196 protein-coding genes and 24 pseudogenes are annotated in these 218,759 nt (G+C 70.6%); 87 read left to right on the forward strand and 133 right to left on the reverse strand.

Features of this window, described 5'->3' with window-relative positions; translation table 11 throughout:
* Positions 1-243 precede the first annotated feature (243 nt).
* Positions 244-798 (forward strand): annotated as a pseudogene (locus tag NLX86_RS13425) (DUF1266 domain-containing protein); the annotation flags it as partial.
* 102 nt (positions 799-900) lie between these two features.
* Here the strand turns inward: NLX86_RS13425 and NLX86_RS13435 are convergent.
* Positions 901-1,206, reverse strand: coding sequence for a 4a-hydroxytetrahydrobiopterin dehydratase (locus NLX86_RS13435; RefSeq protein ID WP_254371905.1), 306 nt, complete (start codon positions 1,204-1,206; stop codon positions 901-903).
* A 190-nt stretch (positions 1,207-1,396) separates the two neighbouring features.
* Between NLX86_RS13435 and NLX86_RS13440 the strand changes: the two genes are divergently transcribed.
* A complete protein-coding gene (locus NLX86_RS13440; RefSeq protein ID WP_254371906.1) occupies positions 1,397-3,172 on the forward strand; it encodes an FAD-dependent oxidoreductase in 1,776 nt (591 codons plus the stop codon).
* A gap of 125 nt (positions 3,173-3,297) precedes the next feature.
* On the opposite strand, the gene NLX86_RS13445 is transcribed toward NLX86_RS13440, so the two are convergent.
* The 3 genes from NLX86_RS13445 to NLX86_RS13455 all read right to left on the reverse strand — a co-directional run bounded on the left by NLX86_RS13445 (position 3,298) and on the right by NLX86_RS13455 (position 5,327).
* Positions 3,298-3,858, reverse strand: coding sequence for a DoxX family protein (locus NLX86_RS13445; RefSeq protein ID WP_254371907.1), 561 nt, complete (start codon positions 3,856-3,858; stop codon positions 3,298-3,300).
* Positions 3,859-3,864: 6 nt separating this feature from the next.
* The gene (locus NLX86_RS13450) at positions 3,865-4,305 is read right to left on the reverse strand and encodes a hypothetical protein (RefSeq protein ID WP_254371908.1); all 441 of its coding nucleotides are present in this window, start codon (positions 4,303-4,305) and stop codon (positions 3,865-3,867) included.
* Positions 4,306-4,442: 137 nt separating this feature from the next.
* Entirely contained in the window at positions 4,443-5,327 is an 885-nt protein-coding gene (locus tag NLX86_RS13455; protein WP_254371909.1) for a DUF2867 domain-containing protein, read from the reverse strand.
* A gap of 51 nt (positions 5,328-5,378) precedes the next feature.
* Between NLX86_RS13455 and NLX86_RS13460 the strand changes: the two genes are divergently transcribed.
* A complete protein-coding gene (locus NLX86_RS13460; protein WP_254371910.1) occupies positions 5,379-5,966 on the forward strand; it encodes a TetR/AcrR family transcriptional regulator in 588 nt (195 codons plus the stop codon).
* 148 nt (positions 5,967-6,114) lie between these two features.
* Positions 6,115-7,680: an RNA polymerase sigma factor gene (locus tag NLX86_RS13465; protein ID WP_254371911.1), complete on the forward strand. Its 1,566-nt coding sequence runs from the start codon at positions 6,115-6,117 to the stop codon at positions 7,678-7,680.
* A gap of 649 nt (positions 7,681-8,329) precedes the next feature.
* Here the strand turns inward: NLX86_RS13465 and NLX86_RS13475 are convergent.
* The 3 genes from NLX86_RS13475 to NLX86_RS13485 are packed head-to-tail and all read right to left on the reverse strand — an operon-like array spanning position 8,330 to position 9,939.
* Positions 8,330-9,184: a helix-turn-helix transcriptional regulator gene (locus NLX86_RS13475; protein ID WP_254371912.1), complete on the reverse strand. Its 855-nt coding sequence runs from the start codon at positions 9,182-9,184 to the stop codon at positions 8,330-8,332.
* A 13-nt stretch (positions 9,185-9,197) separates the two neighbouring features.
* Positions 9,198-9,713 (reverse strand): DUF6879 family protein, encoded by a 516-nt coding sequence (locus NLX86_RS13480; protein ID WP_254371913.1) that lies wholly within the window; start codon positions 9,711-9,713, stop codon positions 9,198-9,200.
* Entirely contained in the window at positions 9,685-9,939 is a 255-nt protein-coding gene (locus NLX86_RS13485; RefSeq protein WP_254371914.1) for a hypothetical protein, read from the reverse strand. The genes NLX86_RS13480 and NLX86_RS13485 overlap by 29 nt, the downstream gene beginning before the upstream one ends.
* Positions 9,940-10,092: 153 nt before the next feature.
* Here NLX86_RS13485 and NLX86_RS13490 point away from each other — a divergent pair, with 153 nt between their 5' ends.
* Positions 10,093-10,284 carry a hypothetical protein gene (locus NLX86_RS13490; protein ID WP_254371915.1) on the forward strand — a complete coding sequence of 64 codons (192 nt, stop codon included), beginning with the start codon at positions 10,093-10,095 and terminating at the stop codon, positions 10,282-10,284.
* Positions 10,281-10,511: a hypothetical protein gene (locus NLX86_RS13495; protein ID WP_254371916.1), complete on the forward strand. Its 231-nt coding sequence runs from the start codon at positions 10,281-10,283 to the stop codon at positions 10,509-10,511. The genes NLX86_RS13490 and NLX86_RS13495 overlap by 4 nt, the downstream gene beginning before the upstream one ends.
* A 31-nt stretch (positions 10,512-10,542) precedes the next feature.
* Here NLX86_RS13495 and frdD read toward each other — a convergent pair whose 3' ends face one another.
* Genes frdD through NLX86_RS13520 form a run of 5 tightly spaced genes read right to left on the reverse strand, consistent with a single transcriptional unit; the run spans position 10,543 to position 14,062 of the window.
* Positions 10,543-10,893 (reverse strand): fumarate reductase subunit FrdD, encoded by a 351-nt coding sequence (gene frdD, locus NLX86_RS13500; RefSeq protein ID WP_254371917.1) that lies wholly within the window; start codon positions 10,891-10,893, stop codon positions 10,543-10,545.
* A 4-nt stretch (positions 10,894-10,897) separates the two neighbouring features.
* On the reverse strand, positions 10,898-11,311 hold the full coding sequence (locus tag NLX86_RS13505) for a hypothetical protein (protein WP_254371918.1): 414 nt from the start codon (positions 11,309-11,311) through the stop codon (positions 10,898-10,900).
* Positions 11,308-12,051: a succinate dehydrogenase/fumarate reductase iron-sulfur subunit gene (locus NLX86_RS13510; protein ID WP_254371919.1), complete on the reverse strand. Its 744-nt coding sequence runs from the start codon at positions 12,049-12,051 to the stop codon at positions 11,308-11,310. The genes NLX86_RS13505 and NLX86_RS13510 overlap by 4 nt, the downstream gene beginning before the upstream one ends.
* A 2-nt stretch (positions 12,052-12,053) precedes the next feature.
* Positions 12,054-13,802, reverse strand: a complete 1,749-nt coding sequence (gene frdA / locus NLX86_RS13515) for a fumarate reductase (quinol) flavoprotein subunit (RefSeq protein ID WP_254371920.1) — start codon at positions 13,800-13,802, stop codon at positions 12,054-12,056.
* A 26-nt stretch (positions 13,803-13,828) separates the two neighbouring features.
* Positions 13,829-14,062: a hypothetical protein gene (locus NLX86_RS13520; protein ID WP_254371921.1), complete on the reverse strand. Its 234-nt coding sequence runs from the start codon at positions 14,060-14,062 to the stop codon at positions 13,829-13,831.
* Positions 14,063-14,402: 340 nt separating this feature from the next.
* Between NLX86_RS13520 and NLX86_RS13525 the strand changes: the two genes are divergently transcribed.
* A complete protein-coding gene (locus NLX86_RS13525; protein WP_254372089.1) occupies positions 14,403-14,942 on the forward strand; it encodes a histidine phosphatase family protein in 540 nt (179 codons plus the stop codon).
* A 45-nt stretch (positions 14,943-14,987) separates the two neighbouring features.
* Here the strand turns inward: NLX86_RS13525 and NLX86_RS13530 are convergent, their stop codons facing one another.
* The 3 genes from NLX86_RS13530 to NLX86_RS13540 all read right to left on the reverse strand — a co-directional run bounded on the left by NLX86_RS13530 (position 14,988) and on the right by NLX86_RS13540 (position 18,198).
* A complete protein-coding gene (locus NLX86_RS13530; protein WP_254371922.1) occupies positions 14,988-15,419 on the reverse strand; it encodes an SRPBCC family protein in 432 nt (143 codons plus the stop codon).
* Positions 15,420-15,634: 215 nt separating this feature from the next.
* Positions 15,635-17,710 carry a phage holin family protein gene (locus NLX86_RS13535; RefSeq protein ID WP_254371923.1) on the reverse strand — a complete coding sequence of 692 codons (2,076 nt, stop codon included), beginning with the start codon at positions 17,708-17,710 and terminating at the stop codon, positions 15,635-15,637.
* 83 nt (positions 17,711-17,793) lie between these two features.
* Entirely contained in the window at positions 17,794-18,198 is a 405-nt protein-coding gene (locus NLX86_RS13540) for a hypothetical protein (protein ID WP_254371924.1), read from the reverse strand.
* Positions 18,199-18,342: 144 nt separating this feature from the next.
* On the opposite strand from NLX86_RS13540, the gene NLX86_RS13545 reads away from it, so the two are divergent.
* Together NLX86_RS13545 and NLX86_RS13550 are read left to right on the forward strand one after the other, a co-directional pair.
* A complete protein-coding gene (locus NLX86_RS13545; RefSeq protein ID WP_254371925.1) occupies positions 18,343-19,116 on the forward strand; it encodes an MBL fold metallo-hydrolase in 774 nt (257 codons plus the stop codon).
* Entirely contained in the window at positions 19,113-19,763 is a 651-nt protein-coding gene (locus NLX86_RS13550) for a VTT domain-containing protein (RefSeq protein WP_254371926.1), read from the forward strand. Before NLX86_RS13545 ends, NLX86_RS13550 begins: the two co-directional genes overlap by 4 nt.
* 6 nt (positions 19,764-19,769) lie before the next feature.
* On the opposite strand, the gene NLX86_RS13555 is transcribed toward NLX86_RS13550, so the two are convergent.
* The 6 genes and pseudogenes from NLX86_RS13555 to NLX86_RS13580 form a co-directional block, all read right to left on the reverse strand.
* Entirely contained in the window at positions 19,770-21,137 is a 1,368-nt protein-coding gene (locus NLX86_RS13555) for an MBL fold metallo-hydrolase (protein ID WP_302061315.1), read from the reverse strand.
* Between the two features lie 31 nt (positions 21,138-21,168).
* Positions 21,169-22,386, reverse strand: coding sequence for an aminotransferase class I/II-fold pyridoxal phosphate-dependent enzyme (locus NLX86_RS13560; RefSeq protein ID WP_254371927.1), 1,218 nt, complete (start codon positions 22,384-22,386; stop codon positions 21,169-21,171).
* A gap of 100 nt (positions 22,387-22,486) precedes the next feature.
* Entirely contained in the window at positions 22,487-22,771 is a 285-nt protein-coding gene (locus tag NLX86_RS13565) for an ANTAR domain-containing protein (RefSeq protein ID WP_308409593.1), read from the reverse strand.
* Between the two features lie 52 nt (positions 22,772-22,823).
* A pseudogene (locus tag NLX86_RS13570) lies at positions 22,824-23,177 on the reverse strand (sigma factor); the annotation flags it as partial.
* Between the two features lie 260 nt (positions 23,178-23,437).
* Positions 23,438-23,830 carry a DUF3618 domain-containing protein gene (locus NLX86_RS13575; RefSeq protein ID WP_254371928.1) on the reverse strand — a complete coding sequence of 131 codons (393 nt, stop codon included), beginning with the start codon at positions 23,828-23,830 and terminating at the stop codon, positions 23,438-23,440.
* On the reverse strand, positions 23,827-24,222 hold the full coding sequence (locus NLX86_RS13580; RefSeq protein ID WP_254371929.1) for a phage holin family protein: 396 nt from the start codon (positions 24,220-24,222) through the stop codon (positions 23,827-23,829). The genes NLX86_RS13575 and NLX86_RS13580 overlap by 4 nt, the downstream gene beginning before the upstream one ends.
* A 173-nt stretch (positions 24,223-24,395) precedes the next feature.
* Here NLX86_RS13580 and NLX86_RS13585 point away from each other — a divergent pair, with 173 nt between their 5' ends.
* Both NLX86_RS13585 and NLX86_RS13590 read left to right on the forward strand, forming a co-directional pair.
* The gene (locus NLX86_RS13585) at positions 24,396-24,725 is read left to right on the forward strand and encodes a DUF2795 domain-containing protein (RefSeq protein WP_374213878.1); all 330 of its coding nucleotides are present in this window, start codon (positions 24,396-24,398) and stop codon (positions 24,723-24,725) included.
* Positions 24,726-24,825: 100 nt separating this feature from the next.
* A pseudogene (locus NLX86_RS13590) lies at positions 24,826-25,190 on the forward strand (CBS domain-containing protein).
* 34 nt (positions 25,191-25,224) lie between these two features.
* Here NLX86_RS13590 and NLX86_RS13595 read toward each other — a convergent pair.
* Entirely contained in the window at positions 25,225-25,797 is a 573-nt protein-coding gene (locus tag NLX86_RS13595; protein ID WP_254371931.1) for a TIGR03086 family metal-binding protein, read from the reverse strand.
* Positions 25,798-25,801: 4 nt separating this feature from the next.
* On the reverse strand, positions 25,802-26,047 hold the full coding sequence (locus NLX86_RS13600; protein WP_254371932.1) for a DUF6158 family protein: 246 nt from the start codon (positions 26,045-26,047) through the stop codon (positions 25,802-25,804).
* A gap of 111 nt (positions 26,048-26,158) precedes the next feature.
* On the opposite strand from NLX86_RS13600, the gene NLX86_RS13605 reads away from it, so the two are divergent.
* Positions 26,159-27,751: a bifunctional phosphatase PAP2/diacylglycerol kinase family protein gene (locus NLX86_RS13605; protein WP_254371933.1), complete on the forward strand. Its 1,593-nt coding sequence runs from the start codon at positions 26,159-26,161 to the stop codon at positions 27,749-27,751.
* On the opposite strand, the gene NLX86_RS13610 is transcribed toward NLX86_RS13605, so the two are convergent.
* From NLX86_RS13610 to NLX86_RS13625, 4 genes and pseudogenes are all read right to left on the reverse strand, one after another.
* Positions 27,702-27,971, reverse strand: a complete 270-nt coding sequence (locus NLX86_RS13610; RefSeq protein ID WP_254372091.1) for a gas vesicle protein K — start codon at positions 27,969-27,971, stop codon at positions 27,702-27,704. The genes NLX86_RS13605 and NLX86_RS13610 overlap by 50 nt on opposite strands.
* A gap of 52 nt (positions 27,972-28,023) precedes the next feature.
* Positions 28,024-29,867 (reverse strand): annotated as a pseudogene (locus NLX86_RS13615) (transketolase).
* Between the two features lie 16 nt (positions 29,868-29,883).
* Positions 29,884-31,209: an NAD(P)/FAD-dependent oxidoreductase gene (locus NLX86_RS13620; RefSeq protein WP_254371934.1), complete on the reverse strand. Its 1,326-nt coding sequence runs from the start codon at positions 31,207-31,209 to the stop codon at positions 29,884-29,886.
* 82 nt (positions 31,210-31,291) lie between these two features.
* A complete protein-coding gene (locus NLX86_RS13625; RefSeq protein WP_254371935.1) occupies positions 31,292-31,681 on the reverse strand; it encodes a phage holin family protein in 390 nt (129 codons plus the stop codon).
* 146 nt (positions 31,682-31,827) lie between these two features.
* Here NLX86_RS13625 and NLX86_RS13630 point away from each other — a divergent pair, with 146 nt between their 5' ends.
* Both NLX86_RS13630 and NLX86_RS13635 read left to right on the forward strand, forming a co-directional pair.
* Positions 31,828-32,640 carry a class I SAM-dependent methyltransferase gene (locus NLX86_RS13630; RefSeq protein WP_254371936.1) on the forward strand — a complete coding sequence of 271 codons (813 nt, stop codon included), beginning with the start codon at positions 31,828-31,830 and terminating at the stop codon, positions 32,638-32,640.
* A 40-nt stretch (positions 32,641-32,680) separates the two neighbouring features.
* Positions 32,681-33,038, forward strand: a pseudogene (locus NLX86_RS13635) (VOC family protein).
* Between the two features lie 4 nt (positions 33,039-33,042).
* Here NLX86_RS13635 and NLX86_RS13640 read toward each other — a convergent pair.
* Positions 33,043-34,583: pseudogene (locus NLX86_RS13640) on the reverse strand (DUF5107 domain-containing protein); the annotation flags it as partial.
* 21 nt (positions 34,584-34,604) lie between these two features.
* Positions 34,605-34,747: pseudogene (locus NLX86_RS13645) on the reverse strand (arginase family protein); the annotation flags it as partial.
* Between the two features lie 326 nt (positions 34,748-35,073).
* Between NLX86_RS13645 and NLX86_RS13650 the strand changes: the two are divergent.
* Positions 35,074-36,108: a PP2C family protein-serine/threonine phosphatase gene (locus NLX86_RS13650; RefSeq protein WP_254372092.1), complete on the forward strand. Its 1,035-nt coding sequence runs from the start codon at positions 35,074-35,076 to the stop codon at positions 36,106-36,108.
* 5 nt (positions 36,109-36,113) lie between these two features.
* On the opposite strand, the gene NLX86_RS13655 is transcribed toward NLX86_RS13650, so the two are convergent.
* From NLX86_RS13655 to NLX86_RS13690, 8 genes are all read right to left on the reverse strand, one after another.
* Complete coding sequence (locus NLX86_RS13655) at positions 36,114-37,046, reverse strand: LD-carboxypeptidase (RefSeq protein ID WP_254371937.1); 933 nt, start codon at positions 37,044-37,046, stop codon at positions 36,114-36,116.
* On the reverse strand, positions 37,043-39,025 hold the full coding sequence (locus NLX86_RS13660; RefSeq protein WP_254371938.1) for a prolyl oligopeptidase family serine peptidase: 1,983 nt from the start codon (positions 39,023-39,025) through the stop codon (positions 37,043-37,045). Before NLX86_RS13660 ends, NLX86_RS13655 begins: the two co-directional genes overlap by 4 nt.
* A 15-nt stretch (positions 39,026-39,040) precedes the next feature.
* Positions 39,041-40,381, reverse strand: coding sequence for a M20/M25/M40 family metallo-hydrolase (locus tag NLX86_RS13665; protein ID WP_254371939.1), 1,341 nt, complete (start codon positions 40,379-40,381; stop codon positions 39,041-39,043).
* A 1-nt stretch (position 40,382) separates the two neighbouring features.
* A complete protein-coding gene (locus NLX86_RS13670; RefSeq protein ID WP_254371940.1) occupies positions 40,383-41,216 on the reverse strand; it encodes a M55 family metallopeptidase in 834 nt (277 codons plus the stop codon).
* A gap of 107 nt (positions 41,217-41,323) precedes the next feature.
* Positions 41,324-42,079 (reverse strand): class I SAM-dependent methyltransferase, encoded by a 756-nt coding sequence (locus NLX86_RS13675; protein WP_254371941.1) that lies wholly within the window; start codon positions 42,077-42,079, stop codon positions 41,324-41,326.
* A gap of 83 nt (positions 42,080-42,162) precedes the next feature.
* Positions 42,163-44,685, reverse strand: a complete 2,523-nt coding sequence (locus NLX86_RS13680) for a SpoIIE family protein phosphatase (RefSeq protein ID WP_254371942.1) — start codon at positions 44,683-44,685, stop codon at positions 42,163-42,165.
* A gap of 157 nt (positions 44,686-44,842) precedes the next feature.
* Complete coding sequence (locus tag NLX86_RS13685) at positions 44,843-47,308, reverse strand: MFS transporter (protein ID WP_254371943.1); 2,466 nt, start codon at positions 47,306-47,308, stop codon at positions 44,843-44,845.
* A gap of 292 nt (positions 47,309-47,600) precedes the next feature.
* Entirely contained in the window at positions 47,601-48,044 is a 444-nt protein-coding gene (locus NLX86_RS13690; protein ID WP_254371944.1) for an SRPBCC family protein, read from the reverse strand.
* Positions 48,045-48,247: 203 nt separating this feature from the next.
* Between NLX86_RS13690 and NLX86_RS13695 the strand changes: the two are divergent.
* The 3 genes and pseudogenes from NLX86_RS13695 to NLX86_RS35030 all read left to right on the forward strand — a co-directional run.
* Positions 48,248-48,889, forward strand: a pseudogene (locus NLX86_RS13695) (radical SAM protein); the annotation flags it as partial.
* Positions 48,890-49,004: 115 nt separating this feature from the next.
* Entirely contained in the window at positions 49,005-50,588 is a 1,584-nt protein-coding gene (locus NLX86_RS13700; protein WP_254371945.1) for an alpha/beta hydrolase, read from the forward strand.
* A gap of 98 nt (positions 50,589-50,686) precedes the next feature.
* Positions 50,687-50,885: pseudogene (locus tag NLX86_RS35030) on the forward strand (RidA family protein); the annotation flags it as partial.
* A gap of 79 nt (positions 50,886-50,964) precedes the next feature.
* Here NLX86_RS35030 and NLX86_RS13710 read toward each other — a convergent pair.
* Genes NLX86_RS13710 through NLX86_RS13720 form a run of 3 tightly spaced genes read right to left on the reverse strand, consistent with a single transcriptional unit; the run spans position 50,965 to position 52,369 of the window.
* The gene (locus tag NLX86_RS13710; protein WP_254371946.1) at positions 50,965-51,291 is read right to left on the reverse strand and encodes a MazG-like family protein; all 327 of its coding nucleotides are present in this window, start codon (positions 51,289-51,291) and stop codon (positions 50,965-50,967) included.
* 30 nt (positions 51,292-51,321) lie between these two features.
* Complete coding sequence (locus NLX86_RS13715; protein ID WP_254371947.1) at positions 51,322-51,705, reverse strand: UDP binding domain-containing protein; 384 nt, start codon at positions 51,703-51,705, stop codon at positions 51,322-51,324.
* Positions 51,706-51,724: 19 nt separating this feature from the next.
* Positions 51,725-52,369 carry a HEAT repeat domain-containing protein gene (locus NLX86_RS13720; protein WP_254371948.1) on the reverse strand — a complete coding sequence of 215 codons (645 nt, stop codon included), beginning with the start codon at positions 52,367-52,369 and terminating at the stop codon, positions 51,725-51,727.
* Positions 52,370-52,704: 335 nt separating this feature from the next.
* Here NLX86_RS13720 and NLX86_RS13725 point away from each other — a divergent pair, with 335 nt between their 5' ends.
* The 9 genes from NLX86_RS13725 to pssA all read left to right on the forward strand — a co-directional run bounded on the left by NLX86_RS13725 (position 52,705) and on the right by pssA (position 63,656).
* On the forward strand, positions 52,705-54,513 hold the full coding sequence (locus NLX86_RS13725; protein WP_254371949.1) for a 3-hydroxyacyl-CoA dehydrogenase family protein: 1,809 nt from the start codon (positions 52,705-52,707) through the stop codon (positions 54,511-54,513).
* Positions 54,514-54,628: 115 nt separating this feature from the next.
* Entirely contained in the window at positions 54,629-55,471 is an 843-nt protein-coding gene (locus tag NLX86_RS13730) for a TetR family transcriptional regulator (RefSeq protein WP_254371950.1), read from the forward strand.
* A gap of 337 nt (positions 55,472-55,808) precedes the next feature.
* The gene (gene ccrA / locus NLX86_RS13735; RefSeq protein ID WP_254371951.1) at positions 55,809-57,182 is read left to right on the forward strand and encodes a crotonyl-CoA carboxylase/reductase; all 1,374 of its coding nucleotides are present in this window, start codon (positions 55,809-55,811) and stop codon (positions 57,180-57,182) included.
* Positions 57,183-57,192: 10 nt separating this feature from the next.
* Complete coding sequence (locus NLX86_RS13740; RefSeq protein ID WP_254371952.1) at positions 57,193-59,205, forward strand: protein meaA; 2,013 nt, start codon at positions 57,193-57,195, stop codon at positions 59,203-59,205.
* Entirely contained in the window at positions 59,202-60,167 is a 966-nt protein-coding gene (locus NLX86_RS13745; protein WP_254371953.1) for a CoA ester lyase, read from the forward strand. The genes NLX86_RS13740 and NLX86_RS13745 overlap by 4 nt, the downstream gene beginning before the upstream one ends.
* A 78-nt stretch (positions 60,168-60,245) precedes the next feature.
* The gene (locus NLX86_RS13750) at positions 60,246-60,788 is read left to right on the forward strand and encodes a MaoC family dehydratase (protein ID WP_254371954.1); all 543 of its coding nucleotides are present in this window, start codon (positions 60,246-60,248) and stop codon (positions 60,786-60,788) included.
* A 2-nt stretch (positions 60,789-60,790) separates the two neighbouring features.
* On the forward strand, positions 60,791-61,996 hold the full coding sequence (locus NLX86_RS13755; RefSeq protein ID WP_254371955.1) for an acyl-CoA dehydrogenase family protein: 1,206 nt from the start codon (positions 60,791-60,793) through the stop codon (positions 61,994-61,996).
* Positions 61,997-62,164: 168 nt separating this feature from the next.
* Positions 62,165-62,812, forward strand: a complete 648-nt coding sequence (locus NLX86_RS13760; protein WP_254371956.1) for a phosphatidylserine decarboxylase — start codon at positions 62,165-62,167, stop codon at positions 62,810-62,812.
* Positions 62,799-63,656, forward strand: coding sequence for a CDP-diacylglycerol--serine O-phosphatidyltransferase (pssA, locus tag NLX86_RS13765; protein ID WP_254371957.1), 858 nt, complete (start codon positions 62,799-62,801; stop codon positions 63,654-63,656). Before NLX86_RS13760 ends, pssA begins: the two co-directional genes overlap by 14 nt.
* Before the next feature lie 276 nt (positions 63,657-63,932).
* Here the strand turns inward: pssA and NLX86_RS13770 are convergent, their stop codons facing one another.
* The 5 genes from NLX86_RS13770 to NLX86_RS13790 all read right to left on the reverse strand — a co-directional run bounded on the left by NLX86_RS13770 (position 63,933) and on the right by NLX86_RS13790 (position 69,134).
* A complete protein-coding gene (locus NLX86_RS13770; RefSeq protein WP_254371958.1) occupies positions 63,933-65,189 on the reverse strand; it encodes an ABC transporter substrate-binding protein in 1,257 nt (418 codons plus the stop codon).
* A complete protein-coding gene (locus tag NLX86_RS13775; protein WP_254372093.1) occupies positions 65,186-66,310 on the reverse strand; it encodes a branched-chain amino acid ABC transporter permease in 1,125 nt (374 codons plus the stop codon). Before NLX86_RS13775 ends, NLX86_RS13770 begins: the two co-directional genes overlap by 4 nt.
* Positions 66,311-66,329: 19 nt before the next feature.
* Positions 66,330-67,220 carry a branched-chain amino acid ABC transporter permease gene (locus NLX86_RS13780; RefSeq protein ID WP_254371959.1) on the reverse strand — a complete coding sequence of 297 codons (891 nt, stop codon included), beginning with the start codon at positions 67,218-67,220 and terminating at the stop codon, positions 66,330-66,332.
* Positions 67,217-68,035, reverse strand: coding sequence for an ABC transporter ATP-binding protein (locus tag NLX86_RS13785; RefSeq protein ID WP_254371960.1), 819 nt, complete (start codon positions 68,033-68,035; stop codon positions 67,217-67,219). The genes NLX86_RS13780 and NLX86_RS13785 overlap by 4 nt, the downstream gene beginning before the upstream one ends.
* 286 nt (positions 68,036-68,321) lie before the next feature.
* Positions 68,322-69,134, reverse strand: coding sequence for an ABC transporter ATP-binding protein (locus tag NLX86_RS13790; protein WP_254371961.1), 813 nt, complete (start codon positions 69,132-69,134; stop codon positions 68,322-68,324).
* A gap of 193 nt (positions 69,135-69,327) precedes the next feature.
* Between NLX86_RS13790 and NLX86_RS13795 the strand changes: the two genes are divergently transcribed.
* Positions 69,328-70,524, forward strand: coding sequence for a CdaR family transcriptional regulator (locus NLX86_RS13795; protein ID WP_254371962.1), 1,197 nt, complete (start codon positions 69,328-69,330; stop codon positions 70,522-70,524).
* 402 nt (positions 70,525-70,926) lie between these two features.
* Here the strand turns inward: NLX86_RS13795 and NLX86_RS13800 are convergent, their stop codons facing one another.
* The gene (locus NLX86_RS13800; RefSeq protein WP_254371963.1) at positions 70,927-72,081 is read right to left on the reverse strand and encodes a glycerate kinase; all 1,155 of its coding nucleotides are present in this window, start codon (positions 72,079-72,081) and stop codon (positions 70,927-70,929) included.
* 193 nt (positions 72,082-72,274) lie between these two features.
* Between NLX86_RS13800 and NLX86_RS13805 the strand changes: the two genes are divergently transcribed.
* The 3 genes from NLX86_RS13805 (at position 72,275) to NLX86_RS13815 (ending at position 74,876) form a co-directional block, all read left to right on the forward strand.
* On the forward strand, positions 72,275-73,357 hold the full coding sequence (locus NLX86_RS13805; RefSeq protein ID WP_254371964.1) for an ADP-ribosylglycohydrolase family protein: 1,083 nt from the start codon (positions 72,275-72,277) through the stop codon (positions 73,355-73,357).
* A gap of 138 nt (positions 73,358-73,495) precedes the next feature.
* Positions 73,496-73,984: an NUDIX hydrolase gene (locus NLX86_RS13810; RefSeq protein WP_254371965.1), complete on the forward strand. Its 489-nt coding sequence runs from the start codon at positions 73,496-73,498 to the stop codon at positions 73,982-73,984.
* A 115-nt stretch (positions 73,985-74,099) separates the two neighbouring features.
* Positions 74,100-74,876 carry a Sir2 family NAD-dependent protein deacetylase gene (locus tag NLX86_RS13815; protein ID WP_254371966.1) on the forward strand — a complete coding sequence of 259 codons (777 nt, stop codon included), beginning with the start codon at positions 74,100-74,102 and terminating at the stop codon, positions 74,874-74,876.
* Positions 74,877-75,125: 249 nt separating this feature from the next.
* Here NLX86_RS13815 and NLX86_RS13820 read toward each other — a convergent pair whose 3' ends face one another.
* The 9 genes and pseudogenes from NLX86_RS13820 to NLX86_RS13860 all read right to left on the reverse strand — a co-directional run bounded on the left by NLX86_RS13820 (position 75,126) and on the right by NLX86_RS13860 (position 85,228).
* On the reverse strand, positions 75,126-75,644 hold the full coding sequence (locus NLX86_RS13820; protein WP_254371967.1) for a methylated-DNA--[protein]-cysteine S-methyltransferase: 519 nt from the start codon (positions 75,642-75,644) through the stop codon (positions 75,126-75,128).
* 9 nt (positions 75,645-75,653) lie between these two features.
* Entirely contained in the window at positions 75,654-77,126 is a 1,473-nt protein-coding gene (locus tag NLX86_RS13825) for an AlkA N-terminal domain-containing protein (protein WP_254371968.1), read from the reverse strand.
* Positions 77,042-77,563, reverse strand: coding sequence for a recombinase family protein (locus NLX86_RS35035; RefSeq protein WP_374213879.1), 522 nt, complete (start codon positions 77,561-77,563; stop codon positions 77,042-77,044). The genes NLX86_RS13825 and NLX86_RS35035 overlap by 85 nt, the downstream gene beginning before the upstream one ends.
* A 349-nt stretch (positions 77,564-77,912) precedes the next feature.
* The gene (locus NLX86_RS13830; protein WP_254371969.1) at positions 77,913-78,809 is read right to left on the reverse strand and encodes an RNA polymerase sigma-70 factor; all 897 of its coding nucleotides are present in this window, start codon (positions 78,807-78,809) and stop codon (positions 77,913-77,915) included.
* A gap of 179 nt (positions 78,810-78,988) precedes the next feature.
* Complete coding sequence (locus tag NLX86_RS13835; RefSeq protein WP_254371970.1) at positions 78,989-80,194, reverse strand: NAD(P)/FAD-dependent oxidoreductase; 1,206 nt, start codon at positions 80,192-80,194, stop codon at positions 78,989-78,991.
* A 390-nt stretch (positions 80,195-80,584) separates the two neighbouring features.
* Positions 80,585-82,149, reverse strand: a pseudogene (locus NLX86_RS13840) (Tn3 family transposase); the annotation flags it as partial.
* Positions 82,131-82,316: pseudogene (locus NLX86_RS13850) on the reverse strand (macro domain-containing protein); the annotation flags it as partial. The pseudogenes NLX86_RS13850 and NLX86_RS13840, both read right to left, overlap by 19 nt.
* 20 nt (positions 82,317-82,336) lie before the next feature.
* Positions 82,337-83,755, reverse strand: a complete 1,419-nt coding sequence (locus tag NLX86_RS13855) for an NAD(P)/FAD-dependent oxidoreductase (protein ID WP_254371973.1) — start codon at positions 83,753-83,755, stop codon at positions 82,337-82,339.
* A gap of 651 nt (positions 83,756-84,406) precedes the next feature.
* Entirely contained in the window at positions 84,407-85,228 is an 822-nt protein-coding gene (locus tag NLX86_RS13860) for an inositol monophosphatase family protein (RefSeq protein ID WP_254371974.1), read from the reverse strand.
* A gap of 774 nt (positions 85,229-86,002) precedes the next feature.
* Between NLX86_RS13860 and NLX86_RS13865 the strand changes: the two are divergent.
* Positions 86,003-86,233: pseudogene (locus NLX86_RS13865) on the forward strand (hypothetical protein); the annotation flags it as partial.
* 90 nt (positions 86,234-86,323) lie between these two features.
* Positions 86,324-86,989: a hypothetical protein gene (locus NLX86_RS13870; protein ID WP_254371975.1), complete on the forward strand. Its 666-nt coding sequence runs from the start codon at positions 86,324-86,326 to the stop codon at positions 86,987-86,989.
* Between the two features lie 24 nt (positions 86,990-87,013).
* On the opposite strand, the gene NLX86_RS13875 is transcribed toward NLX86_RS13870, so the two are convergent.
* The 9 genes from NLX86_RS13875 to ggt form a co-directional block, all read right to left on the reverse strand.
* Positions 87,014-88,546 (reverse strand): NCS1 family nucleobase:cation symporter-1, encoded by a 1,533-nt coding sequence (locus NLX86_RS13875; RefSeq protein ID WP_254371976.1) that lies wholly within the window; start codon positions 88,544-88,546, stop codon positions 87,014-87,016.
* Positions 88,547-88,573: 27 nt separating this feature from the next.
* Positions 88,574-89,575 carry a TIGR03842 family LLM class F420-dependent oxidoreductase gene (locus NLX86_RS13880; RefSeq protein ID WP_254371977.1) on the reverse strand — a complete coding sequence of 334 codons (1,002 nt, stop codon included), beginning with the start codon at positions 89,573-89,575 and terminating at the stop codon, positions 88,574-88,576.
* Positions 89,576-89,597: 22 nt separating this feature from the next.
* Positions 89,598-91,001: a dihydropyrimidinase gene (hydA, locus tag NLX86_RS13885; RefSeq protein WP_254371978.1), complete on the reverse strand. Its 1,404-nt coding sequence runs from the start codon at positions 90,999-91,001 to the stop codon at positions 89,598-89,600.
* A 38-nt stretch (positions 91,002-91,039) separates the two neighbouring features.
* Complete coding sequence (locus tag NLX86_RS13890; protein ID WP_254371979.1) at positions 91,040-92,323, reverse strand: aspartate aminotransferase family protein; 1,284 nt, start codon at positions 92,321-92,323, stop codon at positions 91,040-91,042.
* Positions 92,320-93,162 carry a nitrilase-related carbon-nitrogen hydrolase gene (locus NLX86_RS13895; protein WP_254371980.1) on the reverse strand — a complete coding sequence of 281 codons (843 nt, stop codon included), beginning with the start codon at positions 93,160-93,162 and terminating at the stop codon, positions 92,320-92,322. Before NLX86_RS13895 ends, NLX86_RS13890 begins: the two co-directional genes overlap by 4 nt.
* Positions 93,163-93,359: 197 nt before the next feature.
* Positions 93,360-95,306, reverse strand: a complete 1,947-nt coding sequence (locus NLX86_RS13900) for a hypothetical protein (RefSeq protein WP_374213880.1) — start codon at positions 95,304-95,306, stop codon at positions 93,360-93,362.
* A gap of 110 nt (positions 95,307-95,416) precedes the next feature.
* Positions 95,417-95,791: a PPOX class F420-dependent oxidoreductase gene (locus NLX86_RS13905; RefSeq protein ID WP_254371981.1), complete on the reverse strand. Its 375-nt coding sequence runs from the start codon at positions 95,789-95,791 to the stop codon at positions 95,417-95,419.
* A gap of 68 nt (positions 95,792-95,859) precedes the next feature.
* On the reverse strand, positions 95,860-97,113 hold the full coding sequence (locus tag NLX86_RS13910) for a serine hydrolase (RefSeq protein WP_254371982.1): 1,254 nt from the start codon (positions 97,111-97,113) through the stop codon (positions 95,860-95,862).
* A 190-nt stretch (positions 97,114-97,303) separates the two neighbouring features.
* Complete coding sequence (gene ggt / locus NLX86_RS13915) at positions 97,304-99,103, reverse strand: gamma-glutamyltransferase (protein WP_254371983.1); 1,800 nt, start codon at positions 99,101-99,103, stop codon at positions 97,304-97,306.
* Positions 99,104-99,206: 103 nt separating this feature from the next.
* Between ggt and NLX86_RS13920 the strand changes: the two genes are divergently transcribed.
* Positions 99,207-99,950, forward strand: coding sequence for a hypothetical protein (locus NLX86_RS13920; RefSeq protein ID WP_254371984.1), 744 nt, complete (start codon positions 99,207-99,209; stop codon positions 99,948-99,950).
* Here the strand turns inward: NLX86_RS13920 and NLX86_RS13925 are convergent.
* Positions 99,947-101,212, reverse strand: a complete 1,266-nt coding sequence (locus NLX86_RS13925; protein WP_254371985.1) for a cytochrome P450 — start codon at positions 101,210-101,212, stop codon at positions 99,947-99,949. The two genes, NLX86_RS13920 and NLX86_RS13925, sit on opposite strands and share 4 nt — an antisense overlap.
* A gap of 206 nt (positions 101,213-101,418) precedes the next feature.
* On the opposite strand from NLX86_RS13925, the gene NLX86_RS13930 reads away from it, so the two are divergent.
* The gene (locus tag NLX86_RS13930; RefSeq protein ID WP_254371986.1) at positions 101,419-103,017 is read left to right on the forward strand and encodes a CocE/NonD family hydrolase; all 1,599 of its coding nucleotides are present in this window, start codon (positions 101,419-101,421) and stop codon (positions 103,015-103,017) included.
* A 151-nt stretch (positions 103,018-103,168) separates the two neighbouring features.
* On the opposite strand, the gene NLX86_RS13935 is transcribed toward NLX86_RS13930, so the two are convergent.
* The 24 genes and pseudogenes from NLX86_RS13935 to NLX86_RS14050 all read right to left on the reverse strand — a co-directional run.
* On the reverse strand, positions 103,169-103,912 hold the full coding sequence (locus NLX86_RS13935; RefSeq protein WP_254371987.1) for an amino acid ABC transporter ATP-binding protein: 744 nt from the start codon (positions 103,910-103,912) through the stop codon (positions 103,169-103,171).
* A gap of 135 nt (positions 103,913-104,047) precedes the next feature.
* The gene (locus NLX86_RS13940; RefSeq protein WP_254371988.1) at positions 104,048-104,488 is read right to left on the reverse strand and encodes a DUF6278 family protein; all 441 of its coding nucleotides are present in this window, start codon (positions 104,486-104,488) and stop codon (positions 104,048-104,050) included.
* A 94-nt stretch (positions 104,489-104,582) separates the two neighbouring features.
* Positions 104,583-105,362: an exodeoxyribonuclease III gene (locus tag NLX86_RS13945; RefSeq protein ID WP_254371989.1), complete on the reverse strand. Its 780-nt coding sequence runs from the start codon at positions 105,360-105,362 to the stop codon at positions 104,583-104,585.
* Between the two features lie 40 nt (positions 105,363-105,402).
* Complete coding sequence (locus tag NLX86_RS13950) at positions 105,403-106,035, reverse strand: MBL fold metallo-hydrolase (RefSeq protein WP_254371990.1); 633 nt, start codon at positions 106,033-106,035, stop codon at positions 105,403-105,405.
* Between the two features lie 13 nt (positions 106,036-106,048).
* Complete coding sequence (locus NLX86_RS13955) at positions 106,049-107,329, reverse strand: alpha/beta fold hydrolase (RefSeq protein ID WP_254371991.1); 1,281 nt, start codon at positions 107,327-107,329, stop codon at positions 106,049-106,051.
* Between the two features lie 29 nt (positions 107,330-107,358).
* Positions 107,359-107,814, reverse strand: a complete 456-nt coding sequence (locus tag NLX86_RS13960; RefSeq protein ID WP_254371992.1) for a class I SAM-dependent methyltransferase — start codon at positions 107,812-107,814, stop codon at positions 107,359-107,361.
* A gap of 215 nt (positions 107,815-108,029) precedes the next feature.
* The gene (locus NLX86_RS13965; protein WP_254371993.1) at positions 108,030-109,559 is read right to left on the reverse strand and encodes a pyridoxal-dependent decarboxylase; all 1,530 of its coding nucleotides are present in this window, start codon (positions 109,557-109,559) and stop codon (positions 108,030-108,032) included.
* Between the two features lie 2 nt (positions 109,560-109,561).
* Positions 109,562-110,572 carry a DMT family transporter gene (locus tag NLX86_RS13970; RefSeq protein WP_254371994.1) on the reverse strand — a complete coding sequence of 337 codons (1,011 nt, stop codon included), beginning with the start codon at positions 110,570-110,572 and terminating at the stop codon, positions 109,562-109,564.
* 31 nt (positions 110,573-110,603) lie between these two features.
* The gene (locus tag NLX86_RS13975; protein WP_254371995.1) at positions 110,604-111,569 is read right to left on the reverse strand and encodes a quinone oxidoreductase; all 966 of its coding nucleotides are present in this window, start codon (positions 111,567-111,569) and stop codon (positions 110,604-110,606) included.
* Complete coding sequence (locus NLX86_RS13980) at positions 111,566-113,053, reverse strand: methylaspartate mutase (protein ID WP_254371996.1); 1,488 nt, start codon at positions 113,051-113,053, stop codon at positions 111,566-111,568. The genes NLX86_RS13975 and NLX86_RS13980 overlap by 4 nt, the downstream gene beginning before the upstream one ends.
* Positions 113,050-113,514 carry a cobalamin-dependent protein gene (locus NLX86_RS13985; protein WP_254371997.1) on the reverse strand — a complete coding sequence of 155 codons (465 nt, stop codon included), beginning with the start codon at positions 113,512-113,514 and terminating at the stop codon, positions 113,050-113,052. The genes NLX86_RS13980 and NLX86_RS13985 overlap by 4 nt, the downstream gene beginning before the upstream one ends.
* Before the next feature lie 73 nt (positions 113,515-113,587).
* On the reverse strand, positions 113,588-114,817 hold the full coding sequence (locus NLX86_RS13990; protein WP_254371998.1) for a fatty acid desaturase: 1,230 nt from the start codon (positions 114,815-114,817) through the stop codon (positions 113,588-113,590).
* An 8-nt stretch (positions 114,818-114,825) separates the two neighbouring features.
* Positions 114,826-115,086, reverse strand: a complete 261-nt coding sequence (locus tag NLX86_RS13995; protein ID WP_254371999.1) for a hypothetical protein — start codon at positions 115,084-115,086, stop codon at positions 114,826-114,828.
* A 76-nt stretch (positions 115,087-115,162) separates the two neighbouring features.
* Entirely contained in the window at positions 115,163-116,962 is a 1,800-nt protein-coding gene (locus NLX86_RS14000; protein ID WP_254372000.1) for an MFS transporter, read from the reverse strand.
* Positions 116,959-118,053, reverse strand: a complete 1,095-nt coding sequence (locus NLX86_RS14005; protein WP_254372001.1) for an LLM class flavin-dependent oxidoreductase — start codon at positions 118,051-118,053, stop codon at positions 116,959-116,961. The genes NLX86_RS14000 and NLX86_RS14005 overlap by 4 nt, the downstream gene beginning before the upstream one ends.
* 56 nt (positions 118,054-118,109) lie before the next feature.
* The gene (locus tag NLX86_RS14010; protein ID WP_254372002.1) at positions 118,110-119,381 is read right to left on the reverse strand and encodes an acetyl-CoA carboxylase biotin carboxylase subunit family protein; all 1,272 of its coding nucleotides are present in this window, start codon (positions 119,379-119,381) and stop codon (positions 118,110-118,112) included.
* The gene (locus tag NLX86_RS14015; RefSeq protein WP_254372003.1) at positions 119,378-120,691 is read right to left on the reverse strand and encodes an acetyl-CoA carboxylase biotin carboxylase subunit family protein; all 1,314 of its coding nucleotides are present in this window, start codon (positions 120,689-120,691) and stop codon (positions 119,378-119,380) included. Before NLX86_RS14015 ends, NLX86_RS14010 begins: the two co-directional genes overlap by 4 nt.
* A gap of 65 nt (positions 120,692-120,756) precedes the next feature.
* Positions 120,757-122,121, reverse strand: coding sequence for an ATP-grasp domain-containing protein (locus NLX86_RS14020; RefSeq protein WP_254372004.1), 1,365 nt, complete (start codon positions 122,119-122,121; stop codon positions 120,757-120,759).
* 94 nt (positions 122,122-122,215) lie between these two features.
* Positions 122,216-122,968 carry an iron-containing redox enzyme family protein gene (locus NLX86_RS14025; protein WP_254372005.1) on the reverse strand — a complete coding sequence of 251 codons (753 nt, stop codon included), beginning with the start codon at positions 122,966-122,968 and terminating at the stop codon, positions 122,216-122,218.
* A gap of 30 nt (positions 122,969-122,998) precedes the next feature.
* Positions 122,999-123,271: a 2Fe-2S iron-sulfur cluster-binding protein gene (locus tag NLX86_RS14030; RefSeq protein WP_254372006.1), complete on the reverse strand. Its 273-nt coding sequence runs from the start codon at positions 123,269-123,271 to the stop codon at positions 122,999-123,001.
* Positions 123,272-123,388: 117 nt separating this feature from the next.
* Positions 123,389-124,447, reverse strand: coding sequence for an NAD(P)/FAD-dependent oxidoreductase (locus tag NLX86_RS14035; protein WP_254372095.1), 1,059 nt, complete (start codon positions 124,445-124,447; stop codon positions 123,389-123,391).
* On the reverse strand, positions 124,447-125,403 hold the full coding sequence (locus NLX86_RS14040) for a 2-dehydropantoate 2-reductase (protein WP_254372007.1): 957 nt from the start codon (positions 125,401-125,403) through the stop codon (positions 124,447-124,449). The genes NLX86_RS14035 and NLX86_RS14040 overlap by 1 nt, the downstream gene beginning before the upstream one ends.
* A 151-nt stretch (positions 125,404-125,554) precedes the next feature.
* Positions 125,555-126,136: a helix-turn-helix domain-containing protein gene (locus tag NLX86_RS14045; RefSeq protein ID WP_254372008.1), complete on the reverse strand. Its 582-nt coding sequence runs from the start codon at positions 126,134-126,136 to the stop codon at positions 125,555-125,557.
* A 378-nt stretch (positions 126,137-126,514) separates the two neighbouring features.
* Positions 126,515-126,895, reverse strand: a pseudogene (locus NLX86_RS14050) (SDR family NAD(P)-dependent oxidoreductase); the annotation flags it as partial.
* Between NLX86_RS14050 and NLX86_RS14055 the strand changes: the two are divergent.
* The 3 genes and pseudogenes from NLX86_RS14055 to NLX86_RS14065 all read left to right on the forward strand — a co-directional run.
* Positions 126,886-127,185, forward strand: a pseudogene (locus NLX86_RS14055) (hypothetical protein); the annotation flags it as partial. The pseudogenes NLX86_RS14050 and NLX86_RS14055 sit on opposite strands and share 10 nt — an antisense overlap.
* A gap of 29 nt (positions 127,186-127,214) precedes the next feature.
* Entirely contained in the window at positions 127,215-127,889 is a 675-nt protein-coding gene (locus NLX86_RS14060; RefSeq protein WP_254372010.1) for a ScbR family autoregulator-binding transcription factor, read from the forward strand.
* 155 nt (positions 127,890-128,044) lie between these two features.
* Positions 128,045-128,793, forward strand: a pseudogene (locus NLX86_RS14065) (IS3 family transposase); the annotation flags it as partial.
* A gap of 29 nt (positions 128,794-128,822) precedes the next feature.
* On the opposite strand, the gene NLX86_RS14070 reads toward NLX86_RS14065, so the two are convergent.
* The 7 genes from NLX86_RS14070 to NLX86_RS14100 form a co-directional block, all read right to left on the reverse strand.
* Complete coding sequence (locus NLX86_RS14070; RefSeq protein WP_254372011.1) at positions 128,823-129,398, reverse strand: hypothetical protein; 576 nt, start codon at positions 129,396-129,398, stop codon at positions 128,823-128,825.
* Positions 129,398-130,549 (reverse strand): ROK family glucokinase, encoded by a 1,152-nt coding sequence (locus tag NLX86_RS14075; protein WP_254372012.1) that lies wholly within the window; start codon positions 130,547-130,549, stop codon positions 129,398-129,400. Before NLX86_RS14075 ends, NLX86_RS14070 begins: the two co-directional genes overlap by 1 nt.
* Positions 130,550-130,972: 423 nt before the next feature.
* Complete coding sequence (locus tag NLX86_RS14080) at positions 130,973-131,812, reverse strand: ATP-binding cassette domain-containing protein (RefSeq protein ID WP_254372013.1); 840 nt, start codon at positions 131,810-131,812, stop codon at positions 130,973-130,975.
* On the reverse strand, positions 131,809-132,870 hold the full coding sequence (locus tag NLX86_RS14085) for an ABC transporter permease (RefSeq protein WP_254372014.1): 1,062 nt from the start codon (positions 132,868-132,870) through the stop codon (positions 131,809-131,811). Before NLX86_RS14085 ends, NLX86_RS14080 begins: the two co-directional genes overlap by 4 nt.
* Positions 132,867-133,874 carry a sugar ABC transporter substrate-binding protein gene (locus NLX86_RS14090; protein ID WP_254372015.1) on the reverse strand — a complete coding sequence of 336 codons (1,008 nt, stop codon included), beginning with the start codon at positions 133,872-133,874 and terminating at the stop codon, positions 132,867-132,869. Before NLX86_RS14090 ends, NLX86_RS14085 begins: the two co-directional genes overlap by 4 nt.
* Positions 133,875-133,984: 110 nt before the next feature.
* A complete protein-coding gene (locus NLX86_RS14095; protein WP_254372016.1) occupies positions 133,985-134,998 on the reverse strand; it encodes a sugar ABC transporter substrate-binding protein in 1,014 nt (337 codons plus the stop codon).
* Positions 134,999-135,121: 123 nt separating this feature from the next.
* Positions 135,122-135,841: a GntR family transcriptional regulator gene (locus NLX86_RS14100; RefSeq protein ID WP_308409596.1), complete on the reverse strand. Its 720-nt coding sequence runs from the start codon at positions 135,839-135,841 to the stop codon at positions 135,122-135,124.
* Between the two features lie 146 nt (positions 135,842-135,987).
* On the opposite strand from NLX86_RS14100, the gene NLX86_RS14105 reads away from it, so the two are divergent.
* Entirely contained in the window at positions 135,988-136,992 is a 1,005-nt protein-coding gene (locus tag NLX86_RS14105) for a Gfo/Idh/MocA family oxidoreductase (protein ID WP_254372017.1), read from the forward strand.
* 16 nt (positions 136,993-137,008) lie between these two features.
* Here the strand turns inward: NLX86_RS14105 and NLX86_RS14110 are convergent, their stop codons facing one another.
* The 4 genes from NLX86_RS14110 to NLX86_RS14130 form a co-directional block, all read right to left on the reverse strand.
* Complete coding sequence (locus tag NLX86_RS14110; RefSeq protein ID WP_254372018.1) at positions 137,009-137,422, reverse strand: PaaI family thioesterase; 414 nt, start codon at positions 137,420-137,422, stop codon at positions 137,009-137,011.
* 15 nt (positions 137,423-137,437) lie between these two features.
* Positions 137,438-138,616 carry a cytochrome P450 gene (locus NLX86_RS14115; protein ID WP_254372019.1) on the reverse strand — a complete coding sequence of 393 codons (1,179 nt, stop codon included), beginning with the start codon at positions 138,614-138,616 and terminating at the stop codon, positions 137,438-137,440.
* A 219-nt stretch (positions 138,617-138,835) separates the two neighbouring features.
* A complete protein-coding gene (locus NLX86_RS14125) occupies positions 138,836-139,225 on the reverse strand; it encodes a hypothetical protein (RefSeq protein ID WP_254372020.1) in 390 nt (129 codons plus the stop codon).
* 51 nt (positions 139,226-139,276) lie between these two features.
* A complete protein-coding gene (locus NLX86_RS14130) occupies positions 139,277-140,212 on the reverse strand; it encodes a DMT family transporter (protein ID WP_254372021.1) in 936 nt (311 codons plus the stop codon).
* A 274-nt stretch (positions 140,213-140,486) separates the two neighbouring features.
* On the opposite strand from NLX86_RS14130, the gene NLX86_RS14135 reads away from it, so the two are divergent.
* Positions 140,487-142,805, forward strand: coding sequence for a transglycosylase domain-containing protein (locus tag NLX86_RS14135; RefSeq protein ID WP_254372022.1), 2,319 nt, complete (start codon positions 140,487-140,489; stop codon positions 142,803-142,805).
* Here NLX86_RS14135 and NLX86_RS14140 read toward each other — a convergent pair.
* Positions 142,795-144,099, reverse strand: coding sequence for a hypothetical protein (locus tag NLX86_RS14140; protein WP_254372023.1), 1,305 nt, complete (start codon positions 144,097-144,099; stop codon positions 142,795-142,797). The two genes, NLX86_RS14135 and NLX86_RS14140, sit on opposite strands and share 11 nt — an antisense overlap.
* A gap of 229 nt (positions 144,100-144,328) precedes the next feature.
* Here NLX86_RS14140 and NLX86_RS14145 point away from each other — a divergent pair, with 229 nt between their 5' ends.
* On the forward strand, positions 144,329-145,078 hold the full coding sequence (locus NLX86_RS14145) for an SDR family oxidoreductase (RefSeq protein WP_254372024.1): 750 nt from the start codon (positions 144,329-144,331) through the stop codon (positions 145,076-145,078).
* A gap of 88 nt (positions 145,079-145,166) precedes the next feature.
* On the opposite strand, the gene NLX86_RS14150 is transcribed toward NLX86_RS14145, so the two are convergent.
* Together NLX86_RS14150 and NLX86_RS14155 are read right to left on the reverse strand one after the other, a co-directional pair.
* The gene (locus NLX86_RS14150) at positions 145,167-145,373 is read right to left on the reverse strand and encodes a DUF397 domain-containing protein (protein ID WP_254372025.1); all 207 of its coding nucleotides are present in this window, start codon (positions 145,371-145,373) and stop codon (positions 145,167-145,169) included.
* On the reverse strand, positions 145,370-146,200 hold the full coding sequence (locus NLX86_RS14155; RefSeq protein WP_254372026.1) for a helix-turn-helix transcriptional regulator: 831 nt from the start codon (positions 146,198-146,200) through the stop codon (positions 145,370-145,372). The genes NLX86_RS14150 and NLX86_RS14155 overlap by 4 nt, the downstream gene beginning before the upstream one ends.
* An 80-nt stretch (positions 146,201-146,280) precedes the next feature.
* Here NLX86_RS14155 and NLX86_RS14160 point away from each other — a divergent pair, with 80 nt between their 5' ends.
* Complete coding sequence (locus tag NLX86_RS14160) at positions 146,281-146,508, forward strand: hypothetical protein (protein WP_254372027.1); 228 nt, start codon at positions 146,281-146,283, stop codon at positions 146,506-146,508.
* Entirely contained in the window at positions 146,505-146,744 is a 240-nt protein-coding gene (locus NLX86_RS35040; RefSeq protein WP_374213881.1) for a hypothetical protein, read from the forward strand. The genes NLX86_RS14160 and NLX86_RS35040 overlap by 4 nt, the downstream gene beginning before the upstream one ends.
* A 402-nt stretch (positions 146,745-147,146) precedes the next feature.
* On the opposite strand, the gene alc is transcribed toward NLX86_RS35040, so the two are convergent.
* Positions 147,147-148,286: an allantoicase gene (gene alc / locus NLX86_RS14165; protein ID WP_254372028.1), complete on the reverse strand. Its 1,140-nt coding sequence runs from the start codon at positions 148,284-148,286 to the stop codon at positions 147,147-147,149.
* Positions 148,287-148,288: 2 nt separating this feature from the next.
* Complete coding sequence (gene allB / locus NLX86_RS14170) at positions 148,289-149,635, reverse strand: allantoinase AllB (RefSeq protein ID WP_254372029.1); 1,347 nt, start codon at positions 149,633-149,635, stop codon at positions 148,289-148,291.
* 348 nt (positions 149,636-149,983) lie between these two features.
* Between allB and NLX86_RS14175 the strand changes: the two genes are divergently transcribed.
* Positions 149,984-150,796, forward strand: a complete 813-nt coding sequence (locus tag NLX86_RS14175) for an IclR family transcriptional regulator (protein WP_254372030.1) — start codon at positions 149,984-149,986, stop codon at positions 150,794-150,796.
* A 111-nt stretch (positions 150,797-150,907) separates the two neighbouring features.
* On the opposite strand, the gene NLX86_RS14180 is transcribed toward NLX86_RS14175, so the two are convergent.
* Complete coding sequence (locus tag NLX86_RS14180; RefSeq protein ID WP_254372031.1) at positions 150,908-151,588, reverse strand: ABC transporter ATP-binding protein; 681 nt, start codon at positions 151,586-151,588, stop codon at positions 150,908-150,910.
* Complete coding sequence (locus NLX86_RS14185) at positions 151,585-152,667, reverse strand: ABC transporter permease (RefSeq protein ID WP_254372032.1); 1,083 nt, start codon at positions 152,665-152,667, stop codon at positions 151,585-151,587. The genes NLX86_RS14180 and NLX86_RS14185 overlap by 4 nt, the downstream gene beginning before the upstream one ends.
* Positions 152,668-152,814: 147 nt before the next feature.
* Here NLX86_RS14185 and NLX86_RS14190 point away from each other — a divergent pair, with 147 nt between their 5' ends.
* A complete protein-coding gene (locus tag NLX86_RS14190; RefSeq protein ID WP_254372033.1) occupies positions 152,815-154,044 on the forward strand; it encodes a sensor histidine kinase in 1,230 nt (409 codons plus the stop codon).
* A complete protein-coding gene (locus NLX86_RS14195; protein ID WP_254372034.1) occupies positions 154,041-154,682 on the forward strand; it encodes a response regulator transcription factor in 642 nt (213 codons plus the stop codon). The genes NLX86_RS14190 and NLX86_RS14195 overlap by 4 nt, the downstream gene beginning before the upstream one ends.
* Before the next feature lie 26 nt (positions 154,683-154,708).
* Here NLX86_RS14195 and NLX86_RS14200 read toward each other — a convergent pair whose 3' ends face one another.
* Positions 154,709-155,011, reverse strand: a complete 303-nt coding sequence (locus NLX86_RS14200) for a DUF5955 family protein (RefSeq protein WP_374213882.1) — start codon at positions 155,009-155,011, stop codon at positions 154,709-154,711.
* Positions 155,012-155,191: 180 nt separating this feature from the next.
* Here NLX86_RS14200 and NLX86_RS14205 point away from each other — a divergent pair, with 180 nt between their 5' ends.
* Both NLX86_RS14205 and aceB read left to right on the forward strand, forming a co-directional pair.
* On the forward strand, positions 155,192-155,800 hold the full coding sequence (locus tag NLX86_RS14205) for an NTP transferase domain-containing protein (RefSeq protein ID WP_254372036.1): 609 nt from the start codon (positions 155,192-155,194) through the stop codon (positions 155,798-155,800).
* 282 nt (positions 155,801-156,082) lie between these two features.
* The gene (gene aceB, locus NLX86_RS14210; RefSeq protein ID WP_254372037.1) at positions 156,083-157,708 is read left to right on the forward strand and encodes a malate synthase A; all 1,626 of its coding nucleotides are present in this window, start codon (positions 156,083-156,085) and stop codon (positions 157,706-157,708) included.
* A 223-nt stretch (positions 157,709-157,931) separates the two neighbouring features.
* On the opposite strand, the gene NLX86_RS14215 is transcribed toward aceB, so the two are convergent.
* The gene (locus NLX86_RS14215) at positions 157,932-158,141 is read right to left on the reverse strand and encodes a hypothetical protein (protein ID WP_254372038.1); all 210 of its coding nucleotides are present in this window, start codon (positions 158,139-158,141) and stop codon (positions 157,932-157,934) included.
* Positions 158,142-158,236: 95 nt separating this feature from the next.
* On the opposite strand from NLX86_RS14215, the gene NLX86_RS14220 reads away from it, so the two are divergent.
* The gene (locus NLX86_RS14220; RefSeq protein ID WP_254372039.1) at positions 158,237-158,710 is read left to right on the forward strand and encodes a hypothetical protein; all 474 of its coding nucleotides are present in this window, start codon (positions 158,237-158,239) and stop codon (positions 158,708-158,710) included.
* On the opposite strand, the gene NLX86_RS14225 is transcribed toward NLX86_RS14220, so the two are convergent.
* Positions 158,647-159,732 carry an AraC family transcriptional regulator gene (locus NLX86_RS14225; protein WP_254372040.1) on the reverse strand — a complete coding sequence of 362 codons (1,086 nt, stop codon included), beginning with the start codon at positions 159,730-159,732 and terminating at the stop codon, positions 158,647-158,649. The two genes, NLX86_RS14220 and NLX86_RS14225, sit on opposite strands and share 64 nt — an antisense overlap.
* 11 nt (positions 159,733-159,743) lie before the next feature.
* On the opposite strand from NLX86_RS14225, the pseudogene NLX86_RS14230 reads away from it, so the two are divergent.
* From NLX86_RS14230 to NLX86_RS14240, 3 genes and pseudogenes are all read left to right on the forward strand, one after another.
* Positions 159,744-160,393: pseudogene (locus NLX86_RS14230) on the forward strand (neutral/alkaline non-lysosomal ceramidase C-terminal domain-containing protein); the annotation flags it as partial.
* A gap of 43 nt (positions 160,394-160,436) precedes the next feature.
* Positions 160,437-161,039 carry a TIGR03086 family metal-binding protein gene (locus NLX86_RS14235; RefSeq protein WP_254372097.1) on the forward strand — a complete coding sequence of 201 codons (603 nt, stop codon included), beginning with the start codon at positions 160,437-160,439 and terminating at the stop codon, positions 161,037-161,039.
* A 207-nt stretch (positions 161,040-161,246) separates the two neighbouring features.
* Positions 161,247-161,465 carry a hypothetical protein gene (locus NLX86_RS14240; RefSeq protein WP_254372041.1) on the forward strand — a complete coding sequence of 73 codons (219 nt, stop codon included), beginning with the start codon at positions 161,247-161,249 and terminating at the stop codon, positions 161,463-161,465.
* 35 nt (positions 161,466-161,500) lie between these two features.
* Here the strand turns inward: NLX86_RS14240 and NLX86_RS14245 are convergent.
* The 4 pseudogenes from NLX86_RS14245 to NLX86_RS14260 form a co-directional block, all read right to left on the reverse strand.
* Positions 161,501-161,937: pseudogene (locus NLX86_RS14245) on the reverse strand (DUF6183 family protein).
* Positions 161,913-162,416: pseudogene (locus NLX86_RS14250) on the reverse strand (ISAzo13 family transposase); the annotation flags it as partial. The pseudogenes NLX86_RS14250 and NLX86_RS14245, both read right to left, overlap by 25 nt.
* Before the next feature lie 46 nt (positions 162,417-162,462).
* Positions 162,463-163,185 (reverse strand): annotated as a pseudogene (locus NLX86_RS14255) (IS256 family transposase); the annotation flags it as partial.
* Positions 163,186-163,290: 105 nt separating this feature from the next.
* Positions 163,291-164,826, reverse strand: a pseudogene (locus NLX86_RS14260) (ISL3 family transposase).
* A 256-nt stretch (positions 164,827-165,082) separates the two neighbouring features.
* Between NLX86_RS14260 and NLX86_RS14265 the strand changes: the two are divergent.
* A complete protein-coding gene (locus tag NLX86_RS14265) occupies positions 165,083-169,102 on the forward strand; it encodes a polymorphic toxin-type HINT domain-containing protein (protein ID WP_254372042.1) in 4,020 nt (1,339 codons plus the stop codon).
* Positions 169,103-169,124: 22 nt separating this feature from the next.
* Positions 169,125-169,487 (forward strand): hypothetical protein, encoded by a 363-nt coding sequence (locus NLX86_RS14270; RefSeq protein WP_254372043.1) that lies wholly within the window; start codon positions 169,125-169,127, stop codon positions 169,485-169,487.
* 507 nt (positions 169,488-169,994) lie between these two features.
* Here NLX86_RS14270 and NLX86_RS14275 read toward each other — a convergent pair.
* Positions 169,995-170,153, reverse strand: a complete 159-nt coding sequence (locus NLX86_RS14275; protein WP_254372044.1) for a hypothetical protein — start codon at positions 170,151-170,153, stop codon at positions 169,995-169,997.
* Between the two features lie 384 nt (positions 170,154-170,537).
* Here NLX86_RS14275 and NLX86_RS14280 point away from each other — a divergent pair, with 384 nt between their 5' ends.
* The 4 genes from NLX86_RS14280 to NLX86_RS14295 all read left to right on the forward strand — a co-directional run bounded on the left by NLX86_RS14280 (position 170,538) and on the right by NLX86_RS14295 (position 174,676).
* A complete protein-coding gene (locus NLX86_RS14280; protein ID WP_254372045.1) occupies positions 170,538-171,050 on the forward strand; it encodes a hypothetical protein in 513 nt (170 codons plus the stop codon).
* Between the two features lie 499 nt (positions 171,051-171,549).
* Positions 171,550-173,130 (forward strand): trypsin-like serine protease, encoded by a 1,581-nt coding sequence (locus tag NLX86_RS14285; protein ID WP_254372046.1) that lies wholly within the window; start codon positions 171,550-171,552, stop codon positions 173,128-173,130.
* Between the two features lie 24 nt (positions 173,131-173,154).
* Positions 173,155-174,329, forward strand: a protein-coding gene (locus NLX86_RS14290) for an IS3 family transposase (protein WP_254372047.1) whose coding sequence is annotated in 2 segments (ribosomal slippage) — positions 173,155-173,422 and positions 173,422-174,329 — 1,176 coding nt in all. Because the reading frame shifts where the segments join, the coding sequence is not laid out codon by codon here.
* Positions 174,330-174,391: 62 nt separating this feature from the next.
* Positions 174,392-174,676 (forward strand): FG-GAP repeat protein, encoded by a 285-nt coding sequence (locus NLX86_RS14295; RefSeq protein WP_254372048.1) that lies wholly within the window; start codon positions 174,392-174,394, stop codon positions 174,674-174,676.
* A gap of 168 nt (positions 174,677-174,844) precedes the next feature.
* On the opposite strand, the pseudogene NLX86_RS14300 reads toward NLX86_RS14295, so the two are convergent.
* Positions 174,845-175,387: pseudogene (locus NLX86_RS14300) on the reverse strand (transposase); the annotation flags it as partial.
* 7 nt (positions 175,388-175,394) lie between these two features.
* Complete coding sequence (locus tag NLX86_RS14305) at positions 175,395-175,976, reverse strand: hypothetical protein (RefSeq protein WP_254372049.1); 582 nt, start codon at positions 175,974-175,976, stop codon at positions 175,395-175,397.
* A 132-nt stretch (positions 175,977-176,108) separates the two neighbouring features.
* Between NLX86_RS14305 and NLX86_RS14310 the strand changes: the two genes are divergently transcribed.
* Positions 176,109-176,372, forward strand: a complete 264-nt coding sequence (locus tag NLX86_RS14310; protein ID WP_254372050.1) for a hypothetical protein — start codon at positions 176,109-176,111, stop codon at positions 176,370-176,372.
* On the opposite strand, the gene NLX86_RS14315 is transcribed toward NLX86_RS14310, so the two are convergent.
* Positions 176,333-177,016, reverse strand: coding sequence for an alpha/beta fold hydrolase (locus tag NLX86_RS14315; protein ID WP_254372051.1), 684 nt, complete (start codon positions 177,014-177,016; stop codon positions 176,333-176,335). The genes NLX86_RS14310 and NLX86_RS14315 overlap by 40 nt on opposite strands.
* Before the next feature lie 106 nt (positions 177,017-177,122).
* Here NLX86_RS14315 and NLX86_RS14320 point away from each other — a divergent pair.
* A pseudogene (locus NLX86_RS14320) lies at positions 177,123-177,560 on the forward strand (chitosanase); the annotation flags it as partial.
* Positions 177,561-177,651: 91 nt separating this feature from the next.
* On the opposite strand, the gene NLX86_RS14325 reads toward NLX86_RS14320, so the two are convergent.
* The 7 genes from NLX86_RS14325 to NLX86_RS14355 all read right to left on the reverse strand — a co-directional run bounded on the left by NLX86_RS14325 (position 177,652) and on the right by NLX86_RS14355 (position 183,530).
* The gene (locus NLX86_RS14325) at positions 177,652-179,043 is read right to left on the reverse strand and encodes a nucleobase:cation symporter-2 family protein (protein WP_254372052.1); all 1,392 of its coding nucleotides are present in this window, start codon (positions 179,041-179,043) and stop codon (positions 177,652-177,654) included.
* 253 nt (positions 179,044-179,296) lie between these two features.
* The gene (locus tag NLX86_RS14330) at positions 179,297-180,673 is read right to left on the reverse strand and encodes an 8-oxoguanine deaminase (protein WP_254372053.1); all 1,377 of its coding nucleotides are present in this window, start codon (positions 180,671-180,673) and stop codon (positions 179,297-179,299) included.
* A gap of 240 nt (positions 180,674-180,913) precedes the next feature.
* Positions 180,914-181,837 (reverse strand): factor-independent urate hydroxylase, encoded by a 924-nt coding sequence (pucL, locus tag NLX86_RS14335; protein WP_254372054.1) that lies wholly within the window; start codon positions 181,835-181,837, stop codon positions 180,914-180,916.
* Between the two features lie 5 nt (positions 181,838-181,842).
* Positions 181,843-182,247, reverse strand: coding sequence for a hydroxyisourate hydrolase (uraH, locus tag NLX86_RS14340; RefSeq protein WP_254372055.1), 405 nt, complete (start codon positions 182,245-182,247; stop codon positions 181,843-181,845).
* Entirely contained in the window at positions 182,244-182,756 is a 513-nt protein-coding gene (gene uraD / locus NLX86_RS14345; RefSeq protein WP_254372056.1) for a 2-oxo-4-hydroxy-4-carboxy-5-ureidoimidazoline decarboxylase, read from the reverse strand. The genes uraH and uraD overlap by 4 nt, the downstream gene beginning before the upstream one ends.
* A gap of 151 nt (positions 182,757-182,907) precedes the next feature.
* Positions 182,908-183,285 (reverse strand): helix-turn-helix domain-containing protein, encoded by a 378-nt coding sequence (locus tag NLX86_RS14350; RefSeq protein WP_254372057.1) that lies wholly within the window; start codon positions 183,283-183,285, stop codon positions 182,908-182,910.
* Entirely contained in the window at positions 183,282-183,530 is a 249-nt protein-coding gene (locus tag NLX86_RS14355; protein ID WP_254372098.1) for a hypothetical protein, read from the reverse strand. The genes NLX86_RS14350 and NLX86_RS14355 overlap by 4 nt, the downstream gene beginning before the upstream one ends.
* Positions 183,531-183,631: 101 nt before the next feature.
* Here NLX86_RS14355 and NLX86_RS14360 point away from each other — a divergent pair, with 101 nt between their 5' ends.
* From NLX86_RS14360 to NLX86_RS14440, 17 genes are all read left to right on the forward strand, one after another.
* Positions 183,632-184,717, forward strand: a complete 1,086-nt coding sequence (locus NLX86_RS14360; protein ID WP_254372058.1) for a hypothetical protein — start codon at positions 183,632-183,634, stop codon at positions 184,715-184,717.
* Between the two features lie 54 nt (positions 184,718-184,771).
* On the forward strand, positions 184,772-185,863 hold the full coding sequence (locus NLX86_RS14365) for an RNA polymerase sigma factor (protein ID WP_254372059.1): 1,092 nt from the start codon (positions 184,772-184,774) through the stop codon (positions 185,861-185,863).
* Between the two features lie 353 nt (positions 185,864-186,216).
* Positions 186,217-187,161 carry an ABC transporter ATP-binding protein gene (locus tag NLX86_RS14370; RefSeq protein WP_254372060.1) on the forward strand — a complete coding sequence of 315 codons (945 nt, stop codon included), beginning with the start codon at positions 186,217-186,219 and terminating at the stop codon, positions 187,159-187,161.
* Entirely contained in the window at positions 187,158-187,928 is a 771-nt protein-coding gene (locus NLX86_RS14375) for an ABC transporter permease (RefSeq protein WP_254372061.1), read from the forward strand. The genes NLX86_RS14370 and NLX86_RS14375 overlap by 4 nt, the downstream gene beginning before the upstream one ends.
* A gap of 3 nt (positions 187,929-187,931) precedes the next feature.
* Positions 187,932-188,750: an ABC transporter permease gene (locus tag NLX86_RS14380; RefSeq protein WP_254372062.1), complete on the forward strand. Its 819-nt coding sequence runs from the start codon at positions 187,932-187,934 to the stop codon at positions 188,748-188,750.
* 5 nt (positions 188,751-188,755) lie between these two features.
* Positions 188,756-189,991: an MCE family protein gene (locus tag NLX86_RS14385; protein WP_254372063.1), complete on the forward strand. Its 1,236-nt coding sequence runs from the start codon at positions 188,756-188,758 to the stop codon at positions 189,989-189,991.
* A complete protein-coding gene (locus tag NLX86_RS14390) occupies positions 189,988-191,028 on the forward strand; it encodes an MCE family protein (RefSeq protein ID WP_254372064.1) in 1,041 nt (346 codons plus the stop codon). Before NLX86_RS14385 ends, NLX86_RS14390 begins: the two co-directional genes overlap by 4 nt.
* Before the next feature lie 32 nt (positions 191,029-191,060).
* Entirely contained in the window at positions 191,061-192,041 is a 981-nt protein-coding gene (locus NLX86_RS14395) for an MCE family protein (protein ID WP_254372065.1), read from the forward strand.
* The gene (locus NLX86_RS14400) at positions 192,038-193,189 is read left to right on the forward strand and encodes an MCE family protein (RefSeq protein WP_254372066.1); all 1,152 of its coding nucleotides are present in this window, start codon (positions 192,038-192,040) and stop codon (positions 193,187-193,189) included. Before NLX86_RS14395 ends, NLX86_RS14400 begins: the two co-directional genes overlap by 4 nt.
* Entirely contained in the window at positions 193,186-194,493 is a 1,308-nt protein-coding gene (locus tag NLX86_RS14405) for an MCE family protein (RefSeq protein WP_254372067.1), read from the forward strand. The genes NLX86_RS14400 and NLX86_RS14405 overlap by 4 nt, the downstream gene beginning before the upstream one ends.
* Complete coding sequence (locus NLX86_RS14410) at positions 194,490-195,770, forward strand: MlaD family protein (RefSeq protein WP_254372068.1); 1,281 nt, start codon at positions 194,490-194,492, stop codon at positions 195,768-195,770. Before NLX86_RS14405 ends, NLX86_RS14410 begins: the two co-directional genes overlap by 4 nt.
* A complete protein-coding gene (locus NLX86_RS14415; RefSeq protein ID WP_254372069.1) occupies positions 195,767-196,318 on the forward strand; it encodes a hypothetical protein in 552 nt (183 codons plus the stop codon). Before NLX86_RS14410 ends, NLX86_RS14415 begins: the two co-directional genes overlap by 4 nt.
* Positions 196,319-196,353: 35 nt before the next feature.
* Complete coding sequence (locus NLX86_RS14420; RefSeq protein WP_254372070.1) at positions 196,354-197,151, forward strand: hypothetical protein; 798 nt, start codon at positions 196,354-196,356, stop codon at positions 197,149-197,151.
* Positions 197,152-197,350: 199 nt separating this feature from the next.
* Positions 197,351-198,211, forward strand: a complete 861-nt coding sequence (locus NLX86_RS14425) for a TIM barrel protein (RefSeq protein ID WP_254372071.1) — start codon at positions 197,351-197,353, stop codon at positions 198,209-198,211.
* Between the two features lie 35 nt (positions 198,212-198,246).
* Positions 198,247-199,137 carry a 2-hydroxy-3-oxopropionate reductase gene (locus NLX86_RS14430; protein WP_254372072.1) on the forward strand — a complete coding sequence of 297 codons (891 nt, stop codon included), beginning with the start codon at positions 198,247-198,249 and terminating at the stop codon, positions 199,135-199,137.
* Positions 199,138-199,368: 231 nt separating this feature from the next.
* Positions 199,369-200,826: a catalase gene (locus NLX86_RS14435; RefSeq protein WP_254372073.1), complete on the forward strand. Its 1,458-nt coding sequence runs from the start codon at positions 199,369-199,371 to the stop codon at positions 200,824-200,826.
* Between the two features lie 396 nt (positions 200,827-201,222).
* Positions 201,223-201,921 carry an alpha/beta fold hydrolase gene (locus tag NLX86_RS14440; RefSeq protein ID WP_254372074.1) on the forward strand — a complete coding sequence of 233 codons (699 nt, stop codon included), beginning with the start codon at positions 201,223-201,225 and terminating at the stop codon, positions 201,919-201,921.
* A gap of 443 nt (positions 201,922-202,364) precedes the next feature.
* Here NLX86_RS14440 and NLX86_RS14445 read toward each other — a convergent pair whose 3' ends face one another.
* On the reverse strand, positions 202,365-203,000 hold the full coding sequence (locus NLX86_RS14445; RefSeq protein WP_254372075.1) for a class I SAM-dependent methyltransferase: 636 nt from the start codon (positions 202,998-203,000) through the stop codon (positions 202,365-202,367).
* 152 nt (positions 203,001-203,152) lie between these two features.
* Between NLX86_RS14445 and NLX86_RS14450 the strand changes: the two genes are divergently transcribed.
* Positions 203,153-203,719: a hypothetical protein gene (locus NLX86_RS14450; RefSeq protein ID WP_254372076.1), complete on the forward strand. Its 567-nt coding sequence runs from the start codon at positions 203,153-203,155 to the stop codon at positions 203,717-203,719.
* Here the strand turns inward: NLX86_RS14450 and NLX86_RS14455 are convergent.
* On the reverse strand, positions 203,713-206,073 hold the full coding sequence (locus NLX86_RS14455; RefSeq protein WP_254372077.1) for an arylsulfatase: 2,361 nt from the start codon (positions 206,071-206,073) through the stop codon (positions 203,713-203,715). The genes NLX86_RS14450 and NLX86_RS14455 overlap by 7 nt on opposite strands.
* A gap of 175 nt (positions 206,074-206,248) precedes the next feature.
* Positions 206,249-207,559 carry a diacylglycerol kinase family protein gene (locus tag NLX86_RS14460; RefSeq protein ID WP_254372078.1) on the reverse strand — a complete coding sequence of 437 codons (1,311 nt, stop codon included), beginning with the start codon at positions 207,557-207,559 and terminating at the stop codon, positions 206,249-206,251.
* 319 nt (positions 207,560-207,878) lie between these two features.
* On the opposite strand from NLX86_RS14460, the gene NLX86_RS34430 reads away from it, so the two are divergent.
* The 4 genes and pseudogenes from NLX86_RS34430 to NLX86_RS14485 all read left to right on the forward strand — a co-directional run bounded on the left by NLX86_RS34430 (position 207,879) and on the right by NLX86_RS14485 (position 210,349).
* A complete protein-coding gene (locus tag NLX86_RS34430; protein WP_302061322.1) occupies positions 207,879-209,420 on the forward strand; it encodes a LuxR family transcriptional regulator in 1,542 nt (513 codons plus the stop codon).
* Between the two features lie 150 nt (positions 209,421-209,570).
* The gene (locus tag NLX86_RS14475; protein ID WP_254372079.1) at positions 209,571-209,768 is read left to right on the forward strand and encodes a hypothetical protein; all 198 of its coding nucleotides are present in this window, start codon (positions 209,571-209,573) and stop codon (positions 209,766-209,768) included.
* Positions 209,769-209,829: 61 nt separating this feature from the next.
* A pseudogene (locus NLX86_RS14480) lies at positions 209,830-210,192 on the forward strand (DUF2252 family protein); the annotation flags it as partial.
* Positions 210,193-210,247: 55 nt separating this feature from the next.
* Complete coding sequence (locus NLX86_RS14485) at positions 210,248-210,349, forward strand: hypothetical protein (RefSeq protein WP_254372100.1); 102 nt, start codon at positions 210,248-210,250, stop codon at positions 210,347-210,349.
* 25 nt (positions 210,350-210,374) lie between these two features.
* On the opposite strand, the gene NLX86_RS14490 is transcribed toward NLX86_RS14485, so the two are convergent.
* A complete protein-coding gene (locus tag NLX86_RS14490; protein WP_254372080.1) occupies positions 210,375-211,673 on the reverse strand; it encodes a sodium:proton antiporter in 1,299 nt (432 codons plus the stop codon).
* 26 nt (positions 211,674-211,699) lie between these two features.
* Entirely contained in the window at positions 211,700-212,668 is a 969-nt protein-coding gene (locus NLX86_RS14495; RefSeq protein ID WP_374213883.1) for a formylglycine-generating enzyme family protein, read from the reverse strand.
* Between the two features lie 194 nt (positions 212,669-212,862).
* Here NLX86_RS14495 and NLX86_RS14500 point away from each other — a divergent pair, with 194 nt between their 5' ends.
* Together NLX86_RS14500 and NLX86_RS14505 are read left to right on the forward strand one after the other, a co-directional pair.
* Positions 212,863-213,273 carry an SHOCT domain-containing protein gene (locus NLX86_RS14500; protein ID WP_254372081.1) on the forward strand — a complete coding sequence of 137 codons (411 nt, stop codon included), beginning with the start codon at positions 212,863-212,865 and terminating at the stop codon, positions 213,271-213,273.
* Positions 213,274-213,303: 30 nt separating this feature from the next.
* On the forward strand, positions 213,304-213,936 hold the full coding sequence (locus tag NLX86_RS14505; protein WP_254372082.1) for a GAP family protein: 633 nt from the start codon (positions 213,304-213,306) through the stop codon (positions 213,934-213,936).
* 166 nt (positions 213,937-214,102) lie between these two features.
* On the opposite strand, the gene gcl is transcribed toward NLX86_RS14505, so the two are convergent.
* Complete coding sequence (gene gcl / locus NLX86_RS14510; protein ID WP_254372083.1) at positions 214,103-215,881, reverse strand: glyoxylate carboligase; 1,779 nt, start codon at positions 215,879-215,881, stop codon at positions 214,103-214,105.
* A 202-nt stretch (positions 215,882-216,083) separates the two neighbouring features.
* Here gcl and NLX86_RS14515 point away from each other — a divergent pair, with 202 nt between their 5' ends.
* From NLX86_RS14515 to NLX86_RS14525, 3 genes are all read left to right on the forward strand, one after another.
* Positions 216,084-216,857 (forward strand): hypothetical protein, encoded by a 774-nt coding sequence (locus NLX86_RS14515; protein ID WP_254372084.1) that lies wholly within the window; start codon positions 216,084-216,086, stop codon positions 216,855-216,857.
* Between the two features lie 43 nt (positions 216,858-216,900).
* Positions 216,901-217,413, forward strand: a complete 513-nt coding sequence (locus NLX86_RS14520; protein WP_254372085.1) for a GNAT family N-acetyltransferase — start codon at positions 216,901-216,903, stop codon at positions 217,411-217,413.
* Between the two features lie 109 nt (positions 217,414-217,522).
* On the forward strand, positions 217,523-218,011 hold the full coding sequence (locus NLX86_RS14525) for a glutathione peroxidase (RefSeq protein WP_254372086.1): 489 nt from the start codon (positions 217,523-217,525) through the stop codon (positions 218,009-218,011).
* A gap of 73 nt (positions 218,012-218,084) precedes the next feature.
* Here NLX86_RS14525 and NLX86_RS14530 read toward each other — a convergent pair.
* Positions 218,085-218,447: pseudogene (locus tag NLX86_RS14530) on the reverse strand (AMP-dependent synthetase); the annotation flags it as partial.
* Between the two features lie 100 nt (positions 218,448-218,547).
* Positions 218,548-218,759: hypothetical protein (locus NLX86_RS14535; RefSeq protein ID WP_254372087.1), on the reverse strand; the 212-nt coding region annotated here is incomplete at its 5' end.

Consider the following 218,759-nt stretch of genomic DNA (forward strand, 5'->3'; position numbering starts at 1 on the left):
CGACGGACGACACCGCCCCCTGCACACCGGAGTGATGTGCAGGGGCATCGGACCGTCCAGGCCCGACCGGAGACCCTGGGGCGTGAGGAAACCCGCCGTCCCGTCACGGAGCGTGCACACGATGCACGTGCCCGGACAGCGACCACACAGCGAACGCGGGGGACCAGTGCATCCAAAACCGTTCGGGATGCGCGCAGTGCCGGGACGTGGGTCCAAGACCCACTCCTGATCACTGATTAGGAACGGTGGCAGGAGCAGCTGAACCACCTGCTGGACGCCGAGAACAGCCCGCCCCAGCCCGACTTCGTCCTGCGGGTGCGTGAGGCACTGCGCGCCCGCTTCGGTGAGCTGCCGCCGGCCGAGGTGTGGCGTGAGACGGCCGCCGGTACGGCACAGGATCTGGGCGCGGGCCCCGAAAGCGTCAAGGGCATCGAGGAGTTGGTGCGCCGCGTCATGCGGTACGAGTCGCGGTTCCGGGCCGACGGGCTGCTGCCGCCCGAGGGCCGGGTCACGACGACGGTCGCGTACGACTACGGGCGGGCCGTGAACCTCGCGCGCTGGGGCCTGTCGGCCCGGTTCTGCACCCCGCACGAGGCGGAGCAGGCGACCGTGCACGCGGGGGCGCTGAGCAAGCCGGCGTACCGCTCCTGGGAGGAGTACTCCGCCGGTTACATCCTCGGCCGGGTGCTGCGGTTCGACGACGAGGAGTACGGCCCGTACTACGAGACGGCACTCGACGCCCATCGCCTCCTCGCGCAGTCGGAGGGCAGTCCCTGGCGCAACATCCCCTCGCGCTGAGCCCGGCCGACGAGAACCGCGCCCGCGGCGGCCTCGGCACGCGGGGCGCCGCCGCGCGAGGCGTCGTACACGGCCGCTTCGGTGTCGAAGTCGAGCACCCGGTCAGCTCGCGCCGTGGCCGGCGGCGATGTCCTGCACCCGCTGGGCGAGTTCGAAGTCCTTCTCCGTGACCGCGCCGCCCGCGCTGTGCGTGTTCACCGCGAGGGCAACGGTGTTGTAGCCGAGCGTGAGCTCGGAGTGGTGGCCCAGTTCCTCCTGGATCTGGGCGATGTGCACGGCCATCGCGGTCGCCGCGAAATGTGTGCCCAGTTGGTACGTACGGGCGATCCTGTCCCCCTCCAGCGCCCATCCCGGGAGCTCCCTCAGCCGGTCCTCGATCTCCTTCTGGGACAGCGGCTCGGTGGCCATGGGCTGGCTCCTTCCGGGGGTTGGGGTCGTCTGGTCCCAGCCTGCCACAGGGCTGCCGGGAGGGAAGGATTCGCGCCATTGTGCGCGCGAGCCCACGAGTGGGCCCACGCGCGCCTTCCGGGTCGAGGGGGGTGCCCATATGCTCCTGCGCCGGACGTGACTGTTACCGGCGGTAGTAGGGGGACGCGGCATGGCTCGTACCGGCACCACTCGACGGACCTTCGTGGCGGGCGCGGCAGCGGCCGCCGGCACGGCGGCCGCACTCACCCCGGCAGGCGGGGCGGCCGCCGCGCCGCGCGCCCCGGGGCAGCGGCAGACCGTGGCGGTGCTCGGCGGCGGGGTCGCCGGGCTCACCGCGGCGCACGAACTGGCCGAACGCGGCTTCGCCGTGACGGTGTACGAACGCAGGGCCCTGGGCGGCAAGGCCCGCAGCATGGACGTACCCGGCAGCGCCAGGGGTGGTCGCCGGCCGCTGCCCGCCGAACACGGCTTCCGCTTCATCCCCGGCATTTACCACAACCTGCCGGACACCTTCCGGCGCATCCCCTTCCCCGGCAACGCCGACGGGGTGTGGGGCAATCTGGTGGCGCCCAAGGAGATGATGTTCGCCCGGACCGGCCGCGAGGATCTCCGCATCCCGCTGCCGTGGGCGGGCGAGGAGCCGGCGGAACTCACGCCGGACGAGCTCCGGCGGGCGGTGACCGCCTTCCTCGGCACGGCGGTCCGGCTGCCGCCGCACGAGATCGCGTACTTCGCGAACCGCTTCCTCGTCTTCCTCACCAGCTGCGACGAGCGGCGCAACGCCCAGTGGGAACAGCGGCCGTGGTGGGACTTCCTGCGGGCCGAGCAGATGTCGAACGACTACCAGCGCATCCTCGCCGTCGGCCTGACCCGCAACATCGTCGCGACCAAGGCGGAGGAGGCCAGCACCCGGACCGTGGGCTCGCTGCTGGAGGCGTTCGTCTTCAACGCACTGGGCCGCGGGGCCGACGGTCCGCTCGACCGGATACTGAACGCGCCGACCAACGAGGCGTGGATCGACCCGTGGGAGGCCCATCTGCGCTCGCTCGGCGTGGAGTTCCGGGTCGGCTGGACCGTACGCGAGCTGAGACTCGGCTCCGGGCGGATCTCGGCGGCGGTGATCGAGGACCCGCAGGGCGTACGGCAGTCCGTGACCGCGGACCACTACGTCTCCGCGATGCCGGTGGAGCACGCCCGCCGGACGTGGGGGGCCGACCTGCGGGCCGCGGACCCGCAACTCGCCCGCTGCGACCGGCTCCAGACCGACTGGATGACCGGCATCCAGTTCTATCTGACCGAGCGGACGCCGATCCTGCACGGCCACCTCAACTGCATCGACTCCCCCTGGTCGCTGACCGCCATCGCCCAGGCGCAGCACTGGCCCGGCCGGAACTTCCCGGCCGACTACGGCGACGGAGCGGTGGCCGACTGCCTGTCCGTGGACATCTCCGAGTGGGACCGGCCCGGCATCCTGTACGGCAAGACGGCCAAGCAGTGCACCCGCGAGGAGCTCGCCCGAGAGGTGTGGGCGCAGCTCAAGGCGACGGTCAACGACACCGGGAGGACGGTCCTGAAGGACGGCACGCTGCACTCGTGGTTCCTGGACCCGGGCGTGGACGGAATCGGCACCCCGAACCCCACCAACGACGACGAACTGCTGATCCACCCGGTGGGCACCTTCCACAACCGGCCGGCTGCCGCGACGAGGATCCCCAACTTCTTCCTGTCGGGCGACTATGTGGCCGTCGACATCGACCTGGCGACGATGGAGGGCGCCAACGCCTCGGCCCGCCAGGCCGTCAACGCCCTGCTGGAGCGGACCGGTTCAAGTGCCGAGCGGTGTACGGTCACCCCGCTGTACCGGGCTCCGGAGCTGGAACCGTCGAAGCGGCACGACCGGCTGCGCTACCGGCTCGGCCTGCGCAACATCCACGACCTCGGTTAGCAGTCTCGGTTACCGTCGTCCCATGACCACAGTTGCAAGGGCCGTTCGTCTCGTCCATCGAGACGTTCCTCCCGGCCGACCCGGCGACGGTGAAGTACCTGCGGTCGATGGCGCGGTAGAGAATCTCAGTCGCGCAGAAGGAGGACGGCGCCGCCGACTACCACCCCCAGCACCACGCCCACGACGCCGTGGGCCAGACGGTGGTACCGCAGGACGGGGAGGAAGCGGTCGAGGGCGTAACGGCCGGGTCCCGTGAGGGCCAGGGCAGCGGCGGCGCTCACAAGGACCAACTCGTACTCGACGCCCTTGGGGAAGAAGAAGCTGCCGCTCCACCTGACGGCGAGCGCATTGACCAGGACGCCGATCAGGGCGGCGGCGGCCAGTGGGGTGAGCAGCCCTGCGGCGATGCCCAGTCCTCCCAGGGTCTCGCTCAGCCCGGCGATCACCGCCATCGTGTCGCCCGCGGGGTAACCGCTCATGGTGAAGCCCTGACCGGTTCCGCTGATTCCGGGGCCGCCGAACCAGCCGAACAGCTTCTGGGTGCCGTGGGCGGCCATGGTCAGTCCGACCGCCAGGCGCAGCAGCAGCAGCCCGACGTCGTACGACTGCGGGGTCGCCACATGGCCGGTGGTGGTGCCCGAGGAGGCGGAGCCGGCGGTGTGCCGGGCCGGGAAAGGGGAGGTCATGGAGGGTTAGCTTAGGAGCGTGCTGCGGTCCTGGGCCGCCACGGCGCGCAGGGCCAGGTGCTGCAGTACGGCGAAGCCGCCGACGGTCATGGCCTGCATCGGGATCCACACGGCGCCGGCCGTGGTCGGCGAGAACCACAGGACGAGCGCCGCGATGCTGAGCGCCGCCCACAGCAGGTTGGCGTCGATGACGGCCTTGACGGGGAGCACCGGCGGCTGCCTCCGGGAGGCGAGGTAGCCGACCCCGGCCCCGAACAACACCAGCAAAACGCCGAGTTCGAGCAGCAGCCCGGAGCCGACCCCGAGCAGCCGCCCGAGCGGGCCCGAGGCCGCCACGTACACCAGGCCGTTGGCGGTGGTGACGACGGCGTCCAGCGCCAGGAAGCGCCGGAGCATCGTCTGCGGCTCGGTGCTGCGGGAGATGCTGCCAAGCAGGGTTGCGGACATGACGGATCAGCCTCCATCGAGGTCGAATGCGCTGGTCGGGTGGGTCAGGACCCGGATCTCGGACCGGAGTGCGCCGCCCCGGGATCCGGTACCGCAACCATGCCGCGCGCCCGGGAAGCCGTCGATTACCTCTCAGGTCATGCGGACGTCGTGGCAGTCCGCTCCGCGGCGCCGGGCGCGGCCAGCGCGAGCCGGCGGTGCGTACGGCGGAGCATGGCGCGGGCCATGAAGGGGTGCGCCCGCCTGACGACGGCGAAGTAGAGCCGGCCGAGCCGGTTGTGGGTGCGTACGACCGTGCTGAGGGTGACCTCTTCCCTGCCGACGAAGACGGAGGCGCGGAAGTCCAGATGGCCGGCGTCCTCGCCGAGCATGATCTCCGCGCCTTCGCGGGCGACCACCGGGAAGGGCAGCACGTGCTCCCAGGCCGCCGGGTCGGCCGGCATGCCGGGGACCAGTGGGAGCCGCCAGGCGTCGGAGAAGTCGGGACGGTCGAAGGCCGTACGGACCAGCAGGGCGTCGGCGGGGATGTCGGCGGCCTTGGGCCGGTCCCAGACCAGCCGGTGCAGCAGCCGCACCCACGGCGACCAGCGGGTCGGGCGCGCGGGCCCGCCGGTGGCGAGGCGCTCGATGTTGTCGAAGACCTCCTCCACCACGACGTCGTGCAGCGGGCGGATCGCGAGCTCCCAGGCGAGGCGGGCGGCGGGGCCCTGCTTCTCCTGCAGTACGTGGACCACCCGGCAGCGGTCCGGTCCCAGCGGTTCGATCTGCATCTGGTGGAAGCCGTCGGAGTCGGCGAAGTCGAAGCGGACCAGTCGGCCGGGTTCGTATGCCGTGACCGAGTAGCGGACGAATCCATGGCCGCCCACGGCGCCGACCCCCAGCGGGCGGTCGAACCGCATCGGCGGCCACGCGGGACTCGGCCAGACCGGGTCGTCGTCGGACGACAGCCGGTCGAGGAGGGCGCCCACCGCCTCGGCCGGAGCTCCGATCGTGCGCTCGTGGACGTTGCGTACCGTGCTCATCGTGCACCTCCATACGCTGGCGTATGTTCCACCGTACGGTACCGTACGGTCATGGTGCAACGGCAACGGCAGGGCAGCGGCAGGCAGCGCCTCAGCGCCCAGGACTGGGCCGACGCGGCCCTCACCGTCATCGGGGAGGGCGGGGTCGCCGCGGTCGCGGTCGAGCCCCTGGCCGCCCGGCTGGGCACGACGAAGGGCAGCTTCTACTGGCACTTCGCCAACCGCGAGGCGCTGGTCGAGGCCGCGCTCGCCCGCTGGGAGGAGATCGGCACCGAGGCGATCATCACACTCATGGAGACCGAGCCGGACCCGGAGCGGCGGCTGCGCACGCTGTTCGCCGAAGCCATCGCCTCCGCCGCCGAGGACCCGCTCGAGGTGTCGCTGCTCGCCACCGCCTCCCATCCGCAAGTCGCGGCCGTACTGGACCGGGTGACCGCGCGGCGGGTCGGCTATGTGGCCCGCCTCTTCGAAGAGGTCGGGTTCCCGCCCGAAGCGGCCGCGCGGCGCGGGCTGCTGGCGTACACCAGCTACCTCGGGCTCACCCAGCTCAACCACGCGGTCCCGCAGTCGCTGCCGGCCGGCGCCGCCTTCACGGACTACCTCGACGGCGTGATGGAGACACTGCTCCGGCGGCCCTGACCGGCGAGCGTGGCGCAGGTCACTCAATTCAGGCCGTAACGAATCGACTCGGGCACGCGATGAACCTCCAGGTGTCGTCGCGCAGCGCCGTCTTGCTGTCGAGCGGCTTCGCCCACCCGCCCTTACTGCCCGCTACGAGAGGCTCCTTGTGTCGCTCAGCCCGTCCCGCACGTTTCCTCCGGAGATCGGCGAATCCGAGTCCCTGGTCGCGCTCATCGAGCGCGGCCGCAGCCAGGGGCACATCAACGGCGATGACGTGCGCCAGGCCTTCGAAGCGGGCCGCATCCCGATGGACCAGTACAAGCGGGTCCTGCGCAGCCTCAACCAGGTCCTCGACGAGGAGGGCGTGACGCTCCTGGTCACCGCCGCGCCGGCGGCCAAGACGGCCGCGAAGCGTCCGCGCAAGGCCGCGGCGCGGGACGAGGTGAAGCGTCCGGTCAAGAAAACGGTGGTGGCCAGGCCGTCGGGAACGGTGAAGAAGGCGGCCACGGTCAGGGCCGACGCCGTACCGTCATCGACTATGGCTGCGATATCGGAGAAGCGCGAAGAGCACGAAGAGCTCGAAGTACCGGCCGAGAAGAAGGCGGCGCAGAAGCGGACGGTCAAGACCGCCGCGAAGAAGACCGCGGCCAAGAAGACCGCCGCCAAGACGGAGGCCCCCTCGGCACCCGAGGTCGACGAGTGGCCCGAGGAGACCGGCGCCACGGACGGCGACGAGGAGCGCGCCAAGCCCGAGGGCCAGGGCTTCATCCTGTCCGACGAGGACGAGGACGACGCCCCCGCGCAGCAGGTCATGGTGGCCGGCGCCACCGCCGACCCCGTCAAGGACTATCTGAAGCTGATCGGCAAGGTCCCCCTCCTCAACGCCGAGCAGGAGGTCGAGCTCGCCAAGCGCATCGAGGCCGGTCTCTTCTCCGAGTACAAACTGGAGGAGGAGGAAGAGCCGAAGCCCGCGTACCGCCGTGAGCTGGAGATCCTCATCGAGGACGGCCGCCGCGCCAAGAACCACCTCCTGGAGGCCAACCTCCGCCTGGTCGTCTCGCTGGCCAAGCGATACACCGGCCGCGGCATGCTCTTCCTGGACCTGATCCAGGAGGGCAATGTCGGTCTGATCCGCGCGGTGGAGAAGTTCGACTACACCAAGGGCTTCAAGTTCTCCACGTACGCCACCTGGTGGATCCGGCAGGCGATCACCCGCGCCATGGCCGACCAGTCGCGCACCATCCGTATCCCGGTGCACATGGTCGAGATCATCAACAAGCTCGCCCGCGTCCAGCGCCAGATGCTCCAGGACCTGGGCCGCGAGCCCACGCCCGAGGAGCTCGGCAAGGAGCTCGACATGACCCCCGAGAAGGTCGTCGAGGTCCAGAAGTACGGCCGCGAGCCGATCTCGCTGCACACCCCTCTGGGCGAGGAGGGCGACAGCGAGTTCGGCGACCTGATCGAGGACTCCGAGGCAGTGGTCCCGGCCGACGCGGTCAGCTTCACCTTCCTCCAGGAGCAGCTGCAGTCCATCCTCGGCACGCTCTCGGAGCGCGAGGCGGGCGTGGTCTCGATGCGGTACGGCCTCAACGACGGCCAGCCGAAGACGCTGGACGAGATCGGCCGGGTGTACGGCGTGACGCGCGAACGCATCCGCCAGATCGAGTCCAAGACGATGTCAAAGCTCCGCCACCCGTCACGCTCCCAGGTGCTGCGGGACTACCTGGACTAGGTCGCCCCCCACGAACGTCCCCTCCCCGCCTTGGCGGGGAGGGGACGTTGCCTCACGGTCGTTATGCACCGCCACACGGCGGAGGCGACGCTCCCCTACCAGGCCGGTCGCGGGTCTTGGCGTTCTGTCGAGAAGTGTGCTGGCAAGGGGCTGCCCGCCTCCGTCCGCCACAGATACCCTGGGCTCGGCGGGTCGTCATCGGCACGCGGCGCAGGGGCGTGAAACCGCTGAGTGCGCGGGAGTGGCACCTCGACCAGTCTGCCGTCGTGAATCATCCACAAGCCGAAGCAGTCGTCCTCCTCGTCATGGATCAACACCTGCACGTTCCCCGGGTTGGGCCACGGAAGCGATTCGAGGTGCTTCAGCAGTCCGGAGCGCGGCCTCATACGGTCGAACTCGATGACCCACCCCCCGACGAACAAGTCGAGCGGTTGGAACTGACCGTGCCAGCTACGCGACTCGTCAGGGCGGGTCAGCGGTTCCATGACCTCGTCCGCGTACGTCGCCAACACGATGACCTGTGCAATTCTGCTCATGCCGGAGTATCGCTGCACGCCACATACCAACGGCAACCCGGTAACTCGACTGCGACTGAGCCTACTGAACCTCCTTTCACTATCGCGACGCCGACCTGCACTTGCCTTGCGGGTCAGGGCCCGTCGAGTGCTGCCAATGCGCTGGTGACCAGCCCACGGGCCGCCCCACCGTGTACTGCGGTCTGCGAGATCCGGTCGAAGGCGCGCAGATACAGACCGACCTGGCTGGGTTGGGTCAGGGTGTGGGCAGCATCCAGAGAGTCCGCGTGCACGCGGTCGTCGTCGAAGACGGTGAATGTCGGCATGGGCCACACGGCACGTTCGGCGGTGAACGGGATCACTCCCAGGGCGACGCTGGGGAGCGCCATGGCGGACAGGAGATGTCCGAGCTGGGCAGCCATCGTTTCGGCGTCGCCGATGCGGTAACGGAGTACCGATTCTTCGAGCACGATGGAGAACCGGTGATCCCCTTCCCGTACGACGCGGTTGCGTCTCATCCTGGCGGCGACAGCGTCGCTCACATCGTCCGGCGTGCCCCGCAAGGATGCGATGGATGAGAGCAGTGCCGTTGCGTAGCCGGGAGTCTGAAGGAAGCCCGGGACGACGTCCGAGCAGTAGACGCGGAACCGGCCGGTGCGTTCGTAGAGGGTTGCTCCTGATTCCTGCAACCGGCGCAGCCCGGTGCGCTGGAGGCGCCTCCACTGGACATACGCGTCGGACGACTGACGGTTGGCTGCGATGAGGTCTGCCGCCTGGTCCGCGGCTCCGCAGGCCAGGCACCATGTCCCGATGTCCGCATCCGACGGCGGAGTCCGCGCGTTCTCGATCCGCGACGACTTCGACTCGTGCCAGCCGCATCTGGCAGCCAGTTCACGTCCAGTGATTCCGGCATCCAGCCTCAGGTCACGCAGTCGTGCAGCGAGGGTTTCACGCGCCTGCTGGACGCTGGACGAGGAGTGCGGGGGCATGAACTGGCCGTTCTCAGATCTGGTAGTCCTGGTGCGGGATGGCGCGCTCCCAGACGCTCTCGAACGCCGTGACGCAGAGCTTCACCGTGGCTGAGTCATCCGTGATCTCGTCCTCAACCACCGCCCCGTCACCGGAGAAGTGGTGCACGCGCAACAGAGAATCGTCGAACGCCCAGAAGTCATTCCCCGGCAGCGATATGCCTGTTGCCAACCGTCGGGGCAGCCATCGGACTTGCTCGCCGGCCGTCACGTTGGCCTGCGTGACGTAGTGCTCCCACCGGATGTACTCGCTGACCGGCTCGGAGACGATGCGCGCACGGCGGATCACTACGCCACGGGCAACGCTGTCGGCAATCAACTGGTCATAGGCATGCCACCATGACTCTCGATCGGCCCAGTCGATCCGCTCTCCGCGTTTCCACGCGTCGAAGCGGTCCGTGCTCGCGTACGAGTCGCGCATCTCGAGGTGCACGGCAGACCGCTCGGAGCGGCCAAGGAGCTCACTGAAGGTGGGCACGCTCAATGGCATCGCATGCCTCCCTGATCATGGGCACCATCCGGGCCGGAATCCGGATGATCGCCTCGCTGTCCGGCACCGGACCGTTCGCCGGACTGCTTGCCTCGCACTGCGCTTCCGTTGCCGCATCGGGCTTCCAGCCCTGAAGCAAGATCTCCTGCGCCTCGGGGTCGGCCCACACCGTGGGGCAGTGATCGCGATCGGTATCGGGGTCGATGCCGATGAACTCTACGGACATGCCAGCCTCCCGCGCTTGGGTGCTTGCTCAGACTTGCATGAGCTTCATGCCCCGATGAGTGAGTGTCAACACTGCGACCTGCGACGGGAATTTGCATGCAAACTGATGCAAGACAGTGGAGCGCCGGGCCGAGCCGTCCCTAGCGTCGCCGGCATGGACCACAAGACGACGATGACCGGACCCATCCATCTGGCCCTGCCGGTCCTTGAGCCGACTCCTGTGGACGGTTGCAAGGTGTGCGGGGCGCTCGGCAAGCAGCCCGAAGCGGCGCGTCGGTCGGGAGACATGTCGCAGGTCTCTGACTGCAACGTCGAGGTCCGGAACCACCCGAGGAGGCACCGGTGACAGCTCTGCGGGCGGCGTACCGCTATGTCGTACACAAGGTCACCCAACTCCCGGACACTGAAGTGATCTTCGAAGCCCAGTGCCTCTGCTGCGACTGGGAGGCAGCGCCGTCCACGGACTCGGCGGCGGTCGATGTGGAAGCCATGACGCACACCGGTCGAAGCGGCCACGGCTCGTTCCGGCGAATCTGCACCTCGTTCGCCATCGTGGTCCGGGCCGAGCGATAGACCTCCCGCCCCCTGAGCGCGCAGGGGCGGATCAGACCCTGAACAGGACGCATCCGGCCGCGACCGATCCCAGTACCGCGCCGCCGTAGCAGAACACGTTGATCAGCCCGCTGAGCCGCCTGAGCTGCAGACCGTCGTACAGCGTGTAGCGGAAGCGGTGTGCCCAGTGGAAGAGGCACAGCACGCACAGCCCGAACAGGACCACTTTGGTGAGGGGGTGCCGCAGCACCGAGAGCAGGTGTGCATGGTCGGGCGCCGGGAGCCAGCCCAGCGGGAAGGCGATGCCGAACAGGAGCAGCAGGACCGGAACCAGCAGGGCGGCAGCCATCCCGCCTGCGCTGAACAGCAGCCAAAGCAGGGGTTCCGGCGATTTCTTGCTCATCGCGCTACCTACTCAGGATCAGCCATGCCATGGCCGCGGACAGCAGCGCCCACAACAGGTAGTGCAGTACCAGGATCGAGCCCGGCCGGACACGGCGGCCGCGCAGCCGTACCACGATGGCTCGCGGCGCCAGGTTGAACCACGTGAGGGCGTGCAGCAGGACGAAGGCCAGGGCGATCGCATTCAGCAGGAGCACCCACCAGTTGTCGCTCCACTCCTGGAACCGCTCGTACTCGTCTGCGCCATCGGCGATCGCACCCACCATGAGAAGCAGGAACACCACGAACCAGGCGATGAAGACGCTGCTGAGCTCCCGCAGTACGAAGACGAAGTAGGCGCGGCGCCGGAGCCACCAGAAGGTCGGGACGGGCTTGCGGTACAGCGCCGGCCGCGGCGTCCCACCGGGGGTCCGGCTCATCGCGCGCCCCGGGGCCAGAGCAGATTCTTGAGCGACTGCGTGGCCGCCGTGAGCTTGTAGCGCTGGATGGCGCCGGCCGGGTCGACGCCTTTGGGGCAGGCGGTGGTGCACTCGCCGACCAGAGTGCAGGCCCAGACTCCCTCGGCCGAGCCCAGGACATCCCGCCGGTCGGCAGCTCCCTCGTCACGCGAATCGAGGTTGTAGCGCTGGGCGAGAGCGATGGCCGCAGGTCCCACGAAGTCGGGATCGAGTGCGTACACCGGGCAGGCCGCATAGCAGAGCATGCAGTTGATGCACATGCTGTACTGCTTGTACTCGTCCATCTCGTCCGGCGTCTGCAGATATTCGCCGTCGGCGAGCGGCCTGTGTTCGTCACGGATGATCCAGGGCTTGACCTCGGTCAGCTTGTTCATGAAGTCGCCGATCTCGACGACGAGATCGCGGATGACGGGAAAGTTGCTCAGCGGTTCGACCCGTACCGGCCCGGGCGCGGAGTCGGTCAGAAAGGCCGAGCAGGTCAGTTGGGGCTCGCCGTTGACGGTCATGCCGCAGCTGCCGCAGATGCCCATCCGGCAGGACCAGCGGTAGGAGAGCGTGCCGTCCAGGTGGTCCTTGATGTGGTTGAGGCCGTCGAGGACCGTCCACTCCTTGCGCAACGGCACCTCGTAGGACTGCCAGGTCGGTTCGGTCTCCTGTTCCGGCCGGTAGCGGGCGACTTGGAGGGTTATCCGGTCCGTCATGACTACTGCCTCCCGTACACGCGTTCCCCGGGGGACCAGCGGGTGACGGTCACCGGCAGGTACTCCACCCGCTCGGTGCCGTCGGGCTCACGGTGCATGAGCGAATGGGCCAGGTACCGCTGGTCGTCCCGCGCGGGGAAGTCGGTGCGCTGGTGCGCGCCCCGTGACTCCTCGCGCCGCAGCGCGCTGTGGACGATGCTTCCGGCCACGTCGAGCATGAACGACAGCTCGAGCAGGGCGATCAGGTCGGTGTTGAACGTCCGGCTGTGATCGTCGACCGCCGCACCGCCGAACCGCTCCCGCAGGTCGAGCAGTGCCTCGGCCGCCGTGGCCAGGGAGCCCCGGTCGCGGTAGATCCCGGCGCCGCTCTCCATGGTGTCCTGCATCGCGGTACGGATGTCCGCGATGCGCTCCCGGCCCTCGGCATGGTGAGCGACCAGGCGCTCGAGCCGGCGATGCTCGTCGCGGGCCTGAGCGAGGACCGCAGCGCTGGGGCCGGATCCCGCCGAGACGCCGGCGGACTCGGCGGCTGCCTCGCCGGCGCGGGCGCCGAAGACCAGCAGCTCCGGGAGGGAGTTGGACCCCAGCCGGTTGGCGCCGTTGATACTGACGCAGGCCACCTCACCGGCGGCGTACAGGCCGTCAAGGCCGGTGGCGCCGTGGATGTCGGTGTGGACGCCACCCATCATGTAGTGGACCACGGGCCGCACCGGGATCAGCTCCCGGACCGGGTCGATGTTCTGGTACCTCAAGCACAGTTCCCGCACGAAGGGCAGCTTCGTGTCGATGAGTTCCGCGCCGAGGTGGCGCAGATCAAGGTGGACGACCGGCCCGTGCGGCGTGGGGGTGGTCCTCCCCTTGTCGAGTTCGTGCACGAACGCCTGCGACAGCCGGTCCCGCGGCCCCAGCTCCATGCTGCGCAGCACCGGCCCCGGTTCAGGTCTGCCGAGGTCGTAGTCCTGCAGATAGCGATAGCCGTCCTTGTTGAGCAGCCGGCCGCCCTCGGCGCGCGCGGCCTCCGTGATCAGGATTCCGGTGAAGGGCAGACCGGTGGGGTGGTACTGGACGAACTCCATGTCCTTCAGCGGTGCGCCCGCCCGGTAGGCCAGGGCCATGCCGTCGCCGGTCTTGATACTGGCGTTGGTGGTGAACGGGTACACCCGGCCGCACCCCCCGGTGCACACGATGACGGCGCCCGCGGTGATGGTCTCGACCCGGCCGGTGGCCAGCTCGATCGCCACCACGCCGCGCACCTTCCCGTCGTCGACCAGAAGGGTGCTGACGAACCACTCGTCGTACCGGACGATGTCCCGATAGGACAGCGCGGTCTGGAACAGGGTGTGCAGGAGGTGGAACCCGGTCTTGTCGGCGGCGAACCAGGTGCGCATCTTCTTCATGCCGCCGAAGGCCCGTACCGCGATGTGCCCGTCCGCCTGGCGGCTCCATGGACAGCCCCAGTGCTCCAGCCGCAGCAGCTCGCGCGGCGCCTCTGCGACGAAGGCCTCGACGGCGTCCTGATCGCACAGCCAGTCCCCGCCGGACACGGTGTCGTAGGCGTGCTCGTCGAGGCTGTCGTCGGCGCCGGCGACGGCAGCGGCCCCGCCCTCGGCGGAGACCGTGTGGCTGCGCATCGGGTAGACCTTGGAAATGATCGCCACACTCAGCCGTGGATCGGCCTCCGCGATGGCGATGGCCGCACGCAGCCCCGCGCCTCCGCCACCGATCACCACGACGTCATGAGAAGCGGTCATGTCACCACCCTGTAGTGCGCGCCCGGTCAGACCTCGTGCTCGGCGCTGTGCTCGTCCTGCAGGACCGTGCCGTCGTGGCGGACGGTCTTGACGCGGACGCTGCCGTCATGGAATTCGCGACGAACCTGCCTGCAGCCGCACGCGTACGTCACCTCGTCGATGAACAGCCCCGCGGCGTCTTCCTCCTGGTAGCGCAACCCGTCGACGATCCGACCGCACGGAGCCCGCTCCTCGGTGAAGTCAATGGTGTTGCCGACCATCGCCCACCTCCTCGACGACCGCGACCCACGCCGCCTGCGCGAACACGCGCTGTAGCCACAGACAGCGCTGTAGCCACAGACACACCTTTGACATCGGTGGTCGCGGCAGGCCCGGTCATGCGCTCACAGTGAGCGTACCGCCGGCGGACCGCCCCCGCAGACCGGGCGACGGTCCGCTCGGGTGCAGCCCACCGGCGCCCGTCATGGCTACGACGCGCGCAGCGGCCAGTGAAGTAGGGTGTTCCACCCAATGGGTCGGTGACCTGCACGTTTCTACAGTGCGGCGACACGTGAACGGTCTCCGTCCCGCCTTCTGAGTAGGCTCGGCGGTGTGCAGCGCATGGTTGAGGAACTGGCAGGACGGGGTCCGCTGCGGCGGCTGGTCGCCCTGCGGCACGCCAAGTCCGACTGGCCCGAGGGCGTTCCCGACCATGACCGCCCACTGGGTCCGCGCGGCCTGCGCGACGCCCCGGCCGCCGGCCGCCGTCTGGTGGAAGCCGACTGCCTGCCCGATCTCGTCCTGTGCTCCACCGCCCGCCGTACCCGCCAGACCTGGGAGCTGGCCGCCGCAGAATTGGGCAGCACGCCGATCGCCCGCTACGACCCGCGCATCTACGGGGCGGACGACCAGGACCTTCTCGATGTCGTACGCGAAGTGCCCACCGATATCGAGACGTTGCTGCTGATCGGGCACAATCCGGGCCTCCAGGACCTGATCCTGATGCTCGTCGGCCAGTCATTCGGCGACACACTGCAGCGCGCACAGGCCAAGTTCCCGACGTCTGCCGTCGCCGTGCTGATCTGGCGTGGCGCCTGGTCAGACCTCGCACCGGGGTCGGCAACGCTGACCGATCTTGCCGTCCCGCGCGGACAGCGATGAACTCGGCCCGGCCTTCCAGGCCGGCGACGGGGAGCGGTCGCGCGGCTACCGTTCGCGTTCCACCAACTCCTTGAACTGCTCGAGGTCATGTCGTACGAGCCGTTCGATCGCCGTCGCCTGGGCGAAACCCTTCGGCCCGCCGAACGCCTCCTTGACAGTGCTCGGGTCGTACTCCACCCGGGCCTGGACAAGGGTGCGCTCCCGGTCGATGGGCAGCAGCGAGAAGCTTCCCGCCAGGGCGGGAGCTCTTGTGGTCTGCCACTCCATCACGCGTTCCTTGTCACGGTCGGTGATCTCGGCTTCGAACTCCTGAGTGCGGCCGTCCACGTCGACGTCCAGGTGCGCCGCGTGCCCGCCCTCCGAACGAGCCTCGCGTACGCCGTCCAGGAAGCGGGGATAGTTCTCCACGCGGTGGAGGCTGTCCCAGGCCGTATCGATCGGAACGCCGATCTCGATCTGTTCCTCGAGAGTGCTCATTTCTCACCTCGCAGCTCTGTTCACGGCTCAGGGGTCTGTCTCCAGAGTGCCCCGGCCAGGGGACGGAAGCGACCCCGGGCGAGCGTGCCGGCACGGTCAGGGGAAGTCTTCCGCCCGTTGCAGCAGATCGATGGCCGGTGCACGTACGAGGCGATCTCTGGACGGGAGTGACGGTGACGGTGGCCTGCCGGCGCGCAGTGTGGGTGGCGCGCAGCCTACGGCGCAGCCGATTCTCCCTGGTCCTCCGCTGTGCTCAGCGGCACCTGCGGGCCGTCGCTCTCGCGCAGCCAGCGGCGCAGCACCTGGTGCAGCTGCTCCGCGCCGACGAGTTCGCCGCCGTCCGGCACCGGGGCGGAGAGGTCGGCGGGCCACAGCAGGAAGGGGTGCGCCTGCTCGCCGCCCAGCCCGCCGTGCGAGCCGATCTGCTCCTCGAACGCGTGCACTTCGCCGGTTCGCGGGTCGTAGCGGGAGTTGACCATGATGTCGGCGACGTGCGGGAAGGAGTCGGTGCGGCGCACCGCGTCGGCCGTGCCGGGACCGAAGCCGGCGAGCGGGCCATGGTCCCCCGCTCCGTCGCCGTCGAGCCGCAGCTCCGCCCCGTGCGCGCCCAGCACCACGGCCCCGTGCTCCGCGCCGCGTACGAGCAGGAAGCCGATACCCGGATGGTTGGCGAGCGTGCTCAGCAGCGCCGGATGGCGGCGCTCGATCTGCTCCCGGGTCATCCGCTGCGGCACATCGGGGAACGAGATCAGCCCGAGGTTCCCGGAGGCGAGCACGATCGGGTCGGAGCCGCGCACCGGATGCGCCTCCTCCGCGCCCTCCTCGACCGGCCGGTGCAGCGCGGCCCGTACGGCGGCGCGGGCCTCGGCGCCGCTGTGCGTACGGCCCGCCCGGCGGGACACGGGCAGCCCGCAGCCCGCCCGGACCAGGTCCTTGAGCCGCAGCCCGTACCGGCTGAGGAAGGACTCCCCCGGACTCTGCCCGTGGTCGGACAGCAGCACGATCCGGTAGCTGCGCGGGGCGTGTTCGGCGACCTTGACGATGAGTTCGAGGGACCGGTCGAGCCGCTTCAGGACCTTCTCGGCGTCCCGGCTGCGCGGCCCGGAGTGGTGGGCCACTTCGTCGTACGCGACGAGATCGGCGTAGACGGCGGCGCGCCCGGCGAGCATGTCCCCCATCACCGCGGCCAGCACGACGTCCCGTTCGACCACGGTCGCGAAGGCCCGGATGAAGGGATAGAGGCCGCCCCGACCCACCCGCGGCCGGTCGCCGCGCAACCGGGAGCGGGTGGACTGGCCGATCTCGCGGCCGACTTCGGCGACGAGGGACAGGGCGGTACGGACGGCGTTGGCGGGGTCGGAGAAGTAGGCGAAGTATCCGGCGCGCGAGCGGTTCGCCCGGCCGCGCCGGGCGGCGATGGAGAGGACCAGGGCGAGTTGGTCGGCGCCGCCGCTGAACAGGTTGCCCCGGCTGGCGCCGTCGAGGGTGAGCAGTCCGCCGTCGCCGGTGTGCGCGATGGCGCGGCGCTGGAGTTCGGCGGCGCTGGTGGGCCGGTTGCAGACCATGACGTCGCCGGTGTCCTTCTCGTACCAGCGGAAGGCGGGGACGTCGTGGTTGGAGCCGTGCAGGATGCCGAGCTGGCTGGCGCCCGTCTGGCTGGACCAGTCGGTGCGCCATGGGGTCAGCCGGTGGGTACCGGCCAGCAGACCCGCGACGGTCGGCATGAGTCCGCTCTCCACGGCGTGCAGCAGTACCTCGTGGCCGACGCCGTCGAGTTGCAGGAAGACCGTGCCGGGCGAGCCGATGCGCCCGCCGTCCTCACCGCGTCTGCGCCGCCGCCGGTCGGCGAGGCGGGAGAGCCTGCGCCGGTACGCGGTGTCGTCGCGGACGGCGAGCGCGGTGGAGGTCGCCGAGGCGACGGCGGACATGACGGCGGCGACGACCACCGCCGTCTCCGGTTCGGCCTCGCCGCGGCCGTCCGGGATCAGCCGCAGGGCGATCAGCAGCAGCGAGCCGTTGAGGAAGAAGACCAGAAGTCCCAGTACCAGTGCGGGTACCAGCAGCAGGGCGCGTACGAGTACGGGCCAGACAAGTGCGCTCAGCAGGCCGAAGGCGCCCGCGCCCCAGGCGGCGGTGACCGCGATCCGGGTGGCGCTGTCGCCGTCGTCCGCCTGGAGCTGGAAGTCGGGCAGCGCACCGGCGAGCACCAGCATGGTCATGGTGGACACCGCCCATACCACGATCACCCGCCACAGAGCGCTGCCAGCGGCCCGCCATCGCCCCTCGACCACGCCGTTCCCACCTCACGTCCCGGCCCGAATCATCCGCACGGACCCGGCTCCCAGCCTCGCACAGAGCAGGGACCGAACCCCTGCTAGCAGCCGTCGTAACCGGCGGTGGGCATGGACAGCCGGCGGTGGACCTCCGCCTTCTTCGCCGCGTCGTACGCGGGCTCGTCCAGGCCCGCGGTCTCCAGCCGTACGCCACGGCGTTCGCACTCGGCGGTGAACTCGGGGACGGACCTCAGCGCGCGTTCCAGCACCCGGCGGTTGGGTGCGACGAACAGGTCGACCTGGCCGGCCTCGACGTCCGACCACAGACCGCAGTGGTCGGGCCGGAGGCCGTAGATGAGCAACTGCCGTGTCACGACATAGCCCTGGTCAGCGGCCCAGCGGGCGCACATGGTGTGCTGGCTGCGGGTGTCCACGACAAAGGGGTCGCTGTCCAGTTCCTCCAGCGGTGTCAGGCTGGCGATCGCAGCCACCTGTACGTCAGCCATGCCGTCCTCCCCCTCTGCCCCGGCCCTCTTGCCCGGCCCAGGCGCCCGACCCTACTCCGATCCCCGGCCCAGGAGGAGGCGCACGTGGGGGCGCTCGGGCCCGTAGGCTCGTACCGGAGTCAGCCCAGTGGGAGGAGGCCGCGCGTGCCGGTGGAGATCACCTGGTGGGGCCATGCCACCTGTACGGTCGAGGACTCCGGGGTCCGGGTGCTGACCGATCCGCTGTTCGCCCGGCGGCTCGCGCATCTGCGCCGCCGCCGCGGTGAACTGCCGCCGCCCGAGGCCGCGGTCGCCGAGGCGGTCGTCGTCTCGCATCTGCACGCCGACCACCTCCATCTGCCGTCGCTGGCGCGGCTCGCGCCCGGCACGCGGCTCATCGTGCCGCGCGGCGCACGGCAGGCGGTGCCGCGGCTCGGGAAGCTGACCGGGCTGCGGGTCACGGAAGTCGCGCCCGGCGACGAGGTGCGGGTCGCGGACGTGGTCGTACGGGCGGTGAGCGCGCGGCACGACGGGCGCCGGCTGCCCGTCGGACCGCACCGCTCCCCCGCCCTCGGCTTCGTGGTCAGCGGCGAGGCCAGGACGTACTTCGCGGGCGACACCGGCCTCTTCGAGTCGATGGCCGACGAGGTGGGTCCCGTCGATGTGGCGCTGCTGCCGGTCGGCGGCTGGGGCCCGTACCTGGGGCACGGGCACCTCGACGCGGCCCGCGCGGCCCAGGCACTCGCCCGGCTCGCGCCGCGCAGCGCGGTGCCGGTGCACTACGGCACGTACTGGCCGATCGGCATGGACGCGGTCAGGCCGCACGAATTCCACGCCCCGGGCGAGGAGTTCGTGCGGCTCGCGGCCCGGCTCGCGCCGGCGGTCGCCGTGCACCGGCTCGCGCACGGCGAGAGCGTCCGGCCGGGGGCCGTCCGGTGATCCGTGAGGTCGTACAGCAGCTTCAGGAGGTACCGCCGGAGACGACCCAGCAGGCGGTGGCCTATCCGGCACTGTTCGTGCTGGTGGTCCTCGGGGCGCTGGTGCCGGTGGTGCCGACGGGGGCGCTGGTCAGTTCGGCCGCCGTGGTCGCCCTGCACCAGACGTTCCCGTTCGCGCTGCTGTTCGTCTTCGGGGTGGCGGCTTTCGCCGCGTTCCTCGGGGACATCGCCCTGTACTGGCTCGGGCAGCGCGGGGTGCGCTCGAAGAACGGCTCGCGGTGGCTGGCCACACTCCGCGACCGCGCCGCCCCGGAACGGGTCGCCCAGGCGCAGCGTGGCCTCGACGAGCACGGGGTGCTGGTGCTGGTGGTGTCACGGCTGGTCCCGGCCGGGCGGATGCCGGTGATGCTGGCCTGCCTGCTGGCCGAGATACCGCTGCGCCGTTTCGTACGCGGTGACGCGCCGGCGTGCCTGGCCTGGGCGGCGACGTACGGGCTGGTCGGCATCCTCGGCGGCTCGCTGTTCGCCGAGCCCTGGCAGGGCGTGGTCGCGGCGGTGGCGCTGGCGCTGCTGATCAGCGGGGCACCGGCGCTGTGGCGGCGGGTGCGAGCCCGGGCCCGGACAGGGCCGAGGGGGACACCCTCCTAGGTCGGCCTAAGGGCGGGCGCCGGGTGGGAGCACGCGGGAGGCGCCGACCGGTAGGTCCCAGAGCTCCTCGCGGGGGCGGCCGGCCTTCTCCCAGGCGGCCCGGACCCGGGTGAGCGGTTCCAGTACCGGTTCGGCCGACAGGACGAAGGTCGCCCAGTGCATGGGTGCCATCCGGCGCGCGCCCAGGTCCTGGCAGGCCTGTACGGCTTCCTCGGGGTCGGCGTGCACGTCGCGCAGCCACCAGCGCGGGGCGTACGCGCCGATCGGCAGCAGGGCGAGGTCGATGCCGGGGTGGCGGCGGCCGATCTCGTGGAACCAGTGGCCATAACCGGTGTCGCCGGCGAAGTAGACCCGCTGCCCGTTCCGGTCGCGGAGCACCCAGCCTCCCCAGAGGGAACGGCAGGTGTCCAGGAGGGTCCGCTTGGACCAGTGGTGGGCGGGCACGAAGTCGAAGCGCACACCGCCGCCCGGGCCGCCGAGTTCGGCCGCCTCCCACCAGTCCAGTTCGGTGACGGTGGTGAAGCGGCGGCGCCGGAACCAGCGGGCCAGCCCCGCCGGGACGAAGAGCGGGGTGGTGTGCGGGAGCCTGCGCAGGGTCGGGGCGTCCACGTGGTCGAAGTGGTTGTGGCTGATGACGACGGCGTCGACGGGCGGCAGATCTTCCCAGCGCACCCCGACCGGGGTGATCCGGGCCGGAGTGCCGAGGATCTTGCGGGACCAGACGGGGTCGGTGAGCACGGTGAGCCCGCCGATCCGGATCACCCAGCTGGCGTGCCCCGCCCAGGTGACGGCGACGGTGTCCACGTCGACGCGCGGCGGCGAGCCCGGCGCGTAGGGCAGCTGCGGAATGCCGCGCAGGCCGTCCGTGCCGGGCCGGATGGCCCCCTCACGGGCGAGCCGGGCAAACGCCCGGACCCCGGGGAGCGGCGCGGTGAGCCGGTCGGCGAACGAGCGAGGCCACCAACGGACCTCCCCGAGCGGCCGAGCGCGAGCGGGTGTGACGGGGGTGGCGGTACCGGTGCTGGTGCCTTTGCCGGTGCTGGTCGCGGCGCCTGGGGCGGCCCTGCCGGGGGCAGCCGTGCCGGCGCTGCGGGCTGGGGCGGTATCGGTTCCCGTACCCGGAGCGGAGCCGGTGCGTGTGCCGGCGGCGGAGGAGGCTCGGGTGCCCGCGGCGGCGGTGCGAGTTCCCGGGGCGATTCCGATGCCGGCGGTGATGCCGGGGGCGGTGCCTGTGCCGGAAGCCGTGCCGGGGGTGGCCGGGCGGACGGCGGAGGCCGCTGTGTGGGGGGTGGCCGGGGCGGGTGGCTGCTCTTCCGGCTCTTCCGGCCCGGCCGCCGGTTCGGTCTGTTCGGTCTGTTCCGTCTGTTCCGTCATCGACATGGCTCCGTTCGGTGGCGGGCGCAGGTCATCGCAGTTCTTCGAAGGCCGATCCGAAAATGCTGAGTGCTCGCGAGACGTGCGGCAATTCCAGCGGCTCCACTGCGGTGAGGGACTCCGTACGCTCCTCCTCGGTTGCCCCGAGCAGCGGCCCGGTGGCCAGCCGTACGCGCAGCGCGCCGAGTTCGTCGCCGAACCGGTGGCCGCCGGGTGTGGGCGAGCCGAGGCGCTGGGTGAGGTAGTCCTCCAGCTCCATGGAGTCGTTCACCCCACGGGCCGCCAGGCCCGCCCGCAGCGGGCGGAGGTCCGCGTAGAAGTGCCGGCCGGCCTGCGGAGGGCGGGCCAGCGCGCCGGAGGCGAGGACCTCGTGGTGGAGCGCGGCCGCGACCCGCGCGTGCAGTGCGGCGGCCGCGGCGGTCCGCTCGGTGACGCTGCGCGGCTCGCCGAGGGCGTGCGCGGCGGCCTCGGCGACCGGGCCGGCGCAGAACGCGCCGATGGCAGTCAGGATGTCGAGCGTACGGGCGCGCAGCGCGACGGCCCTGCGCGTGGCGGGGAAGCGGGCCACGGCGGCCGGCCAGCCCGTCGGCGTGAGCGCGCCCGCCAGGTCGGTCAGTACCGTCACATCGTCGGGGCACATCTCGGCCGGGCTGACCAGCACCGTGTCGTGCGGCCGGTGCAGGGTGTCACGCCAGGTCTCGTCGCTGATGATGGCGAGCCCCTCGGAGACCGCGGCCTCACACGTCTCGCGCAGGACTTCGGGCGGGGCGACCGTCGCGGTCGGGTCGTCGGCGACGGACAGGACCAGCAGGCGGGGTTCGCCGCCCTCGGCGCGGACCCGGCGGACGGTCTCCAGCAGCGCGAACGGATCGGGCACGCCGCCGCACTCCGCCGGGGTCGGCACGTGGTACGAGGGCCGACCCAGCAGCCTGACCTGCGGGGTCCACCAGGCGGGGCACGGGCGCGGCAGCAGGACGTCCCCGCCGTACGCGGCGACCAGGGCCAGCAGCAGCGGGGGCGCTCCGGGGCCGGCGGCCACTTGGTCCGGCCCGGCCGGCAGGCCGCGGCGGCGCCAGTAGCCGCAGGCGGCTTCCCTGATGGGTTCGCCGCCGCCGGGCGGTTCGGGGGCGGCGCGTCCGGCCGCGGCGGCGAGCACCGCCGCCAGGTCCGGCAGTACGGGCAGGTCGGGCCCGGGGGCGGGCGGCCCGTACCGGACGGGGCCGCGGCCTTCCGACGCCGTCCGCTGCATGCCTCCACCTCCAGGCTCCGGGCCCAGGCTCCAGGATCACGCCCGGCCGGGCCAGGTCATGTCACCTCACGTCACGGGAGGCGCAGGGCCCCTGTGCCCTTTATACGGAGGTTTGGCGTCGGCTGCCGCTCCTAGGAGCGCCTGCTCGGCCGAGGCCCCTGGTGCGTACGACGGCTTCGGCGACGTCGGCGAGCTTGCGGTTGTCGCGCTGGGAGATCCGGCGCGGCGTCCCGAACGCGTCGTCCGCGTCGCAGCCCAGTACGTGCATCAGGATGCCGCTGGCCTGGTCGATGACCGGGCGGGAGCGCAGCGCGTTCTCCAACTGGCCGACCTCGGAGAGCGCGGCGATGTAGCGGCGGTCGCGGACCATTCCGGCGGCCGCCATGTCACCGAGGACGGTGACCGGGCCGTGGGCGGCCGCGCCGAGCGAGCCGGGGACGCGGCGGGGGGCGGAGGGTCCACATGTGGTCCCGGAAGTGGCGTTTGACCTCGCCGGTGATGGTCGGCACGGCGAAGCTCTCGAATGCGGTGCCACGGTCGGGGTCGTACCGGTCGACGGCCTTCACCAGGCCCAGGGCCGCCACCTGGCGCAGGTCCTCGAGGGACTCGCCGCGGTTGCCGAACCGTCCGGCCAGACGTTCCGCCATGGGCAGCCAGGCGCGTACGAGCTCCTGGCGCAGAGCCTCCCTGCCCGGCCCCTGGGGCAGAGCGCACAGCCGCCGGAAGGCCTCGGCGGTGTCGGGCGCGTCGTCGTGAGGGTGCTTCGCGGTTGCGGTCGCGTGAGTGCGCATGTGCGTGGCAACTCCCTGAACGGTGCTGACGGATGGTTGTCACCGTGGGAGGGCCGCTGCGGACGCGGACAGGGCGAGGGCACGCCCCGGGAGCATCGAGCCGCTCCCACGGACGTGCCTCCGGTCCGAAGCACGAGGTGCGCGTTCCCGGCGCCCGGGGCTTCAAACGCGCTCCGCCGTCGGGGATACGTAGACCTCAGCGGCCGGGAACCCGTCCCCGGGTTCCCGGCCGCTGATGTGGAGCCGTCCGCGCGTTGTCTTCAGTGCTTCGTCATCAGTTTCTTCCAGGCCGGCCGTGCGGCACGGGCGTTCCGGCGCCGGCCGAGGACCGCGGCGCCGATCAGGACCGCTCCCCCGGCGGCCACCAGGGGCGCAGGGTGACGGCGGATCGGTTCGGGGGTGTGCTCCTGAACCGTGTGCACCGTCTTGGAGGCCGTCTCCTGCACCTGCGCCTTGACCTCGGCGGCCTTCTCCTGCGTGCGGGCCTTGACCTCGGCGGCCTTCTCCTGCGTGCGGGCCTTCACATCGGCGGCCTTCTCCTGCGTGCGCGCCTTCACATCGGCCTTGGCCGCCAGCTGTTCCGCCGTCTCACCCAGCCGGGAGCGCGCCTCCTCCACCCGGGCCTGGGCGTCTTCGGTGGGCTTGTTCTTCATCGGTGGGTCCTCTCCTTGATCTCGTGGATGTCCGCCCGTACGTTCTCGACGGTCTGTTCCGGGGCGAGCGGGGTCGCGCCGCGGGTCTCGCGCCGCCCCAGCAGTGCGAGCAGCGCCGCCAGGATGGCCAGCAGCCCGGCCACCACCAGCCCGGCGGCCCAGACCGGAATGAGCAGCGCGAACGCGGCGACAGCCGCGACCACGAGCGCCTGGAAGGCGAAGAGCCCCATGATTCCGGCGCCTCCGAAGAGGCCGCCGCCGCGTCCGGCCCGACGGCCCTTGGCCGTCAGTTCGGCGCGGGCGAGGGCCAGCTCCTCCCGTACCAGATTGCTGAGCCGCTCGGACGCCTGCTTGACGAGTTCGCCCACCGAGGGCTCGGGGGACACCGCCATGATCGTCACCTCCGTGGGGTCGGCTTCGGCCGGGACAACGGGTGCCCCGCCCCAATAGCCCCAAACATCCGTGTTGCCGCCGCGTCACCGGGTACGTGCATCTCACTCCCGAACCTTTGGAGGCACTCATGCAACGAGGGAGCGACCGGCTCAGCCGGCGCCAGGACGACGAAATGAAGCACCAGCTCCAGGGGCTGCTGCGCTCCGGCCACCCGACCCGGACCGAGGAGTGGCACGACCCCGAGCCCTTCGCCGAGGACGACCCGGAGGTGGCCTCGGGGCCCGTCCCCCGGCCGGGCTCCACCGGCGCGTCCGAGGGCCTGCGCCTCGAGCTGGGCCGGCACCTGGGCCGCACCCCGTTCCCGGCCCACCGGCGCGAACTCCTGCGGACCCTCACCGACCGGCACGCGCCCGACCGGCTGCTGGACCTCGTGGCCGAGCTGCCGCCGGACCGTACGTACCGCACGGTGCAGGACGTGGTGCGGGCGCTGCCGGAGAAATAGGCCCTGCCCCGCCGGGTACTGCGGGCGGAGCCCTACGACGCACGCACGCAAGCACACAGAGGGAAGGCGGACCCCCATGGCCCGGTAAGTAAGGGAAGTCATGACGCCGGGCGTCGCTGCCGTACGGCCCGACGCCTCGCTTGTCGAAGCGGCTCAGCTGATGCGCTCGCAGGACATCGGGGATGTCCTGGTCGCTGACGGTGACCGGCTGATCGGAGTGGTCACCGACCGGGACATCGGGCTGCGCGCCGTGGCGGACGGGTTCGACCCGCTCACCGTCAACGCGCAGTCCGTATGCACACCGGACCCGGTGTGCGTGGGTCCGGACGACGAGGTGTCGACGGCGGTGGGGCTGATGCGCTCGGAGTGGTCAGCCTCGGCGATCTCGCGGAGGCCCAGGACCCGGACTCCGCGCTCGCCGACATCAGCCGGGCGGCGCCGGACTCACCGGGCGGGCTCCAGTAACCGGGGTGATCCAGGCTGATCCGGCCGGGTTGATCTAGACGCGGCGGCCGAGGAGGGCGAGGAGTCTGGTCTGTGCGTCGGCCCCGGGCGGTGGCTCGACCGGGGCGGCGAACAGGCCGGTGCCTTCCAGGCCGTCGGCGTAGGGGGCCGTCTCCCCGGCCGCGAAGTCCACCAGCGCGGCCGGGAGCCGCTCCTCGGCGCCGAGCGCGCGGGAGAGGTCCCAGGCGTGGATGACGGCGTCCGCCGTCATCTGCGCGCAGTAGGCGGACGCCCGGCTCCTGCCGGACGACAGATGGACGGTGCGGGACAGCGCGCCGGGAGCGCCGAAGGCCTTCCGGGCTCCCGCCGCGGCGCTGTCCCAGGCGGCCACCGGGTCGTCACCGAGAACGTCCCCCTCGAACGCGTCGGCTTCGTCCTCCACCGTGCGGCCCTGGGTCACCAGCGGCGGAACCCACAACTGTTCGACGGTGAGGTGGTTGACCAGATCGGCTACGGACCACTCGTCGCAGGGCGTGGGGTCGTCCCACTGGTCCGCCCGTACGGCGTGCACGCGCTCGGTGAACAGGGCCAGTGCCTCGGCATGCCGGGCGAGGAGTTCCTTTGCCATGGGCTCACTGTCCCCGCGCGCGGGCGCCCTCGCGAGTTCTGCCCTCGGCCGCGGGCCGGTCGGGGTGGCGCCGCAGGTACTCGCCCTCCAGTTCGGCCATCCGGATGTTGTGGGCGTGCAGGGCGTCCAGCGACCCGTGGAGCAGGGTGTCGTGCCGGGTGCGGTGGATGGTCTCCAGCTCGCGGAGCAGATCCTGCTCCCCGAGCCGGGCCGGGTCCACACCGCCGTGCTTGCGCTCCGTGTCCGCCATGACGAGCCTCCCGTTCGTGCGGGTCCGTGTGGGTCCTCACTCTCCGGGTACCCGCAGGGGACGAAATACCCGGAAGTTTTCGAAACCGTGCCGCCCGGGTACCCGCGTGCCATGTCGCACGAGATCCCGCACGCTTCGATCCGGCATGGTTCGATCCGGCATGGTCCGCCCGGGCCGGGGCCCGCCCGGATCCTGGAGCTGCTCAGTGGCTGGGACCGCAGGGTCTTCCACTCGGTGGCCACCCGCCACTGGCCCGGCGCCGATCCGGTACTGCCGCGGCTGAGCCACAGCGCCAACCACGGACTGCTCTGGTTCGGCACCGCGGCCACCATCGGGGCGCTGGGCGGCGGCACCCGCGCGCGCAGGGCGGCGGTGCGCGGGGTGGCCTCGCTGGCACTGGCCTCGGCCACCATCAACATGGTCGGCAAGCGGTCGGTGCGGCGGGCTCGGCCGGTCCTGGACGCGGTGCCGCTGATGCGGCAGCTGAAGCGGCAGCCCTTCACCACCTCGTTCCCGTCCGGGCACTCCGCCTCGGCAGCGGCCTTCGCGACCGGCGTCGCGCTGGAGTCGAAGGGCTGGGGTGCGGCCGTCGCGCCGCTTGCCGCCGCGGTGGCCGTCTCCCGCGTCTACACGGGCGCGCACTACCCGAGCGATGTGCTGGTGGGTGCGGCGCTGGGCGCCGGCGCCGCCTTCGCCGTACGGGGACTCGTACCCACTCGCGACCAGCTGCCCGCGCCCGGCCGTCCGCACGCGGACGCGCCGGAGCTGCCCGAGGGCCTGGACCTGGTGGTCGTGGTCAACCGGAGCTCCGGCTCCGCGGCGGCACAGGTAGGCCTGGTTCGGGACGCCCTGCCGCTCGCCGAGGTGCTGGAGTGCGATCCGCAGGACATCACCGCCACGCTGGAGCAGGCGGCCCGGCGGTGCCGGGCGCTCGGCGTCGTCGGCGGCGACGGAACGGTCAACCTGGCCGCCGGGGCGGCCGCCCGGCACCGGGTCCCGCTCGCGGTGTTCCCCGGCGGCACGCTGAACCACTTCGCGTACGACCTCGGTATCGAGGAGATCCACGACACCTGCCGGGCGCTGGCCACAGGTGACGCCGTCAGGGTCGACCTGGGCCGCTTCACACCGGGGCCGGAGGGCACCGGCGGTCCGGGCTACTTCCTCAACAACGTGAGTCTGGGCGTCTATCCGGAGCTGGTGCGGATCCGCGAGCGCTGGTCACCGTGGATCGGCGGCTGGCCGGCCGGTGTGCTGGCGGCGTTGAAGGTGCTGCGCGGCGAGCATCCGCTCGAGGCCGAGTTCCACGGTCGGCGGCGGGCGCTGTGGCTGCTGTTCGCCGGCAACTGCACCTACCAGCGGATGGGCCCGACCCCCGGCCGCCGCTTCGACCTGGCCGACGGCCTGCTGGACGTACGGGTGGTGCACGGCGGCCGGCTGCCCGGCCTGCGGCTGATCGCCGCGGCTCTGGCCGGCCCGCTGAGCCGCTCCGCCGTCCACGCCGCCGTCCGGCAGCGGCGGCTGCGGATCACCGGTATCGCGCCGGGCACGCTCCTCGCGTACGACGGTGAAGTCACGGACGCACCGGGCGAGTTGCTCATCGACAAGGCCGACGAGGCGCTCACGGTGTACCGTCCGCTGCCGCTCTGGCGCGGTGTCACCGCTCGGTGGGCAGCAGCGGGCCCAGCGGGCCGAGGTCGATGTTGAGGTCCCCGGGCTCCAGGCCGAACTTCTCCCGCAGGACATCCATCCGGTCCTCCAGCAGCATCAGCATCAGCGTCAGCCCGATCCGCTCCTCCTGCTCCTCGGTGAGCTCCCCGGTGTCGACGCGGCGCAGCGCCTGCCGTTCCATGAGCTGCCGCAGCAGCTCCTCACGCTCGGCGAGCACCGCGGCGACCGCCTCGTCGTCCGGCGAGATGAAGTGCACCTTGTCCGGCCGGTGGATCTCGACGGTACGGCGGCCCGCCCGCACCCGGTGCTCACCGCACGACCGCCTGGCCGACCAGCAGTCGTACCGCCGCGGCGATCGACTCCGCGTCGATCCCCGCCGCGTGCAGCTGCTCCTCCGGGGTGGCCGAGCCCGGCATGTTGTTCACCGCCAGCCGTACCAGTCGCGGCATCGGCCGTCCGTCGGCGAAGGCCTCGGCGACGGCGTCGCCGATCCCGCCCTGCGGCCGGTGGTCCTCCACCGTCAGCAGGCAGCCGGTCGCGCCCGCCGCTTCGTACAGGGTCGCGGCGTCCACGGGCTTGACCGAGTACAGGTCGATCACCCGGACCGCGATCGCTTCGCCCTCCAGCAACTCCGCCGCCTTGAGCGCCTCGTGTACGGTCACGCCGGCCGCGACGACCGTCACCCGGTCGTCCTCCCCGGCGCGCAGCACCTTGGAGCCGCCGACCGGGAAGTCCTCGCCCGGGCCGTAGAGGACCGGGCTCTCGCCCCGGCTGGTCCGCATGTAGCGCACACCCGCCAGGTCGGCCATGGTGGCGACCAGCGCGGCCGTCTGGTTGGCGTCGCACGGGTAGAGCACGGTGCTGCCGTGGACGGAGCGGAACATGGCCAGGTCCTCCAGGCCCATCTGGGAGGGCCCGTCCTGGCCGATCGCGACGCCCGCGTGCGAGCCGACGACGTTGATGTCCGCGTCGCTGACCGATGCCATCCGCAGGAAGTCGTGGGCGCGCGTCAGGAACGCCGCGAACGTCGAGGCGTACGGCACCCAGCCGCGCGCCTGCATGCCGACGGCGGCGGCGATGAGCTGCTGCTCGGCGATGTAGCACTCGAAGAACCGCTCGGGGTGCTCCTTGGCGAAGAACTCCGCGCGGTGGAGTCGCTCACCTCGCCGTCGAGCGCCACGACCTCCGGCCGCGCGGCTCCCAGTGCGGCGAGCGCCTCACCGTAGGCGTTGCGGGTGGCGACCGAGTCGCCGATGTCGTAGCGGGGCAGCTCCGGCCGGCCCGGGCCGGTGGCGTGCGGGTTCCGTGCGTCCGGCGGGCGCTGGACGTCGACCCGGATCGAGCGGCGCCCGCCGAGCTCCTCGATCGCCGCGCCGGCGTCCCCCAGCGGCTTGCCGTGCATGCCCTCGCGGTCCTCGACCGCGGCGACACCCCGGCCCTTCCTGGTGCGCGCGATGACGGCGGTGGGCTGTCCGAGCGTCGAGCGGGCCTCGTTGAGGGCGGTGTCGATGGCTTCGACGTCGTGGCCGTCGGTCTCGATGGTGTGCCAGCCGTGGGCGCGCAGCCTGCGGGCGTACGCGTGCAGGTCGCTCCCGTAACGCGTCGGACCGCGCTGTCCGAGCCGGTTGACGTCGATCAGCAGGGTGAGGTTGTCGAGATGCTCGTACGCGGCGTGCTCGACGGCCTCCCAGACCGACCCCTCGGCCATCTCACTGTCTCCGGACAGCACCCAGACGCGGTACGGGATCTGGTCGAGCCGCTTGCCCGCGAGCGCCATGCCGACGCCGACGGGCAGGCCCTGCCCGAGGGAGCCGGTGGCCACGTCGACCCACGGCAGCCGGGGGGTCGGGTGCCCTTCGAGCCGGCTGTCGCGCTTGCGGAAGGTGAGCAGTTCGTCGTCGTCGACGGCTCCGGCGGCCAGGTAGAGGGCGTAGAGCAGCGGAGACGCATGGCCCTTGGAGAGGATCAGCCGGTCGTTCCCGGGGTGGTCGGGCCGGTCGAAGTCGTACTGCAGATGGTTGGCCAGGAGTACGGCGGCCACGTCCGCCGCCGACATGGACGAGGTGGGGTGCCCCGACCCGGCCGCATCGGCGGCCCGTACCGCGTCGACGCGCAACTGCTGTCCCAGTTCGGTCAGCTCTTCGGCACCCATGTCTTCGGTACGCATGTCACTCCTTACGGTCGGGTCCGCCCGGCATGCGCGCGAGTTCGGGCGAGTCCGTGTCCAGCGGCACCGACCAGGAGCGGACGAGACCCAGTTGTACGGCCTGGCGCGGCAGCACCGCGTCCAGCAGCCAGTCGGCGGCGACCCGCACCCGGTTGCCGGGCATGGCCGCCAGGTGGTAGCCGCGGGTGACCGCACCGGCGAGCGGTCCGGACAGCGGTACGCCCATCGGGTTGGCGGCTGCCTTGACCCCGCCGAGGTCGACGGCGAAGCCCATGTCGTGGTGTTCGTACGTCTGCCGCTCGCCGTGGCCGAGCGAGGCCGCAACATTCCGGCCGGCCACCTTGCCCTGCCGGCTCGCGTGCTGGGCCGTCATCGGCGTGAACTCGCCGGGACGGGTCAGATCCGGTACGGCGGCGGCGTCGCCGCACGCGAACACGTCGGCATGGCCGGGCACGCCGAGCTGCGGATCGACGATGAGCCGCCCCTTTTCTACGGGCAGACCGAGCTCCGACACCAACGGATCGGGCCGGACGCCGACGCACCAGATGAGGGTCCTGGTGTCGATGAACTCCCCGTCGTCGAGCCAGACTCCGTCGGGGGTGGCGTGCCTGACGGAGGTCCCGGTCCGCACGTCCACGCCGCGCGACCTCAGCACCTGGCCGGCGGTGTCCGACAGCCTGCGGTCGAGCTCGGGCAGCACCCGGTCGGCGATGTCCAGCAGCAGCCAGCGCGGCCGCTGCCCTTCGCGCCAGGCGCGCTGTTTGCGTACCAGGGCGTCGGTGAACATCTTGCCCTGCGCGGCGACTTCGGTGCCGGTGTACCCGGCACCGACGACCACGAAGGTGCAGCGGGCCGCGCACTCCTCGGCGTCGCCCGTGGTCGCCGCCATCTCGATCTGGCGGGTGACGTGGTCACGGAGGTAGAGCGCCTCGGGCAGTCCGCGGAAGCCGTGGGCGTACTCGGCGACGCCGGGCACCGGCAGCAGCTTGTTCACGCTGCCGACGGCGAGGACGAGCCGGTCGTACGTCAGCTCGCCGGTCCCGCCCTCGGGGTCGGTGTAGTGCACCCGCCGGGCCGCCAGGTCGATGTGGCCGGCCTCGCCGAGGACGAGCCGCACGTGGGGCAGCGTCCCGGGGATCGAGACGGTCACCCGGCGCGGTTCCAGGATGCCGGCCGCGACCTGGGGCAGCAGGGGCAGATACAGAAAGTAGTCAGTCGGATTCAGCAGGACGATCTCGGCCTTGTCCCGCAGGGTGCGGGAGAGCCTACGGGCCGCCTGGTAGCCGGCGAACCCGGCTCCGACGATGACAACACGGGGTCGGTTCACGATGCCTCTCCGAGTCGCGTCGGCAGTGTGACTTCCTCCCCGGTGCCCATGAGCTCCGGGGCCAAACACCCGCTCCCGGCCGCTACTGCGTACGCCGCGGGGTTTCCGGACCGTCCGGCGGCACCGGCGGGGCCGGCGGGACCGGAGGCGCGGCGGGTGCGCCGAGCGGCGGCTCCGAGCCGAGGGCTCCGGGCGGCGGGACCGGGCGTCCGGGGCGCGCCGCCTGCCGCATCATCTCGGCCGCTCCGAAGAGCAGTACCGCGACGACGAGGGCAGCCGCCCAGCCGGGCAGGACCAGAGCCAGTACGAGGACGAGGAAGGCGGTGGCCGCCGCCCCGCCGTACAGACCGGCCGCACCGGCCCCTCCGTACAGGCGCGCCGACCGGCGCTGTTTCCTGGTCTGTTCGCGCAGTTCGTCCTTGATCGTGTCCCGGACGACCTGGGCTACCTGTTCCGAGAGATTGGTGTCCATGGCGCTCGGGTACCCCGGCGGCCCGGCGGTAGTCCCGCCAAGAAGTGTGTCCACATCTCGAAACCGATATCTCATCATCCGACACGAAGGCGTACCGTGTCCGCACCGCTTCGACGCTCGGTGAGCACGCGAGAAGGAGTACGGCCATGCCGAAAGAGACCGCCGTCTACACCCACGGACACCACGAGTCGGTACTGCGCTCCCACCGCTGGCGGACCGCCGCCAACTCCGCGGCCTACCTGGTCGGCGAACTGCGGCCGGGGCTGGACGTGCTGGACGTGGGCTGTGGACCCGGCACCATCACCGCGGACCTGGCCGCCCTGGTGGCACCGGGGCGGGTGACGGCGGTCGACGCCGCCGAGGACGTGGTGGACGAGGCGCGCGCGTACGTGAAGGAACGCGGCCTGGCCGGTGTGGAGTTCGGCGTGGCGGATGTGCACGCCCTGGACTTCCCCGACGACTCCTTCGACGCCGTGCACGCCCACCAGGTCCTGCAGCACGTGGGCGACCCGGTGCAGGCCCTGCGCGAGATGCGCCGCGTCTGCCGCCCCGGCGGGATCGTGGCGGCGCGCGACGCCGACTATGCGGCGATGACCTGGTTCCCCCGGATGCCGGCCCTGGACGACTGGCAGGCCCTCTACGACCGGGTGGCCCGTGCCAACGGCGGCGAGCCGGACGCCGGACGCAGACTGCTCTCCTGGGCCCGGCAGGCCGGTTTCACCGACATCAGCTGCTCCGCCACATCCTGGTGCTTCGCGACCCCGGAGGAACGCGCCTGGTGGAGCGGCCTGTGGGCGGACCGCACGACGAGCTCGGCGTACGCGGAGATCGCCGTCGCCGGCGGGCACGCGACGGCGGGGCAGCCGGCCGCGATCGCCGCGGCCTGGCGGGAGTGGGGCGAGCGGGAGGACGGCTGGTTCTCGGTCCTGCACGGCGAGATCCTCTGCCGCGTCGCGTAACCGATCACGCCCGTCCGCGCCGCCAACTACCCTCGCCGGTATGGAGATCCCGGGAACCACGCCGCGTATCCGCGTCGACGACCTGGAGACCTCGGTGGTCTGCTACGAACGCCTCACCGGAAGTCCGGCGCTCCGCTTCGAGCGCGGCGGCGTCTCGGTCGCCGCGGTCGGCTGCCTCCTGCTGATGAGCGGGCCCGAGTCGGAGCTGGAGGTACTGGAAGGTGGCGGCGACGATCGCGGTGAAGGACGTCGGCGAGGCCGCCGACGTCCTTGCCGCCTCGGGTGCGAGGATCGTGGCCGGCCCTGTCCCGACCCCGGTCGGCCGCAACCTGATCGCCCTGCACCCGGACGGCTCGGTCTTCGAGTACGTGGACCGCAACGCCGCGGGCACAGGCTGACACGTCAGGACGGCGGGCGCATGCGGTACTCGTAGGGCTCCGGGAGCGGGTCGCGGGTGAGGGACGACCAGACCTTGGCCGGCGTCTCGTCGCCCTCGCGCAGGTCCGCCACCTCGAAACCGGCGTCGAAGAGGGCCCGCGCCGCCGCCGGGGCTCCTTCGGCCAGCAGGAGCTGGGCCTCGACGAGGCGGAAGCGGCCGCGCCGCCGTATCTGCGGGTCCAGTCGGTTCCATACGGCGCGCGCGTCGGCGGGCCGGCCCGCCGCGAGGAGCGCCGCGATCGCCTCGCGGCCGAGCGCGGCCGTCGCCGCCGTCCATGCCTCGCCGTCGCGGCGCTCCTGGCAGAGGTCGTCGAAAGCCTCCGTGAAGCGGTCGGCAGCTCGGGGCACGTTGCCCGCCTGCTGGTCGGCCACGGCGAGACAGCGGAGCAACGGCCAGAGCGAAGGGGCGAGTTCGAGCCCGCGCTCCCAGCTGCGCACCGCCTGCGCCAGATCGCCCGCGTGCCACTGCGCGATGCCGAGGTGGTACTCGGTGAGCGGTTCCGCGGGCGCGGTCTCCAGCATGTCGCGCCAGTGCGGGGCGACCAGCGAGGGGCCGGGCGGAGTGACCTTCCGGGCGGTGGGGAAGACGCCGCTGCGGTACAACTCCAGCCAGGGCGCCTGCTGTTCACCGAGCGTGGATTCGTCGAAGGGCGTACCGGGGAGCTTGTGACCGGCCCGCAGCACTTCGAGGGCGCCCCAGCCCGAGCCGGTGGCCAGCCGCTCGCCCGGCTCGCTGTCGGCGTACGGGCGCCACGCCTGGTACGCCGCGTCGACCCGCGCCCGCGGGAGCGCCACTCCAGGCGCGCCTCCGTCTCGGCGCGGGCCGCCGCCCAGTCCGTGCCGTGGACGGTGGCGGCGTCCGCGGCCAGCGGCCCGTACGCCTCCAGCCACGCGAACTCCCCGCCCGCGTCGAGCTTCACATGCTCCAGCTGGGTGCGGGCCAGGCCCGCCTGGATCTCGGCGTAGCCGGTACAGCAGGTCGTCCCCGGCTCGGTCAGCCACCGCTGCCAGCGCCGGCCGCCACGACCGGAGCCCCACAGGAACAGCTTGCGGCCGCGCAGCAGATCGGTCGAGGTCTGGACGACGCCCTGCCCGTCCCCGTCCAGCGAGGCGATCCAGCGCCGGGAACCGTCCGGCACCTCGTAGAAGTAGTCGGCGGGGTACTCGCTGCGCGGCGGATACGTACGGTCCGCCCCGTCCCACTCGGGCACCGGCACCCGGCGCAGGCTGCGCTCGTACCCGAAGTGCCAGGCCTCCTCGGCGGGCGCGAGGATGCGGGTCCGTATCCCCTCCTCCACCGCGATGTTGGACCACCAGTACACGGGCGCGGGCCGTTCGTGCGGGTTGCGGATCCGTACGCCGACGTACAGGAAGTCGGAGTCCTCGGGCAGCCACAGGTCGACCTGGAACGGCAGATCGCGCAGCCGCTCCCACTCCCACAGCCGGACCATCGCTCCGCCGTCCGGGGCGGGTACGAGCGCGGCGTGCAGCGGGGCGCAGGACAGCATGCACCCAGTAGACGTCGACCCCGCCCTCGAAGCGTTCAGCCGCTGCACGAGCCGCTGCTCACGCAGCGCGCCGGCGAGCTTTGTACACCGGGAACGGTGCCGGGGGCGGGAGGACGAAGGCCGAGGTTGGACGGGGCGTCGGTGACAACGATGCGTCGCATACGGCCATGGTCGCACCGGCCCGCAGCGCCCGCCGGGGAGTCGCAGCCGCGCCAGGCGCCGTCGCAGCGTGCCGCAGCGGAAGGCGCCAGGTCAGGGCCACTCGGGGGCCCTGGACGAGATACGGGGGCACGGTGTCGGACATGGCGCCAGGTTGGGCCGTGCTCGGGAAGTCGTTGATCCTTGGTCCGCGACACGGGTCCATCCGTGATCGATCCCGGCCGGCCGGGCTCTTAGGGTGCGCCTTATGCCTGGTAGGAGTCCTTTCCCGGAGCGGCGCTCCCGGTTTCCGCATCAGGGATGGATCTGGTGGCTGCCGTTGGCCGCGGTGGTGGCCGATCTGATCGCGGAAGCGGCCTTCCGCGGACGCGAGCCGGTGAGCTTCCTGCTCACCGGCGTGCCTCCGCTGGCCGCCGCGACGCGCGGCCCGCGCGGCACCGCGCTGTCGGCCGTCGTCTGCCTCGGGTTGCAGATGCTGCTGGCGGCCCGCCGCCCCGGTCACTTCCACGAGCAGCACCATGTGGCGCTGTACCTCGCCACGCTGCTCATCGGGATCGCCAGTACGGCCCTCGCCCGGCAGCGGGAGCGGGCCAGGCAGCATCTGATCCGCGCGAACTCGGTCGCGGAGGCGATGCAGAAGGCCCTGCTTCGCCCGGTGTCCCGCACGCTCGGTCCGGTACGGGCCGCCGGGCTCTACTCGGCCGGGGAGGGCGGCGCGCTCGTCGGCGGCGATCTGTACGACGTCTGCACCACACCGTTCGGGGTACGGGCGATCATCGGCGACGTACGCGGCAAGGGGCTGGGCGCGGTGCAGACGGTCGCGGCGGTCCTGGGCAGCTTCCGGGTGTCCGCGCACGAGTGGCAGGACCTGAGCAGTCTGGCCGAGCGGCTGGAGCTCAGCATCGCCCGCAACAGTCCGGCCGGCGAGGAGGGAGACCCCGAGCTCTTCGTGACGGCGCTGGTGCTGGAGTTCCCGTTCTCGGGCGGCGAGGTGCGGATCGTCGACCGCGGCCACCCGGCGCCCCTCGTCGTCGGCCCGGAGGGCGCCCGGCGGCTGGTCACCGCGCCGGCGCTCCCGCTGGGACTCGGCGGGCTGTGCCCGGGCGGGACCGTGGAGACCACGGTGCATCCGCTGCGGCACGGCGAGCTGCTCGTCGTGTTCACGGACGGGGTGAGTGAGGCGCGTAACGCGGACGGCGTGTTCTATCCGGTGCTGGAGCGGCTCGCGGAGCGTTTCGGCGGTGACCGCGACCGGACGCCCGACCCCGAGGACGTCGTGTCGTTCGTACACGCCGACGCGCAAAGCTGGTCGGCGCAGCGCGACGAGGACGACCAGGCCATTCTCGCGCTGACGCTCAGGTAGCCGTGTCAGCCGAGCGCGGGGGTGTCCAGGGTGAGTGTGCCCGCCTCGCTGTCCAGGGTCGCCGACACCCCGAGCGGAACGGTCAGTGAGGTCTCGCCGTGGCCGAAGCCCAGCTCCTCGGCGACCGGCACGCCGAGGCCGCCGAGCCGGTCGAGCAGCACCGCGCGCACCTCCTCGTACGGGCCGCACTCGGCCCAGGAGCCGAGGCCGATCCCGGCTACGCCGTCCAGCCGTCCGGAGCGCAGCAGCTGGGTCAGCATCCGGTCCAGCCGGTACGGCTCCTCGCCCACGTCCTCGATCATCAGCAGCCCGCCTCGGGCGGAGGGCCTGGCGTGCGGGGTGGACAGGTCGGCGGCGAGCAGGCAGACACAGCCGCCGAGGGTGACTCCCCGGGCGCGGCCCGGAACCAGCGGGCGGGCGGTGGGCAGGCCGAGGGTGCGTACCGACTCCGGGTCGAAGAGCGTGGCCCGCAGATGCTCCTGGGTGAAGGTGTCCTTGACGAACGCCGCCGCCGCGACCATCGGGCCGTGCAGCGTGGCCAGGCCCAGCCGCACGGCGAACGCCTCGTGCAGCGCGGTGACATCGCTGTAGCCGACGAGGATCTTGGGGCCCGCCGAGCGCAGCGCGTCCCAGTCGAGCAGGTCCACCATGCGCTGTGCGCCGTATCCGCCGCGCGCGCACAGGACCGCCGAGACGGTCGGGTCACACCACGCCTGCTGGAAGTCGCGGGCGCGGTCCTCGTCCGTACCGGCGAGGTGGCCGAGGGTGTCGTGGCGGGCCTGCACATGTGTCCCGACCACAGGGTCGAGGTCCCAGCCGCGCAGGATGTCCAGGCCGGCGGCGAGCCGCTCCTCGGAGACCGGGCCGCTGGTCGCCACGACGGCGACCCTGGCGCCGGGGCGGAGCCTGGCGGGCCGGGTAAGGGGCGTGAGGGTCATTTGCGGAGCTCCAGGAGCGGGATGTCGGGGCGGCTGATGTCGAAGGTCTGGGCGTACAGGGAGAGTTCGGCCTCCAGCGCGCGGACCAGGGTGTCGGCGCGGCGGAAGCCGTGCCCCTCGCCCTCGAAGGCGACGAAGGCGTGCGGGACCTCCCGCCCCTCCATGCGGGCGAGGAAGCGCTCGGCCTGCACGGGCGGGCAGATCACGTCGTCCAGCCCCTGGAGCAGGACGAAGGGCGCGGTGACGCGGTCCGCCTGCTGGACGGGCGAGCGGTCGCGGTAGCGGGCCGGGTACTCCTCCAGCGGCCCGACGAGCGTGTCGAGATAGCGGGATTCGAGGTCGTGGGTCTCGCCGCTCGCCCACCCCACGAGGTCGAGGACCGGGTAGATGATGGCGCCGCACGTGTAGACCCCGGTGGTGGCGAGGGAGACGGCGGTCGTCCAGCCGCCCGCGCTGCCGCCTCGGATCGCCAGCCGGTCCGGGTCCGCGGTGCCCTCGGCGGCCAGCCCCAGCGCGACGGCCGCGCAGTCCTCGACATCGACGACGCCCCACTGCTCGCGCAGCCGGTTGCGGTACTCCCGGCCGTATCCGGTCGAGCCGCCGTAGTTGACCTCGGCGACGCCGATGCCACGGGAGGTGAAATAGGCGATCTGCAGGTCGAGCACGAGCGGCACATGGTCGGTGGGACCGCCATGGGCCCACACCACATAGGGCGGCAGTTCGTCGGCGGGCGCGATATGGCCGGGATTGTGCGGCGGGTACACATGTGCGTGGATGTCGCGGCCGCCGGGGCCGGTGAAGACGCGGATCTGCGGTTCGGGGTAGTACGCGGGGTCGGCCGGGTCGTCGTGGGCGGCGCCGATGACCCTGGCCCGGCCGGTGCAGGTGTCCAGTTCCACCACTTCGTACGCGCTGCGCGGGCTCGCCGCGACCCCGACGACCCGCGTGCCGTGCACGGCCAGCGTCGGCTCCCAGGCGGTCCACGGCCCTGCCGCGTCCACCAGGTCGCCGGTCTCCGGATCGAGTATCCCGAGCACGGCGGAGCCCTGGCCGTGCAGTACGGCGACGATCCCACCGGGCAGCGGTGCGAACCAGCGGGGCCCGATCTTCCAGAGTGGGCCGGCGAACTCCTCCTCCCGCGGGCACAGGTTGGTGGCCCGGCCGGTCTCCGGATCCACCCGGTGCAGGTTCCACCAGCCGCCGCGGTCGGTGGCGGCGAGCAGCGTGCCGTCCGCGGCCCAGTCGGCCTGGGCGACGGACTCCTCGGGGCCGCCGATCACCGTGCGTACCCCGGTGAAGGTGCCGTCGGCGGCGACGTCGGCGAGCTTCAGTTCGGTGCCGTCCCACGGCATCCGGGGGTGGTCCCAGGCGATCCACACCGCGCGCCGCCCGTCCGGGGAGAGCCGGGGGCCGGTGACGAACCGGTGCCGGTCGTCGGACAGCTCCCGTACGGCCGCCCGGTCCTCGGCGGCGGAGCCGTCCAGCGGTACCGCCGCGACCACCCGCCGTACATCGGTGGCCGCCGGGCCGGTGAACTCCTCCAGTACGCACCACACTTCGCCCCGCTCCTGGCGCAACTGCGGGTCGGCCCAGCGCAGTCCGCCGCCCAAGGTCGAGAGCGGAGTCAGCGGCCGTGGCTCCCCCGCTCCGTCCGGCTCGTACGCGTACAGCCGCTGGTCGGCGAAGTGCACGAACACCACCAGCGGCCCGCCCGCGGCCCGCTCCACCCCCGCCCAGGGGTGCCCGCCGTACTCGACGACCCGGCTGCGCACGTTCCACGGCGGGGGCAGTACCGACACCTCGGCGCCGTCCGCGCGTCTGCGCACCAGCGCTCTCCGGCCGCCCTCGGCCGGCCTCGGCGCCGTCCACCACACCTCGTCCCCGACCACGCCGACGTACTCCGGATGACCGTCGTGTGAGGCGGCGAGGGCGGCGTCGATCGGCGAGGGCCAGCTGCCGTACGGCCCGGTGGGCACCATGTCTGCCACTTCCCCCTATGCGGACTGCAGATAGTGGTCGAGCACCCGGACGCCGAAGTGCAGCGCCTCGACCGGGACGCGCTCGTCGACGCCGTGGAAGAGTGCCGCGTAGTCGAAGCCCGGAGGAAGTTTCAGCGGGGAGAAGCCGTAGCCGGTGATGCCGAGCCGGGAGAACTGCTTGGCGTCCGTGCCGCCCGGCATGCAGTACGGCACGACATGCCCGTCGGGGTCGAAGCGCTCCACGGCGGCGCGGAGCTTGGCGAACGTCGGTGAGTCGACCGGGGCCTGGAGCGGGAGCTCCTGGTGGTCCAGCTCCCACTCCACGTCCGGCCCGGTGAGCCGGTCCAGGGTGGTGCGGAACTCCTCCTCGCCGCCGGGCAGCACCCGCCCGTCGATGTAAGCCGTGGCGCTGCCGGGAATCACATTGATCTTGTAGCCGGCTTCGAGCATGGTCGGGTTGGTGCTGCTGCGCACGGTCGGCTCGACCAGCGCGGCGGCCCGCCCCAGTTTGGCCAGCAGCCCGTCCACGTCGAGGTCCGCGGCAGCGACGTCCGTCTCGATGCCGTGCAGCGCGGCGAGTTCGGCCAGGGCGGCCCGCACGGTCGGAGTGAGCCGCACCGGCCAGTCGTGCTCCCCGATCCGGGCGACGGCGCCCGCCAGCCGGCTCACCGCGTTGGCGCGGTTGACTTTGGAGCCGTGGCCGGCGGTGCCGTACGCGGTGAGCTTCAGCCAGCGGGTGCCGCGCTCCCCCGCCGCGATCGGATAGAGGGCCATCCCCGGTCCGGCATGGAAGGTGAAGGCGCCGGCTTCGCTGATGCCTTCCGTACAGCCCTCGAAGAGGTCGGGGTGGTGGTCGGCGAGGAAGGCGGAGCCGTCGGCGGCGCTGGCCTCCTCGTCCGCGGTGTACGCGATCACGATGTCCCGGCGGGGCCGACAGTTCTGTCCCCTTCTGGCCGCCCGCGCCCAGGCCCGCACCACGGCGAGCACCATCGCGTCCATGTTCTTCATATCGACCGCGCCACGGCCCCACACCACCCCGTCCCGGACCTCTCCGGAGAAGGGGTGGACACGCCAGTCGGCGGGCTCGGCCGGCACCACGTCGAGGTGTCCGTGGACGAGCAGCGCGTCGGCGGACGGGTCGGAGCCCTCGATTCTGGCCACCACGTTGGTGCGTCCGGGGGTGCGTTCCAGCAGCGCCGGTTCGAGCCCGGCCTCGGCCAGCCGTTCCGCCACGTACTCGGCGGCGGGCCGCTCACGGCAGTCCCCGCCGCCGCGGTTGGTGGTGTCGATGCGGATGAGTTCGGAGGTGAACCGCACCGCCTCGTCGAGGGCGAGATCGTCGATGGGCTGCTGCATGTCAGCCATACTGCTCTTCCACCGCCGCCGAGACGATCGTCGTGACCGCTTTGAAGGTGCGAATTCCCTCGTACATGCTTCCGCTGGCGTAGGCGACCTTCCGCTCGCCGGTCCGCTCCACGCCCGGCACCACGGTCGCGGCGGCGGACAGATGCTCCGCGTCGAACTCCAGCTGCACGGTGAACGGCCCGCCGCGCACCGGATCGTGCCGCACGGCCAGCCCGGCCGCTTCCTTGGCCGCCGCCCTGATGTCCGCGGCGGTACGGGTCGGGGTGCGGCACACCGCCGCGTACCGCGAGACATGGTCCTTGACCGCGACCGCACAGGCCCCCGGCGCGTACCCCTTGGCGTCCTCGCAGGTCAGGTCGTCCCCGGTGACAAGCACGACGGGCACCCCGTATTCGGCGACGACATGGGAGTTGAGCAGGCCCTCGCTCGCCCGTGTGCCGTTGACCCACACCCCGGTGATGGAGTTGGCGAGATACGTGTGCGCGAGCACCCCTTCCGTACCCGCGCCCGTGTGGTAGCCGACAAAGGCGATGCCGTCCACGTCGCCGTACTGCACCCCCTCCACCATGGACAGCGACTTGTGGCGCCCGGTGAGCATCTGGGCCCGCTCGTCGAGCTGCTCCAGCAGCAGGTTGCGCATGGTCCAGTGCGCCTCGTTGATGAGCACCTCGTCGGCGCCGCCGTCGAAGAAACCGAGGACGGCGGCGTTCACATCGGAGGTGAACAGCGCACGGCAGCGCTCCCACTGCGGTGTGCCCGGCAGCACGTCGGCCGGCCAGGTCACACCGGTGGCGCCCTCCATGTCCGCAGAGATGAGGATCTTCATGGACAAAAACGTTACGCGCTGCCGTCCGGCCTGCCCACCCCTGTGGCTGCGCCACCCGGGGGGGGGAGCCCCCGGACCCCCGGCCGGGCCGGCACCGGCCTCCCTCGTCAGTCCGAACGGCCTACGACCAGCCAGTTCGAGGGCAGTTCGATACGCGAGCCGTCCGGCGCGTACTCGGTGGTCGCCAGGGTCGCCGCCCCGCTCGCCAGTACAGCCAGTCCCGCTTCCCCGAAGAACCGTGGAACCTCCTCGTCCGGCACCTCGCCGGGGGCGATGCCGTGTGCGAAGACCGGCTGGAGCTTGGCCGGCGGGCCGGCCGGGCCCTGGGCCAGGCCCACCAGCAACGGCCTTGCCGCTTCCGCGAGTTCGATGACGAAGGCCCGCCCCCGCTCGCCGACCAGGGTCGCGATGGAGTCCGCCAGCGGCTGCCGGTCGGCCGGCTCGCACTGGTGCAGCACGCCGCGCATATAGACGTTGGCGTCTCCGGTCTCGGTGTGCAGCTCCTGTACGGCACTCTTGTCGACCGCGTCGAGTTCCCGGAAGGCGGCCCGGCCGAAGCCGTCCGCCGTACCGTCCGCCGCACCGTCCGCCTTCGCCTGCTGCGCGTGTGCGATCGCGGCGGCCGACAGGTCGGCCCCGATCACCCGCGCAAAGCGGCCGGCGAGGAAGTGGGTCTGCCTGCCGTTGCCGCAGCCGAGATCGATCAGCGGCAGATCGGGCTCCGCCAGATGGGGTTCGAAGAGGGCGAGGTGCATGCCCGAGGTGCGGGCCGGCTCCGCGTCCCAGAACACCGATCCGGCCGCGGCGGGCGCCTCGCGCCAGAAGCCTTCCCACGCGTCCCTGTACCGATTCGTCACGCTCATGAACAACTCCCCAGGATGTGACACGACGTCAAGATCGGTCTACCGCCGCGAAGACGCGCGGGACAAGGTGCCCGCGCAATCATTCACCTCGCGTTCGAGCCAGGACGCCGTACCCGTGGAAGCGACAGTTCGAACCACACCGTCTTGCCGGCGCCGGTCCTGCTGGTGCCCCACTCCCGCGCCAGCGCGCTCACCACCCGCAGCCCGCGCCCCGATTCCGCCTCCGCTCCCGCGCTGAGCAGGGTCGGCAGGGTGTGGTCGTCGTCCTCCACCTCGCAGAGCAGCGTGCCGGTGCGGACCAGCCGCAGCTCCACATGGCGGCTGTGCGCGTGGCGCAGGGCGTTGGTGACGACCTCGCCCGCCAGCAGGGCCGCTGTCTCGGCCACCTCCTCCAGCCCCCAGTCGTCCAGCTGGGCAGCGACCAGCCGGCGCGCCCGGCCCGCCTCGCGCGGGTCGATGGCGAGCTGGAACCGGGCCACGTCCTCGGGCGCGATGCCGGTGAGGCGGGCCATCAGCAGCGCCACGTCGTCCTTGCGGCCGCCGCGGCCCTCAATCCAATGAGACGCAGCGAGGGCGCGGATGATGGTGTCGCAGGCGTCGTCCATGGAGGCCGCGGGATGGGCGGCCGACTCGCAGAGCGTCGCGAGCCCGACGCCGATGTCCTCGCCACGTACCTCGACCAGGCCGTCGGTGCACATCACCAGCCGGTCGCCGGGCGCGACGGGCACCCGTACCGACTCGAAGGGCACCCCGCCGACCCCGATCGGCGCTCCGGTCGGCAGCTCCAGCAGCTCGCTGCGGCCGTCCTCGGCGCGTACCAGGACTGGCGGGATGTGGCCGGCGTTGGCGATCTGCAGCTCGCCGGCGATCGGGTCGTAGACCGCGTACAGACAGGTGGCCAGATAGTGCTCGCCGAGCCGCTGCGCCAGGTCGTCGAGGTTGCGCAGGAGCTGTGCGGGCGGCAGGTCAAGCGCGGCCATGGTCTGTACTGCCGTACGCAACTGGCCCATCATCGCGGCGGAGTTGAGGCCGTGTCCCATGACGTCACCCACCACCAGCGCGGTGCGCGAGCCGGGCAGCTTGACCGAGTCGAACCAGTCGCCGCCGACTCGCCCGAGCAGCGTGCCGGGCAGGTAGCGGGTCGCCGTGTCGCAGCCCGCCATCTGCGGGATGACCTGCGGGAGCATGCTGTCCTGGAGGGTCTCGGCGACGCTCTCCTGGTAGGTGTACATGCGCGCATTGTCAAGCACGAGCCCGGCGCGGGCGGCGAGTTCGGCCCCGGTGACCCGGTCCATGTCGTTGAAGACGGGCCGCTCCGCGTGCCGCAGCAGGATCATGAATCCCAGCACGACGTTGCGCGCCTTGAGCGGCACGACCAGCATGGAGCGGTTGTTGATCAGCGGACGGATGTCGCGCTTCTCGAACTGCGAGGCGATGGCGTCGCCCATCTGCTCGCTGATGCGGGGCACGAGCACCGGCTCGCCCGTCGTCATGCACTGGAAGAACGGGGTGTGCACCGGGAAGGGCATGGACTCGCCGACCGGCACCACATCGTCCCACCGGCCCGGTTCGTCGACGTGCTCGACGGCGACCCGGTGCCACATCGTGGTGGCGTCCGGCGGTCCGGCGGGGAAGCCTTCGCCCGCGATGACCTGTTCGCGCAGATAGGTGCCGGCCACATCGGTGAACCGGGGCACGACGGCCGCGCTGACCTCCTGGATCGTACGGGCGAGGTCGAGCGAGGAACCGATGCGGCCGCTGACCTCGTTGAGGAATTCGAGGCGCTCGCGCACGGCCGCGTACTCGAGGTCCTGTTCGACGTCGGCGGCTTCAAAGTCCTGCCCCGCCTCGACGGCCTCGACGGCCAGACGCCGCCGCGCCCTGCGCTCGGCCCTCCTCGGCACACCCCAGTCGGGGGTGACCGGCACCCGGTCGTGCCGACTGAACTCCAGGACCGGATAACCCAGTTCAAGGATCTGCGAGACGATGCGGGAACTCTCGCCGACGCTCATGCTGGGCAGGATCTCGGGTAGCCGGCGGGCGAGTTCGTCGAAGCCGGGGAACTCGGTGTGCAGCGCGAAGCCCGGCGCGATGCGCTCCAGGGAATCGCCGTCGAGTTCCTCGTCCCGGTGCAGGCGGTCCGCGTCCGCGGCGAGTACGAGCAGCCGTCCGGGCCCCGGCCCGATCAGCGGGTAGGCCCACCACAGGACGTCGATCCGCTCGCGTCCGGACTCCGACAGCCGGGCCCGGCCGGCCGCGGGGTAGGAGGTGCGGCCGCCCAGCGAGGCTTCGAGGTCCGGCCCGAACTCGCGGGCGGAGTCGTACGTTTCGTACGCTCCCCGGGCCCGCGCCGGCGCGACCCCGACCGCCTCGGCCACCTCTGCCGCCGCGTTCGCCTCCGCCGCCTCGTTGAGTGGCCCGGAGACCGGCAGCAGCTCGACGGCGGGCTGCCCGACGGCCTCCTCCTTGGAGCGGCCGAACAACCGCCGCGCACCCGTGCTCCAGTGCGAGACCAGGCCGTCGCCGTCCACGACGACCACGGCAAGCGGAATCCGGCCGGCCACTTCGCGCCGCCGCGGCAGGCCCGTCGGAATGCCCCTGTCCATGGGTGGGAGGCTCCTTCCCCGCGGTAAGATCTGCGACTCCTTCCACCACGGTACGGCCCTGCGCGCGCCGCCCGCCGGGCAACGCACGAATAGGTGGTGCGCCCGCGCGCGGGGGCCCAGCCACCCGAACGGGAACCGCGTACCGGTGAGTACCGGTTCAGTCCTCGTGGCCCAGCTGGAGGTCCCGTTCGGTGCGCCCACCACCCGCCACCTGGAGCACTGTGGCCACGGGCGGATAGCCCGCGGCGATCACCGTGTACTCGCCCGACGAAAGGTCGACGAAGCGGAATGCCCCGTCCGGCCCCGTGGTCAGCGTGTCGACGACATTGCCGGCGGCGTCGAGCAGGGTGACCCGGGCGTCCTCGACCGGCCGTCCACCGCTCGCCCGGACCGTACCGCGCAGCACGGCTCCGCCCGCCAGTTCGATGTCCTGCCGGGTCTCCCGGGAGGACTGCACGCTCACGGGGAGCGCGGCGGGGCGGAAGGCGGGGGCGCTGGCGGCCAGGGTGTACTCCCCCGCTACGAGTTCCGTCATCACATAGCCGCCCTCGCGCCCGCTGCGGGTCGTCGCGACGACGTCTCCGCGTACGTCGGTGAGCGTGACGGCGGCGTCCCTGACCGGAGTGCCGTCCGCCGTGACGACGGATCCGGCGAGCCGGCCGGCCCCGCCGAGCACCACGTCGAGGTCCACGGGCCGTTCGCCCACGGTGACGCTTACGGCCTGCGGCTGGTGGCCGCCGGCCGCCGCGATCAGGACGTACGAGCCGGAGCCGGGCACGCTCAGCGCGTACCGCCCGTCCTCGCCGCTGGCGCCGCGCCCGATCTGCTGCCCGGAGACGTCGATGAGGGTGAGCGCGGCGCGCGGCACCGAACTGCCGTCGTGGTGCTGCACCGTGCCGCAGACGGGCACGCCCGCCGAGTACCCGGAGCCGTGTCCGGTGCCGTTCCCGGAGCTGCTGCCGGTGTTGTTGCCGGCGCCGCTGCCGGGGTCCGGGCCGCGCCCGGCGCGTGCGTGCGGGATGGATGTGGGTTCGGCGGCGGGGGCGTTGTGGGACACCAGCGGTTTCTCCTTGAGGAAGAAGGCGAGCAGAAGGCCGAGGCCGAGCACCGGCACGAGGTAGAGGAAGATCCGCGGCATGGCGTCGGCATAGGCCTGGATGTAGCCGTCGCGCAGGGCGGGCTCCATGGCGTGGACCATCTGCGGGGTGATCGACTCGGGGGACGGCAGGCCCGCGCCCGACGGCAGTCGCTCCGCGAGCGCGTCGGTGAGCCGGTCGGCGAACAGCGTGCCGAAGACGGCGGCGCCGACGCTGCCGCCGATCTGCCGGAAGTAGTTGTTGGTGCTGGTCGCGGCGCCCAGGTCGGCCGGGTCGACGGCGTTCTGGACGGCGAGGACGAGTACGGGCATCACCAGGCCGATGCCGGTACCCAGCACCGCCATCCAAATGCTGTACTCCAGACGTGGCGTACCGGCCTCCAGGCCCGACAGCAGCCACATGCCTACCGCCGCGACCGCACTGCCGATGACCGGATACGCCTTGTAGCGGCCGGTCTTGCTGATCAGCTGCCCGGATACGACCGAGGCGATGACGATGCCGCCCATCATCGGAAGCATCAGCAGCCCCGACTCGGTGGCGCTCGCGCCGTCGGCCATCTGCAGGAAGGTCGGCAGATAGCTGGCCGCGCCGAACAGCGCCACGCCGATCACCGCCCCGACGACAGCGGTGATGTTGAAGACCGAGTCGCGGAACAGCCGCAGCGGAATGATCGGTTCGGGCGCGTAGTGCTCGACGACCACGAAGAGGAGGGTCGTTCCGAGGGCTCCGGCGCCGAGCCCGAGGATGACCCGCGAGTCCCAGTCGTACTCCGTACCGCCCCAACTGGTCAGCAGCACCAGGCAGGTGGAGGCGGCGGCCATCAGGACCGCACCCACCACGTCGAGGCGGGCCCGGGTCCGCGGCTTCGGGAGTTTCAGTACGACGGCGATGAGGACCAGGGTGACCAGGCCGAAGGGGATGTTGAGGTAGAAGCACCAGCGCCAGGAGGCGTGGTCGGTGAAGAAGCCGCCGAGCAGCGGTCCGGCCACCGAGGCGAGTCCGAAGGCGGCACCGATCAGTCCCATGAACCGGCCGCGCTCCCGTGGCGGGACGATGTCCGCCATGATCGCCTGGACGCCGATCATCAGCCCGCCGCCGCCGACGCCCTGGACGGCCCGGAAGGCGATCAGCTGGTCCATGGTCCGGGACCAGCCGGCGAGCGCGGAGCCGATGACGAAGACGACGATCGCGAACTGGAAGACGCTCTTGCGACCGAAGAGGTCGCCCAGCTTTCCGTAGACGGGCAGGGCGACGGTCGAGGCGAGGAGGTACGAGGTGACCGCCCAGGACATCTTGTCCAGGCCGTGCAGCTCACCGACGATTTTCGGCAGTGCGGTGGCGATGATCATCTGGTCGAGCGCCGCTAGCAGCAGCGTGAGCATCAGCCCGAAGAAGACCATCCGCAGCCGGAACGGACTGAGCGTTCCGTCGGCGGACGCGGGGGCGGCCGACGGCGGGGCCCCTTCGGCTGCGGCGGGAGCGGGCGCACCGGCCCGCTCCTCCTTCACCAGAGTGATCCCGCCCACGTGCTGCTCCCCTCGTCGCGCCTGCGCCGCCGACCTTTGTCGCATTACGCGAGAAGCGGGAGCAAGCGAGACGTTTCGCCACAGCACGGCACGGGCAGGACGCCAACTGCCCTGCGGGGAGCGCCCGTCCGGCGCTCATCAGCGGGTTTCCCGCGGCGCGGAACGCACCCGTCGCGTCATGGCGCCGCGGAAAGGATCACCCGAACCGGTGAGCACCGGGGCGCCAGTCACGAGTCAACCGACAGGTCAACCGGGGGTCAACCGGGGTGTCGACCGAGGGTCGCGCGAGGGGTCAACGCTCCATCTCGGCGGCGAGCTTGGCGAGCACCGCGTCGTAGATGCGGCCAAGTCCCTTGGGCGCGAAGGTGCGCTCGAAGAAGCCGCCGATGCCGCCGGCGCCGTCCCACACGGTGGTGACGACGGCCTTCGACTTGCCCTCCCCCGCGGGGGTGACGGTCCAGGTGGTCACCATGGAGGAGTTCCGGTCCTTCTCGACCAGCTGCCCTTCGGTCGGCTCGGTGACCTCGAGCAGGCAGTCGCGGATCCGCTTGCTCGTCGCCTGGAGCTTCCAGTGGACGAGCGTGCCCGCACCGTCGCCGCCCTCGCGCACCTCGTACTCGCTGAAGTGCTCGGGGAGCAGCTTGGCGCGGGTCCCGGTGTAGTCGGCCAGTGCGTCGAACACCTTCTCCGCGTCCGCCGCGATGATCCGCTCCGTGGTGGCCTCGACCTGCGCCATGCCTGTCCTCCAGGACTCGTAGTAGCTAGTGGTGAGGGGGTCGCGGCAAGCCAACCACCTGGAGCACGGCCGCCCAAATCCGGGTCCTCGCACGATCAAGGGAACATGTGTTCTATTCTGTGGCCAGTGCTACCGCGGAGGCGCCATGCGCTGGGACAATCTGGCCGAAAACCAGCCTGCACCAATGCCGGGCTCGCCCGCCGCGCTCTTCGGGGCGGACGCGGTCGTCACCCGGACGTTCGACACGCCCGAGTTCCGCCGACCACGCGAACCCGTTCTCCATCCTCACCAAGGGCACGCTGATCCTGCGCGATCTCGACCTGCTCCAGCAGGCCGCCGAGGTCACCGACGTCGGCATCTCCGTCTCCGTCGGCTTCATCGACAGCGCCCTGTGGCGCACGGTCGAGCCGGGCACGCCCTCGCCCGAGCGCCGCCTCGACGTCGTCCGCGCGCTCACCGAGGCCGGCATCGGCTGCGGGGTGCTGATGGCCCCGGTGATCCCCTTCCTCGGCGACTCGCCCGACCAGCTGCGCGCGACGGTGCGCGCGATCGCCGCCTCCGGCGCCACCTCGGTGACACCGCTCGTACTCCATCTGCGGCCCGGTGCGCGCGAATGGTTCATGGCCTGGCTGGCCGAACACCATCCGTATCTCGTACGCCGGTACGAACGGCTGTACGCCGCGGGGGCCTACGCGCCCAAGTGGTACCAGCGCCGGATCACCCGCCAAGTGCATGAACTGGCAACCGAGTTCGGTATCGTCCCGTCCCGGCGGGGTGTCGCGCGGCGGATACCGGCCACGCCGGAGCCGGAGTTCACCGAGCCGACTCAGCTCACCCTCCTCTGACGTCACCAAATCGGGCCAATTCTCTGCAGAACGCCTCCTTCTGGGCACGGATTCCTGGACGATGCGGCCTGGGCTGTGGGCCCACAGCCCAGCACCCTGTCGGCCGGGAGGCCCTATGAAGAAGCGCGCAGCAGTTCTGTTCGGCGTCGCCGCGGTGATGGCGGGGACGGTCACAGCCGTTCCGTCCGCCGCGAGCACCGGCCCGGCAGCGCCGCGCACCGCCCTCAAGTGGACGAACTGCTCCACGAAGACCTATCCGACACTCCAGTGCTCCTCGGTCGCGGTCCCCCTGGACCACGCCCGCCCGAAGGGCAAGAAGATCACCCTCGCGCTGTCGCGGGTCCGGCACACCGCCGCGAAGTCGCAGGGCCCGCTGCTGGTCAACCCGGGCGGACCGGGTGGCAGCGGCCTCACGCTGGCCGGCTTCGTCGCCTCCTCGCTGCCCAAGGAGGTCGCGGCACAGTACGACGTGGTCGGCTTTGACCCGCGCGGCGTGGGGAAGAGCGAGCCGGCGCTGCACTGCGGGCCCGGCCACGCCGCGCCGGTCCGGCCGGGCTCCGTACCGCGCAGCATCGCCGAGGAGCGGGCCAACCTCGACCGGGTCCAGTCCTTCGCGCGGGCCTGCGCCGGCCGGCACGGCGGTCTGCTGAAGCACATCGACACGGTGAGCACGGCCAAGGACCTGGACTACATCCGGCACGCGCTGGGCGCACCGCGGATCAACTACTTCGGCTACTCGTACGGCACCTATCTCGGCGCCGTGTACGCCAAGCTCTTCCCGCAGCGGGTACGGCGGGTGGTGCTCGACTCGGTCGTCGACCCGGGCGGCGTCTGGTACGACGCCAACCTTGCGCAGAACTACGCCTTCGACGCCCGGCACAAGGCGTTCATGGCGTGGGTCGCCCGGCACGACAGTACGTACGGGCTCGGCTCCAACCCCGCGACGGTCGAGGCGAAGTGGTACCGCATGCGCTCGGCCGTGGGGAAGAACCCGGCCGGCGGGAAGGTCGGCCCGTCGGAGCTGGAGGACACCTTCATGCCCGGCGGCTACTTCAACGGCTACTGGCCGTATCTGGCCGAGGCGTTCGCCGCGTACACGAAGGCAGAGAAGGACGAGGCCCCGCTGGTCGAGGCGTACGAGAACTTCGCCGCCGTCGACGCGGCGGGAGAGAACGGCTACAGCGTCTACGCCGCGGTGCAGTGCCGGGACGCCGCCTGGCCGCGAAACTGGAACACCTGGCGCCGGGACATGTGGCATGCGCACGCTAAGGCGCCCTTCATGACCTGGAACAACGCCTGGTACAACGCCCCGTGCGCCTCCTGGAGCACCAGGTCACTCACCCCGCCGGACGTCTCGAACGCCTCACTGCCGCCGGTGCTGCTGTTCCAGGCGACCGACGACGCGGCGACGCCGTACGAAGGCGCCGCCCGCGTACACCGCAAACTGCGCGGCTCCAGCCTGGTGGTCGAGCAGGGCGGCGGCAACCACGGCATCTCACTGAGCGGAAACGCCTGCCTGGACCGCTACCTGGCGGACTACCTGGCCACCGGCACGGTGCCGCGCGCCAGCGCGGGCGGAGCGGACGCGGTCTGCGACGCCCTGCCCGAACCGAAGCCGCTCCCGGCAACAAAGGCGGCCACGGGCACCGGCCGCACGGGAGGTGCCACCCTGCACGGGCTGCTCGGCTTCAGGTCCTGACCCGCACGCCGACGGGTGCGTGAGCTTGGGCGTGACGGAGAACCGACTCACCCACATCTCCGCACCCGTCGACGTCGCCCCCGGCAATGGGTACAGCCTGCCTCGCGGCGGCCGGCGCCACTTTCGACGACGTGGTAAAGCGGACCTTTCTCGTCACCGATATCGCCCACCTCTCGGCCGTCCGTACCGCGCGCGACGAGGTCATCGACACGCAGCGCCCACCGGCCAGTTCGGCCGTCCAGGTCGCAGCAACCGTTCCGCCCCGAACTGCTGGTGGAGATCGAGGCGTTCGCGATCGCGGGCCAGCATCTCGACGCGGCAGGCCGGCGGCCCGTGTCGCGGAGACGGGGGCCGCCGGTGTCATGCGGGGAAAGCGTCAGGCGGCTGCGTCTTCGCGGCCCCTGCGGGTGCGGCGGTGGAAGATCTCGTCAAAGGTGGTGCGGGCGCCGGCCGGGTCGACGTAATGCATGGCCAGCAGGGCGGCGATGACGGCTCCTACGAGGTCGTTGTGGATCTCGTCCCAGCCGTGTTCGTCGCCGCAGGTGGTGAGGCCCTTCAGGCCGTGGAGGGCGTGCATGGCGTCGCCGGCCTCCTCCGCTACCTTGCCGATCTGGAGGCTTTTCAGCTCTTCGTCGGGGAGGTGTTCGCCAGCCTTGCGGCAGACGGCAGAGAGCTTCTCGATGTTGTCCCACAGGGCGTCCATGACGGTCTCCGATCGATGGGTCGGGCAGGGCTATTCCTGTGCGGGTCGTCCGAGCTGACGTACCGTCCATCCGGCCAAGCGCCAGGCATCGGCGTACAGGAGGTTGCGGAGGTCCACGAGGACCGGGTCCGCGACCAGGGAGGCGAGGGCCTTGGGGTCGGCGTCGCGGAACTGGGGCCACTCGGTGGCCAGGACGATCAGTTCCGCGTCCTTCGCCGAGTCCTCCAGGTCTTCGGCGTAGTCGAGCTCGGGGTGGCGGCGCAGGGCGGTGGCCACGGCGTGGGGGTCGTGGACGGTGACGGTGGCGCCGCGCCGGTGCATGAGGGCGGCAATCGCGAGCGCGGGGGATTCACGAACATCGTCGGTGCCGGCCTTGAAGGAGGCGCCCCAGACGGTGACGCGGGTGCCGCTCACGCTGCGGCCGAGGGTTTGCTCAATGAGGGTGAGCGCGGCGGTGGGGCGGGATTCGTTGACTGTTCGGCGGCGCGGAGGAGGACGGCTGCGTCGCGAGGCGGCTGAGCGCCTCCGCCGCCGCGGCGCCCAGCCGTGGGTGATCCCGCGCCTGGGTGAGGACGGGCTCCGCCCGCCGGTCGCCGAGGATGCCGAGGCCCTCCACGCAGGCGAGGGCCACGCGCCAGTACGGCTCCTGCGGGGCGAGCAGCCGGTGCAGGGTGGCGGTCAGCGCCGGCACGGACTCGGGCGCCCGTAGCTCGGTGAGCAGGCGCACGGGATGCAGCGCGTACGCCGTGCGCAGCGCGTTGGTGGCGAGGGCGGCGGCCGCCCTGGCGGTGCGCGGGTCGCCGAGCCGCGCGAGCGCGTACGCGGCGGAGGCGCAGCGCGCCGGTTCGCGGTGGTTGAGGAGCAGCACCAGGGTCTCGAAGGCCCGCCGGTCGCCGGCGCAGCCGAGCCGGAAGGCGGCGATCTCCCGGGCCCACAGCGGCCGGCCGGTCGCGGTGAGCACTCCGGCGAGCAGGCCGTGGTCGTCCGTCGCGATCAGCTTCTCGTAGGCGGCCAGTTCGGCCGGGTCGCTCACTTCGTGCCTGATCCGGACCGTCAGCTCCCGCAGCTCCCCACCCATGACGCCAGCGTACGGACCGCGGGCCGGGGTGCGGTGCAGATCACGGTTCCCGGGGGGTGGCGCGCTCGTTACCCGCCGGTTAAGCTCATACGAGCGAGTCAATGCGGCCCTACCTCGGCCGTACGACCGCCAGCTCAACTCAGGGCGGCCTGGTGACGCAGCCGCCACGAGTGTCAGTCGGTTCGGTACCTCTTTGCGACGCGACTCCGGGACAGAGTCCGTCGGCACTCGCCACGACACACGACATCCGCACGCCGCGCGCCTGTTCGCGCGCCTTGGCGTACCCGCGATGCGTGTGCCTCCCCTCAGTCGTCACTCATCACTGGAGTCCCGCGATGGACCGTCAGTCCACCCAGCCCAGTCCCGCAGCGCCCCTGAACACGATCGCCGTCGTCGGCCTCGGCACCATGGGCACCGGCATCGCCGAGGTCCTGGCCCGCGCCGGCCGCGAGGTCATCGGCATCGACATCAGCGAGGCGGCCGGCCGTCAGGCCGTCGCCGCCCTGGAGGCCTCGACCGCCCGCGCCGTGGAGCGCGAGCGGCTCACCGAGCAGGAGCGCCGCGACCTGCTGTCCCGGTTCCGCACCTTCTCCGATCTGCAGGCCGCGGCCGACGCCGATCTGGTGATCGAGGTCGTCCCGGAGTCGTACGAGATCAAGCACCAGGTCTTCGCGGGGCTCGACGCGGTCGTCAAGCCCACCGCGATCCTCGCCACCGGCACCAACGCCCTTTCGGTGACCCGGCTGGCCGCCGACTCCGCGCACCCCGAGCGCGTGCTGGGCCTGCACTTCTTCAACCCGGCACCGGCCATGAAGCTGGTCGAGGTCGTCTCGTCCGTGCTGACCGCGCCGACGGCCGTCGAGGCCGTCACCCAGCTCGCCCGCGACCTGGGCAAGGAGCCTGTCGCGGTCGGCGACCGGCCGGGCTTCGTCGCCGACGGGCTGCTGTTCGGCTACCTCAACCAGGCCGCCGCGATGTACGAGGCCAAGTACGCCTCCCGCGAGGACATCGACGCCGCGATGAAGCTGGGCTGCGGCCTGCCGATGGGCCCGCTGGCCCTGCTCGACCTGATCGGCGTCGACACCGCCCGTACCGTCCTGGAGGCGATGTACGCCGACTCCCGCGACCGGCTGCACGCGCCCGCGCCGATCCTGGGGCAGCTCAGCGAGGCGGGCCTGACCGGCCGCAAGTCCGGCCGCGGGTTCTACACGTACGAGGCGCCGGGCAGCGGGGCCGTGGTCCGGGACGCCCTCACGCCGCTGGAGAGCGCCGAGCTCGGGGCGGGCCGTACCGTCGCCTCGGTCGGCGTGGCCGGCTCCGGCACCATGGCCAGCGGTATCGCGGAGGTCTTCGCGAAGGCCGGGTACGGCGTCGTGCTCGCGGCCCGCAGCCCGGAGAAGGCGGAGACGGCGAAGGCCCGGATCGCCAAGTCGCTGGCCCGCTCGGTGGAGAAGGGCCGGCTGACCGCCGAGGCGCGGGACGAGACGCTCGCCCGGATCACCGCGGCCGGCTCGCTCGACGCCTTCTCGGACGTCGATCTGGCCGTCGAGGCGGTGGCCGAGGATCTGGACGTCAAGCAGCAGCTCTTCGCGACGCTCGACAAGGTCTGCAAGCCGGGCGCGGTGCTGGCCACCACCACCTCCTCGCTGCCCGTCGTCGCCATCGCGCGCGCCACCTCGCGCCCGCAGGACGTCATCGGTATGCACTTCTTCAACCCGGCGCCGGCCATGAAGCTGGTCGAGGTGGTGCGCACGGTCCTGACCCTGGACGACGTCCACGCCACCGTGCGCGAGGTCTGCGCGAGGATCCGCAAGCACCCGGTGGACTGCGGCGACCGGGCCGGCTTCATCGTCAACGCGCTGCTGTTCCCGTACCTCAACAACGCGATCAAGATGGTCGAGCAGCACTACGCGACGCTCGACGACATCGACGCCGCGATGAAGCTCGGCGGCGGCTACCCGATGGGGCCGTTCGAACTGCTCGACGTGGTGGGCCTGGACGTCTCCCTCGCGATCGAGAAGGTGCTGCACCGCGAGTTCCGCGACCCGGGTCTGGCCCCCGCGCCGCTCCTTGAGCACCTGGTCGCGGCGGGCTGCCTCGGCCGCAAGACGGGCCGCGGCTTCCGCGAGTATGCCCGACGCTGAACCGCGGCCGGAGTGGGGAGGGCTGCTCGAACCTCCCCCACAGCCTTCGGCGTGGGAGGGGCACACAGGCAGTCCGCCCCCGCATCCGGCCCCACAGACGCGCTCTCCTGCACGAATGCAGTACGTTCAGCTCATGTCCCAGTCCGCCAAGTCCACCCGTACCGCCTCCGCGTCCGACGTTCCGGAAAGTGCCGCGGGCAGTCGCGCTGCCGCGCAGCGGCTCAAAATGCGCCGCGAACTGGCGACGGCGGCCATGGAGCTCTTCGCGACCAAGGGGTACGAGGCGACGACGGTCGACGAGATCGCGGCTGCGGCCGGGGTCGCCCGCCGGACCTTCTTCCGGCACTTCCGCTCCAAGGAAGAGGCGATCTTCCCGGACCACGACGACACCCTGATCAGGGCCGAAGCGGTCCTGGACGCGGCTCCGCCGCACGAGCACCCGCTCGATACGGTGTGCCGGGGCATCAAGGAAGTCATGCGGATGTACGCGGCGTCGCCCGCGGTCTCCGTGGAGCGCTACCGGCTGACCCGCGAGGTGCCGACCCTGCGGGAGCGCGAGATCGCCTCGGTGGCCCGCTACGAGCGGCTGTTCACGCGCTATCTGCTGGGCCACTTCGACGAGCACGACCACCACGACGACAACGACGACCCGCTGCTCGCCGAGGTGGCCGCCTCCGCCGTCGTCACCGCTCACAACCATGTCCTGCGCCGCTGGCTGCGCGCGGGTGGCCAGGGCGACGTGGAGGCACAGCTCGACCATGCCTTCGCCATCGTCCGGGACACCTTCGGTACGGGGATAGGGGCCGGCCGGACCGCCGGCACCTCCGCGCCGTCCGCCTCGTCCGTCCCGGCCGCGGTGCGTACGGAGGGCGACGTCCTGGTCGCGGTGGCGCGTACGGACGCCCCGCTGGACGAGGTCATGCGCACGATCGAGCGGGCCCTGAAGAACAACAGCTGACCGCACACAACCGGACACCCAACGCAACGGCCGCCCCCTCGGGGCGGCCGTTGTTGCTCATGTGTGGCGGACGGGTGACATCTGCGCGAAAATATTGGCACGCAGTGCCTTGTCACCTGACACGCGGTGCCATACGTTGAAGGGGTCCGGGCGGCCGGCGTGCAGAGACCTCTCGTACGCCGGCTGTCCCCGCAAGCCGCACCGCCTGCGCGCCCGGACCGCCTGCGTCACCAGGCACCCTTCGCGCTACCGCGCTCATCTCACCACCCGCCGAACCGATGGCACCCCCGCCGTCCCCTCAAGCGTTCCCCGCAACGCGCTTCGCCGGAGGCAAACCGTGAAGGAAATCCTGGACGCCATTCAGGCGACCGACAGCACCGCCGCGGACTTCGCGGCCCTGTCCATCCCCGAGTCGTACCGCGCGGTGACCGTGCACAAGGACGAGGCCGACATGTTCGCCGGCGTCGACAGCCGCGACAAGGACCCACGCAAGTCCCTCCACATCGAGGACGTGGCCGTCCCCGAGCTCGGCCCGGGCGAGGCCCTGGTGGCCGTCATGGCCAGCTCGGTGAACTACAACTCCGTCTGGACCTCGATCTTCGAGCCGGTGTCCACCTTCGGCTTCCTGGAGCGGTACGGAAGGCTCTCGCCGCTCACCAAGCGCCACGACCTGCCGTACCACGTCATCGGCTCCGACCTGGCGGGCGTCGTGCTGCGCACCGGCCCCGGCGTCAACGCCTGGCGCCCGGGCGACGAGGTCGTCGCGCACTGCCTCTCGGTCGAGCTGGAGTCCTCGGACGGCCACAACGACACGATGCTCGACCCCGAGCAGCGCATCTGGGGCTTCGAGACCAACTTCGGCGGCCTCGCCGAGATAGCCCTCGTCAAGTCCAACCAGCTGATGCCCAAGCCCCAGCACCTCAGCTGGGAGGAGGCGGCCGCCCCCGGCCTGGTCAACTCGACCGCCTACCGCCAGCTCGTCTCCCGTAACGGCGCCGGCATGAAGCAGGGCGACAACGTGCTGATCTGGGGCGCGAGCGGCGGACTCGGTTCGTACGCCACCCAGTTCGCGCTGGCCGGCGGCGCCAACCCCATCTGTGTGGTGTCCAGCGAGCAGAAGGCGGACATCTGCCGGAAGATGGGCGCAGAGGCGATCATCGACCGCAGCGCCGAGGGCTACAAGTTCTGGAAGGACGAGCACAACCAGGACCCCCGCGAGTGGAAGCGCTTCGGTAAGCAGATCCGCGAACTGACCGGCGGCGAGGACGTGGACATCGTCTTCGAGCACCCGGGCCGCGAGACCTTCGGCGCCTCGGTGTACGTCACCCGCAAGGGCGGCACCATCGTGACCTGCGCCTCCACCTCGGGCTACAACCACGAGTACGACAACCGTTACCTGTGGATGTCGCTCAAGCGCATCATCGGCTCGCACTTCGCCAACTACCGCGAGGCGTGGGAGGCCAACCGCCTGATCGCCAAGGGCAAGATCCACCCCACCCTGTCGAAGGTCTACTCGCTCGACGACACCGGCCAGGCCGCGTACGACGTGCACCGCAACCTCCACCAGGGCAAGGTCGGCGTGCTGGCGCTCGCTCCCCGCGAGGGCATGGGCGTCCGTAACGAGGAGCTCCGCGAGAAGCACATCGACGCCATCAACCTGTTCCGTGACGCGCCGGCGGAGCGGACCATCCAGCCGAGCCGGAACGTCTGAGGTCCCGCAGATGACAGAGCGTCAGAAGGACCGGCCCTGGCTCATGCGGACGTACGCCGGTCACTCGACCGCCGAGGCGTCCAACGAGCTCTACCGGCGCAACCTCGCCAAGGGCCAGACCGGTCTGTCGGTCGCGTTCGACCTGCCGACGCAGACCGGCTACGACCCCGACCACATCCTCGCCCGCGGCGAGGTGGGCCGGGTCGGGGTCCCGGTCTCGCACCTGGGCGACATGCGGCGGCTGTTCCAGGACATCCCGCTGGAGCAGATGAACACGTCCATGACGATCAACGCCACCGCCATGTGGCTGCTGGCGCTCTACCAGGTGGTGGCGGAGGAGCAGGGCGCCGACGCCACCAAGCTCCAGGGGACGACGCAGAACGACATCGTCAAGGAGTACCTCTCGCGCGGGACGCACGTCTTCCCGCCCGGCCCTTCGCTGCGCCTGACCACCGACATGATCACGTACACGGTGGCGCACATCCCCAAGTGGAACCCGATCAACATCTGCAGCTACCACCTGCAGGAGGCGGGCGCCACGCCGGTCCAGGAGATCGCGTACGCGATGTCCACGGCCATCGCCGTGCTGGACGCGGTCCGCGACAGCGGCCAGGTGCCGGCCGAGAAGTTCGGCGATGTCGTCGCCCGTATCTCCTTCTTCGTGAACGCGGGCGTCCGCTTCATCGAGGAGATGTGCAAGATGCGCGCCTTCGGCCGTATCTGGGACAAGGTCACCCGCGAGCGGTACGGCATCGAGAACGAGAAGCAGCGCCGCTTCCGCTACGGCGTCCAGGTCAACTCCCTGGGCCTGACCGAGGCGCAGCCGGAGAACAACGTCCAGCGCATAGTCCTGGAAATGCTGGCCGTCACCCTCTCCAAGGACGCGCGCGCCCGCGCGGTGCAGCTGCCGGCCTGGAACGAGGCGCTGGGGCTGCCCCGGCCCTGGGACCAGCAGTGGTCGCTGCGCATCCAGCAGGTCCTCGCGCACGAGTCGGACCTGCTGGAGTACGAGGACATCTTCGCGGGGTCGCACGTCATCGAGGCCAAGGTGTCCTCGCTGGTCGACGAGTGCCTCGCCGAGATCGACCGGATCCAGGAGATGGGCGGCGCGATGGCGGCCGTCGAGTCCGGCTACCTCAAGTCGCAGCTGGTCTCCTCGCACGCCGAGCGGCGGGCCCGGATCGAGGCCGGCGACGAGAAGATCATCGGCGTCAACATCTTCGAGACGACCGAGCCCAACCCACTCACCGCGGACCTCGACACCGCGATCATGACGGTCGACCCGGCGAACGAGGCGCGGGTCGTCGCCAAGCTGCACGAGTGGCGGGACAACCGCGAGGAGGCCCGCGCCACCGAGGCGCTGGCCGCCCTGAAGAAGGCCGCCGCGGGCACCGCCAACATGATGGCCGCCACCGTCGAGTGCGCCCGCGCGGGCGTCACGACCGGCGAGTGGTCCTGGGCGCTGCGGGATGTCTTCGGCGAGTTCCGCGCTCCGACGGGCGTCAGCAGCGCCCCGGTCGCGGTCACCGCCGAGGCGGGGACCCCGCTGGCGGTCGTACGGGAGAAGGTGTCCCGTACCGCGGACGAGCTGGGCTCCGGCCGGCTGCGGCTGCTGGTCGGCAAGCCCGGCCTGGACGGGCACTCCAACGGTGCCGAGCAGATCGCCGTCCGGGCCCGCGACGCGGGCTTCGAGGTGGTCTACCAGGGCATCAGGCTGACGCCCGAGCAGATCGTCAACGCGGCGCTCGCGGAGGACGTGCACTGCGTCGGGCTGTCGATCCTGTCCGGCTCGCACGCCGAGCTGGTGCCGGACGTGCTCGGCCGGCTGCGCGAGGCCGGCGCCGCCGACATTCCGGTGATCGTGGGCGGGATCATCCCGAACGCCGACGCCGAGGATCTGCGTGCGGCCGGTGTGGCCGCCGTATTCACCCCGAAGGACTTCGGTATTACGGAGATCATCGGCCGTATCGTCGACGAGATCCGGAAAGCGAACAAGCTCGACCCTCTGGAGGTCCCCGCATGACAACGCCCGTGAACCGTCTGCGTCCGCGCCGCTCGTGCCTGGCCGTACCGGGTTCCAACCCGCGCTTCCTGGAGAAGGCCCAGGGCCTGCCGGCCGACCAGGTCTTCCTGGACCTGGAGGACGCGTGCGCGCCGCTCGCCAAGGAGGGCGCCAGGCACACCATCGTCGACGCGCTGAACAACGGCGACTGGACGGGCAAGACGCGGGTCGTGCGCGTCAACGACTGGACGACGCACTGGACGTACCGTGACGTCATCACGGTCGTCGAGGGCGCCGGCCAGAACCTCGACTGCATCATGCTGCCGAAGGTCCAGGACGCCCAGCAGGTCGTCGCGCTCGACCTCCTGCTCACCCAGATCGAGAAGACGATGGGCTTCGAGGTCGGGAAGATCGGCATCGAGGCGCAGATCGAGAACGCCAAGGGTCTGGTGAACGTCGACGAGATCGCCGCCGCCTCGCCGCGCCTGGAGACCATCATCTTCGGCCCGGCCGACTTCATGGCCTCCATCAACATGAAGTCCCTGGTCGTCGGCATGCAGCCGCCCGGCTACCCGGCGGACGCGTACCACTACATCCTGATGCGCATCCTGATGGCGGCCCGCACGCACGACCTGCAGGCCATCGACGGCCCGTTCCTGCAGATCCGCGACGTGGACGCGTACCGCGAGGTGGCCGGCCGCGCCGCCGCCCTCGGCTTCGACGGCAAGTGGGTGCTGCACCCCGGCCAGGTCGACGCGGCCAACGAGGTCTTCTCGCCCTCCCAGGAGGACTACGACCACGCGGAGCTGATTCTCGACGCGTACGAGTGGTGCACCTCGGAGGAGGGCGGCAAGAAGGGCTCCGCGATGCTCGGCGACGAGATGATCGACGAGGCCAGCCGCAAGATGGCCCTCGTGATCGCGGGCAAGGGACGCGCGGCCGGCATGCAGCGCACGTCCAAGTTCGAAGCGCCTTCCGCCTGACGGCGGCCGGCAGGTCGGGCGCTACCCCATCCCCACCCCGGGCCCCGCAGGGGCCTGGCAGCACCCCGGAGAGGCACTATGCAGTTTGGCCGCACCTATGAGGAATTCACGGTCGGCGACGTCTATCGGCACTGGCCCGGGAAGACGGTCACCGAGTACGACGACCACCTCTTCTGTCTGCTCACCATGAACCACCACCCGCTGCACATGGACAGCAACTACGCCGAGAAGACCACCGACTTCGGCCAGAACGTCGTCGTCGGCAACTACATCTACTCGCTGCTGCTGGGCATGTCGGTCCCGGACGTCTCCGGGAAGGCCATCGCCAACCTGGAGATCGAGTCGCTGAAGCACGTGGCGCCGACCTTCCACGGCGACACGATCTACGGCGAGACGACCGTCCTCGACAAGACCCCGTCGAAGTCGAAGAACGACCGCGGGATCGTCTACGTCGAGACCAAGGGCTACAAGCAGGACGGCACCCTCGTCTGCGTGTTCCGGCGCAAGGTGATGGTCCCGACCGAGACGTACATCAAGGAGCGCGGCTGGGGGCACCTCCCGGGCGGTAGCCCAGGGGGAGAGCAGCCCGGCCGCCCGGAGCTCAAGAGCCAGGAGAAGTAGCCATGAGCCGACTCGCCCAGACCCCCGGGCTGACCGACATCCAGCAGGAAATCCTGGCCACCGTCCGGGACTTCGTCGACAAGGAGATCATTCCGGTCGCGACCGAGCTGGAGCACCGCGACGAGTACCCGACGCAGATCGTCGAAGGCCTCAAGGAACTCGGCCTGTTCGGGCTGATGATCCCGGAGGAGTACGGGGGTCTGGGCGAGTCGCTGCTCACGTACGCGCTGTGCGTCGAGGAGATAGCGCGGGGCTGGATGTCCGTCTCGGGCATCATCAACACCCACTTCATCGTGGCGTACATGCTCAAGCAGCACGGCACCCAGGAGCAGAAGGACACCTTCCTGCCGCGGATGGCGCTGGGCGAGGTGCGCGGCGCGTTCTCGATGTCCGAGCCGGCCCTTGGCTCCGATGTGTCGGCCATCACGTCGAAGGGCGTGAAGGACGGCGAGGAGTACGTGCTGACCGGTCAGAAGATGTGGCTGACGAACGGCGGCACGTCGAATCTGGTGGCGGTGCTGTGCCGGAGTGACGAAGGACACCCTGAGGGCACGGCCCCGCACAAGTCGATGACGACCTTCCTCGTCGAGAAGGAGCCGGGCTTCGGTGAGGTCCGTCCGGGCCTGACCATCCCCGGGAAGATCGACAAGATGGGTTACAAGGGTGTCGACACCACGGAACTCATCATGGACGGACTGCGCATTCCGGCCAATCGTGTACTCGGCGGCGCGACGGGCCGAGGGTTTTACCAAATGATGGACGGCGTCGAAGTCGGCCGCGTGAATGTGGCGGCGCGTGGCTGCGGTGTCGCTCAGCGTGCGTTCGAGCTGGGCGTTTCGTACGCCCAGCAGCGTCAGACCTTCGGAAAGCCGATCGCTCAGCACCAGGCGATCCAGTTCAAACTGGCCGAGATGGCTACCAAGGTCGAGGCCGCCCATGCGATGATGGTGAACGCAGCACGCAAAAAGGACTCCGGACAACGAAACGACCTCGAAGCGGGGATGGCGAAGTACCTCGCCTCCGAATACTGCAAAGAGGTCGTCGAGGACGCGTTCCGCATTCACGGCGGATACGGGTTCTCGAAGGAGTACGAGATCGAGCGCCTCTACCGGGAGGCCCCGATGCTGCTGATCGGCGAAGGTACCGCCGAGATCCAGAAAATGATCATTGGGCGGCGGCTGCTCGAGGAGTACCGGTTCCAGGGCTGAAAGACCTCTTTGTGGGGATTTAACCGCGACGATGTCACGCCCTGTCATCGGCTTCAGGCCGCCGACTCGGCTTCTGGCTTGCCCAGTTGTTGCACTCAACCGATAGCATCGCCGGAAAGCCGCCGTCCCCCGTTGCCTGCGCGGCATCATCCGCTACGAAGGTCATCCATGCCCCACAGCCAAACCTCTGCACCACGCGGCCGCGTCCGCCTCGCGCGCGGAGCATCGCCGTGGCTTCTGCCGACCGTCGCCACCGCGGCGCTCAGCCTCGCCCGGGCTCGTAAGTCCGGGCGATGGGCTGCCGTCGCCGTGCCCACCACCGCTCTGGCGGCGGGCATGCTGTGGTTCTTCCGCGACCCCGAGCGCGAGATCACCCAGGGCCGGGTCATCTCGCCGGCCGACGGTGTGGTGCAGAGCATCATGCCGTGGAAGGACGGACGTACCCGCGTCGCGATCTTCATGAGCCCGCTCAACGTGCACGTCAACCGGGCGCCCCTCGCGGGCACCGTGACGTCCGTCGAGCACATCCCCGGCGGGTTCGTCCCCGCGTTCAACAAGGAGAGCGAGAACAACGAGCGCGTTGTCTGGCACTTCGACACCGAGCTCGGCGACATCGAGATGGTGCAGATCGCGGGTGCTGTCGCCCGGCGCATCGTCCCGTACCTCCCGCAGGGCACCAAGGTGGAGCAGGGCGAGCGCATCGGTCTGATCCGCTTCGGCTCGCGGGTCGACATCTACCTTCCGGAAGGTGTCGATGTCGCGGTCGAGGTCGGCCAGACCACCACCGCGGGGGTGACTCGAATTGACCGTGATTGATCCGGAGACTCAGGCCGGCTGGGTGCCGGAGGCGGTCGAGGACGAGGACGAAGCCGAGGACATGCCGCTGTCACTGCGGCTGTCGATAGCGGACACCCTCACGCTCGGTAACGCCACATGCGGATTCATGGCGGTGTACTTCACCACCACCGGGATCCTCATCCCGCACCTCACGGGCAGCGAGGAGACCGGCATGGCGCGGCACAGCGCCGCGACCGCCGTGATCCTGATGCTGCTCGCGGCGATCTTCGACCTGTGCGACGGGCTGGTCGCGCGCAAGCTGCGCAGCTCGCCGATGGGCGCGGAGCTGGACAACCTCTCCGACCTGATCAGCTTCGGCCTCGCCCCGGCGTACTTCGTGCTCGTGTACGGCATGGTCGCCGACGACGCGCACCAGCGGGTGTCGGCGCTGGCTGCGATCGTGGTGCTGCTGGCGGTGGTGCTGCGGCTTGCGAGATTCTCGTGCGTGACGATGAAGGACGGCATGTTCCAGGGCATGCCGAGCCCCTTCGGCGCGCTCACGGTCGTCTCGATCGTGCTGCTCGAGCTCCCCTTCGTGCCGACGCTGCTCGCGATCATCGGAGTGGCCTGGCTGATGGTGAGCCGGGTCGAGTACCCGAAGCCGCGGGGCATCCTCGCGGTCGCGATGCTCAGCTGGATAGTCGGCGCGATGGGGCTGCTGGCGGCGTGGGCGTTCGACGCGCCGGGCGGCCAGTTCCTGCTCCAGACCGGCTGCGCGCTGCAGGTGGTCATGGGCGCGGTGATCCCGCTCTTCGCGACCACGCGACGGGTGAACACGTTCCGCCACAACCGCCGCGAGGCGCGGGCAGCTGAGCTGCCTTGACCCGGTACGGAAACGGTGCGGGCCCCGAGTGCGATGCACTCGGGGCCCGCACCGTTTCCGGGGGCGGACGGGGTACCCCCGATCGGCGGCAGGTGCTCCGCGCAGCCGCAGACCGGGGCCGCCTCGTTGCGCGGAGCTGCCGCACCCCTGCCGCGGGCCGGCCCAAGCCGCGCGAAGCTGACGCAGCCCTGCCGGGGCCCGACGCAAGCGGCGCGGCGCAGCCGCACCCTTGCCCGGGGGCCGCTCGCGGTGCGGGTTTGCCGGGCGGCGTTTGCGTTAGCCGGCTGGGGTGAAGTTTTCGGCCGCGGGCGAGACCTTGGCGCTCTGGACCACCTTCAGGCCGCCCGGGACCTTGTTGTCCGGCTTCAGGATCAGGGACTTCCGGGTGGACGGGGCCTTCGGGTCGGAGAAGTCGTGCGTGATGCCGAAGCCGCTGTCGTACGCGTTGATCGTCAGCAGCGCCTTGTCGATGCCCTCCCGCGTGAGGTCCTTCGCCTCGCACGCCTTCTTCAGTACCTCCCCGTAGATGGACGCGGCGGTGTAACCGGCGACCACGCCGTTGTCGAGGCCGTCCTTCGGATAGGCCGCCTTGTAGTCGGCGGCCAGCTTCGCCGGGCCCGCCTCGCCGGCGCCGATGGGCAGCGTGGAAATGGCCACGTAGTAGTCCTTCATCAGCGCGGGTCCCGCCGGGGTGGCCAGCAGTTGCGGAGCGAAGGCCGAGTTGTTGCCGACAATCGGGACGCCCCAGCCGCCCGCCGCCGCGACGCCCACGAGCGAGGCCGCCTGCCGGGGGCCCGCGCTGATCAGGACCGCCTTGACGCCCGCCTGCTTGAGCGCAGCGACCTGCGCGGACATGTCGTTGTCGGTGGGCTTGATCTTCTGCTCGACAACCGTGAGCCCCGCCTCCTTCGCCGCGAACTTCGAGCCGACCAGCGCGTTCTCCCCGTAGTCGCCCTCGAAGTAGACATGGCCGATCTTGTCGCCCTTGGCGATGCGCTTGCCGCTGAGCAGGTAGTCGACCGCGTTGATGGTCTCGATGTCGTACGTGGCGCCGATGACCCGTACGTACGGGCTGCCCAGCAGCGACGCCGACCATGCCTGTGGCAGCACCAGGCCCTTGTCCTGGCCGTCGATGCGCTGCTTGACGGCGGCGACGAACGGCGAGCCGATGAACTGGGCGAAGCCCAGCACCTTCGGCTCCAGCTCGGTGTACGCGGCCAGCGCCTTCTGCGGGTCGTAGCCGTGGTCGCGGACGGTCAGCTCGATCTGCCGCCCGCAGATGCCGCCCGCGGCGTTGGTCTGCTTCACCCACAGCTGCTGTGCCTGGGTGACGCTCTTACCGAGGGAGGCGTAGACGCCGGTCATGTCGGTGAGGACGCCGAGCGGGATGGTCTTGTCGGTCACCCCGTTGCCGGTCTTGACGCCGCCGGCGCCCGCCTTGCCCTCGTCGTCCTTGGTGGCCTTGCCGCTGCACCCTGCGGCGGTGAGCGCCAGTGCGGCCGCCAGCGCCGCTGCACAGATCCTTGGCTTCATGCTGCTTCCTCCCCTGGGGACGTGCGTGAACGCCGGGCGGCCGCGATACGGACGAGACCGCCGGGCAGGAACAGGACCACCACCACGACGGCGGCCCCGTACAGATAGCGGGACGCCTCTCCCGGGGAGACCCCGCCCGTACCGGGCGCGGAGACCAGCGGGAGGGAGTCGCTGTAGCGGGTCAGCAGCTGGGGCAGCAGCGAGACGAACGCCGCGCCGACGACCGCTCCCGCGACCGTGCCGAGCCCGCCGATCACGATCATGGCGAGGTATTCGAGGGACAGGATCATGCCGAAGTAGTCCGGCACGGTGCGCTGGAAGACCAGCGCGAGGAGCACCCCGGCGAGGCCCGCGTACATCGAGGAGAGGACGAACACCGCGGCCCGGTAGCGGGCGACGGGTACGCCCATCACGCCGGCGGCGATGCGGTGGTCGCGGATGGCGTTCATGGCCCGCCCCGGGCGGCCGCGCAGGACCCCGCGCGCGAACAGGGCGCAGGCCAGCAGCGCGACCAGGCCCACGTACCAGAGCTTCTCGGCGGACTGGAAGGGCACGGCGGCGATGACCGTCTCGGTGTCGTCGAAGGTGATCCCGAAGAGCGAGAGGGGCTCCACCGCACGGCCGTTGAAGCCGCCGGTCAGATCGCGGGCGTTGAACAGGACATGCTGGCCGATGAAGATCAGCGCGAGGGTGGCGATGCCCAGGTACGCGCCGCTCAGGCGTCCGGCGATGGGGCTGAACAGCCCGCCCGCCAGGCCCGCGAGGAGCACGGCGAGGACCGCCGCGAGCCAGCTGGGCAGCCCGAGCCCGACGAGGTCGTGGCCGTTCTCGGTGGTGCTGTCGCCGGCCAGGACGCAGTAGCCGTACGCGCCGACGGCGAGGAAGAAGGCGTGCCCCATGGAGAGCTGCCCGGTGGCGCCGGTGAGCAGGTTGATGCCGATGGCGCCGATCGCCGCGGCCATCGCGAACAGCCCGGCCTGGAGCCAGAAGCGGTCGAGGTAGAAGGGCAGGGCGAGCAGGAGGAGCGTTCCGGCGGCCCAGGCGTACGGGGTGGGCCGCCGGAGCTGCGCAGACGGACTTGGGACGGGGGACGGGCGGGGGCGGCGTACGGACGGGCGCAGGGCGCCGGACAGGCGGGGTTCAGACACGTGCCAGCTCCTTCGTGCCGAACAGCCCGGCCGGCCGGACAAGCAGCACCACGACCATCACCAGATACGGCGCGAGGTCGCCGACGCCCCGGCCCAGGAACGACAGTTCGCCCTGGTAGCCGGTCGCGAGCGACTCGGTTACGCCGACGATCAGTCCGCCGGCCAGAGCGCCGGTGGTGGAGTCCAGGCCGCCGAGGATCGCGGCCGGGAAAGCCTTGAGGGCGGCCAGCGACGTACTGCGCTCAAGACCCGGTGTCGGGAATACCGTCAGGAACAGCGCGGCCACCGCGGCGAGCGCGCCGGCCACCGCCCATGCGGCGAGCGAGACGCGGCCCAGCCGTACGCCCATCAGCGCCGCGGTCTCCGGCTTCTCCGCGGCGGCGCGCATCGCCACGCCCCACGAGGTGAAGCGGAAGACCAGCAGGAACGCGGTGATCAGGAGCGCGGCGGAGAGGAACGCCGCGACCCGGGTCTGGGCGATCGTGACGGATCCGACGGTCAGGACGCGGTCGCCCCACGGGTCGCCGAGCGAGAGTACGTCGGTGCCGATCCGGCGGGTGAGGTCGGTGGTGAGGAGGATGTCGACGCCGATGGTGACGATGGCGAGGACGCTGTGGTCGGAGCCGCGGTAGCGGCGCATCACCAGGAACTCGACGCCCGCGCCGACGACGGCGGCAGCGCCGATGCCGACGGCGAGGGCGGCCCAGAAGCCGATCTCGTCGTGCAGGACGGCCGTCACATAGCCGCCGGCGAGCAGGAGGGACGCGTGGGCGAAGTTGACCACCTCGGTCGCCTTGAAGATGACAACGAATCCGAGGGCGATCAGGGCGTACACCGATCCCATGGACAGGCCGCCCAGGAGGAGTTCGACGAAGGTCGTCACGGCGTGGCCTCCTCACCGAGGTAGGCGCGGACGACCGCCGGGTCGCTCTGCACCCGGGCGGGTGTCCCGCCGCCGATCCTGCGTCCGAAGTCGAGTACGGTCACCGCGTCGGCGAGCCGCATCACCACCCCCATGTCGTGTTCGACCAGCACGATCGAGATACCGAGGCTGTCGCGCACCCCGGCGATGACGGCGGCGGTCTGCCGCCGTTCGTCGCCGGTCATCCCGGCCACCGGTTCGTCGAGGAGCAGCAGCTTCGGCTCCATGCACAGGGCGCGGCCCAGCTCGACGAGCTTCTGCTTTCCGTACGGGAGCGCGCCCGCGGGATGCGCGAGGTCCCGCTCCAGGCCGACGAAGGCCGCGATCTCCCGTACGCGCTCCCGGTGTTGGCGCCCCTCGCGGGCCGCGGAGGGCAGCCGCAGGCCGGCGGCGAGGAAGCCGGACCGGGTCAGCCGGTGGCGGCCGAGCATCAGGCTGTCGGCGACGGTGGCGTGCGGGGGCAGGGCGAGGTTCTGGAAGGTACGGGCGATCCCGAGTGCGGCGACGGCGTGCGGGGCGAGGCCGGTCAGTTCGGTGCCGCCGAAGCGGATGCTGCCGGAGGCGGCCCGGTACACCCCGGACAGGACGTTGAAGCAGGTGGACTTTCCGGCGCCGTTGGGACCGATGACGGCGTGCACGCTGCCGGGTTCGACGGTGAACGACACGGCGTCGAGGGCGGTGAGCCCGGCGAACCGGACGGTGACGTCGGTGACGTGGAGCACCGGCGCGTCTGCCTGGGCGGCGCGGTGCGGGGTGGCGTCCCCGGTGGCGGTCATCGGGCCCTCCCGCACAGGCGGGGCCGGTGCCCGACGCGTCGCCTGCGGCGGGCTCGTCCCCGCCCCTCCCCTTCCCGAAACCGGGGGCAGGCCCCCGGGCCCCCAGGACGCCCTTCGGGCGTGTCCTCAATCGCCGGACAGGCTTGATCAAGCCCGTCCGGCGATTGAGGACCGGGGTCTGGGTCAGAGCCCCAGGTTCGGGAAGGTGGGGGTCCCCCCGGACGAAGTCTGGGGGAGGGGTGGGGAACGGGCCCGCCGCAGGCGCACCGTACTGCCGGCCCGCGCGTCATGCCGGCCACCTGGACAGCGCCGGGGCCTCCGTACGCGCCCGCGGAACGTCCGCCGCGGCCGTCTCGTCGACCACACCGAGATACCGGCGACGAACCTCGTCGGACGCCGCCAGCACGTCCGCCGGCCCCGACAGGGCGACCTCGCCCACGTCCAGTACGTACGCCGAAGACGCCAGCCGCAGCGCGAGCGCCGCGTTCTGCTCCACCAACAGCACCGACGTACCACGGGAGTTGATCTCCGTGATCGTCGCGGCGATACGCGCGGCCATCATGGGGGCCAGGCCCAGCGACGGTTCGTCCAGCAGCAGCAGCTTGGGCCGGGCCATCAGGGCCCGGCCCAGGGCCAGCATCTGCTGCTCCCCGCCGGAGAGCAGGCCGGCGCGCTGCCGGGCGCGGTCGGCCAGTACGGGGAAGAGCTCGTGGACGCGGGCGAGTGCCGCCGCGCCCTCCTTGCGGCCGCCCCGCGCACCCAGCGCGCCGGCCCGCAGATTGTCGGCGACCGACATCCGGGCGAACACCTGACGCCCCTCCGGGACCTGCACGACCCCGGCGGCCACCACCTGCGCGGGGCTCATCCCGTCGAGCGGGCGCCCGTCGAACGCCACAGTGCCGGCCGAGACCGCGCCGCGGTGAAAGGGGAGAGTCCGCGAAATCGCCCTGAGCAGTGTGGACTTGCCGGCACCGTTCCCGCCGAGTACGGCGACCACCGCGCCGGCCGGGACCTCCACCGAGATCGCGCGCAGCGCCCGTACCGGCCCATAGCCGACGGACAGCGCGCGCACCTCCAGCGAAGCCGAAACGGCCGCCATGCCTTCTCCTTCCGCCCCGCTTCCCACCCTGCTGTGCTGGCGCACACATCAGCACCGGGTGGTCCGGCCGTCCACGGCGAACGGCCGAATCGCTGCGGATGACCAGCGAGGGGCGGACCACGTTGTGCACCCGCACAAGGCTGCGTGCGCGGGGCCTGTCGCACCCTGCCCGGGGGTGGCATCCTCACCAGCCATGAGTGGCCGGAGAACGCGCACTGATCGCGAGTGGTCGGTCCTGGTGAGTGCCTCCGAGGTGCTCACCGAACGCATCCCACGGCTGACCGACCAGCTGATCGAGGAACTTCACACCCATTCACCGCTGTTCGACCTCGCCGTGCCGCGGGACGAGCACTGGCAGCAGATCAGCGAGGCGATGCACTACGGCATCGAGGCGTTCGCCGCGCGCCGGTCGGACCCGCGCCGGGACCTGGTCTACGCGGAGGAGCTGGGCCGGCGCCGGGCCGAGCAGGGGCTCCCGCTGGACCTGCTGCTCTACGCGTACCGGCACGCGGGCCGGCTCACCTGGGACGCGCTGCTGGAGATCGTCAGCGAGAAGGACCCGGACGCGCTGCCGGTGCTGGCGCACACGGCCGCGCAGATGTGGGCGGGGGTCGATCAGCAGGCCTCCACGGTGGCGGAGGCCTACCGCACCACCGAGCAGGAGATGCGGCGGCGCAGCGACGAACGCGTGCAGGCGCTGCTCGACGCCCTGCTGGAGGGCCAGTCGGCGCCGGCCCTGGCCGCCAGGGCTGCGGCCGGGCTCGATCTGCCGGAGCAGGGCCGGTACGCGGTGGTGGTGCTGCGGGTGGAGCGGCGCGACGGGCGGGAGCCGTTCCATCGGATCGGGGAGGCGGAGGGCATGCGCTTCTTCTGGCGGATGCGTACGGACTGCGAGGTCGCGGTGGTCGCCCTGGGCGAGGCGGACCTCGCGGCCCTGGCCGCCGAGCTGGGCCGCCGCTGCCCGGGCCCGGGCGGGATCAGCCCGGTGGTGGACCGGCTGGCGGACCTGGGCCTGGCGCGCCGGCTGGCGGCGACGGCACTGCGTACGTGCGGTCCGGACGCGCGGGAGGTCGTACGCCTGGACGAGCGGCTGCCCACGGCGCTGGTGGTGAGCCAGCCCGAGCTGTCGGCGCGCCTGGTGGCCGACGTCTTCGGCCCACTGCTCGAACTGGATCCGGCGGACCGGGTGGTGCTGCTGGAGACGCTGGACGCGTGGCTGGAGGCGGAGGGCTCGGCGGGCCGGGCGGCGACGCGCCTGTACTGCCACCGCAACACGGTCTTCAACCGCCTGCGGAGGCTGGAACAGCTCACGTCGAGGTCACTGTCCCGGCCACGGGACCTGACGGAGATGACCCTGGCCCTGGACGCGTTCCGCCTCACGGAGCCGTAAGGGGGGCGGGGGCACGTCCCACCCACCCGCCCTGGATCTGGGGGCGAGCCCCCAACCCCTGGCGAGCCAGGCCGCTCCGCGTCCGGCTCGGACTCCCCGGGCGCCAGGCACCGAACGCCGGGCCACCACCGCCCATCACCCGGGCGGGATGCTAAGCGCTCCCCCGCCGCCCGCGGCAAACGCCGGGGGCGAGCCAGGCGCAGCCGGCCGCCGGGGGCGCGTACGGCACGCCGGGGTCACCGCCCGCCCACTGCCCGGGCGGGGCCCGGCACAGCCGACTGCCGGGGGTGCGGGGGTACCTCGTACCCCCGCTCTACAGGGCGGGATGGGTGGGAGGGCCCCCGGGGGCCGGGCGACGCGCCGCCCCGCCCCCTTGGCGGGAGCGGGGCGGCCGGGGGTGGGTCAGGACAGGAAGTCGCGGGCGATGTTCTCCGCTATTTGTTCCAGCAGGGGGCCCGCCTCCGCGATGCAGCGGGCCGTGTCCGGCTCGATCTCGGTGAGGGCGTACGCGCGGCGGATGCCCGCCCTGCCCAGCGCCTCCGGGGGCAGCGCGAGGCGGCCGCACACGGCGACCACCTCCTTGCCCTCGGCGCGCGCGGCCGCGGCGACGCCCGCCGGGGCCTTGCCGTGCAGCGTCTGCTCGTCGAGCGAGCCCTCGCCCGTGATGACGAGCGTGGCCCGGGCCAGCGCGGGGGCGAAGCCCAGTACGTCGAGCATCACCTCGATGCCGGGCCGGAAGCTCGCGCCCAGCGCGACCAGCGCGCCGTAGCCGATGCCGCCCGCGGCGCCCGCGCCCGGCGAGAGGGCGTACTCGGCGGCCTTGGGGCCGATCGACTTCTCCAGCACGAGCGCGAAGTGGGCCAGCGCAGCGTCGAGCGTGGCGACGTCCTCCGGGGAGGCGCCCTTCTGCGGTCCGTAGACGGCCGGCGCGCCCTTCGGGCCGGTGAGCGGGTTGTCCACGTCGCTCGCCAGGACGAGGTCCACGTCGGCGAAGCGCGGGTCGATGCCCGACAGATCGGCGGTGGCCAGCTCCCGCAGCGGCCCGCCGCCCGGCCCGACCGGCTCACCGTCGGCGTCCAGGAAGCGCGCGCCGAGCGCAGCCAGCATGCCCGCGCCGCCGTCGGTCGTGGCGCTGCCGCCGACGCCGAAGACGATCTGGCGGGCGCCCGCGTCGAGCGCGGCGCGGAGCAGTTCGCCCGAGCCGTACGTCGTGGAGGTCAGCGGCGCGAACACGCCCTCGGGGAGGTGCTGGAGGCCGGACGCCTCCGCCATCTCCACCACCGCGGTGCCGTCCCGGAGGGCGAACGCCGCGGTCCGCTCCTCGCCGAGCGGTCCGGTGACCCGTACCTCCCGGCGTTCGAACCCGGCCGCCACCGCGGCGGCGACCGTGCCGTCGCCGCCGTCCGCGACGGGCAGGGTCTCCACCTGCACGCCGGGGGCGGCCTTCCGCAGCCCGGCCGTCACCCGCTCAGCGACCTGTACGGCCGTGAGCGAGCCCTTGAATTTGTCCGCGGCGATGAGCACGCGCGCGGTCTCAGTTACTGCTCCGTCCGTCACCTTGCTAATCCCTTGCTATCGAACGTGCAGTCGCGCCGACCCGACCCTATCCGCAGGAGGGGCCACCTGCCACGGGCGCCCTGTCTCATATACGGCGCACCACTCCGCTTTATACGGATAAGACACGCCATTGTGGGGCGACACGCTGTGCTGCTCCCACGCGCCGGACGCCGGAAGCGGGTAGACCCGGGTCATGACGCCTCACGCTACGGCCGACCGGATCCACGGCGGCTGGCTCGGCCGGATCGCCGGCAACATGCTCGGGAAGCCGGTTGAACTGGGGGACTACTGGACACGCGACCGTATCGACCGCTACCTGCGGCGAGCGGACGCGCTCCCCCTCACCGACTATCTGCCGGAGCTCGAACCCCCGGCCGCGCCCGGCGAGTTCGACTTCCGGCCCGAGTGGCGGGAGTGTGTGCGCGGCCGGATCCACGGCAGCTGCCGGGACGACGACGTGGACTACGCGGTCCTCGGCTTGCACCTGCTGGAGACGCACGGGTTCGCGTTCACCACGGAACAGGTCGGCGAACTGTGGCTGCTGCGGCTGCCGTATCTGCAGACGTTCACGGCGGAGCGGGCCGCGTACCGCAACCTCGCCAACGGTCTGAAGCCGCCGCTGACGGCCACCTTCGACAATCCGTACCAGGAGTGGATCGGCGCCCTCATCCGCGCCGACATCTTCGGCTGGACCTCACCCGGCGACCCCCGCCGCGCGGCCGCTCTCGCCCGCCGCGACGCCGTGCTCTCCCACACGGGCAACGGCGTGTACGGGGCGATGTGGGCGGCGGCGATGATCGCCGCAGCCTTCACCGCGCCCGGCCCGCGGGCCGCAGTCGAGGCCGGGCTCGGCCGTATCCCGGCGAGCAGCCGGCTCGCCCGCGCGGTCCGGCGTACCGTCGCGCTGCACGCGGCGGGGCTGGGCTGGGACCGTACGCTCAGCGAGCTGGAGGCGGAGACGAGCGGCCTCGGCTGGATCCACGCGGTGCCGAACGCCGCGATCATCACCGCCGGACTCCTGTACGGCGAGGGGGACTTCACGCGCACCATCGCCCTCACGGTCCGGGGCGGGCTGGACACCGACTCCAACGGGGCGACGGCCGGCTCGGTCGCCGGGGTGCTGTGCGGGGCGGCGGCGATCCCGCCGCAGTGGACGGAGCCGCTGGAGGACCGGGTGCGCAGCGCGGTGTTCGGCTTCGACGGCTCGGGGATCGCCGAACTGGCCGACCGCACCGCCCGGTTGGCGGCCGACGGGGGCTCCGCGTCGCCCTCATGACCTGATGTCCTCGTGTCCTCGTGTCCTCGTGTCCTCGTGACTTGGTTCCCTCATGCCGACATCCCCTGTTCCGGTGATCCCTTGAGGGTGATCGCCTGCTCCGGTGTGTCCGACCGCCGGCCGCCCTAGGCTGTCGGGGTGACCTTGGACTACGCCACATACATCGCAGGCCTCCCCCGCGTCCTCGCCGGCGCCGCCGCCCTCTTCCGGGACGCCGCGGGCCGCGTTCTGCTCGTCGAGCCCAACTACCGCGAGGGCTGGGTGCTGCCCGGCGGCACGGTCGAGTCCGACCAGGGCGAGACCCCGCGCCAGGGCGCGCGCCGGGAGACGGTGGAGGAGATCGGGCTGGACGTGGAGCTGGGCCCGCTGCTGGCCGTCGACTGGGTGGTGGGTCCCGAGCGGCCGCCGATCGTCGCCTATGTGTACGACGGCGGGGTGCTGGCCGAGGAGCAGCTGGCGGCGATCCGGCTCCAGGAGGCGGAGCTGATCTCGTGGCGGCTGGTCGCCTTCGATGAGCTGGACGCGTACCTCAAGGGGACGCTGGGATGGCGGGTCCGGGCGGCGTATGCCGCGCAGGAGGCCGGTACCGGCGCGGTGGAGCTGGAGAACGGCCGCCCGGCGGGCTGACCCGGCTCAGCCCTGCGGCTCCTGCGGCCCCTGCGGCCCCTGCGGGCTGCCCACTCCCGCCGGCACCGGCACAATCCGCTCGCCGGGCCGGCGCTCCGCTGCGTACCCTCGCCGCATGAGCGAGAACGGGACCACGCCCCGCAAGCCTCTCGTCGCCCTGCTCAGCGGCGCCGGGATCTCCACGGACTCCGGCATCCCGGATTATCGCGGGCCGGACGGCCTGTGGCGGCGCGATCCCGCGGCGGAGAAGCTCGCCACGTACGACTTCTACATGGCCGATCCCGAGATCCGCCGCCGCTCCTGGCAGATGCGGGCGAACAGTCCCACGCTGCGGGCGCAGCCGAATGCCGCACACCACGCCGTCGTCGAGCTGGAGCGTTCCGGGACGCCGGTGCGGGTGATCACGCAGAACGTCGACGGGCTGCACCAGCTGGCCGGGCTGCCGGCGCGTAAGGTGCTCGAACTGCACGGCACGGCACGAGCCGTGACCTGCACGCGCTGCAAGGTCCCCTCCTCGATGGAGGACGCGCTGGCGCGGGTTGCGGCGGGTGAGGAAGACCCGCCGTGCCTGGAGTGCGGGGGCATCCTGAAGTCGGCGACCGTGATGTTCGGCGAGCGGCTCGACCCGGTGGTGCTGGGTGAGGCGATGGCGATCGCGAAGGCGTGCGAGGTGTTCATCGCGGTCGGCACCAGCCTCCAGGTGCAGCCGGCCGCCTCGCTGGCGGGCATCGCGGCCGAGCACGGGGCGCGTCTGGTGGTGGTGAACGCCGAGCCCACGCCGTACGACGACGCGGCGGACGAGGTCGTACGCGAACGCATCGGCAGGGCGCTGCCCGCCCTGCTGAAGCGGCTGGCCACCGGGGAGACCTGGAGCCAGGCCCAGGGCGCCTAGCTAGTCCGGTCCGGCCGATCATGCCGGCTCGCGTGCCCGCAGTGACATCAGCCGCTCCGCGGCGGGTCGCGCCTCGCCGCGTTGTCGTCGGTCACCGACGTCCCCCACAGCTACCTCCCCCAGCTACCGCTGGGGGTGCCCCCACCGCATCGCCCGTCGCGGCAGCGACTGATGTCACGGCCTCCTCCGCCTTGCGATCCACGGCACCACACCCCGCTCCCTGATCCGGCCTGACCGACCGGACAGGACCTAGAACAGGGTGGTTCCGGGGGTGTCCTCGCCGCGTTCGAACGCCAGCAGCCGCTGCTTGCGGTCCAGGCCGCCGCCGTAGCCGGTGAGGCCGCCCGACGCACCGATGACCCGGTGGCAGGGGACGATGATCCCGATCGGGTTCTTGCCGTTGGCCAGGCCCACCGCCCGGGAGGCGCCCGCCTTGCCGAGGCGTACGGCCAGCTCGCCGTACGACCAGGTCTCGCCGTACGGGATCTGCCGCAGCTGGTCCCAGACACTGCGCTGGAAGGCGGTGCCGTCCAGTCGCATCGGCAGGTCGAACTCCTTCAGGTCGCCCGCGAAGTAGGCGTCCAGCTGGCGGATCACCTCGGTGAACGGGGTCTCGTCGGGCACGCCGAAGGACTCCTCCGGCGGCCGGTGGCGCTGCCCGGCCATGTAGAGGCCGCAGAGCGTGCCGTCGGCCGCGACGAGGGTGAGGGGGCCGTAGGGGCTGTCGGTGACGGTGTGCTGTCTGGTCTCGGTCTGCGTGGGGGACATGCGGGCTCCTTATGCCGGCAGGTGGTTGATGGGGTGGCCGTCCGTGGCCCAGAGGTACTGGACGGCATACGCCCGCCAGGGGCGCCACTGGGCCGCGCGGGCGCTCAGCGCGGCGGGGGTGGACGGCAGGCCCAGCTCCTGGGCGGCGCGCCGCATGCCGAGGTCGGTGGGCAGGAACGCGTCCGGGTCGCCGAGTGCGCGCATCGCGATCACCTCGACGGTCCAGGGCCCGAACCCGGGCAGCGCGGTGAGCCGGTCGCGGGCCTTGTCCCAGTCGCTGTCGAAGCCGAGCTTCAGCGACCCGTCGGCGAGGGCGCCGACCAGCGTGGTCAGGGTGGTGCGGCGGCTGCGCGGCAGCGCGAGCGCCTCCGGGTCCAGAGCGGCCAGGGCTTCCGGCGCCGGGAAGAGGTGGGTGAGGCCGCCGGCCGGGTCCTCGACCGTCTCGCCGTGGGCGGTGACCAGCCGGGCCGCGTGGGTGCGGGCGGCGGCCGTGGAGACCTGCTGGCCGAGAACGGCCCGTACCGCGAACTCCGCGGCGTCGACGGTGCGCGGCACCCGGCGGCCGGGCGCCTTGTCCACGAGCGGGGCGAGCAGCGGGTCGGTGCGCAGCTGGTCGTCGACGGCGACCGGATCGGCGTCGAGGTCGAGCATCCAGCGGCACCGGCTGATGGCAATGGTGAGATCGCGCAGATCGGTGAGCGCCAGCTGACAGGCGATGTGGTCGGGCCGGGGGGCGAGGGTGACGATTCCGGTTCCGTACGGCAGTCGCAGCGTGCGGCGGTACGCCCCGTCGCGCCACTCTTCCACGCCTGGCACGGCGGTGGCGGCCAGGTGCCCCAGGAGGTTGTCGGGGTTGAGGGGGGCGCGGAACGGCAGCCGCAGGGAGAGCTGGCCGGGGGTCTGCGGCAGCGGACGGCTACGCGTCGAGCGGAGGCGCAGTTCGCTCGGGGCGATGGCGAAGACCTCGCGGACCGTGTCGTTGAAGGTACGGATCGAGGAGAATCCGGCCGCGAAGGCGATGTCCGCCATGGGCAGGCTGGTGGTCTCGACGAGGAGGCGGGCGGTCTGCGCCCGCTGCGCCCGTGCCAGTGCCAGCGGCCCGGCGCCCAGCTCGGCGCGCAGCTGCCGCTCGATCTGCCGGGTGGAGTAGCCGAGGTGCGCGGCGAGCCCGGGGACGCCCTCGCGGTCCACGACACCGTCCCGGATGAGCCGCATCGCGCGGGCGACGGCGTCGGCGCGGGCGTTCCACTCCGGGGAGCCGGGGCTGGTGTCGGGGCGGCAGCGCTTGCAGGCGCGGAAGCCGGCCTGCTGGCATGCGGCCGCGCTCGGCAGGAAGGTCATGTTCTCGACCTTGGGCGGCACGGCCGGGCAGCTCGGACGGCAGTAGATCCGGGTGGTCAGTACGGCGGTGAAGAACCATCCGTCGAAGCGGGCGTCCTTCGACTGCACGGCGCGTACGCAGCGCTCGGTGTCGGTGTGCATGCTCCAAGGATCGGGCACGGCCGTGGCCCGGGCTGGCGGATTTCCGACATCAACCCTGCGCTGCCAGGGCTGCCTCGAGCGCGAGGCGCTTGAGCTCGTGGACGGTGAAGATGACCGGCGTCTCGGGAGCGGCCTCCTTGAACTCGTGGGCCAGCGAACTCGTGGGCCGGCGCGAGCGCCTTCTCCAGCTCGGGCCGGACCTTGATGCGCGTGCTGATCTGCTCGTGGAAGACCTTGTGGCACTCCGCCCGGCGGAGGGCTTCGAGCCGGCTCGCCAGCTCCTGCCGGGCGGTCGACGTGCGGGCGTACCCGATCCGCACCGGCCGCTCCGTACGCGGCGCCGGGACCACGGCGAGCGCCGGGCCCTGCTTCCACGCGCGGCCGGGGCCGCGGTCGGCGGGGACCGGGATCTCCAGTTCCTCGCGGAGCGCGGGCACGAGGACGAAGCGCGGGGTGTGGTACTTCGCGGCGGTCTTCCCGCCCCGGGTGCGGCAGGCGCTGCCAGCAGGCGCGTCTCAGTTCGGGCAGTCGTGACGTTCTACCGCCAACGCGGCCTGATCGGGCGTCAAATCCATGACGGCAGTCTCTCAGAAGTGCCTCGCACAACACGCAGGTTTCGACAGGACTTTTGCGAACGGCGACCTGCGGAAACGTGATCACTCCGGGGCCTGTCGCAGAACTCTCACAGATGACCATTTGTGAGAATGAGGCCGAGGGCATCACCCTTCGGGGCCCGGTGTTCAGCGCTGCACCTGACCCCCCAGGTGGCTGACCGCCACCGGGAATTCATCGCAGGGTGAGCGGGGTCTCGGATTCGACGCGGGACAGCTTCTCCGGGTTGCGGACGTAGTAGAGGCCGGTGATGCGGGCGTCCTCGACGCGGATCGCCATGATGCCGTCGATCTCCCCGTCCAGGTGTACGAGGAGTGCCGGGCTGCCGTTGACCACGGTGGGGCCGACGGTGATCGGGAGTTCGTTCTTGCCGAGCCCACCGATCATGAGACGGGCCACCTTCCAGGCGCCGGTGATCGGCCGCGGCGCGGCCTGCTTGATGCCACCGCCGTCGCTCACCAGGACGACCTCCGGGGCGAGCACGTCAAGGAGGCCCTGCAGGTCCCCGCTGTCGAGCGCGCGCTGGAACGACTCCAGAGCCGCCCGGGTCTCGCTCGCGGAGACCACCTCGCGAGGGCGGCGGGCATCGACGTGCCGGCGGGCGCGGTGCGCGATCTGGCGGACGGCCGCGGGGCTCTTGTCGACGGCGGCCGCGATCTCCTCGTAGCCGACGTCGAAGACCTCGCGCAGCACGAAAACGGCGCGCTCGGTGGGCGACAGCGTCTCCAGGACGAGCATGACCGCCATCGACACGCTCTCGGCGAGCTCGACGTCCTGGGCCACGTCCGGCGCGGTGAGCAGCGGCTCGGGCAGCCAGGGGCCGACGTAGGCCTCCTTGCGGCGCGTCATCATGCGCAGCCGGTTGAGCGACTGGCGGGTCGTGATCCGGACCAGGTAGGCGCGCTGGTCGCTCACCTGTCCCAGGTCGACCTTGACCCACCGCAGCCAGGTCTCCTGGAGGACGTCCTCGGCGTCGGCCGCCGATCCGAGTATCTCGTAGGCGACGGTGAAGAGCAGGTTGCGGTGGGCGACGAAAGTCTCGGTCGCCGGGTCAGTGGCGTGGTCGCTCATATCTCGAACCCTCTCCTTCGCGGCCGGCCCTGTTTGCCGAAGGCCTTCAAGCGTGCATCCACAGCAAGGTCCCTTTCGTTGGTAGCCGCGCATGCGCGAGGCGGTGCCCCGCAATCAGGGCGCCGCCGCACGACATGCAGTCCAGATCCGTTCATGATCGACGGATCGGCCACCGAGGCTCAGGCTGCCCGTTCAGCGGTGGCCGACGCCTCGCCGCGCTTGGCCTGCAACTGCTGCTGGCGCTTGGCACCTCCTGAGACGCGGTGCAAGCTGTACGCACCGGGCTTGTGTGCCTCCTCTGCCAGGTGCTTGACGATGCCCTTGCACACGAACTCCTTGAGCCTCGCGCCAGGGCGACCGTCGATGTGGAACCACAGCGCGACGTCGGACCTGTGGGCGAACTGGAAGATACCGGCGCGTCGGCCCAGGCTGATGCACTGGCCGGCGAACACCTGGTTGAGGGTCGAGGGCTGCTCACCCGCGATCCGGCTGAGCACCGTGTCGGCGGCCCGCGCGCCCAGAGGCATCGCGGCCTGGCAGCTCATCCGCAGCGGCAGGCCTGACGGCGCCGCCGAGTCCCCGGCCGCGACGATGCGCTCGTCGTCCACGCTCGTCAGCGTCTCGTCCGTGAGCAGGCGGCCCAGGGCGTCGGTGCTCAGCCCGCTGCGCATGGCCAGGTCCGGCACGCCGAAGCCGGCGGTCCAGATGGTCACCTGGCTCGGCAGCTCGCGGTCGTCACCGAGCCGCACAGCATCGCGGGTCACCGCCGTCACCTTCGCGTCGGAGCCTTCGAGCACGGTCACCCCGAGCGCCGCCAGCCGCCCGGCCACCGAGCGTCGACCCCGAGGGTGCAGGTACGGGCCGAGCACCCCGCCGCAGACCAGGGTCACGGCGCGGCCCGCCTCCGCCAGCTCGGCGGCGGTCTCGATGCCGGTCGGACCGGCTCCGACCACCGTCACCGCGGCCGTCGCGGGAGCGGCGTCGACGACCGGCCGCAGCCGCTGCGCCTCCTCCAGGCCGGCGATCGGGTAGGCGAACTCGGCCGCTCCGGGCACGCGCGGGTCCGCGCTGCCACTGCCCACCGCGTAGATCAGGTAGTCGTAGCCGACCCTGCCGCCCGACGCCAACGCCACGCTGCGGTCGGCCGCGTCGATCCGTGCCACGGTGTCGACCACCAGCCGGACGCCCTCGGCCAGGACCTCTCGGTAGTCGACGACCGCGTCGTCGGACCCGCCCACCAGTTGGTGCAGGCGGACGCGCTCGACGAAGGTCGGGCGCGGGTTGATCAGCGTCACGGTCACGTCGTCGCGCTGCGTCAGGCGATTGGCCGCCATGACGCCGGCGTATCCGCCGCCGATCACGACCACATCGGTGTTCCCAGTCATGGTGTCTCCTTCGTTTCAAGCGGTTCGGGCACAAGACACCGCCTGATCGATCCCTGTGACAGCATGTGAGGCAGATCACTCCACAGGCGTGGCAGCCTGGACGGATTCCGGGCCCGACCGCTGGGACGTCACCGGCGCCGTCATCTGCTTGGCCGGTCTCGCCGTCGCGAAGCTGGTGACGACCAGTGGCTGGCCGAGAACGGAGGCGAGGCCCTGGCGGCGCCGTACAGCCGGTACCTGGACCGCAGCGTCAGGATCACCCTGATCCCGTCCCAGCCGTAGCCCGTTCAGTCCTCGCGGCCGTCGTCATCGTCGTCCAGCTCGACCGCGTCCGGGTCGCGCAGGGGCCGCAGCCCCTCGCGCGGGACGGACGCGGTGAAGCTGTAGCGCGGCGCGCAGGTAGTACTGGTCGACGTGGACCAGGCGGGAGCGGGTGAGCGCCCCGTGGTTCGGGTTGATGACCGGGGTCATGCCGATGTTGCACGCCTCGGAGACGAGCAGGGCCACGACCGAGGTGGTCAGGTCCTTCATGCGGGTCCTGCCGTCGCCCAGGTGTACGAAGGCGTCCAGGAACCCGGTCCAGGAGTGCACCCTGAACAGCAGGTCCGGCAGGTCGATCTTCGGGAGCATCTTCTCGACCCGGCCGCGCAGCCACGAAAGCGACTTCGGCTCACCCAGCGCGTGGAGCTTCTCCACGTTCAGCTTCGCCCTGCCGTTGGGCTGGACCCCGATGCTGATCTTCGCGTCTGTGCCGGCCTCCTCCAGGCGCTCGGCCATCTGCTTCCACGTCGCGTCCAGTACCCCGGTCAGCTCCCGCCGGTGCTGCTCGGCGTCCTCGTCCTGGCTCAGGCCCGCCAGGACGTCCTCGCGCACCGCCTCCCGGCCCTTGCCCTCCAGCAGGCGGGCGCGCGGGTCGGACCAGCGGTGCGCGGGGGACGCGAAGATGTCGCGGCGCTTGAGCGCGCGGAACGGCTGCTCCAGCACGCACACCACGTACGCGTCGCGGTCCACCGCTCCCTGGGGCAGCTCGGCGTTGGCGTACACCGCCTTGCGCCAGTGCGCCGGCACCAGCTTGTCGTCGACCTCCCGCGGCAGCAGCGGCTTCTCGCCCACCTTCCGCCGCGACAGCGCGGGCAGCCGTTTCACCCCGGCCAGGATGCGCGTCCCGCCGGTCGCCGCGTCCAGCGCCTTTGACTCGCCCAGCAGCGACAGGAACGGCTTGACCGTGTTGTAGCGCAGCGCCAGCGCGCCGCGCATGGCGGTCTCCGCCGAGTCGTCGTCCTCCGGGACCAGGCTCACCACCGTGGCCGCCGCACTCGACAGCGCGGCACGGGGCGCGACCTCCTCCAGGGCCGCCCACAGGGCGGCCACATCCACATCCGAGCCGGTCTCCTCGATGAGCTCCAGCTCCTCGATGATCACCTTCGCCGCGCGGGCCACGATCCGCGACGCCTTCTCCAACTGCGGCAGGGTGGAGAGCCGTTGCTGCCTGTGGCCCGCTTCGCCGTGCTGATCAGCCGGGTGGCCATCAGCACCTCGAACAGATCCAGCGCGTCGTCGATCGCCTTAGCCTCCAGGTGGCGCATCACCGCGGTGAGCATCGCCGTGCGTTTGGGCTCCGGGGTCCGCTCCAGCTTCGGCGCCTTGGTGCCCAGCCCGTAGCGGGCCAGCGCGGACAGCCTGTTCGGCGGGACCTGCTCCAGCTTCAGGCAGCCCAGCTGGAACGCGGAGATCTCATCGACCCGCTGCAACGCGCCCTTCATCGCGGTACCGGTGGTCCGCGTCGGGGGCCGGCGCATCCGCTCCAGCTCCGAGTACCGCCTGCCCTCCGGTGTCTTCAGCGTGGCGACCAGGTCGCCGGGCAGCGCCGGGTCCGCCCGCCGGGCGGCCTTCGCGACCGTGGTGTGCAGCCTCTTCTCCGCGATGGTGCGGACCTCGGAGACCCCTTGCCGTAGTGCGAGGCGCGCAGCGCGCGGCACTCCGCGAGGATCTCCGGGCCGCCCAGGCGGTGGATGGCCCCGTCGACGCCCCCGCCGCCGAGCAGCGAGGAGTTGGCCGCGTTCACGACGGCGTCGACCTGCTGCTCGGTGATGTCTCCGCGGACCAGAGCGATGTGGGGCATCGGGCCTGTCATCGGGCCTGTCATCGGGCCTCCCTCAGTCGGCGCCAGACCGCCTTCGCGGCGTTGTGCCCGGACATGCCGTGCACGCCGGGCCCCGGCGGGGTGGCGGAGGAGCAGAGGAAGACCGCCGGGTGCGGGGTGCTGTACGGGAAGAGGGAGATCTTCGGCCGCAGCAGCAGCTGGATGCCCGTGGCGGCGCCGCAGGCGATGTCCCCGCCGATGTAGTTGGCGTTGCGGGCGGCGAGCTCGGGCGGGCCGGCAGTGGCGCGGGCCAGCACGCGGTCCCGGAAGCCGGGGGCGAAGCGCTCGATCTGCCGCTCGACAGCCTCGGTGAGGTCGCCCGTCCAGGCGTGCGGCACATGGCCGTACACCCAGAAGACGTGCTTGCCGGCGGGCGCCCGGGAGGGGTCCACCAGGCTGGGCTGGGCGGTGATCAGGAATGGTGTCCGTGGCGCCTGCCCGCCGGCCGCCTGCCGTAGGGCCGTGCCGATCTCCCGGCTGCTGGGCCCGATCTGGACGGTGCCGGCCGCCCGCGGTTCCTTCGCGGTCCACGGCACGGGCCCGTCCAGCGCGTAATCGATCTTGAACACCGATGCGCCGTACCGGTAGCTGTCGTACGTGCTGCCAAGGTCCGCGATGCGGGCCAGCGCGGTCGGCGAGGTGTCGAAGACGTAGGCGCGGGCGGGCGGGAGGTCGTCGAGCCGCTTCACCTCGAAGTCGGTGTGGACGACGCCGCCGAGGTCGCGCAGGTAGGCGGCGAGGGCGTCCGAGATCGACTGCGAGCCGCCGCGCGGCATCGGCCAGCCGTTCGCGTGCGCGGCGAGAGCGAACACCAGGCCCACCGCGCTGGTGGCGATGCCGCCCAGCGGTGCCATGACATGGGCGACGAGCCCGGCGAACAGGGCACGCGCCTTGTCGTCGCGGAAGCGGCGCATCAGCCATGTCGACGGCGGCAGCCCGTCGATACCGAAGCGGGCGAGGGTGAACGGGTCGCGCGGCAGCGCGGTGAGCGGCAGCGACATGAAGTCGCGGGCGAGGGTGTCCCACTTGCCGAGGTACGGGGCGACGAGCCGCCGGTACGTACCGGCGTCCCGGGGCCCGAAGGACAGCGCCGTCTCCGCGACCGAGCGGGAGAGCACGGCCGCCGTGCCGTCGTCGAACGGGTGGGCCATGGGCAGCTCGGGGTGCAGCCACTGAAGCCCGTACCGGTCGAGCGGCATGGCCCGGAACGCGGGCGAGCCGGCACCCAGCGGATGCACGGCGGAACAGGGGTCGTGACGGAAGCCGGGGAGGGTCAGTTCTTCGGTCCGCGCTCCCCCGCCGACCGTGTCACTGGCCTCGAAGACTTCCACCGAGAAGCCGCGGCGGGCGAGTTCGACGGCGGCGGTCAGTCCGTTGGGCCCCGCCCCCACGATCACGGCATCGACAATCGACGGCACCTTCGGACTCCTTTGTCAGCCGACGGCCAGGAGCACCAGGGTATTCCCGATGGGTGACAGTCCGTACGGCGGTGGCCTCGCGGCGGTCGAATCCCCGGCCGGTGGGCGGCCACCACCGGCGGGGCGGACACGGCAAGCCCCCGGCAACAACGGGCGCGCCGGGGCCGCAGCGGCGCGACCCGGTGCCCTGGGTGGGGCCGCGGCGCGACCCTGGGCGCGCCGGGGCCGGGGAGGCGGCGCGCGCCGACACCCTGGGCCGGCAACGCGTCCGTCTCCCCCCGGGGGTCCCTACGCGCCACACCCTGAGCAGCCCGCCCCAGCCCCTCGCTCACCCAGCACCCGCACCGCTGCCACCCCGGTCACGCGCGGCCGCCGCAGCAACGCCCCCGTCTCTACGGGGGTCCCTGCGCGGCACCCGCCGAGCAGCCCGCCCGCCGCACCCGCACCGCCGCCACCCCCTCACGCGCGGCCGCCGCGCGGCAACGCCCCCGTCTCTGGGGTCCCTGCGCGGCACAAGCCGAGCAGCCCGCCCCAACCTCGCGCTCAGCCAGCACCCGCACCGCCGTCGCGCGGCCATCGCCCGACAGCCCCCCGTCCCTGGGGTCCCTGCGCGGCGCCCCCTGAACGGCCCCGCCCGCCGCCGCGTCGTGCTCAGCCCCGCAGCAAGTCCCGCACCCGCACCGCCGTCGCCCGGTCTCGTGCGGCCGTGAATGGCAGGGCGTTTCCGCCCGTGATGCGGAACGGCTCGCCCGCGATCGTCGTCTGTGCGCCGCCCGCCTCCGCGACCAGCAGCATGCCCGCCGCGTGGTCCCAGGCGTTCTCCCACGAGAACGCCACCGCGTCCAGCTCGCCGCGCGCGACCGACAGGTACTCCAGGCCCGCCGAGCCGCAGGGCCGGGTGTGCACCCCGTCCACGTTCAGCCCGAGGAGGGCGCGCTTCTGCTCGCCGGTGGTGAAGTCCGGGTGCGACGTGGCGACTTCCAGGACCTGGCCGGGGGCCGGCGAGCCGGACCGTATGGGCTCACCGCCCAGCCGGGCGCCCCGGCCCCGTACCGCCACGGCCATCTCGTCGAGCGCCGGCGCGTACGTCCAGGACGCGAACACCTCGCCGGCCACGGCCAGTGCCACGAGCGTGCAGAACCCGGGGTCGCCGTGCACGAACTGGCGCGTGCCGTCGACCGGGTCGACGATCCATACCGGCGCCTCGCCGAGCAGCTCGTCGTACACAGCCGGGTCCGCGTGAACCGCCTCCTCACCGACCACCACCGAGCCGGGCAGCAGGCGCGTCAGGGCCTCGGTCAGATGCTCCTCGGCCTGCCGGTCGGCCACCGTGACGAGGTCGTGCGGCCCCTTCTTCTCGACGATCTCGTGCGCGGCGAGCTGCCGGAAGCGGGGCATGATCTCGGCCGCGGCCGCCTTGCGTACCGCCTCCTCGACCTCGGTCAGGTCACCTGCGAGAAAGTCATCGATCATGCATCCAGCAAAGCACGCCCCACCGACAATCCCCACCCTCCCCGTAACCGGCCGGTGGATTCCAGGTGAAGCCTGCGGTGGCGGTGACAGCCCGGCCGTTCGTCCGCGCATGCCGGCGCTGACCTGCACGAGTCCGGCGGTCCCCGGTTTGCTGGTCGAATCGGCCGACGGCGGGCGGCTACTGGTCCGCCAGGGCACGGAGTACGTCCCGTTCGCCGCGCAACGCGCGAGCCACCGCGGCGTGTACTTCGCCCGTACGGGCCGGTACGTCTCGCCCCTGCCGCCGCTGCGGGCCGGTCTCGCCCGGTCCCGCCGCGCCGCCGCTGCGGGCGAGGACGAGTGGCTCGCCGGGTGGGCCCACTACCTCGCGGCCGGCTTGCGGGCGAGCACCAACGGCCCTCTGCACCAGGGCGACTGGCATCTCTCCCGCGGCATGCCCCGGGGATGGGACGTGGCGGCGCACTGGTCACAGGTGCTCGCGTTCGATCCCGACCGTGGCCACCTCACCTGGTTCGGATACGGCGACCCGGTGGAGGCGGCCCGCGATCTTCTGCCCCTGCGGCCGCTGCCTCCCACCCACTCCGCCCGGGTCAGGGCTTACCGCCGCCAATACCGGGAGGGCATCCTGCCGCCCGTACTGCTGTGGTGGATCAGCGGGCTCAACTCACCGGTGGTGGTCGACGGCCATGCCCGTCTGACGGCCTCGCTCGCGGAAGCCGGGCGACCGGATGTGCTGCTGCTGTCGCGGACAGCGGACGCGACTGGCTTCCGGGCCGGGACCGGCCCGGTGCCAGGCTCGCGCTGCTGTCGGCGCTGGCTCCGTACCGCATCACGGACGACGACGTGGCGGCCTGGCGCACCCCGGAGCACGCGGACCACTGTCTGGTGCACCTGGTCGCGTTCGGCGCGTTCACGGCGGTCGAGCGCGTCGAGTCCTTGCTCGGCGGCGCGCCGGAGACCTCCGGTTCCGCTTCGGTTGAGCGACCGGCACAACCGTCCCACTGACCCCACTGTTCCTCTGGGGGGCTCGTGTGGCACATTCATCCCACTCCGCTTGCGAGTACCCGTCCCTCACCGCCCCGAGAGAAGTCCGCCATGCGTTCTCTACCGGTCACTCTCGCCGTGCGCCTGCTGCCGGTCGCCGTTCTCGCCACGGTCGGCTGGGCCTGGACGTCCGGCCCGTACGCGCCCGCGACGGGTAAGGACGCGCCGCGCGCCGCCGCCTCGCCGGGGCCGCAGGCCGCCGCCGCTGCAGGTGCCGCTACGGAGGTCGCCGTGGCCCCGGTGTACGGCAAGCCCCCGGCCGCGTGCGCGGTGATCACGGCGGCGACGGTCAAGGCTCTCGTTCCGGGCGGGAAGACGGCCGGTACCGAGCTGCCTCCGGCCGACCCCTCGCACCGCCGGACCTGCTCCTGGAGCGGGCTCGACGAGTACGAGTACCACTGGCTCGATGTGACCCTCGAGGTCAGGGACTCGGTGGACGCCGCCCGGACGGCGTACGCCAAGCGCCAGGGCAGGACGGCGGTTCCCGGCCTCGGGGACGAGGCGTCCGTCGCACGGGCGCTGACCACGGAGGACAAGCAGCAGACGCGGGAAGCGGTGGTGGTGGTCCGCGTGGAGAACGCGATGGTGACCGTCGCGTACAACGGCAGCGACTTCGAGTCGAAGGGCGCCCCGGCCGAGGCCGTGATACGTGAGGGCGCGGTACGGGCGGCGAAAGACGCCGTGGCGGCCCTGGAGAAGGCCGCGGGCGAGGACTGACCCCCGCCCGCGAGCCCCCTGGTCCTAGTGCCGGGAGCGCTCCGGGAGCATCAGGACGGCGTACAGCACCAGCGCCGAGGCGAGGCCGACCGCCCAGCCGTAGTCGGCGAGCGGCCTGAGGAAGGGGATCAGGCCGTCCTCGGGGAACGGGCCCTTCCCCGGGGCGGAGTGCGAGCCTCCGATCGCGAGGACGCCGCCCACCAGGAAGGCGGCGAGCGCCTTGAGGTTCCAGCCGGACGTGTACCAGTAGCGGCCGCCGGGGCGGTAGAGGTCCGCCAGCGACAGCCGGGTGCGGCGGATGATCCAGTAGTCGGCGATGAGGATGCCCGCGACCGTGCCGAGCATGCCGCCGACCAGGCCGAGCCAGGTGAAGATGTACAGCTCGGGGCTGGAGGTCAGCTCCCACGGCATGATCAGGACGCCGACGACACCGGTGATGAGCGCGCCCGTACGGAAGTTGATGAGCCCCGGCGCGAGGTTGGCCAGGTCGTACGCGGGCGAGACGACGTTCGCCGCGATGTTCACGGAGATCGTCGCGATCAGCACGGTCACCAGCGCGAAGAGCAGGCCGAAGACGTTGTCGGTCTTCGACACCAGCAGCACCGGGTCCCAGACCGGCGCCCCGTACACGGCCTGGGAGCCGGAGGTGACGAAGACCGACAGCAGGGCGAACAGCGTCATCGTCTTGGGCAGGCCGAGGGTCTGGCCCCAGATCTGGGCGCGCTGGCCCGCGCCGAAGCGGGTGAAGTCCGGGATGTTCAGCGACAGGGTGGACCAGAAGGCGATCATGCCCATGAGGGAGGGGAAGAAGACGGGCCAGAAGTCCGCTCCCCAGCCCAGCTTGGACGGCTGGTCGAGCAGCGGGCCCAGACCGCCCGCCTTGGCGGAGATCCACACCAGCAGCACCAGCGCGCCGACGATCACGAACGGCGCCGCCCAGTTCTCGAAGCGGCGCAGGGTCTCCATCCCCCGGTAGATGATGGCCAGTTCGAGCGCCCAGAAGAGGACGAAGCAGAGCCACAGGGTCCAGGGTTGGCCGGCGATCTGCGCCGCCTCCGCCCAGCCGCCGAAGATCTTGCCGAGCAGTACGAAGATCCCGGAGCCGCCGATCCAGGTCTGGATGCCGAACCAGGCGCAGGCCACGCCGGCCCGTACCAGCGCGGGCAGGTTGGCGCCGCGCAGCCCGAACGAGGCCCGGGCCAGCACCGGGAACGGGATGCCGTACTTGGGGCCCGCGTGCCCGGTGAGCAGCATCGGGAAGAGCACGATCACGTTGGCCAGGGCGATGGTGAAGACGGCCTGCTTCCAGTCCATGCCGAGGGTGACCAGACCGGAAGCGAGCAGCCAGGAGGGGATGTTGTGGGCCATGCCGACCCAGAGGGCGGCGAAGTTGTACGTGGTCCAGCGGCGCCGTTCGACGGGGACGGGGAGGAGGTCGTCGTTGACGAACCGGCCGTCGGCTGGGGCCGCGCCGGGTGCGAGCTCGACGCGGCCCTGCGCGTCCGTTATCTGGGCCGCGTCGTCAGGGGAGTGGGCCGGCGGGACGGTCGCGGTCATGGCGGCGGGACCCTTCCTCTGCGCTGGTCAGGAGTTCAGTGCGGGGATGATCTCGGCGCCGTACGCGTCGATCGTCGCTTCCTTCGCGTCGTGCATGTTGTAGACCGCGAACTGGTGGACACCCAGCTCGCGCAGCGCCTTCAGCTTCTCGATGTGCGCCCGGGCCGGCCCCAGCAGGCAGAACCGGTCGACGATCTCGTCGGGTACGAAGTCGGTCGACGGGTTCCCGGCGCGGCCGTGGTGGCTGTAGTCGTAGCCGTGCCGCTGCTTGATGTACGCGGTGAGGGCCTCCGGCACCATGTCCGAGTGCTCGCCGTACCGCGAGACCAGGTCGGCGACATGGTTGCCGACCATGCCGCCGAACCACCGGCACTGCTCACGGGCGTGCGCGAGGTCGTCCCCGACGTACGCGGGCGCGGCGACGCAGATGGTGATCGAGTCCGGGTCCCGGCCGGCCTCGGCCGCGGCCGTGCGGACCGCTTTGACCATCCACTCGGTCAGGTACAGGTCGGCGAGCTGGAGGATGAAGCCGTCGGCCTTCTCCCCCGCGAGGGCCAGCGCCTTGGGCCCGTACGCCGCCATCCAGACGGGCAGCTTCCCGTTCTTCACCCACGGCAGGCGGACCGGCTGCCCGTCGACGACCGCCTCCCGGCCCTCCGCGAGGTCGCGGATGACCCCGATCGCCTCACCGAGGCGGGCCAGCGTGTTGGGTTTGCGGCCGGCGACGCGCATCGCCGAGTCGCCGCGCCCGATGCCGCACACGGTGCGGTTGCCGTACATGTCGTTGAGCGTGGCGAAGGTGGAGGCGGTGACCTCCCAGGTCCTGGTACCCGGGTTGGTGACCATGGGGCCGACGGTGAGCTTCTGTGTATGTTCCAGAATGCGGCTGTAGATGACGAAGGGCTCCTGCCAGAGCACGGCCGAGTCGAAGGTCCAGCCGTAGCGGAAGCCGTTGCGTTCCGCGCGCCGCATCAGTCCGACAACGGCCGAGGCCGGCGGGTCGGTCTGCAGGACGAGTCCGAAGTCCATACGTGGAACTCCCAGTTCTTCGCTAGTGCAGGTACTGGCAGGTGGCGCGCGGCGTGTAGAGGCCGTGCCCGGCGCGGCCGGTGAACTCCCGCTCGTCGATGACGACTTCACCGCGGGAGAGCACGGTCTCCACTCGGCCGGTGATCCGCTTCCCCTCGTACGCGGAGTAGTCGACGTTCATGTGGTGTGTCTCGACCGAGAGCACCTGCTCGGCGTGCGGGTCGTAGATGACGACGTCGGCGTCCGTGCCCGGCGCGATGGTGCCCTTGCGCGGGTACAGCCCGAACATCCTGGCCGGGGTGGCGCAGGCGATCTCGATCCAGCGCCGTCGGCTGATGTGGCCGTCCACGACCGCCTGGTGGAGCAGGTCCATCCGGTTCTCCACGCCCGGCAGGCCGTTGGGGATCTTGGAGAAGTCGCCGCGGCCCATCTCCTTCTGCCCGGTGAAGCAGAAGGGGCAGTGGTCGGTGGAGACGACCTGGAGGTCGTTCGTCCGCAGGCCCCGCCACAGCGCCTCCTGGTGCTCGCGCGGCCGCAGCGGCGTCGAGCAGACGTACTTGGCGCCCTCGAAGTCCGGCTCGGCGAGGTTGTCGGTGGAGAGGAAGAGGTACTGCGGGCAGGTCTCCCCGAAGACGTTGAGCCCCTTGTCCCGGGCGGCGGCCAGCTCCTGGACTGCCTCGTCCGCCGAGACGTGCACGACGTACAGCGGTGCGCCGGCGACCCGCGCGAGCTGGATCGCCCGGTGGGTCGCCTCGGCCTCCAGCAGGACCTTGCGTACTTCCCCGTGGTAGCGGGGATCGGTGCGGCCGGCGGCCAGGGCCTGTTCGACGAGGACGTCGATCGCGATGCCGTTCTCGGCGTGCATCATGGTCAGGCTGCCGTTGTTCGCCGAGCGCTGCATGGCCCGCAGGATCTTTCCGTCGTCGCTGTAGAAGACGCCGGGGTACGCCATGAAGAGCTTGAAGGAGGTGATGCCCTCCTCGACGAGCAGGTCCATCTCCTTGAGCGAGGACTCGTTGACGTCGGAGAGGATCATGTGGAAGGCGTAGTCGATCGCGCACTTGCCGTCGGCCTTCGCGTACCAGGCGTCCAGCCCTTCGCGCAGCGAGTACCCCACCGTCTGCACGGCGAAGTCCACGATCGTGGTCGTGCCGCCCCAGGCGGCGGCGCGGGTCCCGCTCTCGAAGGAGTCGGAGGCGAAGGTGCCGCCGAAGGGCAGCTCCATGTGGGTGTGCGCGTCGACGCCGCCCGGGATGACGTACTTGTTGGCCGCGTCGATGACGCGGTCGGCGGTCCAGCCCTCGGCCACGGTGGACGCGTGCGCGGCCATGGCAACGATCCGGCCGTCCTCGATCAGTACGTCGGCGTGGGTCTCGTCGGCCGCGGTGATGACGAGGCCACCGCGGATCAGGGTGCGGGTGCTCATGGTGGTGCGCTCCCTTTCGAAGGTACGTCGACGGTCGGCTACAGGCCGCGCAGTGCCGCTTCGAGGATCTCCGCGCCCTCTTCCGCTTCCGCCACGGTCAGCGACAGCGGCGGTGCGACGCGCAGCACGCTGGTGCTGTGGCCGCCGCCCTTGCCGATGAGCAGTCCGCCCTCGCGGGCCGCTTCGAGCACGGCCGCGGCCGCGGCCGGGTCCGCCTCGTCGGTGCCCGGTTTCACCAGCTCGATACCGGCCATCAGACCCCGGCCGCGTACTTCCCGTACGGACGGCACGGCGGCGCCGATCGCGCGCAGGCGCTCCAGCAGCAGGCCGCCGACACGGCGGGCGTTGCCCTGGAGGTCGTGCTCCAGCAGATACGAGAGGTTGGCCAGGCCCGCCGCCATGGTGACCGGACTGCCGCCGAAGGTCGAGATGGAGTTGGCGTCCAGGCAGTTCATGATCTCGGCGCGGGCCACGACACCGCCGATGGACATGCCGTTTCCGATGCCCTTGGCGAAGGTGAGGATGTCCGGCGGCCCGTTCTGCCCGTGCGCCTGCCAGCCCCAGAAGTGCTCGCCGGTACGGCCCCAGCCGGTCTGCACCTCGTCGGAGATCCACAGGATGCCGTGCCGGTCGAGGACCTCGCGGAACGCCGCGTACATCCCGTCGGGCGGGGAGGTGAAGCCGCCGACGCCCTGGATCGGCTCGGCGATCAGCGCGGCGACACCCCCGCGGGTCTGGCCGAGGACGTCCTCCAGGTCCGCGACGCAGGCCTCGATGAACTGGGCGTCGGACAGCTGCGCGAACGGACCGCGGCTGCGGACACCGCCGTGGACGTACAGCGTCTGCAGCGGGGACAGACTGGTCGGCGACCAGCCGCGGTTGCCGGTGATGGCGACGGCCGAGAACGACCGCCCGTGGTAGCTGTTGCGCATCGCCAGGATCTGGTTCGAGCCGCGGTACGTCGTCGCCAGCAGCAGAGCCGTGTCGTTGGCCTCCGTGCCGGAGGTGGTGAAGAAGACCCGGGCCTCGGGGATGCCGGAGAGGGTGGCCACGCGCTCGGCGAGCTCGACCATCGGCCGGTCGAGGTAGAGCGTCGAGGAGTGGATGATCCGGCCGGCCTGCTCGCTGACCGCCTTGGTCACCTCGGGGAGGGCGTGGGCGGTCATGGTGGTGAGGATGCCGCCGAAGAAGTCGAGATAGCGCCTGCCGGCCGCGTCCCAGACGTACCGGCCCTCGCCGTGCGTGATCTCGATGGGGCGGTCGTAGTACAGCGCGAGCCAGTCGGGCAGCACGGCCCGGTGCCGGTTGTACAGATCGGTCACGGCTGCACCAGCCCCTCGTACGCGTCGGGGCGCCGGTCCCGGTAGAACGCCCACGTCTTGCGGACCTCGTCGATGAGGTCGAAGTCGAGGTCCCGGACGAGGAGTTCCTCCTCCTTGTCGCTGGCGAGGTCGCCGACGAACTGGCCGCGCGGGTCGACGAAATAGCTCGTCCCGTAGAAGTCGTTGTCCCCGTACTCCTCCTGGCCGACCCGGTTGATGGCGGCGATGTAGTACGCGTTGGCGACGGCGGAGGCGGGCTGCTCCAGCTGCCAGAGGTGGCCGGAGAGACCGCGGTGGGTGGCGGAGGGGTTGTAGACCAGCTGCGCGCCGTTCAGGCCCAACTGCCGCCAGCCCTCCGGGAAGTGGCGGTCGTAGCAGATGTAGACGCCGACCTTGCCGACGGCGGTGTCGAAGACGGGCCAGCCGAGGTTGCCCGGCTTGAAGTAGAACTTCTCCCAGAAGCCCTTGACCTGGGGGATGTGGTGCTTGCGGTACTTGCCGAGGTAGGAGCCGTCGGCGTCGATCACGGCGGCGGTGTTGTAGTAGAAGCCGGACTGCTCCACCTCGAAGACGGGGACGACGATCACCATCCCGGTCTCGCGGGCGAGATCCTGCATCCGGCGGGTGGTCGGGCCGTCCGGGACCGGCTCCGCCCAGCGGTAGTGCTCCGGCTCCTGCACCTGGCAGAAGTAGGGAGCGTTGAAGACCTCCTGGAACCCGATGATTCTCGCGCCCTGGCGGGCCGCCTCACGGGCATGCTCCTCATGCTTGGCGATCATGGATTCTGTGTCGCCTGTCCAGGTCGCCTGGACCAGTGCGGCGCGTACGACGTTGGCCATGAGCTGCTCCTTCGACGGGACGTCAGAGAGCCTCTACGCACGTAGACACGATGCGTAGGTGGAGAACGTAAGCCCCGTCACACCCCGGGGCAAGACCATCGCCGTTAACCGGCAGAGTCGATCATGTTTCGCACCCGAGCGGTCCACTCCGTACGCATCCGTAACTACGCGATAGCTACGCGATGCTCACCCCGGACTCACGCCGGACTCACCCCGGCCACGCGCAGGGCGTGCAGCAGGTCACGGCGGCAGGCGTCGGACACCGCGTCGGCTGCCGCGAGCAGTTGGGGAACCAGCTGCTGCGGATCGCTCTGGGCGATCTGCGCGGCCTCCTCCGGGGTACGTACGCGGATGAAGGCGTCCAGCAGCGCGCGTGCCTCCGGCTCCCGGCCGGCGCCGGCGAGCGCGAGCGCCGCGGCCGCGATCTCCGCGGCGGGGCGGGAGACGCCCTGGCGCAGCAGCCGGCCGCAGTCCGCGTCGCGGCCCGCGGCCGCGAGGGCGGCGGCGGTCGCGGCCAGCCGGTCGGGCGGTAGCGAGGCCGCTTCCCACAGCAGGGTCGCCCAGTCGGCGGCGAGGCCGGCCCGGTGCAGTTCTACCGCGAGTAGCGGGAGCCGTGCGGGTGGCCACACGGCGGCCTGGCACAGGACGACGTGCGCCTCGCCGCTGCGGCCCTCGGCCCGCAGCCCGATGAGCTCGGCGACGACCGCGGCGGCGGCCTTACGGGCCTCGGCGGCGTCTTCCGGCTCCGCTTGGTGCCCTGCGTGTGCCTCGGTGGGAGCCAGCCCGCGGTAACGGGCACCGCGCGGTGTGAACGCCGAGTCGTCGGGGGCGACGGGCTCGGGCAGCACGGGCGCGACCTGCACCTCCACCTCGTCATCGAGCCCGGCAAACCGAGCCCCCCGCGACCGCCGCCTACGCGTGGCCGCGTGCGGCGCGGGGTCGGGTGCGGGTGCCGTTCGCCGGGCCGCACCAGGGGCCCACCGGGCCCTGCGCGGCGCAGCGCCCGGCTCGGACGCGGCAACAGGCCCCGCGGGCGCGCCCCCGGCCGGCTGCGGTGAAGCGCCCGCCTCGGGTGCGGGTGCCGCTTGGCCAGGCGTGGTGCCGCCCGGGCCCTCTGGGTCCGGGGCCCAACGGGCCGTGTACGGCACAGCACCGGGCTGGGGTGCGGACGCCGCCGGCGCGGAGGCGCCCGAACCCTCCCTGCCTGCGGCCCAACCGGCCGCGTACGCAGCAGCTCCCCGCTCGGGGGCGGGTGCGGGCCCCACGGGCGCGCCGGGGCCGTCCCTGTCGGCCCACCCCGCCGGCTGCGGTGAAGCGCCCGCCTCGGGTGCGGGTGCCGCTTGACCAGGCGTGGTGCCGCCCGGGCCCTCTGGGTCCGAGGCCCAACGGGCCGTGTCCGGCTCGGCGCCCGGCCCGGCGGCGGGCGTGCCATCAGCCGCACCGTCCCTGTCGGCCCACCGGGCCGGGTGCGGCGCAGCGCCCTGGCCGGTGGGCCGGCCTGGCCCCCATGCGGACTGCCCGGCCCCTCGGGCCGGCTCGGCCTCGGTGGGTCCGTCCGGGTCGGTCCACGGCTCTCCCGCCGGGTCCGGGGCCCGGAACCAGCTTTCCGGGGCCACCGGGCGGCCCGGAGTGCCGGGGGGCGGGGTCAGGGCCGCCAGCCTGGTGCGGAACTCCGCGCAGCGGACCGTCGCGCGCTCCACGTCGTCCTGGGCCCACGCCAGTTCGTGCCCGAGCGATTCCGCCTCGGGCCCCGCCGCGGTGACCCGCAGCCGGGCGGCCAGCTCCCGCTGCCGTTCCTCCGCGTACGTCCGCTCGCGCAGCACCGCCTCCAGCCTGTCCCGTAACGACCCCGCCCCGCCGGACAGTTGATCGTGCACGGCCACGGCCGCCGCGTGCAGCCGGCCCGCCCGTGCGGCCTCGTGTTCCGCGAACTGCGCGCCGTGCCGGCCGGCCAGGTCCTGGAGCAGGGACTCCACCACGTCCCAGGGCGGCACCTCGTGCCCGTCGAGACAGGCCCGCATGCCACCGGGATCGCGCTGCCAGAACACTCCGCACCAGCCGCCGCCCTGATCGAGCAGCGCCGTCATGTCCCTCAGATACTGCGCGAACTCACCGGCGGCTGCCGATAGTTGGTCCACCCTCATTACCCGCCCCTGCCCACGCCCGCCGACTGGAAGCCTCCGGTCCGCAGGCATTCGACCCCAGTTGTGTTACGGGACGGCTACGCGCGGTTTTCATCGGCGGAGCGGACTGCTCAAAGCTTGACCGCAATCCCTGTGTGCGGCCGCTTGCCCCGACGCGCGATCATGGCCGGCCAGTCGACGATCCAGAACCGCCAACCGTACTTACGGGAGAGCAGCACCCGGATCGGACCGGTGTCGTCCAGCAGCCGCGCGGTGCCCTCCAGAACCGGGGCGCCCGCCGGGATCCGGCCGCGTACGTCGCACGGAGCCACGGTCACCCGGCTGTTGTTGCGGATGCGCTTGACCTTCCAGGAGTCCGTCTTGGTCCAGACGTACAGCTCGGTCCCGTCCGACACGGCCCAGACCGGCGTGGCGACGGGCGTCCCGTCGCGCCGGAAGGTGGTCAGGCTGACGTACGGGCTGCGGCCGAGCTCGTCGAGGTTCATGTTCGTGAGCCTATGCCGGCGCCGGTACGCCGCCCGGTGACCCCGGGGGGCGCCCCTCAGTACGCCCCTCAGTCGCGGGCGATGTCCGGTGCGATGTCCTCGTGGACGGGGTACTGGGACTGCTGCCGCGGTACGGCGATGCGGGCCGAGGGCGCCGGTGTCGCGGCCGGGCGGGCGCCGCAGAACGCCGCCTCCAGGGTGTCCGCCATGGTGACGAGCACCGCCGAGTTGTTGGACGTGTTCGCCAGCGCGCTGACGCTGCGCCTGCCGTCCTTGCTGGTGAACGCGTACGTGTAGTACCCCTGGACGGTACCGGTGTGGCCGTACACCGAGACTCCGCACGACAGGTCGCGGCGCCGCAGCCCCATCCCGTAGAACTGCTTGCCGTTGGGGTTGCTCGGCGCCCACTGCTGCATCTGCTCCAGCAGATCCGCGCGCACCAGACGGCCGCTCATCAGCGCCGAGAAGAACCGGTTCAGATCCTTGGGGTCGGAGATCAGCGCACCGGCGGCCTGCGCCCAGGAGGCCGTCTGCCGGGTCGAGTCGACGAGCGGCGCGCCGGCCTCGTCGGGCCTGAGATACCCGCGCGCGTACCTGCCGGGGATGACCGTGCTCGGGTGCACGTAGACCGTGTTCACCAGGCGGAGCGGCTTGATGATGCGGGATTCGTACGCCCTGCGCACCGACGCCCCGGTGATCTTCTCGATCAGCATGCCGGCCACCACGAAGTTCGTGTTGGAGTAGCCGAACGCCGTGCCCGGTGCGGGCGAGGGCGCGTGGGTCAGGGAGAGGTCGATGAGTTCCTGCGGGGTGAACACCTTGTTCCGTACGGCCTCGAAGCCGGGGACGGTCTGGTCGAACATGTCGTTCGTGTAGTCCCACAGGCCGCTCGTGTGGCTGAGGACGTGCCGCACGGTGATCCGGTCGTCGGGGAGCAGGCCCGGCAGGTGGCGGTTGACCGGCTCGTCCAGGCCCAGCTTGCCCTCGGCGACGAGCTGGAGGACGACCACGGTGGAGAAGGACTTCGTCGCGCTGCCGATCCGGAACCGGTCGGCGGTGCCGATCGGCCGGCCCGTCCCCCGGTCGGCGATCCCCTCGGCGACCCGGAATGTCCCGCCGACGCTGTCGATACGCGCCACGGCTCCGGGCGCACCCTGCGACACAGCCTGCGCGAGCACCGCTCGCAACGCCTCGACGCCGGGCTCCGGCCGCGGCGCCGGCTTCGCCACGGGCCGGGCCTCGGCGGCCTGTGCGGGCAGCACCGCGAGCATCAGCAGAGCCGCCCCCAGCGCGACAGCGCCGCCGGCTTTGCTTCGAAGCATCGTGGTCCTCGTTCTTCTCGTAACGTCTTCTGATCCGTCAGAAGCTGATTTCGGGACAGGGCCGGCCACGCGGCTCGAAGTGGTCCCCGACGGCAGGCCGATGGTAGGAGCGTGGGCGCGGTCCGGGGCCGCTCATCGAACGGCCCCGGCTGATCATCACCCGAAGGAGTGCGCGTGTGCGCGGGGCGCCTCAGCGTGTTGGGTGGACCACCATCGCCGAGCCGCCGCCCCGGCGGACCCTCTCCGCCGCCGCCAGCCAGCGGCCGTCCGGCAGGCGCTGGACGCCGGTCGCCGCGCCGATCTCCGGGTTGAGCCGGAAGCCGTGGCCGATGGCCTCCAGCTCGGTTCGCAACGGGCTGTTGAACAGAGCGGGTTCGAGTTCCGTCGTCGCCTGGTTGCGCTGGCTCGCACGCGGCGCCGCGATCGCGTCGACCAGCCGCATCCCCCGGTCCAGATGGCCCGTCAGCGTCTGCAGGACCGTCGTGATGATCGTCGCGCCGCCCGGCGAGCCGAGGGCGAGCAGCGGGCGGCCGTCCTGGAGGACGATCGTCGGGGACATCGAGGACCGCGGCCGCTTGCCCGGCCCGGGCAGGTTCGGGTCGTGGACGGCCGGGTCGGCCGGCGCGAAGGAGAAGTCGGTCAGTTCGTTGTTGAGCAGGAAGCCGCGCCCCGGCACGGTGATGCCGCTGCCGCCGGTCGACTCGATGGTCAGGGTGTACGCGACGACGTTGCCCCACTTGTCGGCCGCCGTGAGGTGGGTGGTGTTCTCCCCCTCGTACGTCGTGGGGGCGGCCTTTCCGCCGGACGCGCACGCGGCCGGGCGCCTCGGGTCACCCGGCGCGAGGGGGCTCTTGAGTACGGCGTCGTCCTTGATCAGGCACTCGCGCGCGTCCGCGAAGCGCTGGGAGAGCAGCCCTCGGGTGGGGACGTCCTCGAACGCCGGGTCGCCGACCCACCGTCCGCGGTCCGCGAAGGCGATCCGGCTCGCCTCGATGAACCGGTGCAGGTACCGCGCCGGTGTGGCCTTCGCCTTCGAAAGGTCGGTCCGCTCAAGGATGTTGAGCGCCTCACCGACGCTGGTGCCGCCGGACGACGAGGGCGCCATGCCGTAGACGTCGAGTCCGCGGTAGGAGACCTTCGTCGGGGCCTGCCGCTTCGTTCCGTACGCCCGCAGGTCCTTCGACGTCAGGTCGCCGGGCCGCACCACCCGGGTGGCCTTCGGGTCGACGGGGGGCTTGCGAACCGTACGGACGATGTCCTCGGCCAGTGCGCCCCGGTAGAGGGTGTCGACGCCCTTGCGGGACAGTTCGGCGTATGTACGGGCCAGGTCGGGGTTCTTGAAGGTGGAGCCGACGACGGGCAGTTGCCCGCCCGGCAGGAAGAGCCGGGCCGTGTCCGGGAAGTCGGCGAACCGGGCCTCGTTGGCCTCGGTCTGGGCGCGGAACGTGGCATCCACCGTGAATCCGTCCCGGGCCAGCCGCTCGGCCGGCTTCAGCAGCCGTTCGAGGGGCTTGCTCCCCCACGCGTCGAGCGCCGCGTCCCAGGTGGCGGGCGTGCCGGGGGTGCCCACGCCGAGGCCGCTCGTCTGGCCCTCGGCGAAGGCAATCGGCGCGCCGTTCTCCAGGAAGAGGGAGGAGTGTGCGGACTTGGGCGCGGTCTCGCGCCCGTCGATGGTGTGGACGCGGCGCTGCTTCGCGTCGTAGTAGACGAAGTAGCCGCCACCGCCGATCCCGGCGGAGTACGGCTCGGTGACGCCCAGCGCCGCGGCGGTCGCGACCGCCGCGTCCACCGCGTTGCCGCCCTTGCGCAGCACCTCGATGCCTGCTGCGGAGGCGTCCGCGTCGACGCTGGCGACCGCGCCGCCGTACCCGACGGCGACCGGTTCATTGACGGGCGGCGAAGTCGGCACCTGCGGTGGCGCGGTGGCCCCCACCGACACCAGGGCCGCGGCAACAGCGAGCAGGGACAGGCTCCGGGCGGGACGACGCATCCGTACCTCCAGTCGACGACCGTCCGCGCAGCGTAACTTCACCGCACCGCCCCGTCAGGACCGCCTCGAACACGGATACGCGGTCCCGCTAGCATGCCGCCCCATGACTGACGACGTGCGCAACATCGTGCTCGGAGTGGTGGCCGCCGGAATCAGCGCCTCCCTGGGCTGGTTGGCCCGGACCTATGTGTGGCGGCGGAAGTTGCACCGCAAGCAGTCCTTCCTGGGGCTGCCGAAGAACTCCGAGTCGCTGCTCGTGGTCAACCGGGAGGCGGGCAGCGACGGCGCCGTGCACCGCTTCGACGTCTTCGCGCTCCTCGAACTCGCCGCCCTGATCAAGGACTGCGGGGCGCACGCCCAGATCATCCAGCACGACACCGCGCAGCAGGGATTCGGCGAACGCACGGAGTTCTGCGTCGGCGGTCCTTACTCAAATCGGCGCATGGCCGCCCACCTTCAGTCCCTGCTGCCCGGGGTCGCGGTCAACACCGATACGGAGCCCGGCCCGGACCGCGGTTCTTTCCAGATCGGCAGCGAGCGCTACCGCATGGACGCCGGGACGGCGGAGTACGTCCTGCTGGCGCGGCTGACCGTCGGTCAGGGCGCCCGGCCCGTGTTCCTCTTCTGCGGGCAGCGCGCGATCACCAACCAGGCGGCCTCCCGCTATCTGGCACGCAACCACGAGAAGCTGGCCCGTAAGCACGGCGACAAGTCGTTCTGCCTGCTGCTGAAGGTGGTCAACTCGCGGGCGTACGGCCCCGATGTGGTCGAGCTGGTCGAGGACGTCACCCGCGCCGCGCAGACACCCGCCCCGCCCGTTCGTACCTCCCACCGAGCCGTGAGCTAGCGCGGTCCCGGCTTCCCCAGTTCCAGCGGCAGCGACTTGATGCCGTTGATGAAGTTGGACACCAGCCGCCGGGGCGGAGCCGCGAGCGACAGCTCGGGGAGCGTGCGCAGCGCCTCCTCGTGCAGGACCCGCAGCTGGAGCCGGGCGAAGTGGGCGCCGAGGCAGATGTGCGGGCCGTCCCCGAAGGACACGTGCGGGTTCGGCGTACGGGTCAGGTCGAGGCAGTGCGGCTCGTCGAAGACGCGCTCGTCGTGGTTGGCCGAGGCGTGGAAGACGACGACCTTGTCGCCCGCGCGCACCGGCTGTCCGGCGAGCTCGGTGTCGCGGGTCGCGGTCCGCCGGAAGCTGAGCACCGGCGGGTGCCGGCGCAGCAGTTCCTCGACGGCGGTGTCCACCGCCGCTCGGCCCGCGCGGAGTCTGCGCTGCTCGTCGGGTTGCTCTGCCAGCGCCAGAAAGCCGCCGGGCGCGGCGCTGCGTACGGTGTCGTTGCCCGCGACGGTCAGCAGGAAGAAGAACATCTCCAGTTCGGCGGCCGTGAGCCGGGTGTCGCCGTCCGTCGCGTGCGCGAGGGCCGTCATGACGTCGTCGCTCGGGTGGCGCCGTTTGTACGTCGCGAGTTGCTGCGCGTACGCGAACATCTCGCCCAGCACCGCCGGCGAGCGCGGATTGACCGGCCGCCCGTCCGGCCCGTGGGAGAGCGCGGCGGCCTCGTCGGGGTCCTGGTAGCCGATGACGCGCTCGGTCCACTTCAGCAGCATGCCGCGGTCGCTCTTCGGTACGCCGAGCAGGTCCGCGAGGTTGAGGAGGGCGTAGTCGTCGGTGACGGTGGCGACAAGATCGAGGACGCCGTCCTCGGCCACGTCCCGTGCCCCGGTCAGCAGCGCCCGCGCCCGCGCGCGGGCGGCCGCCTCGAAGCGGCCGGTACGGCCCGGGGTGAACGCCCGGCTGACCAGGCGGCGCAGCCGGCCGTGCGCGGGCGGGTCCTGATTGAGCATCATGCGGCGGATGAACGGCAGGTCGTCCGGCTCCGGATCGCGGATCTGGGTGGCGCCCAGCTCGGACGAGAAGGTCGCGGAGTCCTTGAGTACGCGGACTACGTCATGGTGCCGGGTGACCGCCCAGAAGCCGGGTCCGGCGGGCCAGCCCAGCACTTCGTACTCGTCCTGCCGGGCCACCGGACGGAAGTCGCGCAGCGCCCGGTAGCGGTCGTGGGGGATGCCGTCCGCGTAGATCCGCGGATCGAAGACGTCGGGGACTGTCACGGGCCCCACGGTGACCCCGCCGCCCGCGCCGGGCAAGACCGCCTCGGCCGAGTGGCCCGACGCAGCGCGGTCTGGGCTGAGTTCGGCCGCTGACACGATGGCCAATAATCGTTACCCTCGCGTAACTTACCGGAGAGTTACCTCCAGTAAGCCCCCGCGGTTACCGTCTGGTCACTTTGCATCGGCGTGAGCGAGGAGCGATCCACATGGCCCACCCCCACAGGCCCCTGCGCACCACCGCGATCGGCACCGTCTGCGCGGCACTGCTCGCCGGGACCGCCTTCGCGGCGGCTCCCGCGTCCCAGGCGGCCCCGGCCGCCGAGGCAGCCGCCGCGGCCGAATCCCCGACGGTCCGGTTGTATGACATCCCCGGCTCCGGCGGCATCACCCTCAAGGGCAATGTCTTCACCCCGGCGGGCGCCACCTCGAGCAGCAGGTACCCGCTGATCGTGCTGCCCACCAGCTGGGGCGTTCCGCAGTTCGAGTACGTGGCGCAGGCGAAGAAACTCGCCGACTCCGGCTATGTGGTGGTGAGTTACACCTCGCGCGGCTTCTGGCTCTCCGGCGGCAGTATCGAAGTCGCCGGCCCACCCGATATCGCCGACGCCTCGGCGGTGATCGACTGGGCACTCGCGCACACCGCCGCCGATCCGGAGCGCATCGGGATGGGCGGGGTCTCGTACGGTGCCGGCATCAGTCTGATGACCGCCGGCAGCGACAAGCGGGTCAGGGCCGTGGTGGCGATGAGCGGCTGGGGCGATCTCATCGAGTCGATCTACAGCGGCCGCACCCAGCACGTCCAGGCCGCCGCCATGCTCACCGGGGCCGGCTTCGTCACCGGCCGGCCGAGCGCCGAACTCCAGCAGATCATGGTGGACTTCCTCGGCTCCAACCTGGCCAGGGAGCAGCACATGATCGACTGGGCCAGGAAGCGTTCACCCGTCTACCGGGTCGATGAGATCAACAGCAACGGCGCCGCCGTCATGCTGGGCAACGCCTGGGGCGACAGCCTCTTCCCACCCAACCAGTACGCCTCGTTCTACGAGAAGCTCACCGGCCCCAAGCGCCTCGAATTCCGCCCCGGCGACCACGCGACCGCCGAGGGCACCGGCCTGCTCGGCCTGCCCAACGACACCTGGACCAACGCCCACCGCTGGTTCGACCGGTACCTCAGGGACGAGCGCAACGGCATCGACACCGAGCGGCCGGTTCAGCTGAAATCCCGCTCCACGGGCGGCTACGAGGGGTACGCGAGCTGGAAGGACGTACCGGACGGCGCCGAGCGGATCGCACTGGACAACACCCGGAACATCCACGCGAACATCGACTCGGGCGCCAACGGCGGCCTGATCTTCCTCTCCAGCATGCTCGACCAGTTCTTCAAGCTGCCGCCCATGGCCTCGATCCCGCTGCTGCCGCGTTCGTTCGCCGGCGTCTGGCAGTCCGAGCGGTACGGCTCCGCGCAGCACATCCGCGGCACGAGCGAGCTCCACACCACGGTCACCAGCACCAAGGAGAGCGGCACCCTCGTCGCCTACCTCTACGACGTGGGCCCGCTCGGCCTCGGCAAGCTGGTCAGCCATGCGCCGTACACCTTCCACGGCCAGACGCCGGGCAAGCCGTTCGCCGTAGACCTGGAGTTGTTCTCCACCGCCTACGACGTCCCGGCCGGCCACCGTCTCGCCCTGGTCGTCGACACCGTCGACCCGCTCTACATCGAGCACAACCCGTCCGGCGCGCAGCTGACCTTCTCCTCCCCCGCGGCCGACCCGTCCTACGTGTCGGTCCCGCTGCGCGAGAAGTGATCTCCGGCTGCTGCCGGGCGGGCCACTGCCCATGAGCTGCTGCACTTCCCCCTGCGCCCCTAAGGGCGTGGGGGGACCCCAGGCAGCAGCGTCCCTGGTTCGGCTCTCCCACGCCGCCTGCGGTAAACGTTCACGAGTGGCCCGCCCCCGGTCAGTGCTTGAGGATCTTGGACAGGAAGTCCTTGGCCCGGTCGGTCTCCGGGTGGGTGAAGAAGTCCGCCGGGGCGCGGTCCTCGAGGATCCGGCCCTCGTCCATGAAGACGACACGGTTGGCCGCGGAGCGCGCGAAGCCCATCTCGTGGGTGACGACGACCATCGTCATGCCCTCGCGGGCGAGCTGCTGCATCACCTCCAGCACCTCGTTGATCATCTCGGGGTCGAGCGCCGAGGTGGGCTCGTCGAAGAGGAGCGCCTTGGGATCCATGGCGAGAGCGCGGGCGATCGCGACGCGCTGCTGCTGGCCGCCGGACAGCTGGGCGGGGAACTTGTCGGCCTGGTCGGCGAGTCCGACCCGTTCGAGGAGCAGGCGCGAGCGCCGGTCCGCCTCGTCCCGCTTGCGGTCCCGCACCTTGATCTGCGCGAGCGAGACATTGGCCAGCACGGTCTTGTGGGCGAACAGATTGAAGGACTGGAAGACCATCCCCACCTCGGCGCGGAGCTTGGCCAGCGCCTTGCCCTCCTCGGGGAGGAGCTGACCGTCGATGGTGATGGTGCCCGACTCGATCGTCTCGAGCCGGTTGATCGCCCGGCAGAGCGTTGATTTCCCCGATCCGGAAGGGCCGATGACCACCACCACCTCCCCGCGGCCGACGGTGAGGTCGATGTCCTTCAGTACGTGCAACTTTCCGTAGTATTTATCGACGCCACGCAGCTCGATCAATGGATCGACGGCCATACGCTGCCCTACCCACTCTCAGCAGTGTCCGAGGTCAGCGCAAACTATCCAGCCCGAAATGGCACTTCACAACCGACACGCATAAATAGGGCATAAACCGTATTTTGGCCGAATTGCGCCCCGCATCGCATCCCGTCAGCCCTCCGAGGCCTCGGCGTACATCTGGGAAAGCTCCGGGGAGCCGGTGACCGCCCAGGAGAGGCCGGCCTCCACCACGTTGATCTCCCGGCCCGAGGCCAGCCGCACGACCGGCTGCCCGTTGGGCCAGACCTGCCAGCCCGCGCCCGGCACGGTACGGATGAGGACCGTGCCCAGGTAGAGGCCCGCGTCGTTGCCGAGCCAGGGCACATCCTCCGGATCCCGGCGCCAGCGCGGCATCAGCTGGTCCAGTGCCTCCAACGAGGCCGGGGTCTCGTCGAGTTCGAGCCCGGCCGCTCCCGCCTGAACACGCAGCAGCTCGCACTCGGAGAGCAACTCGGCCACGCTCGCCGGATCACTCTCGATCGCAGCGGTCAACGCCAGCCCCCGCACCGCTTCATGCCGCTTGCGCCAGTTGTCCAAGAAAGGGATGTTCATACCACCCAGCCTCGCATCCGTACCGGTCACGACACCACAGGCGCGCGGGAGTTGCCCGCACCGGACCCCAGGACCCCCGGACTCCCGGGCCCCCCTAGACCTCCAGGTCGAGGACGACCGGGGCGTGGTCGGAGGCGCCCTTTCCCTTGCGCTCCTCCCGGTCCACGTAGGAGTCCTTCACAGCCTTGGTGAAGGGGTCGTTGCCGTACACCAGGTCGATGCGCATGCCCCGGTTCTTGGGGAACGCGAGCTGGCGGTAGTCCCAGTACGTGTACGGGTGGTCGTACTTGAGGGGGCGCGGCACCACGTCCGAGAGCCCTGCCTCGCGCAGCGCGGCCAGCGCCGCCCGCTCGGCCGGCGTGACATGCGTCGCGCCCACGAAGAACGACGGATCCCACACGTCGTCGTCGGTGGGGGCCACGTTGAAGTCGCCCAGGACGGCGAACGGGCGCTCCCCCGCGGCGTCTTCGGCGACCGCCGCCTTCAGCGCCTCGATCCAGCTCAGCTTGTACGTGTAGTGATCGTGCGCGACCTCCCGGCCGTTCGGCACGTACACCGACCAGACCCGGACCGGGCCGCAGGTCGCGGAGACCGCCCGCGGCTCCTGAATGCCCTCGTAGTCCGGTCCGCCGGGCAGGCCGAGGTCCACGTCCTCCAGGCCCACCCGGGAGACCACCGCCACGCCGTTCCACCGGCCGGAGGCGTTGACCACGGCTTCGTAACCGAGCTCGCGCAGCTCGTCGTGCGGGAACTGCTCGAGGGTGCACTTGGTCTCCTGGATGCACAGCACGTCGGTGCCGGTGCTCTCCAGCCAGGCCAGCAGCCGGGGCAGCCGGGCGGTGATCGAGTTGACGTTCCAGGTGGCGATACGCATGTGCACCAGCCTATCGGCCGGGTCCGACAGCCGGGATTCGTCAGAGGTCGGTCGAGTCCCCGGCGGTCAGCCGGCCGTGGTCGGCGCCGCCGAGATTGCCCAGATGTGTGTCGTAGATGGGCCGCGCAAGATCGGTGAGCAGCGCGTCGTGGATGTCGATGGCCCGCTGCGGCTTGACCTCGCGCACGTACTCGATCACCTCGGAGATCTTGTTCCACGGGGCCATCACCGGGACCATCAGCGTCTGGACCGGCTGGTCGGGGACCGTGAACGCGTCGCCCGGGTGGAAGACGGAACCGTCCAGCAGGTACCCGACGTTGGTGATCCGCGGGATGTCCGGATGGATCACCGCGTGCAGTTCGCCGTGCACCTGCACGTCGAAGCCTGCGGCCGTGAAGGTGTCGCCGTGGCCGACCGTGTGCACACGGCCCGGGAACGCCGCCGAGATCCGGTCCGCGACGCTGCGCAGGGTCCAGACCGCGGCGCCCGGGTTGGCCTCCAGGGCGGCCCGCAGCCGTTCCTCGCTGAAGTGGTCGGCATGCTCGTGCGTGACGAGGACGGCGTCCGCGCCCACCGCGGCGTCCTCCTCGCTGAAGGCGCCGGGATCGATGACGAGCGTCTGCCCGTCCTTCTCCAGCCGGATACAGGAGTGGAGCTTCTTCGTCAGCCTCATACCGGCCATCCTGCTACGGCTGGGGCGTCGTCTCCTCCTGAATGACGGCACAGACCACCCTGAAGGCGGAGTCCGCGGCCGGCATTCCGCAGTAGACGGCCGTCTGCAGGATCACCTCACTGATCTCGGCCGGGGTGAGGCCGTTGCGCAGGGCGGCGCGGGTGTGGGCGGCCAGCTCCTCCAGGTGGCCGCCCGCGACCAGCGCGGTCAGCGTGACGCAGCTGCGCGTACGGCGGTCCAGGCCCTCCCGGGCCCACACCTCGCCCCACGCGTAGCGGGTGAGCAGTTCCTGGAAGTCGCCGGTGAGGTCGTCCGCCGCGGCCAGGGCCCGGTCCACATGGGCGTCGCCCAGCACCTCGCGGCGGATCTTGAGACCGGCCTCGTACGGGTCGGGACGCCCGGCGGCCTCGGGCGCGGGGCCGGGCTCCGCGGTGACCGGTGCCTGCGGCGGTACCGGCACGTGCAGGGTGTGCGGTGTCGCGGCCGGCGCGAAACCGGCGGCGTCGAGCGCGGGCTGCCAGGCGCTGCCGAAGTGCCGGACCAGCAGGTCCGTGACCGCCGCGGGCTGCTCGACCGGGGCCAGGTGCGAGGCGCCGGGCACCACGGCGAGCCGGGCGTCCGGGATCCCGGCAACCAGGGTGCGGGCGTCGGCGGGGCCGGTGTCGCGGTCCTCGGAGCCCGCCAGGACGAGGGTGGGGACGCCGATCCTGCCCAGTTCGGCGCGGATGTCGAAGGCCGCCAGCGCCTCGCAGGCGGCGATGTAGCACTCGGGGTCGGTGGTCCGCACCATCTGGACGGACCACTCCACGATCGCGGGCTGCGCGGCGGCGAAGGTGTGCGTGAACCACCGGTCGGGCGCGGTCCTCGCCATCGGGTCGAGGCCGTTGGTCCGTACGATCACGCCACGCCGGCGGAACTCGTCGGCCGTACCGAACCGGGGCGAGGAGGCGACGAGCACCAGCGACGCGAGCCGCTGCGGATGGCGCAGCGCCAGGTCGGCGCCGATCGCGCCGCCGATGGCACAGCCCGCGTAGCCGAAATACTGAACGCCGAGCTCGTCCAGGGTGGCGAGGAGCCGGTCGGCCAGTTCACCGACGGACGGCGCGGGCTCGGCGGGTGCGCCGCCGTGTCCCGGGAGGTCGAACCGCAGCACTCTCCACGCTTGCGTCAGCTCGGGTATCTGCCGGTCCCACATGTGCCATGTGGTGCCGAGGGACGGTCCCAAGATCAGGACAGGTGCGTCTTCTGGCCCGTCAAAGCGGTATTGCAGGACGTTCGTCGCACTCTCACTCACCCGCTCACGCTCCCACATCTCACAATTTCTCACTGACTGGGGTCGGGACGCTCGCCAAACCTCGACGCCGACTGGACCACCTGAGTGGCGAATCCGCCCTTGTCGAGCACGTCGGCCGCCTCGCCGATGATCTCGTCGCCGCGCCGACCGGGAGGCGGCTCGTAGAACAGCCACAGGACGCCTTCCGGCGCGAGGCGGTCTCTTGCCAGTGCGAGCTCGTCGCGAGCCGGGCCGGTCCAGAAGAGGTTGACGTTGATCGCGAAGATCTTGTCGAAGCGCTGGCTGCCGATGCCTGCGGCGGCGAGGCCGGCTGCCGAGAAGGCGGAGGTGACGACGTTGCTCCGGCCGGTCCGGATGCCATCGGCATTGCGCTCGAGGGCGCGTGCGGTCATCGTGGCGGAACGGTCGATGGCGGTGATGCTGCCCGTGGACAGCAGCGGGCAGATCAGCTCGACCGCGACACCGCCGCCGCATCCGATCTCCAACAGCCGTCGGCCGGTACCACGGCCAGTGTCTCGATCGCCCACCTGATGCGGTCCGGTACCGCCGCTGCCGCCGTCACAAAGAACGAGTCCAGGACCGGCCGGGCGGCCTCCGCCCGGCCGGTCCGAAGAGTTCAACGCCGCCGAGGAGCAGAGGCCGGCGAGGTGGCTGCCTCCCAGCACACCCGTCCGCGCCCGTCGTCGTGCTGCACGGTGTGCTACAAGACCTTTTCGCTCTCCGCCAGCTCGCGGGCGGCAGCCGTGATGTCCGTCAGCAGTCCGTCGATCTCCTCCTCGGTCGTCGTCGGGTTGAGGAAGACCAGTTTCAGGTGGACCTGCGGCCTGCCGTTCGGGCCGGTGATCTTCGTACGGGCGAGCAGGGCCCGGCCCTCCGCCATGAGCTTCCTGCGTATCGCCGCGTTCCAGGCGCTCTCGTCCTCCACGGGGGTCGCGTCCGCGGGCCGGCAGCGGAAGATCACCGTACTGAGCAGCGGTTCCGCCACCAGGTCCAGGCCGTCGATGGCGGCGATGCGGGTCGCGGCGTAGCGCGCCCGTTCGTGGCAGGCGTCCACCCAGGCGCCCATGCCCTCGCGGCCGACCGTCAGCAGCGAGGCAGCGATCTTGAAGGCGTCGGAGCGGCGGGTGGTCTGGAGGGACGTGCCGAGCAGGGCGGTGAAGCCGGCGGCCTCGTCGTCGGACGGGTTCAGGTAGACGGCCTGCTGGTCGAGGCAGTCCATGTGCCGTTGGTCGCGCACCAGCAGCACGCTCGAAGAGGCCGGGGTCCAGCCGAACTTGTGCAGGTCGAAGGCGACCGAGTCGGCCTGTGCCAGGCCGTCGAGGAGCGGGGCGAGCGTCGGCGAGAACAGCGCTCCGATGCCGTACGCCGCGTCGACGTGCAGCCAGATCCGGTACTCGGCTGCGAGCGCCGCGAGCTCGGGCAGTGGATCGAAGGACCCGTGATCGGTGGTGCCGGCCGTCGCGACCAGGGCCACCGGGACCTCGTCGGGGGCGAAGCCGCCGAGTATCCGCCTGGCCTCGTCGGCGAGCATCCGGCCCCGGTCGTCCACCGGCACGGTCACCACGGCGTCCCGGCCGAGGCCGAGGAATCCGGCGGCCCGTGCGATCGAGAAGTGGGCAGCCGCCGAGCAGAGGATGCGCGGGCGGATCCGCCGCCCCGCCAACCCCGCCCGGGACACCTCCCCCGAGCCGGGGCCCGTCGAGTCCACGTCCTTCAGTGCATGGTCCCTGCTGAGCAGCAGCCCCATCAGGTTGGAGATGCTGCCGCCGGGGGTCAGGGTGCCCGACGCCTCGTCGCCGAAGCCGACCCAGGAGGCCATCTCCTTGATCAGCTGTCGCTCCAGTTCGAGCGCGAAGGGGCCGCTCTCCCAGGAGTGCAGCGACTGGTTGAGTACGGCGGCCAGCAGTTCGGCGGCGGCGGACGCGGCCGTGGGCGCGCACTGCATGCGGGCCACGGCCGACGGGTGCGTGAGGTCGGCCGCCCACGTCGCGTACGCCTCGAAGAGGTCCGTCACCCGCTGCGCGCTGGGCTCATCGGCGAGGAACTTCCCCCCGCCCATCGCCTCGCGCACCGCGGCCACCGCCGCGTCCGGCCCGCCGGCCGGGAGCGGGCCGCCGCGCTTGAGCGCGGCGTCGCCGAGTGCGCCGAGGGCCGTGTCCAGGAGGGTCCTGAGCTGTTCCAGACCCTCCGGACGGCCTGCCAGCGCTGCGTTCCTGCCTGTGTCGATCATCTTTATTCGGTTCCTTGGGTGAGGGTGGGACTGGGGGCGGGGGTGGGGCTGGGGGCGGGGGTGGGGCTGGGGGCGGGGCTGGGGTTGGTACGGGGCGGACGCTGCCGGGACGGCCGTGTGCTGCGGATGACGCCGATCGACGCCACCACCACCGCGGCCAGCCCCAACGCCTGTGCCAGGGAAAGGGTTTCGTGCAGGACGAGCAGGGCGACCAGGGCGCCGATCGCCGGTTCCAGGCTCAGCAGCACCCCGAAGACCAGCGCCGACACCCGGCGCAGCGTCTCCATCTCGCAGGTGTACGGGACGAGTGACGACAGCATCGCGACGGCGAAGCCGAAGGCCAGCACCTCCGGCCGGGCCAGCGCCTCGCCGCCCTCCGCCAGTCCGGCCGGCAGCGAGCACAGGGTGCCGAACGCCATGGCGAGCGCGAGTCCACCGCCGCCGGGCAGCACCGCCCCGACCCTGGCCGACAACGGCACGTACGAACCCCAGAAGACGGCGCAGGCGAGGGCGATCAGCAGGCCGGTCAGGCCGGCCGCGCCGCCCTGCCAGCCCAGCAGCGCGATGCCGCACGCCGCGAGCACGATCCAGAGCCTGTCCCTGGCCCGGCGCGAGGACAGCGCCGCGACCGCGAGCGGGCCCGCCATGCCCACGGTCAGGGCCACCCCGACCGGCATCCGGGCCATGGCCAGGTAGAAGCAGATGTTCATGCCCGCGATGGCGACGCCGAGCGCTGCCACCGCGCCCGCCGTACGACGGTCCAGGCGCAGCGAGGGCCGCCACCACAGCAGCAGTACGACGGCCGCGAAGCCCAGTCGCATCACGGTCATCGCCGCCGGGCCCACCGTGCCGAACAGCTGCTTGGCGAACGCCGCGCCCAGCTGCGTGGTCACCATCCCGATGAGCATGAGCAGTGGCGCCGGGACCACGCCGATCCCCTTGCGCCCGGTGATCGTTGCCGGTGCTGTCGCCGATGCCTTCGTCGCCGTACTCGTACTCATGTCGACACTCATGGCGTCCTCCTGCCTCCCCTTGTCGTCTACGTCACGGCGTGAGCAGGACCTTGCCCGTGGTGACGCGGCCCTCCAGCAGTTCGTGCGCCCGCGCCGCGTCGGCCAGCGGCAGCTCCGCGTGCACGTTCGGGCGTACGACGCCCTGGGCGACGTAACCGAAGAGCTCGGCGGCCGCGGCCCGAAGGGACGGCGCGTCCGGTACGTGGTCGGCGAGGGTGGGGCGGGTGAGGTAGAGCGAGCCGGAGGTGCGCAGCAGCTCCGCGTCGAAGGGCGGTACGGGACCGCTGGACAGGCCGCAGACGACGAGGGTGCCGCGACGGCGCAGCGCCTTGACGCTGGTCTCGAACGTGGCCGCGCCGACCGAGTCGTAGACCACGTGCGCGCCCTCGCCGCCGGTGAGTTCGCGCACGGCGCCCGCGAAGTTCTCGTAGGGCACGGCGTGTTGGGCACCCGCCGCGAGGGCGATCTGCTGCTTCTCCTTGCTGGAGGCGACGGCGACGACGTTCGCGCCCCGGTGCGCGGCCAGTTGCACCAGCAGCTGGCCCAGGCCGCCGGCCGCCGCGAGGACGACGACGGTCTCGCCGGACGCCACGGGGTGGGTGGTGTGGCTCAGGTAGTGCGCGGCGAGTCCCTGGAGCAGGACCGCCGCCGCGTCCTGGAGGGACACGGGCTCGGGGACGGGTACCAACTTGGCCGCCGGTACGGCCGTGTACTCGGCGTAGGCGCCGAGCTGGGTCGCGTAGGCGACGCGGTCGCCGGGTGCGATGCCCTCGATGCCCTCGCCCACGGCAGTGACGATTCCCGCCGCCTCCTGGCCGGGGACGAGCGGGTACGGGGCCGGGTAGGTGCCGTTGCGGTAGTAGACGTCGATGAAGTTGAGGCCGATCACGGCGTTGCGGACGACGGCGTGGCCGGGGAGGGCGGACGGTTCGGGGAGGTCCGTGGGGGTGAGGGCGGCGGGGCCACCGGGCTCGGTGACGTGGAGGGCTCGCATCATGTCCGTTCCTCGGTTCGCTGTGTGCGGGGGTGGGAGTGGGGGCGGATGAGGGGGCGGGGCTTGGCGGCCGGCTCCTCCTCCTGGAACACGTGCCGGAAGTGGTTGATGTCGCCGGTCAGTCCCTGCATCAGCGTGTCGAATCCGGGTTCCGGGCCGTCCACCGCGTTCAGGAGTTCCTCGTTGCGGCGCAGGTGGGTCGCCGAGAACGGCAGCGCGCCGGTCGACAGGTAGCGGATGGCGCCCGCGGCGTCGCGCCGCGGGATCAGGTCGGAGCGGGCGTAACGGCTGGCGCTGAAGGGGATGTCGAGCCGGCCCTGCGCGAACGCCTGGCCGATCGCCTCTGGCAGGTCGGCGCGTTCCAGGAGTGGTTCGACGAGGTCGGCGACCTCCGCGAGTATCCACTCCATCTCCTCGGCGACCTGGTTCTGGTCGACCTTGATGAAGTCGAGGAGGGGCGAGTTGGCGCGGTCGGCCAGCCGGAGGCCCTCCACGTTCGCCGCCGTGTCCGGAATCCCGTACGCCTCCTGATGGGTCTTGGTGATCAGTTTGGAGGCCCCGCCGAGCCGGGCGACGAGCGCCCCGTAGAGGATCAGGTCCTCGGCATGGGCCCGCTCGCGCGGGAAGACGCCCATGAACTCGTGCAGCACCGCGTGGACCGTGACCCCGGCGGGGAGATAGCGCTCGGCCAGTACGGGGATGCTCCGCAAGGCCGCGACGTCCTGGGCGAGATGACCACCCTGCGGGTACGCGACGGAGATGCAGCGCACGCCGGCGCGGGCGGCGAGGACCGCCTCCAGGACGCTGATGGCAAGGCTGATGGAGGGCGGCACGAGGACGGCGGTGAGCGTGCCGAACAGCTCCCGGTCGATGACCACGCCGTGGTCGGCGAGCTCCCCGCAGCGCCGGTCCACGTCCTGCCAGGCCCCGAGCGAATCGGCCAGCGGCACGGCCTTCGAGTAGGGCAGGTTGTACGAGATCCCGCCGCCCTCGAAGGAGGTGATGCCGGAGGCCACGGACACGTCGAAGAGGATGCGGGCGTCCGGCGAACCGTGCCGGATCTCCAGGGGCGCCGCGAGGAGTTCGTTGATCTCCCTGCCGCGCCGCCAGCCGTGGGCCACCAGGGGGTAGCCGTTCAGGTCGGCGGGGCGGAGGTTGAGGGTGCGCAGCGCCTCCTCGAACCGCAGGAGCCGGGTGTGCGAGTCGATGGTGAGCGTGAGGATGTCGGGCGCGGCCTCGGCCTCCAGGGTGGCCAGGAGTGCCTTCATCTCCTCGTGCCCGCCGACGCCGCACCGGGGCTGGATCGCCACCCGGCCCTGCGCCCGGCACCGGTCGAGGACCTCGGCCGCAGTGAGCTTGCCGAGCGAGGTGATGTACGCGGCGGACTCGGCCGGCGTCGGCAGCGTCGCCGGGTTCCCGTCCCCTTCGGCGGGCCTGCGGGGGGTGCGCGCTCCCGCGCCGAGCGGGGGCAGCGAGGTCAAACTCATGACGCCGCCATCCCGGAGGTCACGGCCGACCGGTCGCGTGCCGCGCGCAGTTCGTCGAGGAGAGCCGGCAGCTCGGCCGGGTCGGACAGGATGTGGTCCACGCCGGTAGCGTAGAGACGGTCGAGCGAGGAGGCGTCCTTGTGGCTGCCGACCGACAGGTTGCCGCCGACGACCACGGGGCACGTGATCCGGCCGGACTGCTTGGCCCGGTCGAGACCGCGCAGGTCCTCGTGGACATGGCCGTTGAGGCTGCCGATGACGACGGCTTCGGCGTCCGGGTACTGCGCGCAGGCCTCGGCGAACTCCTCGACCGGGGTGCAGGTACCGAGGTTGACGACGTCGAAGCCGAGGCCGCGCAGCGAGTAGGCGATGAGGTGGTTGGCCACCGCGTGGCTGTCGCTGGCCGCGACCCCGAGGATGACTGTGCGAGGCGCTGATTCCTGGTGGGGCGTTGTCCGCATCGAAAATTCCTGAATCGGGATAGGGGCCGGGGCCGGGGTATGAGGTCGCGCGGTGGCGTCGGTGATCGGAGGCTCAGTCATCGAAGGCGGCGAAGAGTTCGCGCTTGCTGACAGACTTCAGGCGGTTCACGTCGAACTCCTCGGCGTCGGCCGCGGCCAGCGAGTCGAAGACGTAGCTGATGGCGGGCGCCAGGCCCCACACCTCGTGGTACGGCGGCCGGTTGCGGTCCCCCGCCGCTGCCGCCTCCTCGGCGTCCTGCCGGCGGACGAAGATGTAGTTCGACCAGTCCGTGCTGCGCGGGTGCCGGTGGTGGTAGTCGTGCACCACCGTGTCGCCGGTCAGCACGAGGTAGCGGCACGGGGCGTGCACGAACAGCAGCCGCAGCGTCCAGCGGCTCCAGGCGAGGGCGCGCCGCCCGGCGGGCAGCTCCGCCGACGGGACCCGGTCGCCGATGAAGATCGCGTTGGTCAGCGAGGCGAAGTACGCCCGGCTGCGCCGGTCCTCGAGACCCGGCTCGGGGAAGGTGTGCTTCACGCACAGCCGCAGGGTGTTGCTGATCTGGAACATCGGGACGAGCGGTACGAGCCAGACGACCAGCAGCGCCTGCCACGTGCCCGTGACGACGGTGGCAGCGAGTGCCGTGCCGTACAGCGCGAGCGCGGTGACCTTCTCGCTGCGCGCCGACTCCTTCGAGAAGGACCGCACGCGGGAGACGGCGAACGCGAGGTGGAAGCGCGGTGAGACCAGCCTTCCGAGGAGCCGGTGCCACATCTGACGGCGGGTCATTCCCGGGTGCATGCCGAGGCTGACCAGGAAGGCCTGGACGGTGGGGTCCTGCAACGTCATGTGGTGGGTCGCGTGGTGGTCACTGACGTGCTCACGGCTGTAGCGCTGGAAGTTCTGGATGACGAGCAGGCTCGATATCGCGTGGCCGATGGCCCGGTCCGGCTTGCGGCTCCGGTACATGTTCCGGTGCGAGCACTGGTGGTAGACCATCATCCGGAGGTTGCGCATCCCGTGCAGGGTCATCGCCCAGCCGGGCAGCAGGAGCAGCAGGAAAGCGCCGCCGAGCACGTAGCCAAGGGTGCTCACCAGGACGCCGACGACCATCGATGCCGTCGCGGTCGCCAGGTGGAGGGTGGGGGTCCAGCCGAGGGACTTCTGCTGGGGAAGGGCCTTGCCGGTGAAGATCGTCAGCGGGTACTGAAGGATTTCGGGGAGAGCGGTCATGCTCTGCCGGGGGTCCTGCGCCACGGCCACCTGCCGGTGGGCGGCGAGGGGTTCCGGGTTGATCACAGTCACGGGGGCTCCTAGAGGGCGGAAGCGAACGACGGGCCGGGCTGGAGGCGGACTCCGACCGAGCAGGGAACCGACGCGGCCTTGCCGGGCACGGGCGCCGAAAGCAGCTCTCGCGCGTCGCTGCCGGTGAGGACGATCTCGATGTAGTCGTTGCCCTGGGAGCGGCTTCCGACGTCCCTGATCACGATGTGGAGGGAGACGTTGCCCTCCGCGTCCACCGAGGGGGTGACGGTCCCGTCCACGACACCGGGAATCATGGCGTTCTGCGTCATCGGATTCCTCCACGAGGGCAGTACGTACGAGGGCATGAGTTCGAAGGTCTGTTCAGGCGTCGCGTGTGCCGGGGCATCATCGGGGCTCTCCGCCGTTGCCCGCGGTACGCGAGGCAAGGACCGGTACCGGGGCCGGTACCGGGGCCGGCGCTGCCGGACCCGCCGCGCGGAAGTCCCGCTGGTACCACAGGAGCGGCTTGGCCTCTCCGTGCGTGCGCAGTCCGGTGAGTTCGCCGATCAGCAACTGGTGGTCGCCCATCGGGATCCGGTCGGCGGTCGTGCACCGGAACACCGCAGTGGCGTCCGTGAGGTACGGCAGTCCGCTGTCCGGCCAGGCCCCGAAGTCACCCTCGGCGAACCGGTCCACGTCGCGGCGGGCGAACCGGTCGGCGATCTCTCTGTGGTGCTCGCCCAGCACATTGATCACGAACTCGGGTGACTCGGTCAGCGCCTCCCGGCAGCTGGAGTCGTTCGACAGGCCGACCAGGACGAACGGCGGGCTCATCGACACCGAGGTCACCGCGCTGGCGGTGAACCCCCACCGGCGGCCGGCCGCGTCCCGGGTGGTGACGACGGTCAGCGGGGCCGCGAGGTGCGCCATCGCCTCGCGGAACGTCTCACTGCCCACCGGACAGGGCGGCTCAACTCCAGCGCCGACACGGGATACCTCCTTCTCACGGAAGCTCCGGATGGTCAGCGGCATGAAGACCACGCCGTACACACCGAGCAGGACGGCGAGGGCGGCCACGAGCCGCTGCGGGCCGTACGTGGCGCCGACGGTGCTGATGAGGAGGCCGCCGATGGGGTAGGAGAGCAGGCCGACAAGGAAGAAGGGGCCCATCACCTTTCCCAGGTGCTCCCGGGGGATCGCCTTCACCCGCTGCGTGCGGTTGAAGATGTTGAAGTACGCGACACCGGACATCGCCACCACGAACGCCACGGCGTAGAGCCAGAAGGACGAGGCCGCCCCGAGGACCAGCAGACAGCCGCACAGGACCGCGTAGCCGAGCGAGCCGAGGAAGTTCACGTCGAGCTTCTTCAGCAGCAGCGGTGTCAGCAGCAGGTTGAGCAGCCCGACGACGCCCACGAACATGTTGAGCATCGCGTACTGCGACTCCGGTGCCTTGAGGACGTCGGTCACCACCGCCGCGTTCGCGGCCAGCACGGTCGAGAAGACCAGGTTGATCGCGAAGTTCAGACCGGCGAGCAGCATGACCGGCTTGTTGCGGACCAGGAGCGTCCAGCCGAGACCCAGATCGGCCACTGTCGCCCTGACCCCTCGGGCGTCGGCCGCGACCGGGGCCGCGGCCTCGCGCGGCAGCACCAGCCAGCAGCAGGCGGCGGTCGCGAACAGCGCGCACGCCAGCCCCAGCAGCCAGATCTTCCCCAGGGACAGCACGGCCACCATCGCGATGCCGGGCCCGAGCGCCATGGCCAGCAGCTCCATGTTCTGTACGAGGGACTGCGTCCTCGCCAGGTCCGCGCCCTTGGCCAGCTGCGGGACGACCTTCTCGATGGACATCCGGATCGGCGCGACGAGCGTCGCCAGCAGGGCGCCTGTCGCCATCAGGGTCGGCGTCGTCCACGACGGCTGCAGTACGCAGATCAGGACGGCGCAGCCGATGACGACGGCACGCGCGATGTTGGCACGCGAGAAGAGCCGGGGGCCGCCGTCCCGGTCGGCCAGCAGCCCCGCGAACGGGTAGGCCAGCAGGCAGGGCAGCCATTCGACGGCGTAGGCGAGGCCGAGGGAGGACACCTGGCGGGTGTGCTGGAAGATGAGCAGCGGGACGCTGAACATCACGACCTGCTCGGCCATCAGCCCGATCAGGACTCCCGCCCCGAAGAGTCTGCGGCGTGCCCGTTCCTCGGTCATCGCGCACCGGCCCAGGCGGCGCCGGCCGTCAGGGGCAGCGTCTCCTTCTCGTACGCGCGCACGAGGGGGAGCACGCGGGTGAAGAAGGTCCGCATCTCGTCGCGGGCCGGCCAGCCGGAGAAGATGAACTGCCCGACTCCCGCCGCCTTGTACTCCATGAGGTACGCGGCGACCTCCTCATAGCTGCCGACCAGGCACAGCGCCGGGCCGCCCCGGTAGGCGACAGCGCCGGAATACAGGACCGGTGAGAGCCAGCCGTGCCCGGCCTGCTCCGCCAGCCTCATCGAGTTCTTCACCGCCTCCGAGTCACCGGCCTCGACGAACGCCTTCACCCAGTCCCGGTGGCTCTCGTCGGAGTCGCGCATGACCTCGGCGAGGTCGGCGAGCGCCTCCTCCCGGGTCTCGCGGGCCAGCACCTGCATGCGCAGGCCCACGTCGCGGCCCTGGGCGACCACCGGGCCCGCCGCCTTGGCGATCTCCTCGGGGGTGTCCCCGTAACGGAACCAGCAGTCGCCGTGCCGGACGGCGGTCCGCTGCGCCACGGCCGAGGAGCCGCTGATGTAGATCTCCGGCCGGCCGCCGCCCTTGTGGCCGAGGCCGAGCTGCGCGTCGACGAGCCGGTAGTGCTCACCGGTGTACGTCAGCGGCTGCTCACCGCGCCACAAGCCGTGCAGGATGTCGAGGAACTCGTCCTCGCGGGCGTAGCGGTCGTCGTGGGCGAGGAAGTCGCCGTAGTAGCCCTGCTCGACCGGGGAGGTGCCGGCGACCACGTTCAGCGCGATCCGGCCGTCGGACATCCACGACACCGTGTTGACGATCTGAGCGAAGAGGGTGGGCGAGAGCAGGCCGGGCCGGTAGGCCAGGATGAACTTGACCCGCTCGGTCTCCCGCACCAGCGCCCCGATGATCGGGAGCGGGTCCGGCAGGCTGTAGCTCTGCGCCATCAGCAGGGCTTCGACCCCGAGGGCGTCCGCCTCCTGGGCGAACTCGACCGCGCCGTCCAGATCGAGCAGATCCGACCGGTACTTCTCCGTCGACTTCTTCTGCCCGCTGTCCAACGACGAGCCCCAGTGGAACCTGAGTTCGGCCATGTCCTTCTTCTCTCTCTGCTCTCGGTCTCGGATGGTGGTCGCACGAGGTCGGGGCTCTACGCGACCAGATCGGGCGTGGCCGGCTCGGGCACGCGAGGCGTCGACGTGCGCAGCGTCAGCGACGCGAACAGCCGGGTCATCCAGCTGCGCGTCACCTCAGGGGAGCTCGTCGCGGCGATGCCGGCCAGCGCGGTCTCGTGCGCGCCGTAGGTGATGTGGTCGGGCAGCGGGGCGCCTAGCGGCAGTTCGTGCCAGGTGACGACCTCCGGGGCGGAGCGGAAGGGCTCGGCTCCGCCGAAGCCCTCGAACACGCGGTCGCCGAGGTGGTGCCCCGGGTAGACGAACCAGCCGTACCAGGCGCGCTCCGCGGGAGGCTCCGGCAGCGTGCCCGCGGTCGGCTCGCCGAGCAGGATGCGCAGTTCGAAGGACGGCAGGTGGATGCCGGTCGCCAGCTCGAAGGTATCGACGACGTCCGCGCCGCCGACCCTGTTGCCGACTTCGAGGAACACCAACTCGGTCCCGTCGACGATGGCCTCCAGGTGGAAGCTGCCGTCCTCGATGCGTACGGCGGCCAGCGCGTCGGTGACCCAGTCCCGCGCGTCGTCCGCGACCTCGAACTGGAAGGAGCCCATCGGTACGCCGTGCGCGTAGTCCAGGCAGGTGCCGACGTACTCGCTCGCACCCAGGGCGAGGACGACGCCCTTCTCGACCAGGCCGTCGAAGTGGAGGATCTTCCCCTCGACGAACTCCTCGACCTCGTGGTCCGGCAGCCCCCTGCCGTCTTCGTCGATCGACGGAACTCCGGTGCGCCGAGCGGCAATCGCCTCGTGGGCCTGCGCGGCGCTGTCGAATACGACGACGTCGACGCTCGACGCTCCGCGGTGCGGCTTGAGCACCGTCGCCCCCGTCCAGGGGGACCGCCCGCCCGAGCCGAGGAACTCCTCCACGGGCAGGAAGCGCGGCACCCGCAGCCCCACCCGCTCGACGGCCTCCTTCATCAGGACCTTGTCGCGGGCGAGCATGACCTGCTCCACCGACGTGCCCTCGATGCCGAGGTGTTCGCGCAGCCGTGCGGCGTCGATCAGCTCGTACTCCGACATCGAGATCACCCGGTCGAAGGTCTGCGGCCGGTCGTCGAGCCACGCCCGCGCCTCGTCGTACGGTGCCCGGAGACCGGTGCGTTCGACCTGCTCGCAGCGCAGGCCGGCCGGGAGGCTCGCGAGGGCCTCGCGCCTGCCGAAGTACGTGACGTCGTGCAGGTCGTGGTCGATGCCGCGGTGGTACGCGATCTTCGGATACGGCACGCGGTGCAGTACCAGGATCTTCATCGGGCTACCACCATCATCGTGATCGGGTCGAGGAGGACCGTGGGAAGGGCCTCGCGGACGGGTCCCGGGCCGGCGCTCGGGCAGCAGGCGTCCAGCGCGTCCAGCCAGGCGTCGCGCAGGGTGCGTACGATCTCGCTCATGTCGACGCCCGCCGCGCTCAGGACGACACAGCCCTGGGCGGCGAAGTCGGCGTTGTCCCGGGCGGTCGCGTGCAGTTCGCGCCGTACGGCGGGCAGCCAGGCGAACTCCTTGACGGACAGTTCGTGCGGGAGCAGGCGGTGCGCCGCGGCGGTCGCCGCGACGGCGTCCTCGAAGGGCGTCGCGCCGGGGGTGACGTCCTCCGGCGAGAACCGCCGGTCGGTCTTGACGCCGAGCATCACCGTGGCCGCCGAGCAGGTGGGCTCGGGGAGGGTGGCGCCCGCCGTGTTCCCGAAGGCCGCGTCGACCCAGCGGTGGTAGAAGTCGATGCCGTAGACCCAGTGCGCCAGCGACCAGATCTTCATGCCCGCCGGGCGCCGGTTGGGCTCCACGACCGCCGTGCGGCTCGCGTCGTCGCTCAGCTTGATCTCGTTGTGGAAGGGGCCGTCGCACTGCCCGACCAGCCAGTTGACCTGCCGTCCGGCCCGCTCCACGGCGGACCGCTCGGCATGGTTCAGCCGGGCCGGCAGGATCTGGGCGACCTCGACGGGGTAGCGCCCGGTGGCGCTGACCTTCTCAGTGACGAAGGACAACTGGCCCAGGCCGTCGAAGGAGTACTCCCGCTGGTAGGGCAGGATCTCCTCGCAGATGACACCGCGCTCGACGTACGGGCTGACCTCGGCGAAGGCGGCGTCGAGGTCGTCGCCCGGCCGGACCAGGACCACGCCCCGGTTGTTGCCCTCCTTGGCCGGCTTCACCACGAAGCCGTCGGGGTGGGCACTGGCGAACGCGTCCAGTCCCTCGCGCGAGTCGACCGTGGCGAAGTCAGGCACCAACAGTCGCTGAGCGGACAGCAGTTTACGGTGGGCCGCCTCGCTGAGTCGGTACTCGTGCTTGCAGAAGGCCCCGCCGGCGAGCTCTGCGGAGTCGATCCGCAGGCCGAGGCGTTCCAGGAGCACCGCGCCGCTCTTGACCGCGTTGTCGGAGAAGACGATGCCCGCCGCGAACTCGTCGCGCCGGTGGCCCAGCAGCTTCTCCGCCGCCTCGACGAAGTCGGCGCGCAGCGGATCGAGGTCGATCACCTCGTCGCAGATCCCGGCGTCGACGGACGTCGGGTCGGCGCGGACGAGCGTGACGGCGGCCCCGTAGTGGTCGCGGGCGTACGTACTCATGTGGCGCACGTCGTCGACACGGGAAAGGTTGTAATCGATGATCAAGAACCGGCTGGTTGATTCCGTCACCGCAGGACCCTCTCGTACTGGTCGTCGTACTGGATGTCGATGGCGTGCTCGGAGGCGCGCGTCAATTCGGGGAACAGCCGGTCGCTCTCGCTCCGCGGGTACTGCCACAGCAACTGGCCGAGGAATACCTCGCGCGAGGTCGATTCGACCGTGTCACCGGCCTTGAGCAAAACGTGGGCGACCACGGGTTCGAGCGGGAGGTCACCGTTCAACCGCACCGACTTGATACGCCCCTTCTCCGCGAAGAAGACCCGGAAGAAGGTGGCGTTCGCCGTCGGCGTCTCACCGTCAGCGGTGAAGGAGAGCGCGCTGACGTAGTCCAGGAATTCTTCCGGTGCGACCGTGCTGTCGGCCTTCGAAGCCGAGAGGAGCAAATCGATCCAGAGGTCCAGGAGGCTCACGCCGCCCGTCAGTTCCTTGGTGCTGTAGGATATCAGACTGCCGCCGACCCGCGGGTTTATCTCGATGAGGTCCCAGCGGGACTCGTGGTGGCGGGCCTCGATGTGGAAGCAGCCCCAACGGAGTTCGAGTTGCGACAGCATCCGCCGCACCCAGTCGATTCCTGCAGCGCACTCCTCGGCGGATATGCTCACCGGTGGACTGGTACAGGCGTTCTCCAGTACGGTGCCGGCCGTCTCCGTCACTTCGCACTTCTCGTGCACGGCGACCACCTGGGCCGCTCCGTCCGCAACGACGACCTCGAAGCTGAATTCCCGGCCGGGCAGATAGTCCTCGACGAGAAAGGCCAGCCCGTCGCCGAAAGCCGAGGCGTAGACCGTGTCGTCCTGCGCGTCGGCCGTGATCCGCTCGATGTCAGCCCAGGTGGTACGGGGAGAGAGCGGAAAAGCGCCGTACGAGGCAATGCCACTCACCGGCTTCACGAAATAGCGGCTGGCGCTGTTCCGGTAGGAGTCGAGTGTCTCGCCGGTGAGTTCGGCGGCCCGCACCCGGGAGAGTCCCGCGTCGGCCAGCCGGTTGCGCAGGGTGAGTTTGTTGCGCAGTTCGAGGATCTGCTTCTCGCCGAGATCGCTCACGCCTAGCAATTCGTTGGCGAAGGCCATCAGATGCCGGTAGCCCTCCCAGACCGTGATGCAGGCCAGGACGGTCTCACCCCGCCGGCGGAGGTCTTCGAGGGACGCCTCCACGTCCTCGTGGGTCAGGACGTGCTCCGAGGCGGCCGTGACGTGGGCGGTCTGCCGGTGCAGTTCGTCCAGGCGCCCCCGGTGCTCCGCCTCGGGGAGCGAGGTGAGGACGAAACTCTTGAGCTGTCTTGCGTCGAGCGCCTCGACGAGGTCCTCCATGAAGGAGAACCCGACGTGGCTGAGAAGGAGAATCCCCCCGCCCGTGTGCTGATTATGCACGATGCTCCTCTTCCAAAGGGCCGCGACGGACGCGGCGGGGACAGTCGAGGAGCACCGTCCCGGCCGCGTCGCACACCTCCCGCACTGGGCAGGATCAGACGGCTGTCTTCTCTTCCGCGGAGACGGTGTTGTCGGCGAGCTCCTTGAAGTACAGGGCCAGAATCGACTGGTGCTCCTGGAGGTACTTCTTGAACGCCTCGATGTCCTGCTCGTCACGGATCAGGAAACGCACCGCCGCCCAGACCTCGCCGGGGTGGTCGTCGTTGATGTCCGTGTGCGAGTGGCTGATCTGACCGCCGATGTTCTTCTCGCCGATCGATTCCTTCAGCGCGACGAGCTTCTTCGGCTCAAGCTTCACATTCACGTACTCGACCAGGTACGAGTAGGCGACCACACCGAGCGGCCCCTCGTGGTCCAGCAGGTAGGAGAAGTAACCCGTGAGCAGCTTCGTAGAGAGGTACGGCTCGGTCGCGAGGAATTCCTCGCGCGAGACGCCCACCTTGGCGAGGTCCTGAATGAAGAGCTCGTCGTGGAGCATCTCCTCCTGCTCGTAGTTCGCCCAGATCTGAGCCGCTTCCGGGCTCTGCTTGGCGATCTCAGTCAGGGCCTTCGCCTCGGCGACACGCAGCAGCCGGATACGCCAGGCGGTCTCTATGAGATTGCGCTTGTAGTACTCGGAGTCGACGTTCTTGCTCTCCAGGTGGGCCGCGGCCGGCACATTCGCGTACCACTCGACGACCTGCTCGTCGATCTGCTTGTCCATCACGCTCCGCAGCTCCACCGAAGCGGCGGCGCTAAGGAACGGCCTGCGGTTTCCATAACCTGCGTTGGTCACTCGGTTCTTCATGACACTCCTCATTCGGTTCGGTTGGATGTACTAGCTCTCCACGATGCGCACGGTCGCGGAATCCAAGAGGCGGCACTGGCATGCGAGACGGTAATTACTGTCCGTCCGGCCCAGGTCCTCAAGGAAGTCTGTTTCCTCGGGGTCGGCCTCCCCGAGCGAATCGAAACCGTCCAGGACTTCGATGACACATGCCCCGCAGGCTCCCGAGCGGCACCCGAAGGGAATCAACGGCTCAGGTGTCTCGTATTCGATGTCCGTCAGCGGCGAGCCCTGCGGCAGATGTATCTCCACGCCTTCCGGCATGAGTGTCAGTTTGTTGAGGAGCATCGCTTCCCAAGCCCCCTCTGGGCATGTCGAAATGGGCATGGCGGACAACCCGGCGTGTGCGGGATGCGGTTCGGCTGCTCCGGGGCAGGTCCCTTACGCGGGCAGCGCTGCCGGAGCGGACGGGACGGGGTGAACGGCGGTGGACGCGGCAGGCGCGTCGCCGCCGGGAGGCGTGTCGGACGAGTGCTCGGGGGCAAGCCGTTCGCCGGGCCGCAGGGCCACCGCGGCATGGTTGACCGCGGTGCCCGCCTCGCCGAAGCCGACCGAGATCAGCGGCACCCGGCCCGGGTAGGTACAGACGTCCCCGACGGCGTACACCTGGGGCAGGTTGGTACGCATGGACTGGTCGACCCGGATTCTGCGGTGTTCGAGGTCCACCCCCCAGTCCGCGACGGGGCCGAGCCCGGACGAGAAGCCGAGCGCCGCCACCAGCGACTGCGCCGGCAGGACCAGGGTGTCCTCCCCGGCGCGGACCTCGACCCGTTCGAGCCGGTCCGCGCCGTGACAGGCGACCACCTGGGCGTCGGTGAGGACGCGGACGGGGGAGGCGTACACCTGCCGGACGCTGTAGTCGTGGGCGCGGAAGGTGCCCCGGCGGTGGACCAGGGTCACGCTCCTGGCTACCGGGGCCAGGGCCAGCGCCCAGTCCACGGCGCTGTCCCCGCCGCCGACGACCACCACGTCGCGCCCGGCGTGCGCGTCGAGACGCGGCACGTGATAGGCGACGCCCCGGCCCTCGTACGGTACGGAGCAGGGCAGTTTGCGCGGGACGAACCGGCCGAGTCCGGCCGCGATCACGACGGCGCCGGCGTGCACACGGGTGCCGTCGTCGGCGCCCAGCGTCCAGCCGGCCCCCCGGGGGGTGAGACTGACGGCCGTGCGGCCGAGGAGATGGCTGGTGTCGAAGGGCGCGGCCTGCCGCAGCAGGTTGTCGATCAGGTGCCGGCCCTTGATGCCGGGGTGCCCGGCGACGTCGTACAGCAGTTTCTCCGGATACATCGCCGACACCTGGCCGCCCGGCTCGTCCAGCCCGTCGACGACCGCCGCCGACAGACCACGGAAACCGGCGTAGTACGCGCCGTACAGCCCGGCGGGTCCGGCGCCGACGATCGCGATGTCCACGGTCGCCTCGGTGGCTCCGGTCGGGAGCATCACGCCGCACCCCCTTCGCCGCGCTGCTCCCGGGCACGTGCTTCACGCAGGCTCAGTACCTCGTACAGGAAGCCGTTGACCGGGGTCGGGGTGCCGCTGCGGGCGCCGAGCCGGACCACCGAACCCGTCCATGCCTCCAGCTCGGAGGCCTTGCCCGCGCCGATGTCGCGTTGCAACGACGAGGTGCCCTCGGCCGGTTGCTGATCGACGAAGTCCAGCGTCCTGGCGACGATGTCGTCCGGCAGGGCGATGCCGGACGCCTGGGCGACCTGCTGGATTTCGGCCATCGCGTCCGCGAGCAGCCGCCGGGTGCCCGGCCGGGACCGGAGCGCGCCGATCGGTGCGTCGGTGGCCGCGCCGACCCCGCCGAGCGGGGCCACGAACAGGAACTTGGCCCAGAGTTCGGCCCAGATGTCCTGCGGCACCACCGCCGCCACACCGGCTTCGTCGAGCGCCTGCCGCAGCCCTTCCACCCGCTCCGACGGGCGGTTGTCCCACTCGCCGAAGGTGAGGGAGCCCAGCCCGCCGATGTGGCGGACCCGGCCTGGCCCCTCCAGATACGTGATGATCTTCGCGCTGCCCGGCACAACCGCTTCTCTGCCGACCGCCTCCGCCACCTCGACCGGTGTTTCGACACCGTTCTGCGTGGTGACGACCGCCGTCCCGGCCCCGGTCAGCGGCTTCAGCAGGCCGATGGCGGAGGGAAGTTGCCAGGTCTTGACACCGAGAAGGACGAAGTCCACCGCCCCGATGTCCCCGGGGTCCTCGGTCGCCCGCAGGTCCTCCGGGGGCACGGAGAAGCTGCCCGACGGACCGTCGACGGTGAGTCCATCGCGCCGGAGGGCCGCCAGGTGGCGTCCCCGCGCGACGAACCGGACCTCGTGTCCGCCGGCCACGGCGAGACGGCCACCGAAGTAACCGCCGATTCCGCCGGCACCAACCACCGCTACTTTCACGGACTCCCCCGCTCCTCTTCGATACGCCCTGCAGGCACGCAGCTCGATGCCTTTCTGACCCCCGGTGACTCCAGAACCATACAGAACAATCGCTATGTTTTTCTAGTCCTTTTGGCTCGAAAGAACTGACGCGGGCAGGAGACCGTGAGGGTCAGGGGCCCTCGGCCGCGACCCCGCACAGGACCAGCCGCCAGATCTGTTCCAGCTGGTCAGAGGCGCTTCGCGACGCACCGGCAGGGGCGGCCACCCCGTACCGGATCTGCGATTCGGCGCCGGCCAGCAGGTACACGATCATGTCCGCCACGGCCTGAAAGGACCCCTCGGCCTGTCGCAACTGCCCCCCTTCGTACGCCCGGTGCAGGAGCTCGAGCACCGCCGGGAGCCAGACATCCACCCAGCGGCCCGCTCCCCCGGGCCGCTCCCTGGCAAGGCGCACCGAGGACCGTACGACCAGGTCCTCCTCCAGCAGTCCCGCGAGCCCGATGGTCAGGCCGATCACGGCGTCGAGCTCGGGGCCGCGTTTCTTCCGCAGCCGCTCCACCAGGGCCCTGGTGATCGCCCCGCCCTCTTTCTCGACGGCGTCGGCCAGGGCCGCCTTGATGGGGAAATGAAAGGTCAGCGCCCCCATCGAGACGGCCGCCGACTCGCAGATGCGCGACAGCCTGGCACCCCCGTAACCGGCCTCGCCGAACTCCACCGCCGCCGCCCGGACAAGCACTCCGCGGGTGCGCACGGCCCTCTCCTGGACCACCACGCCTACTCCTCTCCCTCGCCGATACGCCCCCCGTAGCCGGGAGCATCGGCAGCCTGCGCGCTCGCCGAGTGGCAGACAACGCCGACTAGAGACGATGCTCTCTCGTTCCATAAAACAATAGCAATCGCTCTGTATTATTTTGTCTGCGGGGGGCTCAGCATCGCCGAAACAGGAGCGCGTCATCATCTCTGGCTACGGAACGACACGTGCCGGGCTCGTCGGGACCCCGGTCGGCACGACCACACGGCTCTGGCGTCGGCCGCGTACGGGTACGCGTACCACCAACTGCTTCAGGGGCGGCCCGGGGATCCGGACCGCCCCTGAACGGGCTACGACTATCGCTACAACTCGCCTCGGCTAAAAGGCTGTTGCCCGGCCGTCGACGGCCATCGCGGTCCCCGTGACGAAGGAGGACCGGTCGCTGCACAGCCAGGCCGCGGCCTGGGCGACCTCGTTCGGCGCGGACATCCGCCGCTGCATCGAGTGGGACAGGAAGGTCTCCTCCAGCGCGGGGTGGGCTCCGAGTACCTCCTCCATCATCTCGGTCCTGGTGCTGCCCACGACGAGCGCGTTGACGCGAATCCCCTGCTCGCCGTAGTCCAGGGCCGCCGCCCGGGTCAGTCCGATCACCGCGTGCTTCGCGGCGACGTACGCGGCCGACGCGCCGGTGGCCTTCAGCCCGGCGACGCTGGATGTGTTGACCACCGAGCCGCCGGAGCCCGACCTGAGCATCCGTGGCCGACAACTTCTCCCCGCACCTGACCACGAAGAGGTGTCAGCGGGTCGGCACCTGGGCGGCGGCGAACAACGTCGAGATCGCCTACACGCCGACCAACAGCTCCTGGCTGAACCGGATCGAGGCCCAGTTCACGGCCCTGCGCTACTTCACCCTCGACGGCACCGATCACGCCGACCACAAGGAACAGGGCAGCATGATCCGCCGCTACATCATCTGGCGAAACCGCCATGCCGATTCCCGCGAGGCCGTGGGCGCCGGCGGGGCCAAGCGCACAAAAGGGGTAACGTAGGGAGCGTTCTGTTTGCTCTAGGAGGTACCGTGACCCAGCAGCCGAAGCAGGAAAGGGCCATCCAGACCCGCAAGGAGATCCTCCAGGCTGCGGCCGTAGTCTTCGACGGATCGGGCTTCGCGGGCGCGAGCATCAAGCGCATCCTGGGAGAAGCCGGAGTCACGGCCGGTGCCTTGTACTTCCACTTCAAGTCGAAGGAAGATCTCGCCCGCGCGATCATGAACGCTCAGCCCGACTCGATCATTCCCTGGCTCAGGTCCGAGGGCCTCCAGCGGCTGGTCGACACCACGCTGGTCTGGGCGCATCAGCTGCAGACGGACGTCGTCCTCAGGGCAGGGGTGCGACTCACGAGCGAGCAGGGCTCGTTCGGCGTCCGGGACGTCACTCCGTACCAGGACTGGAGCCGGATCTTGACCGATTGCCTGCGGGTCGCCGTCGAGAAGGGCGAACTGCAGGCGGGCGTCGAGCCGGCCGAGCTCGCCGAGTTCGTGGTCGAGGCCTGTACGGGCATGCAGACCTACTCGGCCGTCGCGAGCGATGCGCGGGCGGACCTGGCCGACCGGGTGGTGCGGATGTGGCGACTGCTCATGCCGGGCATCGCGGTCCCGACCGTCATCGCCCGCACCGAAGTGAACCCGTCCCGCGCGAAGGCCGCCATCCTGGACGCCGCCGCGTCGGTGTCGTCCACCGACGCCGTCGCCTGACCGAAGCGGACCCCGGTCTCACCTTCACGAAGAGCCCACGGCAAGAGGCTCACGCCCCATTGAGGTGATCCCCGTGGTGTGGACACACCTGACAATGGATCTTGATGGTCCAGGAAGGTGTAGATCCACATGGCACGGCCCTCGAAGTACAGGACGCCCTGGTCGAGGAGATCCGCGAGGTCCACGCCGAACACCGAGGGAATTACGGCGCGTTGTGGAACCATGCCGAACTGCGTGGCTTCGGCCATACCGTCAACCGCAAGCGGGGCGCCCGGATGATGCGCAAACACCACATCGTCGGCCGCCACCTACGGCGGAAGAGACGCACCACAATCCCAGACCGGCTCTCGCCACCGGCGCCGGACCTGGTCCAGCGGGACTTCACCGCCGGCGCCCTGGACGAGAAGTGGTGCGGAGACATCACATACGTCCAGGTAGGAGCCACCTGGCTCTACCTCGCCTGCGTCCTGGACATCCGGTCCCGCCGTGTACTCGGCTGGTCCATGGCCCCGCACATGCGCGCCGAACTCGTCATCGACGCGCTCCAGGCCGCGGTCGCGACTCGCGGCGGTGACGTCACCGGAGTGGCTTCCATGCGGACCGCGGATCGCAGTACACCTCGGCCGCGTTCGCCCAGGTCTGCGACCGGTACGGCGTCCGCAGGAGCATGGGCAAGGTCGGCTCGAGCTATGACAACGCCCTGGCCGAGAGTTTCTGGCAGGGCCTGAAGAGGGAGACGATGCACACGAAGCTGTTCGTGACGATGAGCCAGGCAAGGCTGGAGATTTTCGAGTGGCTCACCTACTACAACGCCCGACGCCGGCACAGTGCGCTGTCCTACCTCTCCCCGATGGAGTTCGAACAGCAGCACCACAAGACAGCTAAACTCTCACTCGCCGCATGAACCCCTGTGTCCACACTCCGGGGGTCACCTCAGGGGGTCGCGGTCGAGACGAGGTACACGCGCGGTGCGAAGAGATCGCTGAAGTCCACGGTGATGTGCTGGGTGGGCTTCGGGTCCTTCTGCGTGTGCGTCGTGCTCCACCACAGATGGCTGGGGAGGAACTTCCAGCCGACGACGGCGGTGTCGCGCTCGCCGATGGCCACCCCCTCCTTGAGGGCGGCGCGGCTGGTGCCCACGTTCTTCAGAAAGGCGTCCAGGTCGTTGTTGGTCGTCCTGAACTGCACGTACAGCCTGCTGGTCTTCCAGTTGTTCGTCTCGTAGAAGGCGACGCCCCTGGCCAGGTCGGGGATCGGCACGTCGTAGACGCTGCGCTGCACCTTGGACGGCCAGCCCGGGGTCAGACCGGTGGCCGACGCCTTCCTCGCCTTGTCGCGGCCGCTGTCGCGGCTCTGCTCGGCGGAGATCAGCAGATAGCCGGCCGGGATACCGATCAGCAGCACGATGATGACCGCGGTCAGCCAGCGGCGCACGATCATGTGCCGGCGGTCCTCCGGCGGCTTGCCGCCGCCCTCGTCCGGGTGCGGCGACTGCCTGGGTACGGTCATTACTGGAATCCCTGGGTGGTGCGGGTCGTTCTGTTGGCCTGCGCGTAGCGCTCGTAACGCTCCACGCGGCGGCGGTTGGCCCGCCGGAAGCGGCGCGCCACCAGCCGGGCCAGGTCGGCCGCGCCGACCATACCCGCATCCGGGCCGAGCTGGGCCTTGGTGATCCGCGCCTCGGGACGGTAGCCGCGGCCGGTGAGGTGCCGGCGGAAGGCGTCGCGGGCGGGGCCGATCAACAGGTCGTCGGCGGAGCTGACGCCTCCGCCGATGACGAAGCAGGACGGGTCCAGGGCGGCGGCGAGGTTGGCGATGCCGACGCCGAGCCACTGGCCGATGTCCTGGAGCAGCTCGACGCACATGGCGTCGCCCTCGCGGGCCAGCTCGGTGATGAGCGGCCCGGTGATCTCGGCGACGTTGCCGCCGACCCGCTCGATGATGTTGTACGCGACCGGGGAGTCGGCGGCGGCGAGCTCGCGGGCCTCGCGGACGAGGGCGTTGCCGGAGCTGTACTGCTCCCAGCAGCCGCGGTTGCCGCAGGGGCAGCGGTGGCCGCCGGGGACGACCTGCATATGGCCGAATTCGCCGGCCACCCCGTACTTGCCGCGCTTGACCTGGCCGTCCTCGAGGATCGCGCCGCCGATGCCGGTACCCAGGGTGATCATGACCAGGTGGTCCTCGCCGCGGCCGGCGCCGAAGCGCCATTCCGCCCAGGCGGCGGTGTTGGCGTCATTGTCGACCATGACGGGGACGGCGAGCCGCGCCGCCAGCGCGTCCCTGAGCGGCTCGTCGCGCCAGGCGAGGTGCGGGGCGAACAGGACCCGGGACCGGTCGGCGTCGACCCAGCCGGCCGCGCCGATGCCGACGGCGTGCACGTCGTGGCGGTCGGAGAGGTCCAGGACCAGCTCGACGATGGTGTCCTCGACGACCTTGGGGCTCTTGGACTTGTCCGGCGTCTCGGCGCGGATCTTCTCCAGGATGACCCCGTCGGCGTCGACGACGCCGGCCATCACCTTCGTACCGCCGATGTCGATCCCGACGGTCGGGACGCGGGGAGCGGTCAGCAGCGAGCGCCGCTCACGCGTTCCGACGGTCCGCAGGACGGTGGCCCGCGCGGCCTCGCGCTGGGCGAGCGCGAAATCCCGGTACGTGCTCATGTCGCGTGCGGCCCTTCTGCGCGGGTGCCCCGGCGGGAGCGGAGGAGGCGGCTGGCTGCTCGCACGAGTCGTGTCGTCCTTGGGGGTGTGTAGGGGTATCCGTTTCAGGCGGCGGACATCGTTCGCCGTGGCCGATTCTGCCACCTGCCTCCGGCGGGCGTCCGTCGCGCCGCTGCGGGCCGGTGGGCGGTGCGCCCGCCTGCGGCGGGCCCGCCCGTTCGGCAACGGCGAGCAGGTCACCGTTTCCGGTGGGCGGCCTGCCGCCGTCGGCGACCGCGGGCCGGTGGGCGGTACGCCCGCCTGCGGCGGGCCCGGCCGTTCGGGCACGGCGAGCACGTCACCGTATCCGCCGGCCGGCCACCGTCGGCGACCGCGGGCTCGCGCCTCGCCGCGAGCTTCACCGCCTACGGGCACGGGCGGGGTCTATCCCGCGTCCTTCGGGGCCGGGTGGCCGCCCAGGTGGGTGGGGGTTGGGGCTCGTTCCAGTTCGTGGCTGAGTTCCTCCAGCTCGGAGCCGCCCGCCATCTGGCGGGTCAGCTCGTCCAGCGTGATGCCGTCCTTCGGGTGGCTGCCGAACATCGTGCCGCGCTTGAGCAGCACGAAGCGGTCGCCCACCAGATACGCGTGGTGCGGGTTGTGGGTGATCAGTACGACCCCCAGCCCGGCGTCCCGCGCGGCGGCGACGTACTTCAGTACGACGCCCGACTGCTTCACGCCCAGCGCCGCGGTCGGCTCGTCCAGCACCAGGACCTTCGCGCCGAAGTACACGGCGCGGGCGATCGCGACGCACTGGCGTTCGCCACCGGACAGCGTGCCGATCGGCTGGTCGACGTCGCGCAGGTCGATGCCCATGCGGAGCAGTTCGGTACGGGTGGTCTCGCGCATGAGGCCGACGTCGAGGCGACGGAACGGGCCGGCGCCGCGGGTCGGCTCCGAGCCGAGGAAGAAGTTCCGCCAGACCGGCATCAGCGGGACCACCGCGAGGTCCTGGTAGACCGTGGCGATACCGCGGTCCAGTGCCTCGCGCGGCGAGGACAGGGTGGTCTTCGACCCCTCGATGAGGAAGGAGCCCGCGTCGTGCTGGTGCAGCCCCGCGATGATCTTGATGAGGGTGGACTTGCCGGCGCCGTTGTCCCCGAGCACACACGTGATCTCGCCCGCGTGGACTTCGAGTGAGACGCCCTCCAGCGCCCTGATGTTGCCGTAGAACTTGCTGACGTCGTCGAGTTCGACGAGCGCGGTGCCGGTACCGGTGCCGGTCATGTGGTCGCCTCCGCACGCTTGCGGACCCATGCGTTGAGCAGGGTGGCCAGAAGGAGCATCGCTCCGAGGAAGAACTTGAACCAGTCCGGGTTCCACTCGGCGTAGACGATGCCGTTGCTCGTCATGCCGAAGATGAACGCGCCCACGGCGGAGCCGATCGCCGACCCGTAGCCGCCGGTCATCAGGCAGCCGCCGATGACGGCCGCGATGATGTAGAGGAACTCGTTGCCGACACCTTCTCCCGACTGGACGACGTCGAAGGAGAAGAGGATGTGCTGGCCCGAGATCCAGGCGCACAGGGCCACGCCCATGTACAGCCCGATCTTGGTCCTGGTGACCGGGACGCCCACCGCACGGGCCGCGTCCGCGCCGCCGCCGGCCGCGAAGATCCAGTTGCCGGCGCGGGTGCGGAGCAGGATCCAGGTGGCGAGGACCACCAGACCGATCCACCACAGGATGGTCACCTTGAGCGTGACGTCGCCGATCGTCAGCCGGGAGGCGAACAACGCCTTCGCGGACTCGAAGCCCTCCATGTCGCCGATGGACTTCGTGGAGACGGTGCCGCTGATCAGCTTGGTGAAGCCGAGGTTGAGACCGGTCAGCATCAGGAACGTACCGAGCGTGATGATGAAGCTCGGCAGCTTGGTACGGGTCAGCATGAAGCCGTTGAAGAAGCCGATGGCGAGGGTGACCACGAGCGAGACGAGCACGCCGACCCAGACGTTCGCCGTCATCTGGTAGCTGAACATCGACGAGATCAGCGCCGAGCTGGTGACCATCACACCGGCCGACAGGTCGAACTCGCCGCCGATCATCAGCAGCGCGACGGGGACCGCCATGATGCCGATGGTCGAGGCCGAGTAGAGAACCGTGGACAGGCTGTTCGCCTGCAGAAACGTGTCCGCGACGACCGAGAAGAAGACGAAGACGGCTGCCGCGCCGACGACCGCGCCGAGTTCGGGGCGGCCGAGGAGCCTGCGGAGAAGTGACGTCCGTACCAGGCGTTCGTCGGTTCTGCCGGCGGGCGCCGGGGCGGGCGCTGGTGCCGTTGCGGTCATCGGGTCCCCCGAATCGTGTAGTCCGCCAGCTCGGCGGCGTCCTTCCCGGTGATGATCTGGGGCCCGGTGAGGACCGGCCGGCCGCCGCCGAGCACATCGGCGTTGTACTTGTAGAGCCAGAGCAGGTCGACCGCCTCGTATCCCTGGAGGTACGGCTGCTGGTCGACGGCGAAGCCGAGCGTGCCGGACTGGAGGTCCTCGGCGACCTGCTCGTTGAGGTCGAAGGTGTCGACCTCGGCCTCGCTGCCCGCCGCCTCCGCGGCCTTGACCGCGGTGGGCGCGAAGGGCGCTCCGAGGGTGACCACCGCGTCGATGGACGGGTCGGACTGCAGCCTGGCTTCGAGCGCCGCCTGTACGGACGGCATGTTGGTGCCCTCGACGTACAGGTTCTGCAGCTCACCGCCGAAGGTGTTCTTCGCGCCGGCGCAGCGCTGCTCGTGGCCGACGTTGCCCTGCTCGTGCAGGACGCAGACGGCCCTCTTCCTGCCGCGCCTGGTCAGTTCCGTACCGACGGCCTCGCCCGCGACGGTCTCGTCCTGTCCGATGTGAGTGAGCGCGCCGAATTCCTTCGACTGCTCGGAGCCGGAGTTGACGGTGATCACCGGGATACCGGCCCTGACCGCCTTGGTCACGACGTCCTTCATGGCGTCGGGCTTGGCGAGGCTGACGATCAGGCCGTCGACCTCCTGGTCGATCGCGGTCTGTACGAACTGGGCCTGCTGCTGCGCCTGGTCGTCGTGCGAGTAGAGGAACTTGATGTTGTCCTTGTCCGCGGCCTGCTCGGCGCCCTTCTGGACGATGTCCCAGAAGCTGTCGCCGTCGCCCGAATGCGTGACCATCGCAAAGGTCCAGCGGGGCGTGTCCACCGCGCGGCCCTGGGCGGCCTCGGCCGCCCGCTCCTCGGCGCGCTTGCCTCCCGTACTGCTGCATCCCGCCAGGGACGCTCCGAGCACCGCTGCCAGCACGGCGCCGATGGCGCGCACCCCTGTCCGAACCCTTGCCACGAAGCCGCGCCCTTCTTGCTGTACCACTCGCTGTACCACTCGTTGCGGCCGGGAAGTGATCTCGCCCGTCCCGGCCGCCCAAGTATCGGACACAGCTGATCGCGGAGCGCTCATCGGGTGCCGTTGGCGGTGTATTTCTCCAGCGCGGGGACGTCCTTCTCAGTGATGATCGCCGGTCCGGTGAGGACCGGCTTGCCGCCGCCGACTACGTTCGCGTTGGTCTTGTGGAGCCAGAGCCCGTCGACCGCGAGATAGCCCTGGAGGTAGGGCTGCTGGTCGACGGCGAATCCGATCTGCTGCGCCTTCAGCTGCTTGACCACCTCTTCGTTGAGATCGAAGGTGTTGATCTCGGCCTTGCTGCCTGCGCCCTCCTTGGCCTCGATGGAGGCGGCCGCGAAGGGCGCGCCCAGCGTGACGACCGCGTCGATGTCCTTGCCCGACTGCAGCTTCGCCTCGATGGAGGACTGGGACGAGGGCATGTTGGTGCCCTCGACGTTGAGGTTCTCGACGGAGCCCCGGAAGGTCTTCTTCACCCCGGCGCAGCGTTCTTCGAGGGAGACGTTGCCCTGCTCGTGGATGACGCAGACCGCCTTCTTCAGTCCGCGCTTGTTCAGTTCCTCGCCGACGGCCTCGCCCGCGATGGTCTCCTCCTGGCCGATGTGGCTGAGTGCCCCGAGGGCCTTGGAGAACTGGGCTCCGGAGTTGATGGTGATCACGGGTATGCCGGCCGCGACCGCCTTCCTGACGGCGTCCCGCATCGCCTCCGGCTTGGCGAGGGTGACGATGATCCCGTCGACGTCGGCGTCGATGTACTGCTGGACCCGCTGGGCCTGTTCCTTGCCGTCCTTGTTGGCGGCGTAGAGGAATTCGACGTTGTCCTTGGCGGCCGCCTTCTTGGCGCCGCTCTGGACGATGTCCCAGAAGGTGTCGCCCTCGCCGGAGTGGGTGACCATCGCGATCTTCATCCGTGCGGTCCCGGGACCTTCGCCACCGCCGCCGCTCTGCTCGGGCTTGTCCTCGGATTCCTTGCCGCCGGAGCCGCTGCATCCGGCCGCGGCCAGTGCGATCGCTGCCGCGAGGACAGCTGCAGTACGGGCCCTGCGGGCCGTGCGCCTGCGCGCCATGGTGGTTCCGCCTTTCCTGCCGAGCCGCACCGGTGCGGCTGCCAGGAGTTGTAACGGCGGGTGAAGCACCCCGTCAAGACTTTGTCCGAACATTCTTACGCGGACGGGTGCCGGGAGACACGCTCAGGGGCGCACCAGCAGCTGGAATTCGAAGGCGTAACGGGAGGCGCGGTAGACATGCGAGCCGAATTCGACGGCGCGTCCGGTGTCGTCGTACGTGGTGCGCTGCATGGTCAGCAGCGGCGCGCCCTCCGGCTCGCCGAGCTGCTCGCCCTCCTCCGCGCTGGCCGCGCGGGCGCCGACCGACTGCCGGGCGCTGTGCAGCGTGATCCCGGCGGCGCGCATCATCCGGTACAGGCCGGTGGCTTCGAGCTGCTCGGTGTCGAGGGGCAGCAGACCGGCGGGGAGATGGTTGCGCAGCTGCGCCATCGGCTCGTTGTGGGCCAGCCGCAGCCGCTCGACGAGGTGTACCTCGCTGCCTTCCGGTACGGCGAGGGCCGCCGCGACCTCGGCGCTCGCAGGCTCCAGGGCGTTGCGCAGGACCCTGGTGGCCGGCCGCTGGCCCGCCGCCTCCAGGTCGTCGTACAGGCTGCTCAGCTCCAGCGGCCGCTTGACCTGGCTGTGCACCACCTGGGTGCCGACGCCGCGGCGGCGCACCAGCAGGCCCTTGTCGACCAGCAGCTGGATGGCCTGGCGGACGGTGGGCCGGGACAGGCCGAGCCTGCCCGCAAGCTCGATCTCGTTGCCGAGGAGACTGCCGGGGGCGAGCCGGCCCTTCTCTATGGCCGACTCGAGCTGCTGGGACAGCTGGAAATAGAGCGGGACCGGGCTCGTGCGGTCCACGCTCAGCTGAAGGGACACGGCGGAGTCCGTCAGTTGTTTGGACACACGGTGAGCGTAGTCGCACGTAAGGACCACAGGAAGTCTGGAGGTTCGGTTGTCAGGACAAACGGATTGACAGGCGGACCAGCGGGGTTCACCTTGTGACCATGCGCATCGGACTGATCGGGACGGGCCGCATCGGCTCCTTCCACGCCGGAGTTCTCAGCCGTCATCGAGAGGCAGGGGCCCTGCTCGTCGCGGACGCCGATGCCGCACGGGCGGTCGCCGTCGCGGACCGGCTCGGCGCCACCGCCGCGCCCTCGGTGGACGAGATCTTCTCCTGGGGCGTGGACGCCGTGGTGATCACCTCCGCCACCTCCGCGCACGGCGAGCTGATCGGCCGCGCCGCACGGGCCGGCCTGCCGACCTTCTGCGAGAAGCCGATCGCGGTCGACCTGGCGGGCACACTGACCGCACTGCGCGAGGTGGAGGCGGCCGACGGCATCCTCCAGCTGGGCTTTATGCGCCGCTTCGACGCCGGGTACCGGGCGGCGCGCGAGCTCGTCGCGTCGGGGCGGCTCGGCCGGCTGCACACCGTACGCGCCATGACGTCCGATCCGGAGCCGCCGCCGGCCGCGTATCTGCCGCTGTCCGGCGGGCTCTACCGGGACTGCCTGGTCCACGACTTCGACATCCTGCGCTGGGTGACCGGCCGGGAGGTGACCGAGGTGTACGCGACCGGCTCGGACGGCGGGCCGGCGATGTTCCGCGAGGCGGGCGACGTCGACACCGCCGCGGCCCTCCTCACCCTGGACGACGGGACGCTGGCCACCGCGACGGCCACCCGGTGCAACGGCGCCGGCTACGACGTACGGATGGAGCTGGCCGGCGAGCTCGACCAGGTGTCGGTGGGCCTCGACGACCGTACGCCGATCACGTCGACCGAACCGCAGGGACCGCCCGCCGCGACCAAGCCGTGGCCGGGGTTCCTGGAGCGCTTCGCGCCCGCGTACGAGGCGGAGCTGGACGCGTTCGTCCGGCTCGTACGGGGCGAGGGCCCGAACCCCTGCGACGGCCGCGAGGCGCTGCACGCGCTGCGGATCGCGGAGGCGTGCGAGCTGTCCCGGCGCGAGCACCGCCCGGTACGGCTGGCGGAGATCCCGGACGCGTAGGCCCTGGCCGCCGTGGCTACTGCGCGGTGAGCACCGTGCCCTGGGCCACCGCGCACAGGGTCTCCACGCCTGCCTCGTCCGCGACGTACAGATCGCAGCGGCACACGGCCTGGCGGCGGCCACCGTGCACGACCGAGGCGCGGGCCACCAGGGTGCGGCCGACGGCCGGGCGTACGTACTGGATGGAGAACCCGCTGGTGAGGACGGCTATGCCGAGCACGGTGGCCGCTGCGTAGGTGAGCGTGTTGTCGGCGGCGTAGGCCAGCACTCCGCCGTGCAGAAAGCCGTTCTGCTGCCGCAGCTCGTCCCGGATGTCCACCTCCAGCACGGCTTCCCCGCCGCCGCAGGCGGTGATGCGGGACTGTACGAGCCGGCTGAAGGGCTGCTCGTCGAGCACCTTCTGGGCGAGTGCGAGGTCGAGTTCCGGCAAGACGACTCCTTCTGCTTACCAGCGGACGGGAAGGCGGCGGACGCCGCGGATCAGCATGCCCGGCAGCCAGTCGAGCGGACCACCGTCCGGATCGAGGGCCAGCTCCGGGCAGCGTTCGAGGAGGGTGCGTACGGCGATGCGGCCCTCCAGCCGGGCAAGCGGGGCGCCGAGGCAGTAGTGGAGGCCGTGGCCGAAGGCCAGGTGGCCCTGCGGCGGGCGGCGGATGTCGAACCGGTCGGGGGCCGGGTGGCGGGCGGGGTCGCGGTTGCCCGCGGCGATGCCGACCAGGACCGCCTCGCCCGCCGGGATGACGGTGCCGCCGACCGGGACGGGCTCGCGGCTGAAGCGGGCGGTGCCGGTCTCGACCGGCCCGTCGTACCGCAGCATCTCCTCGACCGCTCCGTCGAGGAGGCCGAAGTCGGCGCGGAGGGCGGCCAGTTGGGCGGCGTGCGTGAGCAGGGCGCGTACTCCGTTGGCGATGAGATTGACCGTGGTCTCGTGCCCGGCGACGAGCAGGAGGTAGGCCAGCGCGCGCAGTTCGGCGGCGGACAGCCGGTCGCCGTCCTCGGCCCGTGTCCTGATCAGGGCGCTCAGCAGGTCGTCGGCCGGCCCGGAGCAGCGCTTGTCCTCGATGAGGTCGTCGAGATACGCGGCCAGCTCGGTGACAGCGGTCCGCTCGGCCTCCGCGCTCGTCGGCGCCACCACGTCGTTGGACCACCGCCGGAACGCCGCGCGGTCCAGGGCCGGCACCCCGAGCAGCTCGCAGATGACCGTGAGGGGGAGCGGGAAGGCCAGCGCCTCCACCAGGTCGGCCCGCCCGTGCGCCGGCAGTGCGTCGAGCAGGCCGTCGGTGATCCGCTGGATGCGGGGCCGCAGCTCCTCGACCCGGCGCGCGGTGAACTCGCGGGCGACCAGCTTGCGCAGCCGCGTGTGGTCGGGAGGGTCAAGGACCAGCAGATACGGTCCGACGACCCGTTCGTCCAGCATGGTGGCGCCGACGGTGGCGGGCGATTTGGACAGCCGGGGGTCGGCGAGGGCGGCCCGCGCCTCCTCATGACCGACGATCAGCCACAGCCGTCCGCCTTCGGCGGTGTGCACCAAGTGTACGGGTCCGGCCTCGCGCAGCTTCGCGTAGTACGGGTACGGGTCCGCGGTGAAGTCCGCACCGAACTCGCCCAGATCGACGACCGCCAACTGCCCTACCCCTCATGCCTGTCCGCCCGGATCGGATCAGCCTACGTGGTCGTCGTCGCTGTCCTCGTCCAGGAGCCCGCCGTCGTGGACGAGCAGCGCGATCTGCACCCGGTTGTTGAGGCCGAGTTCTCTGGGCCTGTTCGGCACGCAGGTCCGCCTCGGTCTGGGCTTCGCGGTGATGGCGGCCGCCGGCAGCCGCCGCTTCTGACACCGTACGGATCAGGCCCGGTCCGCCGGCGTGCTGAGGCGCTCGATCTCGGCGGCATGCTCGCTCATCCGGTTGCTGACGCTGCCGCCGGTGTAGAGGACGGCGCCGACGACCGAGACCGGTACGGACAGGGCGAGGACGCCGAGGAGTTCGGGCCAGTCACGCTCGGCCGCGCAGCTGGTGCCGTTCACCGCGCCCTCGTTGGCCGTCCCGTACTCCGTGAAGAACCTCGACTCGCAGTCCCTGGAGCTGTACCGCTCCCCTCCCACCTCGTACGGCGTGAGCAGCAGGATCCCGACCCACAGCCACAGCAGCGCGGCCGCGCTGAGCAGTCCGAAGCCCCAGGCCTGGGCTCGCTTGGCGCGCCTGCGGAACTCGATGTCGTACGCCAGTGAGCGCATGGGACTCCCCCCTGTTGTCGAACCCGCTGTCGAACTGCCGAAGATCCGAAGTTAGCAAGCGGCCCGGTCGGCGGCGCGGCGGCCCCAGGTTGTCCCGGTCAGCACCAGTACGGCGCCCAGCAGCCCCAGCAGGCCCAGGCGTTCACCGCCGAGTGCGATGCCCACGGCCGCCGCCCACAGGGGCTCGGTGCCGAGCAGCAGGCTGACGCGGGAGGGCGAGGTACGGCGTACCGCCCACAACTGCACGAAGAACGCGAAGAGCGTGCAGAAGACGGAGAGGAAGAGCAGTCCGGCCCATTCCCGGACACCGAAACCGGCCGCCACCGACCAGGGCGTCTCGCCACCGCCCGGCGCCGCTGCGAGGACGGCGAACACCGCGACGGCGGCGCCCAGCTGGATGGTCGTCAGGGACAGCGAGTCCGCCTCGGCGGCGGTCCGCACGGCCTTGATGCGCGCCATGAACAGCACGTGGACGGTACGGGCGAGGGCGGCCAGCAGCATCAGCAGGTCGCCGGTGGACGGGGTGGTGAAACCGCCGCCCTGGGTCAGCAGCACCACGCCGGCGACGGAGAGGCCGGCGGCGGCCAGGAAGGCCCGCGGTGGCCGCGCCCGGGTCACGGCGGCCTCCGCGAGCGGGGTGAAGATCATGGTGAGGCTGATGATGAGTCCCGCGTTGGTCGCCGAGGTGTGGACGACTCCGTACGTCTCCAGCAGGAAGATCCCGCTCAGTACGAGCCCCAGCAGGCCGGCGCCGCGCCACTGCGCCGCGGTCAGCGCGCGCAGCTTCCGCCACCCGGCGACGGCAAGCACCGGCAGTACGATGCCGAAGCGCAGCACGAGCACCGCGACAACGGTGTGGCTGGTGGTGATTCCCTTGGCCGCCAGATAGCTGGCGCCCCACACCACGGCCACCAGCAGCACCGGCAGATCGGTCAGCCAGGCCCGGCGCGGGGCGAGGGTGGTTGCGCGGGTGGCGAGGGAGGTCACGGGCGGGCTCCACGGGTGGGGTGGGGTGGAGACGTCGGCGGCTCGCACGCGGAACGATCAACCTAGCCGGGGGCCGCCGGGCACGGAAGCGGCATTCCGGGGCGTGGACCGGAAGGGCTCGACCAGGGGCGGATGGATCGGGGCAAGGTGCGATACGTAGGGTTAATACCTAGGGAGAACTACCGACCTCCGGGTCGGCGTGATTTGGGGGGGTTGACAATGTCCACCGAGGCTGCACACAGAGCAGGCGGGCGGCGGAACACGGGGGCGGCCCATGGGTAAGCACGGGCGCGGGCAGGGGAAGCAGGCGAAGCAGCGGAAGCCCGCCGACCGACCGGGAGTACCGGACGTACCGAACATGCCGCACGTTTCGGACTCTTCCGGCGCACCGGACGCAACGGCCTCGCGGACCACGCGCCAGAAGAGGGGGAGCAGCCGAACCCGCGGGAACGGCGGCACGCGCGGAAACGGCAGCGCCCGTGGGGCCGTCGGCGCCCGTGGGGCCTTCGACGCGCGCGGAAACGGCGGTAGCCGTGGGGCCGGCAGCGCCCGCGGCACGGGCGGGCTGCGCGGGATCGGGGACCTGCGCGGCATCCGTATCCGCGACCTCCGCGACCTCCGCGAACTCCGGCCACTCGCCGCGCTGGCGGCCGCGTTGGGGCGGGTGGACTACCCCCGCGCCGGCCGGCAGGGGGCCCGCCGCTGGGTGCCGTCCCTGCGCCAGCTCCTCGGCTCCTTCCTGATCGCTGTCGGAAGCCTGACGACCGTGGTGGGGGTCGCCTACGCGGCGACCGACATCCCCGACGACCTGAACGCGTTCGCCACCCAGCAGGACAACGTCTACTACTGGGCCGACGGCTCGAAGATGGCCAGGACCGGCTGGGTCAGCCGCCAGGAGATGCCGCTCGACCAGGTGCCGGAAGACGTCCAGTGGGCCGTACTCGCCGCCGAGAACGCGAGCTTCTACTCCGACCCCGGCATCTCCCCCTCGGGAATCGCGCGCGCGGTCGGCAAGATGGTCGGCGGCGGCGACACGCAGGGCGGGTCGACCATCACGCAGCAGTACATCAAGAACGCCTACCTGAACCAGGACCGGACGTTCTCCCGGAAGTTCACCGAGGCACTGCTCGCGGTGAAGCTCGACAGCCGGCTGAGCAAGCAGGAGATCCTCGAGGGGTACCTCAACACCAGCTGGTTCGGCCGCGGTACGTACGGAATCCAGCGCGCGTCGCAGGCGTACTACGGCAAGGAGGTTTCGCAGCTGAACGCCAGCGAGGGCGCCTTCCTCGCCTCCCTGCTCAAGGGCGCCGGCCTGTTCGACCCGGCCCTCGACGCGGAGAACCGCGCGCGGGCCGTGGAGCGGTGGGAGTGGACGCTGGACCGCATGGTCCAGATCGGCAAGCTCTCCGCCGCCGAGCGCGCCACGTACACGAAGTTCCCGGACCCCAAGCCGCTCGGGCGGCCGACGAACCTGAGCGGCCAGCAGGGCTATCTCGTCGAACTGGCCAAGGACTACATCGCGAAGAACGGAAAGCTCTCCGACGCCGACTTCGATCTCGGCGGCTACCAGATCCACACCACGTTCGAGAAGCCGAAGGTCGAGTCGCTCTCCAAGGCCGTCGAGAAGGTGCGTGCCGGGTTCGACCCGAAGAAGCGGGCCACCGACAGGTTTGTGAAGACCGGCGCCGCCTCCGTCGCGCCCGACGGCCGGATCCTCGCGGTCTACGGCGGGCCCGACTACCTCAAGCAGGGGTTCAACGAGGCGAACGCGGTGACCGTCCCGGCCGGGTCGGCGTTCACTCCCTTCGTCTACGCCGCGGCTCTGGCTGACGGGGTACAGAAGGAGCGGGGGGCGCCGCGCGTGCCCGTGTCCCCCAACTCGCTGTACAACGGCAACCACGATGTGGCGCTCCGGACGCCCGAGGGTCCGTACTGGGACCGCAGCGGCAAGGTGGTCAAGGGCAGTAACGACGGCGAGAAGTCCTGGGGCAGCGCGATCAGCCTGCACAAGGCCATGGCCAACTCGGTGAACACGCCCTTCCTCCAGCTCGGCATGGACGTCGGCCTGGAGCGGGTGCGGCGCACGGCGAACACCAGCGGCCTGCTGCCGTCGAGCTTCGGACCGTCGGTGCCGGGCTTCTCGCTCGGCAACTCCAAGCCCAGCGCCATCCGGATGGCCACGGCGTACGGCACCTTCGCCGCTGACGGTATGCACACCGAGCCCTACTCGGTGCTGAAGGTCACCCGCAATGGCGGGCTGGTCCCGCTGCCGCGCCCGCGCCCGGAGCGCGCGATGCGCGCGGACGTGGCCGAGCAGGTCACCGACGCGCTCCAGGAGTCGATCCAGGACGGCAGCGGGAAGGCCGCGCGGTCGGCGGGGGCCGAGGCGGCAGGCAAGGCGGGTACCACCCCGGACAACACGGCGGCCTGGTTCGTGGGTTACACCCCGAAGGAGTCCACGGCCGTCGTGCTCTACCGGACGGACCTCAGAAAGCTGGAACTGCTGTCCCTCAAGGGACTGGGCGGACCGGGAGCGCCGGCCCCCGCGTCACTGCCCGTACAGATCTGGAAGGAACACATGGTCAGTCGATGACGGTCTTCCAGTCCGGGGACTGGGCCGGGTCGAGTCCGCGCAGACGGGAGAGCACTTCCGGGTCCTGCGCGTCCAGCCAGTCGGCCAGTTCCCGGAAGGAGACGCACTTGACGTCGGAACGGGGGCAGACATCGCGGATGACGTCCTCGACGGCGTCCATGTAGATCCCGCCGTTCCAGTTCTCGAAGTGGTTGCCGATGAACAGCGGTGCGCGGCTGCCGTTGTAGACCCGCTCGAAGCCGTTCATGTAGGCGTCCCGGGTCTCCTTCTTCCAGGCAGGGTGCATCGCCGGATCACCGTCGGTGCTGCCCTTGGACTGGTTGTAGAGGAAGTTGAAGTCCATGGCGAGGACCTGGAGTTCCTTGCCCGGGTAGGGCAGGAGCTGAAGCGGGAAGTTCCAGATGCCGTCGATCTTGGACGGCCAGATCTGGAAGTCGCCGGACGAGCTGGCGTCGTACCGCCAGCCGAACTCCTTGCTCGCCGGAATGAGGGTCTTCTGGCCCTCCAGGCACGGGGCGCGGCCGCCGACGGTCTCCCGGTCCACGTCGAAGGGCAGCGGCGCGAGATCGGTCATACCCGTGTTCGTCTTCCAGTTCTTGACGAACGAATACGTCTGCTCGATCTCGCTCTTCCACTCCGCGGCGCTCCAGTCGCCGCCGCCCTTGGGCCCGCAGAAGTGACCGTTGAAGTGCGAGCCGATCTCGTTGCCCTCCTTCCACGCACCACCGAGCTGCTCCAGGGTCGTCCTGATGTGCTCGTCGGTCGGGTAGGAGATCGCGGCGGCGCCCCGGTCGTGCTGGGGCGGGTCGTAGAGGCTCGTCTTCGTCTTCGGCACCAGGTAGATGCCGGTGAGGAAGAACGTCATCCGCGCCTTGCTCTCCTTCGCCACCTGCCGGAAGCGGGAGAACGTCCTGTCGTCGCCCTCCAGCGCACCGTCCCAGGAGAAGACGACGAACTGCGGCGGCTTCTGTCCCGGTTTCAGCCGCTCGGGCTTGAGCTGGCTGGGCTGCGGTCCGGTATACGAAGTCGAGCCGTCACCCAGGACCTTGACCTCGCCGTCCCAGGGTTCCTCCTTACCCTTGCCCGACTTGCCCTTCCCGGCGCCGTGCAGCTGCGCCTCCGCCCCCCCGCCCTTGCCGGCCGGGGCCCCCGCCTTGGCGTCCTCCTCACTGCCGCCCGTCAGCCGCGTGAGCAGGACACCGGCCACGATCAGCACCACCGCGGCGACGCCCATGCGGATGCGGGCGCGTTTACGAGCGCGCGCACGCGCTCGTGCGCGATCACTCCGTGCCATTGAACTCGCTCCCCCCAAGACGACCAACGCGTGTCCCCACAACACGCTTGTCCGAATATACGCCGTTCGTCAGAACCGGAATCGACGCGGTCAGTGGTCACCGGGGGTCCGGGGCCGCACCCCCGGCGGCCGTATGTCCTCGTCGTCCGTTTCCCGCCAGCACGGCCTGCCCCGCGCCGCTTTCCTGGAGTCGTACCCACACACCTCCACGAAACGGAAGAGGCTTCGGATGTCTGCACTTACGGGACTGACGGGCAGGAAAGCACTGGTAACCGGTGGCAGCCGCGGCATAGGCGCCGCGACGGCGCTGCGGCTCGCCCAGGACGGGGCGGACGTCGCCATCACCTACGTACAGGGCGAGGACGCCGCCCGGGACGTCGTCCGGAAGATCGAGGCGACGGGCAGGCGCGGGATCGCGATCCGGGCCGACTCGGCTGACGCGGACGCTGCGGCCGGCGCCGTGGAGCGGGCCGCCGACGGGCTGGGACGGCTCGACATCCTCGTCAACAACGTGGGTGTCGGCGTCCTCGGCCCACTGGACGGACTCGAGCGGGCCGATGTCGACCGCGTACTGGCGGTCAACGTACGGGGTGTGTTCCTCGCCACCCAGGCGGCGGCCGCACAGCTGGGGCGCGGCGGCCGGATCGTCACCATCGGCACCTGTATGACCCAGCGGGTGCCGGGACCCGGCGGGACGCTGTACGCGATGAGCAAGTCCGCGCTGATCGGTCTGACGAAGGCGCTGGCGCGGGAGCTGGGCGATCGGGGCATCACGGCGAACATCGTCCACCCGGGCCCGATCGACACGGACATGAACCCGGCGGACGGCCCGTCCGCGCAGGCACAGACGGCGCTGACCGCGCTGGGCCGCTTCGGCGGCACGGACGAGGTGGCCGCGCTGGTCGCGTTCCTGGCGGGCGACGAGGCGGCGTACATCACGGGAGCGGAGTTCACGGTGGACGGCGGCCACGCGGCGTAGCCCCCGACCGCGGCCATGGTCCGTGACGGCCCGTCAGGGCCGCATTCCTGTAAGCGGGGTGTGACCCTGACGGGTTGATGCGTACGGATCAGAGGGTGCCGTCCTTGACGGCGGTGACGAAGGACACCCAGCCCGCGGCCCGGAAAACGAGCGCCGGGCCCTCGGGGTCCTTGCTGTCCCGGACGGGCATGACGCCGGGGAAGCTGTCGGCAACCTCGACGCAGTTGCCGCCCGTACCGTCGCTGTAGGACGACTTGCGCCAGACTGCAGGGCTCAGATCGTGTGGGGTGCTCATGGGTGCGTGTAGTCCTTCGCCAACGATTGGAGCAGGGCCAGGGACGCCGACGGTGACAGTGCGACGGCCCTGGCCAGATCGTATGACCTCAGGCTGTGCTCGACCAGGGCTGGATCTTCGATGAGCTGTCCGCTGCCGGCACCCTCGGTGTACACGACGGTCGGTGCGTCGTCGAAGCACATGATCGAGGCCATGCTGTCCATGAACGCCTCGGCCATGGCGGTGAAGGTCAGTACCTGGACCACGACCCGTGGCCTCTGCGCCACCTCGGCGATGTGCAGCAGCTGTTCGCACATGGACTCGCGTCCGCCCATCGGTACCCGGAGCGCCGCCTCATGGAGAATCTCCCACAACACGGGGTGGGTTGGGTCGTCGAGAATCCGCTGCCGGTCCAGGCGGGCACGAACGCGCTCCTCCACGGACTCGTGCGGTGCGAACGGGGTCGCGGTCCGGGTGATGGCCCGCGCATACGCCTCCGTCTGCAACAGCCCCGGTACCAACACCGGCGCGTACTCGCTGATCGTCTTCGCCTGCTGCTCCAACTCCGCCGCGTCCGCGAAGTAGTCCGCAACTTTCGATTTGCGGGCGAGGCGGCACAGCCGCTGAAGGTGCTCACCGGTCCCCAGCACCTCGTCGAACAGTCTCGACAGGTCCAGCTGAGGTCGGCGAGTCGCCGCCTCCAACTGCCCGATGTACGTGCCGGAGCAGAAGACCCGCTCACCGAGCTGATCCTGGGAGAGGCCACCGGCCTCGCGCAGGCGGCGCAGTTCCGAGCCGTAGAACGTCCTCGGGTCGGTGTACGGATCGGTGTTCCTGGGCTGGATCATGGCCAACGCCCCCTCCACGCAGAGCACTTGCTGGGACTGTCCCCCTACTGAGCGTAGCCGGACACGGTCACGCTGTGAGCATGAACGATGACATCAGGAACGCAGATCCGCTCGACGCCGCCGACGACGCCGTACGGCAGTTGCGCGAGGCCCTCGCCGCCCGCGGCATCACGCTGCCGTCCCTCGGCACCGACCTCGCGTCGTGCACGTCCACCCTCACGCCCCGTCCGCTGGTCGAGCTGGGCCGGTGCAACCTCGACACGGCACGCCGGCTCGCGGCGGCGCTGAAGGGGGAGGCGGCGCAGTGAACGCCGTACCACCGCCCGGAACTGTAGTCGTCGACGAGCACCGAGCCCGCGTCGGCGAAGTCATGGGCGCCGAGGGTCCGTACCTCCAACTGAGACCGCTCGGCGGCGGCCGCGAGTGGGACGCCCAACCGAACCAGGTGCGGGTGGCGACCCCGGCCGAGCGGTTGAGCGCGGGGCTGGCCGCGGCCAACGCCGCCAGTTCGGCTCCGTGCGGCCGGGCACCCGGGTCATGTTGAGGCGAGCGGGCCGGCCTTGGGTGGACCGAGAACCGGAGTAAGGAGGATGGGGTCTTCTGCCCACTTCAGCGGAAGCGCGCCGCAGGACGCTCGCGACAGCCCGGTTTCCGACTTACGTCGGTCGCGCGAGCGTCGTGCGAGCAGCGCCCAGCACACGGTGAAGATCGTGGTCGTCGGCACCATCGGCCGCCTCCTGCGGAGCGCCGTACCGCTCACGTCAGGGGGCGGCGGGTGGGCACGCCCTACGCCGCCTCCTGGTGGAAAGTGCGTGGGGCGCACCGGTGATGTTGTGCCGGTGCGCCCCACGGGGTTCCGGGGACGCACCGGCGCTGTCTTCCGGTACGTCCCTGGGGCACGGGCGGGTGTCGCTCCGCCCGGGTCTCTCCTTCAGGAGGGCCGGCGTCAGCCGCCCAGTTCCTGGTGGCGGGCCGCCAGGCGGGCCGTGCCCTGCTCGGTCAGGGAGCCGTACAGGCGCAGGCGCGAGAAGCCGCCGTCCGGGAAGATGTCGATCCGGACGTGGGTGCCGACCGCCGGGGCGTCCAGGACGAAGCGGTGGTTGGTGTCGGGCTGCAGGCGGGTGCGCGGCAGGAACTCGGCCCATTCGCCGTCCTCGCCGGTCTTGACGGAGAGGGACGCCCAGCCGGCCGAGTTGCCCTTGAGGTACGCGGTGTCGATCTCGGCGGCGCGGATCTCGGACTCGGCGACGAGCTGGTAGCGGATCCAGTCGTTGCCCTGGTCGCGGCGGCGGGCGGTCTCCCAGCCGTCGTCCATCTTGCGGGAGCGGCCCGGGTTGATGGTGTTGGTGGGCGGCGAGTAGAAGCGGTTGGACGCGTCCTGCACCGAGCCGCCGTTCTCCAGCGCGACGACGTCGAACGAGCCGAGTGCGGCGAGCCACGCCGGGTCCGGTACGACCTCGCCGTAGACGCGCAGGCGGGCGATGCCGCCGTCGGGGTGCTGGTTGACACGCAGGTGCGTGAAGCGCTGCTCGGCGGTGACCTCGAAGCCGTTGGCCGCGTGGCCGCCGACCGGGGTGCGCTGGACGAGGGTCGTCCACTTGACGTCGTCGCCGAGGAGCTCCTCGGGCGTCGGGGCGCCCTGGCCCCCGTCCCAATTCGTGCCCTCGATGGAGACGGCCTGCGGCATGTTGCCGCGGAAGTGGGCGGTGTCGACGACGATGCCCCGGATCACACCGGGCGCGCCCAGGCGTACCAGCGCCCAGTCGTGGTCCTCGGCGGTGGGCCAGGGGTGCTCGGAGGAGACGCCACGGCGGCGGCGGGTCTCCCAGCCGTCCATGATCTTGCCCTTGTGGCCGAAGTGCTCGGGGTCGAACTCGGCGGCCTCGGGGACCAGCAGGTTCTCGCGCTGGGCGAAGAACTCGTCGTTGGCGGCGATGACACCGGCACCGAGCTGACGGTCGGCGAGGTTCGCGTACTGGGTGAACGGGAAGTCCGCGGTGCGGTAGTCGGCGTACGGGTCGCCGCCCCCGTACGGGTTCGCGTTGCCGGTGAAGGAGGTCGAAGAGGATTGACGCTGCGCCGTCACAGTCAGTTCTGCCTTTCGAGAAGGAGGCCGGTGGGCTCGGTGAGGGTGCCGTGGTCGGCGATGCGTACACCGCGCAGCCAGGTGGACTTCACGACGCCGTGCAGGGTCTTGCCGGCGTACGCCGTGACCTGGTTGCGGTGGAACAGTTCCGCGGGGTCCACGGTGAAGGTCTCGTCGGGCGCGAGGACCGCGAAGTCGGCGTCGCGGCCGGCCTCGATGGCGCCCTTCTGCGACAGCCCGGCCAGTGCGGCGGGGGCGGCCGACATCCAGCGGGCGACGTCCTCGAGGAGAAGGCCGCGCTTGCGGGCCTCGGTCCAGATCGCCGGGAGGCCCAGCTGGAGGGAGGAGATGCCGCCCCAGGCGGCGGCGAAGTCGCCGGTGTCGAAGCGCTTGAGTTCAGGCGTGCAGGGCGAGTGGTCGGAGACGATGCAGTCGATCGTGCCGTTGGTGAGCCCCTCCCACAGCGCGTCCTGGTTCTCGGCCTCGCGGATCGGCGGGCAGCACTTGAACTCGGTGGCGCCGTCCGGGACTTCCTCGGCGGTGAGGGTGAGGAAGTGCGGGCAGGACTCGACGGAGATCTTCACGCCCTCGCCCTTGGCGGCGGCGATCAGCGGCAGCGCGTCGCTGGAGGACAGGTGCAGCACGTGGACGCGGGCGCCGAGCCGCTTGGCGTGCGCGATGAGGCCCTCGATCGCGGTGTTCTCGGCGTCGCGCGGCCGGGAGGCGAGGAAGTCGGCGTACTTGGGACCGTCCTGCTGCGGGGCGGACTGAAGGTGGTGCGGGTCCTCGGCGTGCACGATCAGCAGGCCGCCGAAGCCGGTGATCTCGGCCATGGACTGGGCGAGCTGCTCCTGGTCGAGCTCGGGGAACTCCTCCACGCCGGACGGCGACAGGAAGCACTTGAAGCCGAAGACCCCGGCGTCGTGCAGCGGCCGCAGGTCCTTGACGTTGGACGGGATTGCGCCGCCCCAGAAACCGACGTCGATATGCGCCTTGGAGCGCGCGACGTCCTGCTTGGTGGCGAGGTGGTCCGCCGTGGTGGTCGGCGGAAGGGAGTTCAGCGGCATGTCCAGCAGAGTGGTGATACCGCCGGCCGCCGCGGCGCGGGTGGCGGTCCAGAAGCCCTCCCACTCGGTGCGGCCCGGGTCGTTCACATGGACGTGGGTGTCGACGAGGCCGGGGAGCAGTACGTCGTCCCCGAAGTCCTCCAGCCGGGCCCCGGGCGGCAGCTCGGTCTCGTACGGCAGCACGGCCGCGATCTTCCCGTCGGTGACGGCGACCGATGCGGCGCGCGTTCCCTCGGGGGTGATGACACGCGTCGAGCGCAGTACCAGGTCCCAGTCGGACACCCCGGCCCCTCCTCTTCTTTCTCTTACTCTTCCGCTGCCACTTCCGCACAGCGAAATTCAACGTTCTGTTGAACGAGTCTTCACCTCGATGCCGGACGCGTCAAGAGCGACCCGGACAGCACCCCGCACCCAGGCTGCAGCATTGGATGTTTCCACAGAATGGAATTAGAATTTCACTCTACAGAACGTAGCTATCACCACCAGGAGCATCACCGGCACCTGCCCAAGCCTTCCACCACCCGGACAAACCCTCTCTGACCGGCCAAGACGGCTTTCCCGGGCGCTATGGAGGCCCACAACCGCCCGGTAGGCTGCTTGCTTGCCTGCCAGCACCGAAAGGACCGCGCCGTGCCGACGTCCAGCGCCAGCGACGCCTCCACCGATGTCGCCGCCTCCAAGCCCGCCGCCGCCAGCGGCGGTGTCCAGTCCCTCGAGCGCGCCTTCGACCTCCTCGAGCGGATGGCCGACGCCGGCGGTGAGGTCGGGCTCAGCGAGCTCTCCGCCGCCAGCGGACTGCCACTGCCCACGATCCACCGCTTGATGCGCACGCTGGTGGCCTGCGGTTACGTACGGCAGCAGCCCAACCGCCGCTACTCGCTCGGCCCGCGCCTGATCCGGCTCGGCGAGTCCGCCTCACGGCTGCTCGGCACCTGGGCCCGGCCGTACCTCGCGCGCCTGGTCGAGGAGACCGGCGAGACCGCGAACATGGCACTGCTCGACGGCGACGAGATCGTCTACGTCGCGCAGGTGCCCTCCAAACACTCCATGCGGATGTTCACCGAGGTGGGCCGCCGGGTACTGCCCCACTCCACCGGCGTCGGCAAGGCGCTGCTCGCGCACACGCCCGCCGACGAGGTACGGGCGCTGCTGTCCCGGACCGGGATGCCGGCCGCCACCGAGAAGACCATCACGACGCCCGAGGGCTTCCTCGACGCGCTCGACCAGGTACGCAAGGTCGGCTACGCAGTGGACGACAACGAGCAGGAGATCGGCGTCCGCTGCCTTGCCGTCCCGGTACCCAACTCCCCCACCGCGGCCGCGGTTTCGATCTCGGGTCCGGCCGGCCGGGTCACCGAGGCCGCGACCGAGCGGATCGTGCCGATCCTGCAGGGCATCGCCGCGGAGCTGTCGGTGGCCCTCGCCACCCAGAGCCCGGCCTGAGACCTGAGACCTGACACCTGACACCTGACACCTGACACCTGACACCTGAAGCAGTACGTTCTCGGCGCCCACCCTCCGGTGGGCGCCGAGAACGTTTCCGTCGCGCGCGCGTCAGGCGGCCACCCCGGCCGTGAGCCGCCCGTCCGCCATCGAGACCGTACGGTCCATCCGGTCCAGGTGGGCCCGGTCGTGGGTGACCAGCACGGTGGCCGTCGACCGCTCGCGGGTCAGCGCGACCAGCAGGTCGAGCACCGCCGCGCCCCGCTCGTGGTCCAGTGCGCTGGTCGGCTCGTCGACCAGCAGGACGGCGGGGTCGTTCATGAGCGCCCGGGCGATGTTCACCCGCTGCCGCTGGCCGCCGGACAGCTGGTGCGGGCGGCGGTCCGCCTTGTCGGTGAGGCCCACCGCGGCCAGCAGCTCCAGCGCCCGGGCCTTGACCTGCCGGGACGGCCGGCCCGAGACGTGCGCCATCACCTGGAGCTGCTCCGCGCACGTCAGCGACGGCAGCAGGTTCGGCTGCTGGAAGACGATGCCGATCCGCTCGCGGCGCAGGGCGGACTTCTCGGCCGGGCTCAGCGTGCCGGTGTCCGTACCGCCCACCAGGACCCGGCCCCGGTCCGGACCGACCAGGGTGGCCGCGACCGCGAGCAGGCTGGACTTGCCGGAGCCGGAGGGACCGACCACGGCTGTGAGTGAGCCGGCCGGGACGTCGAGGCCGACGCCGTCGAGCGCGGTCAGCCTGCCCTCGCCGTCGGGGTAGGTGAGGGTGACCTCGTCCAGTACAAGGCTCATCGGACGCTCCCGAGTGCGGTGAGGGGGTCGACGGAGGTGATCCGCCGGATGGACAGCGCCGCGCCGAGCGCCCCGAGGACGATCATCACGGCGGAGGGCACGAGCACGGTCGGCAGGTCGAGGACGAACGGCACGTCCCCGCCGCTCACCAGCGCGCCGATCGCGACGGCGAGCGCGGTGCCCAGCCCGGCCCCCAGGGCGAGCATCACCACCGCCTGCCCCAGCGCGTCCCGCAGCAGGTACGGCGTGGACGCGCCCAGGGCCTTCAGTACGGCGATGTCACCGCTGCGCTGGATCGTCCAGACGGTGAAGAAGGCCCCTATGACCAGCGCGGAGATGACAAAGAGGAAGCCGCGCATCAGCTGCAGCGAGCCGTTCTCCGCCTGGTAGGACCCGATGGCCGTCAGGGCGTCGTCCAAGGACAGCGTGCGGGTGCCCGCCGCCCGGTCGGCGGCGGCGAGATCCGCGTCCGCCCCGGTGCTCAGGGCGATGACGGTCGCCTGCTCCTGCGGGGTGGCGCCGGAGCTGCCGAGCCGCTGCCAGTCGTCGAGCGCTGTCCACACCACGGGCGTGTGGCTGTACGAGGCGTCCCCGGCGACGGCCGCCACGGTCGCCTCCAGGCTGCCGATACGGATCCGGTCCCCGGCTCCGGCCCCCAGTTCGGCGGCAGCCTGCCCGGACAGCACCACCCTGCCCGGCGCGAGCGCGTCACCGGGCGCGAGCCCCGCGTCCGGCTCGACTCCGAACGCCGACACCGCGGCCGTCCGGTCCCCGGCGGCGGCGTTGAGCGTACGGATGCCGATCGGCCGGGCGTCCGTGACGCCGGGCTGCGCCGCCCATGTCCGCCAGGCGCTCTCCGGTACGGAGGACTGGGTGAAGGACACCGACTGGCCGCCGGGCGGGACGGCGAACGCGAGGTGGCCGGCCGGCAGGCCGGTGATGGCCGAGGTGTTCTCCCGGGCGAGGCCGGACGTGAGCCCGGACAACAGCCCGACGAGCAGCGTGATCAGGACAATGACGGAGCCCATGAGCGCGAACCGGCCCCGGGCGAACCGCAGGTCTCTCCATGCGACGAACATGTGGTCAACCCTGGCCGCGGCGGGCCGGGAAGACATCGCGCCACGGGGTGCGTCCCCCGTATCGAAGGACGCAAGCGGAGATCAAACTTTCGGTTGACCGGCCGGCCCGCTGTCCCGCCCGCCCGTCCGGCATACGCTGGTCGGGCCATGGACTCCCGCCCCCTCACCCCCGTACTTCGTGTGCTGCGGCTGTGCCTGCACGCCCTGCTGGCCGGTCTGCTCGCGCTCGCGGTGGTACGGGCCGTGGCCGACGACGCTCCCCGGGCGACCGCCGTGGTGGTGGCCTCGGCCGTACTGGCCGGTGTGTACACCGCCGGTGTGCTCACCCCGGCCGTGCACCGGTCGCCGGGCGGGGTGTGGCTGGCGGCGCTGGGCGCCGCCTGGCTCGTACTCCTCGCGCTGTCGCCCGACGGGCTGTGGGTGGCCTTCCCGCTCTACTTCCTCGAACTGCACCTGCTGCCCGTGCGCTGGGGACTGCCCGCGGTCGTGGTCACGGCGGGCGCCGCCATCGGCAGCTTCCTGCTGCACGGCCAGGACATCTCCCCGGGCACCTTCATCGGCCCGCTGCTCGGCGCGGCCGTCGCCGTCGCCACGGTCCTCGGCTACCAGGCGCTCTACCGGGAGAGCGAACGCCGGCGCGAGCTCATCGAGGAACTCATCGCGACCCGCGCGGAACTGGCCGCCGCCGAGCGCGGCGCCGGCACGCTCGCCGAACGTGAGCGGCTCGCCCGCGAGATCCACGACACCCTGGCCCAGGGCCTGTCCAGCATCCAGTTGCTGCTGCGTGCGGCCGAGCGGGCGCTGCCCGCGGACTCCCTGGCGGCGGCCCATGTGCGGCAGGCGCGCGAGGCCGCGCAGGACAATCTCGCCGAGGCCCGCCGGTTCGTCAAGGCGCTGACCCCGCCCGATCTGGAGCGCGGCTCGCTGGCGGCGGCGCTGGAGCGGCTGTGCACGGCGACGCCCGGCGGACCGGCCGTGCAGTTCGGCGTCAGCGGGACCCCGGTCGAGCTGCCCACCCCGTACGAGGTGGCGCTGCTCCGCGTCGCCCAGTCGGCGCTGGCCAACACCGTGCGGCACGCGTACGCGCGCCGCGCCGAGATCACGCTGAGCTTCATGGACACCTCGGTGGCGCTCGACATCGTCGACGACGGGACCGGCTTCGACGCGGGCTTCGACGCGGGCTTCGACGCGGGCTTCGACGCGGCGGTGCGGCGAACGGAGGGGGCTGCGGACGCGGGCGGTTTCGGGCTCCCGGCGATGCGGGCCCGCGCGCGTTCGCTGGGCGGCACGCTGAGCGTCGAGTCGGCGCCGGGACAGGGCACGGCGGTGGCGATCACGCTGCCGCTGCCGACGGGGGACGCGGGAGGTTCCGTATGAGCGCGCCGGTCCGGCTGCTGCTGGCCGACGACCATCCGGTGGTACGGGCGGGACTGCGCGCGGTGCTGGACACCGAGCCGGACTTCCAGGTGGTGGCGGAGGCGTCGACGGCCGAGCAGGCCGTCGAACTGGCGGCGGCCGGCAACGTCGACGTGGTGCTGATGGATCTGCAGTTCGGGCCCGGGCAGCTGCACGGCTCGCAGGCCACCGCCGCGATCGCGGCCCGGCCCGGAGCGCCCCGGGTGCTGGTCCTCACCACGTACGACACCGACGCCGACATCCTGGCCGCGGTGGAGGCGGGGGCGAGCGGCTATCTGCTCAAGGACGCCCCGCCGGAGGAGCTGGCGGCCGCGGTGCGTACGGCGGCGGCCGGCCGGTCGGCGCTGGCCCCGGCGGTGGCGCACCGGCTGATGGACCGGATGCGTACGCCGGCGCAGGCGCTCACGAAGCGGGAGCTGGAGGTGCTCCAGCTGGTCGGGGACGGGCTGTCGAACCAGCAGATCAGCAAGCGGCTGTTCCTGAGCCAGGCGACGGTGAAGTCCCATCTGGTGCACATCTACGCCAAGCTGGGCGTCGACTCGCGCACCGCGGCGCTAGCGGCGGCAGCCACCCGCCGCCTGATCCGCCGCCCGTCCTGACCGGCGGCCGTACCGGCGGCCCCGGCTCAGGCCACCCCCGGCGGGGAGGGCGGGGTCTCGCGGAACAGCTCGACGGCGCTGCGTACCTCCGTCAGCGCGGTTGACAGGGCGCTGACGGAGCCGATGGCGCCCGCGACGAGGAGCAGGGAGCGGCGCAGCCGTGGGATCTCCGGCGCCCCGCCGGCCGCCATCGCGTCCAGGGCCGCCAGCTCGTCCTCGGCGATTGCCCGGTCCGGGAACTCGGCGGGGTGTCCGGCGAGTGCGCGGCGCAGCCGGGACACGGCGGTGCGCAGCTCCGCCACCCTCGGGTCCTCGCCGCTCCTGGTCACGCAACCCTGCCCCACACGTTGCAACAAAGCTGTCCTCTCGCACGCCTTTGTGCCGCTTGTCCGCAAGTGCCTTTGCCCCGCCCCGTGTTGACCCGGGGCGCGGGGGTTGCGGGTCAGTAAACGCCACAGGGTGTGCGATGCGCCACTCTCTGGCACGAACGGGTGCGGTATGCAGTCCTCATGAGGACAACCGATGACGGAACACCGGTGATCGCGGGGCTGCTGCTCGCCGCCGGTGGCGGACGGCGGCTCGGCGGGCGGCCGAAGGCACTGCTCCAGCACCGGGGCCGGCCGCTGGTCGAGCACGCGGTGCGGGTGCTGCGGGAGGGCGGCTGCGACCCGGTGCATGTGGTGCTGGGCGCGGCGGCCGGTGAGGTGCGGGCGCGGGCCGATCTCGGGGGCTGTGTCGTGGTGGACAACCCGGACTGGGCGGAGGGCATGGGCTCCTCGCTGCGGGCCGGTCTTGAGTCGCTGGCGGACAGCGGGGCGCACGCCGTGCTCGTGTCGCTGGTCGACCAGCCTGGGATCGGGCCGGCCGCGGTGGCCCGGGTCCGGGCGGCGTACCGCTCTCCCGCGAGCCTGGTGGCGGCGGCGTACGACGGGCGGCGCGGGCATCCGGTGCTGTTCGGCGCGCAGCGGTGGGCGGACATCGCGGCGACCGCGGTGGGCGACCGCGGGGCGCGCGACCACCTGCGGACCCATGCGGCCGACATCACACTGGTGGAGTGCGGGGACGTGGCCGCGGCCTACGACATCGACACCGCGGAAGACCTGATTCACCTGGAGTGACAGGCGACGTGACCGAGCATGTGAACGGGTTGTGACGGGAATGGCACTGAGAGCCGCCCGGAGGGCAGTTCGAGGCCAGTTCTGTCGAGCAGAAGAATCTCGATATCAACAAACCATTGAACTTCCACCATGAGGAAACTACTATCCACAGGTCAGAAGCGCCCTGAACCCCAGTCGGCGCCCGCGACCGTATCTCGGAACACTCGCGACTCCCCGGCACTCCGTGCCGTTTCGAGCGCTCCCGGCGGCCGCCAGGCACCGCCGCTGAAGGAGTGACAGCCAATGTCCGCACCAGCGCCGTCCACGCTGGCCATCGTCGACGCCGAGCCCCTGCCCCGGCAGGACGAAGTCCTCACCGAGGCGGCCCTGGCCTTTGTGGCCGAGCTGCACCGGCTGTTCACGCCCCGGCGTGACGAGCTACTCGCCCGCCGTACCGAGCGCCGCGCCGAGATCGCCCGCACATCCAGCCTCGACTTCCTCCCGGATACCGCACAGATCCGTGAGGGCGACTGGAAGGTCGCGCCGGCCCCGGCCGCGCTCAACGACCGCCGCGTGGAGATCACCGGTCCGACCGACCGCAAGATGACCATCAACGCCCTCAACTCGGGCGCCAGGGTCTGGCTCGCCGACTTCGAGGACGCGTCCGCTCCCACCTGGGAGAACGTCGTCCTCGGCCAGCTCAACCTCATCGACGCCTACGAGCGCCGGATCGACTTCACCTCCCCGCAGGGCAAGACGTACGCCCTGAAGCCCGCCGAGGAGCTCGCCACCGTCGTGATGCGGCCTCGCGGGTGGCACCTCGAGGAGCGCCATCTCCGGGCGGACAGGCGCGCCGTCCCGGGCGCGCTGGTCGACTTCGGTCTGTACTTCTTCCACAACGCCCAGCGCCTCATCGACCTCGGCAAGGGCCCGTACTTCTACCTGCCGAAGACCGAGTCGCACCTCGAGGCCCGCCTCTGGAACGACATCTTCGTCTTCGCCCAGGACTACGTCGGCATCCCGCAGGGCACGGTCCGCGCGACCGTCCTCATCGAGACGATCACCGCCGCGTACGAGATGGAGGAGATCCTCTACGAACTGCGCGACCACGCGGCCGGGCTCAACGCGGGCCGCTGGGACTACCTCTTCTCCATCGTCAAGAACTTCCGTGACGGCGGCGAGAAGTTCGTCCTGCCGGACCGCAACGCGGTGACGATGACCGCGCCGTTCATGCGCGCGTACACCGAACTCCTGGTGCGTACGTGCCACAAGCGCGGCGCGCACGCCATCGGCGGCATGGCGGCCTTCATCCCCTCGCGCCGTGACGCCGAGGTCAACAAGGTGGCGTTCGAGAAGGTCAAGGCCGACAAGGACCGCGAGGCCGGCGACGGCTTCGACGGCTCCTGGGTCGCCCACCCGGACCTGGTGCCGATCGCGATGGCCTCCTTCGACGCGGTGCTGGGCGACCGGCCCAACCAGAAGGACCGCCTGCGCGAAGACGTCTCGGTCGCGCCCGGTGACCTGATCGCCATCGACTCGCTGGACGCGAAGCCGACGTACGAGGGCCTGCGCAACGCCGTCCAGGTCGGCATCCGGTACATCGAGGCGTGGCTGCGCGGCCTCGGCGCGGTGGCCATCTTCAACCTGATGGAGGACGCCGCCACCGCGGAGATCTCCCGCTCGCAGATCTGGCAGTGGATCAACGCGGGCGTCGTCTTCGAGCACGGCGGGAAGCCGGTGCGGGCGACGGCCGAGCTGGCCCGCGAGGTCGCGGCCGAGGAACTGGCCGCGATCCGCGCCGAGGTCGGCGAGGAGGCCTTCGCGGCCGGCAAGTGGCAGCAGGCACACGACCTGCTGCTCCAGGTGTCGCTGGACGCGGACTACGCGGACTTCCTCACCCTGCCGGCCTACGAGCAACTGGCCGGCTGACCAGCCGCAACACCCCCAACGCCTCCGCCCCCGGTACCGCACAGCACCGGGGGCGGAGGCGTTTCGGCGCTCGGACGCGTTTCGGCGAGCAGATCACGCCATCCGAGCACTCCCGTGACCGAAAAGAGACATGCAGCTACCTGGCGGTAACAAAAGGCGGCGTGCCAGATTTCGCATGCCACCGGCCGACGGCCCCCTCACCGACACGCCACATCGCCAGGAGTCAGGACGACCTCCGCGGCGAGGCCTTCCGCAGGAGCGCCGTCATGACCGGATTCCGTACCAGAGCCATGTTCAGACCGGCCGCCAGACCGACCCGGCGGCTCACCGCCGCAGCAGTGGCCCTGCCCCTGGCATTCACCGCCCTGCTGACGACCGGAGCAGGATCCTCGGCCGCGAGCCCTTCCACGGGGCCGAGCGCGATCGTCTCCATGGGCGACAGCTACATCTCCGGGGAGGCCGGCGTCGGCAAGTCCATCGACGAGATCCGCGCGGTGATGTCCGGTGCCGGCTACGCCGCCTCCGATCGTGCTCCAGTCCTACCCCTCCCCCATCCCGCGGAGCGCCGAGAACCGCTACCCGGAGAGCGGCTGGAGCCGTACCAACACCGGCGGCTGCCCCTTCTGGAACAAGGACGCGGACTGGGCGCGCGACACGCTGGTCCCGCAGGTCGCGGGCCGCCTGAAGGCGGTGGCCGCCGCCAAGGGCGTGCAGTTCCTGGACCTGCGCGACATGCTGCAGGGCCGTGAGGTGTGCGCCAAGGCGGCGAAGCTCGTGAGCGCCACGCAGCCCGCGTCGGCGGCGGCCAGCGAGTGGGCGCGCTGGATCGACAGCGACTCCACCCAGGGTCCCGTCCAGGAGTCGATGCACCCCGACCACTACGGACAGCTCGGCCAGGGGCGCTGCCTGTCCCTGATCCACGCCAGGCCGGCCGGCAACTACACCTGCCGGAACACGGCGGGTTCGGGTGCGTCCGGGATGTATCTGACCGCAGTGTCCTGACGTCGGCGGCGGACCGCCGACGGGCTGGTTCCGAACCAGCGCGCCACCGCGCGGCGCAGGGCCCGGACGTCGGCGTAGCCGACCTGGGCCGCGACCCGGCTCAGCGGCAGGTCCGTGCCCACCAGCAGTTCCTCGGTGCGGGCCAGCCGTACCGAGTCCACCAGGGCCTGGTAGCTCGTGCCGCATTCGCCGAGCCGCCTGCGCAACGTCCGCTCGCTGACCGCGCGTTGATGGGCCTGCTGGGCGAGGGTCGGAGGCCGCGGCAGGCTCCGCGCGACGGCCGCCTCCAGGCTCTCCACCAGGTCCCGCCGCTCCCGCCCGAGGCCTGCGGCCTCGTCCAGCAGGCCCACCACCGTGGCCAGGGTGTACGGGTCGGCGGTGGGGAGCGTACGGTCCAGCCAGTCGTCGTCCAGGACGAGCCGGTCCCGCGGTGTCCGGAAGCGTACGGGACAGCGGAAGTGCCGCCGGTACTGCACGGCGTACGCCGGCCGGGCGTGCCGCACCGACACCGCCAGCGGGGCGAACGCCTCGCTGTTCGCGTACCGGATCACCGACACGATGCTCGCGAACGCCTCCTCCACCAGGAGCGCCTGCAGATCACCGTCCGCGTAGCGGGCGGTGGCGACCACAGCCGTGGCCCGGTCGCCCTTGGCCTCCAGGTGGAAGTCGAGCATGGAACCGGCCAGTTGCTGATGGCGCATGCCCAGCTCCAGGCTCTCGCGCACGGTGGCCGCCGAGAGCAGGCCGAGGCCCAGCAGCCCCCACGCGGTGACCGTCTGGCGCCGTCCGACCGCCAAGCCGAGCGCCGGGTCGTCCAGTGCAGTCATCGCCTCCCGGATGAACCGGCCTCCCTGCCGGTACGACACCCGCAGCCCGACCGCCGCGAGGTCGTCCTCGCCCAGACCGGCGCGCCGCAGCAACGGCCCCACCGGGCAGCCCCGTTCGGCGGCGACGACCGCCACGTACCGCAGGATGTGCGGTGTGACGGTGGCGGATCCGTACCTCGGGTCCGGACGGGACACCTCGACTCCCTACGGTGGCGCAACAGCTCGGCGTACCCCTGGAGCACATCCTCCTGCAGGGCTACGCCAACGCGTACAGCCAGTACGCGACCACACCCGAGGAGTACGACGCCCAGCAGTACGAGGGCGGCTCGACGCTCTACGGCCGCTACACCCTGCCCGCCTACCAGCAGGAGTACGCCCGCGTTGCCGCCTCGCTGCGGCAGGGCACTGCGCTCGACCGGGGCACCGCGCCGCCGGACGAGACGGCCCGTCAGTTCAGCCTCCAGACGGGCGTGGTGTACGACAACCCGCCGGCGTTCAAGTCGTTCGGGCAGGTGCTGACCGAGCCCGCGGCGGCCCACCGGCGCGGCGAGAGGGCCACCGTCGACTTCGTCACCGGGCACCCGAAGAACAATCTGCGCCGGGGCGGCACGTTCCTGGAGGTGCAGCGGCTCGTCGCCGGTGGGTGCGGATGCTCGACGACGGCGACTGGCAGACGAAGTACCGCTGGACCCGTACCAACGGCATCACCGGAACCTCGAAGGCCACGATCACCTGGGACATCGGCGCGGACACCCCGCCGGGCACCTACCGGGTCGTCCACTTCGGCGACGCGAAGAGCCTCCTGGGTAAGATCACGCCCTTCACGGGCACGTCCCGGGCCTTCACCGTGTCCTGAGCGAGTACCGATGAGTTTCGGGCACGGGTGCGGTCTGATGGTTATGGACACGACCTCGGAGGCACCCATGCTCGACCTCGCACCGGCCACCCGGCAGGTGGCCCAGCTCCTGGACTCCCTCGGCGCGGACCAGCTCGCGAACCCGACCCCCTGCCCCGACTACACGGTACGCGACCTCCTGGCCCACTTCGTCGGCCTGACCGCGGCGTTCCGCGACGCGGCGACGAAGGAGCTGGGGCCGACGACGAACACCGACCCGAGCGCGTCCCGCCCGGTCCTCGGCGACGACTGGCGAACCGTCCTGCCGCGACAGCTGGAGGAGCTGGCGGCGGCCTGGCGCGCACTGGAGGCATGGCAGGGCATGACGCAAGCGGGCGGTGTCACTCTGCCGGCAGAGGTGGCCGGCCAGGTCGCGCTCAACGAACTGGTCATCCACGGCTGGGACCTGGCCCGCGCGACCGGACAGCCGTACACGCAGGACCGGGCGAGCCTCGACGCGTCGTACGCAGTACTGGCACCGGCGGCGGACGACCCGGACTCACGCGGAACGCTCTTCGGCCCGGTCGTGGAGGTCCCGCAGGACGCTCCGCTGCTGGACCGGGTAATCGCCCTGAGCGGCCGGCACCCGGACTGGAAGCCCTTGTAGCCTGTCCGCCCTCTCGCCTCGGAGCTCTTCTGCACACCCAGGTGCTGGGCGGGCCCACGGTCTCGCGATGTGGAGCATCATGAGCCTTCACGTATGGGATGAGGAGACCAGCAGATGTCACTGTCGAGAAAGGGGTCCCGGTTGATCACGGTTGACGAGGTCACCTACCGATGGACTCTGCGTCGACGCCCAACATACGACCACGCCATGAACTGGGGGCCTCTGACCTACGCGGTGGAGCACAACGAGCTGCGCGGTTGCGTCCTCGTCGTGGGCACGGGCCGCGCGCACCCCGGTAACTGGGTGGGTGCCGAGTCGCTGCCCGTTCTCCCCGGCGAGGTCGCAGAGGGCATCCGTCGAGCGATTGCCCTGGGCTGGCAGCCGATGCGAGACGGGAAGTCCTTTTCGCTCAGCGAGGTCAGCTGACGAGGCTCCATCGCGTGGATGGCCGCAGTCGAGGATCAATCGGTGTCTGTCGCGGCCAGCACTGTCATGCGCGTGCGTTCCGGTGTCAACGCCACCAGCCCGATGTCCCAGGCAACTTGCCAGTACCAGTCGGTGGAGGCCCCGAAGCTGAACCACGAGTGGCTGGTTACCCGTTCCTCGACGCGCCGTGCAGACCATGGTTGTATGCGCCGCCCGTTGAGGCAGCGGCGAAGAGGACGCGCCACACCGCCCCGACCGCACAGGGGGTTACCGAGTAGCTCGTCCGCCTGGTGGCGCCTGAAAGACACTCGATGGGGAGGCTCATCAACACCCTGGGCACGTTCTCGTCCGCGTCCGGATGGGCAAGGTCGAAGGCCCGCGCCTCGATGCGTCCGTTGGACTCCTCAGCCCAGTTGTCGACAGCCGCGGAGGCTTCTCGCAGACCGTCTGGTCGGACTTCCTCTGCCGAGATGCCGCCCGGCCGGTCTTGGCCTGGGCCTGGAGACTAAACCCGCTGTCCTTCAGCAGCCGCCCCACCGTCATCGCGGAGACCGGATGTCCCTGCCGGGTCAGCCCGTCCGCCAGACTACGCAAGGACTTCGTCGTCCACCGCAGCGGAGACATCGGATCGCCCCGCTCATCCGGCTCCACCAGTGCCATCAGCGCGGGCACCAGTCCCGGATCCAGCATCTCAGCTCGTTTGCGGCCGCCGCCCGGCCGCCGAACCCGTCCCGCGGCTACAACATCTTCGCCGCCCTCCAGCTCGAAGACACCCCGGCGGACCGTGGTCTCGCTGGCCCCCGCGACCCGTGCGACAGCCCGAACGCCCCCATGCCCCCGCAGCCTCGCCTCGGACCCCATCAGCAAACGCCGCTGCCGTTCGTCCAGGTGCGGCAGCAGTACCTCGAACCGGACAGCGAGCTGCCCGAGTTCCCCCTCCGAAATCGCCATACCAGACCAACGAGACACATCCCTGGAGGCGACACCTTGGTTCCTTACGGCTTCGGTGGACCACGCAGGTCTGGACGGTGGTGCGGGGCCAGACGGTATCGACGGCGTCGGGCAGGCCCTTGAGGCCGTCGCAGACGAGCATGAGGACGTCGTTGACGCCGCCTTTCTTGATCTCGGTGAGGATGTGCATCCAGTGCTTGGCGCCGTCGCCGGCCCACAGGCCCAGGATGTCCCGCCGGCCCTCGGCCGTGACGGCCAGGGCCACGTAGATGGGCCGGTTCGCGACCGCGCCGTCGCGGATCTTCACGTGGATGGCGTCGATGAAGACCACCGGATAGACGGCGTCGAGCGGGCGGTTCTGCCATTCGGCCATGCCGTCCATCACCTTGTCCGTGATGGTCGAAATGGTCTGGCGGGAGACTTCGGCGCCATAGACCTCGGCGAGGTGGGCCTGGACCTCACCGGTCGTCAGGCCCTTCCCGGACAGTGAGATGACCATCTCGTCCACGCCGGACAGGCGCTTCTGCCGCTTGCGGACGATCTCCGGCTCGAACGAACCCCCACGGTCGCGGGGCACGGCTATCTCGACCGGACCGACGTCCGTGAGCACGGTCTTGGCCCGGGTGCCGTTACGGCTGTTGCCGCCGTTCTTCCCGGCCGGATCGTGCTTGTCATAGCCGAGGTGGTCGGTGATCTCGCCCTCGAGCGCGGACTCCAGCAGCCGCTTGGTCAGCTGCTGGAGCAGCCCGCCCTCGCCGGTCAGCTGGAGGCGGCCTCGGTCACGTTGTCACTGGTCATCGATGTATCTTCCTTGATCAGGAGTTACACCGAACGATTGGCTCTGTCGCAGATTCGGTGGTGACGGGTCGTCTCCTCAGCCGAGCAGGATCCGGTGGCGGAGGAGGGGGAAGCCTGCGCGTCCGTACATCTGGCGTTTGATCAACTTCGTCTTGGTGTTGATGCCTTCGGTGCCGCCGTTGTGATGGGGCAGGGCGAGCGCGGCGTTCACGGCTTCGCGGTCGAGGTCGAGGCCGCGGGTGAAGGCGTGCAGGTGAGGCAGGTCCTCGGCGGGGGCTTCGGTGATCCAGGTGGTCAGGCGGTCGGTGTTGCCGTCGGCGGGGGTGAGCAGGGCGGCGAAGGAGCGGACGAGGCCAGCGAGGGCGGTCGTCTCCGGGCAGGGCGGCGATGAGGGTGTCGAGCATCTCCCGCTGATGCTCTTTAAGCCGGTCAGGGCGGGTGAGGAGGTAGCGGGTGAGGCGTCTGGGCGAGATCGCGGGACGGTCGGCCTCGACGCGGCCCTGGGTGATGTAGCGGTAGGGCAGGTTGACGCTGCCGGTGTAGCCGAGCTCCTTGATCTCTCGCAGTAGCTGCAGAACGGGGACGGCCGGGTCTTCTTCGCGCCGCAGCGCAGGTGGTCGCGGTAGGGGTCGACCAGCGTGGGGCGGTACTGCGGGGCGCGGATCAGGCGATCGGGCTCGGGGATGCGCGCGTACCGTTTGACGGTGTTCAGCGCGAGCCCGAGCCGGCGGGAGCATTCCAACAGACCGACGCCCTTGTCGAGCAGGCCGTGGACCTGCTGCCAGCGCTCGCGGGTGGTGGCGGCCCGCTTGCCTTCGCGCGGCGGCGGCCCGGCCTTGGCCCAGCATCTGCTGTGCGCGGCGACCTCCTTGAGTAGGGCCTCGGCGAGGTTGTGCCAGATGTGCCAGCGGTCGCCGACCCTGCACCGCGTCGGGCAGCGCGCGCGGCGGATCGCCTCGGCGTAGGCGCCGGAGCCGTCGCGGCACACGATCTGAACCCCAGGGTGATCACGCAGCCAGGTTTCCAGGGTGTCGGCCCTGCGGTCGGGCAGGACGTCGACGCGCTCACGGGTCCCGGCATCGACCAGGATGGTGGCGTAGCGGTGGCGGCGGCGCAGGGCGAAGTCGTCCACGCCCAGCACGCGAGGCGTCCGCTGGACGGGTAACGGCAGTCGCAGCAGCGCCCGCACGGCGGTATGCCGGGAGACGGCCATGGCCAGGACGCGCAGCAGGCGGGCGCCGGCGCGGCCGGCCAACTCCCTCACCACAGCGCCGATCTGCGCACTCAAGCGCGCGGTGCGGCGCTGGTAGCGCTCCAGGACCCCAGGTAGCTGCTCGCGGAAGGTCTGGCGGCATCCACGAGTGGGGCACGCCAGGCGTCGTATCCGCACCCGCACGACAACCCGGCGGCCGTCGACCGGCACGTCGGCGACCGTCCGCTCGTGATAGCTGTGCACGCGCGCAGACTCCGTGCCGCAATCCGGGCAGGCGCCCCAGCCCCCGGGAGTCCGCGCCAGCACGCGGATCTCGTCCCCGTCGTCCCGCACGTGCTCGATGACGAGCGGAGACAACCCCGAAAACACCACGCCTACAAGGCTGTTGACATCACTCATGACTCATCGTGACATGTTCGCACGATCCGTCACCACCGAATCTGCGACAGAGCCGAACGATTTACAGTCCCCTCGTCAGCGCCACGATGCCAAGTGCCCTGCGGACTCGAGGATTCCGAAAATGGTCGCGACCATGTGAAGGCGTGTGTGGGTGCCTGGAGCCGATAGATTTGATCACTGAGCCGAAGCTCGGCACCTGGGAATTGGTTGCCAGTCAGGGGAGATGGGCTCTCTTTTGCGACAACGAATGCAGCTTATGAGTGCGTCAGGGAAGGTGGTGCGCGCGATACGCGTGCTGTGCCTGAGCCTGTTGCCTCTCGTGTTTGTGGCGGGTCTTCTTGGTCCTGTCCCTGCCAGCGCCGTCGCTGCGGCAACCGACGTCGAGAATGCCGCTTCGACACAGCCGACAGACCGGGGGCGCGTTCTCGGCCTCTGGAAGGTCGGGGGGCCTGGTGTCAAGGCTGCCGCGGAAGTAGCCCTGTCGGGAAGCGATGCAGACGTACAGCGTTTCCTGGCTGAGGTGGGTGACAACGCTCACCAGGACGACCGTGTGGCCGCCGCGCAGATCGCCAGTGTCGGCGGGCAGTCCACGATCGAAGCCGCCCGCGAGGCCTTGGCCGGTTCACCAGACGAGCTGAGGGTGTTCCTGGACTTTGGCTGGCAGGCTCCTCTCGAGCAGGACGAGCGGGTCCGCATCGCCCAGGTCATCGACGGGGGTGGTCCCGGTGTCGAGGAGGCTGGCCGGGCCGCACTCAAGGGTACGCCGCAGGATGTCAGGAAATTCCTGACCGAGGGTCAGTATGCGCAGCGTGAGCAGGACGAACGCGTTCAGCTGGCTCAGATCTTGAGTACAGGTGGGCCGGCCGTCCGGGCGGCCGGCAGGCTCGCGTTGAGGGGTTCCGCGGCCGACGTCCGGGAGTTCCTGGAGGTGGGTCAACATGTGGCCCGGGCGCGCGACCAGGAGTACTTGACCGTCGCCCAGTTGGCTGAGCTGGCCCGTGAGGCGGGACGTCAAGCAGCCGCGGAGACGGTGGCGGCCAAGGATGCGTCGGCGCGTGCGGTCGAGGCGTCGAAGCTGGCGAAGGCCGCTGCTTTGAAGGCCGCCGAAGAGGCGTCGAAGGCCAAGGACGACGCGAACAAGGCAGGGAGTGCAGCCGGTCGCGCGGCGTCGGCAGCCGGTCAGGCCGCGGCAGCCGCCCAGCAGGCGATCTCCTCTGCCCGGGCGGCGAACAACTCCGCCCGGATCGCGGCGAACGCCGCTGCCCAGGCCGCTGCCGCGGCAGCCGGAGCCGCCCAGGCCGCGTCCCGCGCCCGGGGTGCTGCGGCCGCCGCCGCCACCGACGCAGGCAATGCCGCCGCCGCGCGTAGGGCCGCCGTGGACGCCCGCGCTGCGGCCAAGAGCGCCGACGCGGGAGCGGACGCGGCCCACCAGGCCAGCATCGCCGCGACCGCTGCCGGTGACGCCGCCGAGGCCGCCGTCGGCGCCGGCGCCAATGCGCTGGCCGCGGCCGACGCGGCCATGCAGGCCAGCGGCTACGCGAATCAGAGCGACGCGCGGGCCGCCGAGGCCCGGGCCGCCGCCGCAGCCGCACGGCGCCATGCCCAAGAAGCGACCCGCGCGGCCAACGCCGCTGTGACGCTGGCCCGCAAGGCTGCTGTGGCCGCCGGGCAGGCAAGAGACGCGGCCAGGTCGGCCGCCGTCCACGCGAACGCCGCCGCGAAGGCGGCCGACGAGGCCGCCGACCATGCTGGAGAGGCCGCCACCGCCGCGGCCCAGTCCACGGCTCATGCCAGGGCAGCCCAGGAAGCCGCCAACACGGCCAGCGAGGCCGTCGAGAAGGCGAAGGCCATCTTCGCCCTAGCACGCGAGATCGAGACAGCGGAACTCCTTGCCCGCACCAACGCCGGTATCGAGCGGGCCAGGGACCTCAAGGAAGAGGACCAGGCCCGTAAGACCGCTCAGACCAAGGCTGTTCAGCACGCCAAGGACCGTGCGGCCGAGGCGCAGCGCCTGGCCGTGGAGGCCGCTCAGCCCGGCGCCGACCCGCAGGTGGTGGCGGACAAGGGCCGCAAGCTGGCCGTGCTGGTGATGAAGGACGGCGGCCCGTGGAGCCGCGCGGCCGCCGAGGCGGCGGTCGCCGGTGCGGACGCGGATGTCGTCGAGTACGTCCGCACCGGCTGGAAGGGGGCCGCCCAGCAGGACGACCGTGTCCAGGTCGGGCGCCTGTCCACGGACAGTCCGTTGAGGTCGGTCAGCGACGCTGCAGAGGAGGCCCTCAAGGGCAACGCCGCGACGGTCACCGCCTTTCTGACCACTGGTCAGTACCAGGTCGCCGCCGAGGAGTACCGGGTCCATATCGCGCAGGCTATTTCCACGGGTGGACCTGGGGTCCAGGAGGTCGGCCGGGCCACCCTCAACTCCGGTTCTGTCACTAAGTACCGCGAGTTCCTGGGCACTGGCCAGTACACGGCGCGCACCGAGGACGAGCGGGTCCGCGCGGCGCAGCGGTTCGACGAGGGCGGCCCGGAGGAGAAGGCGGCGGCCCGTATCGCGCTGGAGGGCCCGCCCGAGCAGCTGCACGCCTTCATCCAGTCGGGGCAGTACACGGCCCAGCGCAAGGATCTCCTGGGCGCCACCCATATCGCACAGGTTCAGCGGCTGATTTCGGAGGCGGCGGGCATCGCGGCAACCGCACAGCAGAACGCCGCTGAGGCGAACAGGGTCGCGGCCGTCGCCCGCAAGGCCGCAGAGGAGGCGAAGGCTTACGCCAACGCGGCCGCGGCCTCGGCTACCGAGGCCAAGAACTACGCGGCTCAGGCCGCCCAGTCGGCCAAGAACGCGGAAGCCTCGGCCGCACAAGCCGCCGTGTCTGCCAAAACAGCGCGCCAGGCCGCGGCAGACGCCAACCAGGCAGCTACCAACGCGGCTGTCTCGGCAGCGGATGCAACCGTCTCATCGGAACTGGCACACGCCTCGGCGGCCACTGCCTGGGCCGAGGCCAACAAGGCGCGGGCCTCCGCCACCGCGGCGGGCAAGGACGCCGATGCCGCCCGAAAGGCGGGCCTGGAGGCGTTCGCCATCGCCGCCGCGAAGCTCAAGGCTGAGGCGGAGGAGGAGCGCAGGAAGCTCAGGCAGGACACGCCGGCTGAGCGCATGCGCAAGTGCGGAATTCTGGACTGTCCGCAGGAGAACGACCCGTTCTACTGCGACAAGAAGCCCCCGAACGACCCCTTCTGCACGTCTCTCGCTCTGTCGAAGAAACTCGCTCCTTATGCGATGGCGATGTTCGATCTGGGCAAGTCCATCGCCGGACTCGACCAGCTCGAAGAGTGCGCGGACTACGATCTGTGGGCCTGCGCCGAGCTCATGCGAGATGTCACCATCAGCTCGAAGCTGCGGCTACTGAAGGGCGCGTACGAAACCCTTCGGGCCCTGGAGCGGACCTGCGTAACGTGCTTCCCGGCCGGCACCAAGGTGCTCATGGGAGACGGATCGACCCGGAACATCGAGGACATCAGGCAGGGCGACCAGGTCCTCGCGACCGATCCGCTCGCAGGCGACTCAGGCCCGCGCAAGGTCACGCATCTGATCGTCACCGAGCACGACAAGTACTTCAACGCGCTGACCATCGCGACCCGCCAGGGACCGGAAGAGCTGACCGCCACCTACGAGCACCCGTTCTGGAGCCCGTCGGAGAAGCGGTGGCTCAAGGCAAGCGACCTCAAGACCGGGGTCAGCCTCCTGAGCAGCGACGGCACCACCGTCAGCGTGGAGGCGAACCGCGCGTACACCCAGCACGCGCGCACCTACAACCTCACCGTCGAAGATCTCCACACCTATTACGTCCTCGCGGGCTCCACTCCCGTCCTGGTGCACAATGCCGGAACCTGTGGACCGATGGTCCTCGGAATCGGCGAGCACTCGAACGGACTCGCCCTCGAGTTGAACGGCTATAACTTCAACGACCCGAAGTACGCGGAGGTCATCGGTAAGGTAGGCGGTGTGCCGTTCGCCAAGTGGCAGGCTGAAGTACTGAATGTGCTTCGCAGTAACGGAAAGATCGCCGTCACCCTGCGCGGCTTTGACGGTGATACCCCCTTGGAGCAGTTTATGAACGCCTACAGAGCCGGAGGGAAGCCCGGGTGGGCAGCAACCCAGTGGGAAATGCGCCAGGTCGGCATTCAGGTGCAGTCGGGTAATCTGGACTGGAAGAACATTACGTTCTACGATAAGGACGGAAAGAAGATCGACAACTTCGACGAACCGGACTGGTAGAGATCAGGCGGGATAGAATCGCATGAGTGAACTGTATCGCTCCGATCGTTATTTCAAAGTATGGCAGTACACGGTGAGTCACTGCCGTCTGCTGCTGAGGAGCACACGGGACAACCCCCCGTCGACCCGGATCGACGTGCATTTCGGCGGAGTCAGCCACATGATGCTTCGCCCGCACTACGACGGTCTGGTCATCCGCGAAGGAACGGCCGACGAATGCGCACGCCTGGAACAGGAGTACGGCGTCCAGATCACGTCCGGGAATCTCTTCGTCCTCGGAGAGAACCTGTCGAGCTTCGTGGTCGCCGGCAGGCCCCAGTGGCATGAAGACCAGGGGGGATTCGGCGATCCGTCATGGTTCGGCCACATGATCGGTACTCCATAGCCGAAACCACGCTACGAGAGAGCGTAGGCGTACTGAGGTTCTAGCCTCGAACTTTCGCGGGAGCCCGTCAGTCTGCTGACGGGCTCTCTTGCGTTGTTGTGTCGAGGTATTGGAGTGCGGGGCAGGCTGGTGGCCCGGCTGTCGCGCCGGGGAGCGCCGGTTTCCACGGTTCCGGCAGGGCTGCTGTTTTCGTAGGGGCGGGCTGTTGTGGCTGGTCAGCCAGGGTTCGGGAGGGCGGCGAGTCGTTGGATCGCGCCGGTGATCACCCCGGTCCAGGGCCAGTGGCCGGCGAATGCCGCGGCTGCGGGCCGCGCACCACACGATCCGCCTGATCTGGGCGGACGGCGATATGCCAGCATGCTCGTCGACTGGGCCCGGGACAAGCTCCGGCTCACCCTCGAGATCGTGAAAGGCAGTGACGAGCTGCGCTTCGTGGTGCTGCCGAGACGGTGGGTCATCGAGCGCAACCCTGAGCTGGCTGATGTGCTCACGCCGGCTGGTCCGCGACTACGAAACACTGCCCGCCACCAGCGAGGTCATGGTCCTGTGGTCCATGACCAGGCCCAGCCGGGGCGGCGCGGCCACCGGCTCTCCGGTCCCGTCGCTTCCGCAGTCGACGAATTCCTTCAGCGGGTGGTGTCCGTAGGTAGTTCGCCTGAAGTCCAACTCGCCTCATCGTCTGGCGTTCAAGCCGCCGGGTAGGCAATGCCGGCGCCGGAGGCGGTCAAATCTTTCGATCTGACAGAGCCCGATCGCCTGGAAAGGGGAATAGCCAATTCCGCAGTGCCCGCCCACCCAGGACGGAAGCTCTCCCTGCTGGATCTGGCACAGTCTGCGATAGGGTTTCAACAGAGCACCGCGCTATGACACTTGGCCTGGCAAATGTTCGGATCGCGAGGTGACGCACGTCACGCCTCAGATTGACAGCGTCAGTGATCAAGGAGATTTTGACTCCTGCATCTTTACCAACTCCCAGTGAGGCGGGTTGGCGTCGAGGTGCTCAAGCTTGTTTTCCGGCTCTGTGTAGCCTCCATCGGAAGGACCCCGCCCGTGCTCTCTCGCGCCCGCCATCTGACCATCAGCGCAGCGATCCTCGCCGTGCTAAGCGCCTCGGTCGGCGCGTACGCAATAGCCGCCGACAACCCCGGAGCGCAGGTCTCCGCCGAGGCTGATATGCCGTTCGTGGTGGAGGACTTCGCCTACCCCGGCGCGGCTCAGGTGCTCAAGGACAAGGGCATCAAGCTGGTCAGCGGGGACGGGCACATCACGCTCGTCGACTGCGATGACACAGCGCCGCAGATTCGCGTCATGAGCGTGAAGGATCCTGCCGTGAATAGGGACGGCGTCTACTGCTTCAAGGCCCACGCGAATACCGGCCAGCTCTCCCTCGAGCTCCCGCGCGTCTTCGCCATCGAAGCAGCCGATCACCCCATCAGCGCCGATCTCACCGCCGAAGGCACGACCAAGACGGTGACGCTCCCCAAGGACGGCTACGAAAGCGTAGGCGAAGGCACCGTTGGCGGACACCGCAGTGTCCTCGTCGAGATCCGCGTCACCGGCTGACGCTGCCAACCCGACATCAAAGCCCCCAGTGCCCTCTGTTGCCCTAAGAGCCTGCTGTCTCGCAAGACTCTGAGGAAGAGTCATGTCCCCGGCAACGGTTTACGCGGTGCTGAACACCAACTGCGCGGCGCTCCCGCAGTGGCAGCAGGTCTACTGAGCACCGCCCCTGACCAGGCTGTGACCGGCAGCGCGCGACACCTGGCACCGTCCACGTTCACCGCCAAGTCGAGATGCGACGGCAACACCAAGCGTCCCTGCTCAGGTGCTCTCGTCGAGACGCAGTGGGTAGTGACGGGCGGCCTGCGGTTTCGCCGTCACTACCCAGCAGGGCTTCGAGATGTGGGCCGGGAGGCCGAAGTTGAAGACGGTCACGACCATCGGCCGCAGTGCTCTGTCCGGTGCTGGCGGCCATGTCAGCGAGATCGTGGATCTGTCGCCGCGTGCTGGCCGTCAGCCGCTCCGGCGGCTGTAAACCATTCATTGAAGCAAGGAGAAGTACGTGGCTGTTCGACGTTCCCGCAGTGTGCGGGGAGTAACACTGCTGGTTGCTGCGGCCGCGGCCGGTGGCCTCACTTTCACCGGCTCGGCGCAGGCCGTCGTCGGTGATGCGGTCGCGGGCGGCGCCTACGCGTTCACCGCGAAAATCGATGTCGGCGGCCAGCGTGCCTGCACCGGCGCCCTGGTCGACGCGCAATGGGTCCTGACGGCCGCCAGCTGTTTCGTTTCGGACCCGAATGAGGCGTCCCCCGTTCCTTCGGGTGCGCCGCAGCAGAAGACCACGGCGGTCATCGGTCGCACTGATCTGTCGGGTACGGGCGGCAGCGTGACCGAGGTCGTCGAGGTCGTTCCCCGTGCGGATCGGGACCTGGTGATGGCCAGGCTCGCCGAGCCGGTGACGGGCATCGCCCCAGTCCGTCTCGCGTCCGCCGCACCCGTGCCGGGCGAGACTCTACGCGCGGTGGGTTACGGCCGTACCAAGGGCGAGTGGGTTCCGGACCGCCTGCATGCCGGCGCGTTCATCGTGGAGAAGACCGTTGCCACTACCGTCGCCATGACCAGCAACGGTGGCAGCATCTGCAAGGGTGACGCCGGAGGTCCCGCGCTGCGCGAGAAGGACGGACAGGTCGAGCTGGTCGCCATTCACAGCGCGTCCTGGCAGGCAGGCTGCCTCGGCTCCGACGAGACTCGCAAGAGCGCCGTGGAATCACGCCTGGACGACATCGGCCAATGGGTCAAGGAGATCCGGGCCCTTCCCCAGGAGTCCCAGGTCACCGCTGGCGACTTCAACGGCGACGGCAAGGAGGATGTCACCGCCTTCTACGACAACGGGACGTCGGTCGACGGCAAGAACATGTCGTCGCTCCACACATTCTTCAGCAACGGCACCGGTTTCAAGGCGCCCCAGAAGATGTGGACCAGCACCGGTTCCTTCAACTGGAAGGCTGGCAAGCTGACGTCCGGCGACTACAACGGCGACGGCAACGACGACGTCGCAGTCTTCTACGACAGCGGGACGTCCGCCGACGGCAAGAACATGTCGTCGCTGTTCACGTTCTACAGCACTGGCACAGGCTTCAAGGCGCCGCAGAAGACGTGGAGCACGCCGGGCGGTTTCACCTGGGAGGCAGGCAAGCTGACTTCGGGTGACTACAACGGTGACGGCAAGGACGACATCGGCGTCTTCTACAACCGCGGTGTGTCCGCTGACGGCAAGCGCGCGTCGTCGCTGTTCACTTTCACCAGCGACGGTACGGACTTCAACGCGCCGCGTGAGATGTGGACCAGCACCGGTTCCTTCAACTGGGACGCCAGCAAGCTGACGTCCGGCGACTACAACGGCGACGGCAAGAACGACATCGCCGTGTTCTACGACAGCGGGACGTCCGCCGACGGCAAGAACATGTCGTCGCTGTTCACGTTCTACAGCACTGGCACAGGCTTCAAGGCGCCGCAGAAGACGTGGAGCACGCCGGGCGGTTTCACCTGGGAGGCAGGCAAGCTGACTTCGGGTGACTACAACGGTGACGGCAAGGACGGGCGTTACCCCTTGATCGTGGACACCCTGATCATTGGATCGTGAAGATCCGAAGGACAGGAGTTCCCGTTGGGGACGTCGAAGTACTCGCCTGAGTTCCGAGCCGATGCCGTCGCGTTGTACCGCTCCAGCCCGGGGCGGACGTACGCGTCGGTGGCCAAGGATCTCGGGGTGAACCACGAGACGCTCCGCACCTGGGTGCGGGATGCCGAGCAGGCCGCCGTGCCCGGCGCGGTTGAGGCCAGCGCGTTGGAGAAGGAGAACAAGCGGCTGCGGGCCCAGGTGAAGGAGCTCGAGCTGGAACGCGAGATCCTGCGGAGGGCCGCGAAGTATTTTGCGGGCGAGACCAGCTGGTGAGCCGTTTCCAGTTCGTTGCCGACCACCACGACGCCTTCGGCGTGAAGCGGCTGTGCCGGATCCTGGGGCTCTCCCGTTCCGGGTTTTACCGGCACCTGGCCGGCTCGGATGCACGGGCCGGGCGGGAACGTGCGGACGCCGAGCTTGCCAGGCGGATCACGTCAATCCACACCGAGTCCGACGGCACCTACGGGGCTCCGCGCGTCACCGCCGAGCTCCAGGGCGCCGGGCTGCGGGTCAATCACAAGCGGGTGGAACGCGTCATGCGGAAGTTCGACATCGTCGGGCTGCACCTCCGCAAGAAGGTCCGCACCACGGTCCCCGCGGCCGACGCCGTCCCGGTGCCGGACCTGATCCAGCGGGATTTCACGGCCTCCGCGCCGAACAAGAAGTACGTCGGCGACATAACCTATCTCCCGGTCGGTGACGGCCAATTCCTCTATCTCGCAACGGTGTTGGACCTCCACTCCAAGCGTCTGGTGGGCTGGTCGATCGCCGACCACATGCGGACCGAACTGGTCACCGACGCCCTCAAGGCCGCCGCCGGCGCGCGGGGCGGGAACCTGCGCGGAGCGATCTTCCACAGCGACAACGGAGCCCAATACGCCTCCAAGGAGTTCGCCCAGGTCTGCAAGGACCTCGGCGTGATCCGATCACGCGGGGCCGTCGGCACCAGCGCGGACAACGCCGCCGCGGAGTCGTTCAACGCCAGCATGAAAAGGGAGACTCTCAAGGGCGCGAAACGCTGGCCCGGAGCCCGCGCCGCCCGCCTCGCGGTCTTCCGCTGGGTCACCCGCTACAACACCTGGCGACGGCACTCAGCCCTCGGCCAGCAGAGCCCGATCAACTACGAACAGCGATCAACTACGCTGGCCACCGCCGCATAACAACCGGTGTCCACGATCAAGGGTGAAGGCCCGACGACATCGGCGTCTTCTACAACCGCGGTGTGTCCGCTGACGGCAAGCGCGCGTCGTCGCTGTTCACTTTCACCAGCGACGGTACGGACTTCAACGCGCCGCGTGAGATGTGGACCAGCACCGGTTCCTTCAACTGGGACGCCAGCAAGCTGACGTCCGGCGACTACAACGGCGACGGCAAGAACGACATCGCCGTGTTCTACGACAGCGGCAAGACGGCAGACGGACGCCAGCGCGACACCCTGCTCTCCTTCCTCAGCACTGGAGCCGGGTTCCAGGCACCCGTCAGCCGATGGGCCGGAAGCGTCATCTGACACGGATCCCTAACCTCGATCTTTCGTGACGGTCCGTCGGATCTCCGGCGGGCCGTTTCGGCTTGTCGAGCTCGTGATGTGCATGATGCCGATGACCCGGCTGTCGCGTCGGGTGGGCGCCGGGTTCCACGTACCGGTGGGATGGTTCAGGCTCGTCGGGATAGACCGTTATTGCTGGTCAGCCGGGTTCGGGAGGGCATCGAGCCGCTGGACCGCGCCTGTGATCACTTCGGTCCGGGGCCAGTGGCAGGTGGATCTCAGGGGCCGGCGTCGGAGCGGTGGTGACGAGCTGGGCGGCGGCGGAGAGCAGCCGTAGGCGCAGGCGGCCGGGCTCCCAGAGCCGGGGTTTGCCGGTCAGGGCGAGCATCGGCGGCCAGGCCAGCAGATCGAGCGCGAGCTGGACGATCTCCAGCCAGATCTGCTTCTGCGCGGCGTCGTGCAGGGGCAGGTTGCGCAGGCCGGTGGCGCGCGCGTGACGGATACAGTCCTCGGCCCTCGCGCGCTGGCGGTTCCGCAGTTGGAGTGGGCGATCGGGACGTCGGTGGTGTTGGTGACGAAGCAGGTCAGCCGCAGCCCGTCGGCGTCGGTGAAGCGCAACTGGACCCCGGGATGGGGCCGTTCCTCGCGGACGACCAGCCGCATCCCCGTCGGCCAGTCTTTTAGGACGTCGCCGACGAGCTCGGCGGTCCAGGCGCCGTCGCGGATCTCGCCCGTCCGGTTAGACGGCAGGCGTCCAGGCGGAGGCCGTACGGCCTGATGAATGACGTCGCTGATGGTCATCTCGACCGAGTACGACAGCCACCGGCCCCGCTTGGTGAGGCAGGCCACGCTGGCAGCGTCCCGCACGCTGAATGAGCAGAGCGAGGGGAGCCAAGTCAGTGATCAGCAGGTCATAGTCGAGGTCCAGCGACTGCTCTACGATCTGCGTGGCGATCAGGATCGCCGCACGGGGACGCGGCCCCTCCGTCCCGAAGGATGTCTCGCACACCTCGGTGATCTCGCACCGGTCCCCAGGCCGGTAGCGGGAATGCAGCAGATGCAGCTCCGGCACCTCGGCTCCGGATTTCTTCGGAGCCGTGAGCCATGCCTGGACAGCCATGGCGGTCTTCTGCGCCTCGGCCACGGTGGTGCAGCAGACCAGCGCCGTGCCGTGGCAGTCCTCGACGACAGGCCGCAGCAGTTCCTTGACCGTCGATACGCGATGCAGCGGGTCCATGGCCTCCACATCCCTGCGGACCGGCCGCAGCTGGAACCACAGCGCACGCTCCCGTTCGCTCGGGACCGCGCGGGGCTCGCTCACTTCACCGTCGCGCGCCCCGTCGACGTAGATCCAGCCCGGGTAGCGTGGAGCGTCTCGCCGAGCAGAGTTCCCCGCGCCAGCGGGGGTGAGTCGGCGGGTTCGTCGTAGTCGGCCGCGCAGGTGGAGAGTTCGGTGGCCGGGCAGCAGCATTCCGAGGGACACCGGGCGGCAGATCCCGAGCAGACAAGCCTCTACCGCGAACTGCACCCCATCAGCGAGGAGTACGCCGGCGCGCGGTTCCCGCTGCGCGCCGTCGCCAGGGGCGCAATGCCGCGCCAGCTGCTGTCCACCCGGCGGCACGCCGATCACGCGCTCGACGACACGATCGAGCAGCGGAGCTGTTCAGCAAGGCGTGGTCAGCTGCTGAAGAACTCGCTGACCTCCTGCGCGAACTGACGCGGCTCCACCTCGTGGACCCGGTGGCCGGCCGGGATCGTGATCAGGCGGCAGTCGGGGATCAGGTCGGCCATGTCCTGGATCCGGCCCTGGGACATGGAGCTGTCGGGGCCGCCGGACACGATCAGGGTCGGCACGGTGATCTCGCCCAGCCGCTCCCGCCACTGCGGATCGGGGCTGGAGAGCTGGCTCTGGATGGCCGTCGCGACCGGCCAGTCGTAGTCCAGGGGCTCGTCGGGCGCCACCAGGACCACCGGTTCCCGCGGGAACGGCGGCGGCGTCTCCTCCAGTACGAGCCGCTCCACCCGGTCCGGGTGCTCCTGGGCCAGCAGATAGCCGACCACGCCGCCCATGGCGTGCCCGACGACGCCAACCCGGTCGAGTTCGCACTCGTCGAGGAATCCGACCACGTCGTCCCGCATCAGCTCGAACGAGTACTCGTCCGGCCAGTCACTCTCGCCGTGCCCGCGCAGGTCGAGCGCGTACACCCGCCACTCCTCGCCGAGCACACGCCCGGCCTGCTCCCAGTCCGCCGAGGACCCGCCGAGCGCATGCAGCAGCACGACAGGGGCGCCGTCCGGGTCGCCCCAGGTCCGGTAGGCCAGCCGCACATCGCCCACGTCGACTACAGAGTGATCGTCCATGCACCCGACGCTACAGCCCGACGCGTCTGATCACGGACAATGGGCCCGTGGGTGAGATCACCTCCGGCCGTTTCCATGGCGCTCGACGACCAGCTGCGCTTCGCGCCTCGACCCGAACTTCACCCGGGACTGGAAGAAGGCCGCCCAGGACCCGGCGTTCAAGACGGCGCAGAACGACGAGCGCGACCGGGTCTACTTCAACCCCGCGGTGAAGCAGGGCAAGAAGGACGGCATCGGCACCCTCGGCCAGTTCGCGTACTACGACGCGATCGTCATGCACGGTGACGGCAGCGACAGCACCAGCTTCAGCAACATCCGCAAGCGGGCCCTGTCCAAGGCGAAGCCGCCGGCCCAGGGTGGCGACGAGGTGACGTACCTGCACGCCTTCCTCGACGCGCGCGTCTGGGCGATGAAGCAGGAGGCGGCGCACGAGGACACCAGCCGGGTGGACACCGCCCAGCGGGTCTTCCTCAACAAGCGCAACCTCAGCCTGAACCCGCCGCTCGACTGGAAGGTGTACGGCGACAGCTTCCACATCGACTGAGCAGGGCCACCGCAGTACGTGGCGGAGCCGCCCGGGTCTCCCTGGGCGGCTCCGCTCCCTTGCTACGTAACTACGTCTTCCGCTTCGCGGCTCAGTGCACCGCGACCGGTTCCGCGCCCGTGGTGACCAGGGGCTCTTCCGCGTTCTCCTTCTTTCCCAGGTGGTTGAAGGCCAGGTTGAGGATGATGGCCACCACGCACCCGGTGCTGATGCCCGAGTCGAGCACCACCAGCAGGTCCTTCGGGAACGCGTGGTAGAACTCCGGCGCGGCGATCGGGATCAGGCCGATGCCCACGGACGCGGCGACGATCAGCGCGTTCTCGCCCTTCTCCAGGGCGGCGCCCGCCAGGGTCTGGATACCGCTCGCGGCCACCGAGCCGAAGAGCACGATGCCCGCGCCGCCGAGGACCGGCAGCGGTACGAGTGCGATCACCGAGGCCAGCATCGGGCACAGGCCGAGCAGGATCAGGATGCCGCCGCCGGCCGCGACGACGAACCGGCTGCGCACCTTGGTCATCGCGACCAGCCCGATGTTCTGCGCGAAGGCGCTGCACATGAAGCCGTTGAAGAGCGGGCTGATGGCGCTGCCCAGGGTGTCGGCCCGCAGGCCGCCCTCGATGGTCTTCTGGTCCGCCGGCCGGCCGACGATCTTCCCGAGCGCCAGCATGTCGGCGGTGGACTCGGTCATGCAGACCAGCATCACGATGCACATCGAGATGATCGCGGCGACCTCGAACTGCGGCGCCCCGAAGTGGAAGGGGGTCGGGAAGCCCACCAGGTCGGCGTTCTTGATGGCGTCAAAGTTGGTGATGCCCACCGGGATGGCGATGAGGGTGCCCGCGACGAGCCCGAGCAGGATCGCGATCTGCTGGAGGAAGCCGCGCAGCAGCTTCCGCAGGGCGAGCACGATCACGAAGGTGAGGGCCGCCATCCCGATGTTGGTCATCGAACCGTAGTCGGTGGCCTGGGAGTTGCCGCCCTGGGACCAGTTGAAGGCGACCGGCAGCAGGGAGACACCGATCAGGGTGATCACGGTGCCGGTGACGACGGGCGGGAAGAAGCGGACCAGTTTGCCGAAGTACGGGGCCGCGAGGAAGCCCAGCACGCCGGCGACGATGATCGCGCCGAAGATGATCGGTATCGCGTTGTCGCCCTCGCCCTTGCCGATGGCGATCATCGGGGTGACGCCGGCGAACGAGACGCCGTTGACGAAGGGGAGCTTGGCGCCGATCTTCCAGAAGCCGAGGGTCTGGAGGAGCGTGGCGATACCGGCCGTGAAGAGGCTTGCCCCCATCAGGAAGGCCGTTTCCGTGGCGGAGAGGCCCACGGCGGGGCCGACGATCATGGGCGGGGCGACCACGCCCGCGTACATGGCGGCTACGTGCTGCAGCCCGCTGGTGAACATTTTGAGAGGGGGGAGGGTCTCGTCAACCGGGTGCTTCCCGGTGTCGGTTCCCTTGTCTGCAGTACGAAACCTGGGCATTGCGGCCACGGCGGTTCCTCCGGTCGGTTACACGTCGGCAGTGACGTGGGTGTCAGGGAGGTGAAGCAGGTGTTCGGTGATGCCGGTTGTGCAGGTGGTGCGTGCCCAGATGAAACGAGTCACCGTCCCGGGGGGCGCGGACATTCGTGCCCGAACCCCCCGGATACGGCTGCCATGAACCCCGCTCGGGTCCAAGGCCGCCGGCCGGGGGCCGTCCCCCCCGGCCGGACTACTGTGTCGCGGCCGGAGGGGATCAGCCCTCGGCGGCGATACGGGCGAGGCGCTGGGCCTCGTCCCGGGCGGAGCGCGCGATGGCGTCCTCGTCGACGGTGAGCAAGCGGTTGTTCTCCACGATCTGCTTACCGTTGACCAGCGAGAGAGTGACCGGGGCCGCCGCGCCGAAGACGATGGCGGTCACCGGGTCGGCGATGCTGGAGTGGCCGAGGCCGTCGATCTTCCACATCACCAGGTCGGCGAGCTTGCCGACCTCGAGCGAACCGATCTGGTCGGCCCGCCCGAGCACCTGGGCGCCACCGTACGTACCGAGGCGCAGCGCCTGGCGGGCGTTGAGCGCCGCCTCGCGGTGCGCGCCGAGGCGGTTGATCAGCAGCGCGTTGCGCAGTTCGGTGTGCAGTTCACCGGACTCGTTGGAGGCGGTGCCGTCGACACCGAGGCCGACCGGGACGCCGACCTTCAGCATGTCCGGGACCCGGGCGATGCCGGCGGCCAGGCGGGCGTTGGAGGACGGGCAGTGGGCGACACCGGTCTTCGTACGGGCGAAGGCGGCGATGTCGGAGTCGTTCATGTGGACGCAGTGCGCCATCCACACGTCCTCGCCGAGCCAGCCGGTCGACTCGAAGTAGTCGGTGGGGCCCATGCCGAACAGCTCGTGGCACCACTTCTCCTCCTCCACGGTCTCCGAGCCGTGGGTGTGCAGGCGTACGCCGAGGCGACGGGCCAGCTCGGCACCCTGCTTCAGCAGCTCGGTGGAGATGGAGAAGGGGGAGCAGGGGGCGACGGCGACCTGCGTCATCGCGTCGAAGGAGGCGTCGTGGTGCTTCCTGACAGTCTCCTCGGTGGCGGCGAGCGCGCCTTCGAGGGTCTCGACGGCGAAGTCCGGCGGCAGGCCGCCGTCCTTGACGCTGCGGTCCATGGAGCCGCGGGCGAGGGTGAAGCGCACGCCCATCTCGGTGGCGGCGCCGATGATGGCGCCGGACAGGTCGCCGGAGCCCTTCGGGTAGACGTAGTGGTGGTCCATCGCGGTGGTGACACCACCGCGGGCCATCATGGCGAGGGAACCCTGGGCCGCCGCGCGGGCCATCGGCTCGTCGATGCGCGCCCACGTGGGGTAGAGCGCCACGAGCCAGTTGAAGAGGTTGTGGTCGGTGGCCAGACCGCGCGTGATCCACTGGTAGAAGTGGTGATGCGTGTTGATCAGGCCGGGCGTGACCAGGTGACCGGTGCCGTCGATGCGGCGGACCACGTTCTCCAGGTTCGCGGGGGCTTTGCCCGCGCCGACCGACTCGATCCGGTTGTCCGCGACGACGATGTAGCCGGAGGCGTACTCGGTGTCGTTCGCGTCCACGGTCGCGATGGCACAGTTCTCGATGACGATGCGCGAAGCCGCCATGGCGGTCCCTCGTTTCTTCCCTCGGGCTGCTTGCCCGGTTCGTACGGACCCGGGGGCCGAGCGGGGTGACGACCGAGTCCGTGCTGCACGTACCACCGCATCATGGCGGCCGTACGGGCAGGTAGTGCGCAGATGCCCCCGCTCACCTCCGGGCCTCCGGGACGGGATGGAACCGTCCCGGAGGTCGACGCCGGCGCGCGCGTCAGAGGTTTCGAGGCGTGTCGCCCGGGGCGGACGACGTCAGAGGTTGGTCATGTCGACCGGGATCTGCGGCTCGACGCCGTCCCGCAGGACGGTGGCCTCGATGAGGCCGTAGGGGCGGTCGGCCGCGAAGTAGACCTCGTTGTCGTTCTTGAGTCCGAACGGCTCGAGGTCGACCAGGAAGTGGTGCTTGTTGGGGAGCGAGAAGCGGATCTCGTCGATCTCGCTGCGGCTGTTGATGATCCGCGAACCCATTTGGTACAGCGTCTGCTGGAGGGAGAGCGAGTACGTCTCGGCGAAGGCCTGGAGCATGTGCTTGCGCGCCTGCTCGTAGGACTTCTCCCAGTTCGGCATCCGCTCCTCGTCGCTGGACCAGTTGTAGCGCCACTTGGCGGACACCTGGGTCGCGAGGATGCGGTCGTACGCCTCCGTCAGGGTCGTGTACTTGTCCTTCACGTAGCCCCAGAACTCCGAGTTGGTGGAGTTCATGACCACGAGGTCCTTGAGGCCGGAGATGACCTCCCACTTCTCACCGTCGAAGGTGATCTGCGAGACGCGGGTCTCCTGGCCCTTGCGGACGAAGGAGTGCTTGACCTCGTCGGCTCCGATGAACTTGGAGTTGTTGTCCGAGGTCTCGATGCGCTCCCAGGCGTACTCCTCGATGCGGATGCGCGCCTTCTGGATCGGCTCCTGGCTGTTCACGAAGTGACGGGCCAGGTGGATGCCGAACTGCTCGGCCGACTCGATGCCGTACTCCTTGGCGAACGCGTACACCGTGTTCTTGGTGGTGTCGGTCGGCAGCACGTTGGCGTTGGAGCCGGAGTAGTGGACGTCGTCCATGTCGCCGGAGAGGGCGACGGAGACGTTCAGGTCCTTGATGTGGTGGGTGTCGCCGTCCCGCGTGATCTTGACGACGCGGTTCTCTGCTTTGCCGTACTGGTTCTGGCCGAGAATCGTGGGCATGTCTGCTAGCTCCCTCGGTAAACGGAGTAGCCGAACGGGTTGAGCAGCAGCGGTACGTGGTAGTGCTCGCCCGGGGTGACGGCGAAAGTGATCGTCACCTCGGGGAAAAACGCACCGCTGTCCCTTACGCGGGGGGCGTCCTGCTGCGCCTCGGCTTGCTTCACTGTCTTGATTGAACCCGTGAAATACGCCTCGGTCTCGAAGTCGAGACGTACGTGGGTGGTGCCTTCCGGCAGGGCCGGCAGGTCCTTGCAGCGCCCGTCCGCGTCGGTCGCGGAGCCGCCGAGTGCCACCCACTCCACGCCCGACCCGCTACGGGCCGACAGGGAGATGGCGACGCCCTCGGCGGGGCGGCCGATGCTGGTGTCCAGGATGTGCGTGGACACCGAAGCCGTGGTGTCGGTACTCATGCGGTCTCTTCCTCCATGAAGCGGGCCAGGCGGATGCGGTTGATCTTGCCGAGTTCGGTGCGGACGATTTCCCGCTCCTGCTCCGGCGAGTTGCCGATCCGGGCCTTCATCGCGTCGCGCATCTGCTCACCGGTCGCACCGGTGGCGCAGATCAGAAAGACATGGCCGAACCTCTCCTGGTACGCCAGGTTCAGTTCGAGCATCTCCGCCTTGAGCTCCTCGGAGGCGCCGGCGATCCCCCGCTGCTCGCGGGAGGAGGTCGGGTCGCCGGGCTTCGGCCTGCCGATCGGCGGGTGGCCCGCCATCGCTTCCTCCAGGTCCGCGGTGGTGAGCTCCGCCATGGCGGCGTCGCTCGCGGCGAACAGGGCGTCTGCGTCGGCATAGGGGCGCTGGGCGAGCAGTTTGCTCCCCCATGCCGAACTGGCACACACCTCGTGGAGCTCGGCCCGGGCCGCGCTTTCCTCAAGGGTGTTGAACCGGGCCGGACCCGGTGTCGGACTCGAAGTCACGGGAAGCCTCCGTGGCTCATTTCTTGCGTTGGACGGGCTTCGCATAGCTAACGCCCTCGACAACACCGCGTCAACACTTTGTTGAAATCTCGCGTACACAAAAGCCGCCGCCCGGGCATCCGGACGGCGGCTCGGTACGTAACGTAACCGCCTAGTCGCTCTTGGCAGCATTCTCCCGGTTCAGGTAGTTGTAAACGGTGAAGCGGCTGACCCCGAGCGCGCCTGCCACGGTCTCCACGCCGTGGCGTACGGAGAAGGCGCCGCGCGCCTCCAGTGTCCGTACCACCGACTGCTTGGTCTTGCGGTCCAGCTCCGCGAGCGGCCTGCCGTGCTGCCGCTCCAGCGCCGCCAGGATGTGGTCGAGGGAGTCCGCGAGCTGTGGAAGGCGTACGGCGAGGACGTCCTCGCCCTCCCAGCTGAGTATGACGTCGTCCTCGGATGCCTCACCGGGCGTGAGCAGCACCGCGCCCATGGCGTCGACGAGCGGCTTGACCGCCCGTACGAGGGCGTGGTCGGCGGGCTCGGTCATGCCTGCTCCTCCAGCACATTGACCTGGAGGGAGACCCGGGTGGCCCCCGCCTCCAGGGCCTTGCGCAGCAGCGCGTCGACGGCGGTCAGCACCTCGTCCGCGCCGCCCTCGGCGGTATTGCCGAACGGGCCGACGTCCACCGTGTCCAGATCCGCGCCCTGAACGACGTCACGGGCGGCCAGCGCGTGCGGCGGCGGCTCGTCCAGGTCGAACGGCTCGGTCGTGAACTCCACTCTCAGTCGCACCATGCCCCCACGTTAGCCGTGCCCGCTTGCGGCGACGGACCCGCGCCCCTGCCGCGTAGAGCAGGTGACGGGAAGCCGCGCACAAGGGAGGGGCCTGCATCATGCCAGGACGCAAGCGGACAGTGGTACGGGGAACGGCGATCGCGGCGGCGGCCATGGCGGCGCTGACCGCCTCGCAGGGGCCGGGGCGGGTGGCGCCGGCCGCCGCCGCCGAGGAGGCGGCCCCGCCCGGGCCGAGCATCTCCGGAGACACGCCGTTCCGGACCGAGCTGCCACCGCTGCGGACGCGGGACGGGGTGGGCCGGGTGGCGGGGCAGGCCGGTGGCTCCGCCGTGACCGCGCACGGAGGGCTGCCGGCCACGGTCCTGGCCGCGTACAGGCGGGCCGAGTCGGCGCTCGCGGGCAGCCACCCCGGCTGCGGGCTGCGCTGGCAGCTGCTGGCCGCGATCGGTCAGGTGGAATCAGGGCAGGCGCGTGGCGGCCGGGTGAGCGCGGACGGTACGACCCTTGCGCCGATCCTGGGACCGCGGCTGGACGGCCACGGGTTCGCCCTCATCGGCGACACGGACGGCGGGGCGTACGACGGGGACACCACGTACGACCGCGCGGTCGGCCCGATGCAGTTCATCCCGTCCACCTGGGCGGGCTGGGGCGCGGACGGCAACAGTGACGGACGGGCCGATCCGGACAACATCTACGACGCGGCGCTCGCCGCCGGCCGCTACCTGTGCGCGGGCGGGAGGAACCTCGCCGACCCGGCCGGCCTGGACCGGGCGATCCTCGGCTACAACCGCTCCGGGGCCTATCTGCGTACGGTCAGGGCCTGGTACGCGTACTACCTCGGCGGGCACTTCGTGGTGCCCGACCGGAGCGGCGGGTCCGCTGCCCGGCCGAAGCCGGAGTCCCCCGCCCCGAAGCCCAGGCCCTCCCGCCCGGCGCGGCCGCCGAAGCCCTCTCCCTCGGCCACTGAGGCGCCCGGGACGCCGACCCCCTCCTCCTCGCCCTCACGGACCGCGCCGGGCGGCGGCCAGAAGCCCCCGGAGCCCGAGCTTCCAATTCCCGGCACCGGCACGGGACTGCCCGGCGACGGCGTGCTGCCCAGTGCACTTCCGCAGGCCGGCGGCGGTGGCAACGGTAAGGACTCGATGAGGGCCTCCCCCTCCACAACCCCGGCTACCCGGCGGTAATGTCGCTTCCCGCCGGGCGGGACAGGCCCGGCGGGTGAGCGCAAAGGGGCCCTCATGGCGACGGACATGCATCCCGCGCATCCGGGCGGGGCGGGTGGGATGGGCGCGAAAGCGGCCCACGACCGCTGGCAGCGCGCGTGGAGCCACCGCGAGCAGCTGCTCAAGGTGGCCCGCCGCAGATCCATGAGCGTGGAGGACGCAGAGGACGCCGTGCACGAGGCGATGCTGCGCGCGGCGGAGAACCCGCACCTCGACGACGAGCGGCTGGGCGCCTGGCTGACGACGGTCACCATGCGGCTGTGCGTCGACCGGTACCGGCAGGTCAACCGCGAGGCCGAGGTGCGCAGCAGCCCCCGGCTGGTCGCGCCCGGCCCGGCGCCCGTCGAGGAGGTGGTGTGCGACCGGGCCGAGGCGAGGTGGCTGGCCGTACGGAGTGGGGAGCTGCCCGCCCGTCAGGCGGAGGCGCTCCGGCTGAAGTCGGAGGACCTGGACGTCGGGCAGGTCGCCGACGAGATGGGGCTGACCTACCAGGCCGTGGAATCGCTGCTGGCCAGAGCCCGGCGGACGCTGCGCACGTCGCTGGCCGGCACGCTGGGGCTGGCCCTGTGGCTGTGCGGCCGAGGCCGGCCACGGGTGGGGAGCAACGCGCAGGCGATGGCCGTGGCTTCGACGGCGGCGACGCTGGTCGTCGCGGGGCTCGTCCTGCCGTACGCCCACGACGGGGACCAGCCCGCCTCTTCGCGGCCCGCCTCGCCCGCGACCTCGCAGGCGGCGGACGTCACGACCCCGGAGCCCGACCGGGCGCCGCGGCCGGCCGAACGGCCTGGCACCGGCCCCACGGCAGGCGGGCGTGGTGGCGACCAGCCCCTCGTCGTACCGCCGTCGCTGCCGCCGCTGCCTCCGCTGCCTCCGCTGCCTGCGGTCCCCCTGCTGACGCTGGCGGCCCCGGACGTCCCCGATGTGCCGGAGGTGCCGGCCGTGCCGGAGGTGTCCGTGCCCGCCATGCCGTCGCTGCCGGCCGTCACCGACGTACCCAAGGTGCCCAACGTGCCCAAGGCACCCGCCGTGCCACCCGCGCCCGACGCCCCGGAGGCGCCCTCCGCGCCCGACGCGCCATCCCCGCTCAACGCGCCCGACACGCCTTAGCCGGCGGCGCCTTCCGCGCCCGACGTGCCGTCACTGCCCACCGTGGCCGACGTGTGCCGTAAGGCACCAGCCCTACGCGGTGGGCCCCGTCGTCAGTCGCCGGCGTCCCCCCGCTACCTCCCCCAGCTACCGCTGGGGGTCCGGGGACCAAGGCCGGGCCGGGAGCCCGTACCGAGGCCGGGGCCGGCCCGGCCCGGTGGCCGAGCCGGCTGCCGTGACGCCCTCGCCCCCGCCCCGCCCTCCGCCGGACGGCGCACCGCCCGCGAAAAAATCTCGCGATCCCCGCGACGGACGGGCCGCCCCTCCCCGTAGAGCAGATGTCGGAGCTGCTCCACGGCTGAAGGGTGAACCGGATGGGTGTCGAGATCTGCGTGGAAGGACTGACCAAGTCCTTCGGCCGCCAGGTCATCTGGCAGGACGTCTCGCTGACGCTGCCCGCCGGGGAGGTCTCGGTCATGCTCGGCCCTTCGGGCACGGGCAAGTCGGTGTTCCTCAAGACGCTCGTCGGGCTGCTCAAGCCGGAACGCGGCTCGATCCGGATCGCGGGCACGGACATCACCGAGCTCCGCGAACACGACCTGTACGAGGTACGCAAGCTGTTCGGCGTGCTGTTCCAGGACGGGGCGCTGTTCGGGTCGATGAACCTGTACGACAACATCGCGTTCCCGTTGCGCGAGCACACCCGTAAACCGGAGAGCGCGATCCGGCAGATCGTCCTCGAGAAGATGGACATGGTCGGACTGATCGGCGCCGAGGACAAGCTGCCCGGCGAGATATCCGGCGGTATGCGCAAACGGGCCGGGCTGGCGCGGGCCCTGGTGCTCGATCCGGAGATCATCCTCTTCGACGAACCTGACTCGGGTCTCGACCCGGTGCGCGTGGCGTACCTCAACCAGCTGATCGTCGATCTCAACGCGCAGATCGACGCGACCTTCCTGATCGTCACGCACGACATCGCCTCCGCCCGGCAGGTCCCGGACAACATCGGGCTGCTGTTCCGGCGCGAGCTGGTGATGTTCGGCCCCCGCGAGCAGCTTCTGACCAGCGACGAGCCGGTCGTACGGCAGTTCCTGAACGGCCGGATGCAGGGGCCGATCGGCATGGCGGAGGAGAAGGACGCCGCCCAGGTCGAACAGGAGCTGGCACAGCTCGGCGCCGGTGACAAGGGAGCCGACCAGGACGCGGGAGCCATGACGCCGCGGCTGCTGCCGAGCCCCGGGATCACTCGCCCGCCCCGCTGGGAAGCGATCGCGCGACGCGAGGCGGAACTCCACCGAGGGGTGGTGGCGGACGCATGAGCCTGTCTCCGGTCGGCGCGCTGCGCCATTCGGGCAGCCTGTTCGCGATGGCCCTGGACGTCGTACGGACGCTGCCCCGACGCCCCTTCCAGGTACGGGAGTTCATCCAGCAGGCCTGGTTCATCGCCAGCGTGACGATCCTGCCCACCGCGCTGGTCTCCATCCCCTTCGGGGCGGTCATCGCCCTCCAGATCGGCAGCCTGACCCGGCAGCTCGGCGCGCAGTCGTTCTCGGGTGCCGCCTCGGTGCTCGCCGTGCTCCGGGAAGCCTCGCCGATCGTCACCGCACTGCTCATCGCGGGAGCGGGCGGCACCGCGATCTGCGCGGACCTCGGGGCGCGCAAGATCCGGGAGGAGATCGACGCGATGCAGGTGCTGGGCATCGATCCGATCCACCGGCTGGTCGTGCCGCGGGTGCTGGCCACCATGCTCGTGGCCGTCCTGCTCAACGGACTGGTGTCGGTGGTCGGGGTGGCCGGCGGCTACTTCTTCAACGTGATCCTGCAGAACGGCACGCCCGGCGCCTATCTGGCCTCCTTCACCACCCTCGCCCAGCTGTCCGATCTGTGGGCGGCCGAGCTGAAGGCCCTGGTGTTCGGTGCGATCGCCGCGATCGTCGCCTCGTACAAGGGGCTGACCGCGAAGGGCGGGCCCAAGGGCGTGGGCGATGCGGTGAACCAGTCGGTGGTGATCACTTTCATGTTGCTGTTCGTGACGAACTTCGTGATGACCGCGGTGTACTTCCAGGTCGTTCCGCAGAGGGGTTGACCGATGCCGCTGATGAATCGTCTGCTGCTGGACCGCCTTGAGGGGCTCGGCACTCAACTGTCCTTCTACGGGCGCTCGCTGGCCTGGACCGGCCGCACCCTGCGCCGTTACAAGAAGGAGATCCTGCGTCTGCTGGCCGAGGTGAGCTTCGGCCGCGGCGCGCTCGCGGTGGTCGGAGGCACGGTCGGAGTCATCGCCTTCCTGTCCTTCTTCACCGGTACCGAGGTCGGCCTCCAGGGGTACGCGGCGCTCAACCAGCTCGGCACCTCAAACTTCGTGGCGTTCCTCTCGGCGTACTTCAACACCCGGGAGATTGCCCCGCTGGTGGCCGGACTCGCCTTGTCCGCGACGGTCGGGGCCGGGTTCACCGCCCAGCTCGGCGCGATGCGGATCAGTGAGGAGACCGACGCGCTCGAAGTGATGGGCGTTCCCTCGCTGCCCTTCCTGGTGACAACCCGGATGATCGCCGGCTTCGTGGCCGTGATCCCGCTGTACGTGGTCGGGCTGCTGTCCTCGTACTTCGCCGCGCGGACCATCACCACCGGCTACTACGGCCAGTCCGCGGGCACGTACGACCACTACTTCCAGCAGTATCTGCCGCCGGTCGACGTGTTCTGGTCATTCGGCAAGGTGATCGTCTTCGCGGTCGTGATCATCCTGGTGCACTGCTTCTACGGCTATTACGCGAGCGGCGGCCCGGCCGGGGTCGGCGTCGCGGTCGGCCGTGCGGTGCGTACCTCCATCGTCGCCATCAACGTCCTGGACTTCTTCCTGAGCCTCGCGATCTGGGGCGCCAACACGACCGTCCGGATTGCGGGGTAGGGCCGATGCGCATACCAGTAGGAGTTCTGACGCGCAGCGCGCGACTGCGGCTGTACGGCATCGTCTTCATCGCCGTGATCGCGGTCCTGCTGTCGCTGTCCGTCGCCGTCTACCAGCAGGCGTTCACCTCCGTCGTACGGATCACGCTGGAGGCGACCAGCCTGGGCAACCAGCTGGACCCGCGGGCCGATGTCAAGCTGCGCGGACTGCTGGTCGGCGAGGTGCGCGACGTACGCGCCGACGGCGAGAAGGCGACGCTCGACATCGCGCTCAAGCCGGAGCACGTCTCCCTCATTCCGGCCGATGTGCAGGCCCGGCTGCTGCCCAAGACCCTGTTCGGTGAGAAGTACGTCGACCTGGCGATCCCCCGCGACCCGTCCGCCCGGCACATCCGCGCGGGGGACGTCATCACCCAGGACCGCACGAAGGTCGGCATCGAACTCCAGCAGCTGATGAACGACCTGCTGCCGCTGCTGCGCACGGTCCAGCCCGCGGAACTGAACGCCACCCTCTCCGCGTTCGCCACCGCGCTCGAAGGCCGCGGCGACCGGATCGGCGGCAATCTCGTCCGCGTCGAGCAGTATCTGAGCCGGCTCAACCCGCATATGCCGTCGATCAAGGAGAACATCTCGCGGTTCGCCGATGTGGCCGAGGTGTACGGGGACGCGGCGCCCGACCTGCTGCGGATTCTGCGCAACACCGTCACCACCAGCCGCACCCTCGTCGAGAAGCGGGACCAGCTGGCCGCCGCACTCACCTCGACCGCCACCGTCGCCGGCACGGCGGAGGCGTTCTTCGACGATAACGGCGACCGGCTGATCACACTCGGCCGCGTCTCACGCCCCACGCTGGCGATGTTCGCCCGCTACGCGCCGGAGTACCCCTGTCTCCTCGACGGCCTGGTGAAACAGCACGAGCGGTCCCAGGAGGCCTTCAGGGGCGGCGAGATGCGTATCACCCTCGAATTCGTCCGCCCGCGACCCGCGTACCGACCCGGCGAGGAACCGCGCTATGCAGAACGCTCAGGACCCGATTGCAGGGGTCTCCCCCGCCCCCACGTGCCCGCACCGGACCACAAGCTCAACGACGGTACGTCCTCGGTCTCGGCCACCAGGGCCGAGCAGCGGGCCGTCGGTTCGCTCGTGGCCCCGGTCATGGGGGTGCCCGCCGACGAGGTGCCGGCGGTCGCGACGCTGCTGTTCGGGCCGATGGCACGCGGAACGGCGGTGAGCGTCGCATGAGGACGTCACGAGCCATCGAAACCGCGGGGCCGCTGGTCAGGTTCTTGGTCTTCGCGGTGGTCACGGCGCTGGCGACCGCGCTGCTCGCGGCCACCATCGTCAATGTCTCCTTCACGCCCGAGCACACCTACCGCGCGGTGTTCAGCGATGTCACCAGCCTGGAGGAGGGCGACGACATCAGGGTGGCGGGGGTTCGGGTGGGCGAGGTCGAGGACATCGCGATCAAGGACCGCACGCTGGCCGAGGTCACCTTCACCGTCACCCGGGACCGCCCGCTGTTCATCACCACCGGCGCCGTCATCCGCTACCGGAGCCTGGTCGGCCAGCGGTACATCGCACTGACGGACGGTGCGGGCGGCGGCAGCGAGCAGCTGCGTCCCGGCGGCCGGATCCCGCTGTCCAGGACTCAGCCGGCGCTCGATCTCAACGCGCTGCTGGGCGGATTCAAGCCGCTGTTCGCCGCGCTGAGCCCGAAGGACGTGAACCAGCTCGCCACCGAGATCATCAAGACCCTGCAGGGCGAGGGCGGCACGGTCAACAGCCTGCTCGCCCACACGGCCTCGCTGACCACGACGCTCGCCGACCGCGACAAGCTGATCGGGTCCGTGGTCGACAACCTCAACGAGGTGCTGACGACGCTGGACAAGCGCGGCACCCGCTTCTCCGCCCTGCTCAAGCAGTTGCAGCGGGTGATCTCCGGGCTGTCCGCCGACCGCAAGCCCATCGGCGACTCGCTGGTGAACATCGGCGCCCTGACCGATGCCACGTCGGGCCTGCTGAAGGACGCCCGGCCGCCGCTGCGCGACGACATCGCCGAACTGAGCGACCTCACCGGAACGCTGAACAAGAACGAGAAGACCGTGGAGGGCGTCCTGAAGCGGCTGCCGGGCAAACTCAACAAGCTGACCGGGACGGCGTCCTACGGCTCCTGGTTCAACTTCTACCTCTGTGACTTCGACGGCCGGATCGTGCTGCCGAAGACCAGAGAGGTCATCACTCCCGAACTCCACGTGGCACGGGCGAGGTGCGGCGGATGAGCCCCCGGACGAATCCACGGACGAGCCTCCGGATGATCCCGTTCCGCGACCGGAATCCCGTGCTGATCGGGGCCGTCGGCATCTGCACCCTCGCGCTGACGGCCGCCGCCGCGTTCAACGCCGACAGCCTTCCGCTGATCGGCGACGGTGAGACGTACAGCGCCGCCTTCTCCGAGGCGGGCGGCCTCAAGCCGGGCGACGAGGTACGGATCGCCGGGGTCAAGGTCGGCAAGGTCGACGAGGTCGACCTCGACGGCGGCCACGTCAAGGTGACCTTCCGGGTCAAGGGCGACCCGCGGTTCGGCACCAGGAGCGGCGCGTCCATCCGGATCAAGACGATCCTGGGCGCGAAGTACCTCGCGCTGGAGCCGAAGGGACAGGGGCAGCTGCGGCCCGGCAGCGAGATCCCGCTGAACCGGACGGTTCCGGCGTACGACGTCGTGGCGGCGTTCAGCGATCTGACCACCACCACGGAGAAGGTCGACACGGACCAGCTGGCACGGGCCATGGACACCCTGTCCACCACCTTCAAGGACTCGCCGGACGAGGTCCGGGCGTCCATCAAGGGTCTGTCGAAGATCTCCCGGACCGTCGCGTCCCGCGACAAGGCGCTGCAGGAACTCCTGGACCACGCCAACGGAGTCACCGGTGTGCTCTCCGACCGTACGGACGAGTTCTCCGGACTGATCAAGGACGGCGACAAGCTGTTCAAGGAGATCTCCAAGCGGCGCGCGGCGATCCACGCGCTACTCAAGAGCTCGGCCGCGCTCGGCATCGAGCTCTCCGGCCTGGTGAAGGACAACGAGAAGCAGATCGGCCCGGCGCTGGGGGGCCTGAACACGGTGGTCAGGATGCTCGAACGCAATCAGGCGAGCCTCGACCGAAGCGTCGCGCTGCTCGCGCCCTATGTGCGGGTCTTCACCAACACCCTCGGCAACGGCCGTTGGTTCGACAGCTACATCCAGAACCTGGTCGCCACTCCGGTGGTCCCCCGGACGGGAGGCTCGCGATGAACACGCGCTTCGTACCGAAGGGGCGTCTCGCTCGGCGCGTGGCGCTGATCACCGTACTGGCGCTCGTCGCCACGACGGCGGTCGTGCTCTGGCCGCGCTCGTCCCCGGTCAAGGTGACGGCGTACTTCCCGCGCACCGTCGGCATCTACCCAGGCTCGGACGTACGCGTCCTCGGTGTCCGTATCGGCGAGGTCAGGAAGATCACGCCGGAGGGCCGGCGGGTGCGGGTGGAGCTGGAGTTCGAGTCCGGGCGCAAGGTCCCCGCGGATGCGAAGGCGGCCATCATCAACTCCTCGGTGGTCAGCGACCGTTATGTACAGATGCTGCCCGTCTACCGGAGCGGACCGAGGATGCGCGACGGCGCCGTCATCCCCGAAGAGCGCACCGCCGTACCGGTCGAGCTGGACCGTATCTTCGAAAGCCTGCACACCACGTCCGAGGCGCTCGGCCCGCGCGGCGCCAACGCGGACGGCTCGCTCTCCCGGCTGCTCGGGGTGAGCGCGGACAACCTCCAGGGCCAGGGCAAGCAGTTGCACCAGACGGTCGAAGACCTGTCGCTCGCGGTCACCACACTGTCCGACGGCCGGCAGGACCTGTTCGGCACCGTCCGGAATCTGCAGGTGTTCACGGCCGCGCTGGCGGCCGACGACAGCAACGTCCGGTCGTTCAACGACAGTCTCGCCAAGGTGGCCGACCAGCTCGCCGGGGAACGGAAGGACCTCGCTGCGGCGCTGAAGCACCTGGGCACGGCGCTCGCCGATGTGAGCGACTTCGTGAAGAAGAACAAGAAGTCGCTGACGGCCGATGTGAAGGGCCTCAGCAAGGTGACCAAGGTACTCGTCACCCAGCGCGCCGCGCTGGAGGAGCTGCTGGAGGTCGCCCCCGCCGGGCTGTCCAACCTGCAGACCGCCTACAACCCCTCCTCCGGCACCCTCGACACCCGTAACAACCCTGATCATCCGCAGGACCCGGCCGCGCTGCTGTGCTCCCTGCTCAGGACGACCGGGGACGCCGGGGGAAAGAACCCCGACTGCCAGGACCTGCAGAAGCTCTTCGACTCGCTGCCGGAACTGACCGAGGCGGCGCCGGTGTCGGGTGCAGGCACGGTCGACAAGACGCTCGGCGGAATCCTGGAGGCCGGCGCATGAGCGTACTGCGCAAGGGCGGGGCAGCCGGGGCAGCCGGGGCAGCCGCGTGGGCGGCCGTCGGTTCCCTGCTGCTGACCGGCTGCGAGTTCAACGGCCTGTACGACGTCCAGCTGCCCGGCGGCGCCGCCGCGGACGGCGACTCCTACCGGGTCACCGTGGAGTTCAGGGACGTCCTCGACCTGGTGCCGCAGTCGGCCGTGAAGGTCAACAACGTCACCGTCGGAGCCGTGGAGAAGGTCGAGCTGGCCGGCTGGCACGCCAGGGTACGGCTGCGGGTCGCCGACTCGGTGAAGCTGCCCGCCAACGCGGTCGCCGATCTGCGGCAGACCAGCATGCTCGGCGAGAAGTACGTGGCACTGTCCGCCCCGCCGGATTCCGCGGCGGTCGGCAGGCTCGCCGACGGCGACCGGATCCCGCTGTCCCGCAGCGGACGCAACCCGGAGATCGAAGAGGTGCTGTCCGCGCTGTCGGCGCTGCTCAACGGTGGCGGAGTGGCCCAGCTCAAGACGATCACCGTGGAACTGAACAAGGCCCTGGAGGGCCGGGAGAACCGGGTCAAGTCCCTCCTCACTGAGCTGGACACGTTCATCGGTGGCCTCGACACCCAGCGCAAGGAGATCGTCCGGGCGCTCGAAGGCATCGACCGGCTGGCCGCGAGACTCGCCAAGGAGAAGAAGACGATCGCCCTGGCCGTCGACACCATGCCGCCCGCCCTGAAGGTGCTGGCCGATCAGCGCCGGAACCTGACCAGGATGCTCACCTCCCTGGCGCAGCTCGGAAAGACCGGCACCGGCGTGGTCAATGCCTCGCGGGACGACGTGGTGGCGAATCTGAAGCATCTGCGGCCGATCCTGGAGCAGTTGAACAAGGCGGGCGACGATCTGCCGAACGCCCTGGAACTCATGACGACGTATCCGTTCCCGCGCAATGCGACGGACGCCATCAAGGGCGACTACGTCAACCTCAAGGTCACCGCCGATCTCGACCTGGCCGCCATCTACGGCAACCTCACCGACCCGCCCGAGAAGCCGGGCAAGCCCGGCAAGCCCGAGCTGCCGGACGTGCCGGAGGTTCCCGGGGTTCCTGATGTGCCCGGCGCGCCCCTGCCCACTGCGCCTGAGGTGCCGAAGCCGCCGGCCAAACCCGGCGTCCCCTCCGCTCCGCCGGACGGCGGCGAACTGCTGTGCCCGCCGATGTGCAGCAGCAGTTACGCCGCGTACGAGGGCCGGGACGGCGCCGACGGCCTCCCGCCTGGGATCGATCTCGCACTGGCGGAGCTCATGCTGAAGGGGATGCAACCGTGATCACACGTACGGTCAAGGCCCAGTTGCTCGCCTTCGCCACCGTCACCGCCGTCGGCGTGTCGTACGTCGGCTTTCAGTACACGGGGCTGGCGGACGCCCTGCTCGACCGCGGTTACACCGTGCGCGCCGACTTCGCCGATTCCGGAGGCGTCTTCTCCGGGGCCGAAGTCACCTATCGCGGCGTGCCGGTGGGCCGCGTCGGCGAACTGAAGCTCACCCGCTCCGGCGGAGTCTCCGTGTCGCTGGACATCGAGGACGCGTCGCGTATCCCGGCGGACACCCTCGCCGTCGTCGCGAACCGTTCGGCGGTCGGCGAGCAGTACGTCGATCTCCAGCCGCGCGCCTCCGGCGGCCCCTACCTGCGGGACGGCAGCACGATCGCCCGCGACGACACGCGGGTACCGCTGCCCACCACGGATCTCGTCCTCAGCCTGGACCGGCTGGTCAACTCCGTCGGCAAGAAGGATCTGCAGATCACGGTCGACGAGCTGGGCAAGGCCTTCGCCGGGACCGGCCCGCATCTGAGCCGCTTGGTGGACTCGGGCAACGAGCTGGTCGAATCGGCTTCCGCCTCACTCCCGCAGACCATCGCGCTGATCGAGGACTCGAGGAAGGTGCTGAAGACCCAGGCCGACCAGGGTTCGGCCATCAAGTCGTTCTCCCGCGATCTGGCGCTCCTCACCGGCGAGCTCAAGTCCAGTGACGGTGACATCCGCCGGCTGATCGGCGCCGGTGCGCCCGCCGCGCAGGAGGTGAACTCCCTGCTCCGGGACACCAAGCCCCATCTGCCGGTCCTGCTGGGAAACCTGATCAGCGGCGGACAAATCACGGTGGCGCGGCTGCCCGGCGTGGAGCAGGCCCTGGTCACCTTTCCGGTGGTGGTCGCGGGCAGCCACACCGTCATCCCGGGCGACGGCACCACCCACTTCGGCATGGTCGTGAACGCCGACGATCCGCCGCCGTGCCGGCAGGGGTACACCACGCAGCGCCGCGACCCCTCGGACACCAGCGAGCGCCCCGCGAACACCGGTGTGCGCTGCACGGCCCCCCGCGGCGGCGACACCTCGGTCCGGGGCGCCCAGAACGCTCCAGGTCCCTCCGGACGCGGCGGTTCCGGCGGGGCGGACCGGGCCGCGTTCATCACCCCGTACGACCCGGAGACCGGCACCGCCGTCGGCCCGGACGGAACGCCCGTCGAGATCGGCTCGACGGGTGGCGAACAGAGCGTGTTCGGAAAGGACTCGTGGCAATGGCTGCTCGTCGGACCGATGGCATGAACCGGGGAACCGTCGCGCGCGTGATACGGCCGCTGCGCGCGCTCGGCAGGAGGCTGAAGGAGGCCGCCCGTCGTGGCAGGGCACTGCCGGCGGCGCTCGCCGTGGCGACCGTCGTGGTGACGGCCCTGTCTGTGTGGCTGAGCCTGCAGGTGTACGAGCAGCGCGCGGAGCAGCGGCGGCACCAGGACATCCTGGCCGCGGCCCGCCAGTCCGCGCTGAACTTCACCTCGCTCGACTACCGGCACTACGGGCGGGACAGCAAGAGCGTGCTGGAGGGGGCCACCGGCGAGTTCAAGGAGCAGTTCGCGGCGCAGACCGCGGAACTGACGAAGCTGGTCGCCACGAACAAGTCGGTCTCCGAGGGCCAGGTGCTCGAAGCGGGCATCACCCGGGCCGACGAGCGCACGGCCCGCGTCCTGTTGGTCGCCGACAGCAAGGTGATCAACACCGCCGCCCCCGAGGGGCAGGCCCGCACCTACCGGCTGCAGCTCGACCTCGTACGCGAGGACGGCCGCTGGCTGACGTCCAACGTCGAGTTCGTCGGCTGACGCGCATACCCGTACCACCAGTGAGGAGAGACACCGTGGCGAACACGACCACCCGAGGCCGCGGCGCCGGCTCGCCCGGCCGCCGCTCCGTGACCGCGGCCGCCCGCGCGGCGGCCAGGCGCACCGAGCGCGCCGGCCTCGCCGCGGCCGAAGGCCGTGAGGACGACGCCGATGACGAGTCCGGGCAGCGGCCACCGGAACAGCACGCCGGACCCGTACTGCGCGTGGAGGACCCGAGCCCCGCGCCGGAGGCACCGGAGCCGTCGGAGGCACCGGAGGAGGCCGGACACGCCTCGTCCGGGGAGGCCCGCTCGGGGCCGTCGCGAGGGCGGCGGCGCGGGCTGGTCAGCGCCGTGCTCGCCGTCGTGGTCGTGGCCGGGCTGGTCGCGGCGGCGGTGCTCGGGTGGACGTACTGGGACGGCAGGCGGACGGACGCGGCACGGGTGCAGGCGCTCGCCGCCGCGCGGAAGGCGGCGCCCGTCGTCCTCTCGTACGACCACCGGCGCCTCGACCAGAACTTCGCGGCGGCGCTCGGTCATCTGACCGGTTCCTTCCGGGACGAGTACCGCAGGACGACCAAGGCGGTGGTGGCGCCCACGGCGAAGAAGTACCAGGGGGTGGTCAAGGCCACGGTGGTGAAACCGCCGGGCGGCGGCGCCCCGGCGGCCTCGGTGGTGTCGGCTTCGCCGGACAGGGCTGTCGTCCTGCTCTTCGTCAACCAGGTCACCCGGAGCACTCAGGTCACGGGGGACCGTGTCGACCTGAACCGGGTGCGGATGACGCTGACTCTCACCTCGGGCGGCTGGAAGGTGAGCGCCGTCGACGCGCTGTAGTTTCGTACGAAAGTCGGTACGGCTCTCCGTACAGACCGCCTCCCGAGCTGGGACGACAGAAGCCAGGACGTGGCTTCCGCCTCCCCGCTCGGGGGGGCATTTTTTTGTGGGTCGCTCTTGACAGTCCTCCGCCCTTCGGGGCACTCTTCCATCAAGCAGAAATGAACTTCCGCAATACGGAAGGAGCGCATAACCCCTCATGGCCCCTCTTCTTTCGGACAAGCGCGGCTCGGACCAGCGCTTCGATGTGAACCTGTCGATCCTCTTCACGGAACTCCCGCTCCTGGAGCGCCCCGCTGCCGCCGCCGCGGCGGGCTTCACGGCGGTCGAGCTGTGGTGGCCCTGGATCGAGACCCCCACCCCGCCGCAGGCCGAACTCGACGCCCTCAAGAAGGCGCTGGAGGATGCCGGCACCCAGCTGGTGGGCCTGAACTTCTACGCCGGACAGCTCCCGGGCCCGGACCGCGGCGCGGTCTCGGTACCCGGTGAGGAGTCGGACCGCTTCCGCGCCAACATCGACGTGGCGGCCGACTTCGCCGCCTCGGTCGGCTGCAAGGCGCTCAACGCGCTCTACGGCAACCGCGTCGACGGCGTCGACCCCGCCGTCCAGGACGAGCTCGCCCTGGAGAACCTGGTGCGCGCGGCCCGCGCCGCCGACCGGGTCGGGGCGATCCTCCTGATCGAGACGCTCAACAAGCCCGAGTCACCGCTCTACCCGCTGGTGAGCGCCCCGGCCGCGATCGAGGTCGTGGACAAGGTCAACGCGGCCACGGGACTGGGCAACGCCAAGTTCCTGCTGGACCTGTACCACCTGTCGATGAACGGCGAGGACCTGCCCCAGGCCATCGCAACGTACGCCGACAAGACCGGACACGTCCAGATCGCCGACAACCCGGGCCGCGGCGCCCCCGGCACGGGTTCGCTGCCGCTGGAGGACCTGCTGGACAGCCTCCGGAAGGCGGGCTACGACGGCTGGGTCGGCCTGGAGTACAAGGCCGGCGACGCCCCGAGCGCCGAGTCCTTCGGCTGGCTGCCGGCCGAGGCCCGCGCGGGCCACTGACTCTTCGTACCAAAGTTTTTAGAGAGGCACCCCTAATGAGCAATCTCCCCAAGATCGCGTGGATCGGCCTCGGCATCATGGGCTCGCCCATGTCCGAGAACCTGCTGAAGGCGGGCTACGACGTCACCGGCTTCACGCTGGAGCAGGACAAGATCGACCGCTTCGTCGCGGCCGGCGGCAAGGGCGCGTCCTCGATCGCCGAGGCCGTCAAGGACGCCGACGTCGTCATCACGATGGTCCCCGCCTCCCCGCAGGTCGAGGCCATCTCGTACGGCGAGAACGGCATCCTGGAGAACGCCAGGTCCGGCGCCCTCGTCATCGACATGTCGTCGATCACCCCGCAGACCTCCGTGGACCTCGCGAAGAACGCGGCCGAGAAGGGCATCCGTGTCCTGGACGCCCCGGTCTCCGGCGGCGAGGCCGGTGCGATCGAGGCCGTACTGTCGATCATGGTCGGTGGCGACCAGGCCGACTTCGACAGCGCCCTGCCGATCCTCGAGGCGCTGGGCAAGACCATCGTCCTGTGCGGCCCGCACGGCTCCGGCCAGACGGTCAAGGCCGCCAACCAGCTCATCGTCGCGGTCAACATCCAGGCGTGCGCCGAGGCCGTCGTCTTCCTCGAGAAGTCCGGCGTGAACCTCCAGGCCGCCCTGGACGTGCTGGGCGGCGGTCTGGCCGGCTCGACGGTCCTGACCCGCAAGAAGGACAACTTCCTGAACCGGGACTTCAAGCCCGGCTTCCGGATCGACCTGCACCACAAGGACATGGGCATCGTCACCGACGCCGCCCGCAACGTCGGCGCCGCTCTCCCGGTCGGCGCCGTCGTCGCCCAGCTGGTCGCCTCGCTGCGCGCCCAGGGCGACGGCGGCCTGGACCACTCGGCCCTGCTGCGCGCCGTCGAGCGCCTCTCCGGCCAGCAGGTCTGACCCGCGGTCTGACCCGCGGGTCTGACCCTCCCCGGGCCTGATGGCCCGCCCTGGAATTCCGGACGGTGCCGGTGCTGACACCTGTCCTGTCGCGCCCAAGCGCCGGCGCCGTCCGGAACACCCCTTCATCTTTCTTCAACAAACTGTTGACGCTGCGTTCAGCCCGAACTTAGGCTCCACATTGACGGAAGCCGTTTTCCGTCAGCAGCTCCCCGCACGCGGAAGGTCACCATGTCGAAGCGAACGCTGACGACCGAGTCCGGCGCCCCGGTCGCCGATAATCAGAATTCCTCCACCGCCGGCGTCGGTGGCCCGCTCCTCCTGCAGGACCAGCACCTGCTGGAGAAGCTCGCCCGCTTCAACCGCGAGCGCATCCCGGAGCGTGTCGTGCACGCCCGCGGCTCCGGTGCCTACGGCTACTTCGAGGTGACCGACGACGTCACCGGCTTCACCAGCGCCAACTTCCTGGGCGAGGTCGGCAAGCGGACCGAGACTTTCATCCGCTTCTCGACCGTCGCCGACTCCCTCGGTGGCGCGGACGCGGTCCGTGACCCGCGCGGCTTCGCCCTGAAGTTCTACACCGAAGAGGGCAACTACGACCTCGTCGGCAACAACACCCCGGTGTTCTTCATCAAGGACCCGATCAAGTTCCCCGACTTCATCCACTCCCAGAAGCGCGACCCCTTCACGGGCAAGCAGGAGCCGGACAACGTCTGGGACTTCTGGGCGCACGCCCCCGAGGCGACGCACCAGGTCACCTGGCTGATGGGCGACCGCGGTATCCCCGCCTCGTACCGTCACATGAACGGCTACGGCTCGCACACCTACCAGTGGACGAACGCCCAGGGCGAGGCCTTCTTCGTCAAGTACCACTTCAAGACGAACCAGGGCGTCCGCTCCCTGAGCGCCGAGCAGGCCGCCGAGCTGGTCGGCCAGGACGCCAACTCGCACCAGACGGACCTCCTGCAGGCGATCGAGCGCGGTGTGAACCCCTCGTGGACCCTGTACGTCCAGGTCATGCCGGGCGCCGAGGCAGCGGACTACCGCTTCAACCCGTTCGACCTCACCAAGGTGTGGCCGCACGCGGACTACCCGCTCCAGCGTGTCGGCCGCCTGGTGCTCGACCGCAACCCGGAGAACGTCTTCGCCGAGGTCGAGCAGGCAGCCTTCTCCCCGAACAACTTCGTTCCGGGTATCGGACCGTCGCCCGACAAGATGCTCCAGGGCCGTCTCTTCGCCTACGCGGACGCCCACCGCTACCGCCTGGGCGTCAACCACACCCTGCTGCCGGTGAACGCGCCGAAGGCGACGGAGGCCGTCAACTACGGCCGTGACGGTGCCATGGCCCTGCGCAACGGCTCGCGCCACGACAAGAACTACGAGCCCAACTCGTACCAGGGCCCGGCCGAGACCGGTCAGCCGCTGTCCGCCCCGCTGGCGATCCACGGCTACACCGGCACGCACGAGGCCCCGCTGCACACCAAGGACGACGACTTCTTCCAGGCGGGCGAGCTCTACCGTCTGATGTCCGAGGACGAGAAGGGCCGTCTCGTGGCCAACATCGCCGGCGGCCTCTCGCAGGTCACCCGCGACGACGTCATCGAGAAGAACCTCGCTCACTTCCACGCCGCAGACGCCGAGTACGGCAAGCGCGTCGAGGAGGCCGTCCGCGCCCTGCGCGAGGACTAGGAGCAACCAGGCTGCGCCCGGACCCTGATGGGAGGTCAGGCCCCGGGTGCCGAGCCCGCACCGCGGACCCGGATGAGGGGTGGTCACGCGGTACGGGAGGACGAGGACCGCGGCGGCGAGCGAGCCAGTGCGGTGGTAAAGGCTCCGGGCCCGCCTCTTGACCTGAGGGAAGCGGACAACCAGGAGACCATTCGCCCCCGCCGCGGTCCCAGCCACATCTGCGTCACCCGCCAGTCTCCGCCCGGCGGTGCGAACGTCCTGTCGCGCCAGCCTCGTTCCGTCGGGCGGTACCAACCGCACAGCCAGAGCGCCGAGTCACGGACGGTCCCGTGACACGGCGCTCTGTTGCGTACGGTGACCAGAGCGGTTGTCAGACCGCTCCGCTACGTTGGCGCCATGACGGAATTCGTACTGGTCGCAGGCGCGTGGCTCGGATCGTGGGCGTGGGACGAGGTGGTGCCGCAGCTGCGTGCGGCCGGCCACGGCGCCCACCCAGTGACGCTGTCCGGCCTCGCCGACAAGCAGAGCTTGCCGGCCGGGCAGCAGACTCACGTTCAGGACATCGTCGACGAAGTCGAACGAAATGATCTGCGCGACGTCGTCCTCGTCGGGCACAGCTACTCGGGCATCCCGGTCGGTCAGGCCGCCGAGCGGATCGGCGACCGGCTGGCCCGCGTGGTCTTCGTCGACTCCACTGTTCCGACCGAGCGCGAGTCGTTCGCCTCCGGCTGGTGGGAGGGCCCGGCGAAGCTGGAGGCTTCGATCGCCGGGAACGGCGGCTTCTGGGCACCGCTGACCGCGGCCGACTACGACGGACAGGGCCTCACCCATGAGCAGGTAGCACGGATTGTAGGCGGCTCGACGCCGCACCCGGGGGGCACGCTGACCGAGCCGGCCGTGCTGGCACGGCCACTCGGCGAGCTTCCGGCGACGTACATCAAGTGCCTGCTCGACGGCGCCGAGCCAAGCGACGACGTGTCCAAGCTGCTGACCAGCGAGCACTGGCGGCTGGTCGAAATGGACACCGGGCACTGGCCGATGTTCTCCCAACCGAGCGAACTGGCGGGGATCCTCCTCGAAGCGGCCGGGGAGTAACCGCAGCTCCAAGGTGTGCTCAGCGGAGAGCTACGTACTCCGGTGCAGGTGCCATCGGCGCGCGGCTTCGAGCATGCGGGCCGTCCAGGCATCGGGGTGATCTCCTGCGATTTCGGTCCACATTCTTTCACTCAAGAACGCGGGGTCCAGCCACGGGGCTCCGCGGTGGAGTAGTCGGCGTGGTGCCCGTCGATCACCTCGAAGGTGATCGCTACGTAGCCCCTTGAGGAACATGGTTCCGGCGGTGGTGTGGACACGCGCGCAGCGGGCGCTGTTCAGGCCCGCGGAGACTGTCTCGGCCTTGAAGATCCCGCCCGTCTCGGCCTCGATGGCGGTTCGGACTCGGGCGGGCAAGTCGTCGAGGTCGATCGGGGGCACGGCCATGGTGGACAGGCTCCCAGATGGGTTGGCCCTCAGCCTCGATCCACCGAGGTGGATCGAGGCTATGCAGACAGGGCGATGCCGAGGGAGTCCGCGCCCATGGGCTTCGGTGCGCCCTTCTCGTAGAAGACGTCGAGTTCCGTGATCGTGAACCCTGCGCTCGTCAGCATGTCGACGATCGGCCGGGTGAGGTGACACCCGCCGAAGAGCCGCTTGTTCAACGGCTCCAAGCGTCGTTGCCAGCGGCGGACGTTCTCGTCCTCTTCCGGGGCCAGCCCGTGCTCGATGAAATGCAAAGTCCCACCGGGCTTGAGCACGCGCCGCACTTCGCGCAGAGCGGCATCGGCATCGGCATCGGCATCGGGAATGGTGCAGAGCGTCCAGGTGGACAGCGCGGCGTCAAAACCGTCGTCTTCGAAGGGCAACGACTGGCCGTCCAGCCCGGCGCGCCGTACGGGGATGCCTGACGCCCTGACGCGTTCGCCGGCAAGCCTCCACCCGACATCGGAAGGCTCGACCGCGGCCACGCCGGTGACAGCCGCCGGGTAGAAGGGAACGTTGTGCCCCGTCCCGAACCCGATCTCGACGATGTCGCCCTTCAGGCCGTCGCAGACTCGGCGCCGTAGCGGTTCGGCTGCCTTGACCCCGCAGGCGACGTTGACAATCCGCGGCACGACTCGCTCGGCATAGAACCCCATGGCGCCATCCGCGTCTCATGTCCAGCAATGCACCGGAGGGGTTGTGGTGCACCGCGGTTGGTGATTTGGCTTCAGGCAGCCTGCAGGCCACCACAAGTCAGGGATAACGGGGTTCGCTGGTTCGGGCTGGCCGGGGTGCCCTTCCCGGTTTCGTGAGCGGAAATGGATCAGGACCGGCCTCGAAGATTCCCGATGTCAACAAGCAGATGGTCCTCTTCAAGTCCGCCAAGCTTGGCAAGATCCAGGACGCAGCCCATGCGTTCGATGTGATCGGGAACTGGATGCCGGTCATCACCGTGCTCCTCGGCGCGGCCGGGGTGCTGCTCGCCCGTCACCGCAGACGCGCCCTCGCCAAGACCGCCATCGGTGCCGCCCTGGCCTGCCTGATCGTTTCCATCGTCCTGGTCATCGCCCGCCGCTACTACCTCGACCACCTGCCCGCCCAGGTGCAGTCCGAGGCCGCCGCCGCAGCGGTCTTCGACACGCTCGTGCACTTCCTGCGCATGACTCTCCGCACCGTGATCGTGCTCGGCGTGATCGTCGCTCTCGGCGCCTATCTGATCGGACCCGGCCGACTGCCGCGCGCCGTGCGGGGTACGGCCGAGCGCACCGCCGATTCCGTGGCGCGCTGGGGCGACAAGATCTCTCTGCCGGCTGCGACGGGCCGGGTCGGGGCCACGCGCGGTGGGTCACCGGGGAACCAGTTGCCCGATCACTGACGCGCCATGGCGATGCGGATGCGCTCCTCGGGCTTGATGTAGTGGTCGGAGTCGTTCGCGCCGGTGTCGACCTGGACCCAGTGGATGTCGCCGGTGAAAGCGCCGTTCGTGGTGTCGTAGTCGAGGGCGACCGGGGTGCCGCTGTCCTGTCCGACGTCCGCGGTCTCGTCCGCGGAGAACACGAAGGGCATTGTGTGCTCGACATGGCCTTCGCCGACCTTGTCGCCGTCGTAGAACAGCGAGACGGTGCCGCCCTTGCCGAGGCCGCCGCCGTCGTAGGCGAACTCCATGCGCACCTGGTGTTCACCGGACGGAACGGGACGGTCCGCCTCGATCTCGGAGGTCTCCAGGGCGCAGAGGTTGTAGGCGAACTTCGCCCGGCCCTGCTTGGCGTACAGGCTCCAGCCGCCGAAGCTTCCGCCCTGGGCGAGGATGACGCCCGAGACGGGGCCGTTGGTGGACGCGATCTCGGCGGTGACGGAGAACGACTTGTTCTTGACGTTGACCATGCTGCTCTCGCTCAGCCGGCCCATGCCGCCGTACAACAGCTGGGATTCACCCTTGATGAGTTCGGGCCGTCCGGCGATCTCGGCGTTGAACCGCTCGGCCGTACGGTCGTCCAACGGCAGGACGTTGTACCTGGTTGCCTCGATCAGCCAGAGCCGCTGCAGCTCGTGCAGCTTGTCCGGCATCTCGGCGGCCAGGTCGTGTGCCTGGCTGGGGTCCTTGGAGCCGTCGTACAGCTCCCACACGTCGTCGTCGAAGGCGACGGCGTATCCCGCGCCGAGCACCCATGGGGTGCGGTGCTTGGTGACGGCGGACCAGCCCTTGTGGTAAATGCCGCGGTTGCCGAACATCTCGAAGTACTGCTGGTCGTGGCGCTCGGGGGCGCCGGCGTCGTCGAACGTGTAGAGCATCGAGATGCCCTCCATCGGCGACTGCTGGACTCCGTTGACCGTCGTCGGCTCGGGGAGCCCTGCGGCCTCCAGGATCGTCGGGGCGACGTCGATGACGTGGCAGAACTGGCTGCGGACCTCTCCTGCGGCCCGGATGCCGCGCGGCCAGTGGACGAGGGTGCCGTTGCGGGTTCCGCCCCAGTGCGAGGCGACCTGCTTGGTCCACTGGTAGGGCGTGTCCATGGCGTGCGCCCAGCCGACCGCGTAGTGGTTGTAGGCCTCCGGCGTACCGAACTTGTCGATCCGGGCGGCCATGAACTCCGGCGTCTCGACGTCGGCCATGCCGTTGAAGGCGAGGAGCTCGTTGAATGAGCCACGCAATCCGCCCTCGGCGGAGGCGCCGTTGTCGCCGGTGATCACGTACAGCAGTGTGTCGTCGAAGATGCCGAGGTCTTCGAGAGCCTTGAGGAGCCGGCCGACGTGGTGGTCGGTGTGCTCGAGGAAGCCAGCGTAGACCTCCATCTGCCGGGCGAGCACGGGCCGGAGTCCGGGCTCGATCTCGTCCCAGGCGGGGATCTCCGCGTGACGCGTGGTCAGGTCGGCGTTCTGCGGCACCACTCCGAGTTCCTTCTGCCGGGCGAGGGTCTCCTCCCGGATCGCGTCCCAGCCCTGGTCGAACCGGCCCCGGTAACGGTCGGCCCACTCCTTGGGTACATGGTGCGGCGCGTGCGTGGCACCGGGCACGAAGTAGCAGAAGAACGGCTTGTCAGGCATCAGGGTGTTCTGCTGGCGCACCCATGCGATGGCCTGGTCGGTGAGGTCCTCGGTGAGGTGGTAGCCCTCCTCGGCAGTCCGGGGCGGATCGATCGGCCTCGTCCCGTCGTACAGCGCGGGGTCGTACTGGTTGGTCTCACCACCGACGAAGCCGTAGAAGTGCTCGAAGCCGCCCCCGCCCGTGGGCCAGGCGTCGAACGGCCCGGCCGGGCTCGTCTGCCACACCGGCACCTCGTGGCACTTGCCGAACTGCGCCGTCGAGTAGCCGTTCAGCTTCAGGATCTCGGCGAGCGGCGCCTTGGTGTTGGGGCGCAGCGAGTTGTAGCCGGGGGCCGAGGTGGCGATCTCGGTGATGCCGCCCATCCCCACCGAGTGATGGTTTCGTCCGGTCAGCAGCGCCTGACGGGTCGGCGAACACAGCGCAGTCGTGTGGAACCGGGTGAAACGGAGACCTCCCGTGGCCAGGCGCTCGAAGACCGGGGTCGCGCAGGGCCCGCCGAAGGCACTGGGCGCACCGAAGCCGACGTCATCGAGCATGATCACCATGACGTTCGGCGCGCCCTCCGGTGGACGCAACGGCTGGATGGGGGCGAAGGACGTGTCGGGGTCCTTCGCGTCATATGTGATCGGCCCGAACCGCGGCACGTCCGGGATCGGCAGGATATGCCGCTGGATGTCAGCCATGAGTGCTGCCCTCTCTCGAATTCCGCCTGGGCCTGCGATCCGGGACAACCGCGGACACCCGTGATCGTGAACGTGAAGGCCCGCGCCAGTCCTGTCGCCAGCATGCGGTGATCACTCGCCCTGCAGCCTCACCCTGCGCGGGTGAGAACCGGCCCATCCGGAAGCGGTCGGGTCCTCAACTTCCCCGCGCGAGCTTCCCCAGCCGCCGCCAGTCCATCGGCGGCCTCGTCCGGGGCACGCCGGGGCGGCTCCGCGGAACCCGTACGCGCAGGGCTCGCGGCCGGATCACGCAGCGCACGGGCGTCGGCAGGGTGAGCGCCTCGCCGTCCACGCCGACCTGGATCTCGGGCTCGTCGGCGTCGACGACCACCTCGCGGACGGTCAGCGAAGTGAGTCCGCGCGCTTGTCTGCCGCGGAGCATGCCGGCCGCCTGCGCCGCGCTGTCGACCTTGATGCCCAGGACCCCGAGTACACCGGAATCCAGCCGGTCCCGGCGACCCAGTCCGGCATGGTCGCCCACCCGGTACCGATTGTTGCTCACCAGCACGGCCTGGGGCTCATCGATGGCCGCGCCCGCGGCGAGCACGGCCAGCCGGGGGCCGCGCTGGTGGGTCAGCAGGTCCGGAAGCATCCGCAGGATGGTGCGGACCTTGTCATGGCGGTACGCGGGGCTCTGCACCACGGCCGCGTATGTGCCGAAGGAGGCGTTGTTGACGAAGGCGCGCTCACCGATGAAGCCAAGGTCGACACGGAGTTCTACGCCGTCGGTGAGCGCGTTCAGGGACGTCGAAGGGTCGTCCCGGTCGAGGCCCAGATCCAGGGCGAAGTGGTTGCGTGTACCGGCCGGGAGGACCAGGAAGGGAATGCCGTGTTCCGCGGCCACCGCCGCGACCAGAGCCTGCGTACCGTCACCGCCCGCGACACCGAGCAGGTCGGCACCATCGGTGACGGCCCTGCGCGCGAGCTCGACGACATCATGTGGATGGCCGGGATCCAGCACCAGGACGTCGGCGCCGAGGGTCTCGGCCTGTTCCTTGAGGCGGAATTCTCCCACCTTTCCGCCGCCCGATCGTGGATTCATGATCAGGAACGGATGCTCGGGGGGATGAGCCGGGTATTCCGGAGCGCGCACCGTCCTGATGCCTCTGAGCGCAACCCGCCCTGCGGAGACCGCTCCAGCCCACAGCCCGAGGGAGACGATGACGACCCAGAGCAGATCGGCCAGCGCATAGAGCACGAGCACGGCCGCGGGTGCGGCTGCCCCTACCGCGAACGCGACAATCCTGCCGGGTCCACGGCGCGTCAGCGTCCACCACGCGGATGCTGCGCTGAGGGCCAGTCCGCCCAGCCCCAGGCCCACCAGGGCGACACTCTTGATCCCCGCGAACACCAGCAGCACAAGTACGGACGCGGCCCCGGCGCAAATCGCCGCACGCGCGAACCACCGCCTCGCCCCGGCGCCCCGCGCGCCGGAAACGATGTCCATGGGACCCTCCCGCCGCTGCCTGTGACTCATTGCACGGCTGCGGGCCGAGCCGGCGCATCCCCTTCCAGGGGTGGGGCTTTTCACCCGTTCCGAGTGATTTCCGCGTACGCGCCGACCCGGCCGCGGCCGCTCTGCCTGGCGATCATGAACAGGCGCTGTGAAAATTGGCGTGTCGGCACGAATGCCATCAGCACGAATGGCACCAGCGCCGACCGGCACGTTGCCTTTGGTCGGCAGGACAAGGCAGCCGACAACCAGATGGTGGTTGCCCATGCCCCCCAGCAGCAGAGGGTCACAGCTGGCACCGACGGGTGACCCCTTGCTCACCGCGAAGTTCTCCGTACCGGCCGTGGCAGGCACGTTCGTACGCCGCAAGCGCCTGCTGGACAGCTTCACCGAGGGAACGGCGGGACGGCTGACCCTGATCACGGGCCCGGCCGGCGCCGGGAAGACCGTGCTCGCCGCCGCGTGGGCGGCTGGTGCGACCGCACGGCAGCCGGTCGTCTGGCTGACCCTGGAGGACGACGACAGCGCCCCCGGCGTGTTCTGGGCCTACGTCCTCGAAGCCTTCCGTCACCACCGGGTGGCACTGCCCGAGGATGTCGGCTCCCCTGCACGCGCCGACAACGTCGACCACTCCCTGCTCGTCCGGCTCGCTTCCGCGCTGGCCCGCCGGCCTGAGCCGGTGGTTCTCGTACTCGACGGCCTCGACCGGGTGCCCGACCGCGAGGTGGCCTCGGGCCTGGACTTCATCCTCAATCATGCGGAACCGCGGCTGCGGCTGGTGCTGATCAGCCGCGTCGACCCGCTGCTCCCCCTGCACCGCTACCGCGCCGAAGACAGCATCCGCGAGATCCGCGGCGCAGACCTGGCATTCACCCGGCACGAGACCGCGGCACTGCTGCGGCGACACGGCCTGGCGTCGCCGGCGGAGACCGTAGACGCTCTCACCCGGCGCAGCGAGGGCTGGGCCGCCGGATTGCGCCTGTGTGTCCTGGCCATGCAGCGGGCCGACGACCCGACCGGCTTCGCCCGGTCGTTCGCCCTGTCCCAGAGCGCCGTTGCCGACTACTTGCTGGCCGAAGTCGTCGAGGCCCAGCCCGCTGCCACCCAGGACCTGCTGGTGCGCACGAGCATCCTGGACCGGGTGCATCCGCAACTTGCGAACCGGCTGACCGGACGCGATGACGCGGAAGAGATCCTGGCCGGGCTCACCCACGCCAACGCCTTCGTCGAACCGATCGGTGGCACGTCGTGGTTCCGCTTCCACCCGCTGTTCACCGAGGTTCTCCGCGCGTATCTGCGCAGCCACCGGCTCCGCCTCGAACCGGAGCTGCATCGCCTCGCCGCACGCTGGTTCGCGGACGCAGGGCTGATCGGGGAAGCCATGGAGCACGCGGCCGCAGCAGGGGACTGGGAGTACGCCACCTCCCTGATCGTCGATCATCTTGCCCTCGGCGGCGTGCTCACCGGCCCCGACACCCACCGGCTGGAGCGGCTCGTCGCCGGCATGCCGGCCGACCTGAAGGGAGCCGCGCCCTGGCTTCGCCACCTGCTCGACCACCGGCCCGAACTCGCCAGTGCCCAGCCTTGGCTCACCGAGCGCACGACAGCCGTCGACAACCTTCCATCCGCGGATGGCGCCCCTGCGCGCCACTCAGACCTCGTCGAGTCGGTCAGCGACCGCGAAGTCGACGTGCTGCGGCTTGCCGCACAGATGATGTCGACGGAAGAGATCGCGGCAGAGCTGTATGTGTCCGTCAATACGGTGAAGACACATCTGCGGAGTATCTACCGCAAGCTTTCCGTTTCCCGGCGCAGCGATGCGGTCCGGCGCGCCCGGGAGTTCCACCTGCTGTGACGGCGGCATGCGGGCTCGACATGCGGGCTCGACATGCGGGCTCGACATGCGAGCTCACCTCATCCGGGTGATGCCGCACCGGTCGTACGTCGGACAGCATGCAAGGAGGACGATTCCACGAGACCATCCAGGACATTGGGAAGTGCGGGCATGCGTTACGAGTTCCGCATCACCGGCCGCCTGTCCAGGCCCATTGCAGAGGCATTCCCCGAGCTTGAGGAACTGCCCACCCCGCCGCAGACACTGCTCTTCGGCCCTGTCACCGACGAGGCGCATCTGTACGGATTGCTCTTGCGCTTCCAGGACTTGGGCCTGCACGTCGTCGAGATGCGCCGGCTGCCGGACTGACCGGGTCTGAGCCTCAAGGAGACTTCGCGCTGACAGCGACGACACCGCGCGCACACCTGGCCCGCACGAGCGGGCTGCCCTCGGCAAGGCAGCCCGCGAGCGAGTGCCACGCTCCGTCCATGCCGGGTTCGAACCGCCGGCGAACCGGCCCACCCTGTCGGAACCATCGAGCGCCAGTCCGCCCTTCGCGTGCCGCGCAGCTCTGCGGGGATGCCCACCTGCTGAATTTCCGGCTGCTCGCCTCCGCCGAACGGCGTCTGGTCTTCGACATCAACGACTTCGACGAGACCCGCCGGGCCCGCGGGAGTGGGACGTCAAGCGGCTCGCGGCGAGCTTTGTGATCGCCGGTCGGGCCAACGACTTCTCGGTGAAGCAGCGCGATTCCGTCGTCCGGGGGACCGTCCGGGCGTACCGGGACGCGATGCGACCGGATCGCCATTGCCGCCTACCTCGGCAGCAAGGACAGTTTCGACCGGGCGCTGGCGGAGTTCGCCGAGCTCTACTCCGACCAGAACGAGCGCGAATTCCAGGCACTCACGGACGCCGCACGCACGGGACTGGTCACCGCTGAGAGCGCCTGACGTAGTAGCCCGGCGACGCGCCGGCTCACTGTTCGGGCTCGTCGAGAGGCCCCGGCCTTCGGCGCCCGGCGGGTGCCGGCGTATCTTCCCGCAGCTTCACCGGGCCGGCCGCCGCTGCCGTGTGCCACGCTCCGTAGCGATGAGAGAGGGCGACCGCCGACATGCCGTGCAGGAGGATGCTGAGGCCGACGGTGATGGCGACCACCCTGCCCAGCAGCTCGACCCCTGCGACATGTTCTTCCACCACCAGGAGCCCGAAGACGATGGACGCGAGACCGCGCGGACCGAACCAGCCGATGTACGCCACTGTGGGCGGTCGCAGTCTGCTCCCCATCAGTGAGAGGGCGACCGGCAACATCCTCACCACCGTGAGGCTGAGCAGCGCGTAGGCGACGATCCGCCAGTTCAGATGCTCCAGTGCCGGTCCGAGGAGTACCGCGCCGAAGACCAGGAAACACAGCGCGGTCAGCAGCTCGGCGAGGTTCTCGACGAAGTCGGCAGGCCGGTCCGCGCTTTTCGCTTCGCGTGAGTCTTCGTGCGACTCTTCCTGCGCCGCGCTACTGCGCAGAGCGGCCGAGAACGCGAAGCCTGCGACCCACGCGGCGATGAAGCCGCTGCCCTCCGTGACGACCGCCAGCGCGTACGAACCCGCGGCAACGGCAAGCACGAAGACCTGCCCCCACACGGGGGTCAGCCAGCCCCTGGCGCGCGCCGACTGCAGCAGCCGCCCGCCGAACCACCCGACAGCCAGGCCCAGCGCGGTGCTGAGGACCAGCGCGCGCCAGAAGATCCCTGCCACACCCTCTTCCGAGGCCGTCGTCCCGGGCAGCGCCGCGAGGAAGAGAACGAAGAACGGCAGCACCATGCCGTCGTTGAGGCCGCTCTCGGCGTTCAGGCCATGCCGTACGAGTGCCGGGACGCGAGGGCTGGTGATGGCCGTCCTGCCCAGAGCGGCGTCCGTGGGGGCGAGGACCGCACCGACCAGGGCGAGCTCCCACGCCGTCAGCCCCGGCAACAGCGGCCAGGCCAGCAGCCAGCCCGCACCGATGGTCAGGGGCAGCCCGATCCCCAGCAGCCGAGCCGGGAGGAACCCGCCGCTGCGCAGGTCCCGCCGTCGCACGGTCATCGCATCGGTGAAGAGCACCAGGGCCAGGGCGGTCTCGACCAGCGTCAGCACCGGACCGGCGTCGTGTTCCAGGTCGAGCAGATCGAGCCCCAACGGCCCGATGAGCACCCCGAAGCCGGTGAACACCATCGCAGAGGTGACGGGCGATGAGGAGAGCCGCCGTGAGCACACGGCATAGCCGGCGGTGACAGCGGCCATCGCCACGTCCGTCCACGCACCGCCGCTCACCGCGCCACCGGTGCATCGTCACGCGCGCAGCGGAAACCCTGATTGCCGGTGCTGCTGTCCGGGGTGCTGCCGCTGCGGGCGGCAACCCGGTAGCGGCGGCAGTAGGAGGCGTGGCAGAGGTAGGACCCACCGCGGATCACCCGCTCGAGCCCCACCGGGGGGCCTGTCGGATTCTCCTGGGGGCTGCGACGGTAATACGCGGGCGAATACCGGTCGGCGCACCACTCCCACACATTGCCGCAGACGTTGTACAACCCGTGGCCATTGGGCCCGCAGCACGTCACCGGCGCCGTGCCGTACCACCCGTCGTCGCGGGTGTTGTGGTCGGGGAAGCTGCCCTGCCACACGTTCATCCTGTGCTCCCCACCCGGTTCGAGCTCATCGCCCCACGGAAAGGGCCGCTGCTCCAGACCTCCGCGGGCGGCGTACTCCCACTCGGCCTCGCTCGGCAGCCGCCTGCCCGCCCATGCGGCGTACGCATGGGCGTCCTTCCACGAAACGTGGACGACCGGGTGGTCAGCGCGGTCCTCGACATGCGAGTCGGGGCCTTCCGGGTGCCGCCAGCATGCCCCGTACACCTGCCGCCACCAGGGAGCTTGTTCGACGGCCCGGGTGTCCGGGAAGTCATCGCGCAGCAGGCCGGCGAAGACGAACGACCAGCCGTGGCGTTCCGCGTCCGTGACGTGCGCGGTCGCCTCGATGAAGGCGCCGAACTGCACATTTGAGACGGCGCAGGAGTCGATCCAGTACGGCGACAGACGCACCGCGTGCACCGGTCCCTCGCCGTCACCAGGCACGGACCAGTGGTCCTCGGACCCCATCAGGAAACGGTCCGTGGCCAGGCGCACCATGCCCTCCGTCTGCGACGCACCCGAGGCGGCACCGGGCGGCAGGGCTTCGACGCCCGGCGGTCCGGCGGGGCGGGAAGGGCTGCAGCACCCCCTGCTGGTTCGATCGTCCGACATGGAGCACCCCATCAGCGCCAGAGGTTCACGGCCGTAATTCTGGTGCCCTCCTGCCGGCCGCCGGGCACCGACACACGGCGTACGCGATGGCACACCCGATTCACCCGTGACGGGTGAGGGCTCCTGCCGGGAAACGAGGACGCTGGAAGGGAGCGGACCCCTGGGGTCCGAGAGCGAGTATCAGGAGGAGAGCTATGGATGCCTATCTGGTCCTGGCGTACGACTATCCCGTGCTGGGCGCCTTCTGGACCGTGATGTGGATCTTCCTCTGGATCATGTGGCTGATGCTGCTCTTCCGGATCATCGTCGACATCTTCCGAGACCACCAGATGAATGGATGGGTGAAGGCGGGATGGCTGCTCTTCGTGCTCATCATTCCCTTCCTCGGCGCGCTGGTTTATGTGTGCGTCCGGGGCAAGGAGATGGGCAAGCGCGAAATCCGCCAGGCACAGGAACAGCAGGCTGCCATGGACGCCTACATCCGGGAGACAGCCGGCAGTGGCGGGGGCGGGGCGGACGAGCTGACCAAACTGTCCGAACTCAAGGCCAGAGGCGATCTGTCCGAGTCGGAATTCCAGCGGGCCAAGGAAAAGCTCCTGCACTGAACCCCCGCAGTCGAGCGTGACGGACGTGCCGTGAGCAGCGTTGAGATCCTCCCACTGGCCATCACCATGATGGTCGGGCCGCAGATCATGTCGGCGGTCATCTTCGTCACGACGCCGAGAGCGGTGCGAGCGTCGCTGGGATTCCTGGCAGGCGTGGCGGTCGGGACGACAGTCGGTGTGGCCATCATGTGGGGCGTGGCCGCACTGCTGGGAAGCGCTGTCGATCTGGGCGATTCATCCGACAAGGGTTCAGCCGGGCGCATCATTCAGTACGTGCTCGTCGGCCTGCTGGCAGCGGGAATGGTGAAGAACTGGGTCGGACGTGCAACGGCCGAACCGCCGAAATGGCTCGGGACGCTGATGACGGCCGGTCCGATGAGGGCATTCAAGGTGGGCGTGCTCGTCATCCTGCTGATGCCCTCGGACATCGTGGTCATGCTGACGGTCGGAGTCGCTCTGGTGCAGAGCGACTCGGGCTTCGCCGAAGCCCTTCCGTTCATCGCCCTGACCGTCCTGGTAGCCGGACTGCCGTTGATCGCCAGGCTCCTGTTCCACAGACGGGCGGAAACCGCCGCTCCGAAGGTGCGGGAGTGGATGAACACCCACAGCTGGCTGGTCAACATCATTGCCTGCGCGATCTTCATCCTCCTGATCCTCGTCTGAGCGAACTGCAGGACACCCCGCGGGTACGGTCCCTGACGCTGGACCGCGCCCGCCGGCTGCTGCGGGGCGCCGTCGACGCCGAACTCGGCCCGCGCTGATGCCGAAGGCCCCCGTACCTCCGGAGGGAGGAGGCGGGGGCCTTCAGGGGTACGGGTCGGACCAGGGGTCAGACCAGCGGGCGGATCGCCGTGGGGGCGTGACCCGGCTCGGTGGCGAGCTCTTCCCACTCGTTGATCGCGTCGATACCGGCGCCACCCATCGAGATGTTGGTGACGCGCTCGAGGATCGCCTCGACGACCACCGGGACGCGGAACTCGGCGGCGAGCTTCTTGGCCTCCTCGAAGGCCGGCAGCAGCTGGTCCGGCTCGGTGACGCGGATCGCCTTGCAGCCCAGGCCTTCGACGACCTTGACGTGGTCGACGCCGTAGACGCCCAGCTCCGGGGAGTTGATGTTCTCGAACTCCAGGTTGACCTGGAAGTTGATGTCCAGGTTGCGCTGCGCCTGACGGATCAGGCCCAGGTACGCGTTGTTCACGAGGACGTGGACGTACGGGATCTTGTGCTGCGCGCCGACGGCCAGCTCTTCGAGCATGAACTGGAAGTCGTAGTCACCGGAGAGGGCGACGACCGGGGTCTCCGGGTCGGCGGTGGCGACACCCAGCGCGGCCGGGATGGTCCAGCCGAGGGGGCCGGCCTGGCCGCAGTTGATCCAGTGGCGCGGCTTGTAGACGTGCAGCATCTGCGCGCCGGCGATCTGGGAGAGACCGATGGTGGTGACGTACCGGGTCTCCGGGCCGAAGGCCTTGTTCATCTCCTCGTACACGCGCTGCGGCTTCATCGGCACGTTGTCGAAGTGCGTACGGCGCTGCAGCGTGGCCTTGCGCTCCTGGGTGGAGGCGGCCCACTCGCTGCGGTCGGGCAGCTTGCCCGCGGCCTTGAGCTCCTTGGCCACCTCGACGAAGAGCTCCAGCGCGGCCTTGGCGTCGGAAGCGATGCCGTAGTCCGGGGCGAAGATCTTGCCGATCTGGGTGGGCTCGATGTCGACGTGGACGAACTTGCGGTCCTTGGTGTAGACCGCCAGGTCGCCGGTGTGGCGGTTGGCCCAGCGGTTGCCGATGCCGAGGACGAAGTCCGACTCCAGGAAGTTCGCGTTGCCGTAGCGGTGCGAGGTCTGCAGGCCGACCATGCCGGCGTTCAGCTCGTGGTCGTCGGCGATGATGCCCCAGCCCATCAGGGTGGGGATGACCGGCGTGCCGGTCAGTTCGGCGAACTCGACCAGCAGCGCGGAGGCGTCGGCGTTGATGATGCCGCCACCGGCGACGATCAGCGGGCGCTCGGACTCCAGGAGGAACCCGATCGCCTTCTCGACCTGGGCGCGGGTCGCGGCCGGCTTGTAGACCGGCAGCGGCTCGTAGGTCTCCGGGTCGAACTCGATCTCCGTCAGCTGGACGTCGATCGGCAGGTCGATGAGGACCGGGCCGGGACGGCCGGAGCGCATGAGGTGGAACGCCTGCTGGAAGACACCCGGCACCTGCGCGGCCTCGAGGACCGTGGTCGCGGCCTTGGTGACCGGCTTGGCGATCGAGGCGATGTCGACGGCCTGGAAGTCCTCCTTGTGGAGCTTGGCGACCGGCGCCTGGCCCGTGATGCAGAGGATCGGGATCGAGTCGGCGATCGCGGAGTACAGGCCGGTGATCATGTCGGTGCCGGCCGGGCCGGACGTACCGATGCAGACACCGATGTTGCCCGGGTTGGTCCGGGTGTAGCCCTCGGCCATGTGCGACGCGCCCTCGACGTGACGGGCGAGCGTGTGGCGGATCCCGCCGCCGGCCTTGAGGGCCGCGTAGAAGGGGTTGATCGCCGCGCCGGGCACGCCGAACGCGACGTCAACGCCTTCGCGCTTGAGGATCTCCACTGCCGCGCGAGCGGCTGTCATTCGAGGCATCGTGTACTCCTGCGTGCCGGTTTCCATAATGCGGAAGTCTTGTTCTGCTATACGGAACAATGTAGGAGGCGGCGGCGGAGCGCGTCAAGGCAATGGGGACAGCGGATGCCACCAAAAGCCGTGCATCGGTAGGTCAGTCGCAAGAAAGACGGCAGACTCTTCCCTGACGACCCGACCCGAACTGGTGCTGGAGGCAAGTCCAATGGCGGAGACCGTGCCGGTGCGCTGCCCGGCCTGCCATCGCGAGCACGCCTACGCTCCGCCGGTCTTCCCGTGCGCCTGCGGGGCCCCGATCGCACCGCCGCTGGTGCGCGGCGCGACTCTGTCCCCGATCACGCACCGGACCTGGACCGACGCCTGGGTGGCCGTCCGCTGCCCCGCCTGCGGGCGCGAGGACGAATGGCCGCAGCCTGAGTTCGGCTGCGGCGGTTGCGGCACGGTGGTCCGTATCCCCGTACGCCCCGTCTCGGAGGTGTACGCGGACGGCGCCGGGGGCCAGGCCGCGAACCCGGCCGCGAGCCAGGCCGGCGCGGCCGCGCGCCCGGCCACTACGCTCCCGGCCCACATCCCGCTGCCGCCCACCGCGGCGATCCCCCGGCCGGCCTTCCAGCCGGTGACCATCAGGACCGCCCGGGACGCGGTGACCGCCGCCGCGCTCTACCTGCGCTGGCTGGGCTTCCGCGACGTACGGCAGCCGGAGAACCGGCCCATGTCCGGCATCGACCTGCGCGCGCCGGGGCTGGTCGCCCAGGTCGACCCGAGCACCCGGCCCGCGGTCCTGCGGGACATCGAATGCCTCTGGCTCAACGGCCTCACCACCTCGGCCGTAAGTGTCTTCTTCTCCCTCGCGGGATATACGGACGAGGCCAGGACGCGCGCGGACGATCTCGGCATCCCGCTGTTCGTCATGGACCTCACAGGCATGCCGCAGCCCGTCAACGACCCCGCGGACGAACTGCTCAGCACCGGGGCCTGAGACCGGCCCTCGGGAGGGACGGGCGGGGCGCGATACTCGTCGTATGCCAGCCCCCATCCGCCTTGCGACCGCCGCGGAACTGCCCGCGCTCCAGGGCATCGAACGCGCCGCCGGTGAGCCCTTCCGCGCCCTCGGCATGGCCGCGATCGCCGACGACGAGCCACCGGCGCTCGACCTGCTGGCCCGCTTCCAGGACGCGGGACGCGCCTGGGTCGCCACCGACGAGCGGGACCGGCCCGTCGGCTATCTGATCGCCGAGCTCGTCGACAGCGCCGCCCACATCGAGCAGGTCTCGGTCCGTCCGGAAGCCGCGCGCCGTGGCGTCGGCCGGGCCCTGATCGACCATCTCGCCGCCCACGCCCGCGCCGAAGGCCTGACAGCCCTCACCCTGACGACCTTCGCCGAGGTCCCCTGGAACGCGCCCTACTACGCGCGGCTCGGCTTCCACGTGGTCGACGGCCCCGCCCTCACCCCGGGCCTGCGCGAGATCCTGCGCGCCGAGGCCGCGCACGGCCTGGACCGCTGGCCCCGGGTGTGCATGCGACGCGGGCTGTGAGCTGCGCCCGGCGCCCGGGCCCCGGCCTCCGGCGAGCCGCGAACTGTGAGCCGCGCCCGTCACAGGGCATCATCGGGCGTGCACGCCCTTTTTCTGCCGAGGAGCCCTCATGAGTCTGACCGACATCCCCCTCCACACCCTGACCGGCGAGCCCACCACCCTGGGCGCCTACCGGGGCAAGGCCGTCCTGCTGGTGAACGTGGCCTCCAAGTGCGGGCTCACCCCGCAGTACGAGGGCCTCGAGCGCCTTCAGCAGAAGTACGCCGAGCGCGGCTTCACCGTCCTCGGCGTGCCCTGCAACCAGTTCGGCGGCCAGGAGCCGGGCAGCTCCGAGGAGATCCAGACCTTCTGCTCGGTCAGCTACGGGGTGACCTTCCCCATGCTGGAGAAGACCGAGGTCAACGGCGCCGGCCGGCACCCGCTGTATGCGGAGCTGACGAAGGCCGCCGACGCCGCCGGTGAGGCGGGCGACATCACGTGGAACTTCGAGAAGTTCCTGCTCTCCCCGCAGGGTGAGGTCGTCGCCCGCTTCCGCCCGGCCGTCGAGCCGGAAGCCGCGGAGGTCACCGCGGCCATCGAGGCTCAGCTGTCCGCCTGATCCGCCGCCCGCCGGGAGCGGCCCCCTGTGTGTACCGCTCCCGGAGTGGCCGGCGCGGCCGTTCCAGCTTCTGTCCCTCGACGTACTCGTCCTTCGAGCCGGCCGCGGTCCGTTCACACAGCTCGATCCGGCGGATCTTGCCTGAGATCGCCTTGGGCAGCTCGGCGAACTCGATCCGGCGGATCCGCTTGTACGGCGCGAGGACCGCACGCGAGTGCTCGAACAGCACCTTTGCGGTATCGGGTCCCGGCTCCCAGCCCTCGGTGAGTACGACGTACGCCTTCGGCACAGCCAGCCGCAGCGGGTCCGGCGCCGGGACGACCGCGGCCTCCGCCACCGCCTCGTGCTCCAGCAGCGCGCTCTCCAGCTCGAACGGCGAGATCTTGTAGTCGGACGCCTTGAACGGGTCATCATGATCAAGTGACCCATCTTCATCAATGAAGAGTCGGGGATCAACACGGCCCTCGATCCTGAGGGGAGGCAGGGTCACACCAGGAGCCGGAGCAGTGAGCCCTGTGCAACATGAAGTTTGCAGGTCACGGGTGCTGGTGTGCGGGCCGGGCGGGATGCTCGCGCTGGTCGGCGGCGGGTGTCCATGGTGAAGATCGTCCGCCTTGTCCGGCGGGACCGTTCTCGGGTTCTGCTGCGCCGGGCGCCGTGTCGCTCTTACGATCCGTGGCCGGGCCGGTGCGCCGGGAGAGTACGGGGAGGACGCGGGGATGCGGGAGCTGGAGCGGATCACGGCTCG

The organism is Streptomyces sp. A3M-1-3 (assembly GCF_024213665.1).
In the GTDB taxonomy this organism is placed as follows: Bacteria; Actinomycetota; Actinomycetes; order Streptomycetales; family Streptomycetaceae; genus Streptomyces.

Bases quoted from the DNA above. Each gene is read 5' to 3' on its own strand.
- NLX86_RS14400 (WP_254372066.1), top strand. From the start codon at position 192,038: ATGAACACGCGCTTCGTACCGAAGGGGCGTCTCGCTCGGCGCGTGGCG.
- NLX86_RS13785 (WP_254371960.1), bottom strand. From the start codon at position 68,035: ATGACCGCCACCGGGGACGCCACCCCGCACCGCGCCGCCCAGGCAGAC.
- NLX86_RS13995 (WP_254371999.1), bottom strand. From the start codon at position 115,086: ATGACGCAGAACGCCATGATTCCCGGTGTCGTGGACGGGACCGTCACC.
- NLX86_RS14515 (WP_254372084.1), top strand. From the start codon at position 216,084: ATGGCGGAGACCGTGCCGGTGCGCTGCCCGGCCTGCCATCGCGAGCAC.
- NLX86_RS13815 (WP_254371966.1), top strand. From the start codon at position 74,100: ATGAGCGAGAACGGGACCACGCCCCGCAAGCCTCTCGTCGCCCTGCTC.
- NLX86_RS14240 (WP_254372041.1), top strand. From the start codon at position 161,247: ATGAACTGGGGGCCTCTGACCTACGCGGTGGAGCACAACGAGCTGCGC.
- NLX86_RS13900 (WP_374213880.1), bottom strand. From the start codon at position 95,306: ATGAGGGTGGACCAACTATCGGCAGCCGCCGGTGAGTTCGCGCAGTAT.
- NLX86_RS13945 (WP_254371989.1), bottom strand. From the start codon at position 105,362: ATGCGTATCGCCACCTGGAACGTCAACTCGATCACCGCCCGGCTGCCC.
- NLX86_RS14425 (WP_254372071.1), top strand. From the start codon at position 197,351: ATGGCCCCTCTTCTTTCGGACAAGCGCGGCTCGGACCAGCGCTTCGAT.
- NLX86_RS13910 (WP_254371982.1), bottom strand. From the start codon at position 97,113: ATGCTTCGAAGCAAAGCCGGCGGCGCTGTCGCGCTGGGGGCGGCTCTG.
- NLX86_RS14070 (WP_254372011.1), bottom strand. From the start codon at position 129,398: ATGACCGTACCCAGGCAGTCGCCGCACCCGGACGAGGGCGGCGGCAAG.
- NLX86_RS13905 (WP_254371981.1), bottom strand. From the start codon at position 95,791: ATGAACCTCGACGAGCTCGGCCGCAGCCCGTACGTCAGCCTGACCACC.
- NLX86_RS14025 (WP_254372005.1), bottom strand. From the start codon at position 122,968: ATGAAGAACCGAGTGACCAACGCAGGTTATGGAAACCGCAGGCCGTTC.
- NLX86_RS14405 (WP_254372067.1), top strand. From the start codon at position 193,186: ATGAGCGTACTGCGCAAGGGCGGGGCAGCCGGGGCAGCCGGGGCAGCC.
- NLX86_RS13710 (WP_254371946.1), bottom strand. From the start codon at position 51,291: ATGGACGCCCTGTGGGACAACATCGAGAAGCTCTCTGCCGTCTGCCGC.
- NLX86_RS14435 (WP_254372073.1), top strand. From the start codon at position 199,369: ATGTCGAAGCGAACGCTGACGACCGAGTCCGGCGCCCCGGTCGCCGAT.
- NLX86_RS14430 (WP_254372072.1), top strand. From the start codon at position 198,247: ATGAGCAATCTCCCCAAGATCGCGTGGATCGGCCTCGGCATCATGGGC.
- NLX86_RS14265 (WP_254372042.1), top strand. From the start codon at position 165,083: ATGAGTGCGTCAGGGAAGGTGGTGCGCGCGATACGCGTGCTGTGCCTG.
- NLX86_RS13935 (WP_254371987.1), bottom strand. From the start codon at position 103,912: ATGGCCGTCGATCCATTGATCGAGCTGCGTGGCGTCGATAAATACTAC.
- NLX86_RS14085 (WP_254372014.1), bottom strand. From the start codon at position 132,870: ATGACCGCAACGGCACCAGCGCCCGCCCCGGCGCCCGCCGGCAGAACC.
- NLX86_RS13700 (WP_254371945.1), top strand. From the start codon at position 49,005: ATGAAGAAGCGCGCAGCAGTTCTGTTCGGCGTCGCCGCGGTGATGGCG.
- NLX86_RS14105 (WP_254372017.1), top strand. From the start codon at position 135,988: ATGCGCATCGGACTGATCGGGACGGGCCGCATCGGCTCCTTCCACGCC.
- NLX86_RS13605 (WP_254371933.1), top strand. From the start codon at position 26,159: ATGTCGCACGAGATCCCGCACGCTTCGATCCGGCATGGTTCGATCCGG.
- NLX86_RS14035 (WP_254372095.1), bottom strand. From the start codon at position 124,447: ATGCTCCCGACCGGAGCCACCGAGGCGACCGTGGACATCGCGATCGTC.
- NLX86_RS14490 (WP_254372080.1), bottom strand. From the start codon at position 211,673: ATGGCCGCTGTCACCGCCGGCTATGCCGTGTGCTCACGGCGGCTCTCC.
- NLX86_RS13965 (WP_254371993.1), bottom strand. From the start codon at position 109,559: ATGATCGACACAGGCAGGAACGCAGCGCTGGCAGGCCGTCCGGAGGGT.
- NLX86_RS13950 (WP_254371990.1), bottom strand. From the start codon at position 106,035: ATGAGGCTGACGAAGAAGCTCCACTCCTGTATCCGGCTGGAGAAGGAC.
- NLX86_RS13860 (WP_254371974.1), bottom strand. From the start codon at position 85,228: ATGATCGATGACTTTCTCGCAGGTGACCTGACCGAGGTCGAGGAGGCG.
- NLX86_RS13750 (WP_254371954.1), top strand. From the start codon at position 60,246: ATGCAGTTTGGCCGCACCTATGAGGAATTCACGGTCGGCGACGTCTAT.
- NLX86_RS14015 (WP_254372003.1), bottom strand. From the start codon at position 120,691: ATGAGTACGTACGCCCGCGACCACTACGGGGCCGCCGTCACGCTCGTC.
- NLX86_RS13660 (WP_254371938.1), bottom strand. From the start codon at position 39,025: ATGGTGCCCACCGGGCCGTACGGCAGCTGGCCCTCGCCGATCGACGCC.
- NLX86_RS14205 (WP_254372036.1), top strand. From the start codon at position 155,192: ATGAGGACAACCGATGACGGAACACCGGTGATCGCGGGGCTGCTGCTC.
- NLX86_RS13975 (WP_254371995.1), bottom strand. From the start codon at position 111,569: ATGATGCGAGCCCTCCACGTCACCGAGCCCGGTGGCCCCGCCGCCCTC.
- NLX86_RS13665 (WP_254371939.1), bottom strand. From the start codon at position 40,381: ATGCAGCAGCCCATCGACGATCTCGCCCTCGACGAGGCGGTGCGGTTC.
- NLX86_RS13580 (WP_254371929.1), bottom strand. From the start codon at position 24,222: ATGGCGGTGTCCCCCGAGCCCTCGGTGGGCGAACTCGTCAAGCAGGCG.
- NLX86_RS14140 (WP_254372023.1), bottom strand. From the start codon at position 144,099: ATGGCACGGAGTGATCGCGCACGAGCGCGTGCGCGCGCTCGTAAACGC.
- NLX86_RS13490 (WP_254371915.1), top strand. From the start codon at position 10,093: ATGGACCACAAGACGACGATGACCGGACCCATCCATCTGGCCCTGCCG.
- NLX86_RS14525 (WP_254372086.1), top strand. From the start codon at position 217,523: ATGAGTCTGACCGACATCCCCCTCCACACCCTGACCGGCGAGCCCACC.
- NLX86_RS13940 (WP_254371988.1), bottom strand. From the start codon at position 104,488: ATGAACATCCCTTTCTTGGACAACTGGCGCAAGCGGCATGAAGCGGTG.
- NLX86_RS13985 (WP_254371997.1), bottom strand. From the start codon at position 113,514: ATGCGGACAACGCCCCACCAGGAATCAGCGCCTCGCACAGTCATCCTC.
- NLX86_RS13520 (WP_254371921.1), bottom strand. From the start codon at position 14,062: ATGGTCGGCAACACCATTGACTTCACCGAGGAGCGGGCTCCGTGCGGT.
- NLX86_RS13820 (WP_254371967.1), bottom strand. From the start codon at position 75,644: ATGTCCCCCACGCAGACCGAGACCAGACAGCACACCGTCACCGACAGC.
- NLX86_RS13630 (WP_254371936.1), top strand. From the start codon at position 31,828: ATGCCGAAAGAGACCGCCGTCTACACCCACGGACACCACGAGTCGGTA.
- NLX86_RS13530 (WP_254371922.1), bottom strand. From the start codon at position 15,419: ATGAGCACTCTCGAGGAACAGATCGAGATCGGCGTTCCGATCGATACG.
- NLX86_RS13770 (WP_254371958.1), bottom strand. From the start codon at position 65,189: ATGAAGCCAAGGATCTGTGCAGCGGCGCTGGCGGCCGCACTGGCGCTC.
- NLX86_RS14150 (WP_254372025.1), bottom strand. From the start codon at position 145,373: ATGAGCACCCCACACGATCTGAGCCCTGCAGTCTGGCGCAAGTCGTCC.
- NLX86_RS14495 (WP_374213883.1), bottom strand. From the start codon at position 212,668: ATGTCGGACGATCGAACCAGCAGGGGGTGCTGCAGCCCTTCCCGCCCC.
- NLX86_RS13600 (WP_254371932.1), bottom strand. From the start codon at position 26,047: ATGGCGGACACGGAGCGCAAGCACGGCGGTGTGGACCCGGCCCGGCTC.
- NLX86_RS14415 (WP_254372069.1), top strand. From the start codon at position 195,767: ATGAACCGGGGAACCGTCGCGCGCGTGATACGGCCGCTGCGCGCGCTC.
- NLX86_RS14460 (WP_254372078.1), bottom strand. From the start codon at position 207,559: ATGGACATCGTTTCCGGCGCGCGGGGCGCCGGGGCGAGGCGGTGGTTC.
- NLX86_RS14185 (WP_254372032.1), bottom strand. From the start codon at position 152,667: ATGTTCGTCGCATGGAGAGACCTGCGGTTCGCCCGGGGCCGGTTCGCG.
- NLX86_RS13455 (WP_254371909.1), bottom strand. From the start codon at position 5,327: ATGAGCACGGTACGCAACGTCCACGAGCGCACGATCGGAGCTCCGGCC.
- NLX86_RS13895 (WP_254371980.1), bottom strand. From the start codon at position 93,162: ATGGCCAACGTCGTACGCGCCGCACTGGTCCAGGCGACCTGGACAGGC.
- NLX86_RS13790 (WP_254371961.1), bottom strand. From the start codon at position 69,134: ATGGCGGCCGTTTCGGCTTCGCTGGAGGTGCGCGCGCTGTCCGTCGGC.
- frdA (WP_254371920.1), bottom strand. From the start codon at position 13,802: ATGACCGCTTCTCATGACGTCGTGGTGATCGGTGGCGGAGGCGCGGGG.
- NLX86_RS14080 (WP_254372013.1), bottom strand. From the start codon at position 131,812: ATGACCGGCACCGGTACCGGCACCGCGCTCGTCGAACTCGACGACGTC.
- NLX86_RS13450 (WP_254371908.1), bottom strand. From the start codon at position 4,305: ATGTCCGCAACCCTGCTTGGCAGCATCTCCCGCAGCACCGAGCCGCAG.
- NLX86_RS14000 (WP_254372000.1), bottom strand. From the start codon at position 116,962: ATGACCGAGGAACGGGCACGCCGCAGACTCTTCGGGGCGGGAGTCCTG.
- NLX86_RS14145 (WP_254372024.1), top strand. From the start codon at position 144,329: ATGTCTGCACTTACGGGACTGACGGGCAGGAAAGCACTGGTAACCGGT.
- NLX86_RS14350 (WP_254372057.1), bottom strand. From the start codon at position 183,285: ATGACCGAGCCCGCCGACCACGCCCTCGTACGGGCGGTCAAGCCGCTC.
- NLX86_RS14010 (WP_254372002.1), bottom strand. From the start codon at position 119,381: ATGAAGATCCTGGTACTGCACCGCGTGCCGTATCCGAAGATCGCGTAC.
- NLX86_RS13720 (WP_254371948.1), bottom strand. From the start codon at position 52,369: ATGGGTGGGGAGCTGCGGGAGCTGACGGTCCGGATCAGGCACGAAGTG.
- NLX86_RS14215 (WP_254372038.1), bottom strand. From the start codon at position 158,141: ATGGAGACGATCGCGCTCGGCCCCGTGGAAGGGCTCGCGGCCGAGGAT.
- NLX86_RS13475 (WP_254371912.1), bottom strand. From the start codon at position 9,184: ATGCCCCCGCACTCCTCGTCCAGCGTCCAGCAGGCGCGTGAAACCCTC.
- NLX86_RS14440 (WP_254372074.1), top strand. From the start codon at position 201,223: ATGACGGAATTCGTACTGGTCGCAGGCGCGTGGCTCGGATCGTGGGCG.
- frdD (WP_254371917.1), bottom strand. From the start codon at position 10,893: ATGAGCAAGAAATCGCCGGAACCCCTGCTTTGGCTGCTGTTCAGCGCA.
- NLX86_RS13730 (WP_254371950.1), top strand. From the start codon at position 54,629: ATGCAGTACGTTCAGCTCATGTCCCAGTCCGCCAAGTCCACCCGTACC.
- NLX86_RS14030 (WP_254372006.1), bottom strand. From the start codon at position 123,271: ATGCCGGAAGGCGTGGAGATACATCTGCCGCAGGGCTCGCCGCTGACG.
- NLX86_RS14370 (WP_254372060.1), top strand. From the start codon at position 186,217: ATGGGTGTCGAGATCTGCGTGGAAGGACTGACCAAGTCCTTCGGCCGC.
- NLX86_RS14455 (WP_254372077.1), bottom strand. From the start codon at position 206,073: ATGGCTGACATCCAGCGGCATATCCTGCCGATCCCGGACGTGCCGCGG.
- NLX86_RS14375 (WP_254372061.1), top strand. From the start codon at position 187,158: ATGAGCCTGTCTCCGGTCGGCGCGCTGCGCCATTCGGGCAGCCTGTTC.
- NLX86_RS14395 (WP_254372065.1), top strand. From the start codon at position 191,061: ATGATCCCGTTCCGCGACCGGAATCCCGTGCTGATCGGGGCCGTCGGC.
- NLX86_RS14385 (WP_254372063.1), top strand. From the start codon at position 188,756: ATGCGCATACCAGTAGGAGTTCTGACGCGCAGCGCGCGACTGCGGCTG.
- NLX86_RS13675 (WP_254371941.1), bottom strand. From the start codon at position 42,079: ATGAGCGTGACGAATCGGTACAGGGACGCGTGGGAAGGCTTCTGGCGC.
- NLX86_RS13795 (WP_254371962.1), top strand. From the start codon at position 69,328: ATGAGTGGCCGGAGAACGCGCACTGATCGCGAGTGGTCGGTCCTGGTG.
- uraH (WP_254372055.1), bottom strand. From the start codon at position 182,247: ATGAGTACCGACACCACGGCTTCGGTGTCCACGCACATCCTGGACACC.
- NLX86_RS14155 (WP_254372026.1), bottom strand. From the start codon at position 146,200: ATGATCCAGCCCAGGAACACCGATCCGTACACCGACCCGAGGACGTTC.
- NLX86_RS13480 (WP_254371913.1), bottom strand. From the start codon at position 9,713: ATGCCATTGAGCGTGCCCACCTTCAGTGAGCTCCTTGGCCGCTCCGAG.
- NLX86_RS13970 (WP_254371994.1), bottom strand. From the start codon at position 110,572: ATGAGTGTCGACATGAGTACGAGTACGGCGACGAAGGCATCGGCGACA.
- NLX86_RS13870 (WP_254371975.1), top strand. From the start codon at position 86,324: ATGCGTTCTCTACCGGTCACTCTCGCCGTGCGCCTGCTGCCGGTCGCC.
- NLX86_RS14195 (WP_254372034.1), top strand. From the start codon at position 154,041: ATGAGCGCGCCGGTCCGGCTGCTGCTGGCCGACGACCATCCGGTGGTA.
- NLX86_RS13880 (WP_254371977.1), bottom strand. From the start codon at position 89,575: ATGGACTTCGGACTCGTCCTGCAGACCGACCCGCCGGCCTCGGCCGTT.
- NLX86_RS13690 (WP_254371944.1), bottom strand. From the start codon at position 48,044: ATGGCGCAGGTCGAGGCCACCACGGAGCGGATCATCGCGGCGGACGCG.
- NLX86_RS13805 (WP_254371964.1), top strand. From the start codon at position 72,275: ATGACGCCTCACGCTACGGCCGACCGGATCCACGGCGGCTGGCTCGGC.
- NLX86_RS13555 (WP_302061315.1), bottom strand. From the start codon at position 21,137: ATGACGGAACAGACGGAACAGACCGAACAGACCGAACCGGCGGCCGGG.
- NLX86_RS14005 (WP_254372001.1), bottom strand. From the start codon at position 118,053: ATGGCCGAACTCAGGTTCCACTGGGGCTCGTCGTTGGACAGCGGGCAG.
- NLX86_RS13560 (WP_254371927.1), bottom strand. From the start codon at position 22,386: ATGCAGCGGACGGCGTCGGAAGGCCGCGGCCCCGTCCGGTACGGGCCG.
- NLX86_RS13575 (WP_254371928.1), bottom strand. From the start codon at position 23,830: ATGAAGAACAAGCCCACCGAAGACGCCCAGGCCCGGGTGGAGGAGGCG.
- NLX86_RS14475 (WP_254372079.1), top strand. From the start codon at position 209,571: ATGCGTTACGAGTTCCGCATCACCGGCCGCCTGTCCAGGCCCATTGCA.
- NLX86_RS13505 (WP_254371918.1), bottom strand. From the start codon at position 11,311: ATGAGCCGGACCCCCGGTGGGACGCCGCGGCCGGCGCTGTACCGCAAG.
- NLX86_RS13595 (WP_254371931.1), bottom strand. From the start codon at position 25,797: ATGGCAAAGGAACTCCTCGCCCGGCATGCCGAGGCACTGGCCCTGTTC.
- NLX86_RS13835 (WP_254371970.1), bottom strand. From the start codon at position 80,194: ATGACTGGGAACACCGATGTGGTCGTGATCGGCGGCGGATACGCCGGC.
- NLX86_RS13920 (WP_254371984.1), top strand. From the start codon at position 99,207: ATGACTGACGACGTGCGCAACATCGTGCTCGGAGTGGTGGCCGCCGGA.
- NLX86_RS14380 (WP_254372062.1), top strand. From the start codon at position 187,932: ATGCCGCTGATGAATCGTCTGCTGCTGGACCGCCTTGAGGGGCTCGGC.
- NLX86_RS14135 (WP_254372022.1), top strand. From the start codon at position 140,487: ATGGGTAAGCACGGGCGCGGGCAGGGGAAGCAGGCGAAGCAGCGGAAG.
- NLX86_RS14445 (WP_254372075.1), bottom strand. From the start codon at position 203,000: ATGGGGTTCTATGCCGAGCGAGTCGTGCCGCGGATTGTCAACGTCGCC.
- NLX86_RS13440 (WP_254371906.1), top strand. From the start codon at position 1,397: ATGGCTCGTACCGGCACCACTCGACGGACCTTCGTGGCGGGCGCGGCA.
- NLX86_RS13680 (WP_254371942.1), bottom strand. From the start codon at position 44,685: ATGGACAGGGGCATTCCGACGGGCCTGCCGCGGCGGCGCGAAGTGGCC.
- NLX86_RS13670 (WP_254371940.1), bottom strand. From the start codon at position 41,216: ATGAAGATCCTCATCTCTGCGGACATGGAGGGCGCCACCGGTGTGACC.
- NLX86_RS13435 (WP_254371905.1), bottom strand. From the start codon at position 1,206: ATGGCCACCGAGCCGCTGTCCCAGAAGGAGATCGAGGACCGGCTGAGG.
- NLX86_RS13625 (WP_254371935.1), bottom strand. From the start codon at position 31,681: ATGGACACCAATCTCTCGGAACAGGTAGCCCAGGTCGTCCGGGACACG.
- NLX86_RS14390 (WP_254372064.1), top strand. From the start codon at position 189,988: ATGAGGACGTCACGAGCCATCGAAACCGCGGGGCCGCTGGTCAGGTTC.
- hydA (WP_254371978.1), bottom strand. From the start codon at position 91,001: ATGAGCACCCGCACCCTGATCCGCGGTGGCCTCGTCATCACCGCGGCC.
- NLX86_RS14125 (WP_254372020.1), bottom strand. From the start codon at position 139,225: ATGCGCTCACTGGCGTACGACATCGAGTTCCGCAGGCGCGCCAAGCGA.
- NLX86_RS13760 (WP_254371956.1), top strand. From the start codon at position 62,165: ATGCCCCACAGCCAAACCTCTGCACCACGCGGCCGCGTCCGCCTCGCG.
- NLX86_RS14365 (WP_254372059.1), top strand. From the start codon at position 184,772: ATGGCGACGGACATGCATCCCGCGCATCCGGGCGGGGCGGGTGGGATG.
- gcl (WP_254372083.1), bottom strand. From the start codon at position 215,881: ATGCCTCGAATGACAGCCGCTCGCGCGGCAGTGGAGATCCTCAAGCGC.
- NLX86_RS13565 (WP_308409593.1), bottom strand. From the start codon at position 22,771: ATGGCGGCCGCCGGAATGGTCCGCGACCGCCGCTACATCGCCGCGCTC.
- NLX86_RS13445 (WP_254371907.1), bottom strand. From the start codon at position 3,858: ATGACCTCCCCTTTCCCGGCCCGGCACACCGCCGGCTCCGCCTCCTCG.
- NLX86_RS13525 (WP_254372089.1), top strand. From the start codon at position 14,403: ATGGTTGAGGAACTGGCAGGACGGGGTCCGCTGCGGCGGCTGGTCGCC.
- NLX86_RS13980 (WP_254371996.1), bottom strand. From the start codon at position 113,053: ATGAGTTTGACCTCGCTGCCCCCGCTCGGCGCGGGAGCGCGCACCCCC.
- NLX86_RS13510 (WP_254371919.1), bottom strand. From the start codon at position 12,051: ATGACGGACCGGATAACCCTCCAAGTCGCCCGCTACCGGCCGGAACAG.
- NLX86_RS13930 (WP_254371986.1), top strand. From the start codon at position 101,419: ATGGCCCACCCCCACAGGCCCCTGCGCACCACCGCGATCGGCACCGTC.
- NLX86_RS14520 (WP_254372085.1), top strand. From the start codon at position 216,901: ATGCCAGCCCCCATCCGCCTTGCGACCGCCGCGGAACTGCCCGCGCTC.
- NLX86_RS13825 (WP_254371968.1), bottom strand. From the start codon at position 77,126: ATGCACACCGACACCGAGCGCTGCGTACGCGCCGTGCAGTCGAAGGAC.
- NLX86_RS13740 (WP_254371952.1), top strand. From the start codon at position 57,193: ATGACAGAGCGTCAGAAGGACCGGCCCTGGCTCATGCGGACGTACGCC.
- NLX86_RS13745 (WP_254371953.1), top strand. From the start codon at position 59,202: ATGACAACGCCCGTGAACCGTCTGCGTCCGCGCCGCTCGTGCCTGGCC.
- NLX86_RS14190 (WP_254372033.1), top strand. From the start codon at position 152,815: ATGGACTCCCGCCCCCTCACCCCCGTACTTCGTGTGCTGCGGCTGTGC.
- NLX86_RS13755 (WP_254371955.1), top strand. From the start codon at position 60,791: ATGAGCCGACTCGCCCAGACCCCCGGGCTGACCGACATCCAGCAGGAA.
- NLX86_RS14330 (WP_254372053.1), bottom strand. From the start codon at position 180,673: ATGGCGGCTTCGCGCATCGTCATCGAGAACTGTGCCATCGCGACCGTG.
- NLX86_RS13725 (WP_254371949.1), top strand. From the start codon at position 52,705: ATGGACCGTCAGTCCACCCAGCCCAGTCCCGCAGCGCCCCTGAACACG.
- pucL (WP_254372054.1), bottom strand. From the start codon at position 181,837: ATGCCCACGATTCTCGGCCAGAACCAGTACGGCAAAGCAGAGAACCGC.
- NLX86_RS13655 (WP_254371937.1), bottom strand. From the start codon at position 37,046: ATGACCCTCACGCCCCTTACCCGGCCCGCCAGGCTCCGCCCCGGCGCC.
- NLX86_RS14235 (WP_254372097.1), top strand. From the start codon at position 160,437: ATGGACACGACCTCGGAGGCACCCATGCTCGACCTCGCACCGGCCACC.
- NLX86_RS14500 (WP_254372081.1), top strand. From the start codon at position 212,863: ATGGATGCCTATCTGGTCCTGGCGTACGACTATCCCGTGCTGGGCGCC.
- ggt (WP_254371983.1), bottom strand. From the start codon at position 99,103: ATGCGTCGTCCCGCCCGGAGCCTGTCCCTGCTCGCTGTTGCCGCGGCC.
- NLX86_RS14360 (WP_254372058.1), top strand. From the start codon at position 183,632: ATGCCAGGACGCAAGCGGACAGTGGTACGGGGAACGGCGATCGCGGCG.
- NLX86_RS13485 (WP_254371914.1), bottom strand. From the start codon at position 9,939: ATGTCCGTAGAGTTCATCGGCATCGACCCCGATACCGATCGCGATCAC.
- NLX86_RS14315 (WP_254372051.1), bottom strand. From the start codon at position 177,016: ATGGACGATCACTCTGTAGTCGACGTGGGCGATGTGCGGCTGGCCTAC.
- aceB (WP_254372037.1), top strand. From the start codon at position 156,083: ATGTCCGCACCAGCGCCGTCCACGCTGGCCATCGTCGACGCCGAGCCC.
- NLX86_RS14075 (WP_254372012.1), bottom strand. From the start codon at position 130,549: ATGAGCACGTACCGGGATTTCGCGCTCGCCCAGCGCGAGGCCGCGCGG.
- NLX86_RS14325 (WP_254372052.1), bottom strand. From the start codon at position 179,043: ATGCCCAGGTTTCGTACTGCAGACAAGGGAACCGACACCGGGAAGCAC.
- NLX86_RS14160 (WP_254372027.1), top strand. From the start codon at position 146,281: ATGAACGATGACATCAGGAACGCAGATCCGCTCGACGCCGCCGACGAC.
- NLX86_RS13540 (WP_254371924.1), bottom strand. From the start codon at position 18,198: ATGGCTGACGTACAGGTGGCTGCGATCGCCAGCCTGACACCGCTGGAG.
- NLX86_RS14270 (WP_254372043.1), top strand. From the start codon at position 169,125: ATGAGTGAACTGTATCGCTCCGATCGTTATTTCAAAGTATGGCAGTAC.
- NLX86_RS14095 (WP_254372016.1), bottom strand. From the start codon at position 134,998: ATGGCGCGCAGGCGCACGGCCCGCAGGGCCCGTACTGCAGCTGTCCTC.
- NLX86_RS14180 (WP_254372031.1), bottom strand. From the start codon at position 151,588: ATGAGCCTTGTACTGGACGAGGTCACCCTCACCTACCCCGACGGCGAG.
- NLX86_RS13830 (WP_254371969.1), bottom strand. From the start codon at position 78,809: ATGAGCGACCACGCCACTGACCCGGCGACCGAGACTTTCGTCGCCCAC.
- NLX86_RS13460 (WP_254371910.1), top strand. From the start codon at position 5,379: ATGGTGCAACGGCAACGGCAGGGCAGCGGCAGGCAGCGCCTCAGCGCC.
- NLX86_RS13875 (WP_254371976.1), bottom strand. From the start codon at position 88,546: ATGACCGCGACCGTCCCGCCGGCCCACTCCCCTGACGACGCGGCCCAG.
- NLX86_RS13585 (WP_374213878.1), top strand. From the start codon at position 24,396: ATGAAGCACCAGCTCCAGGGGCTGCTGCGCTCCGGCCACCCGACCCGG.